Annotated in this window: 217 protein-coding genes, 1 tRNA gene, 1 pseudogene and 1 riboswitch (2 of these 220 running past the window's edge); of the genes and pseudogenes, 107 read left to right on the plus strand and 112 right to left on the minus strand. The window is 66.0% G+C overall.

What is annotated here, in order from left to right; translation table 11 throughout:
• The 3 genes from QX048_RS02275 to QX048_RS02285 form a co-directional block, all read left to right on the plus strand.
• Positions 1–148, plus strand: the end of a protein-coding gene (locus tag QX048_RS02275) for an isovaleryl-CoA dehydrogenase (RefSeq protein ID WP_315713993.1). The gene continues 1,025 nt to the left of window position 1, outside the view; the window shows 148 of its 1,173 coding nt (coding positions 1,026–1,173); its start codon lies off the left edge, out of view; its stop codon occupies positions 146–148.
• 207 nt (positions 149–355) lie between these two features.
• Entirely contained in the window at positions 356–1,489 is a 1,134-nt protein-coding gene (locus tag QX048_RS02280; protein ID WP_315714374.1) for a DUF898 family protein, read from the plus strand.
• Entirely contained in the window at positions 1,464–2,609 is a 1,146-nt protein-coding gene (locus QX048_RS02285; protein WP_316200325.1) for a M48 family metallopeptidase, read from the plus strand. The genes QX048_RS02280 and QX048_RS02285 overlap by 26 nt, the downstream gene beginning before the upstream one ends.
• 266 nt (positions 2,610–2,875) lie before the next feature.
• Here QX048_RS02285 and QX048_RS02290 read toward each other — a convergent pair whose 3' ends face one another.
• Both QX048_RS02290 and QX048_RS02295 read right to left on the minus strand, forming a co-directional pair.
• Positions 2,876–3,718: a DUF2927 domain-containing protein gene (locus tag QX048_RS02290; RefSeq protein ID WP_409998669.1), complete on the minus strand. Its 843-nt coding sequence runs from the start codon at positions 3,716–3,718 to the stop codon at positions 2,876–2,878.
• Positions 3,719–3,739: 21 nt separating this feature from the next.
• On the minus strand, positions 3,740–4,312 hold the full coding sequence (locus QX048_RS02295) for a L,D-transpeptidase (protein WP_315713996.1): 573 nt from the start codon (positions 4,310–4,312) through the stop codon (positions 3,740–3,742).
• 278 nt (positions 4,313–4,590) lie between these two features.
• Here QX048_RS02295 and QX048_RS02300 point away from each other — a divergent pair, with 278 nt between their 5' ends.
• Positions 4,591–6,138, plus strand: a complete 1,548-nt coding sequence (locus tag QX048_RS02300; RefSeq protein WP_316169441.1) for an acetolactate synthase large subunit — start codon at positions 4,591–4,593, stop codon at positions 6,136–6,138.
• Positions 6,139–6,268: 130 nt separating this feature from the next.
• Complete coding sequence (locus tag QX048_RS02305) at positions 6,269–6,784, plus strand: hypothetical protein (protein ID WP_315713998.1); 516 nt, start codon at positions 6,269–6,271, stop codon at positions 6,782–6,784.
• A gap of 119 nt (positions 6,785–6,903) precedes the next feature.
• Here QX048_RS02305 and QX048_RS02310 read toward each other — a convergent pair whose 3' ends face one another.
• The gene (locus QX048_RS02310) at positions 6,904–7,248 is read right to left on the minus strand and encodes a hypothetical protein (RefSeq protein WP_315752669.1); all 345 of its coding nucleotides are present in this window, start codon (positions 7,246–7,248) and stop codon (positions 6,904–6,906) included.
• Positions 7,249–7,371: 123 nt separating this feature from the next.
• Between QX048_RS02310 and QX048_RS02315 the strand changes: the two genes are divergently transcribed.
• Positions 7,372–7,650 carry a hypothetical protein gene (locus QX048_RS02315; RefSeq protein WP_316188057.1) on the plus strand — a complete coding sequence of 93 codons (279 nt, stop codon included), beginning with the start codon at positions 7,372–7,374 and terminating at the stop codon, positions 7,648–7,650.
• 75 nt (positions 7,651–7,725) lie between these two features.
• On the opposite strand, the gene QX048_RS02320 is transcribed toward QX048_RS02315, so the two are convergent.
• The 10 genes from QX048_RS02320 to QX048_RS02365 form a co-directional block, all read right to left on the minus strand.
• Positions 7,726–8,796 (minus strand): nickel/cobalt efflux transporter, encoded by a 1,071-nt coding sequence (locus QX048_RS02320; protein ID WP_316200324.1) that lies wholly within the window; start codon positions 8,794–8,796, stop codon positions 7,726–7,728.
• An 8-nt stretch (positions 8,797–8,804) separates the two neighbouring features.
• Positions 8,805–9,083 (minus strand): metal/formaldehyde-sensitive transcriptional repressor, encoded by a 279-nt coding sequence (locus tag QX048_RS02325; protein WP_315714001.1) that lies wholly within the window; start codon positions 9,081–9,083, stop codon positions 8,805–8,807.
• A 218-nt stretch (positions 9,084–9,301) separates the two neighbouring features.
• Positions 9,302–10,000, minus strand: a complete 699-nt coding sequence (locus QX048_RS02330; protein ID WP_316200323.1) for a Spy/CpxP family protein refolding chaperone — start codon at positions 9,998–10,000, stop codon at positions 9,302–9,304.
• 154 nt (positions 10,001–10,154) lie between these two features.
• Positions 10,155–13,325: an efflux RND transporter permease subunit gene (locus QX048_RS02335; RefSeq protein WP_315826077.1), complete on the minus strand. Its 3,171-nt coding sequence runs from the start codon at positions 13,323–13,325 to the stop codon at positions 10,155–10,157.
• Entirely contained in the window at positions 13,322–14,746 is a 1,425-nt protein-coding gene (locus QX048_RS02340) for an efflux RND transporter periplasmic adaptor subunit (RefSeq protein WP_315826078.1), read from the minus strand. The genes QX048_RS02335 and QX048_RS02340 overlap by 4 nt, the downstream gene beginning before the upstream one ends.
• A gap of 76 nt (positions 14,747–14,822) precedes the next feature.
• Positions 14,823–15,215 (minus strand): FixH family protein, encoded by a 393-nt coding sequence (locus QX048_RS02345; RefSeq protein WP_315714005.1) that lies wholly within the window; start codon positions 15,213–15,215, stop codon positions 14,823–14,825.
• Between the two features lie 95 nt (positions 15,216–15,310).
• The gene (locus QX048_RS02350) at positions 15,311–15,676 is read right to left on the minus strand and encodes a hypothetical protein (RefSeq protein ID WP_315752732.1); all 366 of its coding nucleotides are present in this window, start codon (positions 15,674–15,676) and stop codon (positions 15,311–15,313) included.
• 171 nt (positions 15,677–15,847) lie between these two features.
• Positions 15,848–15,922, minus strand: a tRNA-Val gene (locus tag QX048_RS02355).
• Between the two features lie 238 nt (positions 15,923–16,160).
• Positions 16,161–17,447 (minus strand): hypothetical protein, encoded by a 1,287-nt coding sequence (locus tag QX048_RS02360; protein WP_315714006.1) that lies wholly within the window; start codon positions 17,445–17,447, stop codon positions 16,161–16,163.
• A gap of 144 nt (positions 17,448–17,591) precedes the next feature.
• Positions 17,592–18,218, minus strand: coding sequence for a DUF1134 domain-containing protein (locus QX048_RS02365; RefSeq protein WP_315714007.1), 627 nt, complete (start codon positions 18,216–18,218; stop codon positions 17,592–17,594).
• A 119-nt stretch (positions 18,219–18,337) separates the two neighbouring features.
• On the opposite strand from QX048_RS02365, the gene QX048_RS02370 reads away from it, so the two are divergent.
• Complete coding sequence (locus QX048_RS02370) at positions 18,338–18,844, plus strand: YHS domain-containing (seleno)protein (RefSeq protein WP_315752674.1); 507 nt, start codon at positions 18,338–18,340, stop codon at positions 18,842–18,844.
• Positions 18,845–18,859: 15 nt separating this feature from the next.
• On the opposite strand, the gene cysQ is transcribed toward QX048_RS02370, so the two are convergent.
• Complete coding sequence (cysQ, locus tag QX048_RS02375) at positions 18,860–19,693, minus strand: 3'(2'),5'-bisphosphate nucleotidase CysQ (RefSeq protein WP_315826143.1); 834 nt, start codon at positions 19,691–19,693, stop codon at positions 18,860–18,862.
• Positions 19,694–19,925: 232 nt separating this feature from the next.
• Between cysQ and chpT the strand changes: the two genes are divergently transcribed.
• The 9 genes from chpT (at position 19,926) to QX048_RS02420 (ending at position 30,432) form a co-directional block, all read left to right on the plus strand.
• Positions 19,926–20,588, plus strand: a complete 663-nt coding sequence (chpT, locus tag QX048_RS02380; protein ID WP_315752676.1) for a histidine phosphotransferase ChpT — start codon at positions 19,926–19,928, stop codon at positions 20,586–20,588.
• A 243-nt stretch (positions 20,589–20,831) separates the two neighbouring features.
• Entirely contained in the window at positions 20,832–23,600 is a 2,769-nt protein-coding gene (locus QX048_RS02385; RefSeq protein WP_315714011.1) for a hybrid sensor histidine kinase/response regulator, read from the plus strand.
• A gap of 26 nt (positions 23,601–23,626) precedes the next feature.
• Positions 23,627–24,097: a chemotaxis protein CheW gene (locus QX048_RS02390; RefSeq protein ID WP_315714012.1), complete on the plus strand. Its 471-nt coding sequence runs from the start codon at positions 23,627–23,629 to the stop codon at positions 24,095–24,097.
• Positions 24,098–24,165: 68 nt separating this feature from the next.
• Positions 24,166–24,531, plus strand: a complete 366-nt coding sequence (locus tag QX048_RS02395) for a PleD family two-component system response regulator (protein ID WP_006613312.1) — start codon at positions 24,166–24,168, stop codon at positions 24,529–24,531.
• A gap of 74 nt (positions 24,532–24,605) precedes the next feature.
• A complete protein-coding gene (locus QX048_RS02400; protein ID WP_316193546.1) occupies positions 24,606–25,796 on the plus strand; it encodes a chemotaxis response regulator protein-glutamate methylesterase in 1,191 nt (396 codons plus the stop codon).
• Entirely contained in the window at positions 25,793–26,662 is an 870-nt protein-coding gene (locus tag QX048_RS02405; RefSeq protein ID WP_315752677.1) for a protein-glutamate O-methyltransferase CheR, read from the plus strand. Before QX048_RS02400 ends, QX048_RS02405 begins: the two co-directional genes overlap by 4 nt.
• Positions 26,663–26,885: 223 nt before the next feature.
• On the plus strand, positions 26,886–28,640 hold the full coding sequence (gene kaiC, locus QX048_RS02410; RefSeq protein WP_316166473.1) for a circadian clock protein KaiC: 1,755 nt from the start codon (positions 26,886–26,888) through the stop codon (positions 28,638–28,640).
• Positions 28,637–28,933, plus strand: a complete 297-nt coding sequence (locus QX048_RS02415; RefSeq protein ID WP_012046401.1) for a circadian clock KaiB family protein — start codon at positions 28,637–28,639, stop codon at positions 28,931–28,933. Before kaiC ends, QX048_RS02415 begins: the two co-directional genes overlap by 4 nt.
• 11 nt (positions 28,934–28,944) lie before the next feature.
• Positions 28,945–30,432: an HWE histidine kinase domain-containing protein gene (locus QX048_RS02420; protein ID WP_316166474.1), complete on the plus strand. Its 1,488-nt coding sequence runs from the start codon at positions 28,945–28,947 to the stop codon at positions 30,430–30,432.
• Between the two features lie 13 nt (positions 30,433–30,445).
• Here QX048_RS02420 and QX048_RS02425 read toward each other — a convergent pair whose 3' ends face one another.
• The 6 genes from QX048_RS02425 to QX048_RS02450 all read right to left on the minus strand — a co-directional run bounded on the left by QX048_RS02425 (position 30,446) and on the right by QX048_RS02450 (position 35,241).
• Positions 30,446–31,567, minus strand: a complete 1,122-nt coding sequence (locus tag QX048_RS02425; protein ID WP_315826146.1) for a DUF2252 family protein — start codon at positions 31,565–31,567, stop codon at positions 30,446–30,448.
• Positions 31,568–31,603: 36 nt separating this feature from the next.
• Positions 31,604–31,996, minus strand: a complete 393-nt coding sequence (locus tag QX048_RS02430; RefSeq protein WP_315714020.1) for a hypothetical protein — start codon at positions 31,994–31,996, stop codon at positions 31,604–31,606.
• Positions 31,997–32,113: 117 nt separating this feature from the next.
• Complete coding sequence (locus tag QX048_RS02435; RefSeq protein WP_315826147.1) at positions 32,114–33,277, minus strand: glutathionylspermidine synthase family protein; 1,164 nt, start codon at positions 33,275–33,277, stop codon at positions 32,114–32,116.
• A gap of 339 nt (positions 33,278–33,616) precedes the next feature.
• Positions 33,617–34,009: a hypothetical protein gene (locus QX048_RS02440; RefSeq protein WP_315714023.1), complete on the minus strand. Its 393-nt coding sequence runs from the start codon at positions 34,007–34,009 to the stop codon at positions 33,617–33,619.
• A gap of 2 nt (positions 34,010–34,011) precedes the next feature.
• Positions 34,012–34,416 carry a DUF350 domain-containing protein gene (locus tag QX048_RS02445; RefSeq protein WP_315714024.1) on the minus strand — a complete coding sequence of 135 codons (405 nt, stop codon included), beginning with the start codon at positions 34,414–34,416 and terminating at the stop codon, positions 34,012–34,014.
• 69 nt (positions 34,417–34,485) lie between these two features.
• A complete protein-coding gene (locus tag QX048_RS02450; RefSeq protein WP_315767808.1) occupies positions 34,486–35,241 on the minus strand; it encodes a GntR family transcriptional regulator in 756 nt (251 codons plus the stop codon).
• A gap of 204 nt (positions 35,242–35,445) precedes the next feature.
• Here QX048_RS02450 and QX048_RS02455 point away from each other — a divergent pair, with 204 nt between their 5' ends.
• The 6 genes from QX048_RS02455 to QX048_RS02480 all read left to right on the plus strand — a co-directional run bounded on the left by QX048_RS02455 (position 35,446) and on the right by QX048_RS02480 (position 43,030).
• Complete coding sequence (locus QX048_RS02455) at positions 35,446–36,447, plus strand: ABC transporter substrate-binding protein (RefSeq protein WP_315826200.1); 1,002 nt, start codon at positions 35,446–35,448, stop codon at positions 36,445–36,447.
• A 1-nt stretch (position 36,448) separates the two neighbouring features.
• Positions 36,449–37,258 (plus strand): ABC transporter permease, encoded by an 810-nt coding sequence (locus QX048_RS02460; protein WP_315767806.1) that lies wholly within the window; start codon positions 36,449–36,451, stop codon positions 37,256–37,258.
• Between the two features lie 2 nt (positions 37,259–37,260).
• Positions 37,261–38,037 carry an ABC transporter ATP-binding protein gene (locus QX048_RS02465; protein ID WP_315826148.1) on the plus strand — a complete coding sequence of 259 codons (777 nt, stop codon included), beginning with the start codon at positions 37,261–37,263 and terminating at the stop codon, positions 38,035–38,037.
• A gap of 238 nt (positions 38,038–38,275) precedes the next feature.
• Entirely contained in the window at positions 38,276–39,004 is a 729-nt protein-coding gene (locus QX048_RS02470) for an aspartate/glutamate racemase family protein (protein WP_315767802.1), read from the plus strand.
• Positions 38,955–40,433 carry a dihydropyrimidinase gene (gene hydA, locus QX048_RS02475; RefSeq protein ID WP_316191581.1) on the plus strand — a complete coding sequence of 493 codons (1,479 nt, stop codon included), beginning with the start codon at positions 38,955–38,957 and terminating at the stop codon, positions 40,431–40,433. The genes QX048_RS02470 and hydA overlap by 50 nt, the downstream gene beginning before the upstream one ends.
• Positions 40,434–40,882: 449 nt before the next feature.
• Positions 40,883–43,030: a phospholipase D-like domain-containing protein gene (locus QX048_RS02480; protein ID WP_316191580.1), complete on the plus strand. Its 2,148-nt coding sequence runs from the start codon at positions 40,883–40,885 to the stop codon at positions 43,028–43,030.
• A 199-nt stretch (positions 43,031–43,229) separates the two neighbouring features.
• On the opposite strand, the gene QX048_RS02485 is transcribed toward QX048_RS02480, so the two are convergent.
• The 5 genes from QX048_RS02485 to ctrA form a co-directional block, all read right to left on the minus strand.
• Positions 43,230–44,231 carry an SDR family NAD(P)-dependent oxidoreductase gene (locus tag QX048_RS02485; protein WP_315714031.1) on the minus strand — a complete coding sequence of 334 codons (1,002 nt, stop codon included), beginning with the start codon at positions 44,229–44,231 and terminating at the stop codon, positions 43,230–43,232.
• Positions 44,232–44,243: 12 nt separating this feature from the next.
• The gene (locus QX048_RS02490; protein ID WP_315714032.1) at positions 44,244–45,935 is read right to left on the minus strand and encodes an alginate export family protein; all 1,692 of its coding nucleotides are present in this window, start codon (positions 45,933–45,935) and stop codon (positions 44,244–44,246) included.
• A gap of 696 nt (positions 45,936–46,631) precedes the next feature.
• On the minus strand, positions 46,632–47,036 hold the full coding sequence (locus tag QX048_RS02495; RefSeq protein ID WP_315714033.1) for a hypothetical protein: 405 nt from the start codon (positions 47,034–47,036) through the stop codon (positions 46,632–46,634).
• Positions 47,037–47,126: 90 nt separating this feature from the next.
• Positions 47,127–47,441 (minus strand): hypothetical protein, encoded by a 315-nt coding sequence (locus QX048_RS02500; protein ID WP_316191579.1) that lies wholly within the window; start codon positions 47,439–47,441, stop codon positions 47,127–47,129.
• Between the two features lie 952 nt (positions 47,442–48,393).
• Entirely contained in the window at positions 48,394–49,095 is a 702-nt protein-coding gene (gene ctrA / locus QX048_RS02505; RefSeq protein ID WP_012046382.1) for a response regulator transcription factor CtrA, read from the minus strand.
• Between the two features lie 423 nt (positions 49,096–49,518).
• Here ctrA and fliI point away from each other — a divergent pair, with 423 nt between their 5' ends.
• The 4 genes from fliI (at position 49,519) to QX048_RS02525 (ending at position 53,115) form a co-directional block, all read left to right on the plus strand.
• Positions 49,519–50,841 carry a flagellar protein export ATPase FliI gene (gene fliI / locus QX048_RS02510; RefSeq protein WP_315714035.1) on the plus strand — a complete coding sequence of 441 codons (1,323 nt, stop codon included), beginning with the start codon at positions 49,519–49,521 and terminating at the stop codon, positions 50,839–50,841.
• Between the two features lie 109 nt (positions 50,842–50,950).
• Positions 50,951–51,370 carry a flagellar export protein FliJ gene (gene fliJ / locus QX048_RS02515; RefSeq protein ID WP_315714036.1) on the plus strand — a complete coding sequence of 140 codons (420 nt, stop codon included), beginning with the start codon at positions 50,951–50,953 and terminating at the stop codon, positions 51,368–51,370.
• A 153-nt stretch (positions 51,371–51,523) separates the two neighbouring features.
• Positions 51,524–52,072: a sigma-70 family RNA polymerase sigma factor gene (locus QX048_RS02520; RefSeq protein ID WP_315714037.1), complete on the plus strand. Its 549-nt coding sequence runs from the start codon at positions 51,524–51,526 to the stop codon at positions 52,070–52,072.
• Between the two features lie 50 nt (positions 52,073–52,122).
• A complete protein-coding gene (locus QX048_RS02525; RefSeq protein ID WP_316169358.1) occupies positions 52,123–53,115 on the plus strand; it encodes an anti-sigma factor domain-containing protein in 993 nt (330 codons plus the stop codon).
• A 131-nt stretch (positions 53,116–53,246) separates the two neighbouring features.
• Here QX048_RS02525 and QX048_RS02530 read toward each other — a convergent pair whose 3' ends face one another.
• Positions 53,247–53,447, minus strand: coding sequence for a hypothetical protein (locus QX048_RS02530; protein WP_315714039.1), 201 nt, complete (start codon positions 53,445–53,447; stop codon positions 53,247–53,249).
• Between the two features lie 371 nt (positions 53,448–53,818).
• Positions 53,819–55,945 carry a flagellar biosynthesis protein FlhA gene (gene flhA / locus QX048_RS02535; RefSeq protein ID WP_315714040.1) on the minus strand — a complete coding sequence of 709 codons (2,127 nt, stop codon included), beginning with the start codon at positions 55,943–55,945 and terminating at the stop codon, positions 53,819–53,821.
• A gap of 975 nt (positions 55,946–56,920) precedes the next feature.
• Here flhA and QX048_RS02540 point away from each other — a divergent pair.
• On the plus strand, positions 56,921–57,436 hold the full coding sequence (locus QX048_RS02540; protein ID WP_315752692.1) for a cytochrome family protein: 516 nt from the start codon (positions 56,921–56,923) through the stop codon (positions 57,434–57,436).
• Between the two features lie 202 nt (positions 57,437–57,638).
• Here the strand turns inward: QX048_RS02540 and QX048_RS02545 are convergent, their stop codons facing one another.
• Complete coding sequence (locus tag QX048_RS02545) at positions 57,639–58,649, minus strand: NAD(P)-dependent alcohol dehydrogenase (protein ID WP_316169356.1); 1,011 nt, start codon at positions 58,647–58,649, stop codon at positions 57,639–57,641.
• Between the two features lie 85 nt (positions 58,650–58,734).
• Here QX048_RS02545 and QX048_RS02550 point away from each other — a divergent pair, with 85 nt between their 5' ends.
• Positions 58,735–59,082: a MerR family transcriptional regulator gene (locus tag QX048_RS02550; protein ID WP_315714045.1), complete on the plus strand. Its 348-nt coding sequence runs from the start codon at positions 58,735–58,737 to the stop codon at positions 59,080–59,082.
• 81 nt (positions 59,083–59,163) lie between these two features.
• Positions 59,164–59,835 (plus strand): maleylacetoacetate isomerase, encoded by a 672-nt coding sequence (gene maiA, locus QX048_RS02555; RefSeq protein ID WP_316191578.1) that lies wholly within the window; start codon positions 59,164–59,166, stop codon positions 59,833–59,835.
• Positions 59,836–59,856: 21 nt separating this feature from the next.
• Here maiA and QX048_RS02560 read toward each other — a convergent pair whose 3' ends face one another.
• The 3 genes from QX048_RS02560 to QX048_RS02570 form a co-directional block, all read right to left on the minus strand.
• The gene (locus tag QX048_RS02560; protein WP_315752696.1) at positions 59,857–61,026 is read right to left on the minus strand and encodes a TAXI family TRAP transporter solute-binding subunit; all 1,170 of its coding nucleotides are present in this window, start codon (positions 61,024–61,026) and stop codon (positions 59,857–59,859) included.
• A 351-nt stretch (positions 61,027–61,377) separates the two neighbouring features.
• On the minus strand, positions 61,378–63,609 hold the full coding sequence (locus QX048_RS02565) for a tetratricopeptide repeat protein (RefSeq protein WP_316191577.1): 2,232 nt from the start codon (positions 63,607–63,609) through the stop codon (positions 61,378–61,380).
• Positions 63,610–64,505: 896 nt separating this feature from the next.
• Complete coding sequence (locus QX048_RS02570; protein ID WP_316191576.1) at positions 64,506–65,093, minus strand: hypothetical protein; 588 nt, start codon at positions 65,091–65,093, stop codon at positions 64,506–64,508.
• An 868-nt stretch (positions 65,094–65,961) separates the two neighbouring features.
• On the opposite strand from QX048_RS02570, the gene QX048_RS02575 reads away from it, so the two are divergent.
• The 3 genes from QX048_RS02575 to QX048_RS02585 are packed head-to-tail and all read left to right on the plus strand — an operon-like array spanning position 65,962 to position 67,921.
• Positions 65,962–66,504, plus strand: a complete 543-nt coding sequence (locus tag QX048_RS02575; protein ID WP_316191575.1) for a helix-turn-helix domain-containing protein — start codon at positions 65,962–65,964, stop codon at positions 66,502–66,504.
• Positions 66,505–66,519: 15 nt separating this feature from the next.
• Positions 66,520–66,747, plus strand: a complete 228-nt coding sequence (locus QX048_RS02580) for a hypothetical protein (protein ID WP_316177517.1) — start codon at positions 66,520–66,522, stop codon at positions 66,745–66,747.
• Between the two features lie 43 nt (positions 66,748–66,790).
• A complete protein-coding gene (locus tag QX048_RS02585; protein ID WP_316177519.1) occupies positions 66,791–67,921 on the plus strand; it encodes an ATP-binding protein in 1,131 nt (376 codons plus the stop codon).
• Between the two features lie 66 nt (positions 67,922–67,987).
• Here the strand turns inward: QX048_RS02585 and QX048_RS02590 are convergent, their stop codons facing one another.
• The 3 genes from QX048_RS02590 to QX048_RS02600 all read right to left on the minus strand — a co-directional run bounded on the left by QX048_RS02590 (position 67,988) and on the right by QX048_RS02600 (position 69,516).
• Positions 67,988–68,119: a hypothetical protein gene (locus QX048_RS02590; RefSeq protein WP_316191574.1), complete on the minus strand. Its 132-nt coding sequence runs from the start codon at positions 68,117–68,119 to the stop codon at positions 67,988–67,990.
• Between the two features lie 388 nt (positions 68,120–68,507).
• Positions 68,508–68,720, minus strand: a complete 213-nt coding sequence (locus QX048_RS02595) for a 4-oxalocrotonate tautomerase family protein (protein ID WP_316177521.1) — start codon at positions 68,718–68,720, stop codon at positions 68,508–68,510.
• Positions 68,721–68,775: 55 nt separating this feature from the next.
• The gene (locus QX048_RS02600; protein WP_316191573.1) at positions 68,776–69,516 is read right to left on the minus strand and encodes an SDR family oxidoreductase; all 741 of its coding nucleotides are present in this window, start codon (positions 69,514–69,516) and stop codon (positions 68,776–68,778) included.
• Positions 69,517–69,619: 103 nt separating this feature from the next.
• Here QX048_RS02600 and QX048_RS02605 point away from each other — a divergent pair, with 103 nt between their 5' ends.
• Entirely contained in the window at positions 69,620–70,513 is an 894-nt protein-coding gene (locus QX048_RS02605) for a LysR family transcriptional regulator (protein ID WP_316191572.1), read from the plus strand.
• Positions 70,514–70,671: 158 nt separating this feature from the next.
• Here the strand turns inward: QX048_RS02605 and QX048_RS02610 are convergent, their stop codons facing one another.
• From QX048_RS02610 to QX048_RS02635, 6 genes are all read right to left on the minus strand, one after another.
• Positions 70,672–70,968 (minus strand): copper-binding protein, encoded by a 297-nt coding sequence (locus QX048_RS02610; RefSeq protein WP_316200322.1) that lies wholly within the window; start codon positions 70,966–70,968, stop codon positions 70,672–70,674.
• A 95-nt stretch (positions 70,969–71,063) separates the two neighbouring features.
• Positions 71,064–71,525, minus strand: coding sequence for a cupredoxin family protein (locus QX048_RS02615; protein WP_316191570.1), 462 nt, complete (start codon positions 71,523–71,525; stop codon positions 71,064–71,066).
• Positions 71,526–71,572: 47 nt separating this feature from the next.
• Entirely contained in the window at positions 71,573–72,907 is a 1,335-nt protein-coding gene (locus QX048_RS02620) for a copper oxidase (protein ID WP_316191569.1), read from the minus strand.
• 13 nt (positions 72,908–72,920) lie between these two features.
• Positions 72,921–74,333, minus strand: coding sequence for a TolC family protein (locus tag QX048_RS02625; protein WP_316191568.1), 1,413 nt, complete (start codon positions 74,331–74,333; stop codon positions 72,921–72,923).
• A gap of 10 nt (positions 74,334–74,343) precedes the next feature.
• The gene (locus tag QX048_RS02630; RefSeq protein WP_316191567.1) at positions 74,344–74,634 is read right to left on the minus strand and encodes a hypothetical protein; all 291 of its coding nucleotides are present in this window, start codon (positions 74,632–74,634) and stop codon (positions 74,344–74,346) included.
• A 69-nt stretch (positions 74,635–74,703) separates the two neighbouring features.
• Positions 74,704–75,171, minus strand: a complete 468-nt coding sequence (locus QX048_RS02635; protein ID WP_316191566.1) for a hypothetical protein — start codon at positions 75,169–75,171, stop codon at positions 74,704–74,706.
• A 170-nt stretch (positions 75,172–75,341) separates the two neighbouring features.
• Between QX048_RS02635 and QX048_RS02640 the strand changes: the two genes are divergently transcribed.
• Both QX048_RS02640 and QX048_RS02645 read left to right on the plus strand, forming a co-directional pair.
• On the plus strand, positions 75,342–76,580 hold the full coding sequence (locus tag QX048_RS02640; RefSeq protein WP_316166490.1) for an MFS transporter: 1,239 nt from the start codon (positions 75,342–75,344) through the stop codon (positions 76,578–76,580).
• A 310-nt stretch (positions 76,581–76,890) separates the two neighbouring features.
• Positions 76,891–78,207 carry a TAXI family TRAP transporter solute-binding subunit gene (locus tag QX048_RS02645; protein ID WP_315826165.1) on the plus strand — a complete coding sequence of 439 codons (1,317 nt, stop codon included), beginning with the start codon at positions 76,891–76,893 and terminating at the stop codon, positions 78,205–78,207.
• A 19-nt stretch (positions 78,208–78,226) separates the two neighbouring features.
• Here the strand turns inward: QX048_RS02645 and proC are convergent, their stop codons facing one another.
• Positions 78,227–79,054 (minus strand): pyrroline-5-carboxylate reductase, encoded by an 828-nt coding sequence (proC, locus tag QX048_RS02650; protein ID WP_315826166.1) that lies wholly within the window; start codon positions 79,052–79,054, stop codon positions 78,227–78,229.
• Between the two features lie 163 nt (positions 79,055–79,217).
• Complete coding sequence (locus tag QX048_RS02655) at positions 79,218–79,718, minus strand: YbjN domain-containing protein (RefSeq protein ID WP_315714059.1); 501 nt, start codon at positions 79,716–79,718, stop codon at positions 79,218–79,220.
• A 394-nt stretch (positions 79,719–80,112) separates the two neighbouring features.
• A riboswitch (FMN riboswitch) is annotated at positions 80,113–80,306 on the plus strand.
• Positions 80,307–80,383: 77 nt separating this feature from the next.
• Here QX048_RS02655 and QX048_RS02660 point away from each other — a divergent pair.
• The 8 genes from QX048_RS02660 to QX048_RS02695 all read left to right on the plus strand — a co-directional run bounded on the left by QX048_RS02660 (position 80,384) and on the right by QX048_RS02695 (position 90,110).
• Entirely contained in the window at positions 80,384–80,989 is a 606-nt protein-coding gene (locus QX048_RS02660) for a 6,7-dimethyl-8-ribityllumazine synthase (RefSeq protein ID WP_315714060.1), read from the plus strand.
• Between the two features lie 299 nt (positions 80,990–81,288).
• Complete coding sequence (locus tag QX048_RS02665; RefSeq protein WP_315826168.1) at positions 81,289–82,497, plus strand: MHYT domain-containing protein; 1,209 nt, start codon at positions 81,289–81,291, stop codon at positions 82,495–82,497.
• A gap of 328 nt (positions 82,498–82,825) precedes the next feature.
• Positions 82,826–83,689 (plus strand): xanthine dehydrogenase family protein subunit M, encoded by an 864-nt coding sequence (locus QX048_RS02670; protein ID WP_316191565.1) that lies wholly within the window; start codon positions 82,826–82,828, stop codon positions 83,687–83,689.
• A gap of 228 nt (positions 83,690–83,917) precedes the next feature.
• Positions 83,918–84,418, plus strand: coding sequence for a (2Fe-2S)-binding protein (locus QX048_RS02675; RefSeq protein ID WP_315714063.1), 501 nt, complete (start codon positions 83,918–83,920; stop codon positions 84,416–84,418).
• On the plus strand, positions 84,415–86,835 hold the full coding sequence (locus QX048_RS02680) for an aerobic carbon-monoxide dehydrogenase large subunit (RefSeq protein WP_315826171.1): 2,421 nt from the start codon (positions 84,415–84,417) through the stop codon (positions 86,833–86,835). Before QX048_RS02675 ends, QX048_RS02680 begins: the two co-directional genes overlap by 4 nt.
• Positions 86,836–87,006: 171 nt before the next feature.
• Positions 87,007–87,876 (plus strand): MoxR family ATPase, encoded by an 870-nt coding sequence (locus tag QX048_RS02685; protein ID WP_316191564.1) that lies wholly within the window; start codon positions 87,007–87,009, stop codon positions 87,874–87,876.
• Complete coding sequence (locus QX048_RS02690; RefSeq protein WP_316191563.1) at positions 87,873–89,078, plus strand: VWA domain-containing protein; 1,206 nt, start codon at positions 87,873–87,875, stop codon at positions 89,076–89,078. The genes QX048_RS02685 and QX048_RS02690 overlap by 4 nt, the downstream gene beginning before the upstream one ends.
• Positions 89,079–89,294: 216 nt before the next feature.
• Positions 89,295–90,110 (plus strand): XdhC/CoxI family protein, encoded by an 816-nt coding sequence (locus tag QX048_RS02695; protein ID WP_316200321.1) that lies wholly within the window; start codon positions 89,295–89,297, stop codon positions 90,108–90,110.
• A 6-nt stretch (positions 90,111–90,116) separates the two neighbouring features.
• On the opposite strand, the gene QX048_RS02700 is transcribed toward QX048_RS02695, so the two are convergent.
• The 5 genes from QX048_RS02700 to QX048_RS02720 form a co-directional block, all read right to left on the minus strand.
• Positions 90,117–91,211, minus strand: a complete 1,095-nt coding sequence (locus QX048_RS02700; RefSeq protein ID WP_316200320.1) for an HWE histidine kinase domain-containing protein — start codon at positions 91,209–91,211, stop codon at positions 90,117–90,119.
• Positions 91,212–91,485: 274 nt separating this feature from the next.
• On the minus strand, positions 91,486–92,310 hold the full coding sequence (locus tag QX048_RS02705) for a carbohydrate ABC transporter permease (RefSeq protein WP_316200319.1): 825 nt from the start codon (positions 92,308–92,310) through the stop codon (positions 91,486–91,488).
• Positions 92,307–93,242, minus strand: a complete 936-nt coding sequence (locus QX048_RS02710; RefSeq protein WP_315714070.1) for a sugar ABC transporter permease — start codon at positions 93,240–93,242, stop codon at positions 92,307–92,309. The genes QX048_RS02705 and QX048_RS02710 overlap by 4 nt, the downstream gene beginning before the upstream one ends.
• Positions 93,239–94,558: a sugar ABC transporter substrate-binding protein gene (locus QX048_RS02715; RefSeq protein WP_316169343.1), complete on the minus strand. Its 1,320-nt coding sequence runs from the start codon at positions 94,556–94,558 to the stop codon at positions 93,239–93,241. Before QX048_RS02715 ends, QX048_RS02710 begins: the two co-directional genes overlap by 4 nt.
• Before the next feature lie 127 nt (positions 94,559–94,685).
• Positions 94,686–95,918, minus strand: a complete 1,233-nt coding sequence (locus tag QX048_RS02720) for a benzoate/H(+) symporter BenE family transporter (RefSeq protein ID WP_316200318.1) — start codon at positions 95,916–95,918, stop codon at positions 94,686–94,688.
• Positions 95,919–96,149: 231 nt separating this feature from the next.
• Here QX048_RS02720 and QX048_RS02725 point away from each other — a divergent pair, with 231 nt between their 5' ends.
• Positions 96,150–96,680 carry an REP-associated tyrosine transposase gene (locus QX048_RS02725; RefSeq protein WP_316186720.1) on the plus strand — a complete coding sequence of 177 codons (531 nt, stop codon included), beginning with the start codon at positions 96,150–96,152 and terminating at the stop codon, positions 96,678–96,680.
• 1,062 nt (positions 96,681–97,742) lie between these two features.
• Here the strand turns inward: QX048_RS02725 and QX048_RS02730 are convergent.
• The 5 genes from QX048_RS02730 to lgt form a co-directional block, all read right to left on the minus strand.
• Positions 97,743–98,696 carry a ribose-phosphate pyrophosphokinase gene (locus QX048_RS02730; RefSeq protein ID WP_315714378.1) on the minus strand — a complete coding sequence of 318 codons (954 nt, stop codon included), beginning with the start codon at positions 98,694–98,696 and terminating at the stop codon, positions 97,743–97,745.
• 165 nt (positions 98,697–98,861) lie between these two features.
• A complete protein-coding gene (locus tag QX048_RS02735) occupies positions 98,862–99,425 on the minus strand; it encodes a hypothetical protein (protein WP_315826177.1) in 564 nt (187 codons plus the stop codon).
• A 198-nt stretch (positions 99,426–99,623) separates the two neighbouring features.
• Positions 99,624–100,370 carry a peptidoglycan editing factor PgeF gene (gene pgeF / locus QX048_RS02740; protein ID WP_409977924.1) on the minus strand — a complete coding sequence of 249 codons (747 nt, stop codon included), beginning with the start codon at positions 100,368–100,370 and terminating at the stop codon, positions 99,624–99,626.
• Positions 100,371–100,390: 20 nt separating this feature from the next.
• Positions 100,391–101,518, minus strand: a complete 1,128-nt coding sequence (locus tag QX048_RS02745; protein WP_315714077.1) for a class I SAM-dependent methyltransferase — start codon at positions 101,516–101,518, stop codon at positions 100,391–100,393.
• Positions 101,515–102,372 carry a prolipoprotein diacylglyceryl transferase gene (gene lgt / locus QX048_RS02750; protein WP_315714078.1) on the minus strand — a complete coding sequence of 286 codons (858 nt, stop codon included), beginning with the start codon at positions 102,370–102,372 and terminating at the stop codon, positions 101,515–101,517. Before lgt ends, QX048_RS02745 begins: the two co-directional genes overlap by 4 nt.
• A gap of 256 nt (positions 102,373–102,628) precedes the next feature.
• Here lgt and QX048_RS02755 point away from each other — a divergent pair, with 256 nt between their 5' ends.
• The 4 genes from QX048_RS02755 to ychF all read left to right on the plus strand — a co-directional run bounded on the left by QX048_RS02755 (position 102,629) and on the right by ychF (position 105,611).
• Positions 102,629–102,919 carry an accessory factor UbiK family protein gene (locus QX048_RS02755; protein WP_315714079.1) on the plus strand — a complete coding sequence of 97 codons (291 nt, stop codon included), beginning with the start codon at positions 102,629–102,631 and terminating at the stop codon, positions 102,917–102,919.
• Between the two features lie 185 nt (positions 102,920–103,104).
• Positions 103,105–103,794, plus strand: a complete 690-nt coding sequence (locus tag QX048_RS02760; RefSeq protein ID WP_315714080.1) for a 50S ribosomal protein L25/general stress protein Ctc — start codon at positions 103,105–103,107, stop codon at positions 103,792–103,794.
• A 72-nt stretch (positions 103,795–103,866) separates the two neighbouring features.
• Positions 103,867–104,472, plus strand: coding sequence for an aminoacyl-tRNA hydrolase (gene pth, locus QX048_RS02765; RefSeq protein WP_315714081.1), 606 nt, complete (start codon positions 103,867–103,869; stop codon positions 104,470–104,472).
• A 41-nt stretch (positions 104,473–104,513) separates the two neighbouring features.
• Positions 104,514–105,611, plus strand: a complete 1,098-nt coding sequence (ychF, locus tag QX048_RS02770; protein WP_315714082.1) for a redox-regulated ATPase YchF — start codon at positions 104,514–104,516, stop codon at positions 105,609–105,611.
• A gap of 15 nt (positions 105,612–105,626) precedes the next feature.
• On the opposite strand, the gene QX048_RS02775 is transcribed toward ychF, so the two are convergent.
• On the minus strand, positions 105,627–105,917 hold the full coding sequence (locus QX048_RS02775) for a DUF4282 domain-containing protein (protein ID WP_315714083.1): 291 nt from the start codon (positions 105,915–105,917) through the stop codon (positions 105,627–105,629).
• A 221-nt stretch (positions 105,918–106,138) separates the two neighbouring features.
• On the opposite strand from QX048_RS02775, the gene QX048_RS02780 reads away from it, so the two are divergent.
• The 3 genes from QX048_RS02780 (at position 106,139) to QX048_RS02790 (ending at position 107,338) form a co-directional block, all read left to right on the plus strand.
• Positions 106,139–106,600: a MaoC family dehydratase gene (locus tag QX048_RS02780; protein ID WP_316166657.1), complete on the plus strand. Its 462-nt coding sequence runs from the start codon at positions 106,139–106,141 to the stop codon at positions 106,598–106,600.
• The gene (locus tag QX048_RS02785; protein WP_315826178.1) at positions 106,600–107,079 is read left to right on the plus strand and encodes a MaoC family dehydratase; all 480 of its coding nucleotides are present in this window, start codon (positions 106,600–106,602) and stop codon (positions 107,077–107,079) included. The genes QX048_RS02780 and QX048_RS02785 overlap by 1 nt, the downstream gene beginning before the upstream one ends.
• 109 nt (positions 107,080–107,188) lie before the next feature.
• On the plus strand, positions 107,189–107,338 hold the full coding sequence (locus QX048_RS02790) for a hypothetical protein (RefSeq protein ID WP_315714401.1): 150 nt from the start codon (positions 107,189–107,191) through the stop codon (positions 107,336–107,338).
• Between the two features lie 56 nt (positions 107,339–107,394).
• Here the strand turns inward: QX048_RS02790 and QX048_RS02795 are convergent, their stop codons facing one another.
• From QX048_RS02795 to QX048_RS02820, 6 genes are all read right to left on the minus strand, one after another.
• Complete coding sequence (locus QX048_RS02795; protein ID WP_315714085.1) at positions 107,395–107,532, minus strand: hypothetical protein; 138 nt, start codon at positions 107,530–107,532, stop codon at positions 107,395–107,397.
• Positions 107,533–107,689: 157 nt separating this feature from the next.
• On the minus strand, positions 107,690–108,103 hold the full coding sequence (locus QX048_RS02800; protein ID WP_315714086.1) for a hypothetical protein: 414 nt from the start codon (positions 108,101–108,103) through the stop codon (positions 107,690–107,692).
• A 151-nt stretch (positions 108,104–108,254) separates the two neighbouring features.
• Positions 108,255–109,184 (minus strand): hypothetical protein, encoded by a 930-nt coding sequence (locus QX048_RS02805; RefSeq protein ID WP_315714087.1) that lies wholly within the window; start codon positions 109,182–109,184, stop codon positions 108,255–108,257.
• A 130-nt stretch (positions 109,185–109,314) separates the two neighbouring features.
• The gene (locus tag QX048_RS02810; protein WP_315714088.1) at positions 109,315–109,755 is read right to left on the minus strand and encodes a nuclear transport factor 2 family protein; all 441 of its coding nucleotides are present in this window, start codon (positions 109,753–109,755) and stop codon (positions 109,315–109,317) included.
• 179 nt (positions 109,756–109,934) lie between these two features.
• Positions 109,935–110,201 (minus strand): hypothetical protein, encoded by a 267-nt coding sequence (locus tag QX048_RS02815; RefSeq protein ID WP_315714089.1) that lies wholly within the window; start codon positions 110,199–110,201, stop codon positions 109,935–109,937.
• 134 nt (positions 110,202–110,335) lie between these two features.
• Positions 110,336–110,782, minus strand: a complete 447-nt coding sequence (locus QX048_RS02820) for a nuclear transport factor 2 family protein (RefSeq protein WP_315714090.1) — start codon at positions 110,780–110,782, stop codon at positions 110,336–110,338.
• Between the two features lie 328 nt (positions 110,783–111,110).
• On the opposite strand from QX048_RS02820, the gene QX048_RS02825 reads away from it, so the two are divergent.
• From QX048_RS02825 to QX048_RS02835, 3 genes are all read left to right on the plus strand, one after another.
• Positions 111,111–111,332: a hypothetical protein gene (locus QX048_RS02825; RefSeq protein WP_315714380.1), complete on the plus strand. Its 222-nt coding sequence runs from the start codon at positions 111,111–111,113 to the stop codon at positions 111,330–111,332.
• A gap of 153 nt (positions 111,333–111,485) precedes the next feature.
• Positions 111,486–111,878, plus strand: coding sequence for a hypothetical protein (locus QX048_RS02830; RefSeq protein WP_315714091.1), 393 nt, complete (start codon positions 111,486–111,488; stop codon positions 111,876–111,878).
• A gap of 704 nt (positions 111,879–112,582) precedes the next feature.
• Positions 112,583–113,020, plus strand: a complete 438-nt coding sequence (locus QX048_RS02835; protein ID WP_315738722.1) for an FKBP-type peptidyl-prolyl cis-trans isomerase — start codon at positions 112,583–112,585, stop codon at positions 113,018–113,020.
• A 263-nt stretch (positions 113,021–113,283) separates the two neighbouring features.
• On the opposite strand, the gene QX048_RS02840 is transcribed toward QX048_RS02835, so the two are convergent.
• Positions 113,284–113,499: a CsbD family protein gene (locus tag QX048_RS02840; RefSeq protein WP_315750360.1), complete on the minus strand. Its 216-nt coding sequence runs from the start codon at positions 113,497–113,499 to the stop codon at positions 113,284–113,286.
• Between the two features lie 148 nt (positions 113,500–113,647).
• Between QX048_RS02840 and QX048_RS02845 the strand changes: the two genes are divergently transcribed.
• Complete coding sequence (locus QX048_RS02845) at positions 113,648–114,166, plus strand: cupin domain-containing protein (protein ID WP_315717363.1); 519 nt, start codon at positions 113,648–113,650, stop codon at positions 114,164–114,166.
• 173 nt (positions 114,167–114,339) lie between these two features.
• On the opposite strand, the pseudogene QX048_RS02850 reads toward QX048_RS02845, so the two are convergent.
• From QX048_RS02850 to QX048_RS02870, 5 genes and pseudogenes are all read right to left on the minus strand, one after another.
• Positions 114,340–114,441 (minus strand): annotated as a pseudogene (locus QX048_RS02850) (GTP-binding protein); the annotation flags it as partial.
• Positions 114,442–114,875: 434 nt separating this feature from the next.
• Complete coding sequence (locus QX048_RS02855) at positions 114,876–116,105, minus strand: Tad domain-containing protein (protein WP_315717362.1); 1,230 nt, start codon at positions 116,103–116,105, stop codon at positions 114,876–114,878.
• Positions 116,106–116,390: 285 nt separating this feature from the next.
• Entirely contained in the window at positions 116,391–116,549 is a 159-nt protein-coding gene (locus QX048_RS02860; RefSeq protein WP_315750456.1) for a hypothetical protein, read from the minus strand.
• A gap of 23 nt (positions 116,550–116,572) precedes the next feature.
• Complete coding sequence (locus QX048_RS02865) at positions 116,573–117,739, minus strand: hypothetical protein (RefSeq protein ID WP_316192137.1); 1,167 nt, start codon at positions 117,737–117,739, stop codon at positions 116,573–116,575.
• Complete coding sequence (locus tag QX048_RS02870) at positions 117,736–118,437, minus strand: FecR domain-containing protein (protein ID WP_316192136.1); 702 nt, start codon at positions 118,435–118,437, stop codon at positions 117,736–117,738. The genes QX048_RS02865 and QX048_RS02870 overlap by 4 nt, the downstream gene beginning before the upstream one ends.
• 139 nt (positions 118,438–118,576) lie before the next feature.
• On the opposite strand from QX048_RS02870, the gene QX048_RS02875 reads away from it, so the two are divergent.
• The gene (locus QX048_RS02875; protein ID WP_316192135.1) at positions 118,577–119,905 is read left to right on the plus strand and encodes a phospholipid carrier-dependent glycosyltransferase; all 1,329 of its coding nucleotides are present in this window, start codon (positions 118,577–118,579) and stop codon (positions 119,903–119,905) included.
• 66 nt (positions 119,906–119,971) lie between these two features.
• Here QX048_RS02875 and QX048_RS02880 read toward each other — a convergent pair whose 3' ends face one another.
• Complete coding sequence (locus QX048_RS02880; protein WP_316192133.1) at positions 119,972–120,622, minus strand: OmpA family protein; 651 nt, start codon at positions 120,620–120,622, stop codon at positions 119,972–119,974.
• Between the two features lie 385 nt (positions 120,623–121,007).
• Here QX048_RS02880 and QX048_RS02885 point away from each other — a divergent pair, with 385 nt between their 5' ends.
• The 4 genes from QX048_RS02885 to QX048_RS02900 all read left to right on the plus strand — a co-directional run bounded on the left by QX048_RS02885 (position 121,008) and on the right by QX048_RS02900 (position 124,179).
• Positions 121,008–121,238: a hypothetical protein gene (locus tag QX048_RS02885; protein ID WP_316192132.1), complete on the plus strand. Its 231-nt coding sequence runs from the start codon at positions 121,008–121,010 to the stop codon at positions 121,236–121,238.
• Positions 121,239–121,312: 74 nt separating this feature from the next.
• Positions 121,313–122,485, plus strand: a complete 1,173-nt coding sequence (locus QX048_RS02890) for a winged helix-turn-helix domain-containing protein (RefSeq protein WP_316192131.1) — start codon at positions 121,313–121,315, stop codon at positions 122,483–122,485.
• Between the two features lie 125 nt (positions 122,486–122,610).
• Positions 122,611–123,168, plus strand: a complete 558-nt coding sequence (locus QX048_RS02895; protein WP_316192129.1) for a TetR/AcrR family transcriptional regulator — start codon at positions 122,611–122,613, stop codon at positions 123,166–123,168.
• Positions 123,169–123,216: 48 nt separating this feature from the next.
• Entirely contained in the window at positions 123,217–124,179 is a 963-nt protein-coding gene (locus QX048_RS02900; protein WP_315827012.1) for an alpha/beta hydrolase, read from the plus strand.
• A 36-nt stretch (positions 124,180–124,215) separates the two neighbouring features.
• Here the strand turns inward: QX048_RS02900 and QX048_RS02905 are convergent, their stop codons facing one another.
• Complete coding sequence (locus QX048_RS02905; RefSeq protein WP_315827011.1) at positions 124,216–124,650, minus strand: DUF2809 domain-containing protein; 435 nt, start codon at positions 124,648–124,650, stop codon at positions 124,216–124,218.
• Positions 124,651–124,778: 128 nt separating this feature from the next.
• On the opposite strand from QX048_RS02905, the gene QX048_RS02910 reads away from it, so the two are divergent.
• From QX048_RS02910 to QX048_RS03000, 19 genes are all read left to right on the plus strand, one after another.
• Entirely contained in the window at positions 124,779–126,110 is a 1,332-nt protein-coding gene (locus QX048_RS02910) for an MFS transporter (RefSeq protein WP_316192128.1), read from the plus strand.
• Between the two features lie 225 nt (positions 126,111–126,335).
• The gene (locus QX048_RS02915) at positions 126,336–127,442 is read left to right on the plus strand and encodes an efflux RND transporter periplasmic adaptor subunit (RefSeq protein ID WP_315750370.1); all 1,107 of its coding nucleotides are present in this window, start codon (positions 126,336–126,338) and stop codon (positions 127,440–127,442) included.
• Positions 127,443–127,708: 266 nt separating this feature from the next.
• Entirely contained in the window at positions 127,709–130,849 is a 3,141-nt protein-coding gene (locus QX048_RS02920) for an efflux RND transporter permease subunit (RefSeq protein WP_315717348.1), read from the plus strand.
• A gap of 21 nt (positions 130,850–130,870) precedes the next feature.
• On the plus strand, positions 130,871–131,482 hold the full coding sequence (locus QX048_RS02925; RefSeq protein ID WP_315750372.1) for a TetR/AcrR family transcriptional regulator: 612 nt from the start codon (positions 130,871–130,873) through the stop codon (positions 131,480–131,482).
• 65 nt (positions 131,483–131,547) lie between these two features.
• Entirely contained in the window at positions 131,548–132,171 is a 624-nt protein-coding gene (locus QX048_RS02930) for a flavin reductase family protein (RefSeq protein ID WP_315717346.1), read from the plus strand.
• Positions 132,172–132,217: 46 nt separating this feature from the next.
• Positions 132,218–132,646 (plus strand): acyl-CoA thioesterase, encoded by a 429-nt coding sequence (locus tag QX048_RS02935; RefSeq protein ID WP_315717345.1) that lies wholly within the window; start codon positions 132,218–132,220, stop codon positions 132,644–132,646.
• Between the two features lie 403 nt (positions 132,647–133,049).
• The gene (locus tag QX048_RS02940) at positions 133,050–133,292 is read left to right on the plus strand and encodes a hypothetical protein (RefSeq protein WP_315717344.1); all 243 of its coding nucleotides are present in this window, start codon (positions 133,050–133,052) and stop codon (positions 133,290–133,292) included.
• 159 nt (positions 133,293–133,451) lie between these two features.
• Positions 133,452–133,643 (plus strand): hypothetical protein, encoded by a 192-nt coding sequence (locus QX048_RS02945; RefSeq protein ID WP_315717343.1) that lies wholly within the window; start codon positions 133,452–133,454, stop codon positions 133,641–133,643.
• A gap of 143 nt (positions 133,644–133,786) precedes the next feature.
• Complete coding sequence (locus QX048_RS02950) at positions 133,787–134,620, plus strand: DeoR/GlpR family DNA-binding transcription regulator (RefSeq protein ID WP_316192127.1); 834 nt, start codon at positions 133,787–133,789, stop codon at positions 134,618–134,620.
• A 153-nt stretch (positions 134,621–134,773) separates the two neighbouring features.
• Positions 134,774–136,327 carry a glycerol-3-phosphate dehydrogenase gene (gene glpD / locus QX048_RS02955; RefSeq protein ID WP_316192126.1) on the plus strand — a complete coding sequence of 518 codons (1,554 nt, stop codon included), beginning with the start codon at positions 134,774–134,776 and terminating at the stop codon, positions 136,325–136,327.
• Complete coding sequence (locus QX048_RS02960; RefSeq protein ID WP_315717340.1) at positions 136,324–137,406, plus strand: ABC transporter ATP-binding protein; 1,083 nt, start codon at positions 136,324–136,326, stop codon at positions 137,404–137,406. Before glpD ends, QX048_RS02960 begins: the two co-directional genes overlap by 4 nt.
• 12 nt (positions 137,407–137,418) lie before the next feature.
• Positions 137,419–138,501 (plus strand): ABC transporter ATP-binding protein, encoded by a 1,083-nt coding sequence (locus QX048_RS02965; RefSeq protein WP_315717339.1) that lies wholly within the window; start codon positions 137,419–137,421, stop codon positions 138,499–138,501.
• Positions 138,502–138,504: 3 nt separating this feature from the next.
• Positions 138,505–139,407 (plus strand): sugar ABC transporter permease, encoded by a 903-nt coding sequence (locus QX048_RS02970; RefSeq protein WP_315717338.1) that lies wholly within the window; start codon positions 138,505–138,507, stop codon positions 139,405–139,407.
• The gene (locus tag QX048_RS02975; RefSeq protein WP_315717337.1) at positions 139,407–140,213 is read left to right on the plus strand and encodes a carbohydrate ABC transporter permease; all 807 of its coding nucleotides are present in this window, start codon (positions 139,407–139,409) and stop codon (positions 140,211–140,213) included. The genes QX048_RS02970 and QX048_RS02975 overlap by 1 nt, the downstream gene beginning before the upstream one ends.
• 187 nt (positions 140,214–140,400) lie before the next feature.
• Positions 140,401–140,730, plus strand: a complete 330-nt coding sequence (locus QX048_RS02980) for a DUF2160 domain-containing protein (RefSeq protein WP_315717336.1) — start codon at positions 140,401–140,403, stop codon at positions 140,728–140,730.
• Positions 140,731–140,853: 123 nt separating this feature from the next.
• A complete protein-coding gene (locus tag QX048_RS02985) occupies positions 140,854–142,596 on the plus strand; it encodes an ABC transporter substrate-binding protein (RefSeq protein ID WP_315717375.1) in 1,743 nt (580 codons plus the stop codon).
• A gap of 335 nt (positions 142,597–142,931) precedes the next feature.
• Entirely contained in the window at positions 142,932–143,708 is a 777-nt protein-coding gene (gene exbB, locus QX048_RS02990; protein WP_315827007.1) for a tonB-system energizer ExbB, read from the plus strand.
• Positions 143,709–143,711: 3 nt separating this feature from the next.
• A complete protein-coding gene (gene exbD, locus QX048_RS02995; protein ID WP_315738390.1) occupies positions 143,712–144,137 on the plus strand; it encodes a TonB system transport protein ExbD in 426 nt (141 codons plus the stop codon).
• Positions 144,134–145,054, plus strand: a complete 921-nt coding sequence (locus QX048_RS03000; protein ID WP_315827006.1) for a TonB family protein — start codon at positions 144,134–144,136, stop codon at positions 145,052–145,054. Before exbD ends, QX048_RS03000 begins: the two co-directional genes overlap by 4 nt.
• 43 nt (positions 145,055–145,097) lie before the next feature.
• Here QX048_RS03000 and QX048_RS03005 read toward each other — a convergent pair whose 3' ends face one another.
• Both QX048_RS03005 and QX048_RS03010 read right to left on the minus strand, forming a co-directional pair.
• Complete coding sequence (locus QX048_RS03005) at positions 145,098–145,439, minus strand: hypothetical protein (RefSeq protein WP_315717331.1); 342 nt, start codon at positions 145,437–145,439, stop codon at positions 145,098–145,100.
• A 49-nt stretch (positions 145,440–145,488) separates the two neighbouring features.
• Positions 145,489–146,331: a hypothetical protein gene (locus tag QX048_RS03010; RefSeq protein WP_315827005.1), complete on the minus strand. Its 843-nt coding sequence runs from the start codon at positions 146,329–146,331 to the stop codon at positions 145,489–145,491.
• A 957-nt stretch (positions 146,332–147,288) separates the two neighbouring features.
• On the opposite strand from QX048_RS03010, the gene QX048_RS03015 reads away from it, so the two are divergent.
• Positions 147,289–147,645, plus strand: coding sequence for an EF-hand domain-containing protein (locus QX048_RS03015; protein WP_315827135.1), 357 nt, complete (start codon positions 147,289–147,291; stop codon positions 147,643–147,645).
• 126 nt (positions 147,646–147,771) lie between these two features.
• Here the strand turns inward: QX048_RS03015 and QX048_RS03020 are convergent, their stop codons facing one another.
• A complete protein-coding gene (locus QX048_RS03020; protein ID WP_315827004.1) occupies positions 147,772–148,407 on the minus strand; it encodes a response regulator transcription factor in 636 nt (211 codons plus the stop codon).
• A 312-nt stretch (positions 148,408–148,719) separates the two neighbouring features.
• Between QX048_RS03020 and QX048_RS03025 the strand changes: the two genes are divergently transcribed.
• Both QX048_RS03025 and QX048_RS03030 read left to right on the plus strand, forming a co-directional pair.
• Positions 148,720–151,095, plus strand: a complete 2,376-nt coding sequence (locus QX048_RS03025) for a TonB-dependent receptor (protein ID WP_315827003.1) — start codon at positions 148,720–148,722, stop codon at positions 151,093–151,095.
• A 516-nt stretch (positions 151,096–151,611) separates the two neighbouring features.
• On the plus strand, positions 151,612–152,028 hold the full coding sequence (locus QX048_RS03030) for a hypothetical protein (RefSeq protein ID WP_315827134.1): 417 nt from the start codon (positions 151,612–151,614) through the stop codon (positions 152,026–152,028).
• Between the two features lie 174 nt (positions 152,029–152,202).
• Here QX048_RS03030 and QX048_RS03035 read toward each other — a convergent pair whose 3' ends face one another.
• From QX048_RS03035 to pgm, 4 genes are all read right to left on the minus strand, one after another.
• Positions 152,203–153,300 (minus strand): alkene reductase, encoded by a 1,098-nt coding sequence (locus QX048_RS03035; protein ID WP_315827002.1) that lies wholly within the window; start codon positions 153,298–153,300, stop codon positions 152,203–152,205.
• 159 nt (positions 153,301–153,459) lie between these two features.
• A complete protein-coding gene (locus tag QX048_RS03040; RefSeq protein ID WP_315827001.1) occupies positions 153,460–153,963 on the minus strand; it encodes a DUF1993 domain-containing protein in 504 nt (167 codons plus the stop codon).
• Positions 153,964–154,401: 438 nt separating this feature from the next.
• A complete protein-coding gene (locus tag QX048_RS03045) occupies positions 154,402–155,637 on the minus strand; it encodes a lytic murein transglycosylase (protein WP_315827133.1) in 1,236 nt (411 codons plus the stop codon).
• 232 nt (positions 155,638–155,869) lie between these two features.
• Positions 155,870–157,510 (minus strand): phosphoglucomutase (alpha-D-glucose-1,6-bisphosphate-dependent), encoded by a 1,641-nt coding sequence (pgm, locus tag QX048_RS03050; RefSeq protein ID WP_315717325.1) that lies wholly within the window; start codon positions 157,508–157,510, stop codon positions 155,870–155,872.
• 367 nt (positions 157,511–157,877) lie between these two features.
• Here pgm and QX048_RS03055 point away from each other — a divergent pair, with 367 nt between their 5' ends.
• Positions 157,878–158,708, plus strand: coding sequence for a hypothetical protein (locus tag QX048_RS03055; RefSeq protein ID WP_315827000.1), 831 nt, complete (start codon positions 157,878–157,880; stop codon positions 158,706–158,708).
• Positions 158,709–158,733: 25 nt separating this feature from the next.
• On the opposite strand, the gene QX048_RS03060 is transcribed toward QX048_RS03055, so the two are convergent.
• The 3 genes from QX048_RS03060 to QX048_RS03070 form a co-directional block, all read right to left on the minus strand.
• Positions 158,734–159,273 carry a hypothetical protein gene (locus QX048_RS03060; protein ID WP_315826999.1) on the minus strand — a complete coding sequence of 180 codons (540 nt, stop codon included), beginning with the start codon at positions 159,271–159,273 and terminating at the stop codon, positions 158,734–158,736.
• A 13-nt stretch (positions 159,274–159,286) separates the two neighbouring features.
• Positions 159,287–160,462, minus strand: coding sequence for a zinc-dependent alcohol dehydrogenase (locus QX048_RS03065; RefSeq protein WP_315826998.1), 1,176 nt, complete (start codon positions 160,460–160,462; stop codon positions 159,287–159,289).
• A 110-nt stretch (positions 160,463–160,572) separates the two neighbouring features.
• A complete protein-coding gene (locus QX048_RS03070) occupies positions 160,573–160,980 on the minus strand; it encodes a hypothetical protein (RefSeq protein ID WP_315717321.1) in 408 nt (135 codons plus the stop codon).
• Positions 160,981–161,327: 347 nt separating this feature from the next.
• Here QX048_RS03070 and QX048_RS03075 point away from each other — a divergent pair, with 347 nt between their 5' ends.
• Entirely contained in the window at positions 161,328–162,626 is a 1,299-nt protein-coding gene (locus QX048_RS03075) for a TadE/TadG family type IV pilus assembly protein (RefSeq protein ID WP_315717320.1), read from the plus strand.
• Between the two features lie 18 nt (positions 162,627–162,644).
• Here the strand turns inward: QX048_RS03075 and mdoH are convergent, their stop codons facing one another.
• The 3 genes from mdoH to QX048_RS03090 form a co-directional block, all read right to left on the minus strand.
• A complete protein-coding gene (gene mdoH, locus QX048_RS03080) occupies positions 162,645–164,774 on the minus strand; it encodes a glucans biosynthesis glucosyltransferase MdoH (protein WP_316200702.1) in 2,130 nt (709 codons plus the stop codon).
• Positions 164,762–166,267 carry a glucan biosynthesis protein G gene (locus QX048_RS03085; protein ID WP_316167427.1) on the minus strand — a complete coding sequence of 502 codons (1,506 nt, stop codon included), beginning with the start codon at positions 166,265–166,267 and terminating at the stop codon, positions 164,762–164,764. Before QX048_RS03085 ends, mdoH begins: the two co-directional genes overlap by 13 nt.
• A 196-nt stretch (positions 166,268–166,463) precedes the next feature.
• Positions 166,464–167,090 carry a LysR family transcriptional regulator gene (locus tag QX048_RS03090; RefSeq protein WP_316200701.1) on the minus strand — a complete coding sequence of 209 codons (627 nt, stop codon included), beginning with the start codon at positions 167,088–167,090 and terminating at the stop codon, positions 166,464–166,466.
• A 153-nt stretch (positions 167,091–167,243) separates the two neighbouring features.
• Here QX048_RS03090 and QX048_RS03095 point away from each other — a divergent pair, with 153 nt between their 5' ends.
• On the plus strand, positions 167,244–167,930 hold the full coding sequence (locus QX048_RS03095; RefSeq protein WP_316200700.1) for an L-2-amino-thiazoline-4-carboxylic acid hydrolase: 687 nt from the start codon (positions 167,244–167,246) through the stop codon (positions 167,928–167,930).
• Positions 167,931–168,084: 154 nt separating this feature from the next.
• On the opposite strand, the gene QX048_RS03100 is transcribed toward QX048_RS03095, so the two are convergent.
• Positions 168,085–169,530, minus strand: coding sequence for a short-chain fatty acyl-CoA regulator family protein (locus QX048_RS03100; RefSeq protein ID WP_316193433.1), 1,446 nt, complete (start codon positions 169,528–169,530; stop codon positions 168,085–168,087).
• A gap of 193 nt (positions 169,531–169,723) precedes the next feature.
• Here QX048_RS03100 and QX048_RS03105 point away from each other — a divergent pair, with 193 nt between their 5' ends.
• Together QX048_RS03105 and QX048_RS03110 are read left to right on the plus strand one after the other, a co-directional pair.
• Positions 169,724–169,930 carry a hypothetical protein gene (locus tag QX048_RS03105; RefSeq protein WP_315717315.1) on the plus strand — a complete coding sequence of 69 codons (207 nt, stop codon included), beginning with the start codon at positions 169,724–169,726 and terminating at the stop codon, positions 169,928–169,930.
• Positions 169,931–170,162: 232 nt separating this feature from the next.
• Positions 170,163–170,711: a hypothetical protein gene (locus tag QX048_RS03110; RefSeq protein WP_315717314.1), complete on the plus strand. Its 549-nt coding sequence runs from the start codon at positions 170,163–170,165 to the stop codon at positions 170,709–170,711.
• Between the two features lie 15 nt (positions 170,712–170,726).
• Here QX048_RS03110 and QX048_RS03115 read toward each other — a convergent pair whose 3' ends face one another.
• On the minus strand, positions 170,727–171,611 hold the full coding sequence (locus QX048_RS03115; protein ID WP_315826996.1) for a metallophosphoesterase: 885 nt from the start codon (positions 171,609–171,611) through the stop codon (positions 170,727–170,729).
• 127 nt (positions 171,612–171,738) lie between these two features.
• Here QX048_RS03115 and QX048_RS03120 point away from each other — a divergent pair, with 127 nt between their 5' ends.
• The 3 genes from QX048_RS03120 (at position 171,739) to QX048_RS03130 (ending at position 174,493) form a co-directional block, all read left to right on the plus strand.
• On the plus strand, positions 171,739–172,260 hold the full coding sequence (locus QX048_RS03120; protein WP_315717312.1) for an NUDIX domain-containing protein: 522 nt from the start codon (positions 171,739–171,741) through the stop codon (positions 172,258–172,260).
• Between the two features lie 49 nt (positions 172,261–172,309).
• A complete protein-coding gene (locus QX048_RS03125) occupies positions 172,310–173,242 on the plus strand; it encodes a glycosyltransferase family 2 protein (protein WP_315717311.1) in 933 nt (310 codons plus the stop codon).
• A 78-nt stretch (positions 173,243–173,320) separates the two neighbouring features.
• Entirely contained in the window at positions 173,321–174,493 is a 1,173-nt protein-coding gene (locus QX048_RS03130; protein ID WP_315826995.1) for a M20 aminoacylase family protein, read from the plus strand.
• Positions 174,494–174,509: 16 nt separating this feature from the next.
• On the opposite strand, the gene QX048_RS03135 is transcribed toward QX048_RS03130, so the two are convergent.
• The 4 genes from QX048_RS03135 to QX048_RS03150 form a co-directional block, all read right to left on the minus strand.
• Positions 174,510–175,571, minus strand: coding sequence for an AraC family transcriptional regulator (locus QX048_RS03135; RefSeq protein ID WP_315717308.1), 1,062 nt, complete (start codon positions 175,569–175,571; stop codon positions 174,510–174,512).
• Positions 175,572–175,720: 149 nt separating this feature from the next.
• Entirely contained in the window at positions 175,721–177,127 is a 1,407-nt protein-coding gene (gene eat / locus QX048_RS03140) for an ethanolamine permease (protein ID WP_315826994.1), read from the minus strand.
• Positions 177,120–177,902, minus strand: coding sequence for an ethanolamine ammonia-lyase subunit EutC (gene eutC, locus QX048_RS03145; protein ID WP_315826993.1), 783 nt, complete (start codon positions 177,900–177,902; stop codon positions 177,120–177,122). Before eutC ends, eat begins: the two co-directional genes overlap by 8 nt.
• Positions 177,899–179,299 (minus strand): ethanolamine ammonia-lyase subunit EutB, encoded by a 1,401-nt coding sequence (locus QX048_RS03150; RefSeq protein WP_316200699.1) that lies wholly within the window; start codon positions 179,297–179,299, stop codon positions 177,899–177,901. The genes eutC and QX048_RS03150 overlap by 4 nt, the downstream gene beginning before the upstream one ends.
• A gap of 250 nt (positions 179,300–179,549) precedes the next feature.
• Here QX048_RS03150 and QX048_RS03155 point away from each other — a divergent pair, with 250 nt between their 5' ends.
• Positions 179,550–180,062, plus strand: a complete 513-nt coding sequence (locus QX048_RS03155; protein WP_315717304.1) for an N-acetyltransferase — start codon at positions 179,550–179,552, stop codon at positions 180,060–180,062.
• Positions 180,063–180,199: 137 nt separating this feature from the next.
• Here the strand turns inward: QX048_RS03155 and QX048_RS03160 are convergent, their stop codons facing one another.
• The 7 genes from QX048_RS03160 to QX048_RS03190 all read right to left on the minus strand — a co-directional run bounded on the left by QX048_RS03160 (position 180,200) and on the right by QX048_RS03190 (position 190,226).
• Positions 180,200–182,527: a TonB-dependent receptor gene (locus tag QX048_RS03160; RefSeq protein ID WP_316159427.1), complete on the minus strand. Its 2,328-nt coding sequence runs from the start codon at positions 182,525–182,527 to the stop codon at positions 180,200–180,202.
• A 157-nt stretch (positions 182,528–182,684) separates the two neighbouring features.
• Entirely contained in the window at positions 182,685–183,056 is a 372-nt protein-coding gene (locus QX048_RS03165) for a DUF2946 family protein (RefSeq protein ID WP_315750388.1), read from the minus strand.
• Between the two features lie 187 nt (positions 183,057–183,243).
• Complete coding sequence (locus QX048_RS03170; RefSeq protein ID WP_315750389.1) at positions 183,244–185,307, minus strand: hypothetical protein; 2,064 nt, start codon at positions 185,305–185,307, stop codon at positions 183,244–183,246.
• Complete coding sequence (locus QX048_RS03175) at positions 185,304–185,450, minus strand: hypothetical protein (protein ID WP_315750390.1); 147 nt, start codon at positions 185,448–185,450, stop codon at positions 185,304–185,306. Before QX048_RS03175 ends, QX048_RS03170 begins: the two co-directional genes overlap by 4 nt.
• Before the next feature lie 2 nt (positions 185,451–185,452).
• Positions 185,453–188,275 carry a DUF4159 domain-containing protein gene (locus QX048_RS03180; RefSeq protein ID WP_315826991.1) on the minus strand — a complete coding sequence of 941 codons (2,823 nt, stop codon included), beginning with the start codon at positions 188,273–188,275 and terminating at the stop codon, positions 185,453–185,455.
• Positions 188,272–189,228 carry a DUF58 domain-containing protein gene (locus QX048_RS03185; RefSeq protein WP_315826990.1) on the minus strand — a complete coding sequence of 319 codons (957 nt, stop codon included), beginning with the start codon at positions 189,226–189,228 and terminating at the stop codon, positions 188,272–188,274. Before QX048_RS03185 ends, QX048_RS03180 begins: the two co-directional genes overlap by 4 nt.
• A complete protein-coding gene (locus QX048_RS03190; protein ID WP_315717298.1) occupies positions 189,228–190,226 on the minus strand; it encodes a MoxR family ATPase in 999 nt (332 codons plus the stop codon). Before QX048_RS03190 ends, QX048_RS03185 begins: the two co-directional genes overlap by 1 nt.
• 264 nt (positions 190,227–190,490) lie before the next feature.
• Between QX048_RS03190 and QX048_RS03195 the strand changes: the two genes are divergently transcribed.
• The 5 genes from QX048_RS03195 to QX048_RS03215 are packed head-to-tail and all read left to right on the plus strand — an operon-like array spanning position 190,491 to position 194,041.
• Positions 190,491–191,093 carry a DUF1285 domain-containing protein gene (locus tag QX048_RS03195; RefSeq protein WP_315757019.1) on the plus strand — a complete coding sequence of 201 codons (603 nt, stop codon included), beginning with the start codon at positions 190,491–190,493 and terminating at the stop codon, positions 191,091–191,093.
• 8 nt (positions 191,094–191,101) lie between these two features.
• A complete protein-coding gene (locus QX048_RS03200; RefSeq protein WP_409977949.1) occupies positions 191,102–191,761 on the plus strand; it encodes a CoA pyrophosphatase in 660 nt (219 codons plus the stop codon).
• Positions 191,758–192,021, plus strand: a complete 264-nt coding sequence (locus tag QX048_RS03205) for a DUF6111 family protein (RefSeq protein WP_315717295.1) — start codon at positions 191,758–191,760, stop codon at positions 192,019–192,021. Before QX048_RS03200 ends, QX048_RS03205 begins: the two co-directional genes overlap by 4 nt.
• Positions 192,018–193,268: a CCA tRNA nucleotidyltransferase gene (locus QX048_RS03210; RefSeq protein WP_315826989.1), complete on the plus strand. Its 1,251-nt coding sequence runs from the start codon at positions 192,018–192,020 to the stop codon at positions 193,266–193,268. Before QX048_RS03205 ends, QX048_RS03210 begins: the two co-directional genes overlap by 4 nt.
• Positions 193,265–194,041 carry a TSUP family transporter gene (locus QX048_RS03215; protein WP_315826988.1) on the plus strand — a complete coding sequence of 259 codons (777 nt, stop codon included), beginning with the start codon at positions 193,265–193,267 and terminating at the stop codon, positions 194,039–194,041. The genes QX048_RS03210 and QX048_RS03215 overlap by 4 nt, the downstream gene beginning before the upstream one ends.
• 10 nt (positions 194,042–194,051) lie before the next feature.
• Here the strand turns inward: QX048_RS03215 and QX048_RS03220 are convergent, their stop codons facing one another.
• The 3 genes from QX048_RS03220 to QX048_RS03230 all read right to left on the minus strand — a co-directional run bounded on the left by QX048_RS03220 (position 194,052) and on the right by QX048_RS03230 (position 196,183).
• The gene (locus tag QX048_RS03220; protein WP_316159420.1) at positions 194,052–194,474 is read right to left on the minus strand and encodes a diguanylate cyclase; all 423 of its coding nucleotides are present in this window, start codon (positions 194,472–194,474) and stop codon (positions 194,052–194,054) included.
• A 71-nt stretch (positions 194,475–194,545) separates the two neighbouring features.
• Positions 194,546–195,445 (minus strand): MBL fold metallo-hydrolase, encoded by a 900-nt coding sequence (locus tag QX048_RS03225; protein ID WP_315717291.1) that lies wholly within the window; start codon positions 195,443–195,445, stop codon positions 194,546–194,548.
• Positions 195,446–195,553: 108 nt separating this feature from the next.
• The gene (locus tag QX048_RS03230; RefSeq protein ID WP_315717290.1) at positions 195,554–196,183 is read right to left on the minus strand and encodes a DsbA family protein; all 630 of its coding nucleotides are present in this window, start codon (positions 196,181–196,183) and stop codon (positions 195,554–195,556) included.
• A 119-nt stretch (positions 196,184–196,302) separates the two neighbouring features.
• Between QX048_RS03230 and QX048_RS03235 the strand changes: the two genes are divergently transcribed.
• Positions 196,303–197,217, plus strand: coding sequence for a LysR family transcriptional regulator (locus tag QX048_RS03235; protein WP_315826986.1), 915 nt, complete (start codon positions 196,303–196,305; stop codon positions 197,215–197,217).
• 18 nt (positions 197,218–197,235) lie between these two features.
• On the opposite strand, the gene QX048_RS03240 is transcribed toward QX048_RS03235, so the two are convergent.
• From QX048_RS03240 to QX048_RS03260, 5 genes are all read right to left on the minus strand, one after another.
• A complete protein-coding gene (locus tag QX048_RS03240; protein WP_315826985.1) occupies positions 197,236–197,964 on the minus strand; it encodes an HAD family hydrolase in 729 nt (242 codons plus the stop codon).
• 31 nt (positions 197,965–197,995) lie between these two features.
• A complete protein-coding gene (hemF, locus tag QX048_RS03245; RefSeq protein WP_315826984.1) occupies positions 197,996–198,883 on the minus strand; it encodes an oxygen-dependent coproporphyrinogen oxidase in 888 nt (295 codons plus the stop codon).
• Between the two features lie 103 nt (positions 198,884–198,986).
• Positions 198,987–199,355 (minus strand): 6-carboxytetrahydropterin synthase, encoded by a 369-nt coding sequence (locus QX048_RS03250; RefSeq protein WP_315827131.1) that lies wholly within the window; start codon positions 199,353–199,355, stop codon positions 198,987–198,989.
• 17 nt (positions 199,356–199,372) lie between these two features.
• On the minus strand, positions 199,373–200,005 hold the full coding sequence (gene queE, locus QX048_RS03255; protein ID WP_315750402.1) for a 7-carboxy-7-deazaguanine synthase: 633 nt from the start codon (positions 200,003–200,005) through the stop codon (positions 199,373–199,375).
• A complete protein-coding gene (locus QX048_RS03260) occupies positions 200,002–200,487 on the minus strand; it encodes a tRNA (cytidine(34)-2'-O)-methyltransferase (RefSeq protein WP_315750403.1) in 486 nt (161 codons plus the stop codon). Before QX048_RS03260 ends, queE begins: the two co-directional genes overlap by 4 nt.
• A gap of 280 nt (positions 200,488–200,767) precedes the next feature.
• On the opposite strand from QX048_RS03260, the gene petA reads away from it, so the two are divergent.
• From petA to QX048_RS03285, 5 genes are all read left to right on the plus strand, one after another.
• The gene (petA, locus tag QX048_RS03265) at positions 200,768–201,298 is read left to right on the plus strand and encodes a ubiquinol-cytochrome c reductase iron-sulfur subunit (protein ID WP_315717369.1); all 531 of its coding nucleotides are present in this window, start codon (positions 200,768–200,770) and stop codon (positions 201,296–201,298) included.
• A gap of 60 nt (positions 201,299–201,358) precedes the next feature.
• The gene (locus QX048_RS03270) at positions 201,359–203,431 is read left to right on the plus strand and encodes a cytochrome c1 (RefSeq protein ID WP_315826983.1); all 2,073 of its coding nucleotides are present in this window, start codon (positions 201,359–201,361) and stop codon (positions 203,429–203,431) included.
• A 128-nt stretch (positions 203,432–203,559) separates the two neighbouring features.
• On the plus strand, positions 203,560–203,892 hold the full coding sequence (locus QX048_RS03275; RefSeq protein WP_315826982.1) for a YnfA family protein: 333 nt from the start codon (positions 203,560–203,562) through the stop codon (positions 203,890–203,892).
• A 193-nt stretch (positions 203,893–204,085) separates the two neighbouring features.
• Complete coding sequence (locus QX048_RS03280) at positions 204,086–204,760, plus strand: dienelactone hydrolase family protein (RefSeq protein ID WP_315717281.1); 675 nt, start codon at positions 204,086–204,088, stop codon at positions 204,758–204,760.
• A 635-nt stretch (positions 204,761–205,395) separates the two neighbouring features.
• Complete coding sequence (locus QX048_RS03285) at positions 205,396–206,448, plus strand: hypothetical protein (RefSeq protein ID WP_315826981.1); 1,053 nt, start codon at positions 205,396–205,398, stop codon at positions 206,446–206,448.
• A 60-nt stretch (positions 206,449–206,508) separates the two neighbouring features.
• On the opposite strand, the gene QX048_RS03290 is transcribed toward QX048_RS03285, so the two are convergent.
• The gene (locus QX048_RS03290; RefSeq protein ID WP_315717279.1) at positions 206,509–206,925 is read right to left on the minus strand and encodes a 4-oxalocrotonate tautomerase; all 417 of its coding nucleotides are present in this window, start codon (positions 206,923–206,925) and stop codon (positions 206,509–206,511) included.
• Positions 206,926–207,058: 133 nt separating this feature from the next.
• Here QX048_RS03290 and QX048_RS03295 point away from each other — a divergent pair, with 133 nt between their 5' ends.
• From QX048_RS03295 to QX048_RS03305, 3 genes are all read left to right on the plus strand, one after another.
• Positions 207,059–207,631 (plus strand): TetR/AcrR family transcriptional regulator, encoded by a 573-nt coding sequence (locus QX048_RS03295; RefSeq protein WP_315717278.1) that lies wholly within the window; start codon positions 207,059–207,061, stop codon positions 207,629–207,631.
• Between the two features lie 177 nt (positions 207,632–207,808).
• Positions 207,809–208,036, plus strand: a complete 228-nt coding sequence (locus QX048_RS03300; protein WP_315717277.1) for a hypothetical protein — start codon at positions 207,809–207,811, stop codon at positions 208,034–208,036.
• Positions 208,033–208,869 (plus strand): DUF3658 domain-containing protein, encoded by an 837-nt coding sequence (locus QX048_RS03305; RefSeq protein ID WP_315750407.1) that lies wholly within the window; start codon positions 208,033–208,035, stop codon positions 208,867–208,869. The genes QX048_RS03300 and QX048_RS03305 overlap by 4 nt, the downstream gene beginning before the upstream one ends.
• 62 nt (positions 208,870–208,931) lie before the next feature.
• On the opposite strand, the gene QX048_RS03310 is transcribed toward QX048_RS03305, so the two are convergent.
• Entirely contained in the window at positions 208,932–210,398 is a 1,467-nt protein-coding gene (locus tag QX048_RS03310; RefSeq protein WP_315826980.1) for a tetratricopeptide repeat protein, read from the minus strand.
• A gap of 972 nt (positions 210,399–211,370) precedes the next feature.
• Here QX048_RS03310 and QX048_RS03315 point away from each other — a divergent pair.
• Positions 211,371–213,533, plus strand: coding sequence for an anthranilate synthase component I (locus tag QX048_RS03315; protein WP_315826979.1), 2,163 nt, complete (start codon positions 211,371–211,373; stop codon positions 213,531–213,533).
• 135 nt (positions 213,534–213,668) lie between these two features.
• On the plus strand, positions 213,669–214,208 hold the full coding sequence (locus QX048_RS03320) for an adenine phosphoribosyltransferase (RefSeq protein ID WP_172133418.1): 540 nt from the start codon (positions 213,669–213,671) through the stop codon (positions 214,206–214,208).
• Between the two features lie 16 nt (positions 214,209–214,224).
• On the opposite strand, the gene QX048_RS03325 is transcribed toward QX048_RS03320, so the two are convergent.
• The 9 genes from QX048_RS03325 to QX048_RS03365 all read right to left on the minus strand — a co-directional run.
• The gene (locus QX048_RS03325; RefSeq protein ID WP_315717273.1) at positions 214,225–214,893 is read right to left on the minus strand and encodes a hypothetical protein; all 669 of its coding nucleotides are present in this window, start codon (positions 214,891–214,893) and stop codon (positions 214,225–214,227) included.
• Positions 214,894–214,949: 56 nt separating this feature from the next.
• Entirely contained in the window at positions 214,950–215,711 is a 762-nt protein-coding gene (locus QX048_RS03330; protein WP_009025709.1) for a hypothetical protein, read from the minus strand.
• Positions 215,712–215,975: 264 nt separating this feature from the next.
• On the minus strand, positions 215,976–217,175 hold the full coding sequence (locus tag QX048_RS03335) for a M48 family metalloprotease (protein WP_315826978.1): 1,200 nt from the start codon (positions 217,173–217,175) through the stop codon (positions 215,976–215,978).
• 33 nt (positions 217,176–217,208) lie between these two features.
• Positions 217,209–217,766, minus strand: a complete 558-nt coding sequence (locus QX048_RS03340) for a LemA family protein (RefSeq protein WP_315717271.1) — start codon at positions 217,764–217,766, stop codon at positions 217,209–217,211.
• Positions 217,767–217,955: 189 nt separating this feature from the next.
• Positions 217,956–218,384: a hypothetical protein gene (locus QX048_RS03345; RefSeq protein WP_315750410.1), complete on the minus strand. Its 429-nt coding sequence runs from the start codon at positions 218,382–218,384 to the stop codon at positions 217,956–217,958.
• 144 nt (positions 218,385–218,528) lie between these two features.
• Positions 218,529–219,518 carry a small ribosomal subunit Rsm22 family protein gene (locus QX048_RS03350; RefSeq protein ID WP_316200698.1) on the minus strand — a complete coding sequence of 330 codons (990 nt, stop codon included), beginning with the start codon at positions 219,516–219,518 and terminating at the stop codon, positions 218,529–218,531.
• Between the two features lie 63 nt (positions 219,519–219,581).
• A complete protein-coding gene (gene smc / locus QX048_RS03355; RefSeq protein WP_315826976.1) occupies positions 219,582–223,046 on the minus strand; it encodes a chromosome segregation protein SMC in 3,465 nt (1,154 codons plus the stop codon).
• 243 nt (positions 223,047–223,289) lie between these two features.
• Positions 223,290–223,946 carry a DsbA family protein gene (locus tag QX048_RS03360; RefSeq protein ID WP_315826975.1) on the minus strand — a complete coding sequence of 219 codons (657 nt, stop codon included), beginning with the start codon at positions 223,944–223,946 and terminating at the stop codon, positions 223,290–223,292.
• Positions 223,947–224,064: 118 nt separating this feature from the next.
• A protein-coding gene (locus QX048_RS03365; RefSeq protein ID WP_315717265.1) for a DUF721 domain-containing protein crosses the window boundary here: on the minus strand, positions 224,065–224,461 show its 3' portion. 83 nt of this gene lie beyond the right edge of the window; 397 of the gene's 480 nt are visible here — the last part of the coding sequence; its start codon lies off the right edge, out of view — the gene reads right to left on this strand; the stop codon is at positions 224,065–224,067.

The following is a 224,461-nucleotide window of genomic DNA, read 5'->3' on the forward strand; positions in this document are numbered from 1 at the left end:
GATCCAGCTGCTCGGCGGCAACGGCTATATCAACGACTATGCGACCGGGCGGCTGCTGCGCGACGCCAAGCTCTACGAGATCGGCGCCGGCACCAGCGAGATCCGCCGCATGCTGATCGGGCGGGAATTGTTCGAGAAGACGTCTTGAGGCGCAGACCAAGCGGTTGGCGTATGCGGGACATGCGTTCGCCAACCGGCCGGATGCAGATATTTTAGTCATCCTCGTCGAGGCCGGTGTTTTTTTCCGGCCGACTTGCGTAGAAAATACGTCGAACCTCGAAGTCGTCCCGGCGACGAACCATCGAGGTATATTGTAGATCTTTTGCGGGTGTCGGAGGCTTGAGCCGTGAACCAGATGAGCTACGTTCCGGAGCAGCCGCCGCCGCTTCCGCCTCTCACCGCCACCTTCTCAGGTGCGCGTGGCGAGTTCTTCCGGCTGGTCAGCCGCGGGGCGGCCATCGAACTGATCACGCTGGGCTTCTACCGGTTCTGGCTCGCGACCGACATCCGCCGTCATCTCTGGGTCAACACGGCCGTCGACGGTGATGCCGCCGAATATACCGGCCGCGGCAAGGAGCTCCTGATTGGCTTCCTGTTCGCGATGGCGATCCTGGTCCCGATCTACCTTGCCTACTTCCTCGTCGGCGTCGAGGCCGAGCGCTTCAAGGCCTTCGCCAGCGTGCCGCTGGTGATCGCCTTCTACGCCTTCGGCCAGTTCGCGATCTTCCGCGCGCGCCGCTACCGCCTGACGCGCACGGTCTGGCGCGGCATCCGATTCTGGATGACCGGCTCGGGCTGGGCCTATGCCGGGCGCGCCATGCTGTGGACCTTGTTGACGGTGGTCACGCTGGGGCTGGCCTGGCCGTGGCGCGCCGCCGCGCTCGAGCGCTACAAGATGCGGCATTCGCACTATGGCGATCTCAGCGGCGACTTCGAGGGACGCGGCTGGGAGTTCTTCAAGCGCGCCTGGTATCTGTGGGTCATCGCGCCGTTTGCGCTGCTGCTGTTTCCGTTGTTTCCGTTCGTCTATGCGCAGTTCAAAGCGATCGAGTGGCGCTGGTGGCTGTCGGGCATCCGCTTCGGCGGCGTGCGTCTGGAATCGGACCTGCCCGGCAACGCGTTCTATGGTCTGTATTGGAAGGTGATCGGCTGGTGGTTTCTGCTGTCGGTCGCCTCCGGCGCCTATTTCAGTGGCGTCGCCGCGCTGATGATCAAACTGCTGGGGCCGGGAAGCGACGGCCTGCCTCAGGTGCAGGCGCTGTCTGACAACATACCGATGCTGGTGCTGGTCGGATTGGGCTACGTCGCCTGGATCCTGGCGCTCAACGTCGTGATGCGGCTCTATCTGGTGCGCGACATGTGGGCGACCGTGCTGCAGTCGGTTCAAGTGCATGGCATCGAGGCCATGGCCAATGTCGCCGCCAAGGGCGATCTGGCCAGCGCGCTCGGCGAAGGATTTGCCGATGGACTCGACGTCGCCGGATTCTGATTCCGGGCCGGCGGGCGCTGCTGCGCCGGCCGCCGCCACGCCGGTCGAGCCTGCCGCTCCGCTCGGCGGCCCTGCGGTCTATTTCGACGGCCTGTCCAACCGGCGGCAGGTGGTCACGATCGGCTTTGCCAATCAGCTGGTGATGCGCAGCGCCGACAATTTCGTCTCCTGGCCCTATGCCGACATCCGCCGCGTCGATGGGCCGAGCGGAACGCTGCGCGTGAGCTGCCTGTCGGCGTCGCCGCTGGCGCGGCTGGAGATCCGCGACGCAGCGCTGTCGGCTGAGCTGATCGCGCGCTGCAGCCACATCGACCAGAACAGGATGACCCGCGGCGCCATCACGCGCATCGTCGGCTGGTCGCTGGCCGCCGCCGCCTCGATCGTCGCCGTCGTGCTGGTGGTGATTCCGTTCGCCTCCGACCGGCTGACGCCTCTGGTGCCGCCGACCATGGAGCGGCATCTCGGCGAGGCCGCCGTGGTGCAGATCCAGACCGTGTTCGGCGACAAGCTCTGCAGCGAGGCGGCGGGGCAGGCCGCGTTCGCCAAGCTAGTCACGGCGCTGCGCCGCCCCGCCGGCCTCGACGACAGCATCGCGTCGCAGGTGCTGGACACGCCGATCCCCAACGCCTTCGCGCTGCCGGGCGGGCGATTCTTCCTGTTCAGGGGGCTGCTCGACAAGGCCAATGACCCCGACGAGGTCGCCGGCGTGCTGGCGCACGAGCTCGGCCACCTCAAGCATCGCGACAACCTGCGGCAGATGATCCACAATGGCGGCAGCTCGTTCCTGATCGGCCTGCTGTTCGGCGACGTCACCGGCGCGGGCGCGGCGATCTTCGCCTCGCGGGCCATGATCAACGCGTCCTATTCGCGCGAGGCGGAGGCGGCCGCGGACGGCTTCGCGATCGAGGTGATGCACAAGCTCGGACGGCCGACGCGCCCGATGGGCGAATTGCTGTTCCGCATCACCGGCAAGGAGGACGGCAAGCGCCCGTCGCTGTGGGCCAGCCATCCGCTCAGCGAGGACCGTCTCGCCCGCATGCGCGCCGAGGACCGGCCGCCGAGCGGCCCGCCGCTGCTCAATGCGGAGGAGTGGAAGGCGCTGAAGGGGATTTGTCGCTAGGCATTGGGACGCGTTTGGCGTTGGGCGACGGCTGCGCTTGGCGTCGATTTGTGCCGACAGCGTTGCCATACATTCGGTGTCGTCCCTGCGAACGCAGGGACCCATAACCACCGAACCTCGTTGTTGGAAGCGGGCGTCGCTCAGCTTGCCACTTGCAGAGGCCGCGGCGTATGGGTCCCTGCGTTCGCAGGGACGACAGCGGAGGCTGAGGCGGCGTCCGGGCTCTCAATGAGGCGATCATAAGCGCGTTCGGATCAACCGACCGCTCACTCCGCCAGATTGTTGGTCTTCCTCACCCAGGCCCGCACATCGGCCAGCACGTCCGGCAGCACCGCCTTGACGTCGGCGAGCGTCATGCCGGCCTTGACGCGCGGGTCGTACAGCAGGTTGAGGATGTACTGGTCGTAGACGTCGAAATAGCCCATCGAGACGTTGTCGTTGAACATCGTCCAGGGCACGCTCGAAGTGTCGTTGATCGGCCCGAGCGACTGCAGCAGCTCCTCATAGGCGCAATCGAGGAAGACGAAATCGCCGTTGTCGACGGTCAGGATGACGTCGGAGCGCTCGATCTCGAACGCCTCGTTCTTGCGGAAGCCGGACAGGCATTGCGGATCCAGCGAGGTCTTGATCTCGCGCGCGCGCTCGCTGCCATAGGCTTGGCTGATGGTGTGGTAGAGGTCGCGGTCGCGCACCAGCTTGACGCGGACATTGGCGTCGCCGTCGGTCTCGGTCATCGCAATGTCGAGGTTGCGGATGCGGGCGGCGATATCTTTGACGACCTTGGCGAGCTGCGCCTTGCGGTCGGCGCGGCGGCCGTCGGCAAACACCCGCACCGGCGCGCTGTATTTCCGGATGCGGTCAACCCGGCCCGCCAGGTGATACTCGGCGCCGAAGGCGGTCTTGAAGAAGCCGTCGGTGATCTCGGCGTCGGTGAAGCTCTTCTTCTCGATGCGCTGGCGGGCGGCGATCGCCGGAATTTCGGCGGCCGACGCCGGCAGCGGGACCACCACGGTCACGAGCGCAGCCAGCGCGGCAGCCACCGCGCTCCGCAGGGGACGCCCGGAGCACCGGTGCTGCCGGCGAGGATGCGCGCTGTGACATTGCCTCATCGTCGTGGTCGCGTGCGGCTCTCAGTTCTTGACGATCACGGTGGCGCCGACCGAGACGCGGTCGTAGAGGTCGGCGACGTCGTCATTGGTCATGCGGAAGCAGCCCGACGATACCGCCTGGCCGATCGTCTCGGGCTCGTTCGAGCCGTGGATGCGGTACAGCGTGGAGCCGAGATACATCGCGCGGGCGCCGAGCGGGTTCTCGATGCCGCCGGCCATGTGGCGCGGCAGGTCGGGCCGGCGCCGCAGCATCTGCGACGGCGGGGTCCAGGCCGGCCATTCCTTCTTCGCGGTGATGCGGTGCACTCCGCTCCAGCGGAACCCGTCACGGCCGACACCGATGCCGTAGCGCAACGCCTGGCCGCCGGGCAGGACCAGATAGAGCCGGCGCTCGCTGGTGTTCACGATGATCGTGCCGGGCGCATACTGGCTCTGGAACATCACGGTCTGGCGCGGAATCGGGCTCACGCCGCTCTGGTAGAAGTTCGGCCCGCCGCCGAAGAGGTCCCTGGTGTCGAACATTTCCGCCCGCGCCATCCCGGCGCTTGCCACCGACGCGACCGCAGCAATTCCCAAAGCCAAACAGCGCTTCATTTCCATCCCCTGGCAAACATCAAATTCCGTTCGCAGACAGGCCATAAACGGTTGCACTTCGCAACCCACGGCGGCGTGAGGCCGGTATGTGGCGACGGTCCGTGACCCAAATCCCACGGAAAATCGCGCGCGTCCTGGACCAACATCCTGTTAGCCAAGCCCGCGCATGAGCACCGCGGCGATGGCAGCAATGCGGCCAGCCCCTTTGACGCCGCGGGCGAACAATGATTGATCTGCCCAGCATTGCAAATGGCGCGCGGAATCAGCAGGAGAATAGGATGAACGGTGCGGAAAGCCTGGTGCGGACCCTGGTCGCGGGCGGCGTTGACGTCTGCTTTACCAATCCGGGCACCTCCGAGATGCACTTCGTCGCCGCGCTCGACCGTGTCGAGGGCATGCGCTGCGTGCTCGGCCTGTTCGAAGGCGTGGTGACCGGCGCCGCCGACGGCTATTTCCGCATGAAGGGCACGCCGGCCTCGACGCTTCTCCATCTCGGCCCCGGCCTCGCCAACGGCCTTGCCAATTTGCACAACGCCAAGAAGGCCCGCTCGGGCATCGTCAACATCGTCGGCCAGCACGCCACCTACCACATCGGCTTCAACGCGCCGCTGACCTCGGACATCGAGGGCCTGGCGCGGCCGATGTCGGACTGGGTGCGGACCTCGCCGAGCGCCAAGGCCGTGGCCGCCGACGGCGCCGCCGCGATCGCCGCCGCCAAGAGCGCGCCGCCGCAGATCGCCACCCTGATCCTGCCCGCCGACACCGCCTGGAACGAGGCCGACGGCATTGCCCAGGTTCCGGGAGAGGCGCAGCGCCCGAGCTATTCGGCTGACGCGGTGGAGAAGGCGGCCAAGATCCTGCATGCCCACGGCCCCGAGACCCTGGTGCTGATGACGGCGGGCGCGCTGACCGAGCAGGCGCTGACCTTCGCCCAGCAGATTGCCGGCAAGACCGGCTGCCGCGTGATGGGCCAGACCTATCACCCGCGCATGGCGCGCGGCGCCGGCCGCTTCTCGATCGACCGCATCCCTTACGTGATCGAGCAGGCGCTGCCGATCTTGAAGAACTACAAGCACATCGTGCTGGTCGAGGCCAACGACCCCGTCGCCTTCTTCGCCTATCCGAACAAGCCGAGCATGCTCAAGGCCGAGGGCACCGAGGTGCACCGCATGACCGCCTGGGGCGAGAACTCGGCCGCGGCGCTCGAGGCGCTGGCCGGCCATCTCGGCGCCAAGCCGGCCGACGTGAAGCCGCAGCCGCTCGCCGAGCTGATCAAGCCCACCGGCGCGCTGAACCACACCACCATCGCCCAGGCGATCGCCTATGCGATCCCCGAGAACGCGATCGTCGTCGACGAATCCATCACCACGGGCCGCGGCTTCTTCCCGCCGACGGCGGCCGCCAAGCCGCATGACTGGCTGCAGAACATGGGCGGCTCGATCGGCTTCTCGACCCCGGTCGCGACCGGCGCCGCGGTGGCCTGCCCGGACCGCAAGGTCATGTGCCTCGTGGGCGACGGCAGCGCGATGTACACGATCCAGTCGCTGTGGACCCAGGCGCGCGAGAACCTCAACGTCGTCACGGTGGTGTTCGCCAACAGGATCTACCAGATCCTGCGCGGCGAGTTCGACGGCGTCGGCGCCGGTGAGCCCGGCCAGCGCGCCCAGGACATGCTCAAGATCGACCGTCCGACGCTCGACTTCGTCGCCATGGCGAAGGGCATGGGCGTCCCCGGCCGCGCCGTCACCTCGGCCGACGAGTTCAATGCCGCGCTGGCCGAGGCGAACGCCGAATATGGTCCGCGCCTGATCGAAGTGCAGATGTAAATCCGCAACGCTGGCGGCCGCAAAACGGCCGCCGGCCGAGGGAAGGCGCATCGCCTCATTTATGGGGTTGGCGACTCACGCCGATCGCGTGTTGATGGTGAGGTGTCCTTCTCTCCTGTATCTGAGCGGCATGCACAGTGAATTGAACCGGCTGATCTCTGCGCTGCAGGAGTTCTATGCGCGCGAGCGCTTCATCCTCGACCGTGATCTCGGCGAGCGCGCCTTGACGCATCGGCTGGCGGTGCATCTCGAACGCAACTTCCTGGGGTGGGACGTCGATTGCGATTACAACCGGCTCGGCGACCGCGCCATGCTGCTGCCGCGTGGCACCATCGTCTCGACCGACGACGAGCTGGGAAAATCGGTCTACCCGGACATCGTCGTGCACAAGCGTGCCGTGCCCGACAATCTGCTGGCGATCGAGGTCCGCAAGGCCGGCAACCACCAGCCGCTGGCGCATGACCGCCACAAGCTGATGGCGCTGACCGATCCGCATCTGTGGTTCGCCTATTGGATCGGCGTGCTGGTGATTCTCGACCGCCGCAGCGTGATCACGCCGGAGGTCTATGTCGGCGCCCGGATCGATCCGGTCTTGTCGGCCTGGTTCGCGGGGCGATTGCAGCAGATGGGACTCGCCGCCGGCTGAGACATCTCGCAGAAGAGGTGCGCGATCGCCGGTCGACGCGAATGAACAAGGGCCGCCCCTGAGAGGAGCGGCCCGATCTCGTCGCGCATGTGGAGCCTGCGGACAGGCGCTCCCACGCCTTACTTCGACATGGCGTCGCCGGACGACTTCTTCGCCGACTTCTTCTTCGTCTTACTCATCTTCATGTCGTCGCCCCCGCCCATGGCGTCGCCGCTCTTCGCCGACTGGCCGGTGGTCGTCATCGGCTTCTCGGTGGACTGGGCAAGAGCGGCCGACGAGACGAACGCGAGGGCGGCGGTAGCGATGATCAGTTTACGCATGCGGAAAACCTCCGTGGGTTGGAAACGCGCCGGACCATAGGCGAATTCGACCAGCGGCGTTCTGACGCAGGAATCAGGAAAACGTGAGAGTTCCGCCCCGCAAAAGCCGACTTGCACCGGCGGCACGGGCAGCGGCGAGGGCATTCTGTGACGATTGTGCCGGACGCAGGGAGCCCATGCGCGGGTGAGCGAGGCCAATTTGGCCCAGTGCATCGACGCAGCAGCCTCCAACTGCGGCTGCGAGCTTCGGGCTCTCATCGCGATGCGGTGGGCTCGCGGCGTCATGGGAATGAATGTCATGCCAATCGGCCTCAGCGCGGTGCCGAGATCCTGGCGGAGGTCGCTCGAGCCCACGACCAGGACCTCGGCATTCTCGCCAAGCTCGGGCGCTGCCTGGAAGCTGCGCGCGACATCGATGATCTCATCGACGCCGCTACGGAGAGCCAGGAGGGCCGCTGTCAGAGCCGGATCTCTGCGCGGGCGGCGGGACTGTCGGAGCGCGAGGCGATCGATCGGCGGCGGTTCGATCTGCCGATGAGAGGCTAGTCCGGCCGCCATTCACGGACGAATTCGCCCATGAATCCTCTGTGGCGCCGCATCGGCTTAGGTCGCGCTTTCGCCTCAAGTCATCAGTTGGTGCAGTCCCAGCCAACCCGTATAGGTCCCGACCAGTACGATCAGAGCAGCCGAGAGATAGGGCGCCCGGTGCGCGAGGCGGCTGAAGCCGGACCAGTGGCGCTCGACATGCCGAAGGCTGAGTGCGGCCAGAACGCCGACGGACACCATGGTGATGGCCAGGCCGATGCCGAAGCAGAGCACTAGGATGAAGCCCAGGCTGAACTGCTTCAGTTGAAGGCACAACAGCAGGACCGTGATGGCGGCGGGGCAAGGGATCAGACCGCCGCTCAGTCCGAAGAGGACGATCTGTGCGGTCGTGACCGTACGGCCGGCGAAGCGCCGTCGAATGTCGTCGGCGTGGGCGCGCGCATGGGCATCGTCCTCGTCGCCGAGGTCCATGTGATCGTGGGTGTGCTCCTCGAACAGGATCTCGACGGAGGCGCCAGCAAGCGTGATGCGTGCCTTGAACACGTGCGGCTCGGGGATCTCCTCGATGCTCTCCAAGGCGTCGCCGCTGGCCCGGAAACTGAACTGCTGCTCGTGGCCGTCTCCACGAACGGTCGTGACGTAGAGCGTATCGGCGGGTGGGAGTGCGCCGGTCTCGTTCCGGATCCGCCAACGCGGCGGCACGCCATCTTCGAAGATCTCCACCGACAGCGCGTGGCCGGCAAGCGCGACCGATCGCAGCGCGTCGTGATGGTGATGATGGTCATGGTCATGGTGTCCACTCTGGTCCCGCCAGGTGCGCCAGACCATCCAGGCCGCGATGCCGATGATGACGACGGCCGAGATCAGTTGCAGAAGGGCTTCGCTGCGCTCGCCCGAAAGCTCCTGACCGAAGTGAAGACCGGCGAGTGCGATCACCCATACGATCGCGGTGTGGGAGATGGTCGCCGAGAGGCCGAGCAGCACGGCCTGCAGGACGGTGCCGCGGATTGCGACGATGAAGGCGGCCATCATGGTCTTGGAATGACCGGGCTCCAGGCCATGCAGCGCACCCAGGGCAATCGCGCTGGGCACGAACAGCCACGCATGCGCGCTGCCTTGCTGGAGCAGTTGAGACAGATCGGTCAATGCCAGTCTCACTTCAGATAGGTCCGGACCACTTCGATCAGGTCGGCGGCGCCCTTGGCCTTGTCGGGATCGCTTTCGTGCGCGGGGTCCACGACATGGTGCCGGATGTGATCTTCCAGCAGCTCGGTGGTCAGGCCTCCGATTGCGCCCCTGACCGACGCGACGAGCATGAGCACGTCGGCGCAGCCCAACTCCGCTTCGAGCGCGCGCTCCACCGCATCGATCTGGCCCTTGATGCGCCGGACCCGTGCGAGGAGCTTGGACTTGTGTTTGATGGTGTGCGACATCGGGATAATATAGGGGGGTACCCTATATAGGTCAACTTCCCATGTCGACCGCAGACGTCGAATGCGACGCTCGCGGCGTATCCGCTTGCCGATCGGCCCCAGGCAACCCCGTCGTAACCGGTCATTGCACGAAACCGACGAGCGCCGCGGATCCCCCGTTCGGATTGACGACCGCCAGGCGGAGGCGGAGTCGACGGCTTCATGGAGCAGGTCCTCTCCTAATGGCCCCGCTGCATCCGCATGGAGCTCATTCGGCCGCCCCGCATCCCCATCGGCGGCATGCCGAGATTGGGCGCGAGCAGTTCGTCGGCCACCTTTCGCTGCTCGTCGGAAAAGGTTGCGACGAGGTCGCTCAGGGCGGTCTTGATCGCTCGCGTGGCGTCGAGGCGAGCCGATAGCGATTTTTCCTGTGCGGTCAGCTGGTCGAGCACCGTCTCCGAGCCGGCCTGCGACATCATCGCAGTCCGCAGATCGCCGAGCGTCTTCGCACGCGCGCGAAACGCGTCGGCGAAGCCGTTCCATGCCGGCATCTGGGCGTCCGTGATCTTGAGCTCCGCCCGCAGGAACGCGATCCGTCCCTCCACATGATCGAGCACCTCCATGCCGCCCATACAATCGTCGGACGGCCGCGTCATGCCGGACATCATCGGCATCATGTTGGACATCGGCATGCCGTCCATCATCTTCATCATGCCGCCGCCACTCGCCCCGCTGGTCGATTTGCCGGCATCAGTTGCTGGCGCTTCCTTCTGATCAGGATGATGGGCCGAATGGTCACTAGAGGATTGAGCAAAGGCGGGATGCGCCAAAGCAGAAAACGCCAACAGAAAAGCCAGGGGCAATTTTTGCATGACCAAGTCCTCCTTCAGGGGGCGATCAACAATGGCCAGACGTGGGCCATTCAGGTTGATCCACATCAACGGTCGGCGGGCTCAGGGGTGACGATCGTTCGTTGTCAGCGCCGGTACGGCTTAGTCGCTGACCGTGATCGGGCGCCTTCGCCGCGCCGCCGCGACCACCGGAGCTCCTGTCGCGAAATTTCTCATCGTCTCTCCTCTCGCTGTCGGTGGATCAAGCTGCCCTTTGCACGTCCTGCGACCCGCTCGAGGCGCTTGCCGCCGTCCCGGTTCTGGTCGACAGGCTGCGTCCCTTGACCAGACCGAAGATGGCCGGAATCACGATCAGGGTGAGCAGGGTCGACGAAATCATGCCTCCGATCATCGGCACGGCGATGCGCTGCATGATCTCTGACCCTGTGCCCGTACTCCACATGATCGGCAGCAGGCCCGCCATGATCGCGACAACGGTCATCATCTTCGGGCGCACGCGCTCGACCGCGCCTTCCATGATCGCGTCCTGGAGATCCTGCCGATTCACCGGACAGCCTTCGACGCTGCGCCTCGCCTTCACCGCGGCCAGCGCGTGATCGAGATAGATCAGCATCACGACACCGGTCTCTGCGGCGACGCCGGCAAGCGCAATGAAGCCGACGGCGACGGCGACCGACAGATTGAAGCCGAGCCACCACATCATCCAGATGCCGCCCACCAGCGCGAACGGCAGCGACAGCATCACGATCAGGGTTTCGGTCATGGCCCTGAAGTTCAGATACAGCAGCAGGAAGATGATGGTGAGCGTCACGGGAATGACGATCTTGAGCCGGGCAGTCGCGCGTTGCAGATACTCATACTGCCCGCTCCAGAGTACATAGGTCCCGGCCGGAAACTGGATGCTCTCGGTGACGGCGCGCTGCGCGTCCGCGACGTAGCTGCCGATGTCGCGGTCGCGGATGTCGACATAGATGTATGTCGCGAGCTGTCCGTTCTCGGTCCGGATCGAAGTGGGGCCCCTGGCCGGCTCGACCTTCGCGACCTCGCCGAGCGGCACGGCGCCGCCTGAGGGCATCGGCACCAGGACATCGCCGGCGATGGCCTTCGGATTGTCGCGGAGATCGCGCGGATAGCGCATGTTCACGCTGAAGCGCTGGCGGCCCTCCACGGTCGTGGTGATCGTCTGGCCGCCGAGGGCGGCCGCGATCGTATCCTGGACGTCCTGGACCAGGAGTCCGTAGCGGGCGAGGGCCTCGCGGTCGGGCGTGATCTCAAGGTAATAGCCGCCGATGCCGCGCTCGGCATAGGCCGAGGAGGTTCCGGGGACGGTCTTGATCACCCGCTCGATCTGCTTGGCCAGACGATCGATCTCGGTCAGGTCCGTGCCTATTACCTTGACGCCGATCGGCGTGCGGATGCCGGTCGAGAGCATGTCGATGCGCGCCTTGATCGGCATCGTCCAGGCGTTGGAGACGCCGGGGAATTGCAGCGCCTTGTCCATCTCGGCAACGAGGCTGTCGATCGTGACGCCGGGACGCCACTGCTCCCTGGGCTTGAGGTTGACGACCGTCTCGAACATCTCTGTCGGCGCAGGGTCGGTGGCGGTCGCCGCTCGCCCGGCCTTGCCGTAGACAGAGGCGACCTCGGGGAACGACTTGATGATCCGATCCTGCATCTGCATCAGCTCGGCGGCCTTGGTGACGGAGATGCCGGGCAGGGTGGTCGGCATGTAGAGCAGCGTGCCCTCGTTCAGGCTCGGCATGAATTCGGTGCCGAGCTGGCGTGCCGGCCAGACGGTGATGGCGAGCACGGCGGCCGCGGCGAGGATCACGAGCGTCTTGGCCCGCAGCACACCCTTGATGACCGGCCGGTAGATCCAGATCAGCAAGCGGTTGATCGGATTGCGATGCTCGGGAACGATCCTGCCGCGCACGAAGATCACCATCAGCGCCGGCACCAGCGTCACCGAGAGTAGCGCCGCTGCCGCCATCGAGAACGTCTTGGTGAAGGCGAGCGGGCTGAACAGCCGGCCTTCCTGCGATTCCAACGTGAAGATCGGCATGAACGACACGGTGATGATCAGCAGGCTGAAGAACAGGGCGGGGCCGACCTCCGCGGCCGCGTCGATCAGGATCTGGACGCGTGATGCGTCGGGCTCGGCACGCTCCAGATGCTTGTGGGCGTTCTCGATCATGACGATCGCGGCATCCACCATGGCGCCGATCGCAATCGCGATGCCCCCCAGGCTCATGATGTTCGAGCCGAGTCCGAGCAGCTTCATCGCGCCGAACGCCATCAGCACGCCGACCGGCAACATCAGGATGGCGACCAGGGCGCTGCGGACGTGCAGCAGGAACACGATACAGACGAAGGCGACGACGATGCTCTCCTCGAGCAGCGTGTGCTTCAGCGTGTCGATGGCGGCATAGATCAGGTTCGAGCGGTCGTAGACCGGAACGATCTCGACCGATTTGGGCAGGCTGCTCGCGATCTCATGCAGGCGCTTCTTGACGTTCTCGATCACGTCGAGCGCGTTGACGCCGAAGCGCTGTAGTACGATGCCGCTGGCGACCTCGCCCTCGCCATTGAGCTCGGCGATGCCGCGCCGTTCGTCGGGGCCAAGCTCGACATTGGCGACGTCGCGCAGCAGCACGGGCGTGCCGCCTGAGCTCTTGAGCACGATGTTGCCGAGATCGTTGATGCTCTTCAGATAGCCCTTGCCGCGGATGACGTATTCGAACTCGGACAGCTCGACCGTCCGGCCGCCGACATCGGCATTGCTGGCGCGGATCGCGTCGCGGATCTTCTGCAGGCTGATGCCGCGGTCGCGCATGCGCTGCGGATCGAGCACGACGTTGTACTGCTTGACGAAGCCGCCGATGCTCGCGACCTCGGCGACACCCTCGGCCTTGGCGAGCGCGAACTTCAGGTTCCAGTCCTGGATCGTGCGGGTGTCGGCGAGATTCAGCTCCTTCGACATGACGGCGTATTGATAGACCCAGCCGACGCCGGTCGCGTCCGGCCCGATCGTCGGCGTGACCCCCGCCGGAAGCCGCGAGGCGGCGCTGTTCAGGAACTCCATCACGCGCGAGCGCGCCCAGTAGATGTCGGTGCCGTCTTCGAAGATGACGTAGACGAACGACACGCCGAAGAACGAGAAGCCGCGCACGACCTTCGACTTCGGCACCGTGAGCATCGCGGTCGTCAGGGGATAGGTGACCTGGTCTTCGATGACCTCAGGCGCCTGACCGGGATACTCGGTGTAGACGATCACCTGGGTGTCCGACAGATCGGGAATTGCGTCGAGCGGCAGGTGAATGAGTGCGTAGAGCCCGGCTGCTGCGGCGAAGCCGGTCCCGAACAGGACCAGCAGCAGGTTGCGCGCCGACCAGGCAATGATGCGGGCGATCATTTGTGGTCTCCCATGCCGGCGTGGTCGCTGCCGGCGGATTGCGCTTCGTCGGAGTCCGCGAAGCTCTTCAGCGCGGCCTTCAGGTTGCTTTCGGCGTCGATCAGGAAGTTGGCCGAGGTGACGACCGCCTCGCCATCCGACAGGCCATCGCGCACCTCGACATAGCCGGCGCCGCGCCGGCCGAGCGTCACGGCGCGCGGCTCGTAGCGGCCGCCGCCCCTGTCGACGAGGACCGCCTGGCGCCTGCCGGTGTCGAGCACGGCATCAGCGGGCACGGCCAAGAGCGGCGCCGGGTCCGCGGTGTCGATCTCGGCATCGACATACATGTCGGGGAGCAGCGCGAGGTCCGGATTGGCGAGCTCGATCCGTAGGCGCGCCGTCCGCGTGTCCTTGTTCACCTGGGGATAGACGACTGCGATCGAGCCGGCGAAGGTTCGGCCCGCGAAGCTGCGCGCATGGATCGTCACGGGCTGTCCGACGGCGATGCTGCCGAGGTCGCGTTCGGCGACATCGACCAAGGCCCAGACCGTCGAGATGTCGGCGATCCGGAACAGCACGTCGCCCGGATTGGCGCGCATGCCTTCGGTCGCATTGCGCTCCAGCACGACGCCATCGCGCGGCGCCGACCATTGAACCGTGATCGGTGCGACGCGCGACCTCTCCATCGCCATGATCACCGGCTCCGGGACGTCCAGATTGGTCAAGCGCTGGCGCGCGCCGCGGCCGTAGGTTGCGTTGCCGCCGACGATGCTGGAATTGATGGTGGAGAGATACTCGGCTGCGGCCGCGGCCATCGCCGAGCTGTAGATCTCCATCAGCGGCTGGCCCGCCTTCACGCGCGTGCCCGTGGTCACGTCGGCGACCTTCTGCACGAAGCTTTCGGCCCGCATCGCGATCACGGAGACTCGGCGCTCGTCGAGCTGGATCGTTCCCGGTGCCTTGACGGCGATGCGGAGCGTGCGCCGCTCGACCGGCGTGGATCTCACGCCCGTCCGCTGGATCTTGCCGGGCGACAGCTTCACCACGCCATCCTCGGCATCGTCGCCCTCGTAGACGGGAACGTAGTCCATTCCCATCGGGTCCTTCTTCGGAGAAGGCGACGTGTCAGGCAGGCCCATGGGATTGCGGTAGTAGAGAATCCGGCGCGAGGAGTCCGCCTGCTGCGTCGGCTTGGCGGGGGCGGGCGCGGCTTGATCGTCGTCGTAGACCGGCAGGTAGTCCCGCCCGCGCTCGTCCTTCCTGGGGCCTGCCGACCAGGCAGGGGCGCCGCTGGGATCGCGATAATACAGCGGCATCCGCTCCGCCGCCGTGGCGGCAAGATGGGGGCGGAGCGACGGCGGCGATGTCTGGATCGACCAGAGACCACCCAAACCAAGGCCGGCGCCGAGCGTAACGGCCGCGAGCAGACGCAATGTGTTCATGACATCACCGTGAGGCGCGCGACGCGCGCGATCCGTTGGGAAGGGCGGGGCGCTCGTCGGGGAGCGCCCCGCAGGCTCACTTCGTCGCCTTGACGACGACCTTGCCGGTGACCGTCTCCGGCTCGCCCTGCACCTTCGCGGAGAGCGTGACCTGGTAGCGCCCGGCCATCGGCAGGTCGGTCTTGAAGGCGTAGACGCCGGGCTCCTTGGACGGCAGCGGCGCCACCTCCGACACCATGTCGGCCATCCCGTCCGGCGCCATGTCGACGCGTGTCTTGAAAATGACCGCGTCAGTTACGGCCTTGCCGGTCTGCTTATGGGTGAGACGAACGGCGACCGTGACGTCGTCGCCCTTCTTCATCTCGGCCGTGACGGGCTCGAAGCTGTAGTCGGCGGCGCCGGCGATGGCGGCCGGTGCGGCGAGCGAAAGGGTGGCGGCGAGGGCCGCGGTGCTGATTCTGGAAAGCATGGTCCTGTCCTCATGAATGGATCTCGGCCGTGGCGCCCGCGGCGCGCACGTCAGTCATCGGCGCGCAGACATTGTGCGCGTCGGCTCGTGCGAGATCAGACTCGAGGAGGTCGGAACGGAGGACTGCCGCTGTGAAGAGAAGCGACCTGATCGGCGGGAATGGCGATCCTGGTCGCGCTCACGGCGAGGGGCGCGAAGGCAACGGCCCTGACATCGCCGAGCGCAACCGTCCCTCCCGCGCAGCAGAAACCCATGCTGCATTTGGTGTTGTGCGACGGGGAGCCGGTGCCCTTCATGTCGTCGGGGCAGCATTCGTCCATCGACATGCCGGCCCCGTCGTCCATCTGCATGCTCGTCTGCATCTCGTCCGACGACGCCATCACAGCCGCCGATGCGCCGATCGGCAGCATCGCCACGGACAGGGCAATCGCGAACGCCAGGATGGTACGGACGAGCCGCATCGAGATGGAGTTACCTTTCCGGTCGCAGAGCAAGACAGCTAACATAAGCCAGGCGCCGACGCAGTCGTTGATCCCGCTCAATCCTGCGTGACCATCGCGTCGCCGGAGGCATGACGACGGGCCAGACCAGCACAAGCGATCGCATGAAAGGAAAAGGATGGCGACGGCAAATGGTGGGCGCACAAGGGATCGAACCTTGGACCTCTCCCGTGTGAAGGGAACGCTCTCCCGCTGAGCTATGCGCCCGGTTGCCGGTGGCGGTCGTGGCTGTGAGCCAGCGAGCCGCCGAAGCAGTCCGTCGGAGCCCGCGATTTACGAAGCGCGGGCAGGGGGTGTCAAGGATTTGCGGCGGAGATGGCGAGGAAAACTGCCGGGGTGCGGTGGCCCGTCCTCGATCGGGGCCGAAACCGGCCCTCTCGCGGGCCGGCCTCCATACTGAAGAGAGGGGCAGATATCCGCCGCACTCGGCTCCGATCCGGCGGCCTCAGGCCCCGAGCTGCCGTGCTCGCGAGGCATGAGACTGCAGCGCGCGGATGCGGTCGGCCAGGGTACCGCCCTGGGGCGCACCGCCGGCCGCAGCAGCCGGCGCCGCGGCGACGCCATTGGCGTTGGCAGGCTTGGCGGGGGCCGGCTCGGCGGCCAGCATGGCCTCGATCGTCGAGTTCGGGCCCTCGATCTGCATCGCGAGCTTGGCGACCTCGGCGGCGATGTCGTTGATACGTTCGCGCAACAGCGCGTTCTCCATCCGCTCCTGGGCCCAGGTGCTCTCGGCCTGCTGCTGGATGGCGTTCATCTCGCGCTGCAGCTTGGTGCGCTCGTCGCGGGCGGCCTGCAGCTGCTGTTCGAGGGCGGCCTTCTCGGATTTGAGCCGCTCGAACGCGGCCGACTTGCCGCTGCCCATGCCGGCCAGCTCCTCGCGCAGCTCCTTCAAGGCGCGGTCGGCGGCCACGTTGGCCTCGCGCAGCTGGTTGTTCTCGAAATCACGTTCGGCAAGCAGCTTGCCCTGGGTCGACAGCCGGCCCTCGAGGTCGGCGACGCGGCTCGCCAGCATCTCGGCTTCCTTGACCTGGACGATCAGCTGGCGGTCGAGCTCGGTGACGCGCTGGCTGAGATTCTCGACCCGCGCGCGGGCGTCGTTGAGCGCCTTGGTCGCGGTGTCGGATTCGTCGCGCTCCAGCGCGAGCCGCGTCTGGGTCGCGGAGAATTCCTTCTCGGCGTCGGCCACGCGGCTGCGCAGCTCCTCGACCTGGGTCCTGACCGACACCAGCTCGACCTGCCGGCTGTCGGCCAGCAAAGCCTTGTCGTTGAGCTCGGCAGTCAGGCGCACCTGCTCGGCCTGCTTCTCCTTCAGCGCCTGCTCGGCGGCGCGCAGCGCCTCCGTCTTGGCGGCGAATTCTTCCTCGGTGGCGCGCAGCTGATCCTTCAGCGCCTTCTCGCGCGCCTCCAGCGCAAAGATCGCGGCGTTCTTCTCGCCGAGCTCGATCTTCATGCGGTTGATGGCGTCGGTCTTCTTGCCGAGGTCGGCGAGCTGGCCGGTGGCCTTGTTCTTGAGCGCGTCGACGCTCATCTCCAGCCGCCGCGCCGACATCGCGAACTCCGCGCGCAGCTGGTCCTTGTCGGCCTGGATCTCGGCCATCGACAGCGGCGTCGCCGCCTCGAGCCGGCGCGTCGTCAGCCGCACCGCACGATTGTGCACCAGCGGCACGATCATCAGCGCACAGAGCATGGCGATCAGAAAACCGATCGCAAAATACATGATCGGCTCGACCATGACGCACAACTCCCGGTCAGAAATGATTAACGGAATCACAATGCACGGCGGGCTGATTCAACGCCAGCCCAATGCCGTGTTAACCTTGATCCGTCACGGGAGAACGTGTCCTCGCGGCATCAATTGGCGGTATCGGCGGCGGCCTCAGAACGGGTTCCAGGTCGCGCTCGGCGTGAACTTGAGGTAGCCGACATTGGCGCCGAGCCGCAGGCCGATGCCGGACCTGATCGGGACCAGCACGATGTTGTTGGCGGTGAGCGCCGTCATGCCGAAGCCGCCAACGATATAGGCCGAGCCGTCGATGCCGACGAAGCGCTGGTAGATCGCGCTGGTGGCCGGCAGGTTGTAGACCAGCGTCATGGTGCGGGCGCCGTCGCCGCCCCAGTCGAAGCCGAGCGAGGGGCCCTGCCAATAGACGCGGAGGTCGCCGGCGTTCTTGGTGTAGAGCGTGCCTTCGCCGTAACGGAGACCGGCGACGAAGGCACCGGCGCCTTCCTCACCCAGGATGTAGCCATTCGGCAGGCCCCATTGGCTGACGGCGCGCTCGATCACCGAGGCGAGGCCGCGCGAAACGTTGCCGAAGAAGCGGTGGCCGGCATTGACGAGCTCGTCCGGGTTGAAGCTGTCCGGGCTCGGCGCAGGGCGCGGCGGGGGTGCGGGCTGCTGATACGGCGGCGCGGCAGGCGGGGGCGCCTGCTGCGCGGCGACCGACGCGGTCATGGCCAGCACGGCCGCGAACGTCGTGGCGGCAAGGCGGGATGCGAAACTCATCGATGGAAATCCCCTGCTATCGGCTGCCCGAGCCTCGCCTTAACCTGACGCCAATCACATCGGGCGATTGTCGGGCGAGGGGCGATGCCCCTGCGACTCCCATGTTATCGGCACCAACTATGACCGCACAACGGCAACAACCGCCCCAGACCGGGTCAAAGTCGCTGTTTCGCCTTGTAATTGCCGCTATCGCGCTCGCTGCGCTGCCGCCGGTCGGCGCGCCGGCGGCCACGACGCAGCGCATCATCTCCGACCGCTTCAGCGGGCTGGCGATCGACGGCTTCGACCCTGTTTCCTATTTCGTGGATGGCAGGGCCATGCCGGGGCTGCCGGATTTTGAGGCGTCCCAGGGTGGAGTGGTCTGGCGGTTTCGCAACGAGGGCAATCGCGCCTCGTTCCTGGCCCATCCGGAGGTCTATGGCCCGCAATTCGGCGGCTACGACCCGACCGATGTGGCTCGCGGCGTGACGGTGGCCGGCAACCCGCGCTTCTTCGTCGTGGTCGAGGAACGGCTGTTCCTGTTCAACCGCGAAGAGAGCCGTGACGCTTTCGCGGCCGACCCGAGCCGCTATCTGCCGGGTGCGGAGGCCCGTTGGCCGGCGCTCGAGGGCGACCTGCCGCAATAGCGCGGCAGGGCTGTCTCAAACCTTCGCCGCAGCCGGGTCGCCCCAGGCGATGAAGGACGGCACGATGAAGCCGTCGGGGCGCTCGCCATAGCGCAACGGCGCGCCGGTCTCGCTGGTGACGGTGCCGCCGGCGGCTGCGACCACGGCGTGGCCTGCCGCCACGTCCCATTCCGAGGTCGGGCCGAGCCGGGGATAGATGTCGGCCAGACCTTCGGCGAGCCGGCCGAACTTCACGGCCGAGCCGAGCGGCAGGCGCACCGCGCCCGGACGCGCCGCAATGAAGGCTTCGGTGCGGGCATCGCCATGCGACCGGCTGACCGCGGCGACCCATGCCGCGCCTTGCGGCGGCATCGGCCGGGTGCGGATCGGCTCGGCGGCCGCCAGACCCGCCTCGGTGAACGACAGCCGCTCGGCGCCACGGCCGACCAGGCCGCGCCAGATCTGGCCGATCGCCGGCGCGCAGACGATGCCGAGCAGCGGGCTGCCGTCGGTAACCAGCGCCAGGTTGACCGTGAACTCGCCGCGCCCGGCGACGAACTCCTTGGTGCCGTCGAGCGGATCGATCAGGAAGAAGCTGCCCTCGAACGGTCCTGCGCTCGCCCCGACCCGCTCCTCCGACAGCGCGGGAATCGCGGGCGCCAGCCGCGCCAGCCCCTCGGCAATGACCCGGTCGGCGGCAAGATCGGCCTCGGTGACCGGCGAGCCGTCGGATTTGTCGGTAACGGCCATGGCGCGGCGGTTGACGGCGAGGATCGCGTAGGCCGCCTCGACGACGAGCTCCGTCAGGGGCGTCATCAGCGCCGCGGCGGCCTCGACCCCGACGGTTCCTGCAGTCGGTGCCGTCGTCATTGCGCGGTGCTCCTTCCGGCCATTCCGTACGCAGCTGGCATCATCGTATCCCTGTTCTGGCGCCCGGCGCATCCGGGTACGGCCGTTCGCACGTTCATTGCGGCTGCCGGGAAAACCGCTACGTACTTTCCCGTGTGCCGCTCTCAGTTCGGTGGCGGTCCATGCTTTCGCAGTGTATCAAGCGTTAACGCAAGCATGATTCGCCCAGGTTCGCGGATTTCAGGAACATCGAATGTCCGGCACGTCCTCTCCCGAGATCGCCAATCCGATACCCGCTCCCGATACGCTCGAACTTGCCGCTCTGCTCTGCTCGAAGGTCTGCCACGACCTGATTAGTCCGGTCGGCGCCATCGTCAATGGGCTCGAGGTGCTCGACGACAATCCGAAGCCGGAGGATCGCGACTTCGCGCTGGAGCTGATCCGCAAGAGCGCCAAGACGGCGTCGGCCCGGCTGCAATTCTGCCGCCTCGCCTTTGGTGCGGCCGGCTCTGCGGGCGCGCAGATCGATCTCGGCGACGCCCAGACCATGGCGCGCGGCCACATCGAGGACGCCAAGACGTCGATCACCTGGAATCTGCCGCGGCTGCTGTTGCCCAAGAACCGGGTCAAGCTGCTGCTCAACATGATGGTGGTGGCGCAGCAGACGATCCCGCGCGGCGGCATGCTGACCGTCGACCCGATCGGCGATGGCGAGACCATGAGCTTCCGCGTCGCCGCCACCGGGCTCAATGCCCGGCTGCCGCAGAACATCGTCAATCTGCTCGGTGGCGACTTGCAATCGACCATCGATGCCCACGCGGTGCAGCCCTACTACACCCGTCTGCTCGCCGATGCCTGCGGCCTCAAGGTGACGCTCACCGCCGACGGCAATGCGATGGTCGTGCAGGCGGCCTGATCGGGCGGACGTCCTGCCGCGTCAGTCCCTGCGACCTCGTGTCGTGGGACAGACGCACCAATCCCTTCACCATGGTTAATCAAGCCTTGCCGATGTGTCCGAATTTGTCCGGATGCATCTTATCTCTTTGTTGAGTCCGTTCATTTGCGCTTACTCAACTAATATTAAACGCTTTGCACCGAAACTGGCCACGGTTTGAAGGGCGCGTCATGTCGCGTTCCGTTGCGTGCGAAGGCCAGTTTCATGGATGACCTGTTGCGTGAGTTCCTGACGGAGACCAGCGAGAGCCTGGACACCGTCGACAATCAATTGGTGCGGTTCGAGCAGGAGCCGAACAACGCCAAGATCCTCGATAACATCTTCCGGCTGGTGCACACGATCAAGGGGACCTGCGGTTTCCTCGGCCTGCCGCGGCTCGAGGCGCTGGCGCACGCCGCCGAAACATTGATGGGCAAATTCCGCGACGGCATGCCGGTGACCGGCGAGGCCGTGACGCTGATCCTGACCACGATCGACCGCATCAAGGACATCCTGGGACAGCTCGAGGCCAACGAGGCCGAGCCCGAGGGCGAGGACCGCGACCTCATCAGCGAGCTCGAGGCGATGGTCGAGCGCGGCATGGCGGCGATGGCCGCCGGCGAGGCGGCCCCGCCGCTGGTGCCGGCCGCGCCGCCCGCCCCCGCGGTGACGCACGGCTCGCTGATCGACCAGACGCTGGAGCGTCCGCTGCGTCCGGGCGAAGTGTCGCTCGACGAGCTCGAGCGGGCCTTCCGCGAGACCGCGATCGAGTTGCCGCCCGCGCATGAGAAGGCGCCTGAGCCCAAGGCCGCTGCCCCGGCGCCGGTCGCCAAGGCCGGGCCTGCCAAGGCGGAAGCAGAGGCCAAGGCCGAGCCGAAGAAGGCGGCGCGGCCGAAGGTCAATGCCGACGGCGAGGTGCACGAGAACGACAAGGTCGCCAACCAGTCGATCCGCGTCAACGTCGACACGCTCGAACATCTGATGACGATGGTCTCGGAGCTGGTGCTGACGCGCAACCAGCTCCTGGAGATCGCCCGCCGCAACGAGGACACCGAGTTCAAGGTGCCGCTGCAGCGGCTGTCCAACGTCACCGCCGAGCTGCAGGAGGGCGTCATGAAGACGCGCATGCAGCCGATCGGCAATGCCTGGCAGAAGCTGCCGCGCATCGTCCGCGACCTCGCCACCGAACTCGGCAAGCAGATCGAGCTCGAGATGCACGGCGCCGACACCGAGCTCGACCGCCAGGTGCTCGACCTGATCAAGGACCCGCTCACCCACATGGTGCGCAACTCCGCCGATCACGGCCTGGAGACGATGGCCGAGCGCGCCGCGGCCGGCAAGGCCGAGCAGGGCACCATCCGGCTGTCCGCCTATCACGAAGGCGGCCATATCATCATCTGCATCGCCGACAACGGCCGCGGCCTCAACACCGAGCGCATCAAGGCCAAGGCCTTGGCGAACGGCCTCGTCACCGAGGCCGAGCTCGAGAAGATGACGGAAGCGCAGATCCACAAGTTCATCTTCGAGCCGGGCTTCTCGACCGCGGCCGCCGTCACCTCGGTCTCGGGCCGCGGCGTCGGCATGGACGTGGTGCGCACCAACATCGACCAGATCGGCGGCACCATCGACATCAAGTCGGTGCTCGGCGAGGGCACCTCGGTCACCATCAAGATCCCGCTGACGCTCGCGATCGTCTCGGCGCTGATCGTCGAAGCCGGCGGCGACCGCTTCGCGATCCCGCAATTGTCGGTCGTCGAGTTGGTGCGTGCGCGCGCCAACTCCGAGCATCGCATCGAGCGCATCAAGGACACCGCGGTCTTGCGCTTGCGCAACAAGCTGCTGCCGCTGATGCATCTGAAGAAGCTCCTGAAGATCGACGACGGCTCGTCGACCGATCCGGAGAACGGCTTCATCGTGGTGACGCAGGTCGGCAACCAGACCTTCGGCATCGTGGTCGACTGCGTGTTCCACACCGAGGAAATCGTGGTCAAGCCGATGTCGACCAAGCTGCGTCACATCGACATGTTCTCGGGCAACACCATCCTGGGCGACGGCGCCGTGATCATGATCATCGATCCGAACGGCATTGCGAAAGCGCTCGGCGCCGCCGGCTCGGCCTCGCAGGCGGTGTCCGACGAGCACGCCGCGCATCACGCCATCGGCGGCGAGCAGCTCACCTCGCTGCTGGTGTTCCGCGCCGGCACGGCGCAGCCCAAGGCGGTGCCGCTGGCGCTGGTCACGCGCCTGGAGGAGATCGCGGCCGACAAGATCGAGATCTCCAACGGCCGCTACATGGTGCAGTACCGCGACCAGCTGATGCCCTTGGTGCAGATGGAAGGCGTGTCGGTGCAGACGTCGGGCTCGCAGCCGATCCTGGTGTTCGCCGACGAGACCCGCGCGATGGGCCTCGTGGTCGACGAGATCATCGACATCGTCGAGGAGCGGCTCAACATCCAGGTCTCCGGCGCCAAGGACGGCATCCTCGGCTCGGCGGTGATCAAGGGCCAGGCGACCGAGGTGATCGACGTCGGCCACTTCCTGCCGATGGCCTTCGCCGACTGGTTCATCCGCAAGGAGATGCACACCGACGCGCAGACGCAGTCGGTGCTGCTGGTCGACGACTCGCCGTTCTTCCGCAACATGCTGGCGCCGGTGTTGAAGTCGGCCGGCTACAAGGTGCGCACGGCGGCCTCGGCGATCGAGGGCCTGGCCACGCTGCGCTCCGGGCACAGCTTCGACATCGTCGTCACCGACATCGAGATGCCGGAGATGAACGGCTTCGAGTTCACCGAGGCGATCCGCGCCGACCAGAACCTGAGCCAGATGCCGGTCATCGCGGTGTCGTCGCTGGTGTCGCCGGCGGCGATCGAGCGCGGCCGCCAGGCGGGCCTCTACGACTACATCGCCAAGTTCGACCGGCCAGGCCTGATCGCGGCGCTGAAGGAACAGATCGAGGAACGGGCCCGCGCCGAAGCCAACCGGCGGGCCGCGTGACAGCAAGCGGACAGGAGTAGCGTGCGATGAGCAGCAAGATCGAAACCACCGAGGGCGCCGCCGTCGAATACGTCACTGCGATGATCGGCGGCCAGCTGTTCGGCCTGCCGATCTCCCGGGTACAGGACGTGTTCATGCCGGAGCGGGTGACGCGGGTGCCGCTGTCATCGGCGGAGATCGCCGGGGTCCTGAACCTGCGCGGCCGCATCGTGACCGTCGTCGACATGCGGGCGCGGCTCGGCCTTGCCCGCGCCGAGGACGGCAAGCCGCCGATGGCGGTCGGCGTCGATCTGCGCGGCGAGTCCTACGGTCTCCTGATCGACCAGATCGGCGAGGTGCTGCGGCTGCCCGAGGAGGGCCGGGAGGAGAACCCCGTCAATCTCGACCCGCGCATGGCGAAGCTTGCCGGCGGCGTGCACCGCCTCGACGGCCAGCTGATGGTCATTCTCGACGTCGATCGCGTGCTCGAGCTCGCCGCCGACAAGATGGCGGCCTGAACACTGCAACGTGCGGGCAGCGGCGCATCATGCGTCGTTGCATTGGATCCTGATCTCGTGAGGCTGATATGAGAACGTGTCTGGTAGTTGACGATTCCAGCGTCATTCGAAAGGTGGCGCGACGGATTCTGGAAGGTCTGGATTTCCAGATCGTGGAAGCGGAGGACGGCGAGCAGGCGCTGGAGATCTGCAAGCGGGGCCTCCCGGATGCGGTGCTGCTCGACTGGAACATGCCCGTCATGGACGGCTACGAGTTCCTCGGCAATCTCCGGCGCATGCCCGGCGGCGACGCGCCGAAGGTGGTGTTCTGCACGACCGAGAACGATGTCGCGCACATCGCGCGCGCGCTGCACGCCGGCGCCAACGAGTACATCATGAAGCCCTTCGACAAGGACATCGTGACGGCGAAGTTTCAGGAAGTCGGGCTGATCTGATCTCCGTCGCGTGCGTCGGTCCCGTGGTCGTCCGGGCTTGCCGTCACCCCGTGCCTCTGTCCTGTTGGTGAACTATGAGCGTCGCGTTGGCCAGTTCTTCGATCCCAAGTTCGACCAGGCAGGAACCTCTCCGCGTGATGGTCGTGGACGATTCCGTGGTCATTCGCGGCATGATCTCGCGCTGGATCGCGTCTGAGCCCGACATGGTCGTGGCGGCGTCGCTGCGCACGGGCCTCGAAGCCGTGAACCAGATCGATCGCGTCAATCCCGACGTCGCCGTGCTCGACATCGAGATGCCCGAGCTCGACGGCATCGCCGCCCTGCCGAAGCTGCTTGCCAAGAAGAAGAACCTCGCCGTCATCATGGCGTCGACGCTGACCCGCCGCAACGCGGAGATCAGCTTCAAGGCGCTGTCGCTCGGCGCGGCCGACTACATTCCGAAACCCGAGAGCACGCGCGAGGCGTCGGCGGCCGACAATTTCCACTACGATTTGATTCAGAAGATCCGCAATCTCGGCGCCAAGGCGCGCCGCGCCGCTCCCGCCCCGCATGCGCCGGCCGCCTCGCCGATCGTCCCGCAAGTCCAGGGGCTCCGGCCTGCGCCAACGGCGCGGCCGATGGTCGCTCCCGTGGCGCCCGCCGCGCCGGCCCAGCTGGCGCGCCGCTCCTTCAGCACGCAGATGCCGAAGGTGCTGCTGATCGGATCGTCGACCGGCGGCCCGCAGGCGCTGATGTCGCTGGTGACCGAGCTCGGTCCCGTGATCGACCGCTTTCCGGTGCTGATCACCCAGCATATGCCGCCGACCTTCACCACCATCCTCGCCGAGCATCTGGCGCGCTCGAGCCGCAGGCCGGCCCATGAGGCCGTCGACGGTGAAGTGGTGAAGCCGGGTCAGATCTACCTTGCCCCCGGCGGCCGCCACATGCGTGTGGCGCGCCATGGCGCCGATGTGGTGATCGCGCTGGACAACGGTCCTCCGGTCAATTTCTGCAAGCCCGCCGTCGATCCCTTGTTCATGTCGGCGATCGAGGTCTGGCAGGGCTCGACCCTGGCCGTGATCCTGACCGGCATGGGATCCGACGGCATGCGCGGCGGCAAGGACATCGTCGCCGCCGGCGGCAGCGTGATCGCGCAGGACGAGGCGACCAGCGTGGTCTGGGGCATGCCGGGCGCAGCAGCCAATGCCGGCATCTGCGCGGCCGTCCTTCCCTTGAATCAGATTGGACCGAAGCTGGTTCGTCTGTTTGCTGGAGACCGTTCGTGACACCCCTGGACTATGAGTTCTTGCGTAAGGTCCTGAAGGATCGCTCCGGCCTCGATCTGTCGGCCGATAAGCAGTACCTGGTCGAAAGCCGGTTGCTGCCGCTGGCCCGCCGCTCCAACCTGCCGGGCATCACGGAGCTGGTGCAGAAGATCAAGAGCGGCGCGGAGCAGCTCACGACGCAGGTGGTCGAGGCGATGACCACCAACGAGACGTTCTTCTTTCGCGACAAGATTCCGTTCGATCATCTCCGTGAGGGCATCCTGCCGGCGCTGATCCAGTCGCGCGCCAATCGTCGTTCCCTGCGCATCTGGTCGGCCGCCTGCTCGACCGGACAGGAGCCGTATTCGATCGCGATGTGCCTGCGCGAATTCGGTCCCGCTCTGGCGGGCTGGCGCATCGAGATCGTTGCCACCGACCTGTCGCAGGAGGTGCTGGAGAAATCGAAGGCCGGCCTCTACAGCCAGTTCGAGGTGCAGCGTGGATTGCCGATCCAGCTGCTGGTGAAATATTTCACGCAGCTCGGCGAGCTCTGGCAGCTCAGCGCCGACATCCGCGGCATGGTCCAGCATCGCCAGCTCAATCTGCTGCAGGACTTCTCGCATCTCGGCAAGTTCGACATCATCTTCTGCCGCAACGTGCTGATCTATTTCGATCAGGAGACCAAGGCCTCGATCTTCGAGCGAATGGCCAAGGTGATGGAGCCGGACGGCACGCTGTTGCTGGGAGCCGCCGAATCGGTCGTCGGCATCACCGACGCGTTCCGGCCCAACCAGGAGCGGCGGGGTCTGTACCAGATCAATCCGGTGCGCAGCCCGCGCGGCGGCGCGGCGCTGCTGCCCGGCCTCAAGGTGGTCGCGGCGCGCTGACGCCGGCCGGAGCCGTCTGTGACCGGGGGGCGCTTCGACCGGTCGGGCGGTCGGCCGTTCCGTCCCGCTTGCGTCCGTCCCGCGCGGGCGGCCGGTCCTTTCTGCGCCCGCAGGCCTCCTTCCGAAGCAAATCTCGCCGACCCATGGAACTTTTCGGTTCCTGACGCGTCTATTCACGCCTTGGTGTGGACTCACGCGTGTTGAATTGGTGGCGGGGGATTGGATGAAAACGAGTGTGCGTCCTCGAATCGTGACGCGGGATCTCCCTGTCATCGCCAAATCGCCGACCGGGATCGACGGCCTCGACGAGGTCACCTTCGGTGGCCTGCCGCAAGGGCGGCCGACGCTGCTGTGCGGCGCGGCCGGTTGCGGCAAGACGTTGTTTGCGATGACGTTTCTCTACAATGGCGCGGTCGCCTACGACGAGCCGGGCGTGTTCATCGCGTTCGAGGAGCAGCCCGAGGACCTGATCAAGAACGTCGGCTCGCTCAGCTACGACATCGATAGGCTGATCGAGCAGAAGAAGATCGTGGTCGATCACATCCATCTCGATCGCAACGAGATCGAGGAGGCCGGCGACTACGATCTCGACGGCCTGTTCATCCGCATCGGCTTCGCGATCGATTCGATCGGCGCCAAGCGCGTCGTGATCGATACGATCGAGACCCTGTTCGGCGGCCTCGACAATCAGGCGGTGCTGCGCTCCGAGTTGCGCCGGCTGTTCGAATGGCTGAAGAGCAAGGGCGTCACCGCCATCATCACCGGCGAGCGCGGTGATGGTACGCTGACGCGCTACGGCCTCGAGGAATACGTCGCCGACTGCGTCATCCTGCTCGACAACCGCGTGCACGATCAGCTCTCGACCCGCCGGCTGCGCGTCGTGAAGTATCGCGGCACGGCGCATGGCACCAACGAATACCCCTTCATCATCGACCAGGAAGGCATCACGGTGATGCCGATCACCTCGTCGGGGCTCGCGCATGATGCGTGGACGGAGCGGGTCTCCACCGGCATTGCCGATCTCGACGACATGCTCGAAGGCCAGGGCTACTACAAAGGGTCGAGCATCCTGATCTCGGGCATGGCCGGCTCGGGCAAGTCGACGGTGTCGGCACACTTCGCCAATTCGATCTGCAAGAGCGGGCAACGCTGCATCTATTTCGCGCTGGAGGAATCCCCGCAGCAGATCATCCGCAACATGAAGTCGGTCGGTCTCGACCTGCAGCAATGGGTCGATCGCGGCCTGCTGCGGTTCTCGGCCCGGCGCCCCAATCTGTACGGACTGGAAACGCATCTCGCCGCCATGCATCGCGAGGTCAAGGAGTTCGATCCCGCCGCCGTCGTGGTCGATCCCATCTCGGCGCTCATGGGCGCCGGCATTGCCGGCGACGTGCATTCGATGACGTTGCGCCTCATCGATTTCCTGAAGGCGCGCGGCGTCACGGCGCTGTTCACCAATCTCGGCGCCGGCAGCGCGGAGACGGCGACCACGGAGATGCAGATCTCGTCGCTCACCGACACCTGGCTGCTGCTCTACAATCGCGAGAGCAACGGCGAGCACAACCGCCAGCTCTATCTGCTGAAGTCGCGCGGCATGGCGCATTCCAACCAGGTCCGCGAATTCCTGATGAGTGCCGACGGCATCTCGCTGCGCGAGGTCTATGTCGGCCCGGAGGGCGTGCTCACGGGATCGGCCAGGGTGGCGCAGGAGGCGAGAGATCGCGTCGAGCGCCTGCTGCGCATGCAGGATACGGAACGACGCGCGCGCGAGATCGAACGTCGCCGCCGCGACCTCGCGGCTCAGATCGAAACGCTCAAGGCTCAGCTGGCCAACGAGGAGAGCGAGATGGAGCTCATCAATCTGGAAGGCGCTGCCCGCGAGGATCAGCGCGCAGCCGCTCGCCTCGCGCAGATCGAGAGCCGCTCGTCCAGGCCTCGTCCGAGCTCCCCAGCCAACCCGCTGACATCCAGCAAATGACGGCGGCTCCGATGGAACAGGATGGCTACAATCTCCGGCTCTATGTCGCCGGTCAGACGCCGAAATCGCTGGCGGCGCTCGCCAACCTCAAGAAGCTGTGCGAGACGCATCTGCCGGGCCGCTACACGATCGAGGTGATCGACCTGATGAAGGATCCGGCCCTCGCACAACGAGATCAGATCGTCGCAATCCCGACCTTGATCCGTCAACTGCCCGAGCCCCTCAAGCGAATCATCGGCGATCTCTCCAATGCGGAGAAGGTGCTGGTTGGTCTGGACATCGCACCGAGCTGAACGGAGGACGCGTGGCATCAACAGACGCGATGCAGGCGGGACGGCCGCGTAACGAGGCGGAGGAGACGGTCGAGGCCATTCATCGCGGCAACGTCGATGCCGTGGTGGTGCAGGGCCCGGCCGGACCCCAGGTCATCATGCTGCAGGGCGCGGACGCGCCCTATCATGTTCTGGTCGAGCGCATGAGCGACGGCGCGCTGACGCTCGATGCCGACGGCTGCATCGTCTATGTCAATTCCAGGCTGTGCGCGCTGACCGGCCTCGGCGTACAGCAATTGGTGGGACGCAGCTTTGCCTCGCTGTTTGCGGGAGCGGTGCCCGAGCAGCGCGCCGACGATGCGGCAACCGACGCTCAACTGTGCCGCGCTGACGGCGGCCAGCTGCCGGTGTCGGTGTGGATGCGCCAGATGGCGATGGGCGGCGTGGTGGCCACGCTCGTGACGCTGACCGACATGTCGATTCAGCGGCGCGCCGAGGAGGTCGCCAATGCCGAGCGCTTTGCGCGCTCGATCCTGGAGCAGGCGACCGATGCGGTCGTGGTGCTGGCGCTCGACGGCCGGATCACCCATGCGAGCTGGGTCGCGGAGCAGCTCGCGGAACGACCGCCGGTCGGCCAGTTGTTTTCTGAGGCGTTCCCGCTCGATGGGCAGAGCGCCAGCCAGCGAGGCACGTTGACGCGCTTCTCGCGCGAGAGCCTTGATCAGGCGCTGGCGACCAAGCCCTTCCATGGCGTCGAGGTCGCCTTGCGCAACGCGCAGGCGTCGGGGCGGTCGTTCCTGCTGTCCGGCGGGCCCCTGGTGAACGATCTCAAGGAGACGGTCGGCTCGATCGTCACCCTGACCGACATCACCGAACGCAAGCGCGCGGAAGAGCAGCAGACCGTGCTGGTCGCCGAGCTCAATCACCGGGTGAAGAACATCCTGGCGATCGTGCAGTCGGTGGCGGGGCAGACCTTGCGGACCTCACCGTCGCTGCCGGCCTTCAACAAGGCGTTCTCCGGGCGCATCCAGGCGGTCTCGATCGCGCATGACATCCTGACGCAGACCCGTTGGATCGGCATCGGACTGAACGAACTGCTCACCACCGTGCTGGCGCCCTACGGCATCGGCGAAGGGCGGATCGCCATCGACGGCCCTCCGGTGCTGCTGGAGGCACGGCTGGTGCTGCCGCTTTCGATGGTGCTGCACGAGCTTGCGACCAACGCCTCCAAATATGGCGCGTTGTCCGCCTCCCACGGCCAGGTCACGATCTCCTGGCGCCTGCGCGACGATGGCCGCCGGCTGGAGCTGGTCTGGCTCGAGCGCGGCGGACCGCTGATCGAAGGCGGCGGCGGGCGCGGCTTCGGCACCACGCTGATCGACCGCGTCGTCCGCTTCGATCTCGAGGGCGAAGCCCTGCTCGACTTCGAGCCCGCGGGCATTCGCTGCTCGCTGACCTTTGCGCTGACCGCGGAGACGACCCCCGAGCATCTGCCGGCATCGGCCGTGCAGCCGGACTGATCGGATGCCCGCCTCAGCGCGCGATCGGAACGGAGCGTGCCGCCTTGCGGCGCCAGACGTCGTGGTCCCTTTCCGTCGCCTCACGCGCGGCGCGCGCTGCTCGGCGCAGCCAGCCTGAACCGCGCTGCTTCAGGTCCGCCGCGATCCCGGCGCCGGCGCGGCGGTCGGCGGCATGGATGGAGGCGAGGTCGGTGCCCATGCCGCGCAGAAGCTCCAGCTTGAGATCGGCGCCGGCTTCCTCGCCGAGATCGATCTTGCGTGAATCCGCCGACAGGCGTCGGACCACGTAGTCCCCGTCATTGGTTCTGTGAACGTGCAGGAATGGATCGGGCGCGCGATAGGTCCCGGTCGACAGCTCGACGAATCGGTGCGGCGGCGCCGGCTTTGGTTGCATCCTGCCCTTCGTCCTGTTCTTGGCCCAGGTCCAGGCCGAAGGGACCAGCGCCTTGGCCTCGCGGACGACGCGGCCGCCGCGCCATGTCGCGACGACGACGTAGCGCGGACGTCCGCGGCTGCCGCCGCCGGCGAAGCGATGGAAGAATGCGGCATTCTTCGCCTGCTCCGGAAGGCTGGCGGTGAGCAGCTTCCGCACCGCGGATGGAATCGCATCGGCGGCCGCGAGGCCGTTGATCTCCTCCCAGAACGCGCGGCGGCAATCATCCGAGCATTTGACGTAGGGCCTGATCCAGATCTCGTGTTCGTCGAGCAGCGCCGGCCGCGGGTGTTTGAGACCGTCGCGATAGCCTTGGAGGATCGCGTCTGCGGCGTCGCGGCTGTCGATTGCCATGTCGGGCGCGAGCTCGATGCTGGTCGTGAGCCGGACCAGATCGAAGGCGTAGGGCATCCTCGCAGCCTCGTCGAAATCGTTGACGCCCCACACCCAGCGCCCGTCGGCATCACGCCACGTGCCGAAATTCTCCAGATGGATGTCGCCGACGCACAGCGCGACCGGCGCCTCGGCCAGCTCCGGGCAGATCTCCTCGATGCGCCGCGCCCAGCGATAATAGGTGGCGCGCAGCAGGGCGAACGGAGACTTTCGCATCCGCTGGTGCTTGGCGAGAAGGTCGTCCTCGACCACTTTGCATTGGCTGCGAAGCCAGGCCTCGTAGGCCGCGGTATCTTCGATGATGGACACGCGATGCCTCCCGATGCGCCGGGCGTGAGCGAGGCGTTATGAGTTGCGTTGACGCCGAACGAACGTGGCCTCGCACATCGCGCGCAGCGCGCGCTCGTCGAACGGCTTGGCGAGCCGGGCCAGGCTGCGGAACTCCGGCGGAAACAGCGTCGCATCGTCATAGCCGGAGGTGATCACGATCTTGAGCTCGCGCGCGATCAGCTGCGGCAGGACGGCGAAGATCTGCTCGCCGCGCAGGTTGACGTCGAGCAGCGCGCCGTCCAGGCCGCCGCGCTCGGCCTCGCGCAGCACGTCGCCGACGCGCGAGACGGGACCAACCACCTCGCAGCCGAATCCCTGCAACACCGTTTCCAGCTCGAGCGCGATCAGGCCCTCGTCCTCGGCGACCAGGATACGCAAGCCTTCGAGTTCGGGTTTGTCCGTCGCCATGCCTCGTCCCGGTCATGTCCCGGTCATGCGCGCCCATCGCGCAGGGAGTTCACCCTCGGTCTATCTAATCCTCTCGACCGGCGTGTCGAGGCGTTTTCGTCGGCGGTCGTTAATATCCTACAGGATTGCGTGCGGCAAAAAGCGCGAGCGGTTGCCCGTGATCGGGCTCGTGTCTTCGCGGATCGACAGGCCGCAGGGCTGATGGTCGACGAGCCAGCTGCCGATCACCGGGAACACACCGCCGAAATCCGGCAGCGGCGCCGGCGCCTGGCGGATGAAGCCTTCGGCGCCGTAGGGACCCTCCTGCGTAGAGACGGCGACGCCGTCGGACACCAGGCTGACATTGGCGCCCTCGCGCGAGTAGATCGGCTTGCGCACGAAGCTCGGGCCGAGGCCGGCGGCCTTCGGATCGTCCTCGAAATAGGCCGGCAGCAGGTTCGGATGGCCTTCGTGCATCTGCCAGAGCAGGGGCAGGATGCCCTTGTTGGACAGGATGGCCTTCCACGGCGGCTCGATCCATTGCGTCGGCGCCTGCGCGAGCTTGACGCCGAACGCATCGCGAATCATCCATTCCCAGGGATACAACTTGAAGGCGAGCGCGATGTCGCCGTCCTCGAGATCGACGAAGCCGCCGCCGCTCTCGCGCCAGCCGATGTCGGCGACGTCAAGGATGGTTGTCGACAGGCCCGCTTGGGCAGCCGTGTCGGCCAGATAGGCCAGGGTCGTGGCGTCCTCGGCGTTGGCGGTCAGCCCGGCCAGATGCACGCGGCGCCGCTTGCCGAGGGCGCGCCAGCGTTCGATCAGGCGCTCATGGATCGAGTTGTACTGGTCCGCGCGCCCCGGCAGAATGCGGCGCTCGATCGCCTGCTCGAGCCACGTCCATTGGAAGACCGCGGCCTCGAAGATCGACGTCGGCGTGTCGGCGTTGTATTCGAGCAGCTTCGCTGGCGTACGGCCGCCCTGATAGCTGAGGTCGAACCGCCCATAGAGGCTGCCGTCCCTCCGGCGCCAGCTCTCCGCCAGCAGCGGCCAGACCGCTTGCGGGATCTTCAGCCGGCGCAGCAGCGCCTCGTCACCGACGACGCGCGCGACCAGCGCGAGGCACATCTGCTCGAGCTCGGCCGTCGGCTCCTCGATGCCGAGCTCGATCTCGGCGATCGTGAATGCGTAGTAGGCGCGCTCGTCCCAATAGCGCTCGCCGTCGAGTTCGTAGAAGTCGAATCCGCATCGTGCCGCGGTCTCGCGCCAGTCGTCACGTTCGGGACAGGGGATGCGCTGCATCGGCGTCAGCCTAAGGCAGCAGCGAACAAGCCGTGCCCGTGGCAACAGGGCGCAGCACGACCGCGGCCGCCATCAATGATGCGGCCACGATCACGTCCGCGCGGTCCCGGCGCCATCCCGCGCCGGCGACCACGCGATCGCCTGCCAGCAGATTGCTGCGAGGCGGCGGCGGTCGCCGCAGCCCTCATCGTCGCCGGCACCATCAGGTGCCGACATTGCATCGGATCGCTTCCGATCAGTAGGTAGGCCAGTTTTTTATGATTTTGAGTCTGTGTCAAAGATCCGAATCCGAGATAACAGCATGAACGCGGTGTTTTCACGGCGCCGGCGCGACGAAAATCAGCCGCCGCCTCCGAAGCCGTGTCCGAACGAGCCAAAGCCGCCGCGCGAGACATGTGCGGAGGAGGCCTCGGCGACATGGCTCGATCCGCTGCTTCTGGAATCGCTGTCGCCGCTGGAAAATCCCCAGCGGCCGGAGCCGCTGCCGCCGCCACCGCCGCTCGAGCGGCGCGTCGTGCATTCGCCCGTCTGCGGCTGGCCGGCCATGGTCGGCGTCTCGGCGCCTGGCTGCGGGCAGCTCTGCTGCCGCGGCATCAGCGCATAGGCAGTGCTGCCGACGGCGAGCGTGCCCATCAAGAGCAGCGCGACATGGCCGGAGCGCTTCACCGGCGGCGTCGCGGGCGGGGGCGGCATCGGCCGGCGCTTGCCGAATTCGCGGCGTTGCTCGGCCATGGTCAGATGATCATCGAGGCGGCGTTCAGCGCGCCGGCCGAGAGCGACGCGAGACCGAGCCAGATCGCCGAAGCCAGCTCGCCGGCGACGATGCGCTGGGCGAGATCCGGCACCGGGATGCGGACGAGGTAATAGACGATCACCTGGACGATCAGCGCGACCAGCGCCCAGACCAGGCAGTCCAGCACGTTGGCGGAATGGGCGATGGCGCTGACCAGCGGCAGGGTGAAGCCGAGCAGGCTGAGGCCGAGCGCGATCGCGGCCGAGGGGTGATTGTCCCGGATCAGCTGGAATTCATTGTAGGGCGTGACGCGGGTGTAGACGAACAGGTAAGCCGTCACCGCGGCCAGCGCGGTACAGAAGTACACCAGAAAGGCCGGCAGGCCGGCGAGCGATTGCAGGATCATGATCAGGCCAAGCGTGTGGAGCTCTCATCTGTCGCGATGCCAGCATGCCCGGTTCGACGTGAACAAAGTCTATCCGCCCTTCGCCAGTTCCTGGCTGGCCTGGTCCAGCATCTGCAGCACCGAATCCCCGGTCTTGCGGGTGTGCTCGGAGAGCGCCTGCGCGAAGCCGTCGCCGTCTCGGGCCCGCAGCAACGCCATGAAGGCCTCGTGCTCCCGGATCGACTCGTCCCAGCGCCGCGCATCGTAATTGGCCACGGCGCGGGCGCGGAAGACGCTCGCGTGCAGCGTGCCCCACATGTTGAGCAGCACGGCGTTGCCGGCGAGCTTGGTGATCTCGGCATGGATCTGCTGGTTGAGCCGGAAATAGGCGGCGCGCTCGGCGGCACGATGCAGCGCCACCAGCTCGGCATGCATGGCGTCAAGCCTGGCGAGGTCGTCCGCCGTCGCACGCGCGGCCGCGGCGCGGCCCGCGGCGGCATCGAGCGACACCATCACGTCGAAGATCTCGGCGATCTCGCGGGCGTCGATCGGCGCCACCACGGGCGTGCGATGCGGCCGCAGCTCGATGAGGCCCTCGGCGGCGAGGATCTTGAAGGCCTCGCGCAGCGGCGTGCGCGACACGCCGAAAGTCTCGCATAGCATGCGCTCGGGCAAGGCAGCGCCGGCGGCGAGCTCGCCGTCCACGATCATCTCGCGCACCCTGGCGACGACCTGATCGTGCAGCGACAGCCGCTCGAGCGGCCGCTTGGAGTGGTCGGACGACAGCTTCAGCCGCGCCGGCTTGAAGCGCGTCTTCAGTCTGGGCCGGGGTGCTGGTGGGGTCATGTGGGCGCGGCTGCTCCGCTGCGAGATGCCTGAAATTCGGGCGATGCGCCCGCGGATCAGGCAGGTCCTTCAAGATTGGATGGCTGTTAAATACTGATTTTATTGCATAAAATCAATATTGCATATCGCATCCAGTTGGCATGTCGCTTGCTGATGAGAGCACAAGCCATGAGAGACAAGCCCGTGGATCGACCTGCCCTGGAGATGGATGTGAAACGTTTCGTGCTGCTCATTCTCGCCCTGCTCGCGCTGCCCTCGCTCAGCTTCGCCGACGACGCCGCCAAGATCAAACTCGGCTACGCCAAATGCGCGCATTGCACGCCGATGTCGCTGACGCCGCAGTTCGCGGAAGGCGTCGCGATCGATGCCGTCAGCTTCAACACCGGCACGGACGCGCTGACCGCGCTGGTCTCGAAGAACATCGACGTCGCGCAGGTGACCTATCTGCATTACGCCATCGCGCTCGACAAAGGCTTCGACGTGGTCGCGATCTCCGGCCAGGTCAATGGCGGCTCGGCGATCCTGCTCGGCAATGATCTCGAGGTCGCGCCGGGCGATTGGAGCGCACTGAAGGCGCTGATCGCCAAATACAAGGCCGACGGCAAGCCGTTCCGCGTCGCCGCCTCGCGCGGCAATGCGCAGGACATCCACATGCGCGGCGCCTTCGCCAAGCAGGGCATCGACATCAACAAGGACGTGCAGTTCGTCAACATCCCCAATCCGTCCGACCATCTGCAGGCGCTGCGCCGCGGCGAGGTCGAGCTGATCTGCACCGTCGAGCCGTTCGCGACCCAGATCATGCAGGCCAAGGCGGCGAAGTTCTTCGGTTTCCCCTACGACCAGGCCGCCGGCAAGCTGACCAACCTGATCCTGACCCGCTCCGACGTCATCACGTCGAACCCGAAGGCGCTGGAGGGCGTGGTGCGCGCGGTCGTCAAGGTCGATGCGCACATCGCCGCCGACAAGCCGGCGCTGATCGAGGTCATCTCCAAGATCACCGGCCTCGACAAGGCGATCGCGACCGGCGCGGTCGAGAATCTCGATCCCGACCCGAAGATGTACCGTGCCTCGGCGCTCGCCATCGCCACGATGATGCGCGACCTGAAATACATCAACTCGGACGTCACGGCCGCCGTCGAGAAGAACCTCGACTACCGCTTCCTGGAAGCGGCCACGGGCAAGCCGAAGACCGAGCTCGGCTACTGAGATGACGGCGCTCGCCCAGCTCAGGAAGCTCGACCGCTATGTCGTGCCGGTGCTCGTGCTCGCCGGCTGGGAGGCGTTCTCGCGCTCCGGCGCGCTGCCGGCAGCGCTGCTGCCGGCGCCGTCGACGGTCGTGTGGGCGTGGGCGGACTGGCTGGTCGGCACCGACGGCAACACCCAGACCTACAGCGGCCATTGGCTCGCCGACATGCTGGCGAGCCTGTCGCGCGTTGCCGCCGGCTTTGCGATTGCCACCGTGCTCGGCGTCTCGCTCGGGGTCGCCATCGGGTGGTCGCGCAAGATAGAGATCGTGATCGAGCCGACGCTTCAGATGCTGCGGCCGATCCCGCCGGTGTCGTGGATCCCGCTCGCCATCATCTGGTTCGGCATCGCCAACAAGCCGGCGATCTTCCTGGTGTTCCTCGGCGCGTTCTTTCCGATCCTGCTCAACACCATCCACGGCGTGAAGACCTGCGACCGCAATCTGATCCGCGCCGGCGCCATGGTCGGCGGCAGCGAGCGCAAGCTGCTGCGCTACATCGTCGTGCCCGCGGCGATGCCGAGCATCTTTGCAGGGCTTCGCATCGGCATCGGCTCGGCGTGGATGCTGACGGTGACGGCCGAAATGGTCGCGGTGAAGAGCGGGCTCGGCTACGTGCTGTGGGATTCCTACTACTTCCTGCGCTACGATCTGGTGCTGGCGGCGATGGCGAGTATCGGCCTGCTCGGCTTCTGCAGCGATCTCGCCATCCGCTTCGTGATGGCGCGCGTGCTGCACTGGCAGCGCAACACCACGCTTCGTGGCGGAGAATGACGATGGCCACGATCGAGATCTCCGGCGTCTCCAAGATCTTCACCGACAAGAAGCGCAACGCCGACGTCACCGCGCTCGCCGACATCAATCTGTCCATTGCCCGCAACGAGCTCGTCTGCCTGCTCGGTCCCTCCGGCTGCGGCAAGTCGACATTGCTCAACATGATTGCCGGCTTCGAGAAGCCGAGCGCCGGCAATATCACCGTCGACGGCCGGCCGGTGATCGCGCCCGGCGCCGATCGCGGCGTCGTGTTCCAGCATGCCAATCTGATGCCGTGGCTGCCGGTGTGGGAGAACGTCGCCTTTCATCTCCTGCTCGGCGGCGGGCAGAAGGCCGAGCGCCGGGCGAAGGCGCAGATCTATATCGACATGGTCGGGCTGACCGGCTTCGAGAACCACTATCCGTCGGAGCTGTCGGGCGGCATGAACCAGCGCGTCGGCATCGCCCGGGCGCTGCTGATGAATCCGCAAGTGATCCTGATGGACGAGCCGTTCGGCGCGCTCGACGAGCAGACCCGCATGGACATGCAGACCGAGCTGGTGCGCATCTGGCAGCAGCACCAGGGCACGATCGTGTTCGTCACCCATGGCATCGACGAGGCGCTGACCTTGGGCACGCATGTTGCGGTGATGAGCGCACGGCCGGGGCGCATCGTCGAGATCATCCCGATCGATCTGCCGCGGCCGCGTGATATCACGTCACCGCAGTTCAATGAGTTGAAGCGGCATATCCTGGCGTTGTTGCGTGGCGAGCGGGCGGAGCAGGGGGCGAGTGCATGATTGCTGCTCAATCGCGCCCGCCCAAGCGCTGCATGTTCAGGTCAAGCCCTCGCCACAACGGCAGTGCGCCCCCTCTCCCGCTTGCGGGGGAGGGCTGGGGTGGGGGCGCCGCACGGCGCGCTGCCCGAGCGGATAGAGTTCCCCCACCCGGATCGCATCTGCGATGCGATCCGGCCTCCCCCGCAAGCGGGGGAGGCTCTCCCGCTCGCCATCCGCGATCGAACGAGGTCGTTCACCCATGACCACACGCACGCTGCTCGGCATGCTCACGCCGTCGTCCAACACCGCGCTGGAGCCGATCACCTCGGCGATGGTCGCGAGCCTGCCCAACGTCTCCGCGCATTTCTCGCGCTTCAAGGTCACCGAGATCGCGCTCTCGTCCGACGCGCTCGCGCAGTTCGACATTTCCAACATCCTGCGCGCCGCCGAGCTGCTGGCGCATGCCAAGGTCGACGTCATCGGCTGGAACGGCACCTCGTCGGGCTGGCTCGGCTTCGAGGCCGACGTGAAACTGTGCGAGCATATCACCGCAGCCACCGGCATCCCTGCGACCACCTCGATGCTGGCGCTGAACGAGATCCTGGCGGCGGCGAAGGCCACCTCGCTCGGCCTCGTCACGCCCTACCGCGACGACGTCCAGGCGCGCATCATCGCCAACTACGACAAGCTCGGCATCGCCTGCCGCGGCGACCGGCACCTCAACCTGCAGGACAATTTCTCCTTCGCGGAGGTGACGCCGTCCGAGATCGAGACCATGATCCGCGAGGTCGCGCGCGAGAAGCCGGATGCGATCGCGGTGGTCTGCACCAACATGCGCGCCGCGCCGCTGGTCGCGCGGCTCGAGCTGGAGACCGGCATTCCGATTCTCGACACCATCGCCACCGTGGTATGGAAATCGCTGAGACTGGCAGGGGTCGATGTCAGCGGCGTCAGCGGGTGGGGATCGCTGTTTCAGAAATTCGCTTGAATCTGGACTAGGGAGAGCGCGTCACATGGCTGCCTTCGACACCGTCATCCGCAACGGCACCGTCGCCACCGCGAGCGATACGTTCAAGGCCGATGTCGCCATCAAGAGCGGCCGCATCGTCGCGATCGGCGAGGCCATCACCGATGCCGACGAGATCGTCGATGCCACGGGCCTGCTGGTGCTGCCGGGCGGCATCGACAGCCACGTCCATATCAGCCAGCCCTCCGGCCCCGGCATCGTCATGGCCGACGATTTCGAGAGCGCGACGCGCGCCGCCGCCTTCGGCGGCAACACGTTCGTCATGCCCTACTGCCTGCAGGAGAAGGGCCAGCCCTTGCGATCAGCGCTGAAGGACTATCACGCGCTCGCCGACAAGGCCTGCTACGTCGACCACTCCTTCCATCTCATCATCGCCGATCCCACCGACGCCGTGCTCGGCCAGGAGCTGCCGGCGCTGGTCGCCGACGGCTATTCGTCGCTGAAGATCTTCATGACCTATGAGGGGCTCGCGCTCAACGATTACGAGATCCTCGGCGTGCTGCAGGTCGCGCGCGAGCAAGGCGCGCTGGTGCAGATCCATGCCGAGAACTATGACGCCATCCGCTTCCTCACCGACCGCCTGGAGCGCGCCGGCAAGATCGCGCCGTACTATCACGGCAAGTCGCGCCCGATTCCGGTCGAGCGCGAGGCAACCCATCGCGCGATCTCGCTGGCCGAGCTGATCGACGTGCCGATCGTCATCGTCCACGTGTCCAACCGCGAGGCGATGGAGGAGATCCGCCGCGCGCAGGCGCGCGGCCTGAAGATCCATGGCGAGACCTGCCCGCAATATCTGGTGCTGACGGAGGAGGACATGCAGGGCCTCAACATGGAAGGCGCCAAATATGTCTGCTCGCCGCCACCGCGCGACAAGGCCAGCCAGGAGGCGTGCTGGGAAGGCCTGCAAAGGGGTGTGTTCTCGCTGTTCTCGTCGGATCACTGCCCGTTCCGCTACGACGACGAGGCCGGCAAGCTGACGCCGAAGGGCCGCACCAGCTTTCGCTGGGTGCCGAACGGCATCCCCGGCGTGGAGACGCGGCTGCCGATCCTGTTCTCCGAAGGCGTCAGCAAGGGCCGCATCACGCTGAACCAGTTCGTCGCCTTCACCGCCACCAACCACGCCAAGACCTACGGCCTGAAGGGCAAGGGCTCCATCGCCATCGGCTACGACGCCGACATCGCGTTATGGGACCCGAACAAGACGGCCAAGATCAGCCAGTCCGGTCTGCACCACGGCTCCGACTACACGCCGTATGAAGGCATCGAGATCACCGGCTGGCCGGTCGCGACCATGCTGCGCGGAAAATTCGTAGTGCGCGATGGTGAGCTGGTCGGCGCGAAAGGTGAGGGGCGCTACGTCACGCGCGGCAAGCCGGTCGGTATCGTCTAAGCCGCGCTCTCTCCACGCGTCATCGCGAGCGCAGCAACGCGATCCAGAGTCGCGGGTGGGACTCTGGATTGCTTCGTCGCTTCGCCCCTCGCAATGACGATGTCCCAGCATCGCTCGGGCGAGCTCTCACCGTCGCGGTGCGTCATAGGTCCCGTGATCGACGCTCCAAAACAGACTCGTCATGCGGGCTCGACCCGCGCATCCATCAAGTGGGAAAATTGTTCTCGCGAAGGGATGGATTGCCGGGTCGAGCCCGGCAATGACGACGGAGAGAACAGTCCCCACCCTCCCCTGAAGGGGGAGGGTGATCATTGCGTCAGTCGCACCACCATCTCTCCCGCACCGCACCACCACCCCGCGCTACCGCCGCCGTCCCTTTCCTGTTCCAGATGTGTCGAACCATTGTTACAACCGGGCGACATAATCCTTGTCAGACAAGGAGTGCCGCCATGCCCGCGCTTGCATTTTCCAACAATGATATTGCCGTGGTCGCCTGGACATTCGATCGCCGTCTCGACGGCTGTCTCGGCTTCGCCATTCACCGCATCGATGTCGCTGACAACACCGACACAGTGCTGCCGGCGCTGGCCCGCTTTGCCGGGCAGACCGCCGACGGCCTCAACACCGACCGGGCGCCGGTGCAGAAATTCTGGTGGAAGGACCTCAAGGCCAAGCGCGGAGGCACCTACAAATATCGCATCGTGCCGATGGGCGGCACGCCCGGCCAGCCGCTTACGCCGCTCGCCGGCGTCGCGCCGCTGGAGAGCAATCAGGTGACGCTGACGCCGGAGCGGCCGCCGTTCCATGTCTATTTCAACCGCGGCATCACCGCGACCCAGGCGCTCAGCCATGCGCTGAACGACAAGCCGAGCGTATCGGCGCTGGCCCCGCACATCCTCGATCCTGCCGATCCCATTCGCATCCGCCTGATGGGCCAGCTTCAAGACGGCCTGACCTCGCTGCTGGCGCGTGCCGATGCCGGCGGCGGCGCCATCCATGCCGCCCTCTACGAGCTCAACGATCCCGACGGACTGGAGAAGCAGCTCCACCAGAACCCCGCGAGCCGCTCGGTCATCCTCGGCAACGAGCAGGGCAAGGACTCTGACGATGCCGACGCCGAGAACCGCGCCAATCTGAAGGCGGCCGGCGTCGCCGTGATCGACCGCATCCTCGGCAAGGGCAGCATCCCGCACAACAAGTTCATGGTGCTCACCGAGAACGGCAAGCCGAGCGCGGTGCTGTCCGGCTCGACCAACTGGACCTCGACCGGCCTGTGCACCCAGACCAACAACGCGCTGGTGGTGGAGAGCCCAGCGCTGGCGCAGCGCTATGTCGGCTATTGGAACGCGCTGAAGGCTGACGTCGACGCCGCCGCCGGCGACAAGTCGGCGCTGCAGTCGAAGACCTTGCGCGACTTCGCCCGCGCCAACAATGCCAGCTCGATCGCGACGCCGATCGATCTCGGCCACGGCGTCACCATCGAGCCGATGTTCTCGCCGAACACGCCGGGCAAGCTCGGCAAGAATCCCGATACGCCCGGTGACATGGGCCGCGTGTTCGAGCTGATGCGATCGGCCAAGCACGCCGTGCTGTTCCTGGCCTTCGATCCCGGCAACAACTCGATCCTCGACGTCGCCGGCCAGTTGCTCAAGGACAAGCCCGATCTGTTCGTGCGGGGCGCGCTGACCAGCCCGGTGCGCGCGACGAACTTCTCCGCCGCGCTGCATTCCGGCGGCCATTCGGAGGTGCCGGCGGAGGAGGGAGCGGACGACACCGCGCCCCAGGTGACGGTGGTCGGCGAGGCCGGCAAGCCGAAGAAGCCGGGCGCCAAGGGCAGCATCGATTTCCGCGCCGTGCCGGCCGGCGCGGTGCAGGACGCGTTCGGCAAGTGGGAGAGGGAGCTCGGCAAATACGGCTTCGCCATCATCCACAGCAAGATCGTGGTGATCGATCCGTTCAGCGACGACTGCGTCGTCGTCACCGGCTCGCACAATCTCGGCTTCCGCGCCTCGCACAACAACGACGAGAACATGCTGATCATCCGCGGCCACCGCGGCCTCGCCGAGGCCTATGCCTGCCACGTCCTCGACCTCTACGACCACTACGCCTGGCGCTTCCTCTTGCAGCAGCACCCGGAGATCTTCGGCAAGCCGCTGCAATCCGACGACACCTGGCAGGACCGTTACATCAAGGGCGCGGATGAGAAGTCGCCGGAGCTGCGGTTCTGGCTGTCGGCGGCGGGTGGCGGCGGGGCGGTCGAAACGCCACCGACGCCGAAGAAGCCCGCCAAGCCAACCGGCACCACCAAGCCGGCCAAGACACCGGCTGCGACGACGAAGCCCGCGAGGCCGTCGACCAAGCCGGCCAAGAAGGCCCAAAAGAAGACCGCCGCTGCAGCCAAGACCTCGGCCGGCCGCAAGACAAGCACGACAAAGAAGGTCGCGAAGAAGGCGTCGAAAACGGCAAGCCAGCGTGCCGCCTCAGCGAAGAAGGCGAAGGCCAAGGCGACCAAGACGGCGGCCAAGCGTCCGGCGAAGAAGACCGCGACCAAGACCGCCAGGCGAGCCAAGACGAGCGCCAAGAGGAAAGGGCGCTGAGCGTTGCGCCCGCGCTGAACCGTCGCCGCGCAGACGAAGCCATGGGATCGTGATGCGAGTCCGCGGGATCGCATCATGATCTCGTCTCTTGCCCGAAGCGGATCGCGGGCACACGAGCGTTCCAGTCCTCAGAGCATGATCCAAAAAATTGGAAACCGGTTTTCCGAAAAGATCATGCTCTAGCCGTCTTGAAGCGGGCTCAGTAGGCCGTCCATCCGCCATCCGTCGCGTAGAACGCGCCGGTCAGGTTCGACGCCTCGGGCGACAGCAGGAACAGCATCACCGCGACCTGCTCCCACACGGTGGCCGGACGATGCCGGGGATCGGCATAGCTGAGGATCGAGTTCGTCTTCAGCCGTCCCATGCCGCCGTCGGCCGGCGACCGCTGCATCTTGGCCGCGACGGCCTGCGCGGCCCGCGCGATCATCGGCGTGTCGGTCGCCGCCATGTTGACCGAGTTGATGCGAATGCCGTGGGGCGCGTAGTCGACCGCGGCGTTGGCGGTCAATCCGTTGACGGCGTGCTTGCTGGCGACATAGGCCGGATTGCCGGCCAGTCCGGTCAGGCCGGCGATCGAGGCCACGTTGACGATCGCCCCGCCGCGCTTCTGCGCGACCATCTGCCGCAGCTCGGCCCGCATGGCGCGGAACACGCCGGTGGCGTTGGTGGCGAGGACATTGTCCCAATAGGCATCGGAGGCTTCGTGGATCGGCGCGAACAGCAGATCCTTCTGCTTGTCGTAGTCGAATGCCTCCCCGGAAAACACGCCGTCCATGACGCCGGCATTGTTGATGGCAAAATCCAGTCCGCCGAACTTCTCGACCGCCCGCCTGACCATCATGTCGCAGGTGTCGCCCTTCGCGACATCGCCGACGAGAAATTCGATCGCGCCACCCTCGCGCTGGATCATGGCCGCCGTGTCGCGCGCCATGTCCGGCAGCCAGTCGATCCCGACGATGTTCGCTCCCTCGCGCGCCGCCCGCAGCGCGGCGGCGCGGCCCATGCCGCGGGCAAATCCGGTGATGGCGATCGTGCGTGATTTGAAGCGATCCTTGATGAAGTAGTCCGGATCGATCGGGCTGATCGCAAGGTTCGCCGGGCCTGCGGGCTCCGCCGCCTCGGCGCTTCCCGGAAGCAGCTGCGCCAGCGGGATCGTCACCGCCCCCGAACCCAGGCTCTGCAACATGCTGCGGCGATCCATCGACATCTCCTTTCAGAAGCTGATCCGGGCCAGCGACATCGCGCTGAACCAGGGGCGGGTGGTGCCGGCAACGGCCTGGCTGACGCCGGACAGCGGCGCCGTCAGCGCGACCCCCGACTGGAACATCACGTTGCGGCTCATGAAATACTTCACCGTCAGGTTGACCTCGTAGCCGAGCAGATGCCCGGCCAGCGTCGAGGTGGTGCCGCCGATATTGTTGAGCTGCTGCGCCTGGAACAGCCAGGCCTGCGGCACGAGCTCCCATTGCGGCGCCGGCCGCAGGATCGCCTGCAGGCGATGCGCGATCAAATTGGTGTCCTGAAACAGCTTGTAGTGGTTCAGCCCCTGCACCCATTCCTCGCCGGTGCCGCCGGACAACAGCGGATCCCAGCGCTCATAGGTGCGCGTCGCCGGATTGTCGCCGCTGAAGCCGGACAGCCGATAGCTCAAAGTGGGGCGCCACAGCGCCTCGTTGAAGGTGTAGCCCGCCTCGACATAGCCGCCCCAGGCGCGCATCGGAAACGCGTTGCGGTCGTTCCATTGCAGCGCCAGCTCCGTCTTCGCATAGGGACCGGACGCGCCGATGGCGGGCGTCCAGTAATAGCGTAGGTCGGCGACTTGCAGCCCCTGGCGCGTGCCCTGCGCCGTGGCCGTGTACCAGCCGTAGTCGGAGCGCGGCACGGTCAGATAGGTCAGTCCGAGCTGATGCGGCGTTCCCAGGCCCGTCTCGAGGTTCGCGCCGGCGATGACGGTGTGGGTATCGATCGCCGGCAGTTCGTCGGGGGCGAGACGGAAGGCCTCGAATTTCGTGGTGTTGTAGCGAGCCTGCGCGAGGAACAAACTGTCGGCAGCCCAGCGCGGATTGAGCTGCAGCGCGGCGCGGTCAAACCCGTTCGCCGCCGTGATCCTGATCAGCATGCCGTCGGCGATCTGGAATGGCTGCCGGCCGCCGGACAGGTTGATCACCAGCCGCGAGCCGTCGTCGCCCGTGATCCCCGTGACCAGGCCCGCATAGGCGTCCTCGATCGCGCCATGGCGGCGCGCGCCGGTGACGAACAGGTCGGTGCCGGTCGAGCCGCTGGCCAGATAGGAGAGGCTGCCATAGGCATAGATGTTGTTGCCGACCGGTCCGATGCCCTGCAGCCCGCCCTCCAGCGCGGCTTCGCCGAACGACGACCAGCCGGCGCCGGCCGGTCCCTTGGCGAGTGGATTGGCGCCGACGAAGGCCTGCGGCCGGCCATACCAGGCATCGTGATTGGCGTAGCCGAGCGTCGCGGCCGTCAGCTTGAGCTTCAGCAGGCTGTCGTCGCCCTGATGAAGATAGGGGAAATCGACGCGGCCCGGATCCGCCTGCGGCCGGTCGCCGACGACGACGCTGACCTCGACCGCAACGCCGCCGGTGTTGCCGTCGACGTAGTTGATCGAGGCCGAGGCCACGCCGGGGATGCGTTTCACCTTGCCGAGCCCGAAATCGACCATCAGGTCGTGAAGCTGCGACCCCGGATAGATGTTGAGTGCCCGCCGAATGCGATCCTCGAACGCGACCCGCTGCGCCCCACTGGGCACCACGCCCGACAGCACCAGACGCACCGACTCGATCGGCCGGTTCTCGAACGTGGGCCCCAGTGCCTGGGCGCCGGCGGCAGAAACGAGCAGCAGCGAGAACAGCCACGCCGCCAGGTGCGGACCGAGGCTTCCGCGCATTGGGAGACGTCTGCCGTCCGGCATGGCTCTGCCACCAGCTCATTGCGTGATCCGATGATCGGCGAGGCCAAGGTAGCGCGATTGATCTTGATCAACCAGAGCGAAATGTGCCGCAGGCCACCCATCCGGTCCGCGCCGCTGCAGCGAGAGCGACCGGACGGACTCATGGACGTGCTTTTGGCGAGGCTCGCCGTTGGAGGAGGATCGCGCGGTAGTTTCCGATAGTTTTCTGCAGCGTCACCGTAATCAAGGAGTGCCGCTAGGTCCGCGGCTCTTCCGAGACTCTGAGATCATGATGCGGGTCCGCGGGATCGCATCATGATCTCGTCTCTTTGCTCGAAGCTGATCGTGGGTGAACGATCGTTCCAGTCCTCAGCGGACTGGAAGCGGGTTCAATAGGCCGTCCATCCGCCGTCCGTCGCGTAGAACGCGCCGGTCAGGTTCGACGCCTCGGACGACAGCAGGAACAGTATCTTTGCGACTAGCTCCTACATGGCGTCTGCGCGTACGGTGCCGCCAGCGCGACCGGCCAGACTCATGGGCCCGCCGTTACACAACGGCCGAGATGATAGTTTTGTGCAGTCGAGCAGCGTCACCGTAATCGCTGTCGGTCAATGCAAGGACCGCTGGTTTTCGTGGACGTGAAAGCCCGGTGCGCGGAACGCTCCGGGCCAATCACGTGGTCGCAAGAAACGACTATTGATGCACCCGCAGGGTCCCGTCCGCGTTGTAGTCACTCTTGGGATTGTAACCGGAATCGCGGTGCGTTCTACGATGTAGGGCAGCGTTGCTGCCGCTTACGCCCGGAGTTCCGCTATCAACCCGCATGGTCCCGTCTGCATTGTAGTCACTCTTCGGCCCGTAGCCGGAATCGCGATGCGTTTTTGCATGTAGGGCAGCGTTGCTGCCGCTCAGGCCCGGAGTTCCGGGATTGACCTGCATATTTCCATATTGGTCGCGATCACTTTTGCTCGCCCCGACCTGCTGAGCCGCACTGGCTTTTGCATGAGTACCTTTTGCATGATGAGTACGATGTCCTGCCAAGGCCGCAGATGTAGAGACGGCGAGAATAGCAAGACCAACAGCAATGCTTCTAGCCATAGTGAACTCCTCACGTTGAAGGACCATTGATGACGGATACGCCGTCAATGCTAGCCTGCCACGGAAATTGCTGACCGTCTTTGATGCAACTCAAGGTAATAAGGGCGGGTGCGACGTCACGGTCCGCACAACTTTTCGCATCATTTCTTCGGCTCTGGTGCGGTGCCCGGCGGAGCCGATGTCGCTCCGCAACATGCCTCTGACGACGGGTTTGACCGATGCCTTCACCGTACCGCTATCGACTTCGACTTGCGAAACGCCGGTCGTCATGTCGACCAGAAGCCGATCGCCGCTCAGCACGTTCCGGCAACTGGTCGACACCACCCCGCCGAGCGTGGTGATCAGAATTGGGACCGATCTCTGCGCCGCATGGGCATCGCAGGTGACTTGCGCGAAGCCGCACATGGCAGATCGTCGATCCGAAACAGGAGCGTTCGACAGGGTCTCGATCGGGAACGCAAGCCTTGACGGTGGCCGTTCGAACGGCTGGAAGAAATATGATTTCTGTTTATCGAAATTCTATTTTGTTTTTACGAAAAATGTGCTTTACTCCGCGCGTCCCGCCCCAACGAGGGGACGCTTCGCGGTCGTCACGGACGTCGGGTGTGGGATGCGATGGGCGCTTGGGATCGCAGCATGGTTCGCCGTGCCGACGAACGATCCCGAGCGCACGGTGAAGTCGCGTGGTCCTGGCCTCCCGGTGCTGAGGTCGAGCCTGCGGGCGTTGCTGATGAGCTGCCTGCGGGTGATGGGGGCAAGACAGCCGGTCCCCAGGGAGATCGCGTATAAATCGTAAAGCCATCGCGCAGGGAGGGCCGGGTGTTTCGGCCAGACCTGTGGTGACTGCCGCCTGCTTTCTTTTCTGCAGGCGGGCCACGGGCGCGGCCAGCGCCCGGCCTTCCCTGCGCCCTCGGTTAGGAGAGGGCGGTGAGAATGGCACATAGCTCGGGCGCTGGGCGCCGCGAGATCGCGAGGGTTTGTCCGCAGGGTCGCATAAGGTGCATCCGTAGATGTCGTGCGTGCTTCTCGGGTTGAACGTCGCCCCCGGGCGTCATTGCGAGCGCAGCGAAGCAATCCAGGGGCCAGGGTGGGACTCTGGATTGCTTCGTCGCTTCGCTCCTCGCAATGACGGAGATGGGGGCAGCAGATCGCGCCCGACTGCCAGGCTTGCCCTGCCGGGACAGGCGATGCGCCGCAACCGCCGGAGAAGGGAGCGCAATGTTCGCGAAGCCGCAGCCTGTGCGCGACGTTCTTCGCCTCGATCGACCCAGCCCACAAACAAAAACCCCGCCATTCGCGGCGGGGCCCAGTCTGGGAGGAGCAAGCCGTGAGGCTCGCCGGTGGACCCAGTGAAAGCTCAGGCGGGGATGCGCTCGTCCATGTCGTGCGGCTCGCGCAGCACGTAGCCGCGGCCCCAGACGGTCTCGATGAAGTTGCGGCCTTCGGAGGCGTTGGCGAGCTTCTTGCGCAGCTTGCAGATGAAGACGTCGATGATCTTCAGCTCGGGCTCGTCCATGCCGCCGTAGAGATGGTTGAGGAACATCTCCTTGGTCAGGGTGGTGCCTTTGCGCAGCGAGAGCAGCTCCAGCATCTGGTATTCCTTGCCGGTCAGATGCACGCGCTGGCCGCCGACTTCGACCGTCTTGGTGTCGAGGTTGACGACGAGGTCGCCGGTCTGGATGACCGACTGGGCGTGGCCCTTGGAACGGCGGACGATCGCGTGGATGCGGGCGATCAGCTCGTCCTTGTGGAACGGCTTGGTCATGTAGTCGTCGGCGCCGAAGCCGAGACCCTTGACCTTGTCCTCGATGCCGGCGAGGCCGGACAGGATGAGGATCGGCGTCTTGATCTTCGAGACACGCAGCTGCTTCAGCACGTCGTAACCGGACATGTCGGGCAGATTGAGGTCGAGAAGGATGATGTCGTAGTCGTACAACTTGCCGAGGTCGACGCCTTCTTCGCCCAGGTCAGTCGTGTAGACATTGAAGCTTTCGGACTTCAACATCAGTTCGATCGACTGCGCGACGGCGCTGTCATCCTCAATCAGCAAAACGCGCATGCCAGTTCCCCATAGTCGCCGCTCCGGGCGTCAGGTCGGCCGCCATCTGCGGCACTCAAAACGCCTTTGAACAACTGATTCGGATCCTGACGAGAGATGGTTAACAAATCCTGATTCCCCTCCGCAAGCTCTATCCGTGCAATTTTTATCGAATCGCCGTAAGGTGTTGCGATGAAGCAGTTTTTCTTAGCCGCTCTCGTTCAAGCTCCATGTTAAGAGATGGACCTAACCGACTCTCGGATCTCACCGCTTTTTGAGGGCGGCAAAGCGAAGCACGTCAGTCACTCCAGACCATGACGTAATGATTAATGATGCGAGTAAACACAGAGTTAAGCCGACGACGCGAATCTGCCCCTACTTAAGGTTTTCGCAATGAAGGCTCTGGCCCAATGACAGCTCTCTCGCGATGAAGGCGCTTTGGCAATGAAGGCTCTGGCCGAGCAGATCAGCGACATCGACGCCGTGAACACCTATGGGCGTGTCGTCGGCGTGAAGGGACTCATGGTGGAGATCGCCGGGCCGATTCATGCGATGTCGGTCGGCGCGCGCATCGTGATCGAGACCGGCAACAATTACATCCCTGCCGAAGTGATCGGTTTCTCCGGCAAGAATGCCGTGGTGATGCCGTTCGCCGGGCTGGAGGGCGTGCGCCGCGGCTGCCGCGCCGTGATCGCCAATGCCGCCAATCAGGTGCGGCCGTCGCCGGCCTGGCTCGGCCGAGTCATCAATGCGATGGGCGAGCCGATCGACGGCAAGGGGCCGCTGCCGCAGGGCGCCTCGCCGGTTCCTTATCGGAACAATCCGCCGCCGGCGCATTCGCGCCGGCGCGTCGGCTCGCCGCTCGATCTCGGCGTCCGTGCATTGAACACCTTTCTCACCTGTTGCCGCGGCCAGCGACTCGGCATCTTCGCCGGTTCCGGCGTCGGCAAATCGGTGCTGCTGTCGATGCTGGCGCGCAACGTCGACGCGGCGGTGTCGGTGATCGGGCTGATCGGCGAGCGCGGCCGTGAGGTGCAGGAGTTCCTGCAGGACGATCTCGGCGAGGAGGGTCTCGCGCGCTCGGTCGTCGTGGTCGCGACGTCCGACGAGCCGGCGCTGATGCGAAGGCAGGCGGCGTATCTGACGCTCGCGATCTCGGAATATTTTCGCGACGAGGGCAAGGATGTCCTTTGTCTGATGGACTCGGTCACGCGCTTTGCGATGGCGCAGCGCGAGATCGGGCTGTCGGCCGGCGAACCGCCGACCGCGAAGGGCTACACGCCGACGGTGTTCACCGAGCTGCCGAAACTGCTCGAGCGGGCGGGGCCGGGCAGCGGCGAGGGCACCATCACCGGGATCTTCACGGTGCTGGTCGATGGCGACGATCACAACGAGCCGGTGGCGGATGCGGTGCGCGGCATTCTCGACGGCCACGTGGTGATGCAGCGTTCGATCGCCGAACGCGGCCGCTATCCGGCGATCAACGTCCTGAAATCGGTGTCGCGCACGATGCCGAAATCGGCCGACCCCGTATTCTTGCCGACGATCATGCGCGCGCGCCAGGTGATGGCGACCTATGCCGACATGGAGGAACTGATCCGGCTCGGTGCCTATCGCGCCGGTTCCAGTCCGGAGGTCGACGAGGCGATCCGGCTGCACGAGCCGCTGGAGGCGTTCCTGCGCCAGCGCAAGGACGAGGTCTCGACGCTGCAGAACGGGTATCGGGAGCTGGAACAGATCCTGGGGCGCTTGGAAACGGAAAGCTAACTTTGTCGGGTAATCATCCCCTCCATGTAATGAGCCTAGTCGGCGAGCCCAGCAAGGGCGGCCGGCCCTGTCCCGCGCCGTACACGGGACTTCTGGGGAGTATGAGTCGATGAAGTCGCGCGAAACGCTGATCCGTCTGAAGAAATTTCAGGTGGATGAGAAACGCCGCCGGGTGACGCAGATCGAGGGCATGATCGCTGACTTCCAGCGCATGTCGGCCGAGCTCGAGCGGGAGATCCAGACCGAGCAGGAGCGGGCCGGCATCAACGACCCGACCCATTTTGCCTATCCGACCTACGCCAAGGCCGCGATCCAGCGCCGGGAAAACCTGACGCGCTCGGCCGACGAGCTGCGCACCCAGCTCGAGGACGCCAAGGCCGCGTTGTCCGAGGCGTTCGAGGAAATGAAAAAGGTCGAGCTGCTCGACGAGCGTGACCAGGCCCGCGAGAAGGCCGAGGAGAGCGCCCGCGAGCAGGCCGACATGGACTCTATCGGCCTGATGCGCGCCCGGCTCGGCGTCATCGCCTGAGCCTGTCGCCGTCACGGCTGTCGCTTTCGAAAACCCGGGCCGCGAGGTCCGGGTTTTTCGTCGCGCCCGCCCCGGTGGAGAGTTGCCCAGGACTTGTGCTACGGGAGGACGTAGGCTCGAACGAGGGAGTGGGGCGATTTTCGGGGACGCTGAATGCTGACGCCGGCAGAGCTGGTCTGGTTGCTTGCCGCTGTTGCCAAAGGGGACGAGGCTGCCTTCGAGCGCCTCTACGCGGCGACGCGCGCGAAACTCTATGGCGTCGTGCTCCGTATCTTGCACCGACAGGACCTCGCCGAGGAGGTCGTCCAGGAGACCTATGTGAAGGTCTGGAACAACGCCGCACAGTTCAACCCAGCGGTGTCTTCCCCGATCACCTGGATGGCCGCCATCGCCCGCAACCGCGCCATCGACCTGGTGCGAAAGCGCGGTGAGCTGTCTTTGGAGGATGAGCCCTCCGCGCTGGAGGTTGCGGCCGAGACGCCGGATCCGCTGGCGCGCCGCGAGATGTCGGAGGAGCTCAAGCGTCTTTTGGAATGCGTCGGCCAGCTCGAGCCCGACCGCCAGAAGCTCGTGCTGCTTGCCTACTACAACGGCTGGAGCCGCGAGCAATTGGCGACCAAGTTCGAGGCGCCGGTGAACACGGTGAAGACCTGGCTGAGGCGGAGCATGATGGACATCCGCCAATGCCTCGGTCTCGGATGAGGTGCTGTTGGACCGGCGAGAGACCTTGTAGGACGTGACCTGGACCTGTGATGGCGTATAGCGAAGACCATATCGCGCTGGCGGCGGAATACGCGCTCGGGACGCTCGACGCCGCCGAACGGGCGCAGGTCGAGACCATGATGGCGGTCGACAAGGATTTTGTCGCGCTGGTCCAGGCGTGGGAATTTCGCCTCGGTCCGCTCAATCAGATGGTCGGGCTGGTCGAGCCGCGTCCCGAACTGTGGGAGCGCATCAAGGCCGAGATTGCGCGGTTGCGCGCGAACGCGGAGAGCGCGCCGGCTGGACAGGTGACGATCGTCGAGGCTCAGGTCGTTGCCGCTCAGCCCGAGCCCGCACCTCCCGAGGTCCCACCTGTCGAAGCGGAAGCTGCGCCGATCCATGCGTCTCCCGTCAGCGAACCAGAGCCTGAGGTCGCGGCGCCGGTCATCACGCCGACACGCAGCACGTTCGCGGCTGGCGAGATCGCGAACGACGACACCAATGTCGTTCAGCTCTCGTCCAAGGTCCGGCAGTTGCGCGCGGTTGCCAACGTCATGACCGCGCTCGCGGCCGTGCTGCTCGCGCTGGTCGGCGTCCAGGTTTACCGCCCCGACCTCCTGCCGCGGCCATTGCAGCCGAAGCCGCGGATCCAGACTGTTGAGGTCAAGGTGCCGGTCGCGCAGCCCTCCGCCCAGTTCGTTGCCCTCCTGCAGAAGGACGCGGCGTCGCCGGCCTTCATCCTGACCGTCGATGCCGCCAGCAAGAGCTACACCGTGCGCCGGGTCGGCGCCGCGCCGGAGCCGGGCAAGAGCTTCGAGTTGTGGCTCGTGTCCGACAAGCTGCAGAAGCCGCGCTCGCTCGGCGTGATCGGCGGCAGCGACTTTACCAGCCGTCCCGTTCTCTCGTCCTACGACGCCGACACCGTCAACCGCGCAACCTACGCGGTCACGGTCGAGCCGGAGGGCGGGTCGCCGACCGGGCAGGCGACCGGGCCGATCGTTTTTACCGGCAAGCTGATCGAGACGGTGCCGTCGGCGCGGTGATTCAACGCCCAAAAGAGAAAACGCCCGTGGGGAGCGGGCGTTTTCAGTAGTCGACTTGGGGTTGGGTCTACTACATATCCACGCGGCCAGTTGGGGGGCTGTGAGAACCGCGTGAATTCCGGGAATTCCTGTCAGCGAACTACCGACATCTCCGAGCTCGTCACCACGACCGGCTTGCCGGCCTTGAGGACCTTTGCCGTCTGCGCGTAGTTCGGCTCTGCATTCAGTCGGGCGGAGATGCCGAGGCCGGCCACTGCGATGCCAGCCACGAGCGCAACCACCACGATCTTGAGGTGGGTCGTACGATCCGCGCTGTAAATCGAGTGGTTCATGGAAGCCTCCTGCCGTCTTCCGTCCTTCGCTGATTCGTGTGAGCCGGGGGCTTTCCGGTTCATCGTCTCGCGTGAACTAACGTAGGAAACCTCAATTCTGTTTCGTAGGCCACATCACAAGTGTGTGATAAGGCGTGATGTCTCGCGATCGAAAGTCGATGAAATTCAAATTAATGCAGATGTATCAATAGTTTGATTAGTTGTTCGGTATGCGGATGAAATTTCAGCCACCTAACGCAAAATTAAGAATTCGTTTGCCTGTGGCGGTAAAGCAAGGGGTGGTCCGCCGGTAAAAACGGCAAAAGCCGACGCCTCGCGCCGGCCCCGCCGATCAAACGCGCCCGGAATTCTGCGGTTCCGCAACGTCAGCGTCACACGCTCCCCACCGTCTTCAGCCGCGCCCGCGGATGGATCTCGGCCTGCGACAGCACCGTGGTCTGGGCCCGGAAGCGCTCGACCAGCGAGCGGACGAACGGCCGGATCGCCGCCGACGTCACCAGCACCGGCGATTCGCCTTCGCGTGCGGCGCGCTCGAAGGCATCGCGCGTCGCGGTCATGAACTCCGACAGCTTCGACGGCTGCATCGCGAGGCTGCGCTCCTCGCCCTGGCCGATCAGCGATTCCGCAAACGCCTGCTCCCACCTGGCCGACAGCGCGATCAGCGGCAGATAGCCCATCGGCGAGGTGTTCTGGGCGCAGATCTGGCGGGCGAGACGGGCGCGCACGTGCTCGACGATCGTTGCCGGGTTGCGCGAGAACGCGAGCGCGTCGGCGATGCCTTCGAGGATGGTCGAGAGGTCGCGGATCGAGATGCGCTCCGACAACAGCAGTTGCAGCACGCGCTGGATGCCGGAAATCGTGATCTGCGTCGGCACGATGTCCTTGACCAGCTCGCTCTGCTCCTTCGGCAGCTCCTTCAGGAGCTTCTGCACCTCGCCGTAGGACAGCAGGTCGCTCATGTTGGCCTTGAGCAGCTCGGTCAGGTGCGTCGACAGCACGGTCGCCGCGTCGACGACCGTGTAGCCCTTGAGCGTCGCCTCTTCCTTCAGGCCGGCGTCGACCCAGGTGGCGGGCAGGCCGAAGGTCGGCTCCGTCGTGTGGATGCCGGGCACCGCGACCTGGTTGCCGCCGGGGTCCATGACCATGAACTGGCTCGGCCAGATCTTGCCGGAGCCGGCGTCGACCTCCTTGATCTTGATGATGTAGGTGTTGGCCTCGAGCTGGACGTTGTCGAGGATGCGCACCGACGGCATCACGAAACCCATCTCGATCGCGAGCGACCGGCGCAGCGCCTTGATCTGGTCGGTCAGACGGTCGGTGCCGTCGGGTGCGTTCACGAGCGGCAGCAGCGCATAGCCGAGCTCGATCTTGAGGTCGTCGATCTTGAGCGCGGCCGAGATCGGCTCCTCGGCGGCCGCGGCGGTGGCAGCCGCCGCCGGCGCTGCAGCCGCGGCGACCTCCTCGGCCTTCGCGACCTCCTTCTGCTTGCGCGCCTTGAGGGCGAGCGCGGCGGCGCCGCCGCCGAGCGCCAGGAACGGAAGGGTCGGGATGCCCGGCAGCAGCGCCAGCACCAGCATCACGGCGGCCGACATGCCGAGCGCCTGCGGATAGCCCGAGAACTGCTTGATCAGCGCCTTGTCGGCGGCACCGCTGACGCCGGCCTTGGAGACCAGGAGGCCCGCGGCGGTCGAGACGATCAGCGCCGGCACCTGGGTGACGAGGCCGTCGCCGACGGTCAGCGTGGTGTAGGTGCGGGCGGCCTCGGCAAAGCCGAGACCCTGCTGGGCGACGCCGATGATGATGCCGCCGATGATGTTGATGAAGACGACGAGCAGGCCGGCGACCGCGTCGCCGCGGACGAATTTCGAGGCACCGTCCATGGCGCCGAAGAAGCCGCTTTCGTCCTCCAGCTCCTTGCGCCTGATCTTGGCGACCTTCTCGTCGATCAGGCCGGCGGAGAGGTCGGCGTCGATCGCCATCTGCTTGCCGGGCATGGAGTCCAGATGGAAGCGCGCCGCGACCTCGGCGATGCGGCCCGAACCCTTGGTGATGACGACGAAGTTCACCGTCACCAGGATCGCGAACACGATGATGCCGATGACGAAATTGCCGCTCATCACGAAGTTGCCGAACGCCTCGATGACGTGGCCGGCCGCATCGGTGCCCTCGTGGCCACGCGACAGGATCAGGCGGGTCGAGGCCAGGTTCAGCGACAGCCGGAGCATCGTCGAGATCAGCAGGATGGTCGGAAAGGACGAGAATTCCAGCGGCGCCTGGATGAACAAGGCGGTCATCAGGATCAGGATCGAAAGGGTGATCGAGATCGCCAGGAACAGATCGAGCACCAGCGAGGGCAGCGGCAGGATCAGCACCACCAGGATGGTGAGGATGCCGAGCGCCAGCGCGATGTCGCCGCGCAGGACTGCTGTCTTGAGGTCAGCGAATGAGAACCCGCCGGCCGGAGATCCGACCCCCTGACCCGCCGTGACGTCGACCATGGCTTTCGCCCCTTCCCGCGGGCCGCGTGTGCCGGCCCCAAACGACTGCGCGACGGCCGCAGGGCCGCCGTTCCGAAACTGAGGTACCGCGCCGGCGTCCACGGAAGGTCTCCTCCGTCAACTGCACCCAACCACGACACGCACATTCCACCCGGCAATTTTTGCCCGGTGGTTGGTTAGCGTTCGGTTAATGGCGGTTAACAAAGGGTTGCGGGGGCAGGAGAGCGGGCGCACTTGGCGAGCCAGGCGCTGGTCTGCATCGGTCGGTCTCCTGCATCGGCTTGGTTGGCGTGCGCCCACGGTCTCGCGGCGCCGCGCGCCCGAGTTGTGCGTCAGGTCCGCCCTCGATCGGATGGAGGGCGCAGGGAAGGCCGGGCGCTGGCCGCGCCCGTGGCCCGCCTGCAGCAAAAAAAGCAGGCGGCAGTCACCACAGGTCTGGCCGAAACACCCGGCCTTCCCTGCGCGACGGTTGGAACGGCTTATACGTGGTCTCCCTGGTGCGCCGGGCTTGTTGGCCACCATCACAGGCGCAATGCGTGAGCACCGCCACCCGCTTGATACCAGCGTCGGGGTATCAGGACCGCACGATTTCGCCGTGCGCAACGAACCGTTCGTCCGCGCGGCACGAAGCCACGCTGCGATTCCCTGCGCCCATCGCATCCCACCTCCCACGTCTCGTGACGGTCGCGACACGCCCCTCCGGCGGAAGCAGGATGGGAGATCATATACACGATTTCGGAAAAAATGAAACAAGAATATTTCGTCAAATCAAAATTCAGGTTTTCTGCTGACCCGGGGCTCGGCGCTTGCGCGTCGTCCGGCTGCGCGCGTGGCGCCGAGCAATGTGTCGATATCGTGCGTGTCGCGCGGCGCGCGGCATCAAGTTTTTCTGATCGCTGCGATCAGCGTTTGCGATTGGCGGCGAGGGATGCTGCTCTTTAGAAGGCTTCTAAATTGAATGCAGGAGAACCGAAAATGCGTCGACAGAAGCTCCCCCATGGTCTGCGGCTGACAGCGACGGCTGCTGGCCTGGCCGGGCTTGCATCGCTCATCGCGGTCGCCGCGCCCAGGGCGGAGACGCCGACACCGACCCCGGCGCCAGCCTACCTGCCGACCGTCAGCGACCTGATGATCGCGACCATCCAGCCGCGCCATCTCAGGCTCTGGATCGCCGGCCATAGCGGCAACTGGGCGTTCAGCGCCTATGAGCTCGGCAATCTCAAGGGCGCGTTCAACCGCGTCAGCCGGGCGCAGCCACTGGTCGAGGGCAATTCGTTTGCCGACATGACGACGGCCGTGACGCAGCAGCCGTTCGACGAACTGGCGCAGGCCATCAAGCAGAAGGACATCGGCCGCTTCGAGCGCTCCTATGCCGACCTCACCGCCGCCTGCAATTCCTGCCACCAGGCGCTCAATCGCGCCGCCGTGGTCATCAAGGTGCCGCAGACCGCCAGCGTTGCCGACCAGGACTTCACGGCCGGTGCGGAGTGACAGCAGGGGGACGGTGAGGCACGATCGGTCACGCGCCGTCCGGCGCTGCTGCCGGCCGGGGCCACGCGTGCGGATCAGCGAGGCGTGATCGACCCCTCGGTTTGTTGCGTGGGTTGATTCCAACCCGGAGAGATTGTGCCAACTCCGGGGGGGGATGCGCTTTCCGGCGTCGCAGATCGGCGAAGTGCTCACATCCTCTCGCCTATAGCTTCACAACGATCTTGCCGAAGTGCGAGCCGGACCGGAGACGGGCGAACGCTTCGGGAGCGTCGTCAAAGTCGTAGACCCGATCGACGATCGGGTGGATCGCGTGTTCGGCCAGGAATCGATTCATGGCCGTGAAATGTTCGACCGAACCCACGGTGACGCCGATGATGTCGGCATTCTCCCACTGCAGGCGGGCGAGGTCGGGCTTGGGGCCGAACCCCGTCAAGACACCGATCTGGACGATCTTGCCACCCGAAGCGACCGACCGCAGCGATCGGTCGTAGGTGCCGGGGCCGCCGAGCTCGAGGACATGCGTGGCGCCTTCGCCGTCCGTCGCTTTCATCACGGCCACATCCCAATCGGGCGTGTCGCGGTAGTTGATCAGGATCGAGGCGCCGAGCGCCTGGGCGCGGGCGAGCTTCTCATCCGAGGACGAGATGACGATCGCGCGCGCGCCCAGCGCGGCCGCGAACTGAAGGCCGAACAGCGCGACGCCGCCGGTTCCCTGGACCAGCAGCGTGTCGGCCTTGCCCATTCCGCCACGGGTGATGAGGCCGTGCCAGGCCGTCACGCCGGCACAAGGCAGGGTCGCGGCTTCGATCGACGTGAGGTGCGCCGGCACGGGGACCAGCGCCGTCGCCGGCAGCACCACGTACTCCGCCAGCATGCCATCCATCGTGCTGCCGCCGAGGGCTGACGGAACATAGCTCGCCTTGAACGGCCCGGAAATCCAATCGCGAAAGAACGATGCGGCCACACGGTCGCCCGGGCGCCATTGAACGACATCGGAGCCTACGGCATCAACGATGCCTGCGCCGTCGGAGAGCGGGACGCGGCGGTCGAAACCGCCTTCACCCGCTCGGTCGAGGATCAGGAGGTCGCGGTAGTTGAGACTTGCCGCCTCGACCCGAATGCGGACCTCGCCAGGGGCGGGTTCAGGTTTGATGACGTCGGTGCGCACCAGGCGACCCGCGCCCGCATGGCCATTCAAATGATAGGCTTTCATCGTTGCTCCCGTCACAAGGGGACTCCACTTGGATGAGCACGATCTGTAAGGTCTGACAGCGCTGTCAGGGTCAAGAGGTTTTCAGGTGAAGATCGGCGAACTTTCCCGGAGGACGGGAGTCAGCATCCGGATGCTGCGTTACTACGAGGACGAAGGCTTGCTTGCGCCGCACCGAACCTCGTCCGGTTACCGCGACTACGGGCCGGCGGACGAGGAAGCCGTGCGCCGGATCAAACTGCTCGGCTCCGCCGGCATGACGCTCGAGACGATCAAGCAGTTGCTCCCCTGCGTGCGCAACAACCGTCCAGATTTCAGGCCTTGCGACAATTTGCGAAGAATACTGGCGCAGCAGGTCGGCCTCATCGATCAACGCATCGAGGCACTCAGCCAGAGCCGGACGATTCTCGCAGGCTTCATCTCGAGCGTGAACTGATCGCCGGATATCGAATGTCGACCGTGGGCGACGGATCGATCGAAGACGTCGACATTCACTCGCCCGCCCAGGGGGACCCGCATGAAGCTCTATTCGTTCTGGCAGTCGCTGGCGAGCTTTCGCGTGCGCATCGCGCTCAACCTCAAGGGCATCGCCTATCAGCAGGTCGCGGTCGATGTCGACCGGCAGCAGCATCGCGACGAGGCCTATGCCGCGCTCAACCCGCAGATGGCGCTGCCAGCGCTGGTGCTCGACGACGGCACCGTGCTGACGCAGTCGCTGGCGATCCTCGAATATCTCGACGAAGCCTGTCCGGGCGCGGCGCTGCTGCCTGCCGATGCCAAGGGGCGCGCGCGGGTGAGGGCGCTGGCGGCGATGATCGCCTGCGATGCGCATCCGCTGACGACGCCGCGGGTGCAGCGCTATCTCACCGAGGTGCTGCACGTGGACGACGCGGCGCGCGCGGCCTGGCTCAGGCACTGGGCGTCGGAGATGCTGGTCGCGATCGAGGCCCAGCTTGCAGGCCATGTCGCGACCGGCCGGTTCTGCCATGGCGATGCGCCGACGATGGCCGACATCTGCCTCGCCGGCCACGCCGTCTTCGCGCGCAATAAAGGCCTCGACCTCGCCGCGACGCCGACGGTGCAGCGCGTCGTCGAGGCCGCGATGGCGCTGCCGGCGTTCGCGTCCGCCCATCCGCTGGCGCAACCCGACTCGCCGGCGGCGCTGCGCCGCAAGCCGGCGGTGTCGTAGTCGACGCCACGACCATCGGCGCTATCGCGCCGGCTGGCCGCCGTCGCGCTTCATCCAGTCGCGGAACTGCTCGAACAGGACCCTGGTCTCGTCCTCGCTCATCCGCCGGCCGCCGGTCGGCGCCCGCGTGCTCATCCACTCGTCGAACTGCTGCTTGACGGCGGCGCCGTCGGCCTGCGGCGGGCGCGTGCTGGCCAGCAGCTCCTCCGCGGCGCGGAAGCGGGTCCAGCCGGGCAGCGAGGAGGCGAGGTTGATCTCGTTCCATTTCGGATGGAACGGCGGCTGCTTGAACTGGTCGAACCGCTTGAACAGATAGTCGACGAAGCGCGCGACGCGGCGGTAGCGCTCGGTCTCCGGCGGCCAGTTGTAGACCGCCAGCACCTGCGGCACGCCGATGGTCTCGACGCTCTCGCCGGGCTTGAGCAGATTGGGGTAGTCCTGCGAGGTCAGCTTGGTCGGCACGTAGTAGTCCTGCAGGCTGCGCGCAAACGGAATCGGCAGGAAGTGGAAGCCCGGCTCGGGCTTGAACTTGGCGAACAGGTCGGTCGGCTTGCCCGTGACGTGGACGACGCCGGCGATCTCGCCACTGCGCATCTTCTCCAGCGCCACCGAATTGTTGATGAACACCTTTTCCGCGCCGATCTTGAGCCGGTCGAACACGATGCCGCCGGTGAGGTTGGCGGCGCTGCCCACGGTGTTAAAGGAGACCTTCTTGCCGGCGAGATCCTCCAGCGTCCTGATCTCCGGGCGGACGTAGACATGCATCTCGTTGATGTAGAACGAGCAGATGTAGCGGATCCGGTTCTTGATGTTGGCGAGCGTGCCGTTGCGGACGAACTCGTCGAGCACGTCCGCCGAGGTGATGGTGACGTCGACGCCGCGCAGATACAGCAGGTCCTCGATGTTGCCGAGCGCGCCGTAGGTCACCATCGGCAGCACGCGCAGATTCGGGCGGTCGTCGAGCACCTTGGCCATCTCGGCGGCAAACCGGATGTTGGTGCCTTCGAGCAGGCCGCCGGCGACGCCGACCGTCCATTCGTTGGACTCCTGCAGCTTGCCGCCTTCGCCGGCCGCAGCGGCCGTTGCCGCCGCCGGCCTTCCGGTCCGCGCGGTCTGTGCCATGGCCGGGAGCAACGGTGCCGCCAAACTCAATCCCGCCGCAACGACGCAACTCAACAACGCGACCCGCATGCCCCAAATTCCTCCGTTGCCGGCCACACGGCGATCGCGAGGCACGGTCGATTTTCGCGCATTATCTCCTTGGTTGATGAATCAGGTCTACTACTCGCCGGTTGGGCGCAAACGGGGCTGCTGCGAGGCGCATCCTCGCCACCAAAAAGCCATGGGCTTGATTGCGCCTTGGTCTGGACGGAGAAACGCCGTGGTATCAGTCCGAGAGCCGCGCGCGAGATCGCACGCGGCCAAAATGGCACAGCGGAAATCGATGCAGCTTGCGGTTGCGGGGGGCGGTCGAAGCCGGACGTTCGTGCGATCGGGCGTCGAGGGCTGCTGCCAGATCGAGGCCTTGGCACGCCGGCGCGATCAGGCGCCGGCCTTGCCTCCCTTGGCGCAATAGTCCCGCCAGAACTGCCGATAGCCGGCTTCGACGCAGCGCGTGTAGTTGGCGACGTCGCCGGCCGGCGAGCGCGCGACCAGGCCGGGTAGTTCGGGCCGCAGCTTCGCCAGCAGCTCGGGCTGCGCGGCAAAGCTCTTGGCGATCCGGATGTAGCCGTCATCATCGCCGGCGACCCAGTCGGCGAGGCCGGCCGCGGTCAGGATGCCGCCGGCGGCGCGCGAGGCCGCGCCAGCGCCGAGCTTGGCGACGACCGGCACGCCCATGTAGAGCGATTCGAACGTCGAGATGCCGCCGTTCTGCGGGAACGGGTCGAGCGAGATGTCGATGCGCTCGTAGGACTTGAGATGCTCGACGCGCTCGCTGGCGCCGAGGCAGAGGATGCGCGCCTCGGGCACGCCGTGTGCGACGAAGCGGGCGAGCAGCCCGTCGCGCACCGCGGGATCGTTCAGCGCGAGATGCTTGACGACGAGCTTCGCGTCGGGGATATCGGCGAGCAGCCGTGCCCACAGCGCGATCGCCGCGTCGGAGATCTTGTCGATGCGGTTGTAGACGCCGAAGGTGACGTAGCCGTTCGTCAGCATCGGCAGCGGCGACGGCGGAACGTCGAGCACCGGATCGATCGTGATCACCGACGGCAGGTCGTGGACGTGCTCGGCGAACAGCGGCCGGACGCTCTCGGGCACCGTGACCGGATCGGCGAAGAAGTAGTCCATCGTGGCAAGGCCCGTGCCGGTGCCGCTGCCCCAGGCCGTAACCTGGATCGGCGCCGGCTTGCGCGCGAACACCGGCATGCGCGTGCCCGTGGTGTAGCCGGAGAGATCGACCAGGATGTCGACGCCGTCGGCCTGGATGCGGTCGGCGAGCTCGTCGTCGGACAGGCTCGAGGCCTCGACCCAGACGTCGGCGATCGATTGGAACGTCGCGGTGTAGGAATCGTGCCGCGGCGAGGTCGAGTAGCAGTTGACCTGGACCTGCGTCTTGTCGTGGCCGCGCAGCACGGGCAGGAAGGCGAAGGCCGCCGAATGCATGCGGAAGTCGGCCGAGACGTAGCCGACGACGATGCGCCGGTCGGGATCGAGCGAACGCGGCGCAAGTTTGCGGCGCGGGAATTTGGAGCCGACCGCCATCCACCAATATTGCCGCGCCGCCTGCTGGACCGCGAAGTCGGCGCCGGGCAGGAAGTCGAGATAGAAGATCTTCTTGGTGATCGCCTCGTCATAGTCCGGCTGCACCGCGAGCGCCTGGTCGAACTGGGCGATGGCGCCTGCGACGTCGCCGAGCCGGCCGCGACAGGCGCCGAGCAAAGTGAGCGCGACCTGCGCCTTCGGATTGGTGTCGAGCACGCGCTTGCAGGCGGCCATCGCCTGCGCGACATTGCCGTTGAGGATGCAGATCTGCGCCTTGCCCTGCCATCCGAGTTGCAGATTGGGATCGAGCGTCACGGCGGCGTCGAAATCGGCTTCGGCTTCCGCCGTGCGTCCGGAGATCATGTAGAGCCGGCCGCGATGCGCCCGCAGCTCGGCGTGGGCCGGGCGTGCCGCCAGCGCCGCATTGAAGGTCGCTTCCGCCAGCTCGAAATGGTGCAGCTCGAGATGGGCGAGGCCCTTGTTGACCGTGGCCTCGAAATGGTTCGGGCTGAAGGCCAGCGCGCGCTCGGCGCTGGCGGCAGCGGCGTCCCAGCGCCGCAGCATCAGCTCGGCGACGCTGCGATTGCACCAGGCATCGACGTCGTCCGGCTTGAGCTCGAGGGCGCGGGTCGCGGCCGCGAGCGAGGCCTCGCCCTGTCCGAGCCGCAGCAGCGCGATTGCGAGGTTGCGCAAGGTGATCGGCGCATTCGGGCGCAGCGCCAGCGATCGCTCCAGCGCGGCGCGCGCCTCCTCGTAGCGCTCGCAATTGATCAGCGCCCAGCCGAGATTGGACTGCGCGTCGGCGGAATTCGGCTCCATCGCGACGGCCTGCGCCAGGAAGGCGGTGGCCTCGGCGAAGCGTGCCGATGACACCAGCGACACGCCGAGCAGATGCATGGCATCGAAGCAGCCGGGGACCTCCTGCAGCAGCTTCGCGCACAGCGCCTGCGTCTCGGCCTGGCGTCCGGCCTGGAAGGCCTTGTACGCCGTCGTCAGCTGCGTCTCGACGAGCTTCTTCTGCTTCTTTTCCTGCCGCGCCTTCTGGAAGGCGCGCGAACCGACGGTGCTCAAGGACTTGGGTCTCCGGACAGACAGGACGGCATGGCGTCGGACGCCGCAGCGAAGCGCTGCGGCCGGCAACCGGGCCGCCGCCATGCCCGGCGGCAGCAAAGCCCAGGATGTCCTGTGGTCGTCCGGTCGCCGGCCACGCGCAGCGCGACGCGGCAAAGCTTGCCCGCGCCATGGTTAGCAAATGGTTAACGCCGGCGGCCAGAGCGCCGCGGGGGTCTTGTCGGGACGGGGTTGCCGAGCGCGCGTCTGCATTGGTCGCCTTTCTGTTTCAACGGACGCAGACTCGCCTTCCCGCGGCGCATGGCGCCCGGGCTGTGCAGCACGTTCGCCCTCGAATTTGGGGAGGGCGCAGGGAAGGCCGGGCGCTGGCCGCGCCCGTGGCCCGCCTGCGAAAAGAATGCAGGCGGCAGGTACCACAGGTCTGGCCGAACACGCCCGGCCCTCCCTGCGCAACGGTTGGAACGGCTTATACGTGGTCTCCCTGGTGCACCGGGCTTGTTGGCCACCATGCGCGACGACGCGCTTGCGCACGCCGCCGCGGGACACCAGCGTCGGGGTGTCAGGACCGCACGATTTCGCCGTGCGCAACGAACCGTTCGTCGGCGCGACACGAAGCCACGCTGCGATTCCTTGCGCCCATCGCATCCCACCTCCCACGTCTCGTGACGGTCGCGACACGCCCCTCCGGCGGAAGCAGGACGGGGAGAGATATACATGATTTCGGGAAAAATGAAATAGAAATCTTTGGGCAGAGTTCTCGCAGTTCCATTGTCGTCGTCCGGGCGAGCGTCGTGCTACACAGGGGATTACCAGATGGGGCTCCGCCGGTTGGTCGACCAAGTCGAATTCCGGATCACGACGTCGGGCGAGCGGATTTCAGGCTGGCGAGCCGTCGCTCAATTCGCGTCGTTATGTTCACTCGGATGAACGCTGAAGGAATGGCCCTTCGGGGTGATCTGCCATTCGAGGAAGTAGCAGAAGTTCGTGAAACGCCGCCGCCCAAAACAATCTTCGTAGTTGATCTTTCCGACGGTGTAGAGCCGCATCCCGCTTTCAGGGGTCTTGATGCGGATCATCTCGGAGGATGACAGGATTGTATCAGCGTGGCTGTCATGGTCGATAGACCTATGAGGTCCAACCATCATCACGCTCGGATTTCTGCCCTTTGGCATAAAGAGTTGGGCAAAGTCAAAATCCCTCGGGAGGGGATGGGGCAGAGGCTTAGTGACCGCCTCAACGTGTAACTTGTAAGCAGGTGTTTGGCCTGCGTTGGTGGTAGTGAAGCTGTGAACAAAGCGATCGGCTTCGTCGTCCTGAACAAGAATGTTTTTGCCCAATGTGTGGATGTAGGCGCGCAGTTGGCGCCGGCCGTTTCGAACCGTGTAAAAGATAGTGGCGATCAGTGCGCAAAATTGGAGGAATGCGACGAGGCTTGCTACTGCCGCAATCTTGTCGCTCAGACTCCAGCCTGAGAATAACGCCATCGCTCCTTGCCTTCCTCGCAAACGTGAGTTGCATGGATTTGTACCATAGCAGCAGGGGCGGCTTGGCACTGACCTCGTCGAGTTGTTCGATGATCCACAAGCATCGCACCCGAGCCGGTTTCGCGTGTCACCCCAACAGCCCGTCGAAGTTGCTCGGCGGCTTCTGCTCGGCTATGCCGCTCAGCGTCAGCCGCGCGATTGGCGACAGGCTTAAGGCACTTCCGCACTTCAGCACGTTGTTCGAGGCTTGCGCAGAGATACGGGGCTCCGGGTGCACGCGCAGGCCATTGGTTATCCTGATCGTAAGGCCGGGCTTTCCTTCGGCCGCATTAGAACGACTTCAGGCTTCCTGCTGACCTGCAGAGGATTGGCCGGGTCGCCACCCTCCAACTTGTCCGGCACCTTGCCCCAGCGGCGTTCTACGAGGAACTGCGCCCACACCTTGTCGCCCTGGAGCGCCTGCAGCAGGCCGACAATGAAGACGGCGTCGATGGCCTTCTTCTCCTCGCCGCACTGGGCACGTCTGGCGTCAGCCGGCTATCGGCTGGGGAAGCTTGGTGTCGTCGGGCTTCGAGGTTGGGACTGCAAGGGGGACGGCCGTTAGGGTTGCCCGACTGACCAAGCTCAAATGGCTGACCGACCGGCTTCCCGTCCGGACGTTTCGTCGCTGCTTTCCCCCGTTCACCCCCTGATTGTAACCCGGTTAGCGGTATCAAAGAACCGCACTGAGCCTGCGCTCGATATCAGGAGAAGACAGAAGTATGCCGAGCTCGCAAAAATCCGCCAATTTTGTCATTTTACTGAAAAGAACACATGCCGTCCTATCGTTTTTTGACTACAAATCAGCCCACGATCACGACGAGGCCCCATGACCATCACCGAAACCGGCGAGCCGAGGCGGCCGAGCCGCGTCAGGGCGAAATGGGATTACGTAACCGATCCCGGCTTCCTGACCCTGCCGTATGTGCTGCTGCTGCATCAGGCAGACCTCAAAATCTCCAGCGAGCACCTCAACGTGCTCCTCAACATCATCGCGCACTGGCATTCGAACGGCCGGATGCCACGACCCCGTACCAGCACGATCGCGAGGCGCATGGGCATAAGCGAGCGGACCGTGCAGCGTGCGTTGTCCTGGCTCATCGAGAACAAGTTTATTGCCAAGGCACCTCGCCGCAGCCGCGACGATCTGCAGGAATACGATATGGCGCCGCTGGTAGAGAAGCTGAAGCCCTACGCGTGGGCACGCATCCAATACATCCAGGAAAAGGACTTCGAGCGCGTGCTGGACGACACAATCGAGGTTATGGCCAGAGACCGCAGACCGACTGCCCAGGAAATGTTCGGCGACGTGGCACGAAGGTTATCTGAAAACCGAATCTTGCCGGCCAAGCGAACCGAGGACGAACTATAGGAGTCAGCGTGCCCCATGAGTGACGAGCTGCCCGTACCGAAGAAGCCGGCTAAGCCGCCGCCGGTCGAGTGTGACCTCAGCCAGGTCATGTCGCACGGCCCTGCCTTGTCGCAGGCGCTTGGCCCCGGACGGGCGACGCTGGTGCTCCTGTTTGGTATCGCCAGAGCGCGGCGCGGGCCGATCGGCATCGTCGCTATCGTGGGAATCGCGGTTACTTTCATATATAATGTGTATTTGAGGTGACGGCGGCGGGCCGACCTTTACACCCTTCCGTTGTGGTGCTGTCATGCTTGCCTTGCCAGCGGATTTCACTGAGCTGGTTCAGTTCGATGCGGATACCGGCGCGGTAACAAGCCGCGAGGGCAAGCGGCTTGAGTTCAAGGAAGGCTTCATCTCCGCTGACCTGTCGGACTACACCAAGGTGCTGGCCTCTTTCGCGAACGCCTTGGGCGGCGTGATCATCTTCGGCGTGAGCAACAAGCCACGCAACATCATCGGCGCGCAGGACATGACCGATGAGGCCAATTGGGCTAACCGGCTACGGGATGATTTCGATCCGGAGCTCCCCTTCACCATCCGCGAATACACGGTTGGCAAGGCTACCCTGTATGCGGTTGGCGTAAATCCCTGCCTCCACAAGCCGGTTATCTGCAAGCGCACTCGGTCGAAGGTGGCCGAAGACAAGAAAGCGGGCAAGAAGGACGTTGGCGTCATCCAGGAAGGCGCCATCTACTACCGCTATGCTGGCCAGACCCGCACCATCGGCTTTGCCGAACTGCACAACATGCTGGTCGAGCGCGAGACCCAATACCTGCGCAAGATGATGGAGACCCTGCAGGTCATCCAGAAGGTTGGGCTGGAAAACGCCGGCATCGTTGACATGTCGGCTCCGCATTCGCGCATCTTCATGTCGAAGGAGACTGCCAAGGGCCTCGCCTTCATCGACAAGGGCCAGATCGTACAGGAAGCGGGTGCGCCGGCTTACGTGGTCATGGGTAACGTTGACCTCCAGCAGGTCGTTCATGCCCCCCTTGAGGATGAAGACAAGAACATCCCGACCGAAGCGGCAAGGATGCTGTCGGCGGTGGTGAGGGATGTGTACGGCATTCCTCGGATTCACCCGCCCCAGGTGACGCTGCTGCTCCGCCACCTGAAGATCGACGGCGACAACGTCCACTGTGTCGTGGAGAAGAAAATGGGCCGCAAATACATCACTCGTGCTGGCCTGAAAGCGGTTGAGGATTTCATTCGTAAGAACCCCGGTGAGGCCATTCAGGTATTTGGCTCTCGCGCGAGCAAGAACGCCTACCTGCTCGGCAAGCTGAAGAGCATGCCGGCTCAAGACATATACATCCCGGACGAAGCCGTTGTGCTTGTGACGGAGCCCGCGGCCGAACCGACCGAAGCGTCCAAGTAACAGAAAAGCGCCGCAAGGTCGCACGGTCTTATCCCTGGCGTCTGGTAGACAGGCGAACCTCTTCAATCAGCGCAGCCAGTGCTCTAGCGGCATCGTGTGGCCAACGTGCCAGGCGATGAAGGCGGGGATCGCGTCGATATAGGTCTTGAATGCCGGGAAGTCGTGAACCGCGAGATCGAGGACGAGATAGGCCTTCATGGCGCGCTCCGTGTGAGGAGGCTGACCATACGATCGAGATCGAAGCGCCAACATGTCCGGTTGTCGGATCACCGCGCGATCCATCCGCACGTCATTCCGGGCATTCGCGGGCGAACCTGGCGCCCGTGAATGAGCCCGGCATCCATAACCACAGGCCGTCATTGTGAGAGAAGATCGTGGCTGACGGTCGTGGTCGTGGATTCCGGGGCTCGCGCTAGCGCGAGCCCGGAATGACGGTGAGAGAGATGGGCCGGCTCGCGTAGGGCGGATCAGCGCATCGCGATCCGCCGCGGGCCTGGCGATCCATGGGATGGCGGATGACGCTGATGTTCATCCGCCCTGTCAGGGAATCGCGGGCAATGCGAGGAGCGCGGCCGCGGCCCGCGGCTCACGTCGCCGCGCGATAGGCTTGCGGGATCACGAATACCTCGTCGGCGCGGCCATAGCCGCCGTCGGGCACCTCTTCGATCAGTACCATCGCGTGCGGACGCGCGGCTTCGCTGAAGTAATCGACGAACATCGCGGTCACGCGATGCACGATCTCCTCCTTCTGCGCGCTGGTCAGCGCGGCCTGCGGCACCTTGATGTTGGCGAACGGCATGGGGACTCCTTCGGTATTGGGCCGGCATCAGCCGGCGGGTGAAAACGGCGCGATGTCAGATGACGCCGCCATTGACGCGCACGACCTGGCCGTTGACCCAGCCGGCCTGCGGGCTCGCCAGGAACGCCACCACGTCGGCAATCTCGCGCGGCTGTCCAAAGCGGCCGAACGGGTTCGCGGCCGCCATCGCGCGCAGTTGCGCGTCGGTCTTGCCGTTCAGGAACATCTCGGTCTCGGTCGGCCCCGGTGCCACCGCGTTGACCGTGATGCCGCGTGGCGCCAGCTCCTTGGCGAGCACATGGGTCATGGCTTCCACCGCGGTCTTGGTCGCGGCATAGGCGCCGTAGCGCGGCTGATAGAGGCCGACCACGCTGGAGGAGAAATTGACGATGCGGCCGCCGTCGCGGAGTCGCCGCGCCGCCTCGCGCAGGGTTCGGAACACGCCTGCGACATTCACCTCGAACTGGCGCGCGACATCTGCGTCGCTCAGCTCCGCGAACGCACCGAGCGCCATGGTGCCGGCATTGTTGACCAGGATGTCGACGCCGCCAAAGGCCTGCTCGGCGGCGTCAAACAGCGCCGCCGCGCTGGCGGGATCGGCAATGTCGGCCTGCACGGCGCGCGCGCGGCCGCCGGTCGCTTCGATCCGCTGCACCATGTGCGCCGCGGCCTGCTCGGCCCGGGCATAGTTGATGACGACCGCGACGCCGTCAGCGGCGAGGCGTTCGGCGATGGCCGCGCCGATCCCGCGCGAGCCGCCGGTGATGATCGCGACCTGGGATGAAGAGTTGGGCATGGTCAGTCTCCCTCGTTTCAATGCGAGAGGGCATAGCTGATCGCCTGGTCCGTATAATCGGCCTTGTCTTGACATCAGATGTCGGCCTGGGCGAACAATCGCTATGGATCGCCTGGATGCCATGCGTCTGTTCATTCGCGTCGTCGAGCGCCGCAGCTTCACCGCCGCGGCCGCCGATCTAGGCCTGCCGCGCTCGACGGCGAGCGAGGTGCTGAAGGAGCTCGAAGCGCGGCTCGGCATCCGGCTGATCGAGCGCACCACGCGCCACGTCACCCCGACATTGGACGGCGAGGAGTACTACCGGCGCTGCGTCGGCATCCTCGCCGACATCGAGGAGGCCGAGACTGCCCTGCGCGACTCGCGCCCGCGTGGCCTGCTGCGCATCGACGCGCACCCGCTGCTGACGCGGACGTTCCTGCTGCCGCATCTGCCCGCGTTTCTCGCCGCGCATCCGCGGCTCGATCTGCGCATCGGCCAGGGCGACCGCCTGGTCGATCTCGTGCGTGAGGGTGTCGATTGTGTGATCCGCTCCGGCGAGCCGGAGGCGAGCGGCATGATCCAGCGCCGGCTCGGCACGATCGAGGAGATCACCGTTGCCAGCCCGGCCTATCTGCGCGAGCACGGAACGCCGGCTGGACCTGATGATCTCGACGGCCACCGCATGGTCGGCTTCATCTCGTCGCGCACCGGCGAGGTGCTGCCGCTCGAATTCACCTGCGGCGGAACGCTGCGCCATCTGGTTCTGCCGAGCCGGGTCATGGTCAACAATTCGGACACGATGATGGACCTCGCCCGGCTCGGCCTCGGCCTGGTGCAGGCGCCGCGCTATCGCTTCGCGCCGGATCTGGCGGATGGCAGCCTGGTCGAGATCCTCGCCGACACGCCGCCATCACCGACGCCGCTGCACGCGCTGTATCCGCAGAACCGGCAGATGACGCTGCGGCTGCGCGTGTTCCTCGACTGGATCACGGGGATATTCGCCGGGGCGAGGCTGTAGAGCATGATCGGGAAAAGCGGAAACCGGTTTTCCCCCGCGACAAACGCCGAAAGCGTTTGCGCGGAGATCATGCTCAAACAAGGAGATGAGATCATGCTGCGATTCCGTGGAATCGCAGCGTGATCTAGCGGTTGGGCAAAGCAGCCGGGTGCCCGTTGCTACTTGCCCTTCTCGATCTTGGTCACCGTGTAGCCGGAGGCGTCCTCGACCGCCTCGAACTTCACCTTGTCGCCGGCCTTGAGGCCTTTCAGCAGCGCAGCGTCCTTGACGCGGTAGACCATGGTCATGGCCTCGTCCATGCCAAGACTCTTGGCCGGGCCGTGGTGGAGGGTGATCTTGGCGTTGGCCTCATCGACCTTCTTGACGTCGCCGCTGATCGCCTCGGCGGCGAGGGCAGGGGTCGCGAGAGCGAGAACCAACGCGGCGGCGGTCGTGAGCCGAGAGAACGTCTTCATGATGTGTTTCCTTCTACTGGTGAACTCATGGCGAGGCGTAGGGCGAATGACGCGGCGATGATCCGCCCTACGCGTTGTCAAGACGGCTTCATCCGTCACTTCACGGCAACGTGGCCGGTCATGCCGAACTCGCGATGATCTGGGATCAGGCAGGAATATTCGAACGTGCCGGGCTTGGTGAACCGCCACAGCAGCTCGGCGGTCTTGTTCGGCGCGAGCCGGGCGCCGTTGGGCTCGTCGTGCTCCATATGCGGGTGCTTCTTCATGACCGCGGCGTGCTTCAGGTTCTCGGCCTTGGTGGCGAGCAGGAACTCGTGATCCTCCTTGCCGGTGTTGCGCAGCACGAAGCGGATCTGCTCGCCGCGCTTCACCTCGATGCGCGCCGGCGTGAACTCCATCTCGCTCAGCAGCACCTCGATGGTGCGTGACGGCTGCTTGGGATCACCCGGCTCACCGGCGGAATAGCCGCGCGATCCGTGCTGCTCATGGCCACGGGCCGGTGCGACGATCAGAGCGGCCGCCGCCGCCATTGCGCTGATCGCGAATGCAGTCTTCATGGATATCTCCTGATGGTGGTCGTCGGTTGATGCGGTGTTTGGTGAATTCAGCGCTGGGTGCGGACCTGCGTCGGTGCGCCGTCGCTTCGCCGCACCGGCTCCGGCGCGCTTGCGACCTCGTAGGCCACGGTGCCCTTGGGGAACTGATACGGGCCGGGATCGCGGTAGTCGTCGCGGGCGAGGCCCTCGCGCACCTTCACGGTCGTGAACATGCCGCCCATCTCGATCGGCCCGAACTGGCCGCTGCCGGTCATCATCGGCAGCGTGTTGTCGGGGGCCGGCATCTCCATGTTGCCCATCGCCATGCCGGTGTTGCCCATCACCATGCCGTCGGGCGCGAGCTTGCCGACGGCGGCGGCCAGCTCCTTGCGCGGCACGCCGATCAGGTTGCGCATGTCGTGGCCCATCGCATTCATCGTGTGATGCGACTTGTGGCAATGGAACGCCCAGTCGCCGGGGTTGTCGGCGGTGAAGTCGAGCACGCGCACCGCGCCGACCGGCACGTCGGTCGTGGTCTCCGGGAATTGCGCCGTTTCGGGAAGCCAGCCGCCGTCGGTGCCGATCACCTTGAACTTGTGGCCGTGGAGGTGGATCGGATGGTTGGTCATGGTGAGATTGCCGATGCGGATGCGGACGCGATCGCCGAGCCGCACCGGCAAGGAATCGATGCCGGGAAACACCCGCGCATTCCAGGTCCACATGTTGAAGTCGGTCATCTCGTTGACCTTCGGCAGATAGCTGCCGGGCTCGATGCGGTAGGTCGACATCACGAATACGAAGTCGCGGTCGACCGGCGGCGGCAGGTTGTCGCGCGGATGCACGACGATCATGCCCATCATGCCCATCGCCATCTGCACCATCTCGTCGGCGTGCGGGTGATACATGAAGGTGCCGGCATGCTTCATCTCGAACTCGTAGACGAAGGTCTTGCCGGGCTTGATGTGCGGCTGCGTCAGTCCGCCGACGCCGTCCATGCCGCAGGGCAGGATCACGCCGTGCCAGTGCACGGTGGTGTATTCCGGCAATTTGTTGGTGACGAAGATCCTGAGCTTGTCGCCCTCGACCGCCTCGATGGTCGGGCCCGGCGATTGGCCGTTGTAGCCCCACAGATGCGTGGTCATGCCGGGCGCGAACTCGCGCGTGACCGGCTCGGCGACGAGATGGAATTCCTTCCAGTCGCCGTTCATGCGGAACGGCAGCGACCAGCCGTTGAGCGTGACCACCGGCTGATAGTCGGGGCCGGCGCTGGGATGCAGCGGCGGCTGCATCACGGCCTTGTCCATGGTCGGCGCCTCCGGAATGGAAGCAGCCTGGACGCGGCCGGAGACGGCGGAGGCGCCGGCCAGCGCCGCGGAGCCGAGCAGGGTTCGGCGGGACAACATGTTGGCTCTCCTCTCAGTCGTTGCTTGGCGCGAGCGCGCTCGCGGTCTGCTGTGCGCTGTCTTCGCCGCTCGCGACTCCGCCATTGACGGCGGCCGACAGCTCGGCCTCGGCGAGGAAGAAGTCTCTGACGGCGTCGATCGCGGCGCGGCGCGAGGCCAGGCGCTGCCGCGCCTCGAGCAGCAGCGCGAAGATGTCGACCTGCATGCTGGAATAGCGCAGCTGCATCTCCTCGCTGATGATCCGGCGCAGCGGCAGCACCTCGCGGGCGTAATGGCCGGCGATGTCGAAGGCCGCGCGGTAGCTGCGATAGGCGTCGCGCGCCTCGGAGCGGACGGTGACGGCGCGCTCGGTCAGGCGGTTGAAGGCGATGTTGTAGGTCTCGGCCGCCTGCCGCACGCGGACCTCGCCGCCGTCGAAGATCGGGATCTGGAACTGCACGTCGTAGCCGCGTTCGCGGATGATGCGGCCGTCGGGCTCGACGGTCTTGCGGTCGAGACCGGCGAGATCGAGCAACGTGACGAAGCGCGTCGCCTCGCTGAGCTGCAGCGCGGTGGCGAGCGCCGTGAGCTCGAGGCGGGCGACCTGCAGATCGATGCGATGGCCGACGGCATCGGCCTCGACGAAGGGCTGGCTCAGCGGGCGGCGCGGCAGCGCCGGCAACCGATCGGGCAGGCGGAAATTCAGATCGTCGCCCCACAGGCCCATCAGACGGATCAGCCGCTCGCGGGCGCTTCCTGCGGCACGGCGGGCGGTGGCGAGCTCGGCCGTGGTCTCGGCATAGAACACCTGCTCGCGCGCCTGATCGAGCCGGTTGAGCGCGCCGGTCTCGCCGAGCTTCGAGGCGAGCTTCGCGGTCGCCTCCGCGGCCGATTGCGCCTCGACGAGAAGGCCGACCAGCTCGTTGGCGGCGACGGCGCGCACATGCGCGCGGCGGACCTCGGCGGCGAGCCGCAGTGTCGCCAGCGCGGCCTTCAATTGTGCCTGGCGAAACCGCTCGCGCGCGATCTCCGAGCGCAGCGGCAAGGTGGCGAGCGCCAGGATGTCGCCGGCGACCTGACGCTCGGCCTCCAGCGCGCCGTCGCCGCTGATGCGCATGAGGGAGAAGGTCGGGTTGGGCGGCAGGCTGGCCTCCACCATGTCCGCCTCGCTGAGCGCGAGGGCGTTGTAGGCGGCCTGCAGGCCCTTGTTGTTGAACAGCGCGACCTGCACGGCGGCATCGGCCGACAAGGGCCGGGCGAGCAGCCGGCGCGTCGCGGCGCGGACGCGCTCAGCATCGTCATCGCCTCTCACCGAGGCGACCTCCTTGCCGGTGATGTGGCCGGCGATGTCCGCGACGGCGCTCATGCCGCCGTCCGGCGAGAACGAGGCACAGCCTGCGAGCGCAAGTGCTGCGGCGAGGGCCGCGAGCCTGATGGTCCCCTGCATGTGGCGCTCCTTAGCGGCTCGGCTCAGGGCGCGGTGCGCCGGGGTCGGTGCGCTGGCCCCATGCGGCCGGCGCGGCCGGGCGCAGCGGCGTGTAGGGTCCGACGACGCCCGACATGCGCACGGGCGCAGCGTTCGCCGCCGGATCGGCCGGATCAGCCCCGGCTAACGCGACCGTGCGCGGCTGGCAGGCGGCGAGGCTCGTCGCGGCAAGCAGCGTCAATGCGCTGGCGACGACGGAGAATGGCAGGCTGCGCCGCGCCGGACATGCGGCAGCGGGCGTCGCCCTGGATTGCGACAACATGAGGTATCCTTGGTCTGATGAAACGCGAGCGGCCGCGCGTCATTTGCGCGCGAAGCCGGGGTCGTTCGCTCAGGCCAGGACGATGGGGGGACGGTACAGGCGCGGCGGCGTGCGGCCGGGCAGGCCTTCGTCGCGCGCAACGACGCCGGTGGCAGCGAGGCGGGCGGGGAGGGCGACTGCCGGCAGCGTGGCGGCCAGGCCCACGGCGCACATCATGGCGCAGCACGGGCCCGGCATCTTGCCATGATCGTGGTGCGACGGTGCGGAAGCTGGAGCGTGCATCCCGGCGTCTGCGACAGGGTGAGCATGATGATGGACGTGCGCCGCAATTGTCTGTGGCATCGCCATCATGACCATCTCGTGGCGAGCCGCATCATGAGGCGAGACCACAGCGCCAACGACGGTCTCGTCGAGACAGGGCGCCGCCCCCGCGCCGAGCGCGAGCGCCACGCCGGGGCTGACCACGCAGACGAGGTAAGCAAGGACGAGCAGCCGTCCTGCCACCATCAGCATCTTCCGTGTCAGTCCCAACGACATGCGCGGCCAATCACTCCAATCCGGCGCGCAACCTAATGATAAAGCGTTGCGCCGCCAAGAGGGCCGAACCGTGATCGTGCAGATCCCTCCTGTTGCGCTGCTTCTGCATGCCCATTGCCGCAGCAATGTGGCTTGACCTGATGCGGTGCGGCAACGAAGTTGCTGAAATCGTGCACGGACCCAATACAAGATTCGAGGAAGCGCCTCATTTCATTCCGGACTCGCGCCAGGCCTGGGCGCGGCTGGCGCTTGCCCTCGTCATCGGTTCCATCGGCGGCGCGGGGATGTGGACCGTCGTCGTCGTCCTGCCGGTCGTGCAGGCCGAGTTCGCCGCCAGCCGCGGCGCGGTCTCGCTGGCCTACACGCTGACGATGTTCGGCTTCGGCGTCGGCGGCGTCATCGTCGGCCGGATCACCGACCGCTTCGGCATCGTCACCGCAATGGCGCTTAGCATCGCGACGACGGCCGCGGCCTATCTGCTCGCCGGCGCCTCGGTGACGCTGTGGCAGTTTCAGGCGGTGTATTTCCTGGTCGGGCTCGGCTCGTCCGTCACCTTCGCGCCGCTGATGGCGGAGGCGTCGCACTGGTTCGTGCGCTATCGCGGCCTCGCCGTCACCATCGTCGCCTCCGGCAACTACGTCGCCGGCACGGTGTGGCCGCCGCTGGTGAATTGGGGCGTGCAGCAGATCGGCTGGCGCGCCAGCCATGTCGCGCTCGGTGTGTTCTGCGCGGTGACGATGAGCGCGCTGCTCCTGGTGTTGCGCGCCCGCATGGATGGTGCCGGCGCGCAGAATCATGCCAGCGCGGCGCCGCCGCAACTGGAGTTGCCGATCTCCACCAATGCGCTGACGGTGCTGCTCAGCGTCGCCGCGATCGCCTGCTGCGTGGCGATGGCGATGCCGCAGGTGCACATCGTCGCCTATTGCGGCGACCTCGGCTACGGCGTCGCCATCGGCGCGCAGATGCTGTCCTTGATGATGGCGCTCGGCATCGTCAGCCGGATCGGCTCCGGCTTTCTCGCCGATCGCATCGGCGGCGTCAGGACCTTGCTGATCGGCTCGCTGGCGCAGGGTTTTGCGCTGCTGTTCTATCTGTTCTTCGACGGCCTGACGTCGCTCTATCTGATCTCGGGCATGTTCGGCCTGTTCCAGGGCGGTATCGTACCGAGCTATGCGATCATCGTGCGTGAGGCGATGCCGGCGCGCGAGGCCGCCACCCGGGTCGGCATCATCATCTTCGCCTCGGTGTTCGGCATGTCGTTCGGCGGCTGGGTCTCGGGCGTCATCTTCGACGCCACCGGGTCCTATTCGGCGGCCTTCGCCAACGGCGTCGCGTGGAATGGTCTGAACCTGGCCATCGTCGTGACGCTGCTGATCCTGGCACGACGGCAACACCGGCTGGCAGCCTGAAACAAGAGGCGTTGCACGAGAGCCACAGCCGGAGTCCAATATCCGGCTTATATGCACGTCGTCATACAAAATCCCGGCGGCCGCCGCAAATCGATCGAATCACGTCACGCAACTATGGAACTCGATCGGAGCCGATCGCGGCCATTTGGCCTCGGGCGCGCTCCGCATCGCGAGGTTGGTTGTCGCGAGGTCTCAGCCGAGGCCGCGGTCGCCCGTCGCATGCCTGACGCAGGCAGGCCTCGAGGTGAATGCTCCGGACGGGTCGAGAACGCTGCGGCGGCATCGCGATGGTGCAGGAGGCCGTTGCGCTATGTCCATCGTCACGAAGGCAGCTTCGCAAGTCGCGCTCGCCGCGCTCGCAGCCGGACTCATGCTGAGCCAGGCATCGGCGCAGGCCTGGCCGCAGCTGCAACAACAACCGCCGCAGCCGCCGCGCCCGGCAGCGACCCGCTCCATCATCGTGCCCGTCGCCCCGGCCGCCCGGCCGAACGGCGCACCCGTGATCCCCGCGCCGCCACGTCCCGCCGGCCTGCCGGCGTCGCTGTCGCCCGCGCCCGGCAGCGGGCCGGACGTGTGGCGGCTGCCCAACCCGACCGACGTCAACGACGGCACCGTCACCGTCATCACCGCGCCGGCCGGCGGCGCCACCTCCGTGTTTGGCTCGGACATGGCGCGCGTGCTCGATGATCAGACCAACGTCCGCGTGCTGCCGGTGCTCGGCAAGGGACCGGTGCGCAACGTCTCCGATATTCTGTTCCTGAAGAGCATCGACATGGGCGCGGTCGCCGCCGACGTGCCCGAATTCTACCGCCTGCAATACGGCATTCCCGACATCACCTCGCAGCTCCGCTACATCGCGCGGCTCTATCACAACGAGATCCATGTCATCGCGCGCTCCTCGATCCGCTCGATCTTCGATCTCAACGGCAAGCGCGTCATCGCGCCGACCGATGTCGGCTTCTATTCCGCGCGCGTGATCTTCAACCGGCTCGGCCTGACGGCGTCATTCGACTACGCGACCGATGACGCCAAATCGATCCAGAAGCTGATCGATGGCGACGCGGACGCCTACATCGTCTCCACCGGCAAGGTGTTCCAGCTCGCCCGGAACATCAGGAACGACAACCGCGCGCTGCACCTGGTGACGATCCCCTACGACCGTCGGCTGCAGGACCTCTATCTGCCGACGACATTGTCCTCCGAGGAATATCCGAACCTGCTCAACCCCGGCGAGACGATCGAGACGGTGGCGATCGGCATGCTGCTCGTCAGCTACAATTGGCCGGAGAATACCGAGCGCTACCGAAAGGTGGCGCGCTTCGTCGAGGCGTTCTTCGCCAACTACGACGAGTTCATGAAGCCGCCGCGGCATCCGAAATGGCGGGAGTCGAGCATCGTCGCCGCCATCCCGAACTGGAAGCGGTTCAAGGCCGCGGAAGAGTGGCTGCTGGCGCACAACATGGTGCCGCGACCACAGGTCGCCGACGTGCGCCAGACCCAGTTCGAGAGCTTCGTGCGCCAGAGCGGGGGACAGCTGTCGAACGATCCGGCTGAGCGCAGCGCGCTGTTCCGCCAGTTCCTGCAATGGCGCCAGCAGCATGGCGGGCCGCCGACGCCGTCGCGCTGAGCTGTCAGCTCGCGGTTGTCTACTTCGCGAGCTCTTTCGAACGCGCCGTTGCCGCGGCGACCGCCTTGGTCAGCAGCGGCTGGAAGCCGTCGGCTCCCATCAGCACCGACAGCGCCGCGGCGGTGGTGCCGCCCGGCGAGGTGACGTTCTGGCGCAGGGTGGCGGACGGCAGGTCCGATTGGCGCAGCAGCTCGCCGGCGCCCGACACGGTGTGGCGCGCGAGCTTCGTCGCCAGGGACTCGGGCAGGCCGGCGGCGACGCCGGCGCGGGCGAGCTCCTCGGCGAGCAGGAACACATAGGCGGGCCCCGAGCCGGACACGGCAGTCACCGCGTCCATCAGCGCCTCCTCGTCGACCCATTCCACTGCGCCGGTGGCACGCAGCAGCGCGTCCGTCAGCCCCCGCTGCGCGGCGCTGACATTGCCGGCCGGCACCGCCACGGTGATGCCGCGGCCGATCGCGGCGGGCGTATTCGGCATGGCGCGCACGACCGCGCCGCCGATCGTTTGCTGCAGGCCGGCGATCGTCGTCCCCGCCATGATCGACAGCACCAGCGTCGCGTCGCCGACCCACGGCTTCAAGGCGGGGCCGGCGTCGGGGAACATCTGCGGCTTGACGGCAACGATGACGACCTCGGCCGGCGCGGTCGCCGTCGGATTGAGGCGGACGCCTCGGGCCTTTAGCGCCGTGATCTCGGCCGACGGCATCGGCTCGATCACGACCACGCGCGCGGGATCAAGGCCGCCGGCCAACCACCCGGTCAGCATCGCCCCGCCCATCTTGCCGGCGCCGGCCAGCACGATGGTGCCGGTGAGCTGATGAAGCAGGTTGTTGTCCGCTGATGTCACGACGCACTCCGCTGTCGTCCCTGCGAAAGCAGGGACCCATAACCACCGGCGGTTCTAGTGGAGCAGGGGCAGAGCGACAAGCGTCGCGCGCCACACGGACATCACGCGGTATGGGTCCCTGCGTGCGCAGGGACGACACCGCGTGTGATGGAGCGGCGGCGGCTTACGCCTCGCCCTCTGTATCGAACAGCGCCGCCGCCATGGCCTCCTGGGTCGACTTGCCGGCCCAGACCACGAACTGGAAGGCCGGGAAATAGCGCTCGCAGGCGTGGATGGCGCCCGCCAGCATGCTCTCGCATTGCAGTCCCGACGCGGTGATCCCGCCGGGCAGCACCAGGGCCTGGCGGTGCATCACCATGCCGGTGTGGGTCCAGATGTCGAAATGGCCGAGCCAGAGCTGCTCGTTGATCGCGGCGATCAGCCGCTGCACCTCGGCGCGGCGCGCCTCGGGAATCTTCATGTCGAAGGCACAGGCCAGATGCAGCGCCTCGATCTCCGCCATCCAGGTGAAGGAAAGCTGATAGTCGGTCCACTGGCCCTTGGAGGCGATCGTGATCTCGTCCTCGCCGGAGCGCTCGAACATCCAATTATTGTCGGCCGCAATTGTCTCGACCACGCTCAGCGGATGATCTGCGGAATCGATAGTGCTTTCGAGCAGGGACATGCCGTCTCGACCTCGTCTTCTTGATCTCGTTGGTACATACGCGGCGACCCGGCCCACGCCCTCTTGGCGCTTCGCGACCCGGCTTGCAGTCCCGGAGGTACCCCGAGGCGTGCGAGGACAAACTGATGTGATTTGCGGAATCTGCGCAACGGGGGGGCGAGTCCGTCCACAGCCAAACACCGCTTCGTCCACAACTCCTGTCCGGCCTGTGGAATCATCGGCGAACGAGAACAAAACGGAATCGGACACGCCGCAGCCGCTCGGTCTGAGGTGATTTGGCCGCAGGAACGGCCGTGAGCGTCTGCATGGCCGCCCGTCGCGGACCGCGGGCGTGAGGCCTTGCCGCAGCCGCCGACCGCCTGCATAGTTCATTCAGGCCGTCCATCCGGGCGGCCGATGTTCTCAGGGCGGGGCGAAATTCCCCACCGGCGGTAAGCGTTCTCGGTCGAGCGCGAGCCCGCGAGCGCCTTCTCGGCAAGGCACGGTCTGGAGAATTCTGTTCTCCGGAACGTGTCGCGCAGAGAAGGGTCAGCAGATTCGGTGCGATTCCGAAGCCGACGGTCACAGTCCGGATGAAAGAGAACGGGTCCCGGCACCCCGCGCAATCCAGCGTGGGGGCGTCGTCGTTCCGTGTGCCCTGATTCTGGTCTCTGACGAGGACAACCATGAATCAGATGTTGCAAGACGCGCCTACTGATACGCCCACCGACACCATCACCGCAGGAACGTCGCCGCCGGCGGATACGCCGGTCGCGTCACCGCCCGACGAGTCGCCACCGGCGCCGTCGCATCCGCGCTTCAGCAAGCCGCAGCGCGTCGCCTTCGTGCAATCGGCCTGGCATCGCGACGTCGTCGCCGAATGCCGTCTGGCCTTCCTCGACGAGATCGAGGCGCGCCACATCCCGCGCGATCGTGTCGACATCTTCGAGGTGCCGGGCTCGTTCGAGATCCCGCTGCATGCGCAGCTCCTGGCCAAGACGCGGCGCTATACAGCGATCGTCGCGGCCGGCCTCGTCGTCGACGGCGGCATCTACCGCCACGAATTCGTCGCCGACACCGTCATCAAGGCGCTGATGGACGTGCAATTGCGCACCGAGGTGCCAGTGTTCTCCGCGGTGCTGACGCCGCAGCAATTCCACGAGACGCAGGCGCATTTCGAGTTCTTCCGCAAACATTTTGCGATCAAGGGCATCGAGGTGGCGACCGCCTGCGCCGAGACGCTGCTGAGCCTGGAGCGGCTGCGCAGCCAGGTCGCGGCGGGGATTATCTGAGGCGGACGGTGTGTGGCCGGTCACGGCCGGCCACACATGCTTCAGTGTCGGGAGCCGAGGTCTCACCGCGACGGCGGCCTGCTCCCCTCCCCGCAAGGGGGAGGGGAACTCACCGCGTTCGCCGCTCCAGATCGAATCCAACGTCTGGCGCCACGCCAATCAAGCTTGCCGCCCTCGCTTGTCCCCCAGCGACAACACGCCCCCTCACGCTCCCCGCCTTGTGTTGTCAATTTCCTCGCCACCCCTGTAAAATCTCCCTTGGGAGGAGGCTGGCCCGTGGCGACGGGCGGCCGACAAGGATGATCGAAGGATACGATCCTTATCTCGTCGCGCTCTCGGTCGTGATCGCGAGCCTGGGTGGCTATACCGGTTTCAGTCTCACCGCGCGCATCCGCAGCGGGCCGGGAGAGAATGCGCGCGTGCTGCTGTCCGGCGCCGCCGGAATTCTGGCCGTGGGCATCTGGACCATGCATTTCGTGGGCATGATGGCGGCGCCACTGCCGCCTGATGCCGTCTATCTGGTGCTGCCGACCATCATCTCGTTCCTGATCTGCGCGCTCGTGATCGGCATCTCGCTGTTCTTCGTCAGCATCGGCGATCCCTCCCCCCGGCGCGTCGTCCCTTCCGCGCTGCTGCTCGGCGCCGGCATCGCCAGCATGCATTATGTCGGCATGCACGGCCTGTCCGGCTCATTCGGGCTGACGCATGATCCGGCGCTGGTGGCGCTGTCGGTGGCGATTGCGATCGGCGCCGCCTATGGCGGCCTGCGCATCTTCCTGGCGCGGCAGGACGGGCTGCGGCTCGCCATCAGCGCGGTTGCGTTCGGCATCGCCGTGTCCGGCATGCATTACACGGCGATGCTGGGAATGCATGTCGTGCCGATGGGCGAGGGACACGATCACGCCGCACCAGGACTTGCTGCGTCGCCGCAAGCGCTCGCGATCGTCGTCGCCGTGCTGTGCTTCGTCATCGCCGCCGGATTTTTGCTGTCGCTGGTGCCGGACCCGCGCCGTCAATCGCAGCCGATGCCGGCCGTTGCCGAGGCTGCGCCGCAATTGGCGCCGGAGCCGGCCGCGACGGCGGCCGAGCCGGTGGTCGAGGTCGCCGCTATGAGCCGGGCGACGGCGGCGCCGCTGGGGGGCATCGGCCAGCCGCCGCGCGCGACCGCGGCGCGATTGCCGCTGGAGGGCGCCAACGGCACCCATTTCATCGATGCCGGGGACGTGCGCAGCGTGCGCGCCGATGCGCACTACACGCGGATCCACGACGGCACCCGCGAGCGGATGTGCCCATGGTCGATCTCCGAGGCTGAGGCGCAGCTCGATCCCGGCCGCTTCATCCGCGTGCACCGCAGCCACATCGTCGCGATCGAGCATGTGATCTACGTCGGTCGGGAAGGCGAGGGCGCGATCATCGAGCTCGATGGCCCCTCGAAGCCGCGCGTGCCGGTGAGCCGCGCCAAGGTCGCCGAGGTCAAGGCGCGGCTCGGGCTGCGGCGGCCGGCCTGAGTTCAGCGTTCGTTTCGCTGCTGCAACAGCGCGCCGCCATTCTCCCCAACGCATGCAACACCGCGCGCGCGTCTTGCGCGGCCGCTCACGCCGTCACTCGCGCGATTGGGTCGCCCTCGCTGACGCAATTCGTGCGCGACCAGCCGCATTTCGTGCGATTTCGCCGCTCTCCGTGCCGGCTTCGTTGCGCGGCCAGCGATCCCGATCGACGCTCCGCGCCAATCCGCGATGCGTCCGCGTTCGCACTTCGCTCTCGCAGCACGAACGCCCGCCGCAACAACGCGACGGCCTTGCCGATAAGGCAGGCCAGCACAGGAGAGGAAACGTCATGATTCCTGGCCCGTTCGACTATCACCGGCCGGCGAGCGTCAGCGATGCGATCAAGCTGCTCGCCGACCTCGGCGATGACGCGCGACCGCTCGCCGGCGGCCACAGCCTGCTGCCCATGATGAAGCTGCGACTGGCGACTCCGGCGCATCTGATCGATCTGCACGGCATCGCCGGGCTCAAGGGCATCCGCCGCGATGGCGACCGCATCGTCATCGGCGCGATGACCACGCAGGCCGAGCTGCTGGCCTCGACCGAGATCGGAGCCAGCCTGCCGATCCTGCACGAAACGGCGCTTTTGATCGCCGATCCGCAGGTGCGCTACCGCGGCACGCTCGGCGGCAACGTCGCCAATGGCGATCCCGGCAACGACATGCCGGCGCTGATGCTGGCGCTCGATACAAGCTACCGTCTGGAGGGGCCGAACGGCGCCCGTGAGGTCGCGGCGCGGGAGTTCTACCAGGGCGCCTATTTCACCGCGCTGGAGCCGGGCGAGATCCTCACCGGGATGAGCATTCCCGTTCCGCCTGCGGGACACGGCTACGCCTATGAGAAGCTGAAGCGCAAGGTCGGCGACTACGCGACCGCCGCGGCGGCCGTCGTGCTGACCATGGCCGGCGGCAAGGTGGCGAGCTGTGTGATCGCACTCACCAATCTGCACGAGACGCCGCTGCTCGCGACCGACGCGGCGAACGCCGTGATCGGCACGGCGCTCGACGATGCCGCGCTGAAGGCCGCTGCGAATGCAGCGCGCGCGATCATGCAGCCGGCGTCCGATGCGCGCGGCCCGGCCGAGTACCGCATCCATGTCGGCGGCATTATGGTCATGCGCGCCCTGCAGCGCGCGGCGGCGAGGGCGAAGTAGCAGGGTGTGCTGACACCGCGGGCCCGCATGCGGTGCCTTCTCGCCCCCGGCACGTCCTCTCATCTCCCTCCCCCCTTGTGGGGGAGGGGCGGGGAGGGGGGTAGCCCCAAGCGAGACTGCCGCCGTGGACCCCCACCCCCGACCCCTCCCCGCAAGGGGGAGGGGAGCTCACCGCCCGGGAGGCTGATAGCCGGGCCAAAGCTCAAACAAATTTCAAGGGAGCACCAAATGCCCAAAACCCACATCACGATGAAGGTGAACGGCAGCGAGGTCGAAGGCCTCGCCGAGCCGCGCACGCTGCTGGTCCACTTCCTGCGCGAGCAGGCGCAGCTCACCGGCACCCATATCGGCTGCGAGACAAGCCATTGCGGCGCCTGCACCATCGACATCGACGGCATGAGCGTGAAGAGCTGCACCATGCTCGCGGTGCAGGCCAACGGCTGCGAGATCACCACGATCGAGGGCATGGCCAACGCCGACGGCACACTGTCGCCGCTGCAGGAAGGCTTCCGTATGATGCACGGCCTGCAATGCGGCTTCTGCACGCCCGGCATGATCATCCGCGCGCATCGGCTGCTGCAGGAGAATCCGTCGCCGACGGAGGCGGAGATCCGCGCCGGCATTTCCGGCAACATCTGCCGCTGCACCGGCTACCAGAACATCGTCAAGGCGATCCAATACGCCGCCGCCAAGATCAATGGCGTGGAATTCCAGGAGGCCGCGGAATGAACGACCTGACTCCCACGCGGGAACAACGCGAAGCCGCGCTCGAAGGCATGGGCTGCCGGCGCAAGCGCGTCGAGGACATCCGCTTTACCCAGGGCAAGGGCAACTACGTCGACGACGTCAAGCTGCCGGGCATGCTGCACGGCGACTTCGTGCGCTCGCCGCATGCGCATGCGCGGGTGAAGGCGATCCACACCGAGGAGGCGCTGAAAGTGCCCGGCGTGCTCGCGGTCATCACCGCCGAGACGCTGAAGACCGTCAACCTCGCCTGGATGCCGACCTTGGCCGGCGACGTGCAGATGGTGCTCGCCGACGGCAAGGTGCTGTTCCAGAACCAGGAGGTCGCCTTCGTCGTCGCGACCGACCGCTATGCCGCCGATGACGGCGTCTCCAAGGTGGTGGTCGAGTACGAGCCGCTGCCGGTGCTGGTCGATCCGTTCAAGGCGATGGACCCGGACGCCCCTGTTCTGCGCGAGGATCTCGCCGGCAAGACCACAGGCGCACACGGCCCACGCAAGCATCACAACCACATCTTCGAATGGAGCGTCGGTGACAAGGAGCTCACCGACGCCGCGTTCAAGAAGGCCGACGTCACCATCAAGGAGATGATCTCGTATCACCGCACCCATCCGTCGCCGCTCGAGACCTGCCAGTGCGTCTGCTCGTTCGACAAGATCAAGGGCGAGCTGACGATCTGGGGCACCTTCCAGGCGCCGCATGTGATCCGCACCGTGGTGTCGCTGATCGCCAAGATCCCCGAGCAGAAGATCCACGTCATCGCGCCGGACATCGGCGGCGGCTTCGGCAACAAGGTCGGCGCCTATCCCGGCTATATCTGCGCCGCGGTGGCCTCGATCGTCACGGGCAAGCCGGTGAAATGGGTCGAGGACCGCATCGAGAATCTGACCGCGACTGCCTTCGCCCGCGACTACCACATGACCACCGAGATCGCGGCGACCAAGGACGGCAAGGTCACGGGCCTGCGCGTCCACGTGCTCGCCGATCATGGCGGCTTCGACGCCTGCGCCGACCCGTCGAAATGGCCGGCCGGCTTCTTCAACATCGTCACCGGCTCCTATGACTTCCCGGTCGCGCATCTCTCCGTCGACGGCGTCTACACCAACAAGGCGCCCGGCGGCGTCGCGTATCGCTGCTCGTTCCGCGTCACCGAGGCGGCCTATTGCATCGAGCGCGGCATGGACATTCTGGCGCAGAAGCTCGGCATGGACCCGGCGGAGCTGCGCCTGAAGAATTTCGTCAAGCCGGAGCAGTTTCCCTATCACTCGGCGCTGGGCTGGGAGTACGATTCCGGCGACTACCACACCGCCATGCGCAAGATGATGGAGAGCGTGGACTACGCCGGTCTCCGCAAGGAGCAGGCCGAGAAGCGCGCCGCCTTCCAGCGCGGCGAGACCCGCGAGATCATGGGCATCGGCGTCTCCTTCTTCACCGAGATCGTCGGCGCCGGTCCGTCGAAGAACTGCGACATCCTGGGGATCGCGATGTTCGATTCCTGCGAGATCCGGCTGCACCCGACCGGCGCCGGCATCGCGCGGATGGGCACCAAGAGCCAGGGCCAGGGGCACGAGACCACCTGGGCCCAGATCATCGCCAGCGAGATCGGCATTCCCGCCGACAACATCATGGTCGAGGAAGGCAACACCGACACCGCGCCTTACGGCTTGGGCACCTACGGCTCGCGCTCGACGCCGGTGGCAGGCGCGGCCATCGCGATGGCGGCGCGCAAGATCAAGGCCAAGGCGCAGATGATCGCGGCCTACAAGCTCGAGGTCCATGAGGACGATCTCGAATGGGACATCGACGGCTTCCGGGTCAAGGGCCTGCCCGAGAAGGTGATGTCGATGAAGGACATCTGCTGGGCGGCCTACAACTCGGTGCCGCCCGGCATGGAGCCGGGGCTGGAGGCGGTGAGCTACTACGATCCGCCCAACATGACCTATCCGTTCGGCGCCTATCTCTGCGTGATGGACATCGATGTGGATACGGGCGTGTACAAGGTCCGACGCTTCTATGCGCTGGATGATTGCGGCACCCGCATCAACCCGATGATCATCGAGGGCCAGATCCATGGCGGCCTCACCGAAGCCTTCGCCATCGCGATGGGCCAGGAGATCCGCTACGACGCTGAGGGCAATGTCGTCACCGGCTCGTTCATGGACTTCTTCATGCCGACCGCGGTGGAGACGCCGCATTGGGAGACCGACTTCACGGTGACGCCTTCGCCGCACCATCCGATCGGCGCCAAGGGCGTCGGCGAAAGCCCCAATGTCGGCGGCGTGCCGGCGTTCTCCAATGCGGTCAATGACGCGTTCTCGTTCCTGGGCGCGACGCACATCCAGATGCCCCACGACTTCTGGCGCAACTGGCAGGCGGCGAAGAATTTGGGTGTGGTGGCGTAGACTGAAGGCGCTGGCGTTTACCGCGCGAGCGGTGCGTTCCCTCCCCCCTTGTGGGGGAGGGCTAGGGAGGGGGTACCCCACGGGCAGTGTGCCGTGGAGACCCCCACCCCCAACCCCTCCCCACAAGGGGGAGGGGAGTTCACCTCCGATGACGCTGCAGTCGAACTTGACATGAAAGCCCGCGACGACATCGCACAATCGCTCTCCGCTTGCGGCTATATCGCCGACGGCGAACTGGCGACCGCGATCGCGCTGATGCAGCTCCTCAGACGGCCGCTGCTGCTGGAAGGCGAGGCCGGGGTCGGCAAGACCGAGGTCGCCAAGGCGCTCGCCTGCGTGCACGGCAGCGAGCTGATCCGTCTGCAATGCTATGAAGGCCTCGATCAGAGCTCCGCGCTCTACGAGTGGAACTACCAGCGCCAGCTGCTCGCGATCGAGGCGCATCGCGGCCAGCCGGACACCATCGAGGACCAGATCTTCTCCGAGAAATATCTGCTGGAGCGGCCGCTGCTTGCGGCGATCCGCCGCGCCACGCCGCCAGTGCTGCTGATCGATGAGATCGACCGCGCCGACGACGAATTCGAGGCGTTCCTGCTGGAGCTCCTGTCGGACTTCCAAGTCTCGATTCCGGAGCTCGGCACCATCAAAGCAATCAGCATCCCGCACGTGGTGCTGACCTCCAACGGCACCCGCGAATTGTCCGACGCGCTGCGCCGGCGCTGCCTCTATCACTACGTCGACTATCCCGACGTCGATCGCGAGGCGCGCATCATCCTGGCGCGGATCGACGGCGCCTCGGCGCAACTGGCTCTGCAGATCGCGCGCCTTGTCGACTCCTTGCGCAAGGAGGAACTGCGCAAGGTGCCCGGCGTCGCCGAGACGCTGGACTGGGCGGCGGCACTGGTCGGGCTCGACGTGCGCGATCTCAAGGACCAGCCCGAGATGGTGCATGACACCTTGATGTGCCTGCTCAAGACCCATGAGGACCGCGCGCGGATCACGCGCGAGGTCACGGCGCGGCTGCTGGGGAAGGTCGCATGAGCTGCTGTGGCACCACACCCGACCACGAGGACATGAACGCGGTCGCGCGGCTGGTCGCGGGACGCCTCGGTGCATTTCTCAAGACGTTGCGCGACAACGGCTTCGCGGTCGGCCTGTCGGAGGGGCAGGACGCGGCGGCCGTGATGAGTGCGGGCTATGCCGATAAGCCCGGCCTGTTGCGCTCCGCGTTCAAGCACCTGTTTTCGGCGCGCAAGAGCGAGTGGGATCGCTTCGACGGCCTGTTCGACGCATTCTGGCTCGGCAAGCGCGTGCGCTCGCGCTCGCTGGTCGCCGGCGCGACGGCGAGAGCGAACAGCCCGTCCCTGAAGAGTCTGCAGGATGCGAATGCCGGTCAGCCGGAGCCTCACGGCGCGACCGATCAGATTCCCTCTGACGAAACCCCACGCGACGCGGGTGGCGAGGGCCTGCGCGAAGGAGCATCGCGCGTGGAGTCCATCAGCGATACCGACTTTCGCAAGCTCGCAGATCCTGACCAGGTCGCGCTGGCGCACGAGGCTGCGGCGCGGCTCGCCCGGGCGATGCGGACACGGCTGACGCGCCGCGATCAGTTGCGGCGCAAGGGCGAGCGGCTCGACCTGCGCCGCACCATCCACCGCAACATCAGCCATGGCGGTGTGCCGATTGCGCTGGTGCACCGGCGACGCAAGCACAAGCCGCTGCGGCTGGTGGTGCTGCTCGACGCCTCCGGCTCGATGAGCCCCTACACCGCGGTGTTCCTGCGCTTCATCCACGGTGTGCTCGACGCCTTTCATGAGGCCGAAGCGTTCCTGTTTCACACCCGGCTTGCCTATGTCTCGGATGCGATGAGGGAGAAGGATGCCGCGCGGGCGCTCGACCGTCTCTCGATGATGGCGCAGGGCGCCGGCGGCGGGACGCGGATCGGCGAGAGCCTGCAGACCTTCAATCGCTGGCACGCGCCGCGCGTCATTCATTCGCGGACCTGCGTGATGATCGTCTCCGACGGCTACGACACCGGTGACCCAGCCTTGCTCGGCCGCGAGATGGCGCAACTGTCGCGCCGCTGCCGCCGCATCGTCTGGCTCAATCCGATGCTTGGCTGGGACGGCTATGCGCCGGAAGCGCGCGGCATCAAGGCCGCGCTGCCCTTCGTCGATCTCTACGCGCCCGCGCATACGTTGAGCTCGCTCGCGGCGCTCGAGCCGTATCTGGCGAGGTTGTGAGATGACGAGGGTGAGCCGCTCTGAAGTGTTGTTGACGCAGACTGTCTCGGCATCGGCGGTCGGCTCCCTCCCCCCTTGTGGGGGAGGGCTGGGGAGGGGGGTACCCCGAGTTCGGTGCAAGACGCCTCCCTCCCTAACCCTCCCCCACAAGGGGGGAGGGAACAGACCTTCAGTGCTGCTGCAGATTGCCTCGAACGTGCGTCAGAGGAGGCACCCATGACCACCTCCTCCGAACTGCTCGATCTCGCCGCCCAATTGAAAGCTGCCGACGAGAGCTTCGTGCTTGCCACCGTCGTCCGTACGGTGTCGGTGACCGCCGCGAAGGCCGGCGCCAAGGCGATCATCCGCCCCGACGGCAGCATCGTCGCGGGCTGGATCGGCGGCGGCTGCGCCCGCGGCGCGGTGCTGAAGGCGGCGCGCGAGGCGCTCGCCGACGGCATCCCGCGCATGGTCTCGGTGCAGCCTGAGAACCTGCTCGCCGAGCTCGGCGTCAAGCCGGGCGAAACCAGGGAGGGCGTGCGCTTCGCCGCCAACATGTGCCCGAGCAAGGGCACCATGGACATCTTCGTCGAGCCGGTGCTGCCGCATCCCGCGCTGGTCATCCTCGGCGCGAGCCCGGTCGCGATCGCGCTCGCGGCGCAGGCGCGGCCGCTCGGCTATCACGTGACGCTGGCGGCGCCGGCGTCCGATCTCGTCACGACACCGGAGGCCGATGTGCTGATCGATGGCTTCGCGCTGGATCAACCGGCCGGGAGCAGCCGCTTCGTCGTGGTGTCGACGCAAGGCAAGGGCGACGAGGCGGCCTTGCGCGCCGCGCTCGCCTGCGATGCGGCCTACCATGCCTTCGTCGGCAGTCGCCGCAAGATGGACAGCCTGCGCGACAAGCTGATCAGGGCCGGCATCGACGCCGCGCTGCTCGACAAGGTCAAGGCACCGGCCGGCCTCGATCTCGGCGCCATCACGCCGGAGGAGATCGCGATGTCGATTCTGGCCGAGATCACGCTGACGCGCCGGCGCGGCCAGCGCGGCTGAATTCCGTCATGGCGCGAGCGGCAGGTCGAACGAAACCCTGAGCCCATCCGGCGCGAAGTCGCGCGTGACCTCGCCCTTCAGCGCCGCGCCGAGAATGCGCTCGAACAGCAGCGAGCCGAAGCCGTTGCTCGCAGGTGGGGAGACCTGCGGGCCGCCGTTCTCCTCCCAGGACAGCTTGAGCCGCCCGTCGGCATGGGTCCAGCTCAGCGTCACCCGTCCTGCATCGTTCGACAGCGCGCCGTATTTCACCGCGTTGGTGACGAGCTCGTGCAGCCCCATCGACAGATACAGCGCGACGCCCGGCGGAAGCGGCACGCCAGGACCGTCGACCGTGACACGGTCGCCTTGCAGCGGCGCCAGTTCGGCGCAGACCAGCTCATCGAGCGCGATCGCCTCGCGGCCGCGATCCAGCGCCAGCGCGTGGCTGCGGGTCAGCGCGGCAATGCGGCCGCGCAGCACCTCGCCGAACGCGGCCAGCGCCGAATCGGCGCGGATGCTGAGCGCGATCACGCTGTCGACCAGCGCCAGCGTATTCTTGACACGGTGATTGAGCTCATGGACGAGCACGCGATGGTGCTGCTCGATCGTGCGCCGCCGTGCATTCTCGGTGCGCAGCGCGATCTCGTCCATCACGATCTCGCTGAGCTCGGTGAGCTGGGCGATGTCGTCGTCGCTCCACGGCCGCGGCTCGTGATCGATGGCGCAGAGCGCGCCGATCACCTCGCCGCTCGGCAGCCGCAGGGGGACGCCGAGATAGGCGATCACGCCGAGAACCGGCACCGCGAGATTGTCCTTCACCAGCGGATGCTCGTTGGCGTCGCTGATCACCAGCGGCTGCGCCGAGGTCACGACGTGCTGGCAGAAGGAGTGGCTGAGCGGCGTCTCGCGCAGCGACGCCCACGGCTCGCACAGGCCGACCGAGCTCTTGAAGAACTGCCGGTCGCGATCGACCAGCGCGATGATCGCCGCCGGAGCCTGCAGCAGCCGCGAGGTCAAGCGGGTGACGCGATCGAAGCCCGGCTCCGGCGGCGAGTCGAGCAGCTCGGTCTGCAACAGGGCAGTCAATCGGTCTGGCGCGGAGGCGTCGCGATCGGACGTCATGCAGCTTTCGTCGGTCGGGCGTTCAGCCAGTGACAGGTTGCAAGACGGACCGGACGGAGCGCAAATCCGGAGCCGGTCGATCGTGCGGCGCAGTGGTATTCGGCTGGAACGAAGCCGGCGCAGAGACGAGATGAAGCCATCAACGCGGCCATCGCCGCGCCTCAGGGGCGGGGCGAATCCCGGTTCCACGCAGGTAACCAAGTGGCAGACTATGGCCTGACCAAGGCAAGTTTGGCATTCCGCCGCAGGTTCTCTTTGGTATGCATTATACCCGTCAGCCCCCCTTGACCGCACCCGCCGTCAGGCCGGCCACGATCTGCCGCTGCGCGAACACGGTCAGCAGCAGCACCGGCAGGGTCACGATCAGCGCGGCCGCCGCGAGCGGCCCCCACGAGAGCTGATCGAACGAGATCATGTTGTAGACCGCGACCGGCAAGGTGCGGGTCTCGCGTCCGGCCAGCACGATGCCGAACACGAAATTATTCCAGGAGAAGATCACCGCGAGGATGAAGGCGACGGCGAGGCCGGGCTTCGCCACCGGTAATGCCACGTGACGGAAAATCTGCCAGCGCGTCGCGCCATCGATACGCGCGGCTTCCTCGAGCTCGATCGGCGTGGTCTCGAAATAGCCGATCATGATCCAGATCACGATCGGCACGGTGACGACGAGATGGATGATGATCTGCGGCCACAGCGTGCCGAGCAGGCCGAGCCACTGAAACAAGAGGAACAGCGGGATCAGATAGGACAGGCCCGGCGTGATGCGCGCGATCAGGATCACGATCGCGGACTTGTGCGCGGCCATGCGCGCGATGCCGTAGCCGGCGGGTACGCCGACCAGCATGGCGAGCGCCGTCGCGCCGCCGGTCACCACCAGGCTGTTCTTGAAATAGGTGAAGAAGCGGTTGGACGACAGCACGTCGGCATAGTTCTTCCAGGCGAAATGCTCCGGCCAGAACACTGGCGGATACGCGGCGTTGTCGACCTCGTACTTCACCGACAGCGAGATCATCCAGAGGAAGAACAGGATCGCAGGCGAGACGATGAGGAAGACGCCGAGCGCGAGCCCGAGCCGGCCGAGGATGGTCTGCGCGCTCATGTGTCGCTCCCCAGCGCATTCCACTGCGCGCGGCGGCGCAGCACCAGCAAGAGCGCAGTCAGCGCGATGATCAGCGCGAAGAACACCACCGCGATCGCCGACGCATAGCCGAGGTCGTAATAGACGAAGGCGACGCTGTAGAGATAGAGGTTGATGGTCTCCGACGCCGAGCCGGGCCCGCCTTGGGTGATCGCGAAGATGATGTCGAAGCTCTTGATCGCGTCGATGGCGCGGATCATCGCGGCGATGAACAGGAACGGCATGATCAAGGGCAGGGTGATGTAGCGGAACATCTGCCAGGTGCTGGCGCCGTCGATCTGTGCGCTCTCGTACGGCTCCGTCGGCAGCGAGGCGATGCCGCCGAGCACGATCAGCATCACCAGCGGCGTCCACTGCCAGGTCTCGACCAGCACCAGCGAGGGGATCACCGTACCCGGATGGAATACCCAGAGCTGCGGCGGCAGGCCGACCAGCGACAGCAGGTAGTTGAGGATGCCGAGCTGCGGATGGAACATCATCGTCCACACCAGGGCGATCGCCACCGGCGTCGCCATCATCGGCATGATGAACAGCGCCCGCAGCAGTCCCCGGCCGGGGAAGCGGGCATGGAAGATCACCGCCGCGAAGGTGCCGAGCACCAGCGGCAGCAGCACCGATAGAGCCGTATAGGACAGCGTGTGCCCGACCGACTCGACGAAGCGGGGATCGGCCGGCAGCCTGAGATAGTTCGACAGCCCGACGAATGTCGTTGGCGAACCGACCTTCCACTCCTGGAAGCTCATCCAGATCGTGAACAGCCAGGGGAAGATGATCACCGCCAGCACGGTGACCAGCGCCGGGATGACGAACGGCCAGTACGACGGCGGCCGCAGCGCACGTTCCGGCGCAGCCGCCTCCGCTGCCGCGCCGGCCTGTTCGACGATCGTGCTCACGCTTTCTCGCTGCGCTCTAGGATGGGGCGGAACTGTTCGTGCGCCTTCTTCAGCTCGGTGGCGGGATCGGCGCCCGACAGCGTCGCGGTCAGCGCCGCACCGACGAGATCGCGGAATTCGGCGACCGGGATGATCACGGGCAGGCCGAGCTTGGAGATCTTGCCGGAGTCGATCGCCGACTGCAGCCACTCCTTGGGCATCTTCACGCCGCCCTGGACCCCGGGGTCGTTGAGCACCGAGTTGCGGAACGGCACGCCGCCGCCGGCCTGCACCAGGCGGGCGCCTTGCGGCTTCGACACCAGCCACTGGCACAGCAGCCAAGCGGCTTCCTTGTTCTTGCTCGCGGCCGCAATGCCGATGCCGTCGCCATAGGTCGCCGAGTACTGCCCCTTCGGTCCGGCGGGCACCACGGTGTAGCCGACCTTGCCGACCACGCGCGAGGCATTGGGATCCTCCAGCGGCGGGGCCCAGCCGACGCCGTCGATCCACATCGCCGAGCGGCCTTGCGTGAACGAGGCCATCGACTCCATCCAGTTGAAGCCGGCCACGCCCGGAGGCGCGCAGGTCGTCAGCAGCTTCTGATACAGCTTGGTGGCCTCGATTGCCTCGGGGCCGTCGGTCAGGATGTTGCCCTTGGCGTCCAGGAACTCGCCGCCATAGTTGAGGAAGAAGTTCGTCCACAGGGTCATGTTGGCGTTGCGCAGGCCGCGTCCGACGAATCCGAACGTGCCGTCCTTGGCATCGGTCAGCTTCTGCGCCGCCGTGACCATCTCGTCGAGCGTCTTCGGCACTTCGACGCCCTTCTTCGCGAACAGCTCCTTGTTGTAGTAGAGGATGAAGTAGTCGACCGACCATGGCAGCGAGAACATCCGGCCCTTGTCGTTGCTGGCGTAAGTCAGGCCGGCGGCGGAGAAATCGCTCTGCACGAGGTCCGGCGCCGTGAGGTTAGGATCCTTCATGAAGTCGGTGATGTCGGCGAGCCAGCCGGCCTTCTCGAACTGCCGCTTCTGCACGTGATAGCTGAGATGGACGACGTCGAAGCTCGGCTTGCCCGACGACAGCTCGATCACGACCTTCTGCCGCTGCTGCTGCTCCGGGATCTGCTCGGATTCCACCTCGATGCCGGTCAGCGCAGTGAATTCCTTGATGTTCTTCTGCAGATTGTCGCCGCGCGGGCCCTTGGCCAGGATCACCTCGAGCTTGGTGCCGGCATATTTCTTCCACTGCGGCTCGGACCAGGCAGGCTGGCCGGTGAGCGCCAGCGCGCCTGCTGCTGCCGTGCCTGCAAGCATGTTGCGGCGCGTGATCGCGGTCATTCGTATCCTCCCCAGGATCATTCTTCTTTGATCTGGAAGTGTAGCGTGATCTGGCGGCGCTGCAACAGCGCGTTGCCGGTTCGGCTGGGGATGCGATGACGCAGCGTGGTGCGATGCGGCAAGCAGCTCACGTATCGGCCTCGGCCGCGAAATCCGCGCGCTCCAGCAGCCACGACAGCGCGAAGCCGGCGACGAGTCCCCAGAACGCGGCGCCGATATTGAGCAGCGGCACGTCGGCCACCGTGACGAGAAAGGCGATCAGTGCGCCCAACGAGAACCGCGTCTTGAACGCGGTCACGAACGCCGTTTGCAGCACGCGCAGCATGGCGAGGCCCGCCAGCGCGGTGATCAATGATTTCGGCGCGATCAGCAGCAGCGTGGTGAAGGTCGGCGCCAGCAGGCCGAAGCCGAGCGCAAGCACGCCCACCACCATCGCCGCGGTATAGTGGCGCTTGCGCTCGCCGCCGGAGACGACGATCGCGTTGGTCGGTCCGGTCAGGCAGGTCGAGACGCCGCCGACGACAGCTGATAGCGCCGAGCCGATGCCGCAGGCCACGGTGACGAGATTGACCGGCGGCTTGTGACCGGCGGCGGTCAGCACCGCAAAGCCCTGGCCGTTCTGCACCACCAGCACGGTGACCGCGAGCGGCACGATCAGCTCGATCATGGCCGCGAGCGACCAGGATGGCGTCGGGATCACCGGATGGATCAGCGCGATCTGCACCGACGCATTCTGATCATATTTGCCGAACAGGAGAGCCGCGAGCGTGCCGATGACGAGCGCGCCGATGATCGGCGGGCAGCGCCGGCCCAGCGCAGGGAGCGCGGTCAGCAGCAGCCAGAGCACGACCATCGGCCCGGCGATGGCAAAGTCGGCGAACACGGCGCGGACGAGATCGAGGCCGAAGCGCAGGAATACGCCGGCGACCATGCCCATCACGATCGGCATCGGCACCAGTTGCATCGCGCGCTTGACCCAGCCGGTGAGCCCGAGCACCAGCATCAACAGCGCCGTGCCGTAGAACGCGCCGACCACCTGCGGGAAGCTGAGATGCGTCAGCGACTGGCCGACCAGGACGGTGCCCGGAATGGTCCAGAACAGCACCAGTGGCTCGCGATAGCGCCACGACAGCGCAAGCGTGATCAGGCCGTTGATGAAGAACACGCCGAAGATCCACGACGCGATCTCCGCCTGCGACAGCCCGCCATTGGCGCCGACCGACAGGATGATGGCGACCGGTCCGGTGATCGCGAACAGCCAGCCGATGAAGCCATGCGAGGCGTAGAGCGGACCGAAGTCGTCGGCGATCCGGGCGGCGCTGGGCGGCGGGCCCGCGGGGCGTTCGATGGCGCTGAACATGAGGGCGGGGCTCGGGGCTGGGGTTCTTGTTTCCTCGCATCTCCAGGGGATGTTGGCCGAACAGGACGGCCTGTGCAAGGCACGGGGCTGATCGGCGGATTACGCTTCGCTAATCCGCCCTACAGGTTCGAGCGTAGGGCGGATTAGGCGAAGCCGTAATCCGCCGCAAATCTTGAATTCATGCATCCGCTGCGAGTAGGCTTACGTTGGTTTCGACTCGAAGCTCGATCCATGCCCAACTATCGACGCGCATTCGTTCCAGGCGGTTGTTGGTTTTTCACGCTGAATCTGCTCGATCGGCGTCAGAGCTTGCTGATCGATCACATCGACGTCCTGCGCTCCGCGGTCGCCGCCACGAAGCGGCGTTTTCCTTTCGAGATCGATGCCTTCGTGGTGATGCCCGATCATCTTCATGCCGTCTGGACCTTGCCGCCCGATGACGCCGACTTCTCGATGCGCTGGCGGCTGATCAAGAACCGCTTCGCGCGGGCGCTTCCAAGGACAGAAAATCTCAGCCCCACTCGTGTGGTGCGGCAGGAGCGCGGCATCTGGCAGCGCCGATTCTGGGAGCATCTTATCCGCGACGAAGAAGATTATGCCCGTCACGTGGAGTATTGTTACATCAATCCGGTGAAGCATAGCTTCGTCAGCCGCGTCGCGGACTGGCCGCATTCTTCGTTTCATAGCGATGTGCGCGCAGGAATGTTTCCTGCGGACTGGGCGGGTGATGTCGAGGTCAGCGGAACGTTCGGAGAGCGTTGACGGAGTCAAGTTTGTCTCGAAATCCCGTGCTGTGTGGTGGCGGATTACGCTTCGCTAATCCGCCCTACGCTCGACCCGTAGGGCGGATTAGGCGCAGCCGTAATCCGCCGTATGTATCCGCGCTAAAGGGGCAATCTTCTGCCCGTCGACCAAATCACCTCATTGCTGCAAATCCTGTCCACCCCTTCGGATAAAAATAAATCGCTTGACGATTTCGTAAAATCAGCATTATGGTCCCGCTCGTTCCGTTGCGTCGGAGGGGACGTATCGCGGTCGTCATGGACGTCGGCAGCGGAATGCGATGGGCGGGTCGGGTCGCAGCGTGATTCAGTTCGCGTCGACGAACGATGCGGCCCGCACGGTCAAGTCGCGCGGTCCTGGCACCCCGAAGCTGGTGTCCCGCGTAACGCGCGCAAGCGCGTTGCGCGCACGGTGGCCAACAAGCCGGCGCACCGGGGAGAACGCGAAGCAGCCGTCAAAACCATCGCGCAGGGAGGGCCGGGTGTGTTCGGCCGGACCTGTGGTTCCTGCCGCCTGCATTTTTTGAGCAGGCGGGCCACGGGCGCGGCCAGCGCCCGGCCTTCCCTGCGCCCTTCATCTCGTGAGGGCGGCACGATGAGCAAAGCTCGGACGCAAAATGCGTCGCGAGATCGCGGAGCTGCATCTCCAGATGTCGGCAGACAATGTTGCCATGAAAGACACCGCGGGCGTCGTTGCGAGCGCAGCGACTTGTCCGCCGAAGCTCGGAGAGCGTCGGCGGAAGCAATCCAGGATCTCTCCGTTGAGGCACCCTGGATTGCTTCGTCGCTGCGCTTCTCGCAATGACGGCGTATGGGGCAAGCTGCCCACCCTCCCCTGGAGGGGGAGGGTCGCCTCACGACGAGCGAAGCGAGACGTGAGGCGAGGTGGGGTGATCTCTCCACTTGCACCAGAGCCTGCGGAGAGATCACCCCACCCCGCTCGCCCGCTTCGCGTGCGATCGACCCTCCCCCTCCAGGGGAGGGTGGGCCAAATCGAGTTCTAGCGCGAGAAGGATGAGGCGACGTTCGCAGACAACCGAGGTCAGTCGAACAGGCTCGACACCGATTCTTCCGCCGCCGTCCGCCCGATCGCCTCGGCGATCAGCGGGGCGATCGCCAGCGTGCGGATGTTGGGGGCGTTGCGGACCGCTTCGGTCGGCATGATGGAGTCGGTGATGACGAGCTCCTTCAGCCGCGACGAGGTGATGCGGGACGCGGCACCGCCGGAGAGCACGCCATGCGTGATGTAGGCGTAGACGTCCTTGGCGCCGTATTTGAGCAGCGCATCCGCCGCGTTCACCAGGGTGCCGCCGGAATCGACGATGTCGTCGATCAGGATGCAGGTGTGGCCGGAGACGTCGCCGATCACGTTCATGACCTCGGACTCGCCGGGACGCTCGCGGCGCTTGTCGACGATGGCGAGCGGCGTGTTGATGCGCTTGGCCAGGCCTCGGGCGCGCGCCACGCCGCCGACGTCCGGCGAGACGACCATGAGGTTGGAGAGATCGAAGCGATCCTTGATGTCGCGCACCATCAGCGGCGAGGCAAAAAGGTTATCGGTCGGGATGTCGAAGAAGCCCTGGATCTGGCCGGCGTGCAGATCCAGCGTCATGACGCGGTCGACGCCCGCATGGGTGATCAGGTTCGCGACGAGCTTGGCCGAGATCGGCGTGCGCGAGTTCGATTTGCGATCCTGCCGCGCATAGCCGAAATAGGGCACCACGGCGGTGATGCGGCGCGCGGAGGCGCGGCGCAGCGCATCGGTGATGATCAGGAGCTCCATCAGCAGGTCGTTCGCCGGATAGGACGTCGATTGAATGATGAAGACGTCGGAGCCGCGGACGTTCTCCTGGATCTCGACGAAGATCTCCATGTCGGCGAAGCGCCGGACCACCGCTTTCGTCAGCGGCAGCCCGAGTTCAGCGGCGATGCCGGCGGCGAGAGCCGGATTGGAGTTGCCGGCGACGAGTTTGATGGAGCCGTTCTTGGCCGACATCGTGAATTCTCCTCGCGTCTCGCTGGAGACCTTGTTCAGCATATCGGGCTATCCATGGAACCGGCAGTTTTGCACGGGCGAGGTGATATCAAGGACACCGCGCGCATGGCAACCCGCCGCGGGTGTTTTTCCCGGCCAAAAACGGCGCAAAATGCGCCTCTTTGCCTAATGGTCGGTGTAGCCGAGGGCCGCGACGCTGGTGCCGCCGGACGCCGGCGACGCGGGCTCGGCCACGGCGACCGCGGGGCCGCGGGTGGCCGGTGCCGCCGGTGGCGCGCCGTCGGCGGGCGCGGTGCCGTTCAGCATGTTCGAAAGTCCGCTGAAGCCGGCCTGCGCGATTTTCCGAAGGACCATGTCGTCGACATTGTTCCACGGATCGCGGCCGCCGCGTCCGACCGGCTCTTCGCCCGACAGCCGCAGCGCGCGCTGCTGATTGCGATCGTAGACGTCGAACACCCAGGCGATCACGCTCTTGCCGCTGACGACCTGGGCGGAGAGATAGGTGCGGACACGATAGGCCGCCGGAGCCTCGCGCGACACGATGGCGAGGCTACGCAGCTTGGACTCGCTGTCGAGCACGCTGACCATGCGGTCGAAGATCTGCGGCGGCGGGCCGTCGATCTGCTCGAAGGCGATCGTGGCGCTATCCGATGCAGGCGCCATCGCATAGGCGTTGGACGCACCACCGCTGCTGGTCGCGCAGCCGCCGAGCGTTGCAGCGGACGTCATCAGCAAAACGGCAACGCAGGCGTGCTGCGCAGCGCGGCTGATCCGTCGAAGTGGTGTCGGCGCTCCCCTCATCGTCGGGAGCGATATCGTTAAAATCGATTAACGTCTAGGTCGCGGCTGCCACAGATTAGGACAGAGTGCACTCAGTTGTACAGAAAGGGTTAAGCAATCCACATGCGGCCACAATGGCGCCCCGCTTCAGCCTTCGAGCATGATGGCATGGACGTGCCGGCCATAGTCCGGCTCCCTGCGATGCACAGAGCGGCGGTAACTGAAGAAGCGCTCATCGGCATAGGTGTCGAGGCCGAGGTCGTCGATCAGCAGCACGCCGGCGTTTTCCAGCCGCATCCGGATGAAGCCGGCGAGGTCGAACATTGCGTGGCCGTCGCGCGTCGAGGGCAGGAAGAAGCGCGCGTGCTCGGCGTCGTCGTCGAGGAAGCGCGTGACGAACTCGGCGCCGACTTCATAGCTCGGCTGGCGGATCAGGGGGCCGACGGCGGCGACGACCTGCCCGCGCTCGGCGCCAAGCTCCTCCATCGCCTGCAGCGTGGCTTCGAGCACGCCGGTGAGCGCGCCTTTCCAGCCGGCATGGGCGGCGCCGATGACGCGCCTCTCGGGGTCGGCGAACAGGATCGGCCCGCAATCGGCCGTGGTGACGCCGATCGCGAGATTCGGCGTTGCGGTCACCAGCGCGTCGGCCTTCGGCCTGACCGGGCTGTCCCAGGGCCCGGTCGCGACCACGACGTCGGGCGAATGGATCTGGTGCAGGCTGAGGAACTGGTCGGGCGCGACGCCGAGATGGGCGGCCATGCGGCGGCGGTTTTCCCGGACGTTCTCCGGCACGTCATTCGATCCGAGCCCGCCATTGAGGCCGGCATAGATGCCGTCGGAGACGCCGCCCTCGCGGGTGAAGAAGGCGTGGCGCAGGCCAGGGATCGCGGACATCACATCCGATGATACCAGCATCACGCGCCTCCCGTGTTCTCGTTGGTGTGTTCGTCGCTGATGCCCGCCAGCACCGGAATGGCCGGATCGGAGATGCCGAGCACCTTGAACAGCGACCCCATTCCGCCGCGGCCGCCGCCGGTCAGGCGCTTCAGCCCGCTCGCGATGTCCTGCGAGACTTCCGGCGACGCCTTCTGCATCAGGGTCAGCGCGCGGGTTTCGATGCCGAGCCGCTGCAGGAACTCGCCCTGCGTGACCGGGCCGTGAACGCGCGCGCCGACGGCTTCCGCGGCCCGCGCCAGCGCGTCGAAATCGACATGGGCGGTGATGTCGGCAAGCCCCGGTGTCTTGAGGGGATCAGCGAAGCTATGACGGGCGATGGCCTGGAAGGTGTCGCCGACGTCGCTGCGCACATGGCCGTAATCGATGATTACGGCGGCGCCGCGCTGGTCGCGGATGCGCCTGGCGATGGCCATCATCTCCATGTTCGGCCGCCATTCGAAGATCGCGCCGGCCGGCGCGGCGCGCACCAGCGGCGGCAGCAGCAGCTCGAAGCCGGGCGTCGGATCGGCGGCCGCGCCGTAGACGAAGTTCTCCTCCTCGTCGAGCTCGACGACGCGCTCGTGCCAGCCGGTCTCGCGCCTGATCATCTGGTGGATCGGCAGCACGTCGAAATACTCGTTGGCGAAGATGACGCTGGGGCCCTCCGGCACCTCGTCGAAGCTCTCGTGCCAGTTGACGTTGCGCAGGCCGGTCAGCGTCGCCTTCTGCTTTTCGCGCAGGACAGGATTGACCTCGACCAGGTGGACCGAGATCGTCTGGTACAGCGGCGGCAGCACGCGCAGCGCCCGCAGCGCATCCGACATCATGGTGCCGCGGCCGGGGCCCAGCTCGATCAGCCGGAATTGCTGCGGCGATCCCGTCGCCTTCCAGATCGAGGCCGCCCACAGCCCGAGCAACTCGCCGAACATCTGGCTCACTTCGGGGGCGGTGGTGAAGTCGCCCTCGCGTCCGAGCGGATCGCGCGAGATGTAGTAGCCGTGCTCCGGATGCATCAGGCACAGCTCCATGTAGCGCCAGACCGGCATCGGGCCGGACGCCTTGATCAGCCGCTTGATCTCGGTGTGGAGCGGAGAGGTTTCGATCACGGATTGGCCTGCAGCGGGGGAGTGGCTTGATGTGTCCCGTGCTTGCGCAGCGCCCGCGCCACCAGGATGGCGCCGATGATCAGCATCGGCACCGACAGCACCATGCCCATGGTCAGGCCACCCCAGAGAAAGCCCAATTGCTTGTCGGGCTCGCGGAACAGCTCGCTGGTGATGCGCGCCGCGCCATAGAGGGTGATGAAGCTGCCGAGGATCAGGCCGGCCCGTTTCAGCGCGCCGAACCGGATCATGATCGCCAGCACGATGAACAGCACGATGCCTTCGAGGCCGGCCTCGTAGAGCTGGCTCGGATGGCGCGGGAGATGGGTCGGATCGCGCGGGAAGATCATCGCCCAGGGCACGCTTGCATCGGCGGCACGGCCCCACAGCTCACCATTGATGAAATTGGCGATGCGGCCGAGCAGCAGGCCGATGGGCGCGACCGCAGTGGTGACGTCGCCGAGCGAGAGGATCGGCAGGCCGTTGCGGCGGGCGAACCAGATCACGGCGAGCACGCAGCCCATGAAGCCGCCATGGAACGACATGCCGCCGTTCCACAGCTCGAAGATCTCGAGCGGATGATCGATGAAGAACGGCAGGTTGTAGAACAGCACGTAGCCGGTGCGGCCGCCGAGGATGATGCCGATCGTGACCCACAGGATGAAGTCGTCGAGCTGGACCAGCGACACCGGCGCCGGGCCGCCCCACAGCCGCTCCTTCTTGAGCAGCGAGCGAGCGTAGAGCCAGCCGATCACGATGCCGCAAATATAGGCCAGCGCGTACCAGCGGATCGCGAACGGGCCGATCGCGATCGCAACCGGATCGAACACGGGGAAATCGATGAGGAGAGGCGTCATTCACTGGCTTTCGTGGACACGGCGTCCCGCTTCCGGAAGCCCCCGGGCGATGCGGGCTTCGAACGAGCCCCGCCACATGAACGGGCGCGGCGCGATGTGATCTCAGGGCTGCTCATACCAGCGCCGCGGGCCGGCGCAACAAGTACGATGACAAGGAAACCAAGGCATGACAAGACGGCCCATCTTGCGGGCGGCGACAGGGATCGCCATTCTGTCTTCCATTATCTTGCTCGTCGCGGGACGCGGAGTTTCTCACATGACCCAGACCAACAACCGGTTTTTCGACGAACTCGGCCGCCTGATGAACGATGCCGCAGGTGCCGCCCAGGGCATGAAGCGGGAGGTCGATTCCGTCATCCGCAACCAGGCGGAGAAGATCCTGAACGACCTGGACATCGTGAAGCGCGAGGAGTTCGAGGCGGTCAAGGACATGGCCCGGCTCGCCCGCGAGGAGAACGAGGCGCTGAAGGCGCGGATCGCGGCGCTGGAAGCCAAGCTGGGTGGTGCGGCCGGCACGCCGCCGGGCGCCGGCAGCGCGGATGGCTGACGCCGCGGCCGGGTCGCCCTGGGACGGGAGGGGCAGGCGGCCCCTTCATTTCCTTGTCATTTCCCGGGTTTGCCGCTAGAACGCCGCCACGTCCGCGGCCCCCGCACCCCTGGAGGCTTGCCGAAGGACGTCCAGCAACGGGCCGCATTGCGGCCTTTAACTTTTTAAAACAAGGACTTAACACGATGGCGACCGTCAGAGAACTGAAGGCGACCGCCCGTCCGTCAGTCGGCAAGGGGGCCGCACGGGCAGAGCGTCGCGCCGGGAGAGTGCCCGGAGTGATTTATGGAGACAACCAGCCCCCGCTGCCGATCTCGGTGGAAGACCGCGAGCTGCGCCAGCGCATCCTCGCAGGCCGGTTTCTGACCACGATCTTCGACGTCACCCTCGACGGCAAGAAGCACCGGGTGATCCCGCGCGACTTCCACCTCGATCCGGTCAAGGACTTCCCGATCCACGTCGACTTCATGCGGCTCGGCCAGGGCGCGACCATTCGCGTCAGCGTGCCGCTGCATGTGGTGGGCTCGGAAGGCGCGCCGGGCGTCAAGCGCGGCGGCACGGTCAACATCGTGACCCACACGCTCGAGCTCGAGTGCCTCGCGGAGAACATTCCGCAGTACATCGAGGCCGATGTCAGCGCGCTCGAGATCAACCACTCGCTGCACATCTCCGATGTCAAGCTGCCGACCGGTGTGAAGACGCTCTCGCGCGACGACGCGACGCTCGTCACCATCGTGCCGCCGTCGGGCTATGGCGAGGAGCAGAAGGCGGCTGCTGGCGCCGCAGCGGCGCCCGCTGCTGCTGCTCCGGCTGCCGCTGCGAAGGCTCCCGCGGCCGCTGCCAAGGCGCCGGCTGGCGGCGACAAGAAGAAGTAAGCCGTTCCGCTTCTGGGAAGCACGGGCGGGTCCCGTGCTTCTCGAAGCGACGGCGGGGGCGGATGCCGCGTCATGCTGCTGTTTGTCGGCCTCGGCAATCCCGGCGCGAAATATGCGCGCAACCGGCACAATATCGGCTTCATGGCCGTTGACGAGATCGCGCGGCGTCACCGCTTTTCGCCGTGGCGACGCAGGTTTCAGGGCGAGACCTCGGAAGGCACGCTCGACTCCGAGCGCGTCATCCTGCTCAAGCCCACGACCTATATGAACGAATCCGGCCGCGCCGTGCAGGAAGCGGCCAGCTTCTTCAAGCTCGGCGTCGGCGACGTCACGGTGTTTCAGGATGAGCTGGAATTGTCGCCGGGCAAGCTGCGCGTGAAGGTCGGCGGCGGCATTGCCGGCCATAACGGGTTGCGCTCGATCTCGGCGCATCTCGGCAACGACTATCGCCGCGTCCGGCTCGGCATCGGTCATCCCGGCGTCAAGGAATTGGTGCACGGCCATGTGCTGTCGGACTTCGCCAAGTCCGACATGCCCTGGGTCGAGGCGCTGTGCGAGGCGGTGGCCGACAATGCGGGTTTGTTGACGGGCAAGCGCGACTCCACCTTCGCCAACAAGGTGCATCTGGCGCTGCAGGCCAAAGGTTTTCTGGACAAGGGCGATGCCGGCGCCGCGTAAGGCGCCCCGGGCCCTCGCCTCAAGAGGATGCGAGACGGATCATGGGATTCAAATGCGGGATCGTCGGCTTGCCCAACGTCGGCAAGTCGACGCTGTTCAACGCGCTGACGGAGACGGCGGCGGCGCAGGCCGCGAACTATCCGTTCTGCACCATCGAGCCGAATGTCGGCGAGGTCGCGGTGCCAGACCCCAGGCTCGAGAAGCTTGCGGCGATCGCCAAGTCGGGCCAGATCATTCCGACGCGGCTGACCTTCGTCGACATCGCCGGCCTGGTGCGCGGCGCCTCCAAGGGTGAAGGCCTCGGCAACCAGTTTCTCGCCAACATCCGCGAGGTCGACGCGATCGCGCATGTCGTGCGCTGCTTCGAGGATTCCGACATCACCCATGTCGAGGGCAAGATCGCCCCGCTCGCCGACATCGAGACCATCGAAACCGAGCTGATGCTGTCCGATCTCGACAGCCTCGAGAAGCGGGTCGACAACCTCGCCAAGAAGGCCAAGGGCGGCGACAAGGACGCCAAGGAGCAGTACGAGCTGGTCACCCGTGCTCTGGTGCTGCTGCGCGACGGCAAGCCCGCGCGGCTGCTGGAGCGCAAGCCGGAGGAGGAGCGCGCCTTCGGCATGCTCGGACTGCTCACCTCCAAGCCCGTGCTCTACGTCTGCAATGTCGAGGAAGGCTCGGCCAAGGACGGCAACAGCTTCTCAAAGGCGGTGTTTGAGCGCGCCAAGGAGGAGGGCGCGGTCGCCGTCGTGATCTCGGCCAAGATCGAGTCCGAGATTGCGACGCTGTCGCGCGAGGAGCGAGTGGATTTCCTGGAGACGCTCGGGCTCGAAGAGGCAGGTCTCGATCGGCTCATCCGCGCCGGCTATCAGCTGCTCGACCTGATCACCTACTTTACGGTCGGTCCGAAGGAAGCGCGCGCCTGGACCATTCACCGCGGCACCAAGGCGCCGGCGGCGGCCGGCGTCATTCACACCGATTTCGAGAAGGGCTTCATCCGCGCCGAAACCATCGCCTATGCCGACTATGTCGCGCTCGGCGGCGAGGCGGGCGCCCGCGAGGGTGGCAAGCTGCGCCTCGAAGGCAAGGAGTATGTCGTCGCCGACGGCGACGTCATGCACTTCCGCTTCAACAACTAAGGCCGTGCGGGGCGGCTACATCCGCCCCTGCTCGCGGATCGCGCCGAGATGCTCGTTGATGCGGAAGACGATCAGCACGAACTCGGCGATGATGCGCGAGAACACCATGCCGACGATGATGCCGGCGAGCGACGACAACAGCATCAGGAAACCGCCGAACGGGCTGATCGCCATTTCGGAGAGGCCCGTGAAAATGCCGCGAATTCCCGACAGGATGATCAGCGCAATCACGAGCCAATAGAACGTCTTGATGATGGTGGGCGTGATGAAGCGGTCCCACTGGAACAAATCGCGAAATTCCAACATCTTGATCCCCCGGCCACGTCCGAATCGGTCGTCAAATCCGTCTTTAAGTCGTGTTCGAATTGCGCGCCAGACGGCATCGGCGGCAGCCGAATTCGTTCCGGTATATGGCGCCTTCTGGCACTCTCTTGCGACTGGACCGGGCGTCAGCCATGCGAGCGGCCCGGTTGTGATTGCTGCAAAGTGCGGCCACAATCGGGCTTCTTTCAGCCATTCCCAACCTCATGACCCTCACCTTCGAAGATTTTCCGCAAGGCCCGTTCGTCAGCTTCGGCCCGCGACACGTCACCCGCGACGAGATCATCGCCTTCGCGTCTGAGTTTGATCCGCAGCCGATGCATCTGGACGAACTGGCTGCCTCGCAGTCGATGCTCAAGGGTCTGTCCGGCTCGGGCTGGCACCTCTGCTCGCTGATGATGCGCATGATGTTCGACGGCTTCATCGGCCGCACCGCTTCGCTCGGCTCGCCGGGCGTCAACGAGGTCCGGTGGCTGTCGCCGCTGCGTCCTGACGATGAGCTGATGCTCGATGTGGAGGTTCTGGAAGCGCGGGTGTCGCGGAGCCGTCCGTCGACCGGGATCGTCACCTTCAAATGCAGCGTGCGCAACAAGGCTGGCATGAGACTTTGCGAGATGGTTTCTCCCATCATCGTCGAGCGCCGTGAGAGCCGCGGGCAGGTGGGCTGATGCGCTTTTTCGAGGATCTTCAGGTCGGCCAGCGCCGCGAGCTCGGCTCCTACACGTTCACTGCCGAAGAGATTAAGCGCTTTGCCATTCAATTCGATCCGCAGCGCTTTCATCTCGACGAGGAAGAGGGCCGCCGGTCGCTGTTCGGCGGGCTCGCGGCATCGGGATGGCACATCGGCTCGGTCTGCATGAAGCTGATCGTCGCGGACAATCAGCGACTGCTGGAGATCGCGCGCACGCGTGGCGAGCCGATCGCTCTCGGAGGTCCTTCTCCCGGCTTCCGTGATCTGCGCTGGCACAAGCCGGTGCTTGCAGGAGATACGATCAGCTTCTCGAGCGAGATTGATTCGCTTCGCGAGTCGGCCTCGCGCCCGGAGTGGGGCATCCTGCAGGCGCGCAATACCGGCATCAATCAGCGCGACGAGCTGGTGTTCTCTGTGCTTGCGTCGGCCTTCGTCCCTCGACGGAACAACGGTTGAGGCGAAAAGGTCACGCTTCGTAGGATTGTCGGCGCGGAACGAACTTCGCGCTAACGCATTCTGAACTCCGACTCTATAAGACAGCCAATCAGGGATCAGGATGTGGGGGATGAGTATGGCAGATCGCGGTGGTCTGAAACTCCTCGGCTTTATCTTTGCCAGCGTGACGCTCGCGGTGATGCTCGCGACGGGAATGGTCGTGAAGGGCTACGCGGACGGATCGTATTCGCTCGAGACGTCAGCGACGATCAACGAGTGACGGTTTAACTACTCGTTAACCAGAACGGACCACGCGGTCCTGTTCGTAGAGGCGATCTAGCGGCTCCAGATGAGCACCATGATCGCCATCGCCACCACCAGCAAACCGACGAAACTGACCATGATGGTCCCGATCCGCTGAGGCTTGGGCCGCAGAGGAATCGGATCGGTGTTGTGCGGCCGGATCGTTTCCATGAGAGCGACATCCCCCTGACGCAACCTGCCCGCCACGAGAGCGGCGGAAGTTGGTCGCGGGAGGGCCGGAGCGCGTTCAAGGACGCGGCGCTGCAAAGACGAAAACCGCCGCGCGATGCCTCGCACGGCGGTCCTCTTCAAGATCCGGCAAGAACGTTCAGCTGCTGCGCAGGCCGTCGGCGGCGCGCTTCCACTGCGTGACGTTCTCGGCGATCGCCCGGGTCGACTTCATCGCCGCCTGGCTGAGCTGCGCATAGCTCGCGATCTCGCGCTGCACCCGCTGGCCCTCGGCATGCAGCAGTTCGCGCAGGCTCTCGAGCTCTCCGATCAGGTTCTCGATCTCCGACAGCGAGGTGCCGGCGACGCGCTGGATCAGCGTGGTGACGCTGTTCACTGCTGCATCGGCATCGATCGAGGCCTCGGCCGTGGCGGCCGCATTGGGGCGGCGCAGATAGGCGATATCGTTACGGACGAAATCACGAATGCCGGCCTCGACTTCGGAGACCGCGGCCAGATCCGTATCCAGCTCGGCTTCAGTTCCATCGATCTTGTCCGGACGAATGACATTCATCGGCTAATTCCTCATTTCGCGTTCAAGCGAGCGCGGTGTCCCCGCACGACGAACTTCTCAAAGCCTATCAGTGCGGCCAAATTGGGCCGCACCGCGGCGAAGCTGCGGCGAACGTTCGATCATTCGTGGCGGGCTGCCGCAATGGTGAACGTCACCAGCTCCGCTTGAAGCCGGCCGAGATGCTCTTGCTGGTGCCGCCCTGCGCGGTCTCGCTGACTGAGCCGGAGATGCTGAGACCATCCGACAGCTTCTGCTCCGCGCCGACCTTGCGCAGCCATTTGTCGTCGCTCGACGACAGGGTCTGGCCGGCGGTGACGCTGGTGCCGGTGTCGCCGATCGAGAGCTTGGCGGACTGCTCGGTGTCGAAGCTGCGGCTGGTGGTCTTCGGCGCCGCGCCGGGAATCGGCACCATGCCCTGCTGGGTGACGTTGTAGCCGTTCTGCAGGGTCAGATTGTAGTGATCGATCGGCACCGCCTTGGTGATGGTGGTGCCGAGCCGGCTGTGATCGGATCCGGGATCGACGCGGGCCTCGATGGCGGTCTTGTCCCAGATCGAGCCGGCCCCCGGCGCGGTGACGGCCGCCCAGGCCGAGCCGCCGGATTCCGGAGCATTGCCGCCGTTCTCGGCCTTCTCCGCCAGCAATTCCGACATCGTGGTCGGCTGCCGCGCGACCGTCATGTCGGCGCCGACGCGGGCGTCCCAGAACGGCGATACCGACTGCTTGACCGACACGCCCGAGGCGAGGCTGCCCTTGTTCTGGTTCGACCAGTCGAGCGCGGCGGCCTTCTCTGCGGCGGCCTTGCGCTTCGCCGCCGCGGCGGCTTCGGGACGGTCGAGGAAGGTGGTGTCGTCGATCGCGAGCTGGCTCCAGTCGAGCTTCTCGACGTCGATGTCCTTCATCGGGTCGGCCGCTGCCTGGTCCTCGGACTTGTCCTCGTCCTCCGGCTCCGGCGCGATCTGCTGCCAGGGTGTGATCTGCAGCGGCTGCGGCGCCTGCATCAGCGTCTGGGCCGGCGCGGCGGACGCAAGAAGGCCGAAGCCGGCCGTGAAAACCGCCAGCGCGCAACCATACGATGTCATGAGAGCAACCCCCGCCGCCCGAACCTGTGTGCCGGAATATGGTGGAATCTTGGCGCAAAATTATGGCTGCGCCAGTCACGATCTGTTGGGTTGCCGGTGAGTGTGACCACAATCCAACACGCCGGCGGGCTCAGGCGAAGCTGCCGATGCGCGGCAGGTCGATGGGGCGGCCGAGCGTCTGCTCGACCAGATCGAACGTATCGATCAGGATCCGCAGCCGCGCGAGCTTGCCGGCGCGGAATTGCATGAATTGCGCGAGCCGCGCCGTGATCGGCTTGTCGGAATCCTGCGCCGTCATCGCGCAGCGGACCATGGTCGCCGCGCTGGTCTCGTCCAGCATCAAGGTCTCGCGCTCCAGCCGGCGGATGCTCACATTGTCCGCGATCTGCCTGACGGCGTCGAGCACGGCGGCGCGGCCGTGCCGCGCGCCGAGGAAGGGAAACATGTCGATCGGGCCGTAGATGGCCCAGTCGATGTCGTCATCGAGAAGCTCGGCGAAATCGTCGAAACGGCGGTCGTTGATCGCGCCATGCAATGCGCGCGACAGACGCCAGAGGCTGTGCTCCGTCATCGGCTCGGGATCCTGAACTGGCTTGCAAGGAGGCGCGCCGGCCTCAAGGCGACGTCGCAACGGACGTCGCGCCGGGGCGCCGAATCTATCTCTCTTGAGCCTCACATAAATCAACCACCTGCGCGCGCAACGGCTGTTTTTGCATTGCACAAATGCGCGCGACCGCCGGTCGCCGCGCCCTAACGCCCTTCATGCTGCATGCGCTGCTGCGCGATCGCGACCTCGTGGTCGCGGAAGGCGGCCATGCCGAACAGGGTGGCGCCGGCGAGGCCGCCGATCAGGGCGCCGAGCGGCATGAAGGTGAAGAACACCAGCATGCCCGCATAGCCTTCGAATTCGCTGGTGTTGAACAGCTCGATCCAGGCCAGTCCAAGCCCTACTCCGATCGTCGCGCCGCCGACGACGCCCATCACCAGTCCGGCCATCGCCAGGAATGCTATTCTCATGTCACCGATGCCCCGTATACCACCGCTCATGGGGTGCGGAGCCCGGGCCACAGGTTCAAGGCGACGAGGCCGCCGGTGGTGACGTTTGCGTGATCGGCTGGTCCAGGCCCTGGTCCGCCACGGCCGTGCCGGCCTCAGGGCCGGGCGGCGCCCGCGATCAGCAGCCGGCTGAGATCGCATTCCAGCACCTGCTGCACCAGGTCGTAGGTGTCCATGATCTCGCGGATGCGGGCGATGCGGCCGTCGCGCAGCGTGTAGAAGGCGGCGAGGTCGTATTGCACGATGCGGTCGTTGTCGCGCTTGCGCAGGAAGATGCGCAGATCCACGGCGACCTGGTCGCCTTCGCAGATCATGGTCTTGATCTCGTGCCGGACCTCGGCATAGCGGCTGCGCGCCGTCTCCCACATCTGCCGCACCTCGGCCTTGCCCCGGCGGCCGCCGAGATGGGGGAAGATGTCGATCGGCGCCGAGGCGAAGTGCTCGAGGTCGTCGGTGCAATGCGCCAGCACGTTGTCGAAATCGCCGGCGGCATGGGCCTCGAGCAGCTTGCGCACGCGCTGCTTGTTGATGTGCTCGATCATCCTGTCTCCACTGACGGGAATGTCCGCGTCGGCGATCTCGTTCTGGAGATGCCGGCGGACGGCCGTCAACCACCTGTGTGACCGTCGGCCGGCTCAATGCGCCGGTACGGTGAACGGAAGCTTGGCGAGTGATCGCGTCACGATCATGTCTCAGCCCACTCTCGGCTCATCTCTCAGCTCATTTCTCAGCTCTTGGGTCATCACCGCGCGCGATAAGGTTCGCGCAATGCGTCATGCCGGTTGCGAGGCGGGAACCGCCCCGCCGCGTCGCCGTTACCTCGCACCATTCTTGCGGAGCTCGATCATGACGATGTCGATCACGAAGACCATGCTGGCCGCCTCCGTCGCAGCGCTGGCGCTGCTGTCGACGCAGGCCGCCGAGGCCAAGGGGTGCATCAAGGGCGCCATCGTCGGCGGCGTGGCCGGCCACTATGCCGGTCATCACGGCGTGCTCGGCGCCGCCGCCGGCTGCCTCTATGGCCGTCACCGCGCCAAGGAGCAGGAGCGTCAGCAGCAGCAGGGCCAGGTGAACGGGCAGGGCCGGACCTAATCGATGCCGCGCGTCGACCGTCCTCGGCGTGCCCTCATCCCAGCCGGCGGCGATGGCCTCGCGTGACGGGGCTCACGGTCCTCCTCCGGCGTGCCGGTTAGACGGGAGCGGTCTGGTCCTCGCCGAGGACCGCCGCAACCGGATGTCCGGGCCATGCTCACCGTCGCCTCTCCCAGCACCTCCGCGCCGAAGGCGCCGCTGCTCAACCTCTTCGAAGGCATGGCGCTGACCGCGCTGTTCCAGGCCATTCCAACCTATGCCGGCGCCGCGCTGATCCTCAAGCTGGCGCACAGCACGGCGCTGCGGCCCGGCATCATCGGCTTCGTCGCGAGCGCGACCATCATCCACGTGCTGATGACTTCCGCTGCGGGGCCGCGCTTTCAGCGCGTGCTCAAGCAGGCCTACGCGGCTGATTTCTACGACGCGACGCTGGGCCTCGCCGACAAGGTGCTGCGCTGGCGCACGCAGCCCGAGGCATCGCTGCAGCTCCTGGGCTCGACCGTGATGCTGGCGCTGCTGTCGGTCGCGGTGCTGGCGATGGGATGAGCCGGCATCGCCTCCTCACGATGGATGGGCGCGGCGCTGTCGCTCGTCGCAGCTTGCCTAGGACGACGGCGGAGGGGAGAACTCATTTACGATTCAAACAGCCGAAGAGAGTCCGGGACATGACGGCGCGGTCTCGCGGCATGGGATGCCCGAGTGATGCGATCCGCGTGGCCCTCGTGAGTGCAGAGGGCGCAGGGAATGCCGGGTGAAGGCCTCACCCATGGCCCGCCTGCGAAAAAAATGCAGGCGGCAGGTACCACAGGCAAAGCCGATTCAACCGGCATTCCCTGCGCGACGGTCTTCACGCTTATACGCAGTCTCCCTGGTGCGCCGGGCTTGTTGGCCACCATTGCGACAATGCGCTTGCGCGCACTGCGCGTGATACCAGCATCGGGGTATCAGGACGCTGCGACTTCACGTCCGCGAGCTGCCGTTCGTCCGCGCATCCGAAAATGCGCTGCGGCTTGATCGCGGCCATCGCTCCCCGCCTCGCGTGTCGTGACGATCGCGCGCAACGCCCCTCCGCAATGAGGCGGGATGCGCGGAGATAATCATGATTTCCGATTATTGGCAAGAGGATTATTTTTTTCGGAAATCGATGCCGGGCTGGTCAGCCGCTCCCGCATGAGCTAAACCGCGGCTCCCGTGAACGAGCAGAGGCGGTCTGGAGCATGCGGCGTCCGATGAACAGAAGAGTTGCGATGATGGCGGCGGCATCGGCCGCGGCCGGTGTCTTGCTGGGCTCCCGCGCGGTCTCGGCACAGACCAGTTCCGCCAAACCCACAGGAAAGACCATGACCACTCCCTCCGGACTGCAGATCATCGACACCAAGGAAGGCACCGGCGCCACGCCGACGCGCGGTCAGACCTGCGTGATGCATTATACGGGCTGGCTCTATGAGAACGGCCAGAAGGGCAAGAAATTCGACTCGTCGGTGGATCGCAACGAGCCGTTCGAATTCCCGATCGGCATGAAGCGCGTGATCGCCGGCTGGGACGAGGGCGTCGCCACCATGAAGGTCGGCGGCAAGCGTACCCTGATCATTCCGCCCGAGCTGGGCTACGGCGCCCGCGGCGCCGGCGGCGTGATTCCGCCGAACGCGACGCTGATGTTCGACGTCGAACTGCTCGGCGTGAAGTAGAGACGCTGCCTTCGCCCGCTTTCATCACGAGGTGAGTTGATGCAAAGGCTTTCACCGCCGTCATTGCGAGGAGCCGCAGGCTGCGAAGCAATCCAGTGTCCGGTCGGGACTCTGGATCGCGTCGCTTCGCTCGCGATGACGGAGGTAAGCACGAGCTATTTCTCGGACGCGATATAAAACGAAAGGACCGGCCCACGAGGAGCCGGTCCTTTTAGTTTCTATTGAGCATCAACGCGCGACCTCAGTGGTCGCGCCGATCCTGTTCAGAGGTTCTTGTTCGCAGCGCCGGCGGCAGTGTTCACCGCGTCCTTGGTCGCCTGCTTGGCATCGCCCAGCGCCTGCTGGCCCTTGCCCTTGATTTCCTGCACGGCACCCTCGCCCTGCAGGCGCTCGGAGCCGGTGGCTTCGCCGATGCCCTGCTTGGCCTTGCCGATGGTCTCGTTGGCGACGCCCTTGATCTTGTCGGTGGTGGCACCCATGATTTCGTCCTCCGTTGTTCGTGTGAACTCCACCGATCCAACGCACGCAATGCAGAAAGGTTCGCGCGGAACTGCGAATAGCTTCGCTGCGGCATTTCGGCTAAGAACGGTTGGTTCCCTCGAACCGACGAAATCCCGAGAAGAAATCATGTCAGGCTCTCACGATCACGCGCACGGCCATTCCCACGATCACGGCGACGAGCGCTGGAAGCACGACGGCGTCCGCGTCATTCCGGGCAATCAGCTCGATTCCAACGTGCCGTCGACGCCGGGCATGGACCGCAAGGCGGCGATCAACTTCGCGCGCGTCGGAGCGCAGAAATTGTGGGCGGGCACGGTCACGATCAGGCCTGACGCCAAGACCGGGGCGCATCATCACGGCCATCTCGAGAGCGTGATCTACGTCGTGAAAGGCAAGGCGCGGATGCGCTGGGGCGATCGGCTGCAGTTCACCGCGGAGGCCGGTCCCGGCGATTTCATCTTCGTGCCGCCCTATGTGCCGCACCAGGAGATCAATGCGAGCCCGGACGAAGTGCTCGAATGCGTGCTGGTGCGCAGCGACGGCGAGGCGGTCGCGATCAACATCGACATCGAGCCGGTCGAGAAGCCCGAGACGGTGCTGTGGATCGACCCGGTGCACCGCGATCCTGCCGAATCGAAGTCGTAGCCATCAAGGAAATGGCGGAGCCGTCTCGCGACGGCTCCGCCGGGCAGGGAGCGGCTATACCGCCTTCCCTCTCACACGCGAAGCAGGGGCGACTGTCGCGCGTGTGTCTCGCTGGTCGTTGCACCCGAGCCGTCGTTCGGATGAATGCTGATCAGGCCGCCTCGTTGGCGCGGCGCCAGCTTCCGAGCCTGGCGGTTGTTCAGGATGTGGCTGACCAAAGTGGTCTTCCCAGCCCCGAGGAAGCCGGACAAGACCGTGACGGGGAGTTTGCGCATCGAGATCGAACAGCCTCTTCAGGGGAAAGGGTCGGTGCCGGCGGGCGGGCATGCGGCCTCTTTATGCAATGTTATAACGTAACATCATCTGAAACGGGAGAGGGTGTCAAGGGGAGAGAGTGGCGACGAAGGCGTGAGTGGGCGGGCTCGCGGCCGCTTGGGGAGTCGGCAGAGGCGGCGGCCGAGACGCAGGGCGCGAGCGGCTCTGGTGAGCTGGTGAAGCCCTTGCAGTGCTGAAACGACGCTGCAGCCGCCAGCGACACCGCGTTCCCTCTGCCGTGAAGAACGCGGAGAGGGAAGCAGTATCGGTGGCGGGATGCAGCTCCGTTTCATCTCCTAAAAGAGGAGCTGATATCTTTTCGTGTAGCTGGGTCGTCAGTCCCTGCGACAAGCTACTGAAACAGCACTCACGAGAATTGGCTCAGCCATGGCACCTACCTCGACAGGAACGCCGTGCCGGCCGGACCACTGGCCGCCGACATCGACAGTGCGCCGGGCGCGATCGCCCAGTTGGTCTGGTTCAGGATCAGCGTGTTGAACACCATCGTGACGCTGTTGCTGCTCATGGTCGAGACCGAGTTGATGGTGACGTTGCGGCTCGGCAGATACATCAGGCCGGTGTAGGACGAGCTGCTGGTGCCGTTGATCGGCAGGTTCGTCGTCGACAGGCCACTCGGCTCGTACATCAGGATATTGGCGTAGGTGCCGCTGGTCGGCGCCGACAGCGTCGCATTGACGTTGCCGTTGAAGGTGAGCGTCGCGTTCTGGTCGACGAGGTAGAAGGTGACGCCGCTGCCGGTGACCGTCCACCCCGAGTTGAAGGTCATCGCGCCGCCCTTGATGATGTAGAGGCCCGGATTGAGCGTCAGCGTGCCGGAGCCGTTGAAATTGGTCGCGCCGCAATAGACGCCGGGATTGAGCGTGACCGAGCCGGGATCATAGACTTTGTTGTTGGTGGTGCACGCGCCCACCGTGACGGCGGGCAGCTTGCCGGCAAATGGGTCGGAGATCGCCGCGCAGCCGGTCTCGGCCGGCGGAGTGACGCCGCCGTTCTTGGTGATGTTGGTGCCCTTGATGCAGATGCGCTTGACGTTGAGCGTGGCGTTGAACATCGCGGCCGGGCTCTGCGTCGACAGCACGTGGATCTCGCAGCTCGGCGCATTGAGCTGGGCCCCGGAATTCACCAGCAATGATTGCGCGTTGATGGTGCTGACCAGCAGGATGCAGACGGGCGACGTGGTCTGCGCGCCGGCCTTGGCCGTTGCGGACGCCGTCACGCCGAGCGATGTCGTGCCCATCACGTTGAGGAACGAGGTCTTCACCGAGGTCGTCGCAGTGCCCGACAGCGAGCCGTCGCTGTTGGGCGTGAAGGTCGCCGTTGTCCCGGTGCCGAACCGGCCTTTGAAGCTGCCCGAGAACACCGCGCTCGCGGTCGACACCTGCTGCGCGCTCGCCTGGGTCACGCCGGCGAGCACCGCGGCGTCGACCGACTTCTGCAACTGCGCCCTGGTGTCGCTCGACTTGGCGAAATCGACCGCGGCGCCGACCGACACCAGGATCGGGATGATGGTGATGGCGAAGATCATGCTGATCTGGCCGTCCTTCGCGCGGCCAAATCTCCATGCCAGATCGCGAAGAGTCTTCGACGAAATCGATGCGGTCATGTGCGACGCTTCCTGCTGATGGCTGTCCGAGGCTCGATGCCGGCGGATGCGAGCCCCTGCTGCAAAGGAAGTGGCGGTCAGACGTTACCGCATGCTGAATCCGGTTCCGTAAAGGAAACCGGCAGCGGAGTAGCGGAAGCGGAAGGTTATCAGCCCGTTTGCCGGATCATCGACAGGTGCCCGTTCGCACCACTCATTGGTAGCAGTCGCGCGAATTGCCTGTATTTGGCGGTGACGGCTTGTGAGTTGCAAGCGGTCGGATTGCGCCCGCCGGTGGATGTCGCGCTAACGAGGCGAACGCCAGATCCGGGGCGAGAGAACGCGGCTGCACACCAATGCGTAGAGCGCGGTCACCAGGATGACGGTGAGATTGACCATGACCGCGTTGAGCGCGCTCGGCAGCCCGACTCGCAGGATGTCGGCGAACAGCCGGCCCTGGTGCACCCGCCAGGGGCCAGCGCCAGCCGCTAATAATGGACGCGCAGGCCGATGCCGCCGTGGATGGTGTTGCCGACCGGCTGCGGGCCGAGCGTGCCGTTGACGAACAGATCGGCGATCCAGCCCTGCGGCAGGCGGAAGCCGAGCCGGCCGCCATATTCGAACCAGCCCTGGCTGCCCATGGTCGGCGTCACCGTGCCGTTGCCGGTGACGGTGGCGACGATGCCGGAGCTGGTCGCGAACGACTGGACGTAGCCGCCATTGATGTTGGCCTCGATGCTCGTGCCGAACAGGTGGGTCCACTGGCCGCCGACCTTGACCAGGCTGGTGCGGTCGGTGCCGCCGGCGATCGTCGCATCGAACGGGTTGAAGGCCACCGCGGGATCGCGATAGCCGGCGACGTGCTGCCACAACTGCCACAGCTCGACCGACGCCGCGAGCTCGTCGCGCGGCGAGAGCCGGCTGATCCAGCCGGCGCGGCCGTAGACCGCGTAGTTCGATGCCGTGGTGGTGCCGTCCACCGTGACGTTACCGAGGCTCGTTGCATAGCTCCGGCCGTAGCGCACGCGCTCATAGGGCGTCAGGATCGTGCCGACGTCGAAGAACGGCCGCGACGAGCCCCAGTCGACGAAGTCGTAGCGCAGTGCGAAGGCGCCGATCGGCGCCGACGTCACGTGGTAGCCGTTCTCGTCGTAGTGCGTGTAGGCGAGGCCCGCGAGCAGCGCCAGATTGTTTGTGAGCTGCTTGCGGCCATGGATGCCGGCCGAGAACGAGCCGGCCGAGCCGAATGCGCTAATGCAGTCGTTGCAGTTGACCTGCTCGTTGACGCCGAGCAGCACCAGCCCGAGCACGCGGTTGGTGATCATCTGGTTGAAGCGCTGGTCGGCGAGGCCGTTGATCGCGTTCGCGCTGTTTCCCGCGCCGGTGGGCGACGGCGACGGGGTCGGCGAGATCGAGGGAGAGGGCGTCGGTGTCGGACTTGAGGTCGATGTCGGCGTGGCCGACGGCGTCGGCGTCGCGGTGGGCGAGGAGGTCGGCGACGGCGACGGGCTGGGGCACGGCGCCGCCGCGAAATTGTCCACCCCGCAACTGCTCTGCGCGGCGGCCGGCGCGGCTTGCAGCGCAAGCGCGAGCAGCCCGCCGGCGATGGCGGTCATCAGGAGAGCAAGCTGACCGCGGCGCGTTCTCATCGTCATCGCCCGCACAGGATGCCGGTGAAGTCCTGCGGCGGCGCGTTGCTGGCGAGATCGGTGACCGTGCAAAGGCCCGACGTCGACGCGCAGGTTGCGGCAAAGCTCCAGGACGGATTGCTGGTCTTTTTGATCGCGCTTCTGCCGTTGCCGATCGCAGTGATGATCGCAGTGTCGCCGGGCTGCGTCAGCTCGAGGCATTGGAAGGTGAGGGTGCAGACCCGCGAAGCGCCCTCCTGCAGCACGACCATGGTCTGGCCGCGCTGCGACTTGATGTCGAGAATGGTGCCGCGCACGCCGATGGTCGCCAGCGGCGTGTTGATCTTGTAGGCGGCCTTGTCGGAATGGCCGGTGACGAAGCGGAACGCGCCGGTGCCGAGCCTGATCGCGATGTCGCGATAGCTGGTCTCGTCGTTGAAGACGGTGCGGTCGAGCGTCAGGGTGGCGTTGGCGCCGAGCGAGAGATTGGTGCTGTCGATCATGACGAGCCGCGCGGCACTGTCATTGCCGGTGCGCACCGTTTCGTTGCGCACGACGCCGTCGCCGACGCTGATCGGGCTGCTCGAGGCGCCTGCAACGCGCAGCACGTCCTTCTGCACCAGCACGGCCTCGCCGATGCGGCCGTCGGCGCTTGCCCCGCCCGCGACGCCCAGCAGGGCGGCAGCCGAGATTGCAGCAACACAGGTCCGGCGACGCAGACTCATATCCACACCGAAGATTGTTTCCTGCTCAATCTAGCCGAAGACGGCGCGCGGGGTTGTTGTAAAATGGGCACATGTTTGCCTCGATGACCGTTCGGTGGTTAGTTGCCGTCAGCGTGAGATCAGTTCAACGCGGAGGCCCATGAAGGTATCTGCTGCTCGCCGGGATGACGACGAAGAGGACGGCGAGGTTGCGCAGGGTGGCGCTCTGTCGGTCCGCCGCTGTGTGACGACGGCATTGCTGATCTTCGCGATCGCGCACGTCGTGCTGATGATCGGGCTCGCCTCGCCGCCAAAATTCGTCTTCGACGAGGTGCATTACGTGCCGGCGGCGCGGCAGATGCTGGCACTGGAGCCGGCGACGCCGCGGCTCAATCCGATGCATCCGCCGCTCGCCAAGGAGCTGATTGCGCTGTCGATCAGGACGTTCGGCGACAACGCCTTCGCATGGCGCTATCCCGGTACCGTGCTCGGCGGGCTCGCCGTCGCCGCGATCTATCTGTGCGGCCTGGCGCTGTTCGCGGCGCAATGGCCTGCCATCGCAGCGGCGCTGCTCGCGGCCTTCAACCAGATGCTGTTCGTGCAGGCGCGCATCGCGATGCTCGACATCGGCGCGCTCGCCTTCAGCCTGCTCGCGATCGCGGCCTTTCTGTTCTCGTTCAGGCAGCGCCGGCCGCAGGTCGTGTTCGCGCTGGCGGGGGCGCTGTTCGGCCTTGCGATCGCCTGCAAATGGAGCGGGCTGTTTCCGCTCTTGACGGCGCTTCTCATCGTCGGTCTCATCAAGCTGTTGCAACACTGGCAGACGTCGTTCGGCGATGGCGAGCCGACCGACTGGTATCGGCCCGAGCAATGGCCGCAACTGAGCTGGCTGCAGATCGTGCTGTGCCTCGTCGCGATGCCGGCCGTCTGCTATCTCGCGACCTTCGTCCCGCTGCACGGCCTGTCCGTCAGCGGCATCCTCGAAGCGCAGCGGCGCATCTTTGCCGACAGCGTCACCACGGCGATCGCCGGCCATACCTATATGAGCGCGTGGCCGACCTGGCCGTTGCTGGTCCGTCCGGTCTGGTTCTTGTTCGACAAGACGAGCGACACCGACATCGCCGCGGTGGTGCTGCTCGGCAATCCGCTGGTGCTGTGGCCGGCGCTTGCGGCGATCGCGATCTGCGTCCGGGATTTCATCGCGACGCGCAGCGCGACGGCGTTCCTGATCCTGGCGTTCTATCTCGGCTGCTATCTGCCCTGGGCGCTGCTGCCGCGCGCGCTGAGCTTCATCTACTACTACCTGCCGTCGGCGACGCTGGCGAGCCTCGCGCTCGTCCATGTGCTGACCCGCTGGCCGCGCTGGGTGCTGTTGAGCTATGTCGCCGTCGCGATCCTGGGCTTCCTCGCGATGCTGCCGGTCAGCGCCGCCTTCATCGGCACGACGATGCAGACCTTCACCCGGTTGATGCTGTTCCAGAGCTGGATCTGAAACCGGACAAAAAGCGCCCCGCCCGCCAGGGACCGTGGGCAGGCGGGGCGATGCGCGGCGGAGCGCTCACTTCGCCGCGGTTTTGGTGTCCATGTTGACGACCTGAACCCGCCGGTTGAGCGGATCGGCCGGGTTGGCCGCGTCCTTGAGCTTGGTCTTGCCATAGCCGACCGTGACGAGGTCCTGGCCGGGGAGGGCGAACCTCTCGACCAGATAGCGCTTGATGGTGTCGGCACGGCGCTCGGAGAGATCCTGGTTGAAGCCGTCGCTGCCGATGCCGTCGGTATGGCCGGCGACCACGAAGGTCGAGCCCTTCAGGTTCGGATCGGACAGCGCCTTGCCGAGCTCCTGCACGGCCGGCATCGAGGCCTTGCTGATCTCGGCCGAGTTGTAGTCGAACTGGATCTCGAGATCGATCTTGGGCTTGGTGGCCGCGATCTCGGCAATCTGCTCGCGCTCGCCGAGCGACAGCGAGCGGGTCTTGCGGTTGCGCATGCTGTCGATGAAGGCCGCTTGCTTCGCCTGCGCTGCCGCGTCGGCCTGCGGAGTCGCCTGCGGTCCGACCGAAATGCCGCGCGTCACGGCCTTCGGCTTCAGCGCGTTGAGGATCTTGTCGGCCGACACGGCCTCGCCGGCGAGGGCGGTGCCTGCACCGATCGCCAGCATGGCGGAGAACGCCGCCGCCTGAACTGCAAAGCGTCCAAAATATGGGGTCATCGTCGTTATCCTCGGGTCGTCATGCCCTATGGCCATTGGATGCGTGAACGATAGAACGGGTTCAAAGCATCAAATGTGATCGACGTCACGTTGCCGGACCGGGCGGCCCGTGAGGGGCGAAGCGAGTGGTCCGCGGGACGCGCCGCGCGCTGCCGCAAAGCGATCGGCAGGTGGCCGGTCCGCGAACAACAAATCGGCCAGATGCGGTTCTACCGGATAGCGCTCGCCGGGAAAAAATCGCAAACCTGAGGGACGCGAACGGCGAGTGGATTCGTAGTCAAAGAAACGCGAACAGAAAAGCAAAGCCGTGTTCAACCCATCGCACAGGCGCGACTATCAGTCCCATCGGGCGAGCAGTCAGGATCAGACGGGATCAGCCGGTTCCATGTCGACGCTGATCGGAGCCGGCATCATTGCGGCATCGATCCTGCTGTCGACGCTGATCACTGCGGTCGGCAACCGCTATGTCGGCCTGGAAAGTCCCTCCGAGGATACGGCCTGGCTGGTCGACCGCCTGACCGGCCGCATCTACAAGTGCCGTGCGCCGGATCCCGGCCGCGCCAGCTGCAAGGCCGAGATCGCCACCGGCAGCATTCCGGACAAGTCCAGGCCTTGAGGTTCCGCAAGGGGATCTCGCCGGACTGATTTGCCGTTGCGGGAGCGGGGGCGAATCTCGCACCATTGCGCGGCATGCCCGCCGTTTCCACGCCCATCCCGCTCTCCAAGCCGCAGGCGCGCCGCATCTGGCTGCGCGCGCAGCGGCTCGATGCCGAGGCGCCGTTCGGCGCGGGCCCCGAGGCGGTCGCCGCCGCCATTGCCCATCTCGGCTATGTGCAGATCGACACCATCAACGTCATCGAGCGCTGCCATCACCACATCCTGTTCAGCCGCATTCCCGCCTATCGCCGCGCCGATCTCAGGCAGGCGCAGAGCACCGACAAGACCGTCTTCGAATATTGGACGCACGCGCTGTCCTATATTCCGGTGCAGGACTTCCGCTACTTCGTTCTGGCGATGCGCCGCCACCGCCGCGAGGGCCATCGCTGGCTCACGACCGTGAAGCCTGAGGATACGCGCAAGGTCATGCGGCTGATCCGCCAAGGCGGCGCTCTGACGATCCGCGACATCGACGACGACGTTCTGCGCGAGAAGGACCACGCCTGGGCCAGCCGCAAGCCGTCGAAGCGCGCGCTGCAGCTCGGCTTCTACGAGGGCGTGCTGACGGTGTCGGGCCGCGACGGCATGCTCAAGACCTACGATCTCACCACCCGGCATTTCGGCTGGGAACGGCTGCCGAAGGGCGCCAATGATCGCGAGATCGCAACCTATCTGCTCGACCGCGGCTTGCGCGCCCAAGGCGTCGTCAGCCTCGATTCGCTCTGCCATCTCAATGCGCCAAGCAAGGCCGCCGTGCGCCGGGTCATCGATGCCAGGGTCCGGCGCGGCGAGCTGCTGCCGGTGACGGCGGAGGGCGCCGGCAAGCAGGAGCACTGGATCACGCCTGCTGCATTGGCAGCGCCGATCGAGATCGATCCGGCGCGCGTGCACATTCTGTCGCCGTTCGATCCGCTGATCATCCAGCGCAAGCGGACGCAGGCGATCTTCGACTATGAGCATCGCTTCGAGGCCTATGTCCCGAAGGACAGGCGCCTGTTCGGCTATTTCGCGCTGCCCGTCCTGGTCGGCGACGAGATCGTCGCCGCGCTCGACCTCAAGACCGACCGCCAGAACGGCAAGCTCCTGATGCAGAAATGGAGCTGGGTCGGCCAGGGCAAGGCCGCGCGTGGCGAGCGGCGCAAGGCGCTGAAGCGGCAGATCGAGGATGAGCTGCACCGGTTCCAGAAGTTTCAGCTTGGAGATTGAGGCCGGGAGCAACGGGTCCGTTTTCGCTTGAATTGGGAATGATTGTTTCCTATTATCCGGCCATGATGAAGTCTCCGAAGGATGCCGTCGAGCGCCGTGGGCCTGGCCGGCCGCGCGAGTTTGACATGGACACCGCCTTGAGCAGGGCGCTGGTGGTCTTCAGCGAGCGCGGCTACCACGCGGCGTCGCTGGCCGAGCTACGCGCCGCGATGAAGCTCGCGACGGGAAGTCTCTACAAGGCGTTCCAGGACAAGCGCGCGATCTTCCTCGCGACACTCGATTACTACATCGCGCGGCGTGACCGACAGCTGCGCGAACGTCTCGATGCGCAGCACAGCGGCCGCGACAAGCTGCGGGCCTTGCTGCAGTTCTATGCCGAGTCCGCCAGTGACGGCGAGGGCCGGCGCGGTTGCATGGTCGTCACCAGCGCGGCGGAGCTCGCCACCTTGGATGCGGAGGCCGCCGCCAAGGTCCGCGGGGCGATGCGCCGGGTTGAGAGCCTGGTGTGCGATCTGATCAAGCTCGGACAATCCGACGGATCGATCCGGCCGAATCTCGACGCGGAAGCCGTGGCTGGCGCTCTTTTCTGTGTAATCCAGGGGCTGCGGGTGGTCGGCAAGACGGGGCGTGCCAAGAGCGAGATGATGAGCGTCGCAAATCAAGCCGCGACCTTGTTCGCGTGACATCGTGCCAAATTAGGAAACATTTGTTCTATAATAAGGAGAATGATCGTGCCCGAGTTGATGAACGCCATCTCTGCCCAAAGTCCGTCGCGCCTGGTCGCGGCTGAGCCGTTCTGTCGCGCCGAGCCCTCGTTGCCGGGATTCACCCACCGCTTCGAGACAGTCGAGGGTGTCAGGCTGCACTATGTCAGCGGTGGCCCGCCGGATGGCGAGGTGGTGGTGCTGCTCGCAGGCTTCCCCGAAAGCTGGTTTGCCTGGCGCAAGGTCATGCCGCTGCTCGGGTCGCGCTATCGGGTCATCGCGCCGGATCTCCCGGGGCAGGGCGACTCGGACCGGCCAGCGGAAGGCTACGACACGCAGGCCCTGGCCACGGCGGTGCATCGCCTGCTGCAGCAGCTCGGCGTCACCAGCTATCATCTGGTGGCCCATGATATCGGCGCGTGGGTGGCCTATCCCTATGCGGCCCTGTTCGAAGCCGAGGTGCGCAGTCTGGCCCTGCTCGATGCAGGAATTCCGGGCGTCACCTTGCCCGAGGCGCTGCCGTTCGCGCCCGACCGCGCGTGGCGCACCTGGCACTTCGCGTTCCACGCCGTCGCGGATCTCCCGGAGATGCTGATCCATGGCCGCGAACGCGACTATCTCGCGTGGTTCCTGCGCCGCAAAGGGGCCGATCCCCAGGCATTCTCCGAAAGCGATCTCGACGAATACGCCCGCGTGCTGACCAAGGCCGGCGGCTTGCGCGCCGGGCTCGCTTATTATCGTGCCGCCGCACTGTCCGCGCTTCAGAACCGCGAGCTGAAACAAAGGGGCAAGCTGAAGCCGCCGGTGCTGGCCGTCGGTGCCGACCAGGGATCGATCGTGGACATGGCCGCGCCGCTCAGGGAGGTCGCCGATCACGTCGAGGGCATCATCATCTCCGGGTGCGGTCACTACATTCCGGAAGAACAGCCTGCCATCCTGGCGGAGGAGCTGAAGGCCTTCTTCGGCCTCGCCGGCGCGGGGCCGATCTGAGCTGTCGGTTGATATCGCGGCCTGCCGTGGACAGGCCTATGCCGCAGCAGGCCGCGTCGCGCATCGGTCGATCCAGATGCCGATGACGACGCCGACGACATAGGCCGCGATGTTCCACAGCGAGAAGATCCGTCCGAGCAGCAGCGCGCCGGCCAAGGTCAAGCGGAAGCTGTCGAGCCAGGGCGTGTGGATCAGCCTGGAGGCTTCGACGATCACGGTGACGGCGAGCGCCAGCCCGCCGATCTGCCACGGTGACATCCGCGGCAGCAGCGCGACGAGCAGCATGTAAACCATCGTCGCCCAGAGGAGGGAGCCGCCATACTTGACGATGAAGGCGGGCGCTCCGAGGCCGAGACCGGCGAAGCGCAGTGCGAGCCCGAGCGCGATCATGATCAGTGCCGTCGCAAACGCCATCGCGGCGCGGCGGCGCTTGCCGGCGCGCGGCGGCCGCCAGGAGGATAGCGTCGTCATGCGCGCGCCGCGCCCCCGCGATGCGCCGACGGGCTGTGGGATGTCAGGTTTTCCGATTGACTTGCCACGACCGATGCTCAACACCGCCTTCAACTATCAATGTCCAGAAAGCTCCCGGGAGGAGATCGATGAGTCCGTCCGCCACCACTCCGGCCGCACCTGACCGCTCCGACATCGAGGCCGCGACCATCCGCGCGATCTCCTGGCGGCTGATTCCCTTTCTGGTGCTCGCCTATTTCTTCTCCTATCTGGATCGCGTCAATCTCGGCTTCGCCGCGCTGACCATGAACGCGGAGCTGAAATTCTCGCCGCTGGTGTTCGCCTGGGGCGCGGGCATCTTCTTCATCGGCTATTTCATCTTCGAGGTGCCGAGCAATCTCGCGCTGGAGAAGTTCGGCGCCAGCCGCTGGATCGCCCGCATCATGGTGACCTGGGGGATCATCTCGGCGCTGATGGCCGTGGTCTCGGGCCCCTGGAGCTTCTACACGCTGCGCTTCCTGCTCGGCGTCGCCGAGGCCGGATTCTTTCCCGGCATCATCCTCTATCTCACTTACTGGTATCCCGCGCAGTATCGTGCGCGCTTCCTCGCCGCCTTCGCGGTTGCCGTGCCGATTTCGACCGTGATCGGCGCGCCCGTCTCCGGCCTGCTGCTCGGCATGCACGGCCTGATGGGGCTGCAGGGCTGGCAGTGGCTGTTCATCATCGAGGGAATTCCGTCCATCATCCTCGGCGTCGTCACCTGGTTCTATTTGACCGACCGGCCGGAGCACGCGACCTGGCTGTCGGCGGAGCAGAAGGCCTGGCTCGCGGCAAGGCTCGAGGCCGAAACGGCGGCGAAGCAGGCCGCCGGACACATGACGCTCGGTGAGGCGCTGTCGTCGCCCAAGGTGATCGTGCTCAGCCTGATCTATTTCGGCTTCGTCGGCGCGCTCTACGGCATGCAGTTCTGGCTGCCGCAGATCGTCAAGGCGTTCGGACTGAGCAATGTGCAGACCGGCTTCGTCACCGCGATCCCCTATGCGTTCGGCACCGTCGCGATGATCCTGTGGGCGCGGCATTCCGATGCGACGCGCGAGCGCGTGATCCATGTCGGCGCGCCGCTGATCCTGATCGCTGTCGCGCTGGCCGCCTCGAGCGTGATCGGCGATCCCACGCTCACCATGGTCGCGCTGACGGTCGCCGCGATCGGCGTGTTCTGCGTCTTCGGCGTGTTCTGGACCTTGCCCACGGCGTGGCTGTCGGGCACGGCCGCGGCCGGCGCCATCGCGCTGATCAACTCGATCGGCAATCTCGCCGGCTTCGGCGGTCCCTATCTGGTCGGCTGGATCAAGGACACCACCGGCTCCACCACCCACGGCCTGCTCGCGCTGTCGGTGTTGCCGCTGATCGCCGGGCTGCTCGTGTTCTTCGGCGGCCATGAGAGCAGGGTCGAATTCGCGGACCAGGCGCCGGCGGAGTGAGTCCCACGTGCATGCTGTGATCGGCATTCGGCTTTCGACCGTTGTCCGGCACGGCCCCGAAAGGACGGCGGGGATGGGCATTGACGCAGTTCAGAGCCTGCCTGCCGCGCCAATGAGCACCTGCGGCAACATGTCCAGATGTTCACGAAGTCATGATCACTGACGAATATTGACAATCGTCACTCAACATTCGACACTTCCTCGCAACTGCAGCGAGGGTGCCCCATGTTGATCCGCCTGATTTTCGCGAGCTATACCAAGCTGTTGACTGGTCTTGCGCTGGCCACCATGGCCGTCGCCCTGGCCGGGTGCAATGAAACCGTCGCCCAGAAAGCCGAGCCGATCCGGCCGGTGCTGGTCGCCCCCGTGCATTACGAGGCCGAGACGCCTGAACGCAGCTTCGTCGGCACCATCAGGCCGCGCATCGAGGCCGATATCGGCTTCCGCGTCGCCGGCAAGGTCGCCAAGCGCCTGGTCGAGGTCGGCCAGACCGTCGATGTCGGCCAGCCGCTCGCCACGCTCGACGAGGTCGACCTGAAGCTCCAGGCCGAGCAGGCCGAAGCCGAATTCCGCGCCGCCACCGGCGTGCTTGCGCAGGCGTCCGCCGCCGAGACCCGAGCCAAGGAGCTGCGGGCCAAGGGCTGGACCACCGATGCTCAGATGGACCAGGCCAGGGCGTCCGCCGACGAGGCGAGGGCACGGCTCAACCGTGCCGAACGCTCGGTCGAGCTGACCCGCAACTCGCTGTCCTACGCGACGCTGGTTGCGGACGCGCGCGGTGTCGTCACTGCGAGCATGATCGAGCCAGGCGTGGTCGTTGCCGCCGGCCAGGCGGCGATCCGTGTCGCGCGTTTCGCAGAGAAGGAGGCGGTGGTCGCGATCCCGGAGACCCTGCTCGAACGCGCCAAGACCGGCAGCGCCTACGTCACGCTGTGGTCGGAAGCCGACAAGAAATATGCGGCGAAGCTGCGCGAGATCGCGCCCACCGCCGATTCCGCGACGCGCACCTATCTCGCCAAGTTCTCGCTGCCGGACGCCGGCGAAGCCGTCTCGCTCGGTATGACCGCGACCTTGACGCTCGCCGATCCCGCCACCACGCGCGTCGCGCGGCTGCCGCTGTCGGCGCTGTTCAGCGAGGGCCGCGATCCGTCGCTCTATGTCGTCAACGACAAGGGCGAGGTGACGCTGAAGCCGGTGAAGGTGAAGGCCTATGACAGCAAGGATGTGCTCGTCACGTCAGGCGTCGACGAGGGCGACAAGGTCGTGGCGCTCGGCGTGCAGAAGATCGATCCCGCCCAGAAGGTGCGAGTCGTGTCAGCGCTGACGTTCTAGTTCTCCTGTCGTTCCGGGCGCACGCAGTGCGAACCCGGAACCTCGAGATTCCGGGTTCGATGCTTCGCATCGCCCCGGAATGACGAAAGTAATGGTTGTCATTGCGAGGAGCGAAGCGACGAAGCAATCCAGACTGTTTCCACGGAAGGATTCCTGGATTGCTTCCACCGTCGCCCTTCGGGCTCTGGCGGACAAGTCGCTTCGCTCGCAATGACGATCACTGAGAATGGCCTGGAATAGCGATATCGGATCATCGGAGAGCACCCATGAAGCGGTTCAACCTGTCGGCCTGGGCGGTCAATCATCCGCCGCTGGTGCTGTTCCTGATCATCGCGCTCGGCGTCGCCGGCTTCTTCTCCTATCAGAAGCTCGGCCGTGCCGAAGATCCGTTCTTCACCGTCAAGGTCGTCAACGTCTCGGTGATGTGGCCGGGCGCGACGGCGGCCGAGATGCAGAGCCAGGTCGCCGACCCCATCGAGAAGAAGCTGCAGGAGCTGCCTTACTTCGAGAAGGTGCAGACCTATTCGAAGCCGGCCTTCACCGCGATGCAGGTGACCTTCCGCGATTCGACGCCGCCGGCAGAGGTGCCGCATCTGTTCTACCTGATCCGCAAGAAGCTCGATGACGTGCAGTCGTCGCTGCCGTCGGGCATCGTCGGGCCGTTCGTCAATGACGAGTTCTCCGACGTCGATTCCATCCTGTTCATGATGACCGGCGACGGCGCCGATTATGCGCAATTGAAGAAGACCGCCGAAGGCCTGCGCCAGCGCCTGCTCAAGGTCACCGGCGTCACCAAGGTCAATCTCTACGGCACCCAGGACGAGCGCATCTATGTCGAGTTCAGCCATGCCAAGCTCGCCACGCTCGGCATCACACCGCAGGCCCTGTTCGATTCGTTGGCCAAGCAGAACAATGTGACCCCGGCCGGCACGGTCGAGACCTCGTCGCAGCGCGTGCCGCTGCGCGTCACCGGCGCGCTCGACGGCGCCAAGGCGGTGGCGGAGACGCCGGTCGAAAGCAACGGACGCGTGTTCCGGCTCGGCGACATCGCGACCGTCACCCACGGCTACGTCGATCCGCCGAGCTTCAAGGTGCGGCAGGAGGGCAAGCCCGCGCTCGGCATCGGCGTGGTCACGGCCAAGGAGGCCAACATCCTGGAGCTCGGCAAGGAGGTGCACGCCGCCGCCGACGATTTCATGAAGGCGGTGCCGCAGGGCATCGAGATCGAGCAGATCGCAGACCAGCCCAAGGTGGTCGAGCACGCCGTCAGCGAGTTCGTGCACTCGTTCGTCGAGGCGCTGGTGATCGTGCTGTTCGTCTCGTTCCTGGCGCTGGGATGGCGCACCGGCATCGTGGTGGCGCTGTCGGTGCCGCTGGTGCTCGGACTCGTCTTCATCGTCATGAACATCATGGGGCTCAACCTGCACCGCATCTCGCTCGGCGCCCTCATCATCGCGCTCGGCCTGCTGGTCGACGATGCCATCATCGCGGTCGAGATGATGGTGGTGAAGATGGAGCAGGGCTGGGACCGGATGCGCGCCGCGTCGTTTGCCTGGGAATCCACCGCGTTCCCGATGCTGACCGGAACCCTGGTCACGGCCGCCGGCTTCCTGCCGATCGGCTTTGCCAATTCGGCGGTCGGCGAATATGCAGGCAGCATCTTCTGGATCGTCGCCATCGCGCTGGTCGCGTCGTGGTTCGTCGCGGTGATCTTCACGCCCTATATCGGCGTCAAGCTGCTGCCCGACATCAAGGTTCATCACGACCATGATGAGCACGCGATCTACGATACGCGCATGTATCGCGGCCTGCGCCGCGTGATCCGCTGGTGCGTCGATCACCGCATCACCACAGTCGCTGCGACGGTCGGCGTGTTCGCGGCATCGATCGTGGCCTTCGGCCACGTCCAGCAGCAGTTCTTCCCGCTGTCGGAACGCCCCGAGCTGTTCCTGCAGTTGCGGCTGCCGGAGGGCACCGCATTCGGTGTCACCGAGAAGGCTGCCAAATCAGCAGAGAAGCTGCTCAAGGACGACAAGGACATCGAGACCTACACCGCCTATGTCGGGCAGGGCTCGCCGCGGTTCTGGCTCGGCCTCAACCCGCAACTTCCGAACGAGGCCTTCGCCGAGATCGTGATCGTCGCCAAGGACGTCGCCGCGCGCGAGCGCATCAAGGCCAAGATCGAGACCGCGGCTGCGAATGGCGAGCTGAACGAAGCGCGCGTCCGCGTCGATCGCTTCAATTTCGGTCCGCCGGTCGGCTTCCCGGTCCAGTTCCGCGTCATTGGCCCGGATGCGGCGAAGGTGCGCGAGATCGCCCATCAGGTGCGCGACGTCATGCGCCAGAACCCGAATGTCAGGGATCCGCAGCTCGACTGGAACGAGCAGTCGCCCTACCTCAAGCTGGTCGTCGACCAGGATCGTGCCCGCGCGCTCGGCCTGACCCCGCAGGACGTGTCGCAGTCGCTGGCGATGCTGATCTCCGGCGTGCAGGTCACGACCATCCGTGACGGCATCGAGAAGGTCGGCGTCGTCGCCCGTGCGGCGCCGTCGGAACGGCTGGATCTCGCCCATGTCGGCGACCTCACCATCACCTCGAAGAACGGCGTGGCCGTGCCGCTGCAGCAGATCGCCAAGATCGAGTATTCCCACGAGGAGCCGATCCTGTGGCGTCGCAACCGCGACATGGCGATCACGGTGCGCGCCGACGTGGCCGATGGCGTCCAGGCGCCGGATGTCACCAACCAGATCTCGCCGAAGCTGCAGGATATCCGCAACCACCTCGCGCCCGCCTACCGGATCGAGGCAGGCGGCGCGTTCGAGGAATCCGCCAAGGGCAATGCCTCGATCTTCGTGCTGTTTCCGCTGATGGTCATCGTGATGCTGACCCTGCTGATGATCCAGCTGCAGAGCTTCTCACGGCTGATCCTGGTGTTCCTGACCGCGCCGCTCGGCATCGTCGGCGCCTCGCTCGGGCTCAATGTCGCCAACGCGCCGTTCGGCTTCGTGGCGCTGCTCGGCCTGATCGCGCTCGCCGGCATGATCATGCGCAACGCGGTGATCCTGGTCGATCAGATCGAGACCGACGTTGCTCATGGCCTGACCCGCAAGGAGGCGATCATCGAGGCCACGGTGCGCCGTGCCCGCCCCGTGGTGCTGACCGCGCTCGCCGCGATCCTCGCCATGATCCCGCTGTCGCGCTCGGCGTTCTGGGGCCCGATGGCGATCACCATCATGGGCGGGTTGTTCGTTGCAACCTTCCTGACGCTGCTGTACTTGCCTGGATTGTATGCCCTATGGTTCCGCAAGAGTCTGGACGAGCGCGGAGCGAAAGACGCGGATCATTCCGCAGCGCAGCACACTGACGTGCCGAGGCCCGCGCTTCCTCTGGCCGAGGCCGCCGAATGAAGGACCAACAAGATCGCAGGCATGATGACCCTGGTTTCCGACCATATCGAATCCGATACGCACGAGCGCATTCTCGTCGTTGCTGAGCGCCTGTTTCGACAGATCGGCTACCAGAAGACGACCGTCGCCGACATCGCCAAAGAGCTCCGTATGAGCCCGGCGAATGTCTACCGGTTCTTCGACTCCAAGAAGGCGATCCACCGGGGGGTCGCCCACACGCTGATGGCCCAGGTCGAGGCGGCCGCCATCATGATCGCGGAGCGGCCCGGCCCGGCGGCGCCGCGGCTGCGCGAGCTGCTCGGCACGATCCATCGCATGAACACCGAGCGCTATGTCGGCGACAGCAAGCTGCACGAGATGGTCGCGGTGGCGATGGAGGAGAGCTGGGACGTCTGCGAGGCGCACATGCTGCTGATCACCGAAATCATCGGCCGGGTGATCGGGCAGGGCGCGGCGTCCGGCGAATTCGTGGTCACCGATCTGCCGCTGGCGGCAAAATGTGCGACGACCGCGATGATGCGCTTCTTCCATCCGCAGATGATCGCGCAATGCGCGACCAAGCCGGGCCCGACGATCGACGAGATGATCGATTTCGTGCTGTCAGGCCTTGGTTCCAGGCGCGCTGCAAGCTAAGTTCGCCGTCATTCGAGCGAAGCTTCGTCGCTTGCGCTCCCCGCAATGACGGAAGGGACGACGGCGTGACCGAACGGGATCTGCATTTCTACGAACCGAAGAACGGCCACGGCCTGCGCCACGATCCCTTCAACGCCATCGTCGCGCCGCGTCCGATCGGCTGGATCTCGTCGCGTGATCCGGACGGTCACGTCAACCTTGCGCCGTACAGCTTTTTCAACGCCTTCAACTACACGCCGCCGATCATCGGCTTCTCCTCGACGCAGTGGAAGGACTCGGTCGCCAACATCCAGGACACCGGCGAGTTCGTCTGGAACCTGGTGACGCGCGGCCTGGCGACGCAGATGAATGCGACCGCCGCGCATGTCGCGCGCGAGGTCGACGAGTTCAAGCTTGCGGGCGTGACGCCGGTAGCTTGCAAGTTCGTCAACGTGCCGCGCGTCGGCGAAAGCCCTGTCGCGTTCGAGTGCAAGGTGACGCAGATCATCCAGCTGCAGGGCGCCGACGGTGCCAAGGCGCAGGCCTGGCTGACGCTCGGCGAGGTGGTCGGCGTGCATATCGACAAGACGCTGATCAAGGATGGCGTCTACCAGACGGCGCTGGCGCATCCGATCGTCCGTGCCGGGCGTCGCGGCGACTATTTCGAGATCATGCAGGAGGCGATGTTCGAAATGGCGAGGCCGGACTGACGGACTTGCGCCTCTTGAACGCTGCTGCAATTGGAGACCACCCGACGTGACCGAAGCGACCGTCCATGCCGCGCTGTCCGCGCCGACCGAGCCCCGCGGCGATCTCTGCATCCGCACCCTGGCGATGCCGGCCGACACCAATGCCAATGGCGACATCTTCGGCGGCTGGCTGCTCAGCCAGATGGACGTCGGCGGCGGCGTGTACGCCGCCAAGGTCGCGAAGTCGCGCACGGTGACGGTCGCGATCGAGGCGATGAACTTCCGCAAGGCGGTGTATGTCGGCGATCTCGTTTCGGTCTATGCGCATCTCGTCCGCGTCGGCCGCACCTCGATGACGGTGCGTCTCGAAGCCTGGGTGCTGCGCCGGAAGGAGGAGCAGCCGATCCTCGTCACCGACGGCAACTTCACCTACGTGTCGATCGACGACGATGGCCGGCCGCAGCCGATCCGGCGCGACGGCTCCGTCACAGCCTGATCACATTCGCGGTCTGTCGGCGCAAGTAACCTCTGTTAATCCGCCGCATATGTCGCTCGCTCGGCATAAGGAACCGCGATCCGGCGATACGCGTTTGTTTGGGTCGGGCGGGACGGAGACGCGAAGGCCGAGCATGCGCGCTCGGCGTCTGCCGCGATCACTCTCGCGCGAGATGCGCCTTGTCCACAGGGCGAGCGTCTTTACGATAATTGCAAGTTCTGGTTGCTTGGCTGCGCGTTGCCGCGTCTCTGCCGTATTGCGTGCTTCGAGTGACACATTCGGACGAGCAGCGCTGACGGCAGTTCGTTTTCGATCCACAAGGCAAAAAATGCCAGCCGGAAAAAATTGCCGGCACAGAGGAAACGGCGGGGGCGTGTTGCGCGAACAGGGTGGGAGGAAGTCCATGTCGGACGTTGACGAGAAACTGACCTTGCAGGTCCTGAAGAAGCTGCAGCAGCGGCTTCTCCACGCCGAGCGCAGGATTTGCGTCTACGAGAATCAGCTCAGCGCGTTTCGTGAACATCACGTCGAGGTGTTGAGGGATCTGCGTACGATCTATCAGTTGCTCGGTCAGCATCAACACCGTCTCGGCGGAGCCGATGCGTCGCTGCGCAAGGTGACGCTCGTGCCGGATGATCCGCACTGATTCGACATGGGTCACGGCGTGAGTGCGTGCAGCGCAGCCAACATAACATCCACACAATTTCCTGTTGGCATTCACATCGGAATGGCCGGTGGCTCCCTGCACGGAACATTCGTCATGGAGCTCGGTTATACGCCCCGGAATGAACGACGGGATTGCGCAATGTCCGACACCTACATCATCGAGGTCAGCTCCCAGGCGGCGGGGATCGTCGTCCGTGATCGCGGCGGCTTCCGCTTCTTCGCGGCGTCCCATCGCTTCAATGCCCTCGAGGGCCAGGTGTTTCGCAATGCCCGCGAAGCCGAACGCGCCGCGATTCGGCTCGTGACCGGCGAGCTGAGCGCAGCCGCCTGAGCAGACGGGCGCACACGGCGGACGTCAGCCGGACAGACCGCGCGCGACGTTTCAGGCGATTGCTGCGATGCGCCCAATGCTTGTCGATTGACGCTTGACTCGATCAGCATCACCATGGTGCAGCTTGTCCCTGAAAGCTTGCCATGGCCGTCCTCTCTCAACGTCAGACCGACATCCTCAACATCGCGCGCGCCTCCGGCCGCGTCATGGTGGAGGATCTCGCGCGCCGCTTCGAAGTCTCGGCCCAGACCATCCGCAAGGACCTCAACGATCTGTGCGAGCAGCGCGCGCTGACGCGCATCCATGGCGGGGCCATCATCGCCTCCGGGGTCGAGAATCTCGCCTACGAAGCGCGGCGCTTCGTCGCTGCCGAGGAGAAGAAGGCGATCGGTGCGGTCGCAGCCGCGCGGATTCCGAACGGCTCCTCGCTGTTCATCAATATCGGCACCACGACGGAGGAGGTGGCGAGCGCGCTGTCGTCGCACCAGGACCTGCTCGTCATCACCAACAATCTCAACGTCGCGATGCTGCTCTATCCGCATCCGCGCATCGAGGTGATCGTGGCCGGCGGCACGGTGCGGCGCTCAGACGGCGGCGTGATCGGATCGACCGCGACGCAGCTGATCGGCCAGTTCAAGGTCGACTATGCGATCATCGGCGCATCCGCGATCGACGAGGAAGGCGCGCTGCTCGACTTCGACTATCGCGAGGTCCAAGTGGCGCAGGCGATCATCGCCAATGCCCGCAGCGTGATGCTGGTGGCCGATTCCACCAAGCTCCACCGCAGCGCGCCGGTGCGCATCGCCCATCTCAGCCAGATCCAGACCTTCGTCACCGACCGGCCGCTGCCGGACGGACTCGCCAGCCTCTGCCATAGCCGCGGCATCGAGGTGGTCTCGGCGATGTCCGCCGACGAGGCCGACGACGCCGCAGAGGCAACCGAAACGGCGGGGTCCGCCGTGCTCCGCCGCGCCTGACTTTCCGCCACTCTCGCAGGCTCCTTGATCCCGGTTTGGGCAGGTTTTGCCCAACCGCGGCCCAACATGCGAATTTCGATTTGCTTTCACTTTCGTTTGTGTTTAACTCGAAACCGAAAGTGAAATCGCCGCAGTCAAGGCGATTGCCGGGGGATGCGTCTGTTGGAGCGGATCTACGACCTCGCCATTATCGGAGGCGGCGTGAACGGTTGCGGCATCGCGCGCGATGCGGCCGGACGCGGAAATTCCGTTTTCCTTTGTGAAATGAATGATCTGGCGAGCGGAACCTCGTCCTGGTCGACCAAGCTCGTGCATGGCGGCCTGCGCTATCTCGAATATTACGAGTTCCGGCTGGTCCGCGAGGCGCTGATCGAGCGCGAAGTCCTGTGGCAGATCGCGCCCCACATCATCCGTCCGCTGCGCTTCGTGCTGCCGCATCATTCGGGGCTGCGCCCGGCCTGGCTGCTGCGCCTCGGCCTGTTCCTCTATGACCATCTCGGCGGCCGCAAGCTGCTGCCGCCGACGCGGTCGGTGAACCTGCGCAGCGACGAGGTCGGCCGCCCCTTGATCCCCGGGCGCTACAGCAAGGGCTTCGAATATTCCGACTGCTTCGTCGACGATGCGCGTCTGGTCGTGCTGACCGCGCGGGATGCTGCCGATCGCGGCGCCGTCATCCGCACCCGCGCGCGCGCGACCGAGATCCGTCAGGATGGCAGCCATTGGCTGGTCACGACCGATAACACGCAGACCGGCGAGCGCGAGACCATCAAGGCGCGCGCGCTGGTCAATGCCGCCGGTCCCTGGGTCGAGCAGGTGCTGGCGACCGGCGCCGGCGTCAATGCCAAGGCCAAGGTGCGGCTGGTGCAGGGCTCGCACATCGTGGTGCGCAAGCTCTACGATCACGATCGCGCCTACATCTTCCAGAACGCCGACGGCCGTATCATCTTCGCCATTCCCTATCAGCAGGATTTCACGCTGATCGGCACCACCGATCGCGACTATCAGGGTGATCCGGCCAAGGTGAAGGCGACCGACGAGGAGATCGCCTATCTCTGCGCCGCGCTCGGGGAATATCTCGCCAAGCCGGTGACGCCGGCCGACGTTGTGTGGAGCTATTCCGGCGTGCGTCCGCTCTATGACGACGGCGCCTCCGAGGCCAAGGCGGCGACCCGCGACTACGTGTTCGAGCTCGATACGCCCGGCGGCTTGCCGCTGCTGTCGATCTATGGCGGCAAGATCACCACCTACCGGCGCCTGTCGGAAGAGGCGCTGGAGCGTCTCGCGCCCTATCTGAAAGGGGGCAAGGCGGAGGAGGGATGGACCGGCAAGGCGTCGCTGCCCGGCGGCGACATGAAGGTTTCGGCCGTCGGGCCGTTGATTGCGGATCTCCGCAAGACCTATCCGTTCCTGTCGGATGCACATGCGAAGCGGATCGCCCATGCCTATGGCACGCGGGCTGCGGCCATGCTCGCCGGTGCGACATCTTTGGCCGATCTCGGCCAGGATTTCGGTGGCACCTTGACGGAGCGTGAAGTCAGGTACCTGATGACGAACGAGTGGGCGTTGACGGCCGAGGACATCGTGTGGCGGCGATCGAAGCTGGGGTTGCGGATGTCGGCGGCTGAGATCGCCGCGCTCGATGCGTGGATCACAGCCAATCGCGAGCGCTCCGCCGTGCCGGCGCGCGAGGCGGGAGGGCGCGCATGAGCGTGACGCTCGATCACGTCTCCCGAATTGTCGACGGCGTGACCACCATTCGCGACGTCTCGCTGACGTTGCAGCGCGGTACGCTGAGCGTGCTGCTCGGGCCGACGCTGTCCGGCAAGACCTCGATCATGCGGCTGCTCGCCGGCCTCGACCGGCCGACCACGGGGCGGGTGCTGGTCGACGGCAAGGACGTCACCGGCGCCGACGTGCGGCAGCGCTCGGTCGCGATGGTCTATCAGCAGTTCATCAACTATCCCTCGCTCTCGGTCTATGAGAACATCGCTTCGCCGTTGCGCGTGCAAGGCAAGTCGCGCCAGGAGATCGAGAAGCGCGTGGCGGAAGCAGCCCGGCTGCTCCGGCTCGAGCCCTATCTGAAGCGTACGCCGCTGCAGCTCTCCGGCGGCCAGCAGCAGCGCACCGCGATCGCGCGCGCCCTGGTGAAGGGTGCGGACCTCGTGCTGCTGGACGAGCCGCTCGCCAATCTCGACTACAAGCTGCGCGAGGAGCTGCGCACCGAGCTGCCGCGCATCTTCGAGGCATCCGGCGCAATCTTCGTCTACGCCACCACCGAGCCGTCGGAGGCGCTGCTGCTCGGCGGCCGCACCATCTGCATGTGGGAAGGGCAGGCGCTGCAGGCCGGCGATACTGCGGCCGTGTATCGCCGACCCGACACCTTGCGTGTCGGCCAGGTGTTCTCGGACCCGCCGATGAATACGGTCGAGATCCAGAAGCGCGGCGAGAGCGTGGAGTACGCCGGCGGGGTCAAGGCGCCGGCGGTAGGCCTCTATGCTGATCTGCCCGATGGCGCCTATCGCGTGGGCTTCCGCCCGCATCAGCTCGGGCTTGGCAAAGGCGATGGCAGCCACGGCCGCCATGCCTTTCCTGCGATCGTCTCGGTCACCGAGATCACGGGATCGGAGAGCTTCGTGCATCTGACGCGCGACGGCATGAACTGGGTCTCCGTGCTGCACGGCGTCCATGAATACGAGCCCGGCGAGATCCTCGACGCGGTGCTCGATCCGTCCAATGTGTTCGTGTTCGACGCTGGCGACCGCCTGGTCGCCGCGCCGGCGATCTGAGGGAGATGCCGCATGGCCCGCATTGACCTCGTCGATCTCGCCCACGCCTACAACGGCAACAGCGGCGATATCGAGAGCTACGCGCTGAAGCCGGTGACGATGACCTGGCGCCAGGGCGGCGCCTATGCGCTGCTCGGCCCGTCCGGCTGCGGCAAGACCACGCTGCTCAACTTGATCTCCGGCATTCTGACGCCTTCGCACGGCAAGATCCTGTTCGACGGCACCGACATCACCAAAGCCTCGACCCGCGAGCGCAACATCGCGCAGGTGTTCCAGTTTCCGGTGATCTACGACACGATGACGGTCGGCGAGAACCTCGCCTTTCCGCTCAAGAACCGCGGCGTGCCGAAAGCGGAGATCGACAAGCGCGTCGCCGAGATCGCGCGGCTCTTGGACCTGACGCCGGACCTCCATCGCAAGGCGACACGGCTCACCGCCGACGCCAAGCAGAAGATCTCGCTCGGCCGCGGCCTGGTGCGCTCCGACGTCGCCGCCGTGTTGTTCGATGAGCCGCTGACCGTGATCGATCCCGAGCTGAAATGGCAGCTCCGCTCGAAGCTGAAGGCGCTGCATCGCGAGCTCGACCTGACGATGATCTACGTCACCCACGACCAGACCGAGGCGCTGACCTTCGCCGACACCGTCGTCGTGATGCACGACGGCCGCGTGGTGCAGAGCGGCACGCCGGCGGAATTGTTCGACAAGCCCGCGCACACCTTCGTCGGCTACTTCATCGGCTCGCCCGGCATGAACATCCTCTCCGCCGAGGTAAAGGGCCGCGAGGCCCGCATCGATGGCCACACCCTGACGCTGTCGCGCAGCTACGACGCGCTGCCGGCCGGCGCCAAGATCGAGATCGGCGTCCGCCCGGAATTCGTCGATGTCGCTCAGCCCGGACCGGGCCTGCTCGACGCCAATATCGAACGTGTCGACGATCTCGGCCGCATCCGCTTCGCCCGCGTCCGCGTCGGCGACGTCAAGTTCGCCGCGCGCCTGCCGGCCGGCTTCTCGCCGCAGGGCTCGGCGATCGGGCTGAAGTTCGATCCAGCCTATGTCCACGTCTATGCCGACAGCCGTCTCGTCGAGGGAGCCTGAGTGATGGACAAGACCATCAACAACAAGGCCTGGTTCCTGGTGCTGCCGGTGTTCCTGCTGGTGGCGTTCTCCGCTGTCCTGCCGCTGATGACGGTGGTGAACTATTCGATGCAGGACACGTTCGGCAACAACCAGTTCTTCTGGAATGGCGTCGGCTGGTTCAAGGAGCTGCTCGATCCCTCGACCGATCTCGGCGGGCGCTTTCTCGCCTCGCTCGGGCGTAACCTGATCTTCTCGCTCGCGATCCTGGCCATCGAGGTTCCGCTCGGAATCGTCGTGGCGCTGTCGATGCCGCGGGGCGGATGGACCGTGGCGTTCTGCCTCGTCGTGCTGGCGCTGCCACTTCTGATTCCGTGGAACGTGGTCGGCACGATCTGGCAGATCTTCGGCCGCTCCGACATCGGCCTGCTCGGCTACACGCTCAACGCCATCGGCCTGGACTACAATTACGTCTCGAACGACGCCGACGCCTGGTTTACGGTCATCTTGATGGACGTCTGGCACTGGACCAGCCTGGTAGCGCTGCTGTGCTATGCCGGCCTGAAGTCGATCCCCGACGCCTATTACCAGGCTGCGCAGATCGACGGCGCCTCGCGCTGGGCGGTGTTCACCGCGATCCAGCTGCCCAAGATGCATCGCGTGCTGCTGATCGCCGTGCTGCTGCGCTTCATGGACAGCTTCATGATCTACACCGAGCCGTTCGTCGTCACAGGCGGCGGGCCGGGCAATTCGACGACCTTCATCTCGATCGAGCTCGTCAAGATCGCGCTCGGCCAGTTCGATCTCGGCAAGGCGGCTGCCCTGTCGCTGGTCTACAATCTGATCATCCTGATCGTCTGCTGGGTGTTCTACACCATCATGACCAATGCCGGCGCCGAGCGGCGGCCGGTGAAAGGGGGCGCGTGATGAACACCATTCCGGGCCGTCGGATCATCATCTCGCTATTCCTGGTCTTCCTGCTGTTGCCGATCTACTGGCTCGTCAACATGAGCTTCAAGACCAACAACGAGATCGTCACCACGATGAACTTGTGGCCGCATCAGCCGACGCTGGCCAACTACATGCGCATCTTCACCGACGAGAGCTGGTATTCCGGCTACATCAACTCGCTGAAATACGTGATCATCAACACGGTGATCTCGATCCTCGTGGCGCTGCCGGCGGCCTATGCATTCTCGCGGTACCGCTTCCTTGGCGACAAGCACCTGTTCTTCTGGCTGCTGTCGAACCGCATGGCGCCGGCTGCGGTCTACGCGCTGCCGTTCTTCAATCTGTATTCGGCGATCGGCCTGTTCGATACGCCCTGGGCGGTGGCGCTGGCGCATTGCATCTTCAATATCCCGCTCGCGGTCTGGATCCTCGAAGGCTTCGTGTCGTCGGTGCCGCGCGAGATCGACGAGACGGCGTTCCTCGACGGCTACTCGTTTCCGCGCTTCTTCGTGAAGATCCTGGTGCCGCTGATCGCGAGCGGCATCGGCGTCGCCGCCTTCTTCTGCTTCATGTTCTCCTGGGTCGAACTGCTGCTCGCGCGCACGCTGACCTCCGTCGACGCCAAGCCGATCTCGGCGGTGATGACGCGCACCGTCTCGGCGTCCGGCATGGATTGGGGTCTGCTCGCGGCTGCCGGCGTGCTCACGATCATCCCCGGGGCGCTCGTCATCTGGTTCGTCCGCAACTACATCGCGCGCGGCTTCGCGCTGGGACGGGTGTGATGACGCACGCTTGTTGCCACGGCCTCCGTTCCGCCTCCCCCGCTTGCGGGGGAGGCCGTATCGCATCGTCAGATGCGATACGGGTGGGGGCATCTCTCCTCTCGGGCGCTCCGACGCGCGGCGCCCCCACCCCAACCCTCCCCCGCAAGCGGGGGAGGGGGCCCATTACCGCCTGGAGCCGATAGCCATGAACAGCATCGCATGGATGGCATGGACCTTGCCGACCGCGATCTTCTTTGCTGCGCTCGCATGCACGCTCGGCGTCATGATCGTGCTCGCCGCGCGCTACCCGGAGGCCGAGCGGGTCGGCGTGCTGCGCATCCCGACCACGCGCGGCGACCGGCTGTTCATCTCGCTGATCTCGGCCGCCGTCATTCATCTCGTATGGATCGGTCTGGTCGGCACCGACACGATTGCGACCTTGCCGATCGGCGAGGAAGGGTTTGAGGTTTCGAGCCTGTGGCTCGCGACCGCAATTTCGCTTGCATCAGCCGTTGCGATCTTCCGCACCGTCTGACGCAGGTGAAAAGGGGCAGATCCGGGGGCAACCCGGACCTGGATACGTCTGTCGCTCAAGGAGGAAAGCATGCGACACTTGAAACCTAGGAAGCATCACCTGACCAAGGCGAGCTATCTCGCGATGACCAGCGCTGCTGCGCTGTTCGCCGCCACTATGACGCTGTCCGTGCCGGCACGTGCGGACGACGCCACGATCCAGAAGTGGATCGACAGCGAATTCCAGCCTTCGACGCTGTCGAAGGAAGAGCAGAAGAAGGAGCTCGAGTGGTTCGCGAAGGCCGCCGAGCCCTTCAAGGGCATGGAGATCAACGTCGTCTCCGAGACCATCACGACTCACGAATACGAGTCGAAGACTCTCGCCAAGGCGTTCAGCGAAATCACCGGCATCAAGCTCAAGCACGACATTATCCAGGAAGGTGACGTCGTCGAGAAGCTGCAGACCCAGATGCAGTCCGGCAAGAACGTCTATGACGGCTGGATCAACGACTCCGACCTGATCGGCACCCACTTCCGTTACGGCCAGACGATCGCGCTGTCGGACTACATGAAGGGCGAAGGCAAGGACGTCACCGATCCGATGCTCGACGTCAACGACTTCATCGGCAAGTCGTTCACGACCGCGCCGGACGGCAAGCTCTATCAGCTGCCCGACCAGCAGTTCGCGAACCTGTATTGGTTCCGCTACGACTGGTTCACCAATCCGGACTACAAGGCCAAGTTCAAGGCCAAGTATGGCTACGACCTCGGCGTGCCCGTGAACTGGTCGGCCTATGAGGACATCGCCGAGTTCTTCACCAACGACATCAAGGAGATCAACGGCGTCAAGGTCTATGGCCACATGGACTATGGCAAGAAGGATCCCTCGCTCGGCTGGCGCTTCACCGACGCCTGGCTGTCGATGGCCGGCAACGGCGACAAGGGCATCCCGAACGGCCTGCCGGTCGACGAATGGGGCATCCGCATGGAAGGCTGCCGTCCGGTCGGCTCGTCGATCGAGCGCGGCGGTGACACCAACGGCCCGGCGGCCGTCTACTCGATCGCGAAGTATCTCGACTGGATGAAGAAGTATGCGCCGCCGCAGGCGCAGGGCATGACCTTCTCCGAGGCCGGTCCGGTCCCGGCGCAGGGCAACGTCGCTCAGCAGATCTTCTGGTACACCGCCTTCACCGCCGACATGGTGAAGCCCGGCCTGCCGGTCGTGAATGCGGACGGCACGCCGAAGTGGCGCATGGCCCCGTCGCCGCATGGCGCGTACTGGAAGGAGGGCATGAAGCTCGGCTACCAGGACGCCGGTTCTGCGACGCTCTTGAAGTCGACCCCGCCGGATCGCCGCAAGGCCGCCTGGCTGTACCTGCAGTTCATCGTCTCCAAGACGGTGTCGCTGAAGAAGAGCCATGTCGGCCTCACCTTCATCCGTGAATCCGACATCTGGGACAAGTCGTTCACCGAGCGTGCGCCGAAGCTCGGCGGCCTGATCGAGTTCTACCGCTCGCCCGCGCGCGTGCAGTGGACCCCGACCGGCAACAACGTGCCCGACTATCCGAAGCTGGCGCAGCTGTGGTGGCAGAACATCGGCGATGCGTCGTCCGGTGCGAAGACCCCGCAGCAGGCGATGGACGCGCTCGCGGCCGCTCAGGACTCCGTCCTCGAGCGTCTGGAGAAGTCCAAGGTCCAGGGCGAGTGCGGTCCGAAACTGAACAAGAAGGAATCGGCCGAGTTCTGGTTCAACAAGTCGGCCAAGGACGGCAACATCGCTCCGCAGCGCAAGCTCGCGAACGAGAAGCCGAAGGGCGAGACGATCGACTACGACACCCTGATCAAGTCGTGGCCGGCCACCCCGCCGAAGCGCGCCGAGGCGAAGTGAGCCAACGCTCTGAAGTCATCGCCCGGCTCGACCGGGCGATCCCATCACGAAGGCCGGGAGCAATCCCGGCCTTTTCTTTTGGCCCAGAGGCGAGGGGCTTCCCGTTCCATTCGGGAATTATTCCCGGGTCGCCTGGGACAACTTCCACGCAGCAAGTGCCTTGAAGCCGGTGAGGACAGGCGGCACTCTTTGACGATCGGGATTGTCGCGATCTTCGCCGTGACTTTGCCCCAACGACGCGAAACAACAAGGCCTCGACACGATCCGGCATGGCCCCATGCGATCCACGCCGGGATCGTGATCACCAACCACGGGGCCCCCGAGGGAGTACGGCCATGGATCAGGCGCACATCGCCAATATCGCGAGCACGCTGCCGGAGGCGTTGTCGCCCTGGACCATGTTCATGCAGGCCGACATCGTCGTGAAGTCGGTGATGATCGGGCTGGCGCTGGCTTCAGTCGCAACCTGGACCGTTCTGGTGGTGAAGACGATCCAGCTCCGCGCGGCGCTGCGCACCTCGCGCAGCGCGCTCGGCATCGCGATGGCCGCGCGCGCGCTGTCGGATGCGACGGGACGCATTTCCGCCGACGACGGTGTGGTCGGACGGCTGCTGGCCGTCGCCGATGACGAAATCGACAAGTCGCGTGGCCTCCCCGCCGATGGCATCAAGGAGCGTGTCTCCTGGCAGTTCGAGCGGATCGAGGCGGCGGCGGTGGCGCGCATCGGCCGCGGCATCGGCATTCTCGCCACGGTCGGCGCGGTCGGGCCGTTCGTCGGCCTGTTCGGCACGGTCTGGGGCATCATGAACAGCTTCATCGGCATCTCGCATGCGCATACGACCAACCTCGCGGTGGTGGCGCCGGGCATCGCGGAGGCGCTGCTCGCCACCGCCTTCGGCCTCGCCGCGGCGATTCCCGCGGTCGTGATCTACAACCTGTTCGCGCGTGCCACCGGCGGCTATCGCGCCGTCATCGCCGATGCATCGGTGGCGGTCATGCGCCTGCTCAGCCGTGATCTCGACCGGCAGCACGCGGGGCCCACAGAGGTGCGGCGCAGCGCCATCCGCGCGGTCGACGCGCCGCTGCTGTCGATCGCCAATCCGGCGGAGTGAGCCATGGCCGTCAAGCTTGCCCGGCGCCCCGACGAGTTCGAGGAGACGCACGACATCAACGTGACGCCGTTCATCGACGTCATGCTGGTGCTCCTGATCATCTTCATGGTGGCGGCACCGCTCGCCACGGTCGACGTCCCGGTCAACCTGCCGGCGATCTCGGCCGAGCCGCAGCCGCGCGCGGAGACGCCGGTCTTCGTCACCTTCAAGGCCGACCGCTCGCTCGCCGTTGGCGACCAGAGCGTGGCGCAGGCCGACATCGCCGCTTCGCTCGATGCCGCCACCAAGTCCGATCACGAGCAGCGCGTGCTGCTGCGCGCCGATCAGACGCTGCCCTATGGCGAGGTGATGGCGCTGATGAACACGTTGCGCCGCGCCGGCTACACCAAGGTCGCGCTCGTTGCCCTGGAAGACCGGGGCGCGCAGTGAGTGTTCTGACGCTCGATCCGTTCGAACACGAGCAGCGCCGGGAGCGGACGCTGTGGACCATCGCCGCGCTGGTGGTGGGCGGGCTGCACGTCGGGCTCGCCGTCGGCTATCTGCTGCTGCGTCCCGCGCCGCAGGGGCGTGCCCAGGCGCCGGCCTTCGACGTCGTGTTCACCCCGGCGGTGGTGAGCGAGCCGGCGCCGACGGCGCAGGATGCGCCGGCGTCCGAGCCGCCGCCGGTGGAGCCGCCAAAGGATGAGCCGGTGAAGGACGACCTGGTCGCGCGCGAGGCCGTCGCTGAGCCTGTCCCGGCTCCCTCCGAGCCGGAGCCGGTGCCGGATGTCGTTCCCTCGCCGGAGCCCGCGCCACAGGTCGCCCTCGCGCCCGAGCCGCCGCGTGCAGACGATGTCGTCTTGCCGCCGCCGCCACCACCGAAACCGATCGAGGCGAAACTGCCGGAGCCGAAGCCCGTTCCCGTGCCCGAGCGTGTCGAGCGCAAGCCGGTGGAGAAGAAGGAAACGAAGGAGAGGGCCGAGAGGAAGCCCGCACCGCCGAAGCCGGCTGCGGCGCCGGCGGCCCGGCCTTCACGTGTCGCGTCGGCGCCCAATCCCGGCGAGGACAGCGTCGGGGCGCGCGAGGGCCAGGCCAGTTGGAACGCCGAGGTGGTGGCGCAGATCCGCCGCGCCGCGGCCTATCCCTCCGACGGCAATGGCGCGAGCGGCACCGTCATGCTGAACGTCGTGATCGATCGTAACGGCCGGCTGCTGTCGCGGCGGCTCGCTGGAAGCTCGGGCTCGCCGGCGCTGGACCGCGCGGCGATGGGCATCATCGAACGCGCCGCGCCGTTCCCGCGCTTTCCGCCGGCGATGGCTCAGGCGCAGGTCTCGCGCACGGTCCCCCTCCATCTGAGGCCGCGCTGAGCGCGGCGCCATCCAGGGCGATATCGGGGCCGCCGCGTGCCACTTATTTGCTGCACTCGGTCAGATCCGTATCGCGCACGACGAACTGCGCGCCTTCCTTGAGTTCGATGTTCTTGGCGACGCAGGTGCGGCCGCCCTTTTCGGACAGCTTGATGTCGTAGCGGCCGGACTTCACGCCGACCAGCGTCATGCGCTCATTGTGGTCGACCTCGCCCTCGTCGTCGTTCTTGCACTGGTCGGCGCCCCAGGTTTTGGTGCCGGCGGCCGCCAGGTACATTTTCACGATGGTCTGGCCGGTGCGGTTGAGGAAGCGCGGGCCGTCCTCGGCGGACGCGGCGGAGCCGGCCAGCATGAGAAGCGCGCAGGCGGTGACGAGGCGACGCATGACGAGTGTCCTTTTCTTATGATTGGTCATGGGATGAGGGCGCGCGGGGTCAGAAATCCTTGCCGATGCTGGTCTTGATCGCGAGGCCGCGCGAGGCGTTGGTCAGGCCATAGCCGACGCCGAAGCTGAACTCGAAGCCCTTGAAGCGGGTGTCGGCGACGGCATAGAGCGTCTGCATCTGCTGATTCCAGGGCAGGACGTAGCCGAACGGTCCGAGATTGGAGAAATGCTCGATGCCGACGGTCCAGCGGTCGCTCAATCGCTTGACGAAGCGCACCGAGGGCTCGAAGGCCGAGCCGGCGCCGTCGATGCCGAAGGTCATGTTGGCGTTGAAGATGAGCTGATAGTCGTTGGGCAGGTTGACGCCGATGATTGGCGTGAACATCTGCGCCACCCGCGGCGTCGCCTCCTGCACGAAGCGCGGCGCGCCGGGCTGGCCGGCGCCGGCCTTGTTGGCGACCCACAGGTCCGGCGTCAGGCCGCCCTGCGGCGCCAGGATGGTGCGTGACACCAGGCCGAGGAAGACGGTGCGCTCGAGCCGGTCGCCCTGGATGAAGGTCTGGCGAATGGTGACGCCGCCGGACTGGAATGAATAGCCGGGCACGCCATTGTCCATCACGTTGCCCAGCGCCATCGGCACATTGGTGCGGGCAAAGGCGTAGGGCGAGGTCAACGCGATCTCGTACCATTCGGTCGGCGAGTAGCCGATCTCGGTCTCGCCGGTGACCGCACGCTGCGGCACGCGGCGTCCGCCGTTCTGTTGCGGATTGAAGGTTGTCAGATAGCCGAAGCGCTGTTCGACCTGGAAATGTCCGGGCGAGGCGGGGTCATTGCCCTGGATCTCCTCTGCCGCTGCACCGAACGGCGCGAGCACGAGAGCACCGGCAGCCATGTACAATCGCGATCGTCTTTTTGTACTCCTGGCGATGCCGTTCGGCTGCATGTCCCCGCGCTCCCTTCAACTGATGAGCTAACGAGTCGGCGGGGCGAAAACATGCGGGCCTGTCGGCTGAAAGATGACGCGATCGGGAAACGATCAGTCGTCGAATGCCGCAATTGCTCCGGCCCTTGCTGTTTCGACGAGGAATAGGGATGTTTTGGCAAGTCGAACGGGACATTTTGACCGGGACAATATGGCGGCCATTTCGCGAGTGAATCTCAACGCGGTGATGAATGTGGCGTGCTGCAAACACATTGAGGTCATAGAGCGAGGAAAACATGTGTTGCAGCATGCATTGCTGATCGCCGGATCAGCCAGAGAATGGACACGCCCGTGCTTCACACACCCGGTCATCGTCGCCGCTTGTCCGCTCGGCCGATGCGGCTTGGACTGGTGCTCACACTGCTTCTGTCCACGCTGCTGCCGGATGGACGCGCCTTCGCGGAGGAGCCGCTGCGGGACCAGCTGGAAGCCTGGTGGAATCAAACCCAGGCCGGCAAGAGAGGTCAGGTTGGGCAAGTCCGACAGGGGTCATCGGGGAGCGGTGCCAGAACCGCAAGGCATGTCGCGAAGCGCGGACGCCACGTCGCCAATGCCCAGGCCGAGGCAGGAGGAGGTGTCTTCGACCACGATAGCGGTCCGCGTCGTGACCGTCCGGGGAGATATTTTCTGCACGGACCGAGGTTCTAGTCCCGACGCTCTTGCGGGAATTTCCCGGGCGTCGCGTTCTTGCACTTGCGAAATGACAAGGCCTCCCATAGGTCAAAGCGATGTATGGCGCGTTGCCGGTGAAACCGCCGACGCTCGCATACGTTGTTTTCGTGCCCTTCATCGCCGCCCCTTGGACGGCGGAGACAAAGGATCAATTCGATGAATTGGAAACTGATGATGACGGCCGCTGCCGTCGGCATGGCCGCGATCGTCGGCACGTCGACGATCGCTGTCAGTGCACCGGCCCCTTCCAAGCTGCTGACCTCGATCGACCCCGACAAGGACGGCACCGCCGACATGAACGAGGTCCGCACCGCCGCCGGCGCTCTGTTCGATCGTCTCGATCGCGACCACGACGGCACGCTCGACGCCAAGGAGCTGCGCGGCCGCGTTTCGGCCAAGGATCTCAAGGCCGCTGATCCCGACAAGGACGGCACGCTGACCAAGGACGAGTATCTCGCGCTGGTGGAAGGCCGCTTCAAGGCGGCTGATCCGGACGGTGACGGCACGCTCGACTCGAAAGAGCTGAAGTCGGTGGCCAAGCTGCTGAAGTGAGACATCGGTCCGCACTGGACCGACGCGACATAGACATGAGCTCGAGGGCCTGTGACGGGAGACCGTCGCAGGCCCTCGTCTTTCAGGCGGATGCTCGTGGCGCGCCGGCAGGAAGGCGATTGGCCCTCACATGCTTGGGCGGGACATTTCCACTGCGAGACGAACCAGGTCGGGGAGGCTGCGGGCCCCGAGCTTCTGACGCAGCCGGTAGGTCAGGTTGATGACGGTCTTGTAGCTGATGCCGAGATGGTCGGCGATCGCCTGATAGGATTTCGCCTGGGCCAGCAGCGCAAGGGCCTGGCGCTCGCGCGGGGTCAGCGCAGGGGCCGCCATGCCGTCCGGGTTGGCGCGGAGCAGGGCGATGCGGGTGGCGAGCTGCGGATCGAGATAGGTGCCGCCGGCTCGAACCTGCTCCAACGCCTTGGGCAGCTCGTGCGGCGGCGCGTCCTTCAGCAGATAGCCGCTGGCGCCGGCGTCGATCGCCGAGCGGACGATGCGCGGATCGGCATGCATGCTGAAGACCAGGATCCGGGCGCGGGGATCGTGCGACCGCATGCGTTCGATCAGATTGATGCCGCCGAGCTCCTGCCCGGGCAGGCGCAGATCGACGATCGCGACATCCGGCCGGTCACGGACATAGGCTTGGTACCCGCTGTCGGCATCGTGTGCCTCGGACAGCGCGCGGATCCCGGCTTCGTTCAGCAGCCAGCGGCAGGCCGTGATCACGACCGGGTGGTCATCGACGAGCAGAACGCGATACATCCGATGAAGGTCTTGCCCTTATGGCGCCGACGGCGCCGATGCTTCCTCTACCATGTGAGTTCCCTTGCAAACCAGGATCGGGTGCAACAGTGCGGCCGAGGCTGGGAGATAGCTCGGCGAATCGATCGCCACTTTCCGGATCCGGGAAGATTGTCCCTAGGGGCCGAAGAATATTGCCCGTTGCGACGAACTGGAGGGCTGTTTACGAATGTTAACGTTCGTAAACGGGTAAATCGGCCAGTTCTGGTGCGGGTAAAGGCTCAGGGGCGTGGGCTGTTGCCGGATCCGGTCGACAAGAAACTGGGGGACGTCTTGACCAGACTGTCGGCGCTGAAGAGCGCGCTTCTCGCGACCTGTGCGTTGCTGCCCGCGGCTGCGTTCGCGCAGCAAACCCTGCAGACCATCGAGGTGGTCGGCGTCTCGCCCGTTCAGGGCAGCGAGATCGCGAAGGACAAGATTCCTTCCAATGTCGAAACCATCGGGGCGCGGGAGCTCGACCACAGCCGCGCGCCGACGCTGCTCGACAGCATCCTGCAATCGGTGCCCGGGGTCTCCCTCAGCGACCAGACCGGGAACGCGTTCCAGCGCGACTTGAATTATCGCGGTCAGACTGCCTCGCCGGTGCTCGGGACGCCGCAGGGCATCGCCGTCTACCAGAACGGCACCCGCATCAATGAGGCCTTCGGCGACGTCGTGAACTGGGACCTGATCCCGGAAATGGCGATCGCACGCATGACCCTGATGCCGAACAATCCGCTGTTCGGCCTCAACGCCACCGGCGGTGCGCTGTCGATCGAGATGAAGAACGGCTTCAACTACCAGGGCGGGGAAGCGCAGTTGTTCGGCGGCTCGTTCGGCCGGATCCAGTCGGGCGCTCAATACGGCTGGAACAACGGCACCTACTCGGCCTATATCGCGGCGGAAGGCGCCTATGACCGCGGCTGGCGCGACTACTCGTCGGCCTCGCAGATCCGGCGCATGTATGCCGATTTCGGCGCGCGCGGCGACAACACCGAATTCCATCTCTCCTTCACCGGTGCCGACAACAAGCTCGGCTCGGTCGCCGCGACACCGATCGAGATGCTGAACCAGCGCTGGTCCAGCGTCTATACCTGGCCCCAGTCGCTGCATCTGCAGATGCAGATGGTGCAGGCGAGCGCAAAGTGGACGCCGACCGACACGCTGTCGATCCAGGCCAACGGCTATTACCGCAACTACAAATCCGCGCGCGTCGATGGCAATAGCACCGAAGTGCGGGACGGGGGCGGCGTGTTCGTCCTTGAGGACGCCGCGGGGACCCCGTGGGACATCAACCGCAACGGCCCAACCGCCAACACGCTGGCCGCCGATGCGGCGCTCGGCCAGATCGACCGCAATACCGTCAAGACCGACAGCTATGGCGGCTCGCTGCAGGCGACCTCAACGACGCAGCTCTTCGGCCATGACAACCATTTCGTCGTCGGCGCCAGCGTCGATCACGGCAATACCAACTTCCAGGCCACATCCGAGCTCGGCACCATCGACAACAACCTGTTCGTCACCGGCCTCGGCGTCTACATCGACCAGCCCAACGCGGGCCTTGCCCCGGTCAACCTGAATGCCAAGAACACCTATCTCGGCGTCTACGCGACCAACACCTTCGACATTACCTCGCAGCTCGCCTTGACGGCCGGCGGTCGCTTCAACTGGGCGCAGATCAATCTGCGCGACCAGACCGGCTTCGCGCCACTCCTGAACAGCAACAACAACTTTCAGCGCTTCAACCCGGTGGTCGGCCTGACCTACAAGATCACGCCTGACATGACCGCCTATGCCGGATACTCCGAAGCCAACCGCGCGCCGACGCCGCTCGAGCTCGGCTGCTCCGATCCGGCCAATCCCTGCCTGATCGACAATTTCCTGATCGCCGATCCGCCGCTCAAGCAGGTGGTGTCGCGCACCGTCGAAGGCGGCCTGCGCGGCGAGATTTCCGGTGGCCGTTCGGCCTACGCCGCCGATCTTCCGGCCTACCGCAAGGCCCCGATCAAATCGGCGGCGGTCGATGACGGCTGGCGGCTGCGCTGGGGCCTCAGCCTGTTTCGCACCGAGAATTCCGACGACATCATCCAAGTCGTCGACCCGGCCAACCCGGTGCGCGGCTATTTCAAGAACGCCGGCACCACGCTGCGCCAGGGTGTCGAGGCCAAGCTCGACCTGGCCTGGAACCGGTGGACCGCCTACGCCAACTACACCTTCATCGACGCCACCTTCCGCAGCGCCTTCGACGTCAACGATCCGTTCCTCCGGGTGCCGGTCGGCGTCGTCTCCGGAAACCACATTCCCGGCATTCCGGCGCACCGCCTGAAGCTCGGCGCAGAATATGCCGTGACCGACGCCTGGAAGGTCGGTGCCAGCGTCAACTATGTCGGCAGCCAGTACCTGCTGCACGACGACACCAACGTCTACCCGAAGGTCCCGGCCTATTGGGTCGTCAACGTCAACACATCTTATCAGGTGACCAACAACGTCGAGCTGTTCGGCCTGATCCAGAACCTGTTCAATCAGCGCTATTACTCGGCAGGTACCGTGTTCGACCCCGCAGGCTTCAACACCGCCGGTGGCGGAACGGCGTTCGCGCTGAACGATCCGCGCAGCATGGTTCCGGGGATGCCGCTCGCGGCCTATGCCGGCATCCGGGCGAAGTTCTGAGCTTCGCATCCTGACGACCATAGGCGCATCCGCGCCGCGCCACGGCAGCCCCCACCGTGGCAGGAAGGCCGGGAGAAATCCCGGCCTTCTTGTTGCTTGACTAAAAGCGTGACGTGTCTCCGCTGCCGTAGGGTGGGCAAAGGCGCGTGTGCGATACTGCATGTCACGAGCTCAACTCCACCGCGCGCCGTGCCCACCATTCCTTCCGCTTGCGCGGATGCACGGCGGGCACGTGACCGCCCTGCGGGCAGCTGCTTTGCCTACCCTACGCAGCCGGTATGAATCGTCGATGAGTCTGCTCACGATGGATTTTGGGCAATTATCCCGCTGACCTCGTGAACGAGATCGCTGCGCGCTTGTGGAATTTACGAAGCATCGCGATTAGTTGCTGCCGGTTTCCGCCAACTACGAACTTCCGCCACAGAACCCGACCAGCTATTGCGCATCGTATCGAGCAGCGAGGTGGCGCATATGAGCCGTAGATCTTCAAGCCTTGTATCGATCATCACGTCATCGATGGATGCCGTTCACCGGCCCCACGTGCCTCCGTGGGTGCGAGCGACAATCTCTGTCGTGCTTCTCGCTGGCAGTCTGGGGGCGCATTCTCTGCTGCTTGGCGATGCGGCGGCGCGCGATCTCGATGGGCGTTACGCCAATTCTCCGCTCAAGGGCTGGTTCGAGAGTTTGCGTTCGGGCAAGGGGCCGTGCTGCTCGGATGCGGATGGCACCGCGCTCTCGGACACGGATTGGGACACGAAGGATGGCCGCTACCGTGTTCGCATTGAAGGCCAATGGTGGGTCGTTCCGGAAGAGGCCGTGGTGACCGAGCCCAATCGCGCCGGCCGGACGATGGTATGGCCCGTGTATTATCGCGAGCTGAATACGGGCCTGCGCATCGATGTGCGGTGCTTCCTGCCCGGCAGCATGATGTAGGTGGGGATGTGCCGGATCGCAGAAGCGCAGGGTGGGCAAAGGCGCGAAGCGAGATGTTGCGACAGGCGCGGCCTCTCGTGCGCCGTGCCCACCGCTCCCTCCGCTCTCGCGGAGGCATGGTGGGCACGCGGCCGCCCTGCGGGCGGCTGCTTTGCCAACCCTACGTGATGGCGACTACTCCGCCGCTTGCGCCGCCTTCAGCGTCGGATAGTCGGTGTAGCCCTTCTCGCCGCCGCCATAGAGGGTGGCGCGGTCGAGCTCGTTGAGCGGCGCGCTGACCTTGAGCCGCTCGACCAGATCCGGGTTGGCGATGAACGGCCGGCCGAAGGCGATCAGGTCGGCCGCGTTGGCATCGAGCTGTTTGTTCGCGAGCGCGAGGTCATAGCCGTTGTTGGCGATGTAGGTGCCCTTGAAGCGCTTGCGCAGCGACGCGTAGTCGAACGGCGCAACGTCGCGCGGGCCGCCGGTCGCCCCCTCGATCACGTGGATGTAGACCAGATTCAGCGCCGCGAGCCGGTCGACGATGTAGTCGAACAGCGCCTGCGGATTGGAATCCGAGATGTCGTTGGCCGGCGTCACCGGAGATAACCGAATGCCGGTCCTGTCGGCGCCGACCGCCTCCGACACGGCCTTGGCAACCTCGAGCATCAGCTTTGCGCGGTTCTCGATCGACCCGCCATAGGCGTCGGTGCGCTTGTTGGCGCCGTCCTTGGCGAACTGGTCGAGCAGATAGCCGTTGGCGCCATGGATCTCGACGCCGTCGAAGCCGGCCTCGATCGCATTCAGCGCGGCCTGCTTGAACGCCGCGACGATGCCGGGAATTTCCGCGAGCTCGAGCGCACGTGGCGTCGAGACGTCGGTGAACGCGCCGCCGACGAAGGTCTTGGTCTTGGCCGCGATCGCCGAGGGCGCGACCGGCGCACCGCCATTCGGCTGCAGCGAGACATGGGAGATACGGCCGACATGCCAGAGCTGGATGAAGATGCGCCCGCCCTTGGCATGCACCGCGTCGGTCACCTTGCGCCAGCCGGCGATCTGCTCCTTGGAATAGATGCCAGGCGTGTCCTGGTAGCCCTGGCCCTGCTGCGAGACCTGGCTGGCCTCGGAGATCAGGAGGCCGGCGGAGGCGCGCTGGCTGTAATATTCGGCCGTCAGCGGACCCGGCGCGAGGCCGTCCACCGCGCGGTTGCGGGTCAACGGCGCCATCACGACGCGATTGGCGAGGGTGACCGGACCGAGCTGATATGGCGCGAACAGTTTGGATGCACTCATCGGGATCTTTCCAGGAGAGGGGAGGGGGGTCATGGTGAGTTGTGCATTGCCGCGAACAGCGCAATGCCGCGAGGTATCCGTCCGGCGCAGACGTGCCGCGCGATGGAGCGGCCGCAACAGGCCATCCGTTGGATAGCCTGTTGCAATAGACGAAAGGGATCAGGCGACGCCCAGGAAGTCCCGCTTGCCGATTTCGACGCCGTTGTGGCGGAGGATGCCGTGGGCGATCGCGGCGTGGAAATAGAAGTTCGGAAACGAGACGCGGTTGACGAAGTCGTGCCCCTTCAGGGTCAGCGTGGTGTTGGGCCCGCTTGGAAAGGTGACGTCGCGGCTATCGGCCCCTTCGAACTGCGCCGGCTGGAACGTCTTCAGGTAATCGATGGTTCTGGCAAGCCGCTGGCGAAGCTCGGCGAACGTCGTCTCGGTGTCGGGCGTGCTCGGGACCTCGCTATGGGAAAGCCGCGCGCAGCCCTTGGCGGCGAAGTCGCAGGCGAGCTGGATCTGCTTGGAGAGCGGCAGCATGTCCGGATACAGCCGTGCGCCGAGCAGCACCTCGGGGGCGATCTTTTTGGCTTCGCAATGGGCCTCGGCCTTGCTGAGCAGGCCGGACAGGCTGCCGAGGATCTGGAGGTAGGCCGGCACGGTCGAATCGTAAAAGGACATGATGCTCTCTTTTGGCAGGAGACGTCGCGACGAAAGCGCGCGCCCTCGGAGATGGGGCGGCGTCCAAGAGAATGCAACTGCATCTTTCTGGTTTTTGCGGTCGCCGTGCATTCCAGTCGTTCACGCTGAGGTCACGGCGATTGTGGACGCGTCCCCTGGAGGATTTCCCCAAGCCGTGGCCGAAATGCCGGATCGAGGTCGTGGAGAACGACGAGCCTGGGTGGCCGAACAGGGGCAGGATGAAGATCGGCGCTACAAGCCAAATCGGGCTTCAATTGCCCGTCTGCTCGCGCTTTTGTCCTGAGCGATCATCTGGCCGTCCAATTCCGAGGTGATAAATTGGAATAGCGAAGAGCGGACGACACGGTCGCATGAAGTCGGACAATAAGTCATCTGCAATTGAGAGACGAGGAGCGCCGCGCGATGATGTCGGCTCACCTACCGTGTCGCTGTCGCTGAAGCCGGCGCCGCCTGCGCCCGCGGCGTGCCGCGCATGCGTACGAGCAGTTCCGCCGTTGGCCAGGAATCGGCCGGCAGCCCGAGCCGCACCTGCATCGTTTTGACCGCGATGCGGCTCTGCTGCCCCAGCACGCCATCGACCTTGCCGACGTCGAAGCCGGCCTTTACCAGGAGTTGCTGCAGCTCCTTGATCTCGTTGAACGGCAGTTGCGCGACCGGGCCGCTGGCTTTGCGCATCGGCGCCGCGCCGGCGATGCGGGTGGCGAGATAGGCGGCGGTGGTCGAATAGATCAGCGAATTGTTCCACTCGGTGTAGGCGGCGAAATTGGCATAGGCCAGGAACGCCGGGCCGTTGCGGCCCATCGGCAGCAGCACCGAGGCTTCGAGCGCATCGTTCGGCAGCGGCCGGCCGTCGGCATAGGTCACGCCGAGGCCGGCCCATTTGCTGCGCGGCGCCTTGACGGTGAGATCGGCCTGCTCCCACGGAAACGCCTGGGGCACGCGGATCTCCTCCAGCCACGGCTCGCCGCGGCGCCATTTCAGTCCGGTCGCGATGTAGTTCGCGGTCGAGCCGATCACGTCGGGCGCGCTGCGCAGGAGGTCGCGGCGGCCATCGCCGTCATAGTCGACGGCATAGGTGACGTAGTGGGTCGGCAGGAACTGCGTCTGACCGAGCTCGCCGGCCCAGGAGCCGATCATCTCCTCCGGCGCGAGATCGCCGCGGTCGATGACCTTCAGCGCGGCGATGGTCTCATTCTGGAAGCGCTCGCTGCGGCGGCAATCATAGGCCAGCGACACCAGCGACGGCAGCACCGGCAAATTGCCCATGTTGGCGCCGAAATCGCTCTCCAGGCCCCAGAACGCGGCGATGACCGCCGGGGGCACGCCATACTCCTTCTCAGCGCGCGCGAACGCTGCCGCATGCATCCGGATGTGCTGCTGGCCGTTCTGCATCCGGTAGGGCGCGGCCATCCGGCCGGCGAACTCGGTGAACAGTTGACCGAACACGCGCTGGCCGCGGTCGCGATTGACGATGCCCTGGTTGTAGGTGAGGTACGGCGAGGCGGCCGCGATCGCGCGCTGCGACACGCCTTCGGCAATGGCGCGTTGCTTCAGCTCGGCGAGAAACCGGTCGAAGCTCTGGCCGTTATGGCAGGCCGCGGCGCGCATCGATGGCGCCGGCTTCGGACGTGGTGCGGCCGCCTCCGGCGCCATTTGCGCCGCGGCGCTGACAACCAGCATGAACGAGGTTGCGAGCGCGCTGAAGGTGACGCGCAAGGCAGTCGAAGAGCTTCGCATCCGGTCTCACCGATGGCTGTCAGGTCGTTGTCCAGCCATCGATATCCGATGCGGGGGGCGGGAGGGAAGGGGGCAGGGGCGAATAGCGAATGGCGAATGGGAAACGGCGAGAACCCTATTCGCTACGCCCTATTCGCTACTCGCCCTTTCATCCCACCTTCGCCAGCGCCGCCTGGGCCTCGCTCTGGATCCGCTTGAGATGCTCGGCGTCGCGAAAACTCTCGGCATAGAGCTTGTTGACGTCCTCGGTGCCGGAGGGTCGCGCCGCGAACCAGCCGTAGTCGGTCTCGACCTTGATGCCGCCGAACGACTGGCCGTTGCCCGGAGCCTTCGTATGCACCATGCGAACGGGATCGCCGGCGAGCTCCTTCAGGTTCAGCATTTCCGGCGTCAGCGCCTTCAGCGCCGCCTTTGCCGGCGGGCTCGCCGGCACGTCGATGCGCTCATAGACCGGCGCGCCGAGCTCGGCCGTCAGCTCCTTGTAGAGCTCGCTCGGGTCACGGCCGCGCCTGGCCATGATCTCGGCCGCGAGCAGCCCGAGGATCAGGCCGTCCTTGTCGGTGGTCCACACCGTGCCGTCGCGCTTCAAAAACGAGGCGCCTGCGCTCTCCTCGCCGGCGAAGCCGAAGCTGCCGGAGCCGAGGCCCTCGACGAACCATTTGAAGCCGACGGGGGTTTCGACGAGCTTGCGGCCGAGCTTGCGCGCGACGCGGTCGATCATCGAGCTCGACACGATGGTCTTGCCGATCGCGGCATCGCTTCGCCAACCGGGCCGGTGAGCGAACAGGTAGGAGATCGCCGTCGCCAGATAGTGGTTGGGATTCATCAGCCCGCCCGAGCGGGTGACGATACCATGGCGGTCGGCGTCGGTGTCGTTGGCAAACGCGACGTCGAAGCGCTCGCGCATGCCGATCAGGCTCGCCATCGCGTAGGGCGAGGAGCAGTCCATGCGGATCTTGCCGTCCCAGTCCGCGGTCATGAAGCGGAAGGTGGGATCGACGACGTCGTTGACGATTTCAGCGTTGAGACCGTAGCGCTCGATGATCGGCGCCCAGTAGGCAATCGCCGCGCCGCCGAGCGGATCGATGCCGATCTTGATCCCGGCCGCCTTGACGGCGTCGAGATCGACGGTGTTGGCGAGATCGGCGACGTAGGGCGTGATGTAGTCGTAAGCGTGCAACGAGCCGCGCTGCTTGGCCTGGCTGTAGCTGATGCGCGATACGCCATCGAGGTCGTTGGCCAGATACACATTGGCCTGCCGCTCGATCTCGGCCGTCGCGTCCGTGTCGGCGGGGCCGCCGTGCGGCGGATTGTATTTGTAGCCGCCATCCTCCGGCGGATTGTGCGACGGCGTGATGACGACGCCGTCGGCGAGATGCGCCGTGCGGCCCTTGTTGTAGGAGATGATGGCGTGCGAGATCACCGGCGTCGGTGTGTAGCCGCCGTCCTTGTCGACCATCACCTCGACGCCATTGGCGCCGAACACTTCGAGCGCGCTGGCAAGCGCCGGCTCGGCCAGCGCGTGGGTGTCGATGCCGACGAAGAGGGGGCCGTCGAGGCCCTGCTGGCGGCGGTAGTCGCAGAGCGCCTGGCTGGTGGCGAGAATGTGGTTCTCGTTGAAGCCGGTCTTCAACGACGAGCCGCGATGCCCCGACGTGCCGAAAGCGACGCGCTGGGTCGGCTCGTGCGGGTCGGGCTTCAGCGCATAATAGGCCGTGATCAGCCGCGGAATGTTGGCGAGCGCGGCATTGGCGATCGGCTTGCCGGCTGCGGGGTCTGTCTTGGCCATGGAGCATCCTTCGCAAGTTCGAGAAACATCTGCGGCGGCGCTTCGTTCCGCCGCGGCGGGCGCAGGGAACGCGGGGCGCCGCGACGAACCTGCCGCAACATGGCGGCGCGCGGTGATCCGATCAACGGAATTCGTGCACGCCCCCCGCGGCGGCGTGAAGCCTATTTGATATCCGCTGAGGGAATGCCGGGTTCTCGCGGTCGAGGCCGGCCAATGTCGCCGCCTTGTGCGCGCGACATTAACCACGCCTCACTGAGTCCGCGTGCCGGGACCGGCGCTTAAGCCTGAGTTTAACGGATGGCCGTTGAAATAGCAGGCCGGAGCAGAGGCGCGTCTCGTGCGCGGGAGAGTCGTCAGGAGCGGAAAAGTGAGAGCGCTTTGTCTCGGCGCGTTGGCCGTCGTTTCAACCTTGGCCCTGGCCGGCTGCAGCCACCAGGTGACGCCGCAGGTGGCCTCGCCGTGCGTCGATCTGAGCGGAAGGCCCTGCGTGGACGGTCCCGTCGCCGACCAGTCGCTGCAATCATTGGAGCCTGCCGACACGATCCACAAGCCTGCAGCCGCGGTCGCGCGCCGCGCGGCTCTGCAGCACAAGCACGCCCGCGCCGCAAAGCGCCGGGTCAAGTCGCCAATCGTCACCGCCAAGACGATTGAAAAGCCGATTGAAAAGGCGATTGACAAACCGATCGAAAAGCCGCTCGCGGCACCGGCGCGCACGCCGCGGCCCGATCCGGTCGCGCCGGCTGACGGCGCGCCCGCGCCGGTGATCAAGACCCCCTCCGTCACGACGGATATGCCGAATCCGGCCAAGGTCCAGAGCGACGTCATGGTGGCTGCGGTGACGGTGGCGGCCGAGCTGGCCGAGCGGATGACCGCGCTGCGTGTCCCAGAGGGGCCCGCCGACAGTCATCTCGTCGCGGTGCTGCTGGCGCGTCCCACCGTGCGCGGATTGGGCGATCTCAGCGGCAAGGTGATCGCGATCGACGAGCGCTACGCCAAGTCCAACGCGAAGATCACCGCGGCCATGAATGCGGCCGGTGCGACGGAGGTGCTGCTGCTGGAAGGGCAGGCCACCGCGATCACCCGGTTGAACAATGGCGAGGTGAGCGCGGCCGTGGTGGCCCTGGTCTCGCCGGAGGCCGCGGAGGCGTTTCCGAAGGTCGCGGGCTTTCGCCTGTTCTCTGTCGTCCTGAAGCCGTAGCTTCAGGACGCTTGTCACAGGCCGGCTAGGTCGCGGCGGCGCTGCGCGACGGCCGCGGCAGCGCCGCGCCCTTCACGGCCGCGATTCCCCTGGGAAAGCCGCTGCGGTCGCTATAGAGGCGCTTGCGGCCGCGTCGCGGATCGTGCTGCCTCTTGACGTCCTGGGCGCACATGTAGTCCAGCGCCGTGATGCCTCCGACCATGACCAGCGCCGCCAGCACGCTGCCCGCGCGCGGATTGCTCGGCCTGAGCTCACCGGCCAGCGTCAGCATGTCCAGCCCGTCGCCGGCGACGCGGCTCAGCAGGCCGGCCCGCTTCTCCACCGACAGCGTGAGCACGCCGGCGAACAGCTCGCGCACGCCATAGGCCCGCACCAGTCCCTCGCGGCCCTCCATGCCGAGCGCATGCGTGACGCGGTGCGGCGCCAGCAGCTCCAGCGTGCCGAGCACGATGCTGAACCAGCCGAGCCCGCGGGCCAGACGATCGGCCGGCGTCAGCGAGCTGGGGCCGGTCGAGATGATCTTGGGGTCGCCCTTGGATCTCACGAGATTCGAGAAATGAAACATGCGATGCGATCCCTTATGGCTTCAGCACGACCTTGACGCAGCTGTCCTGCTTGTCGCGGAAGGCGCGGTACATCTCAGGTCCCTGCGCGAGCGGCACGGTGTGGGTGATGACGAAGGACGGGTCGATCTGGCCATCCTCGATGCGCTGCACGAGGTCGTCCGTCCAGCGGTTGACGTGGGTCTGGCCGGTGCGGATCGTCAGGCCCTTGTTCATCAGCGCGCCCATTGGCACCATGTCGGACAGCCCGCTGTAGACGCCGGGGATCGAGACGATGCCGCCGGGACGGCAGACATAGATGATCTCGCGCAGCACGTGCGGCCGGTCGTTCTCAAGCATGAACATCTGCTTGGCGCGATCGATCACGCTGTCGGGCTGCGCAAGGGTGACGTGGCTCTCGAAGCCGACGCAATCGATGCACTTCTCCGGGCCCTTGTTGTCGGTCAGCTCGTTCAGCCGCCCGACCACGCTCTCCTTGTCGAAATTGAGGGGGATGGCGCCGCCGGCCTCGGCCATCGCCAGCCGCTCCGGAATGCGGTCGATCGCAATCACCTGGGAGGCGCCGAGCAGGATGGCGCTGCGGATCGCCATCTGTCCCACCGGGCCGCAGCCCCACACAGCGACCGTATCGTCCGGCTCGATGTCGCATTGCGCGGCCGCCTGCCATCCGGTCGGGAAGATGTCGCTGAGAAACAGCGCCTGCTCGTCCGTCATGCCGTCGGGAACCTTGATGTGCGTGGCGTCGGCGAACGGCACGCGCAGGTATTCGGCCTGGCCTCCCGGATAGCCGCCGGTGAGATGCGTGTAGCCGAACAGGCCCGCGGTGGTGTGTCCGAACACCTTCTCGGCAAGATGTTTGTTGCGGTTGGTGGTCTCACAAACCGAGAAATTGCCGCGCCGGCACTGCTCGCATTCGCCGCAGATGATGGTGAAGGGCACGACGATGCGGTCGCCCTTCTTGAGCTTGCCGTTGACGCCGGAACCGACCTCGACGACCTCGCCCATGGTCTCGTGGCCCATGATATCGCCGGGCATCATCGCCGGGATGTAGTTGTGGAACAGATGCAGGTCGGAGCCGCAGATCGCGCAACTCGTCACCTTGATGATGGTATCCCGGTCATGCTCGATCTCGGGATCGCTGACGGTGTCGCAGCGAATGTCCTCTTTGCCATGCCAAACCAGCGCCTTCATACGGTCCTCCGGACAGAATGTTGCGGAGGCAAGTCGAAGGGCGCGGCGATGGTTGCTACCGAGCGCGGAATTTTCCGGAGTGGCGCGGCGTCCCGCGCTCGATGGCCGGCTCAGGCCTTCCGGGCGGCCTTCTTCGGCGCGGGCCTCGCAGGATCCCTCCTGGCAGCCTTGCCAGCCTGTTTGCCGCCTTGCGGCTTGGCCGCCGCACCGTCGGCCTTCTTCTCCGGCTGCTTGGTCTCCGGCTTCCTGGGCAGCTCCGCGGCGGCGGCCTGGCGCATCGCGCGGGCGTAGCTGTCGGCGACGTTGTCGGCGGAGATCAGGAGCCGTCGGGCGGCGGCATTGGCCTGCTCGACCGCCTCGCGGGCGAGCAGCTTGAAGCGCTCCTTGGCGTCCTTGTCCTTGGCCTTGACGGCCATGCCGTTGAAGCGGTCCTTGCGCTTCTTCGCCGCTGCCAGAATGGCCTTGTTCTGCTGCTTGGCCAGTTGCCGGATCACGGCATCAAGATCGGCATCCGCCATCGTCGTCCCCAACTCCCCCAGAGAATCAGCGCGCCCCGGCGCTGCAAACCGCGCGGACTATGCAATCGGTGCCGCCGCTTTGCAATCGGGGTACCAGAGGAGGGGTGCCGCGCCGATCAGGGGCGGCGGGCCGATGAGATCCGTCCGGCATTCGATGCCGGGGCCCGCCAAAAAAAGCGTCCGCATGGCGGTCATGTCGCTCCGAGTGGTGCAACGGCACCGCAGGAAGGCCGCTTACGACAATCGGAAACGCAACGTAACCAATTCTCGGCAATTCCATCAATTCCAATGCAACGCTTGATCCGCAACATTCCCGGCAACATCACCGTGTTCGTTGGAGTGTGGCCGTGCTGGCCGGAAATAGATACCTCAGGCTGCTGTCGCGGTTCCGTCGCGACCAGAGCGGCAACATCGCGATCATCTTCGCGCTTGCTTTGCTCCCGATCCTCGCCTTCGTCGGCTCGGCGATCGACTATTCGATGGCCGTGCGCGCCAAGGCGAAGCTGTCGGCTTCGATGGACGCCGCGATGCTGGCCGCGACCGGCTACACCGCCATGCGTGGCGCCGCGTCGGACGCCAAGACGGCGGCGACCAACATGTTCAACGGCCAGATGTCGGCGCACAATCTGGCGGCGGACTCGCTGAACATCGATATCAGCGATAGCGTCACCGCGCGGACCGTGACCGGCAGCGCCACCGTCGTGGTCAAGACGGCCTTCATGCACATGTTCGGCTACCCGACCATGACGGTCTCGGCCTCGTCGTCGGCTTCGGCCTCGTTCCCGACCTACATGGACTTTTACGTTCTGCTTGACAACTCGCCGTCGCAGGGTCTCGGCGCAACCACGGCCGACATGACGACGCTGCAGAATGCGACGTCCGACAAGTGCGCCTTCGCCTGCCACGACACCTATACGTCCAGCTCGAAGAAGACGCTGCAGACCAACAGCTATTATTCCATCGCCAAGAAGAAGGGCGTGACGATGCGCATCGACGTCGTCCGAAGCGCGACGCAGTCGCTCACGGACACGGCGACCGCCAGCCAGGTCGTCAGCAACCAGTACCGCATGGCGGTCTACAGCCTGGGCAGCGACTGCGGCTCGCTCGGCCTGACGACCATCGCCAGCCTGTCCTCGAGCATGTCCTCGGTGAAATCGTCGGTCGGTTCGCTCGACCTGATGACGATCCCCTACAGCGGCTACAACAACGACATGTGCAGCGATTTCGACGGCGCGATGTCCGCGATGAACGGCGTCATCCCGACCCAGGGCGACGGCTCGTCGACGAGCCCGCAGAAATGGCTGTTCTTCGTCTCCGACGGTGTCGCCGACTACTCCTATCCGACGACCTGCAGCAAGACCGTGCTCTCCGGTGGGCGCTGTCAGGAGCCGCTGAACACGACGACCTGCGATGCGTTGAAGGCTCGTGGCATCAAGATCGCCGTGCTCTACACCACCTATCTCGCGATCACCAACAACAGCTGGTACACGACCTATATCGCGCCATGGCGGGATTCGATCAGCGGCATCATGAAATCGTGCGCCAGCCCGGGCTACTACTACGAGGTCGATTCGAGCGGCAGCATCGGCGCAGCGCTTACCGCGCTGTTCCAGCAGGCGATCGCATCGGCGCATCTGACCAAATAGGGCAGGTCGTCCAGGCGCTCATGCGGGAAGTGCGACGAGCTGCTCCAGCGTCGCGCCATCCCTGAGCACGGCCAGGATCTCACGGCGCGACAGGAAGCGGATCGCCTGCGTGAACGAGCCGGCCCCCGCGATCCGCGCTTTGGCGGTGGCGAGATCGACGTCGATGTCGCCCGGCTCGCGACGCCGAGGCGGCGGCAGGGACGCAACGTGCTGGCGGCAGAGACCGGCGTTCTGGTGCAGTTCGACCAGCGCCGCCCGGCGATCCGGCCGCAGATTCTCCGCGAGCTGCTTGGCGCGGAACAGCACCGGCGGCGGAGCGCGATCCTCGGGCGTCGTGAACAGGCGCGCGCCGGTGCTGCGGCCGCCCGTGAGCAGACCGATCGGAATCGACAGCACGAGGCCGGCGATGACCGGCGACATCCAGGCCAGCAGGGGGACGGAGACAGCATAGGCGCTCGCCGCCATGACCAGGCCGCATACCGTCGGCAGCGCGAATTTGCGAAGGATCTCCTGCCGGCTCACGCCGCCGTCGCTGCGGCGCTGCACCTGCCAGCCGGCGTCGCGCCCCATCAGGATTTCGATCACGGCGATCGACTGGAAGATCATCATCGAAGGCGCGATCAGGGCCGCGAGCAGCGTTTCCGCCAGCACGGCGACGCAGAGGCGCAACCCGCCGCCAAAGCCTCGGCGTCGCGTCGGCGTGAACAACGTGACGAGGCAGGCGAGCAGCTTCGGCACCATGAGCAGGCCGAGCGTCGCCGCGAAGACCTGGGCGGCGAGCACCGGGTCCTGGGCCGGCCAGGTCGGAAACAGCGCAAAGCCCTTGGGGAAATATTCGGGCCTGACGAAGTTGGCCTGCAGCGAGATGAGGATGCCGAGCACGAGAAAGGCAAACCACAACGGCGCGGTGACATAGGCGCCGATGCCGATCAGCAGATGCAGCCGCGACACCCAGTGCAGGCCGCGCGCCGGCAGCACGGCGAGATGCTGCAGATTGCCCTGGCACCAGCGCCGGTCGCGCGCGGCATGATCGATCAGGGACGGCGGCACCTCCTCGAAGCTGCCGTCGAGATCGACCGTCATGTAGATTCCCCAGCCGGCGCGGCGCATCAGGGCGGCCTCGATGAAATCGTGGCTCAGGATATGTCCGCCGAACGGCTTGCGCCCGGGGAGCTCGGGCAGCGCCGCGTCTTGCGCGAAGGCCGCGACCCGGATGATCGCATTGTGGCCCCAGTAATTGCCTTCCGCGCCGTACCACCACGCATTGCCGGCCGCGATCATCGGGCCGTACAGCCGGCTCGCGAACTGCTGCAGCCGCGCGAACAGGCTGGTGCCGTTGACGATCACGGGCAGGGTCTGGATCAGCGCCGCCTGCGGCGCGTTCTCCATGGCATGGGCCAGCCGGACCACGGTCGCGCCGCTCATCAGGCTGTCGGCATCAAGAATGATCATATAGTCGTAGGCCGCGCCGAAGCGCTGCACCCAGTCGGCGATGTTGCCGGACTTGCGGGCGACATTGTCGGCCCGGTGGCGGTAGAACACCCGATCTGTGCCGCAGGATTGGCGCAGATCGACGAACGCAGCCTCTTCGCCGATCCAGATGTCGGGATCGGTGGTGTCGCTGAGCAGAAACCAGTCGAAGCGCTCGGCCTGTCCCGTCCCGGCGACCGATTCGATCATGGCGCGCAGCCGCACCATCACCGCGTCCGGATCCTCATTGTAGGTCGGCAGCAGCATGGCCGTGCGGCCGGACAAAGAGGGCAGGGGACCGTCGATGTCGATCGCGATCGTATCGCGCCGCCGCCCCAGCAGGGCGCAGAAGCCGGCCAGCGCGCAAACGAAGGCAAAGGCGATCCACGCGAGCAGGATCGAGAACAGCACGAGTACCATGCCTTCCAGCACGGTCACGCCACCGACCTCGACGACCTCGTACATCTTGTAGCAGCCCGCCAGCGTCAGCGCCGCGGTGCCGGCGAAGATGAGAGCGCGCCGGAATGCGATGCGGCCGCCGCTCGTGATGGCACGTCGGCCGGGCGCGGCATGATTGAGTGGCGACGGCACCATCGCGAGCGGCGCCTCGGCCGGGAGAAAGCTCGCGTCGCTAGCCTCATAGGTCGGACGCGGCTGCGCTGCGGTCATGGCGTCCATCGATAGACCCAGGTTTCGGATACGGGCTTGTCGTTGGCAACCAGTTCGGCCCTGAGCTCGACCGGCGCATCGCCGACCGCGCATTGGAAGCTGAGCCGCCAACCTTGCGTCTCCGGGTTCGGCTGCGCGACGATGTTCGTCACCTCGGATTTCGCCGCGCTGACCACGCCCTTGACGATGTTCGGATCGAGGCTCTTCAAGGCGTCGCCTTGGAGCTCGAGAACGAACAGCCGGCCTTCGCCGCGGGTGGCCACGCCAGTGCGCGTGAAGCGCGCCAGCGTATTCGGCTTCGGCACATCGGGCCCCCAGTGCAGGCGATAGGTCATGTTGTGCTCGCCCTTGGCCGCGAGCGGCGTCTTCGGCCGCCAGAAGGCGGCGATGTTGTCGTGGATTTCCTGGTTGGTGGGGATCTCGAACAGCACCACCGCGCCGTCACCCCAGTCGCCGATCGGCTCGATCCACAGGCTCGGCCGCCGTTCGAAATGCGATTCGAGATCCTGATAGGCGGTGTATGTCCGTTCCCGCTGCATCAGGCCGAAGCCGCGCGGATTGAGGTCGTTGAATACGCTGACCTGCAGGTCGCGCGGATTGCTGAGGGGGCGCCACAACTGCTCGCCCTTGCCGTTGAACATCGCAAGCCCGTCGGAATCGTGCACGGCGGGGCGGAAATCGTCGACGTCGTTGCGGTCGTTGGGTCCGAAGAAGAACATGCTGGTCATCGGCGCCAGTCCGGCGTGAGCGATCTCGACGCGCGGATACAGCGATGCCTCGACGTCGAATACGGTGGTCTCGCCAGGGCGGATCGTGAACCGGTAGGAGCCCGTCGCGCTCTTGCTGTCGAGCAGCGCATGCACCACCATTGCGGTGGCGCCTTGCGTCGGCTTCTCCAGCCAGAACGCCTTGAACACCGGAAACTCCTCGCCCTTGGCCTCGCCGGTGTCGATCGAGAGCCCGCGCGCCGACAGTCCGTAAATCTCACCCTTGGCGACGGCGCGAAAATAGCTCGCGCCGAGGAACACACAGACCTCGTCGTAGTAGTCCGGCCGGTTCATCGGCGCGTGGACGCGGAAGCCGGCAAAGCCGAGATCGGCCGCCGGGAAGGCCGGGACTTGCTGACCGAATGCAAAGTCCTCGGGTCGATAGGCCACGGGGCTGGCTTTGCCGTCCGCAACCTCATAGATCTCGACCCGGTCCTTGTAGATCGAGCCGCGATGGAAGAACTGCGCCTGGAACGGCAGGTTCTCACTGCGCCACAGCGCATGGTCCGGCAAGAACCGAATCGAGCGGTAGGCGTCGTAGTTCAGCTTCGCCAGCGCGTCCGGCAGCTTGTCATCCGGCGCAGCGTAGGGCTTGGCGGCGAGATTGCGCGCGAGGTCGCGCACATAGGCCGCATTGAACGGCTGCGCCGCAGGCGGCGCGGCTGATGCGCTCCGCGTCAAGGATGCGGCGACCGGGATCGCAGCCGCAGATTGAATGAACTGACGGCGATTCAACTTATTCTCGCTTTGCTGCATGGAACTGCGGAGCAACATTTCTGAAGGCGTCGGGTTCCATCGGGAAGCGCCGACATTTCAGCCCGCACAATCGATCGTCGTGTCCGAACGGCACATGAACGACGATCATGACGCCGCTAAGCGGTCGTTGCTCGCATGGCTCCATATTGGCAAAGGCGAGGGGGCGGGGGAGGCTTCAACGTCGGACGAGTCCGATCCGACCTGGTCGACGGTCGGTCGGCAAGGCGTCAGCCGATCTGGAACGCAACCATACGCGCAAGCCCGTCACTTCCGGACACTCCGCCGTCCCTTCAGGTGCGATGAGCCAGTCTCCCAAGCCGCTGCTCCCTTCGATCCTGTCGCAGCGATAGCCGGGATGGTTGCTAAGGCCACGGCCGATCAACACGTCGACCTTCCCTTCGACCAACTCATGCAAGCCGGCCGGCTGCACGACCCGCAATCCGATGTCTGGATGTGTGCCGCGGAAATGCTCCAGCGCGAGGCGACGCAAATCGAAGCCGTCGTGGACGCCCAGTTGCAGCAGCACCGCGCATCGGGGTTTGAGCTGCGAGGTCGCATCTGCGATGCGGCGAAAGCCGTCGGAGATCCCGACCAGATAGGACTGTCCCTCCGCCGTCAGGACGAGTTGCTTGTGCAGCCGCTCGAACAGACGCACCCCGACGCGCAGTTCGAGGGCCTTCACGTGCTGCCCGATAGCGGCGGGCGTCACATGCAGCTCGTGCGCAGCCAGCTTGAAGCTGAGATGTCTCGCCGCAGCTTCGAAGGCGCGGAGCGCGTTCAGGGGAGGGAGGCTGTAGGTCATCGTCAGGCACTCTGGCACGGCAGGCCCGAAGGCCTGCAATAGATTTTCTTTCGCTGAGCAGCAGAAACTCTGCTTTGAGGCGCGCGGATGATCGCGGGTAGGGTTGCTTGCTCAACATGCTGGCCGGACAGGCCCGGCAATGAAGGAGGTTCGATGTCCGATATCCATCTCTTCTACCAGACGCACATCGGTGCCATGCAAGACGCCATGCGCCAGCGCCTCGACCTTGCCGGTCCCTTCCTGAGCCAGCGGGCTGAGCTGTCTGACATCGATGCAATCAGGGCCGACGTCATGAAGGAGTTCGACGTCGTGCTCCACCAGCTTCCATATGTCGGAGGCGCCGCAAGCCGCATGACCGCGTTTTTCATGCAGCTCATCGGCTTCATGGCCATGAGCCGTGTGCTCCGGCGACACGGCTTGCCATCCGCCGTGATCGGCGACATCGAACGAGAGGTCCACAAGGCGCAGCTGTTCACGGAGCCCGAAGCGCAGCGTCTCGAAGCGGGCCGCCGATTCATGTCGCCCGAGAACCGGAGCTTCTTGCGCCAACAGGCGGCGTTGAGTACGTCGGAAAGCCATCGGCGCGAATTTCCTGACGACTTCGTCTACGATGTCGTCGAGCCCGGCCCGAGTGACACCTTCGAATTCGGCATCGACTACAAGGCTTGCGGCTTCTGCAAATTCGCCGCTCGTCATGGTGACAAGGACATCCTGCCGAACATCTGCGGGCTGGACGTCGACGCCTATGCGACGCGCGGCGTCCGGCTCGAGCGGACGCAGACGCTGGCCGGTGGCGCAAGCCACTGCAACTTCCGCTTCTCGCGGCTGGCCTCGGATTAGGTCGGTTCATTCTTTGGCAACGCGAGGTTCTTCCAAACGGAAGCTCTCTTAGCGATTGCAGTTCGTGGAGTGGGCAAAGGCGCGCATGCGGCGCTGTCTGCATCTTGCGCTGCTCTCTGCGCGCCCCGGAATGACGGAGGAGAGAGCCGTGGTCTCAAAGCTCCCTTGCATTGCTGAACGCGAACGAGCTGACGCGCCGCGTCGTCTCATCCAGGATCAGCGTCCGCGTGATCGGCGGCTCGGCGCGCTGGGCGCAGTTTTCGCGTTCGCAGAGCCGGCAGTTGACGCCGATCGGAGTGCCCTCGGCTTTCTCCAGATCCATGCCGGCGGCGTAGACGAGGCGCGACGCATGCCTGATCTCGCAGCCGAGGCCAATGGCGAAGCGTGGCTGCGGCAGCGGATGCGGCGCGACCGGGCGGCGGACCATCTGGGCGATAGAGAAATAGCGAGAACCATCGGGCAGCTCGATGATCTGCTTCAGGAGGCGGTCGGGTGTGTCGAAGGTCGAATGCACGTTCCACAGCGGGCAGGTGCCACCGAACTTGGAGAACGGGAAGGTGCCCGACGAGAAGCGCTTGGAGACGTTGCCGGCATTGTCGACGCGCAGCATGAAGAACGGGATGCCGCGGGCGTTCGGGCGCGACAGGGTCGTGAGGCGGTGGCAGACCTGTTCGAAGCCGGTGTTGAAGCGCTGCGCCAGCACGTTGATGTCGTAGCTCAGCGCCTCCGCAGCAGTGAGGAACGGCGCATAGGGCATCATGACGGCGGCGGCGAAGTAGCTCGCGAGCGTCATGCGGTAGAGCCGGCGCGCGGTGTCGTCGATGGCACCGGCACGGCCGATGATGAGCTCGAACTGCGGCAGGCACTCGGCCATGCCGAGCTGGACCGCGAGCTGGAAGGTGCGTCCGGGCCCGTCGACCAGTTCGGAGATCAGGAGCTGGCGGCGATGGCGGTCGTAGCGGCGCAAGGTCTCGCGCATGACGTCGACCGGCATCACCCGCGTCTGCACCGAATGCTTTTCGCGCAGACGGGCGGCGAGCGCCGCATAGAGCCCTTCGGCCGGCACGTCGAGCGCGTCACGCAGGCTTTCGGCCTGCTGCTCGAGCTCGGCGAAATAGTTGCGGTTGGCTTCGATCAGGTCGCGCACCCGCTCGATCGGGTTGGCCTCGAAACGGGCGCCCTCGTTGCGGTCGGCCATCTGCGCCGCCACCAGGGTCTCGCCGCGGCGCGCCTCGGTGTAGGCCGCGTACAGCCGCTGCAGCGCGTGGGTGACGCCGGGGCAGAGCTCGGCGAGATCGCGCAGCTCCTGCTTGGGCAGCTCGATCTGGCGGAACAGCGGATCGGAGAAGATCTCGTTGAGCTCGGCGAAGAAGCGGTCCTCGTCGGCGCTGGCCAGGTCGCGCAGGTCGAGGTCGTAGGTTTCGGCCAGCCGCAGCAGGATCTGGGCAGAGACCGGGCGCTGGTTGCGCTCGATCAGGTTGACATAGCTCGGCGAGATCCCGAGGCCCTCGGCGAGCTGGGTCTGCGACAGCCCCAATTGCTGGCGGATGCGCCTGAAGCGCGGGCCGACGAACAGCTTCTTTCCGGATTCGCCGGGCATCTTGATCTCCTGGGGGTAGCCGGCCGTGGATTGTGACAAATTTTACAAAATGACATTTGTGACAAGTGATGATGTTACATGACATCACCATTCGAAAACAAGGGCTCTATCCGAAACAGCCGGATTCGCGTTTATCTCCTGTCACGCAATTCGCAATGCACTGTCAAAGTTGTGACGGTTCAAGGAGAGTCTCATGAGCAGCAATTTCTGGGTGATCGGCGGCGAGTTCGGCTCGATGAATTTCCACAAGCTGGTGGAAGGCTCGGCCCAGGTGAAGGGTCCGTTCAAGTCGCGCAAGGAAGCCGAGGACTGCTGGCGCGAGGTGTCCGAGGAGAACCGCCACAAGGCTGGCGTCCGCTTCTCGATCGTCGAGGAGCCGCAGCGCGCTCCGGCGGCCTGACCGCCGATAAGGAATGCATTGCCGGGTATTTGAATAAGCTCGAGGAAGAGCCCAAGGACGGGGCGGTCTCAGCCGGGTCATTCCGGAGGGGGCCGCCCACGTCCGTTTGTGGTTACGACGGCGTGCTTATAACCCATTGAAGATGAAAGGGGATTGCAGAATACTGGGTTACTGCTAGGTTAACACGGTGGGAACCTGGCGAAACCAGGGCCGAACCGTGAAAGCGTGAGCGATGTCCGAGGCCGCCGATAGCAGCACAGACTCTCGCCCCGTGCGCCTGCGCGAAGCGCTGCGCCAGGCCCGGATCGAGGCCGCAGACCGAACAGGCGTGGTGGTCGACCTGCGCGACGCCGAGGTGGCGCGGCTGGAGATCCTCAACGATGCGCTCGACCCGCTGTTCGCGGAGATCCCGAGTCAGCTCGATCTGTTCGATCGCGGCATCAGCCAGGGTGAGACGCCGCGGCTGTGGATCGACGTCGTCGCCCATGTCGTGATGGGACGCGACAAGCGGCAGTACCGCTTTGTGCAGGACACCCGCAACGGCCGCATCGTGCTCGCCGAGTCGCACGACATCGCTGCGATCGTGAAAGCCGTCACCGACTACGTCGCCCGCCGCATGGTCGAGCGCGAGCGCGCCTTCAGCGTCGCGCGGGCTCAGGCGAGGACGATCGCCGAGGCGCCGCGCCGGCGCGGTGGGATCTGGCCGTTCGTGCTCGGCTTCGTGCTCGGCGCGCTGTCGCTGTTCGGGGTCGCATTCTATGCGAGCCTGCAGCAGATCTGACGGCCTGGCCGCGACTCAAAGCAGGCGGACCTCGCGGATCTCGCGCACGCGCAGCGCCTCGTTGACCGCGCGCACGGTCATGTCGCAGCGCCAGTGATTGCCGTCGCTGCTGATGGCAAACATGTTGTAGGCCGCGGCCGGATAGTGGCCATGTGCGATCGAGGAGGCCGAGGGCACGCCGACGACCGGGATCTTGCGCTCCGGGCCGTCGATCCAGATCGTCGAATGCACGTGGTCGTGGCCGTGCAGGATCAGCTCGACGCCGTGGCGGGCGAGCAGGCCGACCAGCTTCCCGGCGTCGGTCAGCCGCTTCATCCGGTGGGTCGAGCGCAGCGGATGATGCACCAGCAGCACGCGGAACAGCTGCTCGTGCGCCAGCGATTCGAGCATCTGCTCCAGCGCAGCGAGCTGTGCGCTGCCGAGCCGTCCCGTCGCCATGAACGGCGCCGAAGGCACGGCAGAGGACAGGCTGATCAGCGCGAGCGGCCCGCGCCGGCGCAGCGACGGAAACGTGGCCGGTCCCTCGGCATCGCCGCCGAAATAGTCGGCAAAGCTCTCGGCGAAGCGCAGCCGCGTGGAGCGCACATAGGCGTCGTGATTGCCGGGAATCGCGGTGACCCTGTCCGGCGGCCCCACGGTCCGCAGCCAGGCCTGGGCGATGGGGAATTCGGATTCCAGCGCGAAATTGACCAGATCGCCGGTGACGGCGATCTGGTCCGGCATCTGCGTGTGCAGGTCGGAGATCAGCAGATCGAGGATGTCGCGGCGATGGTACTTGTAGCGATTGCGCGTCCAGTTGAGATAGCCGAGCGCGCGCTTGCCGGCGAGCTCCGACAGGCGCGGCTTGTGCTGTGGCGCGAGATGCGGGTCGGACAGATGGGCGAGCGTGAAGGCAGCCATTATGCCCCTCGGTGCCGATGGCGGATGCAAGCGCGCCCAGATGTCATCTCGTGCTATCCCTCGTGGTGCCCGGCTCTCATGACAAGCCCTGCCAGCGAGCGCAAGAACAACCAGGACGACGACAGCGATGACGACATATCTGAGCCGGCTGCGGATCCGGCTCGAGCCCGCGCTCCGGCGCGGCTTCCACCTCTATTGGCGCTTCGCCCGCGGCATGACGCTCGGCGTCCGCGGCGTGGTGCTGGATGCCGAGAACCGCGTGTTCCTGGTCCGGCACGGCTATGTCTCGGGTTGGCACCTGCCGGGCGGCGGCGTCGAGGTCGGCGAGACGTTCATCGAGGCGCTGACGCGGGAGCTGTTCGAGGAGGGCCGGATCGCGCTGGAAGGCGAGCCAGAGCTGCACGGCATCTTCCTCAACGGCCACGTCTCGCCGCGCGACCACGTCGCCGTCTTCGTTATCAAAAGGTTCACGCAGGACCGGCCGCCGGAGCCGAACCTCGAGATCGTGGAGACCGGCTTCTTCGCCCGCGACGCGCTGCCGGAGGGAACCACGCTCGGCACGCTGTCCCGCCTGCGCGAGGTGCTAGACGGCGTTAAGATCATTCCCACCTGGCGGCCGGAACAGCACGTTGCCGCCGGATCATTATGAATTTCTGCACCGAATGAGGGCAGTCTCCCGTCCCGTGGGAGAGGGGTCGATGATATCACCTTCGATGCGGATCGCCGTGCTGGTGCCCTGCTACAATGAGGAGGCCGCGGTCGCCACCGTGGTCCGCGATTTCAAGCAGGCGCTGCCGACGGCCACCGTCTACGTCTACGACAACAATTCCAAGGACCGCACCATCGAGGTCGCGCGCGCGGCCGGCGCCGAGGTGCGCTCTGAGCGGCGGCAGGGCAAGGGTCACGTCGTCCGGCGCATGTTCGCCGATGTCGATGCTGACATCTACGTGCTGGTCGATGGTGACGCGACCTATGACGCGCCGAGCGCGCCCGGCATGGTTGCGCGTCTCGTGAGCGAGCGGCTCGACATGGTGGTGGGTCTGCGCGTCGACCAGGAGCAGGCCGCCTACCGCATGGGCCATCGCACCGGCAACTGGATGCTGACGAGCTTCCTCGCCGAGGTGTTCGGCCAGGCCTTCAAGGACATCCTGTCCGGCTACCGCGTATTCTCGCGCCGTTTCGTCAAATCCTTCCCGGTGCTCTCCGACGGCTTCGAGATCGAGACCGAGCTGACCGTGCATGCGCTGGAGCTGGCGCTGCCGGTCGCCGAGCTCGCGACGCCATACTACGCGCGGCCCGAAGGGTCCGTCTCCAAGCTCAACACCTGGCGCGACGGCTTCCGCATCCTCGGCACGATCCTGAAGCTCTATCGTTCGGAAAAGCCGCTGCGCTTCTTCAGCGCGATCGGCATCTTCCTCGCGCTGGTCTCGATCGGCTTCGCGATTCCCATCTTCGTCACCTATATCGAGACTGGACTGGTGCCGAGGCTGCCGACCGCCGTGTTGTCGATGGGCCTGATGATCATGGCGCTGCTGTCGGCCTCGTCGGGCCTGGTGCTCGACACCGTCACCCGCGGCCGCCGCGAGATGAAGCTGCTGGCCTACCTGTCACACGCCCCGATCGAGGGCTGATGCAGGCGGAAGCTTGTGTCCGTCCGCCGTTCCGGTCATGGTTCGGGCGTCAACGTCCTGAACGAGAACACCGCCTCCATGCCCATCCTCAACAGCATCGCCGCGCTCGCCGACGACATGGCCGCCTGGCGCCATGATTTCCATGAACATCCGGAGTTGATGTACGAGGTGCACCGCACCGCCGGCATCGTCGCCGAGCGCTTGCGCGAATTCGGTTGTGACGAGGTGGTGACGGGCATCGGGCGCACCGGCGTGGTCGGTGTCATCCGCGGCCGTCGGACCAGTTCAGGTCGCACCATCGGCCTGCGCGCCGACATGGACGCGCTGCCGATCGAGGAAGCCTCGGGCGTGCCCTATGCGTCGAAGACGCCGGGCCTGATGCATGCCTGCGGCCATGACGGCCATACCGCGATGCTGCTGGGTGCCGCCAAGCATCTCGCCGACACGCGCAATTTCGACGGCACCGCGATCGTGATCTTCCAGCCCGCCGAGGAGGGCGGCGCCGGCGGCAAGGCGATGGTGGACGATGGATTGATGACCCGCTGGGGCATCCAGGAGATCTACGGTCTGCACAATGCGCCGGGCGTGCCCGAAGGCGTGTTCGCGCTGCGGCCGGGTCCGATGCTGGCGTCATCGGACCAGCTCGAGATCACCGTCCGCGGCAAGGGCGGTCATGCCGGCGCCGGCGTTCACAAGGCGGTCGACAGCGTGCTGATCGCCGCGCACATCATCACGGCGCTGCAGTCGATCGTGTCGCGCAACGTCGATCCGATCAAGTCGGCGGTCATCTCGATCTGCGTCGTCGAGGCCGGCAAGGCGATGAACGTCATTCCGGAGACCGTCGAATTGAAGGGCACCGTGCGCACGCTCGATCCCGAGGTGCAGGACCTGGTGGAGCGCCGCATTGCCGAGGTCGCCGACGGCATCGCCCGCACCTATGGCGGTGAGGCGACGACGAAATACACGCGGCTCTACCCGATCACGATGAACCATGCGCGCGAGACCGGCGTCGCCGCTGACGTCGCCCGCGACGTTGTCGGCGCGGAGCGGGTGGTCGACAATGCGCCGCCGCTGATGGGGGCCGAGGATTTCGCCTTCATGCTGCAGGCCCGTCCCGGCGCCTTCGTCTTCCTCGGCATGGGCGACGGCAAGGACTGCCACCACCCGGCCTATCGCTTCAACGACAACATTCTCGGCCACGGCGCCTCCTATTGGGTGCGGCTGGTCGAGAAGACGATGCCGGCTGATTGATGCCGGCGGCGAGTCGCTAGCTGCGAGCCGTCGCCTGCAATGACCGTTGTCGCCACTGCCGCGGGCTGCAGCCGCTCCAGCGCGAGAACGCGCGGGAGAAGGCTGAGGCTTCGGAGTAGCCGAGCAGGAAGGCGACGTCCCCGAGCGGCAGATGCGCTTGGCGCAGATAGTGGCGGGCGAGGTCGAGCCGCGTCACCTCGACGAGGTCGGAGAAGGTGGCGCCGAACTCGGCAAGCCGGCGCTGCAACGTCCACGACGTGGTCGACAGCGCCTCGGCGACCTCCTCGAGATGAAGCGCGCCGGCCGACAACCGCCGCCGGATCTCGCCACGGACCAAATCGAGGAACGCGGGCGTGCCGCAGGAGCCGGCGACACCGGCAAGATCTGTCGTCAGCCGCTGCAGGCGCGACAGATTGGCCTGGGGCATCGCGCGGTCCAGGCCGCGGTCGCGAAACACCAGCGCATTGGTGCCTTGTGACCAGCCGACGTCGGCATCGAAGGCTGCCTCATGATCGCGCCAGGCGGCCGGCCGGGCATGTTCGAACAGCACCATGTCGGGCGCCCAGCCCGATGGCAGGCAGGCGCGGAAGACGTTCGCGAACATGCCCATGGTCAATTCGGCGTCCTGCCGGCGATCGACGATCGAGCCGTCGAGAATGCGATATTCCAGCCGGAGCAAACCGTCATGGCGCGTGAGACGGGTTTCGGTCGCCTGCTGATGCCAGGGAAACCACAGCGCAAGATGCTCGATCGCAGAGCCCAACGTCGGCGCCGCGAGTGCGATCTCGCCGATCAGGCCGAGCATCTGCGGCTGGTAGCGCTGGCCGAACCACAGTCCGAAATTGTCGTTGCCGGTCTCCTGCGCGGCATCTTCCATCATCGCGACGTAGTCGGCGAGGTCGAGCGCGCGGCGGGTCTGGCCGAGGCATTCGGCATCGATGCCCACCCGTTCGAACACCGCCTCGGGGCGGCCTCCCGTCAGGGCGATGAAATCGGCGACACCGGTCGCAGCAGCGGCCAGAATGTTCCGGCTGCGGTCGCGCGGATGCTGGTGTTCGGCTGCGGGAGGCTGTGCCATGAAATCCTCGCCTTTGAGGACGTACGCCGTCGGTTGACACCTCGTAGTTATGCAAGTCACGTGCCTGCCGAAGCGGGCTATCGATAGAGCCCCCCGCGCAGGGACGCGGAGGGCTTGCCTTGATCTTGGATCTCGCGAGTCCTCGCGGATCAGTCGGCCATGGCGCGGGCCTCGGTCAAGGCGATGTCGAGCAGGTTGTCACTCGCCGCGTTGCCGCGCTTGCCGGCCGTCAGACGATAGAGCAGCAGACCGGCGGCGAACAGCACCACGAAGGCCGCGAACACCTGCAGGTTGAACCAAATCATCGTGAGCAGCGAGAGCGTCGCACACACCAGCGCCACGGCCGGAAGCACGGGATAGAGCGGCGCCTTGAACGGCCTGATGAGATCGGGCTCGGTGGCGCGCAGGCGGAACAGCGCGGCCATGCTCATGATGTACATCACGAGCGCGCCGAACACGCTCATGGTGACGATGTTCGCCGTCAGCGTCTGCCCGGCGAACTGGATGAGCTCGTCGGAGTAGATCGCGGCGATCCCGATCACGCCGCCGGCCAAGATCGCCCAATGCGGCGTGCGGCAGGTCGGGTGCAGCGCGGCGAGCTTGGCCGGCAGGAAGCCGGCGCGCGACAGCGCGAAGATCTGCCGCGAGTAGCCCATGATGATGCCGTGGAACGAGGCGATCAGTCCGAACAGGCCGATCCACACCAGCATGTGCAGCCAGCCGGAGTTTTCGCCGACCACGATCTTCATCGCCTGCGGCAGCGGATCGTTGATGTTGGCGAGCTTCGACCAGTCGCCGACGCCGCCGGCCATGATCATGGTGCCGAAGGCGAGCACGACGAGCGTCAGAATCCCGGCGATGTAGGCGAGCGGAATCGTCTTGGTCGGATTCTTGGTCTCCTCCGCGGCCATGGCCGCACCTTCGATCGCCAGGAAGAACCAGATTGCGAACGGGATCGCCGCGACGATGCCGCCGATGCTCGTCAGCGAGAACGAATTCTCACCGGCCCAGCCGTTGGCGGCGAAGTTGGCGAAGGAGAAACCGGGCGACACGACGCCCATGAACACCAGGAGTTCGGCAATCGCCAGGACCGTCACGAACAGCTCGAACGTCGCGGCGATCGATACGCCGGCGATGTTGAGGGCCATGAACACCAGATAGGCGCCGAGCGCGGCGGTCTTGGGCGACAGCGCCGGAAACTGGACGTTGAGATAGGCGCCGATGGCGAGCGCGATGGCAGGCGGAGCGAACACGAACTCGATCAGCGTCGCGAAGCCGGCGACGAAGCCGCCGAGCGGGCCGAAGGCACGGTAGGAATAGGCGAAAGGACCTCCGGCATGCGGGATCGCGGTGGTGAGCTCGGTGAAGGAGAAGATGAAGGTCGTATACATCACCGCGATGAAGATCGTGGTGACGAGGAAGCCGAGCGTGCCGGCCTTGTCCCAGCCATAGCTCCAGCCGAAATATTCGCCGGAGATCACCAGCCCGACCGCGATGCCCCACAGATGGAGTCCGGTCAGGCTCTTCGAAAGGGTCGGTTTGGCCTCGTCACTCATGTCCAGTCGCTCCTGTCTGCTTGTGATGGGTGATTTGGGATGACGATGTGGTCGTCTCGATCGCGGCATCCGGCGCCGCCTCCTTGAGGCCGATGCCGGTGACGCCGATCCGCAGCGCCTCGCGCACCAGCCAGGCCAGCTTGTCGGCGGCGCGCTCGGCCGAGAGCCCGTGGTCGTGAATGTTGGAAATGCAGTTGCGGGCGCTGTCGCGCAGGCCCGGCGCCGGGTGCAGCGTCAGATACACTCCAAGGGAGTCCGCGGCCGACAGACCCGGACGCTCGCCGATCAGGACCGCGACCAGCCGTGCGCGCATCGTGGCGCCGACATCGTCACCCAGCGCCACACGCGCCTGCGAAGCCAGCACGATCGGGCCGATGGACAGGCCCGTCAGACGCGCCTCGGTGGCGATCACGACAGCGGCGGCATGGTTTTCGACGGCATCCGCCGACAGCCCGTCGGCAATGATGAAGACGAGATCGTACGGACCGGATGTCAGCCTGGCGGCTTCCTCCGCGGCGAGGCGGCGCCCGAGGTCGGGCCGGCGCAGATAGCTGGCGCGGTCCGGTGCTGCACTCGCGACCTCGATCACCTCCCGCGGCGCGAGCGCGTCGGCGATGCCGTCGAAATTGACCTTGCCCCATACGGCATCGCGCGCGAGCGCATGCGCCATCTGGAATTCCAGCTTCGCGGCCGTCGGAAGCCCGTCGCCGGCGCGGCCGAGTGCGACGCGGGCGCGCGTCATCCCGCGCAGCAGGTCGAACGGATCTTCCCTCATGCCCGCGCTCCCTGGCCGATCAGCCGGACTACGGAAGGCGCGCTGCCCGGCAATGGCGGCACGCGGCCGCTTTGGTCGAGCAGGCCCATCCGCGCCAGCCAGGCCTCGAACTCCGGCGCCGGGCGGCGGCCGAGCAGATGCCGCAGCCGCATCACGTCGTGATGCGACAGGCTCTGATAGTTGAGCATGATGTCGTCGGCGCCCGGCACGGCGATCAGGAAGTTGACGTTGGCCGCCGCGAGCAGCAGCGCCAGATCGTCCGTATCGTCCTGATCGGCCTCGGCGTGGTTGGTGTAGCAGACATCGCAGCCCATGGGCACGCCGAGCAGCTTGGCGCAGAAATGATCCTCCAGCCCGGCGCGAATGATCTCCTTCGCGTCGTAGAGATATTCGGGACCGATGAAGCCGACGACGGTGTTGACCAGCAGCGGCGAGAAGACGCGCGCGACGGCATAGGCGCGGGCCTCGACGGTCTGCTGATCGAGGCCGTGATGGGCGTCGGCCGACAGCGCCGCGCCTTGGCCGGTCTCGAAATACATGACGTTGTTGCCGACCGTGCCGCGCTTCAGCGACAAGGCTGCGTCCTGCGCCTCGGCCAGCAGCTTCAGGGTCACACCGAAGCCGGCATTGGCAGCCTCGGTGCCGGCGATCGACTGGAAGACGAGGTCGAGCGGCGCGCCTTTCTCGATCGCCTGGATCGAGGTCGTGACGTGGCTCAGTACGCAGGACTGCGTCGGCACCTCGAATTTGAGCCTGAGATCATCGAGCATCGTGAGCAGGCGGATGCAGGTCTCGACATTGTCGGTCGCGGGATTGATGCCGATCACCGCATCGCCCATGCCGAACAGCAAGCCATCGAGCGTGCCTGCGGCGATCGCCTGGGGATCGTCGGTCGGATCATTCGGCTGCAGCCGCGACGACAGCCGCCCCTCCAGGCCGATGGTGGAGCGGAAGCGGGTCACGACCCGGCATTTGGCCGCGACGGCGACGAGATCGCCATTGCCGCAGAGCTTGGAGACCGCGGCCACCATCTCCGGCGTCAGGCCCGGCGCGAGGGCGGCCAGCCGGTTGGCATCCGCCTCCCAGGACATCAGCCATTCGCGCAATTCTCCGACGGTCAGCGACGCGACGGGCGCGAATGCGGCGGCATCGTGGCTGTCGAGGATGAGGCGCGTGACCTCGTCGCTCTCGTAGGGAATCAGCGGCTCGTCGAGGAAACGCCGCAGCGGCACGTCGGCGAGCGCCATCCGCGCCGCCACCCGCCGCGCGGCGCTGTCGGCTGCTATGCCAGCCAGCTCATCGCCAGAGCGGCGCGGCGAGGCGCAGGCCAGCAGCGTCTTGAGATCGTCGAACACATGAGTTTCGCCGCGATGGCGCGACCGGAACGCACCCGTCATCTTCGACCTGCCGCTCGTGCTGCGTCAGAGCGGTCCAAGCGGCCGCGATGGCGACCACAACGCTCATGAGCTGGGGCAGGTTAAGCGAGGGCGGCTCCGGAAACTTGACATCTTAGCACAATCTTCGGTCACGTCGCGCGAATGCTCAGAAAACTGGCATCGGTGACCCTCGGGGGCGGGCGAATGCTGTCAACACGTGGACGGCCCGCCATGGACCGCGCCGCTCCAGAATGCTATCTCGCCACCCCACATGAGTGACCTGTCCATTACGATCTCCGCCGAAAAGCCGGGCGACGCGCAGGCGATCGAGCGGCTGCATGAGCGCACCTTCGGCCCCGGCCGCTTCGTGCTGAGCGCCTACCGCTTGCGCGAGCATGTCGATCATCTGCTCGCGCTGTCGTTCACCGCCCATATCGGCACTTTGCTGGTCGGCTCGGTGCGGCAACTGCCGATCTGCGTCGGCGACACCAAGGCGCTGATGCTCGGGCCGCTGACGGTCGAGCCGCCGTTCCGCAAGCACGGCATCGGCCGCATGCTGATGGAGCGCTCGGTCGTGGACGCGCGGGCGCAGGGCCACCGCTTGATACTGCTGGTGGGTGACGCGGCCTACTACGCGCGCGTCGGCTTCAAGCCGGTGCCGAAGGGCAGGGCGATCATGCCGGGACCGGTGGATTACAACCGGCTGCTGGTGAACGAACTGATCGAGGGCGCGTTCGAGGGCGTCGAGGGTGCCATCCGGCCCGATTGGGATTACGCGAAGTAATCTCGGTCTCTCCGTCATTGCGAGCGAAGCGAAGCAATCCAGAGTTCCGCCCACGTCTCTGGATTGCTTCGTCGCTTCGCTCCTCGCAATGACGAAGGAGGGGGCGCAGATTGGTCGCGTTCTGCGCCCTCCTCGAATCAGAATTTGAGGTTGGCAAAGATCCGCACGCCGATGCCGGGCAGCAGCACCTCGTCCTTGGTGTAGGACACCGAATTACGGATCTTCTCGTTGAGCAGATTGTTGCCGACGAGGCCGACCAGCATCTCGCGCGCGCCGAACATGTTCGCATCGAGTTTGGTCCGGTAGCTGACCTCCGCCTTGAGCAGGTTGTAGCCCGGCGTCGGAGTCTCCGCGATCGGCGCGATGTCGTTCTGCGCGAAGGCGTGCAGCAGGTTGATGCGGGTCAACCAGTTGGCATCGCGCCAGAACAGGCCGCCGCCGACGCGCATCGGCGGAATCCGCGGCACGTTGGTGCCGTCCGCGAAGGTGGCGCGGACGACGTCGAACTGGTTCTCGATCCCCCAGATGCCGCTGCCGAGCGGAGCAACATCGAATTGGCTCTGGAACTCGAAGCCGCGGAACAGCGCGTTGCGCTGCGAGTAGACCGCCTGATTCAGCTCGGTGCCGGTGGTGCCGCAGGAGGCAAAATCGTCGCCGCACATCACGCCGGTCAGCCGGCGATAGATGAAGTTGCTGAACTGCGTGTAGTAGGCAGTGGCTTCGAAGCGGAACGGGCCGGTGGCCTTGCGCAGCCCGGCCTCGACGGTCTTGGCGGTCTCGATGGTCAGGTTCGGATTGCCGATGTCGAAGGTTGCGGTCGCATCATGGCCGCCGCGCGAGAACAGCTCGGCTGGCTTCGGCGCGCGCTCGACATATTGCGCGGTCACGCTCGCCACCAGATCGCCCGGCAGGTTCTGCAACAGGCCGACGCTCGCGCTCTTCGGCGTGTATGACGGATTTCGGGCGATGTTGGCCTGCGGCGTGCCGTCCGGCAGATAGTCGACCGGGAAGTTCGGCGTGGAGCCGTTCAGCGCGATGTGCTCGATCCGGCCGGCGACCTGCGCCTTGGTCGAGGGCGAGAAGGCGAACTCGTTGAAGACATAGCCGGCGACGCGGTTGTTGGTGTTGGGGCCGAACAGGCCGTTGAACACCGAGCCGGGATTGTCGGGGCTCGGCGCATTCAGCTCCTGGTGCCCGGCCTGCACGCCATAGGCGGTCGTCAGGGTGGCGAAGCGCAGATTGACGGGCATCATCTGCATCTCGACGCGCGCTTCCTGCTCGCGATTGGTGAAGGTCTGGCGCACGCCATCGGTGGTCGGGTCGGTGACGGCTGCAAGGCCGAGCTCATTGTGCCGATAGTCTGTCGCGCCGGCCCAGAACCGGATCGCGTCGATTGCCGCGGAGTCCGGGCGATACTCGCCCTTCGCGGTGATCTTGGTCTGGTGCGCATCGATCCGGGTCCGGCTGTCGGCGCCGCCAATGCCGGGGATGTGGTAGAGCGCATCGGTCTGCGTGATCGCGGCGCCGACGAAGCCGCCTGAGAAGAAGTAGCTGCCGCCGATCGAGGCGCCATCGTTCTGCGCGGCGGAGTTCGGTTGCCGGCCGTTCACCGGGCGGGTCTGGTCGAACAGATAGGGATAGCCGGGAATGGAGTAGTCGCCGGTCTTGCGGCCGTAGGCATCGGCATGAAGCGCGAAATTGCCGCCGCCGGCATCGAGCAGCACGCCGCCCTCGACGCCGCGGTCGACCGAGCTGAACGAGGTGCGCGTTTCCGCGGTAACGCAAGGCGCGCTGCCCGCGGCCGGAGCGCTCGCCGGCAGGCCATAGGTCTGGAACGGCGCGGTCGAACAGGTCGGCAGGGCCTGCGGAATGCGGTTGTTGGTGGCGCTGACGACGCCGCCGATCGAGGTCGAGCCGTAGCGTAGCGCCGCGGGGCCGCGGACCACCTCGATCTGGTCGCTGGTGAGCGGATCGATCGGCACGAAATGGTCCTCGCCGAGATCCGAGGCGCCGCCGCCGCCGAGCCCGTTCTCGACGATGCCGACGCGGTTGACGTCGAGGCCGCGAATGATCGGCCGGCTCGATGCGCCCGGCGCGAAGCTCGATCCGGTGATGCCGGGTTTCGAATTGAGAAGGTCGCCGAGCGTGGCGGCGCCGGAGCGGCGCAGTTCCTCGTTCGGCACCACGGTGACGGTCGCGAACTGGTCGGTGACGACAGGCAGCACGCCCTGTTGCGGCGGGGGCGGCGCGGTCTGTGCCTCGCGCGCGGGCGCCGGCGTGCGTGGGCCGCTCCGGGCCACGCGCGCTGTGGGATTGGGCCGCGGCACCACCGGCTTGCGGGCACGGATCGGGCTCGGTGCGGTCACTGTGACCTCGGGCAGTTCGGCCGCCGGCTTCGCAGGATCGTCAGCGCGCGCGGGCGCACCCAAAGCGCACAACATGGCTGCGGCGCTGCAGCCCGACATCAAGGCTCTCGACAACATCTTTCACTTCCTGATCCTGATCAGGCGTCCCACGTCTTTCGTTGCCGGCGGGATGCGCCTGCCGTCGTCGTGCGACGGACCATTCCTTCACGCGGCCGCCGTGCGCTCGCGCGCAGGGCAGCGTTTCGAGCGGCTCAGATCAGGCGGTGGGAGGAGCGCGTGGCTGGAAGGCGGTGTCGACGACGACAGCCGCGACAGTGGCGGTGATCGCATCGGGCAGACGGAATGCGACCGCTTCAGGAGGCGTCAGAACTGGCGCCGGTGACAGCAGGATCGACTGCGCCATCGCCATGACGGCGCAGATGGCACAGCCATCCGGCGACGGCTGTTGATCGGGATCTTGGTCAGCGGGAGAGGGACCAGTGTGCCGCTCGGCGATGGAGATGCCGCCGCCGTCCCGGGCTTGTCCGGCGAGCCAATGCACATGGCCGAAGGCGAGCGCGAATTGCAGCACCAGCGCCAGCAGCGCGAGCCGCGAGACATCCTTGATGTTCGCGCGAAACCAGCTCATCGCCAGCTCTGGCTCATATGAATAGGCCACCCCGTTCGGCTGAGAGGCTCAGCCTTTGTTACAATATAACATCGCAAGGGAGCTTCACAGCTGTCAATCAGTGCACTGCAACGGTGGTCGGAATCCCCGTCGCTGTGCCCTTCGCGCCACGTGGCGCGCCGCGGTGGTGCGTGCTTGTGTCTTCGTGTCAGCGTCCCTCGCGCACCCAGGTCGCGGCGAGCGCGCCGAGCAGCAGCAAGAGGCCGATCACGCCGGCGAACATCGGCAGCACGCCGACGCCCTTGACCACGCTGGCATCGCGCATGCGCACGCCCATCCAGCCGTCGCCGCTGAACAAGGTCGATGACCTCACCGGGACGATGCGCGGCATGTCGATGCCCGAGCCGTCGCCGATGCGGCGGGCATCGCCGCCCGTCGCCTGTGCCAGCGGCTTCAGGGTTTCGGTGGTCGAGGTGACCTCGGAGAATTCCTTGGGATTGGTCGGGCCGACATTGATCAGCGCCTTCAAGGTGCCGTCGGTCGCCTGCCACAGGCCGAGCTCGTTGGCGGGAAGGGTCGCGCGCCATTCGCCGGGATCGCCCTGGCTCAGAGTGAGCTCACGCGTCTGGCCCGACGGCGAGGTCACGGTCACCGGCGGGACGCTGTCGCCCATCGTCTGCCGGATGACGGCGAGATCCTTGCCTTGAATCTGCAGCCGCAGCGCTTCCTCGTCGAGATCCGGCTGCTGCATCAGCCAGTGCGACATGCGCCGGAGCAGGTCGAGATGCGGTCCGCCGCCCTCGTAGCCGCGTGCCCACAGCCAGATGTGGTCGGACAGCAGCAGCGCGACGCGGCCGGCGCCGAAGCGCGACAGCAGCAGCAGCGGCTTGCCGTCGGCGCCGGTCATGACCGGCGGACTGACCGCATTGCGCGTCTCCACGGTGCGGAAGAAGCGGCTCCAGCGCGGCGGCTCGGAGCCCGAGCCTTCGAGGCCGCGCGTCACCGGATGGCGTTTGCCGGCGTCGGACAGATGCGCATAGAACGGCTTCTCGGTGACGCCGACCGGCTCGGCGGGCAGCACCGAGTCGAGCGGTGTGCGCCAGATGCTGGTGTTGGAGGCGTAGTCCGGGCCGGCCGAGACCAGCACCGCGCCGCCATTCCTGACATAGCGCGCGATGTTGTCGAAATAGGCGATCGGCAACACGCCCTGGCGGGCATAGCGGTCGAAGATGATCAGCTGGAATTCGTTGATCTTCTGCTGGAACAGCTCACGGGTCGGAAACGCGATCAGCGACAGCTCGTTGATCGGGGTGCCGTCCTGCTTCTCCGGCGGCCGCAGGATCGTGAAGTGGACGAGATCGATGCTGGCGTCCGACTTCAACAGGTTGCGCCAGGTCCGCTCGCCCGAATGCGGCTCGCCCGACACCAAGAGCACGCGCAGCTTGTCGCGGACGCCATCGATCGAGACCACCGCGCGGTTGTTGACGAGGGTCAGCTCGTTGTCGAGCGGCGAGGCTTCGATCTCGACGATGTTCTGGCCTTCGTGCTTGACGTCGACGTCGACATTGGCGGCCTGGCCGCTGGTCAAGGTGCGCTCGCTGATGACCTCGCCGTCGCGGCGGATCACGACCTTCGCGCTGGCGCCGCTGACGCCCTGGTCGTCGAGCCGGAAGCTGATGGTTTGCGGCTGGCCGACGATGCCGAAGCGCGGCGCGGCGGTGATCGCGATGCGGCGGTCGCGCTCGGCCTTCTGGCCCGTGATCAGGGCCTGCAGCGGAGCCTGGAAGCCGAGTGCGGCCACGTTGCCGGGAATGTCGTGAACGCGGCCGTCGGTGATCATGAAGGCGCCCGCGACCCGATCGACGGGGACGTCCGACAGCGCCGAGGTCAGCGCGCTGAACAGATGCGTGCCGTCGGTCTCGCCGTCGGCCTGGCCGGCATCGACGACGCGGACCTCGAGACCCTTGATCTTCTTCAAGCTGTCGACCAGCGACTCCTGGGCCGCCTGGGTCTGCTTGTTGCGGTCACCGAAATTCTGGCTCGGGCTCTTGTCGACCACGACGGCGGCGACCGAGCTCAGCGGCTCGCGGTCCTCGCGCGTGAACTGCGGATTGGCCAGCGCGAGTGCGATCAAGGCCAGCGCGGTGACGCGGATCCAGGCCGAACGCGAGCGGCCGAGCAACAGGAGCGCGGCGATGACGACGATCGCGCCGATCGCAAGCCACAGCACGATCGGCGGAACCAGAGGTGTGAACGCGATGCCGTAGTTCATGAGGCAAACTCGCAGTTGTCGTCATGCCCGGGCTCGTGCCGGGCATCCACGTCGCGCAGCCAGCGTCGCTGCTCGTGGATTGCCGGGTCAAGCCCGGCCATGACAACCATTGTTGTTGCGATATCGAGGCCGACGACGCGCATTGTCACTGCCCGAGCCGTTCGATCAGCGCGGGCGCGTGCACCTGGTCGGCCTTGTAGTTGCCGGTCAGCGTGTACATCACGATGTTGACGCCGGCGCGGAAGGCGAATTCGCGCTGCCGTGGCTCGCCCGGAACCATCGGCAGCATGGCCTGGCCGTCGGGGCGGATGGCCCAGGCGCCGGCGAGATCGTTGGAGGTGATGATGATCGGTGAGACACCGTCGCCGCCACGCGCCGGACGGGAGGCGCTGTCCTCGTCCTCATCTTTCGGCAGCGCCTCGACCCAGGTCTGGCCCGCGGTGAAGCGGCCGGGGAAGTCGCGCAGCAGGTAGAACGTCTTGGTCAGCACGTGCTCGCGCGGCACCGGCTCGAGCTCGGGCACATCGAGCGACGACAGGATCTCGCGCAGCGACTGCATGCCCGGGGTCTGCTGCGCGCCGTTCTCGCCCGGAGGAGCCTCGACGGCGTCGCGGGTATCGAAGATCACCGTGCCGCCCTGCTTCATGTAGGCGTCGATCTTGTTGATCGCGTCCTGCGGCGGCTTCGGCACGCCCGGCACGATCGGCCAGTAGATCAGCGGGAAGAAGGCAAGCTCGTCATGCGCGGGATCGACGCCGACGGGATCGCCGGCTTCAAGCGCGGTCCGCTGCGCCAGGAACAAGGTCAGCCCCATCAGCCCGGCCTTGACGATGGAATCGACGTCGGCATTGCCGGTCACGACATAGGCAAGCCGCGTCTGTGACACTGCGCGCATCGCGAAATCATCGCTGGCGGCGTCGGCGCGTGCGGGCGCCGGCATCGCGACCGCGAGCAGGGCGCCGGTTGCCAGCACCGCAAGCGCGATGGCCGCGGGGGCCGCACGCCGTCGTCTTGCCAACGCGGCCAGCACGCCGCCGAGCAGGGCGACAATGACGGCGTCGATCAGGAACAGCAGCAGTGCGGTCGACAGCAGGATGCCCCGGAGATCGCGCGGCTCGGCGGTGGTGTAGCTGGCGCGGTTGGCGCGCAGCGCTGCCGTGTCGAGCTGCAGAATGCGATCGGCGGGGCTGAGCGTGTTCACTGCGGTAGGTCCCTCGGCTGGGCCATAGAATCCGGGCGGATGATCCAGCGAAGCCCGGTCGTTGAAATCAGCCGGTAGCGGCTTGGCGGTCGAAGGCGGCGGTCCGAAGGCGCCGAAGCCGTCGAGGATGTGCAGCGGCGCCAGCGTGGCCTTGGCGGTCTCACCCGCGGGACCTGGGCCCGGCGTCGAGGTGTAGCCGGACATGTCGACGATGCGGCGGAGCATCTCGACTATGGCGCCGGACATCGGCAGATCGGACCAGCGCATGTCGGCGCTGACGTGGAACAGCGCGATCAGGCCTTTGCCGCGATGCTCACCGGTGACGAGCGGCGTGCCGTCCTCAAGAGACGCCCAGCTCTTGGTCGCCAGCACGGCGTCGGGCTCGGCGAGAACCTGGCGGTTGACGGTGACGTCCTTCGGGACAGTGATGCCGGCGAACGGGCCGTCGGCGGCGAACGCGGCCAGGTGCTGCGGCTTCTCCCATGTCAGGCTGCCGCCCAGGGTGCGGCCGCCGCGGCGCAGCTTCACCGGCACGAGGTCGTCGTCGCCCTGCGCCAGGCGCGGGCCGGCGAAGCGCACCAGCACGCCGCCATTCTCGATCCAGCCGTTGAGACGGTCGCGCAGCTCCGGCGACAGCGTGCCGACGTCGGCCATCACGATCATCGGCACCTTCTGGTCGAGGAACTGCGTGATGACCTGCTGCGGGGCGCCGCGATCGCCGAGCCTGAGATCGGCGAACGGCGACAGCGCGCGGGTGAGATAGAAGGTCGGTGCGAGCAGCGGCTGCGCGGTGTCGCTGGTGGCGCCGGAGACGATGCCGACGGCGCGGCGGCGCCAGCGCTTGTCGAGCAACTGCACGGCGCCGGCCGAGCGCTCGCCCGCAATCTCGAGCCGGGTGATGTCGTTGCGCAGCTCGACCGGCAGGTCGAAGCTCGCCTCGGCGTCGTGCGCGCCGGCGGCAAAGCTGAACTGTGCCTCGCCGAGCGGCGAGCCCTTGGCATCGAGCGCGCGCACGATGCCGCCCGGAACGGAGAGATCCGCCCGCAGCACCTTCACCGTCATCTTGGCGGCCGCGTTCTCGGCGCCGGCGAGCGCCAGCGGCGAGGGCGTGCCGCCTTCGAACACGGTCAGGCTGCGGTCGCCGATCGTCTTGGCGAGACCCCCCACGAACTCGCTGCCGCGGCCGGGATCGACGCCGTCGGAGAACCACATGATCTCGGCATCGCCGGTCGCTTTCAGGAAGCGATCGAGCTGCGGCAGCGCATCGGCGCGCTCGGTCGTGTAGGCCTTGGGCGCGATCTGGCGCAGCGCGACGCGCGCAGCACCGGCCGGCATCAAGGTGAGGTCACGCGCGGGCTCCGACAGCGGCAGCAGCGCGACGCCGCGGCGGTCGGCATCGGCGTTGGCGATGATCTCGTCGGCGGCCCTGATGCGCGTGTCCCAGCTTGCGGCCGCGCTCCAACTGTCGTCGAGCAGCAGCACCAGCGGCGCCTTGCTGCCGACGGTTTCGGTGCGCGGATTCCAGATCGGGCCGGCTGCGGCGAAGATCACCAGCGCCGCCGCCACCAGCCGCAGCAGGGTGAGCCACCAGGGCGAGCGCGACGGCGTCTCTTCCTTGGGCGTGATGTCGAACAGCAGCCGGGTCGGCGGAAACTCGATGCGGCGCGGCCGCGGCGGCATCACCCGCAGCAGCCACCACAGCACCGGCAGGCTGACGAGACCGGTCAGCAGCAGCGGTTCGGCGAACGACAGCGGCAGGCCCATCATGCGCCGAGCCCTCCGGGGCCAGCGCCCACTTTGACGCCGCCGCGCGCGCTACCTTTGGCCGTGGTCATGCCGGCATGCAGGAACAGCAGCAACTCGGCGGCCGAGCGGCTGGTGGTGTGGGTTGTGAACAGCCAGTCGAGCCTGCCGGTCTCGGCGCGGATCTGGTCGCGATGCAGCGCCACGCGGGCGACGTAGTCCTGTGCCCAGCTCTCGGCGCGGCCGGCCGTGATCACCTCGCCGCCTTCCGGCTCGACGAACTCGACGCGGCCCGAATAGGGGAAGGTCTCCTCGGCCGGATCGACCACCTGCACCATCGTGCCGTGTGCACCGGACGCGGACAGGCCGGCCAGCATGGTGCTGATCTCGGAGATTGGCGACCAGAAATCCGACAGCACTACGATCTCGGCGAGCGCCGAGGGGACGAAGGACGGCGGCAGGCTCGGCCTGACAGCTTCGTCATGCAGCATCGACTGCGCGATTCGGTCGATCACGTTGCGGCTCCCGGTCGGATTGATCAGGCCGGGAATGCCGACGCGTTCGCCGCCGGCCACCAGCAGCTCGGCCAGGGCAAAGGTCACGATCAGCGCGCGCTCGAGCTTGCTGTCGCGCGCGCCCTTCGACGCGAAGGCCATCGACGGCGAGCGGTCCGGCCAGATCCACACCGTGTGCGCGGCCTCCCATTCCTGCTCGCGGACATAGAGATGGTCATCGCGCGCGGAGCGGCGCCAGTCGACGCGCTGCGACGGCTCACCGGAGACGAAGCGTCGGTACTGCCAGAAGCTTTCGCCGGAGCCGGCGCGGCGCCTTCCATGCAGGCCATGAATGACGTTGGCGGCAATCTGCCGGGCTTCCAGCACCAGCCGCGGGAGCGACGATGCCAGCGTCCGGCTTTCGCCATCGGCACGCCGTATCGCGAGAATCTCCTTGTCGGCGTGCCCTGTCGCTGCGGCCATCAGCCAATCCGGCTCTTCAATTGCCGGATCACGTCCGGAATGGTGCGTCCCTCGGCGCGCGCCGGGAAGGTCAGCGCCATGCGGTGCTTGAGCACGGGCTCGGCGAGATCGAGCACGTCGTCGATCGAGGGCGCGAGCCGGCCGTCGAGCAGCGCGCGGGCGCGCACCGCGAGCATCAGCGACTGGCTGGCGCGGGGACCGGGGCCCCAGGCGATCAGCTTGCCGGCCTCTCCGGCCTCGGGACCGGGACGCGCCGAGCGCACCAGCGACAGGATCGCCTCGACCACGGAATCGCCGACCGGCAGCCGCCGCACCAGGCGCTGGGCCGCGATCAACGCATCGGCCGTCATCGCGCCCTTGGCGGCACTCTCCTCGGCGCCGGTGGTCTCGAACAGGATGCGGCGCTCGGCATCTCGATCGGGATAGTCGACGTCGATCTCCATCAGGAAGCGGTCGAGCTGAGCCTCGGGAAGCGGATAGGTTCCTTCCTGCTCCAGCGGATTCTGGGTCGCGAGCACATGGAAGGGCTTCGGCAGGTCATGGCGGGCGCCTGCAACCGTGATGTGCTGCTCCTGCATGGCTTGCAGCAGCGCCGACTGCGTGCGCGGGCTGGCGCGGTTGATCTCATCGGCCATCAGGAGTTGCGCAAACACCGGGCCGGCGATGAAGCGGAACGAGCGCTTGCCGCCGGCGCTTTCGTCCAGCACCTCAGCGCCCAGAATGTCCGACGGCATCAGGTCCGGCGTGAACTGGATGCGCTTCGCATCGAGGCCGAGCGTCACGCCCAAGGTCTCGACCAGCTTGGTCTTGGCGAGGCCGGGGACGCCGATCAGCAGCGCGTGGCCGCCGGACAGGATGGTCACCAGCGTGTTTTCCACCACGCGGTCCTGGCCGAAGATGACGCCGGAGATCGCATCCTTTGCCGCTCGGATCTGACCGGAGACCTGTTCGGCCGACCGGACGATCGCATCCTCGAGCTTCTCGGCACTCTCAGCCATTTCCGTCGCTCCTTCTGCCCCGCATCTTGAACTTTCGGACGGACGTTCCGCTCCAGTTTGCCGGGAAGCGGATGCCAACCTATGCGAAGGCGCTGTATTCGTTGAGTTAAACTATCCCCATATTATCGGCATTACGGGGTATTGACGGCATCACGTTATGGCGACCTTACATGACCTGCAGGGCCGCCAGGAACTTTTGCACAGACGACGGCGATGGAATCTTGCACCAATCGTGCCAAGGTGGACGCAAACTCAAGGCAAACCATGGCGAAGCAAGGGCAGACCACCGACAACGGACTCGATCGGCTGACGTCGGCGGCAACGCAGGCTGGCACATCGGCAAAGGGGCTGCCGCCGGTGCATTTGTGGAATCCGCCATTCTGCGGCGATCTCGACATGCGAATCGCCGGTGATGGTAGCTGGTACTACATGGGCACGCCAATCGGGCGGCCGGCGCTGGTGCGGCTGTTCTCAACGATCCTCAAGCGCGAGGGTGACCGCTATTTTCTGGTCACGCCGGTGGAGAAGGTCGGCATCCGCGTCGATGATGCCCCCTTCACGGCCGTAGAAATGCGGACGGAGAGCGATGCGCGCGGGCCGCTGCTGCATTTCCGCACCAATGTCGACGACTGGGTCGCGTGCGATGCCGAGCACCGGCTGCGCTTCGAGCCCGGCGAGAGCGGCGGCCTGACGCCCTATCTGCATGTGCGAGCCGATCTCTGGGCCAAGGTGACGCGAGCGCTGTACTACGAGCTTGTTGACATGGGTGAGGAGCGGATGATCGATGGTCGTGTGATGTTCGGCGTGGGGTCGGGCGGCGCGTTCTTCCCCATGGCCGACGCAGAAGAGGTGAGGGCGGCGCTTTGAACCAGCCCATGGTGAGGAACAGGACCGCTGAACTCAGTTCGGCCGATTTCTTCGCGCGGGGCCGCGCGCGGCTGCGCTTCGACGTTCCGCAGGCCCTGCTGGATCCGGACGTCATTCCGGCCAGTGGAGATTCCGGCACCGACCGCATGCTCGAGATCATCTCCCGCGAGCAGCCGATCCGCCCCGCGGCGGTGTTGATCCCGGTGGTCGACCACCCCGAGCCGACCGTTCTCCTGACCCAGCGCTCGCCGAACCTCTCGAGCCATGCCGGACAGATCGCCTTTCCCGGCGGCAAGATCGACGTCACCGATGCCTCTCCGCTCGATGCCGCTCTGCGCGAAGCCGAAGAGGAGATCGGGCTCGACCGCAGCTTCGTCGACCCGATCGGCTATCTCGACGTCTACGGCACCGCCTTCGGCTTCCGCATCCTGCCCACGGTGGCGCGGGTGCGGCCGGGATTCACGCTCAAGATCAACGAGGGCGAGGTCGACGACGCCTTCGAGGTGCCGCTGGCCTTCCTGATGGACCCCGCCAATCACCAGCTGCATTCCAAGGAGTTTCGCGGCATGGAGCGTTCGTATTACGCGATGCCGTTCGCCGAGCGCTACATATGGGGCGCGACAGCGGGCATCCTTCGGGTGTTGTACGAGCGGATCGGTCGGCCATGATCCGTGGCGTATTGACGGAAATCGGAATTTTCCTCATTCCTTTTGCGGTTTATGTGTTGTTCTTGCTCGCGACCAAATCGGGGCTGTTGGTGCCGGCCAACTGGCCCTTTCATCTGACCACAAAATTGACGGTGGCGGCGCTGGTGCTGGTGATTGCAAGTCTGGTCCTGCTCGCCGAGTTCTCCGGCGCGCCGCCGCGTTCGACCTACGTCCCCGCTCATGTCGAGAACGGCAGGCTCGTTCCAGGGGTCGAGAAATGATCGACGCGCGGGTGCTGCACGCGCCCTGGCTCTCGTCCGGTCCCGCCGCGCGCGTGCTCGCGCTGCTCAATTGCGATGGCGAGGAAGCACGGGTGGTCGGCGGCGCCGTGCGCAATGCGCTGCTCGGCATCGCCATCGGCGACATCGACATCGCGACCACGGCGCTGCCGGCGGAGGTGCTCCGGCGTGCCAAGGCGGCGTCGATCAAGAGCGTGCCGACCGGCATCGACCACGGCACCGTGACGCTGGTGCTGGACGGCCATCCGTTCGAGATCACGACCCTGCGCGAGGACACCGAGACCTTCGGCCGCAAGGCCAAAGTCGAGTTCGGCCGCGACTGGGTCGGCGACGCGCACCGGCGCGACTTCACCATCAATGCGCTCTCCGTCGGGCCCGATGGCGTGGTGCATGATCACGTCGGCGGCCTCGCCGACATCGCCCAGCGCCGCGTGCGCTTCATCGGCGACCCCGCCCAGCGCATCGCCGAGGACTATCTGCGCATCCTGCGCTTCTTCCGCATCCATTCGGCGTTCGGTCACGGCGCCCCCGATTGCGAGGGCTATCTGGCCTGCATCGCCGGCCGTGCCGGGCTCGCCACGCTGTCAGCCGAGCGCGTGCGCATGGAGATGCTGAAGCTGCTCGTCACCGACGGCGCTGTCGGCGCGGTCACGGCGATGGCGGATGGCGGGTTGCTGACGGCGATCCTCGGCGGCGTCGCCTATCTCGGTCCGTTCGCCGCGATGATCGGCATCGAGCGCGAGCTGGAGCTTTCGCCGAGCCCGGTCCGCCGTCTCGCGGCGCTCGCGGTCGCCGTGACCGAGGATGCGCGCCGTCTCGGCGTCAGGCTGAAGCTCTCCAACGCCGAGACCAAGGCGCTCGACGGCATGGGCCATCGCTGGTGGCGGTTCGCTTCCGCCGACGAGGCGCGAGTCCGGCGTCTGCTGTATCGTCTCGGCGAGACCGTCTATCGCGACCGCCTGATGCTCGGCTGGGCGCGGGCGCGCGATCGCGACGACCGGCGCTGGCGCGAGCGTGCGCTGTTGCCGCAGCGCTTCACGCCGCCGAAATTGCCGTTGAAGGCGGCCGATTTCATCGCGCGCGGGGTTGCGGAGGGGCCGCTTCTCGGTCATGTGCTTACCCTCGCAGAGGATGCCTGGTTAGCCGCGGACTTCCCGCTCGACGAGGCATCGCTGAATGCGATCGCCGATCAGGCGGCGGCGCGTGTCAACCGCGACGGACGTTCATGAATTTTCTGGCAGGTTTTGCCGACATCTCGCTGCTGCAACTCCTGCTCGTCGCTTCCGTCGCTCTATTCGCTTCCATCATCGGTGGTCTTGCCGGCTACGGCACCGGCGCTCTCATGCCGCTCGTGCTGGTGCCGATGGTCGGGGCCGAGCCGGTCGTGCCGATCATCGCGATCTCGGCGATCCTCACCAATCTCAGCCGTGTCGTCGCCTATATCAGCCATGCCGACCGTACGCGCGCCGGAATCGTCATCGCGGCAGCCGCGCTCACGACCGCGCTCGGCGCCTACGGCTACACGCGACTGACCAATGCCGGCGCGGCGTTCGTGATCGGCACGATGCTCATCATGAGCGTTCCGCTGCGGCGGATCCTGCGCAAGCGCGAGGTCAGGATCGGCAATGGCGGGCTTGCTGCCGGAGCGGTCGGCTATGGCGTGCTGGTCGGCGGCACCTCCGGCTCCGGCGTGATCCTGCTGTCGCTGCTGATGGCCGCCGGACTCGAAGGCGCCGCGGTCATCGCCACCGACGCGATGATCTCGGTGGCGACGGGCGTCATCAAGATCTCGGTGTTTGGTTTGGCCGGCGTGGTCACCGTGCAGGTCCTGGCGTTCGCACTGCTGATCGGCGCGGTCGCGGTGCCCGGCGCGTTCCTCGCCAAGGCCTTCGTCGCCCGCATGCCGGTGCACATCCACGCCGCCATCCTCGACGCCGCCGTCATCACCGGCGGCGGCGTGATGATCGCATCAGCGCTGCGGCATCTGCTGCCGGCGGCGTAGCCTTCCGGCGTCAAGCCACCTGCTGGTCCGTGTCCCGATCGGATGGCGTGATGGTGCCGGTCTCGGCGCGTGCCACGATGGCATCGAGCGCGGCGACGGCGCGGGTGGTCACCTCGTCGAGCGGCGGCACCATGCCGCCGGAGGCGAGCTCGACCCGGTTGCGGCCCTTGTGCTTGGCGCGGTACAGCGCGCCGTCGGCGACGCGCAGGATCTCCGTCAGATCGAGGCCGGCCTCGGGATAGGCGGCGACGCCGACCGAGATCGTCACCCGCGGCAGCATGCCCACGCCATAGCTGATGTTGAGCGCCTCGACGCGGGCGCGCAGCTCCTCCGCGCGCATCGACGCGCTGCTCGACCTCGTCGAGAGCCGCCTGATCAAATGGCGTCCCAACGTTGCCGAGCGCCCGGCCTGAGGCACGACGCGGCCATCCACGAAAGGCCGAAGCGCCGGTCCTGACGGGCCGGCGCTTCTGTCATGTCAGCCTGATGTGGCCGCGGCCTGCATCAGCCCCACTTCATCTCGCCCTTCGCCACCTTGGCGCCGATGTCGAGGGCCACGCCCATGCCGAGGCCGGGGAACTTCGCCTCCATTGCGGCCTTCAGGGCTGCGGCGTCCTTGGCCTTGGCGAGCTCCTCCTCGAACGCGATGAGATAGGACTTGGTGTGCCGAACACCCGACAGGTCGGTGGCGGCGTCCGCCACGGCATGGCCGGCGACCACCACCGTCGGAGCGCGTGCAGCGATCTTGTCGAGGGTCGCGATCCAGGCTGCGCGCTGCTCCTTGCTCTGGGTGTCGGCCGTCCAGACATGGACACCCGAGAAGATCATGACGCCGCCGAATACGGCTGCGAGCGAGGGCACCCAGAGATAGCGCCGATTGGCCAGCCCCTCGGCGGCGACGATCTCGATCGTCTCGCCATCGACCGACAGCGACGGGCCATCGAACGGTTCGGGCAGAACGATGTCGGCCATCGTCTGCGGGCCGTTCTCCTTCAGCTGCGGGCCCCAGACGGCGAGCTTCTTCTCGACATTGCCCTTGATCGCCTCGATGGTCGCCGTGGCGGCGATCACCTTCACGCCGGGAAAGGCCTCGCGGATCGGCTTGAGGCTGAAGTAGTAGTCCGGGTCCGACTGGCTGATGTAGATGGCCGTCAGCGTCTTGCCGCTCGCCTTGATTGCGGCCGCCACCGCGCGGCCGTCCGGATAGTTGAAGCCGCCGTCGATCAGCAGTGCTTCGGTGGGGCCCCTCAGCAGCACGGGCGCGCGGAAGAAGCCGTTCGGGCCGGCGGGAAAGTGTGTCCAGACCAGCTTGCTGCCAGCGGCACGGCCGCTGTCCGATGCACCGAGAATGGCTGCGGCGGTCCCTGCAATCGCTGTCGTCATGATCTGTCTCCGTGTCGGCATGTCAGTCTCTTTCTTGGAGTGATAAAACGATGAGGCCGGGCAGCAGGCGGCGCTCCGGCCGTGTGCGACGGCTGGGTGGATTGTGCCAGGCATCGAGTACGGAGCGGCTCAGGCTGCTCCGAGTTGTGCGAGCAGGCCGTCGAGCGGTTCGTACAAAGCGTTGCCCGGCAGCGGCCTCTGCCGCTCGCCGTCACCCGCCAGCAGGGCCGGGACACCGGACAAGCCGTAGCGTCGCATCAAGCTATGCGCGGTCTGGAGCCGGCGGCCATAGGCCTCGACCAGCGCGTGATCCCGGGCCAGCATCCGCTCGGCGGCGCTCGCAAGGCCCAGCGCTCGAAGGACTTCGCCGACGCCCGCGACGCTCACGATGTCCTGCCCGTGTACGTAGCGCGCAAGCTGCAGCTCCTTGAGGACCGTGAGCTCACGGCCGGGGTCGGTGACGTGGACCGCCGTCAGGCCGAGCGATGCGGCTGTCGAATCGAAGGCGCCGCCCGCGCCGAGAATGCGGGTGCGGTACGCGTCGGTGAAACGCTGGCCGGTCTGCTTGGCGATGCGCTGGTCGTTGCTCCAGGCATATTCGGAGAATTGCGCATCCATCCTGCCGGCGCCACGGCCGGCGAACAGGCCAGTGGGCAGCAGCTCGAGCGTGATGGCGTCGTGGGCGGCGAGCGTCTCGACCGCCGGGCCGGCGCCGTAGCACCATCCGCAGAGCGGGTCGAACAGATAGGTCAGTCGCATTTCCGGAACCCTGTCTTGGAGCGGCATGGCGCCGAGATAGCGGGTTCTCGTTTGTCCATAAATACAGCATAATGAGACAGACTGTATGCTGTTAATGGACAATAGAAGGAGCCGCCGGCATGGAGGCGATCAATCTCAACCGCCTCGTCTATTTCGCGGCCGTGGTGGACGCAGCGTCCTTTACCCGCGCGGCCGATCGGCTCGGGATCACCAAAGCCGTGGTCAGCCAGCAGGTCGCCCAGCTCGAGCGCGAGCTCAGGACCGACCTGCTGGTGCGGACCACGCGCAGGGTCGAGCCGACGGAAGCCGGTCGCCTGCTGCATGCCCGCTGTGCTGCCATCCTGCGCGAGGCCGAGAGCGCATTGGCCGAGCTGGCGCAGAGCAACGCCGAGCCGATGGGACTGTTGCGCATCGCCGCGCCGAACGACTACGGCACCTGCACGCTCGCCGCGATCGCAACCGAGTTCTCGCGGACCTATCCGGCCTGCCGGGTCGAGCTGATCCTCGCCGACAGCAAGATCGACCTCGTCGCCAGCCAGATCGATCTCTCGATCCGCGTGGGATGGCTCGACGATTCCACCCTGCAGACCCGCGGGGTCGGCAGCTTCCGGCAGCTGCTGGTGGCCGCGCCGAACGTGGTCAGGCGCGTCGCGCATCCGCGCGACCTCGCCGCGTTGCCGTTCATTGCGAATGCCGCGCTGAGGGAGCCGCTCACTTGGCAGTTCATGAAAGGCGACGTCGAGCGCGAGAGCGTCGAGATGAGCCAGACGCTTACCATCAACACCACGCCGGCGGTGCTCGCCGCGACGCTGGCCGGCGGCGGCCTGGCGGTGCTGCCCGATTTCCTGATCAGGGACGATCTCGCGGCCGGCCGCCTCGTGGCCATCCTGCCGTCCTGGACACTGCCGTCCGGAGGCATCCACGCCGTGTTCCCAGCGGCGCGCTTTCGTCCACCGAAGGTGACGGCCTTCGTGGCGATGCTGATGGAGGCGCACAAGCGCGCAGTCGCCGGAGGTCCGCGGCGCGCGAAGTGACGCCGGCGCCGCGCGGGCCTAGCCCGCCGGCACCAGCTCGGTCAACGAGCGGATGATGCGGTCGGGCTTGACGTCGGTGCCTTCCGGCAGGCCGTCGCCATGGACGTCGATCCAGATCGAATAGATGCCGAGCCGCTGCGGCGCGACGATCTCCCATTCGAGATTGTCGCCGATCATCCAGGTGTCTTCCGGGCCGACGCCGAGCCGCTCCATCGCGTGCCAATAGGCGCGCTCCTCGGGCTTGCCGAAGCCGTGCTCGCCCTCGATCTGGATGTGGTCGAAGCGGTGCGCCAGCGCGAAGCGCTCGATCTTGGCGCGCTGCTGGCCGGCCTCGCCGTTGGTGACGAGCGCCAGCCTGACGCCGCGCGCCTTGAATGCGTCGATCGCCTCGTGCGCGCCGGGAAAGATGAACATCTGCTCGTCGCGATAGGCGGTGAAGCGGTCGGCGATGCGGATCGCAAGCTCGATCGGCAGCGCCGGGCCTGCGGCGGTCAACGCCGCGAAGCCGTCCTTCACCACCTCCTGCCGCGCCTGGATCAGCTTCATCCGCCATTCGGCGCCGGCGACCGACCAGAAGCTGCGTGCCGAGGCCAGGATCGCGGCGGCCACCGCCTGCGGCGTATGCGGCGCGAGTTCGTCGGCAAACTCGGTGGCGACGATATTCCAGGCGATCTCGGGACGGCCATAGGCCGACAGGATGGTGTCGTCCATGTCGATCAGCATGGCGCGGGGCAGGGCGGCGGTCATGATCAATCTACGCGGTTCAACAAATCGAGTTTCAGGGCCATTTCACCTCGGGCGGCATCGAGGACAGAATGCTGTCGACATTGCCGCCGGTTTTAAGCCCAAATGTGGTGCCGCGGTCGTAAAGCAGGTTGAATTCGACGTAGCGGCCGCGGCGGATGAGCTGCTCCTCGCGGTCGGCGGCGGTCCAGGGGCTGCTGAAATTGCTCCGGATAAGCTCGGGATAGACCTTCAGGAAGGCGCGGCCAACATCCTGGGTGAAGGCGAGGTCGGCCTCCCAGTCGCCGGAATCGTGATGGTCGTAGAAGATGCCGCCGATGCCGCGCGGCTCCTTGCGGTGCGGCAGATAGAAGTACTCGTCGCACCAGCGCTTGTACTTGTCGTACGAGGCCACCGCGGCATGCGCGTCGCAGGCGCCCTTCATCGCGGCGTGGAAGGCCAGCGTATCCGCGTCCTCCTGGGTGCGGCGGCGGTCCAGCACCGGCGTCAGGTCGGCGCCGCCGCCGAACCAGGCTTTCGTCGTGACGACGAAGCGCGTGTTCATGTGCACCGCCGGCACGTGCGGCGACCACAGATGCGCGATCAGCGAGATGCCCGAGGCCCAGAACCGCGGGTCTTCGGAGGCGCCGGGAATCTGGCTGCGGAATTCCGGGGCGAACTCGCCATGCACGGTCGAGCAGTGCACGCCGACCTTCTCGAACAGCCGGCCGTGCATCATGCTCATGACGCCGCCGCCGCCCGGGCCGCCGGCATGGTCGGTGCGCTCCCACGGCGTTCGGACGAACCGGCTCGGTGTGCGCGGATAAAGGTCAGCCGGCGCCTCGTCCTCGAGCCGCTCGAACGCCGCGCAGATCTGGTCGCGCAGGCTCTCGAACCAGGCGCGGGCGCGGGCCTTGCGATCCTCGATGGCGGCGGTGGTCATGGACATTCCCCTGGCACATTGGCGCTCACCCCGCCGTCAAGCGTCCATGACAGCCGGAGGTGACAGCGCTGTTGTCGCTACGGTTCGGTCCTACCACAATCGATCAGGCCTGCGGACCGAAATAGGTACAGGTCTCGCGGCAGCTGTCGCGGTGGACGCTGACCTTGGTGACATGGCCGATCGAGCGGACGCGCTCATAGATGAAGCGCGACAGGTTCTCGAGCGTCGGCAGCCCGATCGCCTCGATCTTGTTCAGGAACTTGTGGTCGAGCATGGCCTGGATCTCGCTCAGCCGCTGCGTCAGCACGCCGAAGTCCACCACCATGCCGGTCTCGGGATGGGTCGCATCGCCGCGCACCGTCACCTCGGCGCGGAAGGAGTGGCCATGGATCTCCTGGCTGGCTTCGCCGAGCGTCGTGATCGGCAGCGTATGCGCGGCCTCGAAGGTGAACGACTTGGTCAATTCCCACATCGTGTCAGTCACAATCCCTACCTGATGCCGATCATCTTGTGCGTCTGCAGACTGAGCCGCCATTGCGGATGATGCTGGCAGTAATCAATGGCGCGCGCCGTGTTCGCGGCCGCCTCGGGCCCGTCCATCGGCTGCAGCGAGAAGCGCTCGAAGGCGAGCCCCGCGAACGTCTCCGGCTCGGCCCCGTGTTGCGGGTAGACCAGCTTCAGCTCGTGGCCCTGCCGCAGCTTCAGCTCGGCGCCGGCCTTCGGGCTGACGCAGATCCAGTCGATCCCGTCGGGCGGAATGAGCGTGCCGTTGGTTTCGACCCCGACCGCGAAGCCGCGGGCGTGGAGCGCCTCGATCAGGTCGGCATCGACCTGCAGCAGCGGCTCCCCGCCGGTGAGGATCGTATAGCGGTCGGCGGCCCCGCCTGTCCATTGCCCGCCGATGGCCTCGGCCAGCGCTGCGGCGGTCTCATAACGGCCGCCCAGCGTGCCGTCGGTGCCGACGAAATCGGTGTCACAGAACCGGCACGTCGCGGTTGCGCGATCGGCCTCGCGGCCGCTCCACAGGTTGCAGCCGGCGAAGCGGCAGAACACGGCAGCGCGCCCCGCCTGGGCGCCTTCGCCCTGCAGGGTCATGAAGATTTCCTTCACCGCGTAGCTCACCCTCCGGCTCCTTGTGCGGACTGCAATTGGACGAATTGTCCGGTCTGGCGCAGCGCCTCGCCGGCGGCCATCGCCGCGGCCATCGCCACGTTCAGCGAGCGCAGCCCCGGCTGCAGCGGAATCCGCAGCCGCGCATCGGCGACCGCCGCCACGCCGTCCGGCACGCCGGCGCTCTCGCGCCCGAGCAGCAGGATGTCGTCCGGGCCGTAACTGAAGTCGAGATAGCAGGTTGCGGCCCTGGTCGTCAGCAGCAGCAGGCGATGGCCCTCTGCGGACCGCCAGGCCTCGAACGCGCTCCAGGAATCGTGCCGCCGCCAATTCAGTTGGTCCAGATAGTCCATGCCGGCGCGGCGGAACTGCCGGTCGGACACCGGAAAGCCCGCCGGTTCGATGATGTGGGCCGCGAGCCCGAGGCAGGCGCACAGGCGCAGAATCGTTCCGGTGTTCTGCGGAATGTCGGGCTGATAGAGCGCGATCTGCATGCGAATTGGTCTTAGGACTGAGGCGGAAAGTCCGCTTCCGAAGCGGGAATTGGTGCATGGCGTGCTGCAGGGCCGATAGCGGGCTTGCGCTCGTATCGCAAGGGTGCCAATAGAACGATTCTGGACGGCTTGTTCCCCAGGGGCGGTGGAGCGAGCCGTTTTCTGCCGCCGCGGGGGACGCGGGCGCCGGCAGGATCTCCCGGTCACGTGATCTCCAAGGTCGAGATCGTAAGACGTCGAGCGGGGCGGTTCCACCGGCTGCAACGAAGAAAGGGTTGGAATCGTGACAGCGTCTACTGCGGATCATCCGACACGCCGGGATTTTCTTTTCGTCGCCACGGGCGCTACCGCGGCTGTCGGTGCTGTGGCCGCCCTGTGGCCCTTCATCTCCCAGATGAATCCCGATGCCTCGACCATCGCGGCCGGTGCGCCGATCGAGGTCGATCTCGCGCCCGTCGCCGAAGGACAGGACATCAAGGTGTTCTGGCGCGGCAAGCCGATCTACATCTCCCACCGCACCAAGAAGCAGGTCGAGGAGGTCCGCGCGGTGCCGGTGTCGAGCCTGCCGGATCCGGCGACCGACCAGTCCCGCACCAAGGACGGCCACGAGCAGTGGCTGGTCGTGATCGGCATCTGCACCCATCTCGGCTGCATCCCGATCGCCCATGAAGGCAATTACGACGGCTTCTTCTGCCCGTGCCACGGCTCGCAGTACGACGCCTCCGGTCGCGTCCGCCAGGGGCCGGCGCCGCTCAATCTTCCCGTCCCGCCCTATCAGTTCGTTTCCGACACCAAGATCCAGATCGGCTGAGCAGACGTTCGTCTTGAGCTCACGCTCGATCGTGCAAGATAATTTCTTCAGGAACGCATCATGAGTGGACCTTCTGACTACCAGCCGAGCCACCCCGCCTTGAAGTGGCTCGAGCAACGACTTCCGATCATCGGCCTGGTCCACTCGTCCTTCATTGCCTACCCGACGCCGCGGAACCTGAACTATTGGTGGACGTTCGGCGCCATCCTCTCGATGATGCTCGGCATCCAGATCGTGACCGGCGTCGTCCTGGCGATGCACTACACGCCGCATGCCGACCTCGCCTTCAAGTCGGTCGAACTGATCGTCCGCGACGTGAACTACGGCTGGCTGCTGCGCAACATGCATGCCTGCGGCGCGTCGATGTTCTTCCTCGCCGTCTACATCCACATGTTCCGCGGCCTGTATTACGGGTCATACAAGGCGCCGCGCGAGGTGCTCTGGATCCTCGGCGTCATCATCTACCTCCTGATGATGGCGACGGGCTTCATGGGCTACGTGCTGCCGTGGGGCCAGATGAGCTTCTGGGGCGCGACCGTCATCACCAATTTGTTCTCGGCCGTGCCGTATTTCGGCGAGAGCATCGTGACCCTGCTGTGGGGCGGCTACTCCGTCGGTAATCCCACGCTGAACCGCTTCTTCGCGCTCCATTATTTGCTGCCGTTCCTGATCGCCGGCGTGGTCGTGCTGCACGTCTGGGCGCTGCACGTCACTGGCCAGAACAACCCGGCCGGCGTCGAGCCGAAGACCGAGAAGGACATGGTGCCGTTCACGCCCTACGCGACGATCAAGGACTTCTTCGGCGTCGCCTGCTTCCTGATCTTCTATTCCTGGTTCATCTTCTACATGCCGAACTATCTCGGCGAGGCCGACAACTACATCCCGGCCAACCCGGCGGTGACGCCGGCGCACATCGTGCCCGAATGGTACTACCTGCCATTCTACGCGATCCTGCGCTCGATCCCGAACAAGCTCGCCGGCGTGATCGCGATGTTCGCGGCCATCATCGTGCTGGTGTTCCTGCCCTGGCTCGACTCGGCCAAGACCCGCTCCAACAAGTACCGCCCGCTCGGCAAGCAGTTCTTCTGGATCTTCGTCGTGGTCTGCATCGGCCTCGGCTATCTCGGCGCGCAGCCGCCGGAGGGTGTCTATGTCGTGCTCGGCCGCATCCTGACGGTGCTGTATTTCGCCTACTTCCTGATCGTGCTGCCGCTGCTCGCGCGCATCGAGCGGCCGCGCCCGCTGCCGAACTCGATCGCTGACGACGTGCTGGCCAGGTCCGGCCGCAAGGCGGTACCGATGGTCTCGACCGTGATCGCGCTGGTCGCCGCGGTGTCGCTGCTCGCCGGCAGCATGGGCGACGCCCGTGCCAGCGAAGGCCAGGAGAACCCGCCGTCGGCGAAGTGGTCGTTTGCCGGTCCGTTCGGCACCTTCGATCGCGGCGCCGTGCAGCGCGGCCTCAAGGTCTACAAGGAAGTCTGCTCGAACTGCCATTCGCTGCAATATGTGGCGTTCCGCAATCTCGCCGAGCCCGGCGGCCCGGGCTACTCGCCGGCGCAGGCGGCTGCCTTCGCGGCCGAGTACAAGATCAAGGACGGGCCCAACGACGCCGGCGAGATGTTCGAGCGTCCGGGCCGGCCGGCCGACTACTTCCCGTCGCCGTTCCCGAACGAGCAGGCCGCACGGGCCGCCAATGGCGGTGCGGCCCCGCCGGACCTGTCGCTGATGGCCAAGGCGCGCTCCTACAAGCGCGGCTTCCCCTGGTTCCTGATCGACTTCTTCACCCAGTTCCAGGAGCAGGGCCCGAACTACATCAACGCGCTGCTGCAGGGCTATGAAGAAACCCCGCCGCACGGCGTCACCATTCCGGACGGCTCGTACTACAACAAGTACTTCCCCGGGCATGCGATCAAGATGCCGCCGCCGCTGTCCGACGGCCAGGTGACGTTCGACGACGGCTCGCCGGCCACCGTGAAGCAGTATGCCCACGACGTCGCGACCTTTCTGATGTGGACCGCCGAGCCGCACATGGAAGCGCGCAAGCGCATCGGCTATCAGGTGTTCATCTTCCTGATCATCTTCGCCGGCCTGATGTACTTCACCAAGAAGCGGGTCTGGGCCGCCGCGCATTGAGCGGTGATCGGAAACGTCTGATGAAAACGAAAAGCCCCTCCGGGGGCTTTTTTGTTGTCCCTGTGTTAGTTGGGCTCGGGCCAGGGGAGGCTTTGTCCGCGGCGCAGCCGGGAAAACGGAGTTCGCCCATGCCGTCACTTCTCGCCTTCGGCGGCGCCGCCGTGCTGGAGATCGGCGGCTGCTTCGCGTTCTGGGCTTGGCTGCGGCTCGGGCAGTCGTCGCTATGGCTGTTGCCCGGCATGGCCGCGCTCGCCGGCTTCGCGACGCTTCTCACCGTGGCAGACAGCCCGCTCGCCGGCCGCGCCTACGCCGCCTATGGCGGCATCTATATCACCGCGGCGCTGCTATGGGGCTGGCTGGTCGAGGGCCATCGCCCCGATCCGTGGGACGCCGCCGGCGTCCTGATCTGCCTCGCCGGCATGGCCGTGATCCTGTTCGCGCCGCGCGCGATGCCGGTTTAGCGCCCGTAGCCCGGATGAGCGGAGCGACACCCCGGATCGCAGCAGTGCCGGCGAGGACCCCGGATGTCGCTGCGCTCATCCGGGCTACGAATCCTCTCACGTTGCAGCGAACCCGATCGCCTCCCGTCGCGCCGGACGCGCATTTGCGGTAAACCCCGCTCCTCAGCTTCCAACAAAACCTGCGGAGGAACACATGGGCACACTGATCAGCTTCAAGCGCCCCGATGGCCAGGAGGCCAAGGGCTATCTCGCCAAGGCCGCGCAGGCCGATGCGCCGGGCGTCGTCGTCATCCAGGAATGGTGGGGCCTTCAGGACCAGATCAAGGGGATGTGCGATCGTTTCGCGCTCGCCGGCTTCAACGCGCTGGCGCCCGATCTCTACAAGGGCACGGTGGTGCCCTATCACGATACGGATGCGGCGGGCCGGGAGATGAACTCGCTCGACTTCATGGACGCGACCACGCAGACCGTGCGCGGGGCCGCGCAATATCTGGCGCGCAACGGCGCCAAGGTCGGCCTCACCGGCTTCTGCCTCGGCGGCGCGGTGACGATCATCGGCGCGACCAAGATCGACGAGCTCGCCGCCGGCGTCGTGTTCTACGGCATTCCGCCGGAGCAGGCGGCGAAGCCGGCCGACGTCAAGATCCCGCTGCAGGCCCACTTTGCCAACAAGGATGATTGGTGCACGCCGGCGCTGGTGGACGGCTTCGAGAAGGCGATGAAGGCCGCCGGCAAGTCGCTCGAGCTCTATCGCTACGATGCCGAGCATGCCTTCGTGAACGAGCAGCGCATGACCGTGCACGATCGCAGGGCCGCCGAACTCGCCTGGGGCCGCGCCACGGCGTTTTTCCACAAGCACCTCGGCTGAGCTGAGGGTCGGCGCGTCGGTTCCAAACCGCGCCGTGCGGACTCAAACCGCACGGGCGGCCTTGGTTTCGGCCGAGGGCGCTTCGGCCTCACCAAGAGTCGGAGCGTCGTCTGAAGGAGCCAAGGGGTCGGCGCTGGTCACTGCGTCGGCGGAGCGCCGTCGACGCTTCGTCCGCTTTGCCTGCGCTTCGAGGAAGCAATCGAGCAGCGTCGGCTGCTTCGGGAGCGCATGCGACACTGAGGGCTGTTTGCCGCGGGCCATGTTAACCAAGGTAATTCAATATGGTTAACCAATCATTGCCACACTATTGCAGATTGACAACAGTGTTGCCCTCGCGCACAGGCAAGTTATGTAACTTTTTTGGGTTGCGACAATCATGGGTCGATACCCGAGGCGGCGTGCACGCGCGCAACATGAGGTTGTGAGGCGCCACACAGCCGCCGGCTGCAGCTTTTCGTCGCTTGGCGCCGTCACGTTTTGGCGAATCACCGGGATCCCGCGGAGATCTGAGCATTGATCATGTTCGAAGCGCGTCGCTTCGTGCGATGTTCGAATTCGCTGCGGCTCGCCGCCGGTTGCATCGCCGAAACAATCTGGGGTAGCGTTCTTCGGTCCCTCTGCTGATGGAGAAAGCCGTGCGAGTGGCCTTTGCGCTGGCCGGGCTGGGCGGCTTGAACGCCCATGGCGCCGGCTTCCTCGACACTGCCCGCGCCTGGGGCGTCACGCCGGATCTCGTCACCGCGACGTCCGGCCAGATCCTGGTGCTGTCGGCGTGGCTTCAGGGTCTCGATCTGCGCAACGAACTGATGTCCTCCGACCGCCACCGGGATCCGGCGTCGCAGTTGCGCACGGTGATGTTCGGCTATCCCGGGGTGTTTCGTCCCGCCTATGCCGAGGCGCTGGCGCGCTTCGTCTCCTGGCCGGATTGGCGTGACGGCCCGTTCAACGCCCTCGCCGACCGGCTGTGGCCAGCGCAGCAATATGTCCCGGTGCGGAGCGAGGCCGACTTCGCGCACGCGGCGGAGACGCTCAACGCCACGCCGGTCGGCGTCGTGTTCAACACCTATGATCCCGAGACCGGCACCGGCTATCTCTACGGCAACGAGGCGGCGCGGGCGCTGCTGCCGGCGGAGAAGTCGGTTCCCAACGCCCATGCCGTCAAGGCGCGGCAATCGGCGGCCAAGCGCGACCTGCGCTACGCCTCCGAGGTGCTGGCCGAGCGCGCCATCCGCCCGATCACGCCGGAGGCGGTCAAGGCCGCGCTTTGGCTGTCGCTCTATGGCTTCACCAAGCTGCCGCAGGGACAGATGGACGGTGCCTATCACCGTGCCAGCATCATTTCCGAGCTGCACGGTTTCGACCGCGTCTTCGCCGTCCGCCCGCTCGCCCAGGGGTGGCAGGGCCAGGCGCCCGCCAACTGGTTCGAGGTGCAGGACTGGACCACCGAGATGTGGTTCTCGGTCGGCTACAAGGCCGAGGTCGACGCGCTCAAGCGCATCAACGATCTGATCGCGAGCGGCGTGATCACCGATCCGAAATACAAGACCGTGGAGCTGGTCGAGATCCAGCCGGAGACGCCGGCCGGCTACTTCAACTACTTCGTCGAGCGCGGCGAGGTGTATGAGAACGCGGTGGTGGCGACGGAGATGAAGTTCGCCGAGCTGGGGCTGGTGAAGCCGGGGACGTGAGCGGTCGGCATTCATCACGGCCGCCGCCGCCCAATGCGGTAGCGGCCGTGATGACCGTGGTCAGCCTGCGGTGATGGCCCCCACGAGCGCGTCGTTGGTCATCGGCCTGCCGTCGAGATTCCAGGTGCCGTCGACGGCGTGGACGCCGTTGGACCAGATCCGGTCCCTGGCAAGCGCCCCGCCGGAGAGGTCATGCAGAATGTCGGTGGCTTCGCCGAAGAACGCCGTCTGGACCTCGTGACTGGCGAGCGCGAATGACGGCGTCTTGGTCTCGATCCAGGCGCCATCGACCGGCGTGCCGCCGGCGAAGGTATGGCCCTTCGGCAGGATGTTCAGATGGGCCGTGACGTTCGCCCCCATGATCCTGTTGCCCGCCAGACCATGGTGTCTCAGGAACGATTCCGTGATCCGCGCAACGGCGATCGGCGCCTGGTCGGCAGCGATGACGCCTTCGGTGAGTGTGAGACTGATCGGCATGACTCCTCCTGTGCTCGCCCTAGGGCGGTTGTCCCGGGGAACGGCGGTCATTATATAACGACCGTGATCCACCAATAGAATAACGATCGTTATCAGTCAAGCATGAAATAACGATCGCTATGGAAGGCGCCAGATGCGGTACCACGCCGAGCATAAGCAGGAAGCAAAGACGAAGTTGTTGGAGGCCGCGGGGCGCGGCTTTCGCCGGCTTGGCTATGGCGGCATCGGCGTCGACGGCCTCGCCAAGGAAGCCGGGGTCACGTCCGGCGCGTTCTACGGTCACTTCAAGTCGAAGGACGCCGCGTTCGAAGCCGCCGCGTTGGCCGGGCTGGACGATCTCAGGACGGGCATTGCGAGTCTTCAGCAGCAGATGGGAGCGCGCTGGGCCGAGGCGTTCATCGCATTCTATCTCGGAGAACGTCTCCATTGCATCCTGGACTCGAGCTGCGGACTGCAGAGCCTGACGCCGGACGTGACGCGCGCCAGCGAGGAAACGAAGGCCGCCTATGGCACCGCGCTCGAAAGGGTCGCGCAGCAGATCGCAAAGGGGTTGCAGGGGAGCACCGATGAAGCTCGGCTGCAAAAGGCCTGGTCGCTGATGGCGATCCTCTCGGGAGGGGTGACGATGGCGCGCAGCGTCGGCTCACGCGAAGCCCGCGATGCCATCGCCGCCCACCTCAAACAAGCCGCGCTGGCGCTGCTGTAGAGCCGCTGTCGCGCGAGCGCTCGGCTTCGCAAGTTGTGAGGTGCCGCTCGCCCCAACGCCAGTGAGCTCCCCTGTCCGCAAGGGGGAGGGGAGCGCACCGCCAGTTTGGCGGCATGTCGAATCCAACGCCGTTTCGATATCTGCTAGCATGGCCTATCAGATGATCCTGGATCCCGCATGAGCACCGAGCCGATCACGTTCGTCGACAAGTCGTCCGGCGACGACGCATGCGTGCTGGTTCGCGTCGTCGGCGATAGCATCGGGTTGGCGCTGTCGTTGAGGACGGACGGCGACATCGAGGTCTTCATGGCGGCCGAAGAGCTCGATCGAGTCATCGGTGCGCTTCAGCAAGCTCGCGCGGCGATGGGGCGCGAGGGAAGCGTCATCGTGACTCGCCCCACGTGAACGCACGTCTGGCAAGGGAGATAACAATTCCCCACGCGATCCTTCATGTCGTCTTCAACATGTCCGCTGCAGGCACGTTGCGCGCTGCGCTCCAGCAGGCTGGGCGCAGCGACCGCGTGATTGGCTTTGCCGACAGCCTGAGCTTTGGTCCGATCAATCCACCCGACCCGGAGCTGCGAACCGCCTGGATGGACCAGGAATTGCAAGTGTCAGGCTGGGAAGAGGTGGGCGGCCAGGCAACATCGTTCTGGGACGAGGCGCTCTCGAGCAACAACCGACGGATCGCCTGGTTCACGCGGCGATCGACCCAGGAATATGCCGGCTTCCTCGAACTCCTGTGGCGGCTCGGCGATGAGCCGATCGAGATCGTCGATCTCACCGACACAGTCGTGCGGGCAGGGGAGACTGGGCCGAAGGCGCCACGGCTGGCCGTCAGCCTGGGTTTAGTGTCGCCGGAGACAATTCGCGACAATGCACTGTGGGATCTGCGGACCGTTCTGTCGCCAAGCCGGCGTGATGCCTGCCGAGAACGTTGGGCGCGCCTCAAAGCGGAGAACGCGCCGTTGCGCGTCATTCGCGACGGCGAATTGGTGTCAGCGCCCATCTCGTTCTTCGATTCGGTGCTGCTGTCATTTGCCACGGCCGACTGGCAGAAGACGGCGAGGATTATCGGGGAGGCGCTTTGCGAAACCGGGACGATTGTGCTGCAGACGGGCGATATCGAGTTGTTCGCGCGCGCCCGTGCGCTCGTAGCAGCAGGTCGCCTCGAGTCTCGTGGCGACCTGCTCGATATGCATCGCAGTGAGTTGCGGTTAGCGGGCGGCTGCGCATGACGCGTCAGGAATAGCCGGGTTGGCCGGACCCAGCGCCGCGTCCGCATCAGCCGCGGACCCGTCTAACGTTCCGGGGCCGGCATTGCAGCCCCGCGGCTCTTCTTCAGCTCGCGAACCGCATCCCGGTTGCCTTGAGCCTCGGAGAAATCCGGCGCCAGGGCGATGGCCGCGTCGAAGTCGGCGATCGCGCGATCGTAGTCTGCCTTCTCCTTGTAGGCGAGGCCGCGATTGTTGTAGGCATCGGCATAGCTCGGATCGAGCCTGATGGCCTGATCGAAGTCGACGATGGCCCGGTCGTGATTCCCTTTGTCGTCGTAGGCGATACCGCGACGGTTGAAGGCCTCTGCAAGCTCGCCATTCAGCCTCAGAGCCTCGTCAAAATCGGCGATGGCGCGGTCATGATCGCCTTTCTTGTCGTAGGCCGCGCCGCGGTTCATGTATGCTTTCGCGTGTTGCGGCTCGAGCTTGATCGCCACGCCGAAATCTATGATGGCACGGTCGTGATCGCCCTTATCGTCATATGCAATGCCGCGATTGACATGGGCAAGAACGTGACCCGGATCGCGCCTGATCGTTTCGTCGAAATCGGCGATGGCGTGATCGATGTCACCTGTTTCGAAATACGCGATCCCTCGGTTGAAATGGGCGTTAAGGGCTTTCGCGGGCGTCAGGCCGAATTTGATCGCAGCGCTGTAGTCGGCAATGGCGCGGTCGAACTGCTTCTTGTGTTTATGCACGGCGGCGCGAAGGGTGTATGCGGTGGCGTCAGTCGGGTCGCGTCGGATCGCCTCGTCTATATCTGCGAGGCCGCGATCGAAGTCGTTCCTCAGAACATGGACTGCGCCGCGATCAACGTAGGGCTTGGCTTGCTCGGGGTCCAGCGCCAACGTTCGATTGAAGTCCGTGAGCGCCCGATCATAATTTTCTTTCGAGAAGTAGGCCAAGCCGCGATTGTAGTAGTAGAGCGGCTTCTTCGAATCGAGCTTGATCGCCTCGTCATAATCTGCAATCGCCCGATCGTAGTCGCCTTTGCCTGCGTAGGCGAACCCACGATTGTTGCGGGCCGCCGGGTAGGAGGGATCGAGCCTGATCGCTTCGGTGAAATCGGCTATGGCGCGGTCGTACTCCTGTTTCTCATAGTACGCATTGCCACGATTGAAATAGCCGTGGATCTGATCTTGTCCGGACCATCGATCGGACTGCAATGCGAAGGTGCAGCTCTCGATCCGCTGGTCGACCGGGAAACGGCGGTCCAGGCACCAGGCCAGTGGCGGCTCGCCCTGCGCAACAGCGTCGGGTGCCGTCGCCGCGGCAAAGAGGAGCATGGCGGGCAAGGCCAGGGGATGGCGTCGCAAAGGACGAATGCCTTCAGCAAGGGAGACGATGCAGCATAGACCGGGCACTGCATGCCCGGCAATTCGGATATTCGCTCTGCCGATGATCTCCGTGCCGGGCTGGTCGATCATGCGCCGCCCCGCGAAATTCATCAGCCGCCTCAAGCTGATTTGCCCTGTCCAGTCCTTCGCCAAAAAATATTCCTGTTTCTATTTTTCGGAATTCGTGCTCTGATATCTCCGTCCCACCCGGCACGAGGGGCGTATCGCGATCGTCACGACACGCGGGGTGGAGATGCGGTGGGCGTGTCACGTCGCAGCATGGCAGACGTCGTGCGGACGAACGGCGGGCGCGCACGGTGAAGTCGCATGGTCCTGGCCTCCCGACGCTGAGGCCGCGCCGGTGGTGATGATGATCCGCCGGTCACGGGGGCAAGACAGCCCGGTCCCCGGGGAGAGTGCGTATAAGCCGTCAGACCATCGCGCAGGGAAGGCCGGTCGTCCGGCTGACCTGTGGTGACTGCCGCCTGCTTTTTTTGCTGCAGGCGGGCCACGGGCATCAGCCGATGCCCGGCCTTCCCTGCGCCCTCGACTTGGAGGGCGGAATTGATGATCATCACTCGGGCATCATGTGTCGCGAGAATGCTGCTGCATGTTCCTTTGTCATTCTCGTCGGCGCCAGTGCCTTCCGCTCGCCGGTGCGCATTATTGCGCCCTCGCCCCTTGTGGGAGAGGGCATGTAGGACAGAGCGGCATGCTCGGTTGGGTGAGGGGTATGCCTCTGCAAGCGCCGCTGCGGAGAGAGACCCCTCACCCAGCCGCGTTAGCGGATGGGCCGCACACGCCCTCTCCCACAAGGGGACCCACAAGGGGCGAGGGCGCTGTATCGGGCAGCCGGCCCGCGGTGCCTCTGTTGATCGGCTGAGGCATCCCACCCCCATTTGTGGCCCAGCCGCCCTTGACCCCGGCTGCCCGCCGTGGTCAGTTCCGCCGCATGAGCACCCTTGTCCGCCCAGCCCGTCTCTGGTGGCGCACCTTGTAAGAGGTGGCCGGTGCGATTTGTTTGACATGAGATCGCAGAGGGGCCGCCACGCAGCGGCGGCTTCCGGTTGGTCCTGTGTGGCGTTTCCTCGGCAAATTCCGTAAGAGGACGCCCAAGAGGACCCCATGAACAGGACCGTTTTCGCCCTTCCGGCCCGCAGCGACTACCGCACCTCCAGCGGGCTCGCGATCACGCGCGCCGTCGAGCAGTTTTCCGGTGGCGCCAGCCGGCTCGATGACCTGATCGACCTGCTCGACCGCCGCCGTGGCGTGGTGCTGTCCTCGGGCACGACCGTGCCCGGCCGCTACGAGAGTTTCGACCTCGGCTTCGCCGATCCGCCGCTGGTGCTGGAGACCAAGGGCACTGACTTCACCCTGCAGGCGCTGAACCGCCGCGGCGAGGTGCTGATCGCGTTCCTGAAGGACACGCTGCGCGAGCCCTGTGTGGTCATCACCGAAGCTTCGCCGGCGCGGCTCGCTGGACACATCGTCCGCGGCCCGGCCCCGGTCGAGGAGGACCAGCGCACGCGGCGCGCCAGCGTGATGTCGCTGGTGCGGGCGATGATCGCGGCGCTCTCGGCCAATGACGACCCGCTGCTCGGCCTGTTCGGCGCCTTCGCCTACGACCTCGTGTTCCAGATCGAGGACCTCCAGCAGAAGCGGCCGCGCGAGAAGGACCAGCGCGACATCGTGCTCTACGTGCCGGATCGCCTCTTGGCCTACGACCGCGCCACCGGCCGCGGCGTCGTGCTGTCTTATGATTTTTCCTGGAACGGACAGTCGACGGAAGGCCTGTCGCGCGACACCGACGCCAGCATCTATCTCAAGGAGCCGCGCCAGGGGTTTGCCGATCACGCGCCCGGCGAGTACCAGGCGACGGTCGAGAAGGCCCGCGCCGCGTTTGCCCGCGGCGACCTGTTCGAGGCGGTGCCCGGCCAACTCTTTGCCGAGCCGTGCGAGCGCTCGCCGGCGGAAGTGTTCCAGCGGCTCTGCCGGATCAATCCGTCGCCCTATGGCGCGCTGATGAATCTCGGCGACGGCGAGTTCCTGGTCTCGGCCTCACCCGAGATGTTCGTCCGCTCCGACGGCCGTCGCGTCGAGACCTGTCCGATCTCCGGCACCATCGCCCGCGGCCGCGACGCCATCGGCGATGCCGAGCAGATCCGCCAGCTCCTGAACTCGGAGAAGGACGAGTTCGAGCTCAACATGTGCACCGACGTCGACCGCAACGACAAGGCGCGCATCTGCGTGCCCGGCACCATCAAGGTGCTGGCGCGCCGGCAGATCGAGACCTACTCGAAACTGTTCCACACGGTGGATCACGTCGAGGGCATGCTGCGGCCGGGCTTCGACGCGCTCGATGCCTTCCTGACCCACGCCTGGGCCGTGACCGTGACCGGCGCGCCAAAACTGTGGGCGATGCAGTTCGTCGAGGACAATGAGCGCTCGCCGCGGCGCTGGTATGCCGGCGCCATCGGCGCGGTGAATTTCGACGGCTCGATCAACACCGGCCTGACGATCCGCACCATCCGCATGAAGGACGGGCTCGCCGAGGTCCGTGTCGGCGCCACCTGTTTGTTCGATTCCGATCCCGCGGCCGAGGATCGTGAGTGCCAGGTCAAGGCGGCGGCGCTGTTCCAGGCGCTGCGCGGCGATCCGCCGAAGCCGCTGTCGTCGACCGCGCCGGATGCCACCGGCTCCGGCAAGAACGTGCTGCTGATCGATCACGACGACAGCTTCGTTCACATGCTGGCCGACTATTTCCGCCAGGTCGGCGCCAACGTCACCGTGGTGCGTTATGTCCACGCGCTGAAGATGCTCGCCGAACGAAGCTGGGATCTGATCGTGCTGTCGCCGGGGCCAGGCCGCCCCGAGGACTTCAAGATCTCGACGACGATCGACGCTGCGCTCGCGAAGAAGCTGCCGATCTTCGGCGTGTGCCTCGGCGTGCAGGCGATGGGCGAGTATTTCGGCGGCCAGCTCGGCCAGCTTGCCCAGCCGGCGCATGGAAGGCCCTCGCGGGTCCAGGTGCGCGGCGGCCGCCTGATGCAGGGCCTGCCGAACGAGATCGTCATCGGCCGCTATCATTCGCTGTTCGTCGAGCGCGACAGCATGCCGGAGGTGCTGACCGTCACGGCGGCAACCGAGGACGGCGTGGCGATGGCGATCGAGCACAAGACGCTGCCGGTCGGCGGCGTGCAGTTCCATCCGGAATCGCTGATGTCGCTCGGCGATGCCGTGGGTTTGAGGATCGTGGAGAATGCGTTCCGGCTCAATCAGCCGGGGTGAGAGGTGGTTGCCGTCATCGCGAGGAGCGTGAGCGACGAAGCGATCCAGAGTTGTTTTCGCGGCCCTGGATTGCTTCGCTTCGCTCGCAATGATGAATTCCTCGCGGTCACGGCCAAACGAGGCAATGAGAGCACGATGACGTTCGATCTGGACATCAAGAACACCGTCCGCACCATTCCGGACTATCCGAAGCCGGGCATCCTGTTCCGGGACATCACGACCCTGCTGGCGGACGCGCGCGCGTTCCGCCGCGCGGTCGACGAATTGGTGCATCCCTGGGCCGGCTCCAAGATCGACAAGGTCGCGGGCATCGAGGCCCGCGGCTTCATCCTCGGAGGCGCAGTGGCGCATCAGGTGTCGGCCGGGTTCGTGCCGATCCGCAAGAAAGGCAAGCTGCCGCACAAGACAGTCAGCATGTCCTATGCGCTGGAATACGGCACCGACGAGATGGAGATGCATGTCGACGCGGTGCAGCCCGGCGAGCGCGTGATCCTGGTCGACGACCTCATCGCCACCGGCGGCACGGCCGAGGGCGCGGTGAAGCTGTTGCGCCAGATCGGCGCGACCGTGGTGGCGGCCTGCTTCATCATCGACCTGCCGGATCTCGGCGGCGCCGCCAAGCTGCGCGCGCTCGACGTGCCCGTGCGCACGCTGATCTCCTTCGAAGGGCACTGAGAAGCGCGCGGCGGCGTCAGGACCGCTGCATCAGAAGCTCGTTCTCGATCTCGCGCAGCGCATAGTAGTTGCGCCGGATCCATTGATAGAGCTCGGTGGAGGGGTCCTTCTCCTGGCGCAGGTAGCCGGTGAAGGAGAACGAAAAACGTTCGATATAGGTTCTGAGGAACGCGGGCAGGGCGGCAATGTGCAGATGCTTGCTGCGGCTGTAGAGGTCGGGGAGCTCCTCGCGAAGGACGTGGTCGTTTTCGACCACGATCAGCTGGGGCTTCGGGATCTGGCGCCGCAGGGCATCGTAGGCGCGCATCGAGACCCGGTCGCCTTCGGCGCAGAACAGAATGATCGGGACCACGTTCCGCCGCGCGGCCTCCTTCAAAAAGCCGATCTGTTCGGACATCTTGAAGAACTCGTCGAACGAGTAGTAGCCGAGGTCGATCACCTTGGGGATGCCGTCGTTGAGGATCACCCGGTCCATCAGCTGGATCTTGCCGTAGGTGTCCTCGATCGTCGCGGTCTCCGTGATCTGCGGCAGGAAGTCGAGCAGCGACGGCTCGCGCAAGGTGACGTCGAAGGCGAGCACCTGGCCGTTCTTCAGCAGTAGGAACTCGCTCAGCACCCGCGCAAGCAGCGTCTTCCCGGATTGCGGCCGGGGCGAGCAGACGATGTAGACAGGCGTCGCGGGCATCCGACCTATATCAGGTCAAATGCGGTTGCGATAAAGTCCCATCCTTCACGGAGCTGCTATTTTTCCCCGGCCGGCCGCGGCGCCGCCGCCTTGGTCGAGCCGACGATGTCGGTCAGCTTGATGCGGTCGTACTCGCTCCAGACGTTGGCGAGCCAATGCCGGACATAGCCGCGCAGCACGAAGGAGTAGTTGGCGGCCTCGTCGCGGGGACCCTTGTTGGCGACGAATTTGAGGAACGGCACCGAGGCGACCTCGACCTGCTCGAACGCCATTTCGTTGAGCTTCGGGATGGTCAGCTCGGTCGCGTCCTTGATGCGGTGGAAGTAGGAATTGTAGGTCGACTGGTCCCACTCGAAGAAGCTGGTGTTGTTGATGAAGTTCTTCACCAGGAAATATTTCGCGCCGATCATGTAGCTCGCCGTCTCGGCGATCTCGTCGAGCGAGGCGATCGACGAGCCCAGGATGTGGAACACCGCGAAGGTGATCTGGCCGGAGCGGGCGGCGTCGAGGAATCCGATGTCGCGCAGCGCGGCGAGCGTCGGCGACATCAGGCCGGCGCGGACGTCGATCACGGTCACCGACGGCGCCACCGCGCTCAGGGTGTCGAAGATCTTCATCTGGTCCGGCGTCGAATTCATGTCGACGATCTCGGTGATCTCCGGGTGGAAGCGCTTCAAGGTGCCGCGCGGATGCTCGGTGTCGAACGCCCGGGTGGGGACGTTGTTGGCGCTGAAATAATCGAGCAACGTCCGCGACACCGTGGTCTTGCCGACCCCGCCCTTGTCCGCACCCACCACAACCACTGCCGGTTTCGCCATGGAAAGTCCTTCAGCCCTGAGGCCGGCCAGGGGGCCGGCGCATTGCATTCTGCTTTGGGCGCGAACATGGCAGAAACGCTGGAGAATTCAAATTCATTGCAGCACGGGACCGGGGAAATTTGCGCCTTCGCCGCAACAGGCTGGAGCAATCGGAGGCATTCCGGCCCGGGCGTTCGAGCCGGCGAGGAAGCACTTGCAAGCGAATGGCAGGACAATTGCCCGTCGCACGGGATTGGCGGCTGAATTCCGCGGCGAAGGCGGCGACTAGTGCCGGCCCCAGGGACCGGTCGCGGGGGTGGTCCACGGTCCCTGGGGAGCGGCTTGACCCTGGCCAGATGGCGGGGCCGGGCCATCGGCCTGGCCCCAGGGACCACCGGACGGCAACGGTGGCGGAGCGTCGCTTTCGGTCGCGTTGGCGCCGGTGTAGTCCGGCTGTGCCTCGTCCGTGGGCAGCGCCATCGGGCCCGGATCATGGCCGCCGGCGAACCTGATCAGCGCCTGGACCCGGGCATCGACCGAGGGATGGGTGGCGAACAGGTCGGCAAAGCCCTCGCGCGGATTGTCGACGCACAATTCCATGACGGCGGAGGTGGCGCCGGGCAGTTCGCCGCGCCCTTCGATCTTGCGCAGGGCGGTGATCATGGCGTCCGGATTCTTGGTCAGCTCGACCGACCCGGCATCGGCAAGGTATTCGCGGGTGCGCGACAGCGCCAGCTTGACCACCTGGGACAGCAGCCAGGCCACCACGATCAGCACCACCGCGATGATCACGACGATGATGGCCCCGCCGCCGGAGCCCTTGCGGTCGGAGTCGGACGAGGAGGACGACGACGACGAGCGACCCCAGCCGCCGCCCCAGCTCATGTTGGTGAACAGGCGGAAGAACAGTTCACCGAAGAAGCCGACCACGCCGGCGATGATGACGGCCACGACCATCAGCTGGACGTCGCCGTTGCGGATATGGGTCAGCTCGTGGCCGAGCACCGCCTCGATCTCCTGGTCATCGAGCGCGTCGAGCAGGCCGGTCGTGACGGTGACCGCGTATTGCCGCGGGTTCAGGCCGGTCGCGAAGGCGTTCAGCGCCGGGCTGTCCATGATCTTCAGCTGCGGCATGGTGATGCCGCGCGAGATGCAGAGATTTTCGAGCAGATTGTACAGCCGCGGCTGCTCCTGACGCGTCACCGCGGTCCCGCCGGTGACCGCGTCGATCATCTTCTGGTGGAAGAAATAGGCGATCACGATCCAGGCCGCCGCGCCCAGCGTGGCCCAGGGCAGCGCCCTGATCAGGTCGCGGGTGGCCGCGTTCATGTAATAGGCGACGCTGCCATTGCCGTTGATCATGACCTCCGCGATCAGCGCGCCGGCGAACACCAGCACGTAGATCAGCAGGAACAGGCCGCCGAGCAGCAGCACCGAACGGGTCTTGTTCGATGCGATGTGGGTGTAGAGACCGTAGGCGGCCATGGCGTCGGACCCTTCAGCGCGGAGGGCGCGGGATCAGAACTTGACGCTCGGCGCGGCCTCGACTTCGGTCCGGCTGGCGCCGAGATCGAAGAACTCCTTGCGTGTGAAGCCGAAGGTCCCGGCGAACAGTGCGGCGGGCATCTGCTGGATGCCGGTATTATACTCTTGGACCGCGTTGTTGAAGAAGCGGCGGCTGGCGGCGATCTTGTTCTCGATGTCGGAGAGCTCGCCGGCGAGCTGCTGGAAGTTGGCGTTGGCCTTGAGGTCCGGATAGGCCTCGGACAGCGCGATCAGGCGACCGAGTGCGCCGGAAAGTTGGCCTTCGGCGGCCGAGACCTGGGCCGGGCCCTGCGCCGACATCGCCGCATTGCGAGCCTTAATGACCTCGTCGAGGGTGCCGCGCTCATGCGCAGCGTAGCCCTTCACGGTCTCGACCAGATTCGGAATCAGGTCGTGGCGCAGCTTGAGCTGGACGTCGATGTCGGCAAAGGCCTGGCCGACCCGCTGGCTGAGGGCGACCAGCCGGTTGTAGGCGCCAAGGGCGAACAGCACGAGAATGACGATGATGCCGAGGACGATCCAGCCGGACATGACGGGCTCCGAGGGAGAGGGCGGGAGAACGAGGCGGCCGACACGCGACGGCGCCGCCGGTCCGCAGGTGGACCGGCGTGCATTGGTCGCATCAGGGGGGATGCCCGTTCAAGTCGCTTGAGCCTGGCCGGTCCGTTCGATGGGCGCCCAGGCGACCGAATTGGCGTCGGAGGCAACGATGCGCAGGGCTCAATAGGGACGGGCGACCCGCCATTGCTGCGTGGGGTCGTTGCCCTTGATATCGCCGGGGACGCTGTCGAGCTGCGAGGTGTAGAGCGGCCGGTAGCGGTAGGCCCACATCTTCTTGCCGTCGCTGCGGGTGATGACGGTGAAGTCGCCGCTGGCGGTTGCGTTGTCGGGGGCGATCAGCGGCGGCCGCTTCTCGGCACAGGCACCGTCGCAGGTCGACTTGTTCCCGGTGTTGTCGCGTTCGGTATAGTAGAGTGTCATTCCTTTTGGGTCGACCAGGACGGGACCGTTCTTGCCGACGATGGCCTTGGCCGGCGGGCCCTCCTGTTTCGGTGGGGGCGGTGCCGAGGATCCACCACCGTGGCCGTTTGCCAGGGCCGTTCCTGCCGAAGCCAGCAGCGCGGCGGTGATCATCATCGTCCTGAACATCGAAACGCGTTCCCGTGTGAGCAGCGCATCCAGCGCCTGTTGCAGCTCACCGTAGCAAGCAGCGATTTCTCTCGGGTTTCGCGAAATCGCGAAAATGAGAGACAAACACGACCTGTCGTTAACCATCTGCGGCCGCGACGGTATCTACGGCCGTGACGGCGGCTCCACGCCGTCGCCCCAGTCCCACCGGCGGGCGGCGGCAAAGGCGGGCTTGTCGCGGCGGGGAACGCTGATGACGCCGGCGGCGCCGTCCGCCTGACACAGCTTCGCGGTTGTCGCGACCTTGGTGACCGACGGCGGCGCGAGCACGCGTGCGGCGGGCCGATGCGTTGCTGGCTTGCGGGTGAGGGCAACGAAGCTGAACTTCTCGTCCTCGAACGGGACGTCAGCCCCTTTCAGTTCGCGATGTGCCCGCGACCGCGCCAGCCGCTGCGCGAAGTGGCACCAGTCCGGTGCCACGAGGGGACACGGCGCTGCGTGCGGGCAGGGCGCCGCGACATGAGCCCCGGCTGCGATCAGGCGGTCACGGGCCGCCATGATGCGTTGATAGCCGGCGGGCGTGCCGGGTTCGTCGATCAGCAGCGTATCGCCGGTCCGGGCCCACAGCGCATCGACGGTCGCAGAGCGTTCGGCCTCCGTCAGCTCGCCGATCATGTAGCTCGCGATGACGAGATCGGCCCTTCCGGCACGATCGAGCAGCGCTCGCGCCGGTCCCAGCGCATAAGAGAGGTCGCGGAGGCGCATCGTGTCGTCAGCGAGCGTCAGCGCCAGCCCGCGCAACGCTGGATTGGAATCGACGGCGTTGAACGAGGTCAGCAGCGGAAACGCTTCCGCCGCAGCGAAGCTCGCGGTCGCTGGTCCGGCACCGACATCCAGCAGCGAGGCCGGAGCGAAGTCCGGGCTCGCCTGCATCACGGCATTGAGGCTGGCAACGACCGCCGCGTAGGTCGCCGGCATTCGCACCGTGGCATAGGCAATGGCGTCGGCGTCGCTCGTGATCGTTCCGGAATTGCCGCCGCTGCGGTAGGCGGCCGAGATGCGGGCCGCCCGGGCGGCTGCATCCTGCCGCGACTGCCCGTGCAGCATGGCTTCGAGGGACGCCTTCAGCGCGGCGGGCAGATCAGGAGAGATCATCGGTCCTCTCCACGCGTCAGTCCGGCCGCCGCGCAGGCGGCAATCCGGAATGACGCAGCAAGATCACGCCACCTGCTGGTCGAGGATCTTCACGGCCTCGTCGAGCGCGACCGAGACGAGCTGCGACACGCCGCGCTCGGCCATGGTGACGCCGAACAGCCGGTTCATGCGCGCCATGGTGATCGGGTTGTGGGTGATGATGATGAAGCGGGTCTCCGTCGAGCCCTTCATCTCGTGCAGCAGGTTGCAGAAGCGTTCGACGTTGTGGTCGTCGAGCGGCGCGTCGACCTCGTCCAGCACGCAGATCGGCGAGGGGTTGGTAAGGAACACCGCGAAGATCAGCGCCATCGCCGTCAGCGCCTGCTCGCCGCCCGACAGCAGCGACAGCGTCTGCGGCTTCTTGCCCGGCGGCTTGGCGATGATCTCGAGGCCGGCCTCGAGCGGATCGTCGCTCTCGATCAGATGCAGCGCCGCTTCGCCGCCGCCGAACAGCTCGGTGAACAGCCGCTTGAAGTGGTCGTTGACGGTCTCGAACGAGGATTGCAGACGCTCGCGCGCCTCCTTGTTGAGGCTCTGGATGCCCTGGCGCAGCCGCTTGATGGCCTCGACGAGGTCGTCGCGCTCGGTGGTCAGCGCGGTATGCGAGCCCTCGACCTCGGTGAGTTCTTCCTCGGCGCGGAGGTTGACGGCGCCGAGCCGCTCGCGGTCGCGGCGCAGCTTCTCCAAGGTCTCTTCGATCTCGTGCAGCGGCGGCAGTTGCGTGTCCGGACCGATCTCGGCCATCGCCGCGACCGCCTGCGGCTCGCATTCGAGCATGTCGTGGATCTCGCGCTCGACGTCGCCGACGCGGCGCTTGGCGCTCTCCAGCCGCTCCTCGGCGCGGGCGGCTGCTTCGCGCGACTTGGACAGCGCTTCCAGCGACGCTTTCGCAGCGCGGTCGGTGTCGCCCATCGCAGTCTCGGCCTCGGCGAGCGCGTCGGCCGCGACCTGGCGCTCCTCCTCGGCGATGGCGAGCTCGTCGATCAGCGCGCTGCGCTTCTCGGCGAAGATCTCCGGCGCGTTGTCGAGCTCGGCGCGCTCGTCCTTCACCTCGGCGATGCGCGCCTCGATGGTGGCGATCTGCGAGCCGGCGCCGCGGATGCGGTTGAACCAGTCGTTGCGCTCGCTGATGATCGCCTGCACGCGGCGGTCGGCGAGCTCGGCCTCGCGGGCCAGCGCCTGGGCCTCGGCGCGCACCTGGGCCGCGGCGCGGCGCTTGGCCTCGATCTCGGCGCGCACGGCCGCCAGCCGGCCATCGGCTTCGGTGGTCGCCGGCAGCTCCTCGATCGCCTCCAGCGCATTCTGGTGCAGCTCGGCGATCTCGGCGCGGTCATGGGCGAGGCGGGTCGAGGCCTCGACCAGCGCCGATTTGCGAGCCGAATGGCGATTGATCTCGCGCTCGGCATTGGCGTGGCGCTCGCGCGCCGAGTTCACCTCGCGCTGCGCGGCGCGCCAGGCTTCGCGCGCGGCGCTCTCGGCGGCGGTCGCGGCCCTCACCTCGGCCTCGGCGCTCTCCAGCGCCTGGCGCTTGTTGGCGGCATCGATGCGCGCCTGCTCGAGCTCGGCCTCGATATCGATCAGGCGGGCACGCTCGGCCAAGCGCCGGGCCGCGCCGGTCGGCGCATGCGCGGCGGCGATGAAGCCGTCCCAGCGCCAGACGTCGCCTTCCGGCGACACCAGCCGCTGGCCGGTCCTGAGTTGAGAAACGAGTTGAGCACCGCGGTCGCGCGACACCACGCCGATCTGGGCCAGGCGGCGCGACAGCTCCGGCGGCGCCTGCACATAGGCCGCGAGCGGCTCGACGCCGTCGGGCAGCGCGGGATCGGTGACCTCGGCGCCGGCGACGGTCCAGTGCATCGGCGCGGAGGCATCGACCGGCGCATCGAGGTCGTCGCCGAGCACGGCGCCGAGCGCCTTCTCATAGCCCTTGGCGACGGTGACGCCGTCGATGATCGGCGGCCACAGATTCTTGGTCTCGCTGTTCACCATCTTGGAGATGGTGCGCGCCTCGGTCTCCAGCCGCTGCACCCGCTTCTCGGCCTCGGCGAGCGGGGCGCGCGAGGCTTCGAGCTTCTGCCGCGCATTGGCCTGCGCCGACTCGTTGGTCTGCACCGCGGCCTCGGCCTGCGCCTCGGATTCCTCGGCCGCTTCGAGCGAGGCGGCGAGCGTGTCGAGATCACCGAGATGCGCGGTCTCCTGCGCCAGTCGCTCCTCGTCGGCGCGGACATTGGCGATGTCCTGGTCGAGGCGGGCGAGACGCTCGCGATGGCTGCGGACGTTGGCTTCGAGCTGGTTGCGGCGCGCGGTGAGGTCGGCAAGCTGTGTCGTCAGCTCGGTGAACTGGCGCTCGGTCTCGGCCAGATCAGCCTCGGCCTCGGCGACACGCTCGTCGACGCCGCTGCGCATCTCGACGCGCGCCTTGATCTCTTCCTTCAGCTCCGCGTCTTCGGTCTCCAAGCGCTGCAGCGCGACCTGCGCGTCCTGGTTCTGCTGCTGCTCGCGCGCGACGTCGGCGGTGAGCTGCATCAGGCGGCGATCGAGCTCGCTAACGCGCTCCTTGGCGCGCACCTCCTCGCGGTCGAGCAGATCGCGGGCATTCTTCAGCCGCTGCATCGTCGCGGCGGCGCGGGCTTCCGCCTCGCGCAGCGCCGGCAGATGCGACGAACGGATCGCCTGAATGCGGGCCGATTCGGCCTGCTCGCGGGTCCGCTCCGCCATCTCGCGCACGGCGACATCGTGCACATGCGCGGCGTCGTTGAGGTCGGCATGCGCGCCCATCCAGCGCAGATGATAGAGCGTCGCTTCGGCCTTGCGCACCTTGGCCGCGACCTCGCGGTAGCGGATCGCCTGCCGCGCCTGCTTGCGCAGGCCTTCCATCTGGCCGGAGAGCTGGCCGATGACGTCCTCGACGCGCAGCAGATTCGTCTCCGCCGCCTTCAGCCGCAACTCGGCCTCGTGGCGGCGCGCATGCAGGCCGGCGACGCCGGCGGCGTCTTCCAGCACGCGGCGGCGCTGCTCAGGTTTCGCTTGAATGATCTCGCCGATCTTGCCCTGGTGGACCAGCGCCGGCGAACGCGCGCCGGTGGCGGCGTCGGCGAACAGGATCTGCACGTCGCGGGCGCGCACATCGCGGCCGTTGATGCGATACACCGAGCCCGCCTCGCGCTCGATGCGGCGCGAGATCTCGAGAATGTCGCGGTCGTTCACGGCCGCCGGCGCGGTGCGATCGCTGTTGTCGATCGTCATCACCACTTCGGCGTGGTTGCGCGACGGCCGCGTGTTCGAGCCGGAGAAAATGACAGCGTCCATGTCGGCGGCGCGCAGCGATTTGTGCGAGGTCTCGCCCATCGCCCAGCGCAGCGCCTCGACCAGATTCGACTTGCCGCAACCGTTCGGACCGACGACGCCGGTGAGGCCGGGTTCGATCACGAAGTCAGTCGGTTCGACGAACGTCTTGAAACCGTGAAGACGAAGACGCGTGAGTTTCATGCACAGATTCTCTGTTGGCGGGAGACGAATCTCCCAGCCCCGACAATACCATGGAAGGCAATGTCAATGTGGACTGAGTCGCCCTGGCGCCTCATTCTGAGGGCGGGACAATGGCGAGGGCTGGTCCCCAGGGCAACCCGCCGGGCCTGCTTTTCCAAGGCTTTCTCGTGGCGAACGGCCCACGAAACAGAAGCGGCCCCATTGAGGGGCCGCGCTGTGTCTTTGATGACTCAGTGATTCGAATCAGCTCTTCAGAAGCGGGTTGATCTTCTTCTGAAACTCCTCGATCGAAGCCTCGCCCTTGATCTTCTCGCCGTTGATGAAGAAGGTCGGCGTCGAATCGACTTTAAGAATGTCGCTCGCATATTTCTGGTCGGCGGCGATCTTGTCGAGCAACGCCTGGTCCTTGAGGCAGGCCTCGACCTGCTGCTGGCTGAGACCGGCCTGCTTGCCGATCCGCGTCAGCGTCTCCGTCGTGTTCTTCACCACCCAGTCGTTCTGCGAGCGGAACAGCATGTCGGTGACCGCGAAATACTTCTGCGCATCGCCATCGGCGATGCAGCGCGTCAGCATCGAGCCCGCGGCGGCTTTGATGTCGAGCGGGAACTCGCGGAAGATGTAGCGGATCTTGCCGGTATCGATGTATTCGGCCTTCAGCTTCGGGAACACGGTGGCGTTGAACGCCGCGCAGTGCGGGCAGGTCATGGAGGCATATTCGGTGATGGTCACCGCAGCGTCCGCCGGTCCGATCGCCATGTCGGGCAACGACTGAGGCTTGGCGACATCGGCGGCGCTCTGCGCCATCGCGTCCGAGATCAGCCGCAGCGGGGAGAAGCCGGCCAGAGCGGCGAGGCCGGTCAGCGACAGGGCAGCGGTGAAGGCGCGGCGGGTGATGATCAAGGCTCTGCTCCGAAATGGGCGCATCTCGCGCCTGAAACGCTCGTAACTCGGCTTTTCGCTAGCTTGAAACCCACCCGGAGGCAATGCCGGGCCGCAAATGGGGATCAAAGCGTCAGCGTCAATTTCGCTTGATGGCGGCGCCCAGGCGGGCCAGCGCGTCGCGCAGGGCGTCGTCCTCGATCGCGGTCAGGGTCTGCGCGACCTTCGCGACCGTCTTCGGATCGGGCGGCACCGGGCGGCGCTTCACCGGGGGGCGCAACAGCGGCCCCTGGCGCAGCGCCAGCTTGCCGACCGCGTGCCAGCCGAAGAAGCGGTTGACCCGCTCCAAGATCACGTCCGACGAATGCTGGATCTCCAGCGCCATCGGCCCCTCGACGCGCAAAATCAGCGTCGCCGGCTCCTGCGGCTGGCCCTCGACCGGCCGCGGCCATTGCATCTTCAGCGGCTGGGCGTGCTCGGCGATCTCGCGCCCCGCGATCTCCGGCCAGCGCGTGACCAACTCGCGCGCGGCAAAG

The sequence above is a fragment of the Bradyrhizobium sp. SZCCHNS30572 genome, assembly GCF_032484415.1.
In the GTDB taxonomy this organism is placed as follows: domain Bacteria; phylum Pseudomonadota; class Alphaproteobacteria; order Rhizobiales; family Xanthobacteraceae; genus Bradyrhizobium.

What these genes read in the sequence shown, in the direction of transcription:
- QX048_RS02280 (WP_315714374.1), top strand. Translation starts at nt 356, where the DNA reads ATGAGCTACGTTCCGGAGCAGCCGCCGCCGCTTCCGCCTCTCACCGCC.
- QX048_RS02285 (WP_316200325.1), top strand. Translation starts at nt 1,464, where the DNA reads ATGGACTCGACGTCGCCGGATTCTGATTCCGGGCCGGCGGGCGCTGCT.
- QX048_RS02290 (WP_409998669.1), bottom strand. Translation starts at nt 3,718, where the DNA reads ATGAGGCAATGTCACAGCGCGCATCCTCGCCGGCAGCACCGGTGCTCC.
- QX048_RS02295 (WP_315713996.1), bottom strand. Translation starts at nt 4,312, where the DNA reads ATGAAGCGCTGTTTGGCTTTGGGAATTGCTGCGGTCGCGTCGGTGGCA.
- QX048_RS02300 (WP_316169441.1), top strand. Translation starts at nt 4,591, where the DNA reads ATGAACGGTGCGGAAAGCCTGGTGCGGACCCTGGTCGCGGGCGGCGTT.
- QX048_RS02305 (WP_315713998.1), top strand. Translation starts at nt 6,269, where the DNA reads ATGCACAGTGAATTGAACCGGCTGATCTCTGCGCTGCAGGAGTTCTAT.
- QX048_RS02310 (WP_315752669.1), bottom strand. Translation starts at nt 7,248, where the DNA reads ATGCCCTCGCCGCTGCCCGTGCCGCCGGTGCAAGTCGGCTTTTGCGGG.
- QX048_RS02325 (WP_315714001.1), bottom strand. Translation starts at nt 9,083, where the DNA reads ATGTCGCACACCATCAAACACAAGTCCAAGCTCCTCGCACGGGTCCGG.
- QX048_RS02330 (WP_316200323.1), bottom strand. Translation starts at nt 10,000, where the DNA reads ATGTGGATCAACCTGAATGGCCCACGTCTGGCCATTGTTGATCGCCCC.
- QX048_RS02335 (WP_315826077.1), bottom strand. Translation starts at nt 13,325, where the DNA reads ATGATCGCCCGCATCATTGCCTGGTCGGCGCGCAACCTGCTGCTGGTC.
- QX048_RS02340 (WP_315826078.1), bottom strand. Translation starts at nt 14,746, where the DNA reads ATGAACACATTGCGTCTGCTCGCGGCCGTTACGCTCGGCGCCGGCCTT.
- QX048_RS02345 (WP_315714005.1), bottom strand. Translation starts at nt 15,215, where the DNA reads ATGCTTTCCAGAATCAGCACCGCGGCCCTCGCCGCCACCCTTTCGCTC.
- QX048_RS02350 (WP_315752732.1), bottom strand. Translation starts at nt 15,676, where the DNA reads ATGCGGCTCGTCCGTACCATCCTGGCGTTCGCGATTGCCCTGTCCGTG.
- QX048_RS02360 (WP_315714006.1), bottom strand. Translation starts at nt 17,447, where the DNA reads ATGGTCGAGCCGATCATGTATTTTGCGATCGGTTTTCTGATCGCCATG.
- QX048_RS02365 (WP_315714007.1), bottom strand. Translation starts at nt 18,218, where the DNA reads ATGAGTTTCGCATCCCGCCTTGCCGCCACGACGTTCGCGGCCGTGCTG.
- QX048_RS02370 (WP_315752674.1), top strand. Translation starts at nt 18,338, where the DNA reads ATGACCGCACAACGGCAACAACCGCCCCAGACCGGGTCAAAGTCGCTG.
- cysQ (WP_315826143.1), bottom strand. Translation starts at nt 19,693, where the DNA reads ATGACGACGGCACCGACTGCAGGAACCGTCGGGGTCGAGGCCGCCGCG.
- chpT (WP_315752676.1), top strand. Translation starts at nt 19,926, where the DNA reads ATGTCCGGCACGTCCTCTCCCGAGATCGCCAATCCGATACCCGCTCCC.
- QX048_RS02385 (WP_315714011.1), top strand. Translation starts at nt 20,832, where the DNA reads ATGGATGACCTGTTGCGTGAGTTCCTGACGGAGACCAGCGAGAGCCTG.
- QX048_RS02390 (WP_315714012.1), top strand. Translation starts at nt 23,627, where the DNA reads ATGAGCAGCAAGATCGAAACCACCGAGGGCGCCGCCGTCGAATACGTC.
- QX048_RS02395 (WP_006613312.1), top strand. Translation starts at nt 24,166, where the DNA reads ATGAGAACGTGTCTGGTAGTTGACGATTCCAGCGTCATTCGAAAGGTG.
- QX048_RS02400 (WP_316193546.1), top strand. Translation starts at nt 24,606, where the DNA reads ATGAGCGTCGCGTTGGCCAGTTCTTCGATCCCAAGTTCGACCAGGCAG.
- kaiC (WP_316166473.1), top strand. Translation starts at nt 26,886, where the DNA reads ATGAAAACGAGTGTGCGTCCTCGAATCGTGACGCGGGATCTCCCTGTC.
- QX048_RS02415 (WP_012046401.1), top strand. Translation starts at nt 28,637, where the DNA reads ATGACGGCGGCTCCGATGGAACAGGATGGCTACAATCTCCGGCTCTAT.
- QX048_RS02430 (WP_315714020.1), bottom strand. Translation starts at nt 31,996, where the DNA reads ATGGCGACGGACAAACCCGAACTCGAAGGCTTGCGTATCCTGGTCGCC.
- QX048_RS02435 (WP_315826147.1), bottom strand. Translation starts at nt 33,277, where the DNA reads ATGCAGCGCATCCCCTGTCCCGAACGTGACGACTGGCGCGAGACCGCG.
- QX048_RS02440 (WP_315714023.1), bottom strand. Translation starts at nt 34,009, where the DNA reads ATGGCCGAGCAACGCCGCGAATTCGGCAAGCGCCGGCCGATGCCGCCC.
- QX048_RS02445 (WP_315714024.1), bottom strand. Translation starts at nt 34,416, where the DNA reads ATGATCCTGCAATCGCTCGCCGGCCTGCCGGCCTTTCTGGTGTACTTC.
- QX048_RS02450 (WP_315767808.1), bottom strand. Translation starts at nt 35,241, where the DNA reads ATGACCCCACCAGCACCCCGGCCCAGACTGAAGACGCGCTTCAAGCCG.
- QX048_RS02455 (WP_315826200.1), top strand. Translation starts at nt 35,446, where the DNA reads ATGGATGTGAAACGTTTCGTGCTGCTCATTCTCGCCCTGCTCGCGCTG.
- QX048_RS02460 (WP_315767806.1), top strand. Translation starts at nt 36,449, where the DNA reads ATGACGGCGCTCGCCCAGCTCAGGAAGCTCGACCGCTATGTCGTGCCG.
- QX048_RS02465 (WP_315826148.1), top strand. Translation starts at nt 37,261, where the DNA reads ATGGCCACGATCGAGATCTCCGGCGTCTCCAAGATCTTCACCGACAAG.
- QX048_RS02470 (WP_315767802.1), top strand. Translation starts at nt 38,276, where the DNA reads ATGACCACACGCACGCTGCTCGGCATGCTCACGCCGTCGTCCAACACC.
- hydA (WP_316191581.1), top strand. Translation starts at nt 38,955, where the DNA reads ATGTCAGCGGCGTCAGCGGGTGGGGATCGCTGTTTCAGAAATTCGCTT.
- QX048_RS02480 (WP_316191580.1), top strand. Translation starts at nt 40,883, where the DNA reads ATGCCCGCGCTTGCATTTTCCAACAATGATATTGCCGTGGTCGCCTGG.
- QX048_RS02485 (WP_315714031.1), bottom strand. Translation starts at nt 44,231, where the DNA reads ATGGATCGCCGCAGCATGTTGCAGAGCCTGGGTTCGGGGGCGGTGACG.
- QX048_RS02490 (WP_315714032.1), bottom strand. Translation starts at nt 45,935, where the DNA reads ATGCGCGGAAGCCTCGGTCCGCACCTGGCGGCGTGGCTGTTCTCGCTG.
- QX048_RS02495 (WP_315714033.1), bottom strand. Translation starts at nt 47,036, where the DNA reads ATGGCTAGAAGCATTGCTGTTGGTCTTGCTATTCTCGCCGTCTCTACA.
- QX048_RS02500 (WP_316191579.1), bottom strand. Translation starts at nt 47,441, where the DNA reads ATGTGCGGCTTCGCGCAAGTCACCTGCGATGCCCATGCGGCGCAGAGA.
- ctrA (WP_012046382.1), bottom strand. Translation starts at nt 49,095, where the DNA reads ATGCGCGTTTTGCTGATTGAGGATGACAGCGCCGTCGCGCAGTCGATC.
- fliI (WP_315714035.1), top strand. Translation starts at nt 49,519, where the DNA reads ATGAAGGCTCTGGCCGAGCAGATCAGCGACATCGACGCCGTGAACACC.
- fliJ (WP_315714036.1), top strand. Translation starts at nt 50,951, where the DNA reads ATGAAGTCGCGCGAAACGCTGATCCGTCTGAAGAAATTTCAGGTGGAT.
- QX048_RS02520 (WP_315714037.1), top strand. Translation starts at nt 51,524, where the DNA reads ATGCTGACGCCGGCAGAGCTGGTCTGGTTGCTTGCCGCTGTTGCCAAA.
- QX048_RS02525 (WP_316169358.1), top strand. Translation starts at nt 52,123, where the DNA reads ATGGCGTATAGCGAAGACCATATCGCGCTGGCGGCGGAATACGCGCTC.
- QX048_RS02530 (WP_315714039.1), bottom strand. Translation starts at nt 53,447, where the DNA reads ATGAACCACTCGATTTACAGCGCGGATCGTACGACCCACCTCAAGATC.
- flhA (WP_315714040.1), bottom strand. Translation starts at nt 55,945, where the DNA reads ATGGTCGACGTCACGGCGGGTCAGGGGGTCGGATCTCCGGCCGGCGGG.
- QX048_RS02540 (WP_315752692.1), top strand. Translation starts at nt 56,921, where the DNA reads ATGCGTCGACAGAAGCTCCCCCATGGTCTGCGGCTGACAGCGACGGCT.
- QX048_RS02545 (WP_316169356.1), bottom strand. Translation starts at nt 58,649, where the DNA reads ATGAAAGCCTATCATTTGAATGGCCATGCGGGCGCGGGTCGCCTGGTG.
- maiA (WP_316191578.1), top strand. Translation starts at nt 59,164, where the DNA reads ATGAAGCTCTATTCGTTCTGGCAGTCGCTGGCGAGCTTTCGCGTGCGC.
- QX048_RS02560 (WP_315752696.1), bottom strand. Translation starts at nt 61,026, where the DNA reads ATGCGGGTCGCGTTGTTGAGTTGCGTCGTTGCGGCGGGATTGAGTTTG.
- QX048_RS02570 (WP_316191576.1), bottom strand. Translation starts at nt 65,093, where the DNA reads ATGGCGTTATTCTCAGGCTGGAGTCTGAGCGACAAGATTGCGGCAGTA.
- QX048_RS02575 (WP_316191575.1), top strand. Translation starts at nt 65,962, where the DNA reads ATGACCATCACCGAAACCGGCGAGCCGAGGCGGCCGAGCCGCGTCAGG.
- QX048_RS02580 (WP_316177517.1), top strand. Translation starts at nt 66,520, where the DNA reads ATGAGTGACGAGCTGCCCGTACCGAAGAAGCCGGCTAAGCCGCCGCCG.
- QX048_RS02585 (WP_316177519.1), top strand. Translation starts at nt 66,791, where the DNA reads ATGCTTGCCTTGCCAGCGGATTTCACTGAGCTGGTTCAGTTCGATGCG.
- QX048_RS02590 (WP_316191574.1), bottom strand. Translation starts at nt 68,119, where the DNA reads ATGAAGGCCTATCTCGTCCTCGATCTCGCGGTTCACGACTTCCCGGCA.
- QX048_RS02595 (WP_316177521.1), bottom strand. Translation starts at nt 68,720, where the DNA reads ATGCCGTTCGCCAACATCAAGGTGCCGCAGGCCGCGCTGACCAGCGCG.
- QX048_RS02600 (WP_316191573.1), bottom strand. Translation starts at nt 69,516, where the DNA reads ATGCCCAACTCTTCATCCCAGGTCGCGATCATCACCGGCGGCTCGCGC.
- QX048_RS02605 (WP_316191572.1), top strand. Translation starts at nt 69,620, where the DNA reads ATGGATCGCCTGGATGCCATGCGTCTGTTCATTCGCGTCGTCGAGCGC.
- QX048_RS02610 (WP_316200322.1), bottom strand. Translation starts at nt 70,968, where the DNA reads ATGAAGACGTTCTCTCGGCTCACGACCGCCGCCGCGTTGGTTCTCGCT.
- QX048_RS02615 (WP_316191570.1), bottom strand. Translation starts at nt 71,525, where the DNA reads ATGAAGACTGCATTCGCGATCAGCGCAATGGCGGCGGCGGCCGCTCTG.
- QX048_RS02620 (WP_316191569.1), bottom strand. Translation starts at nt 72,907, where the DNA reads ATGTTGTCCCGCCGAACCCTGCTCGGCTCCGCGGCGCTGGCCGGCGCC.
- QX048_RS02625 (WP_316191568.1), bottom strand. Translation starts at nt 74,333, where the DNA reads ATGCAGGGGACCATCAGGCTCGCGGCCCTCGCCGCAGCACTTGCGCTC.
- QX048_RS02630 (WP_316191567.1), bottom strand. Translation starts at nt 74,634, where the DNA reads ATGTTGTCGCAATCCAGGGCGACGCCCGCTGCCGCATGTCCGGCGCGG.
- QX048_RS02635 (WP_316191566.1), bottom strand. Translation starts at nt 75,171, where the DNA reads ATGTCGTTGGGACTGACACGGAAGATGCTGATGGTGGCAGGACGGCTG.
- QX048_RS02645 (WP_315826165.1), top strand. Translation starts at nt 76,891, where the DNA reads ATGTCCATCGTCACGAAGGCAGCTTCGCAAGTCGCGCTCGCCGCGCTC.
- QX048_RS02655 (WP_315714059.1), bottom strand. Translation starts at nt 79,718, where the DNA reads ATGTCCCTGCTCGAAAGCACTATCGATTCCGCAGATCATCCGCTGAGC.
- QX048_RS02660 (WP_315714060.1), top strand. Translation starts at nt 80,384, where the DNA reads ATGAATCAGATGTTGCAAGACGCGCCTACTGATACGCCCACCGACACC.
- QX048_RS02665 (WP_315826168.1), top strand. Translation starts at nt 81,289, where the DNA reads ATGATCGAAGGATACGATCCTTATCTCGTCGCGCTCTCGGTCGTGATC.
- QX048_RS02670 (WP_316191565.1), top strand. Translation starts at nt 82,826, where the DNA reads ATGATTCCTGGCCCGTTCGACTATCACCGGCCGGCGAGCGTCAGCGAT.
- QX048_RS02675 (WP_315714063.1), top strand. Translation starts at nt 83,918, where the DNA reads ATGCCCAAAACCCACATCACGATGAAGGTGAACGGCAGCGAGGTCGAA.
- QX048_RS02680 (WP_315826171.1), top strand. Translation starts at nt 84,415, where the DNA reads ATGAACGACCTGACTCCCACGCGGGAACAACGCGAAGCCGCGCTCGAA.
- QX048_RS02685 (WP_316191564.1), top strand. Translation starts at nt 87,007, where the DNA reads ATGAAAGCCCGCGACGACATCGCACAATCGCTCTCCGCTTGCGGCTAT.
- QX048_RS02690 (WP_316191563.1), top strand. Translation starts at nt 87,873, where the DNA reads ATGAGCTGCTGTGGCACCACACCCGACCACGAGGACATGAACGCGGTC.
- QX048_RS02695 (WP_316200321.1), top strand. Translation starts at nt 89,295, where the DNA reads ATGACCACCTCCTCCGAACTGCTCGATCTCGCCGCCCAATTGAAAGCT.
- QX048_RS02700 (WP_316200320.1), bottom strand. Translation starts at nt 91,211, where the DNA reads ATGACGTCCGATCGCGACGCCTCCGCGCCAGACCGATTGACTGCCCTG.
- QX048_RS02705 (WP_316200319.1), bottom strand. Translation starts at nt 92,310, where the DNA reads ATGAGCGCGCAGACCATCCTCGGCCGGCTCGGGCTCGCGCTCGGCGTC.
- QX048_RS02715 (WP_316169343.1), bottom strand. Translation starts at nt 94,558, where the DNA reads ATGACCGCGATCACGCGCCGCAACATGCTTGCAGGCACGGCAGCAGCA.
- QX048_RS02720 (WP_316200318.1), bottom strand. Translation starts at nt 95,918, where the DNA reads ATGTTCAGCGCCATCGAACGCCCCGCGGGCCCGCCGCCCAGCGCCGCC.
- QX048_RS02725 (WP_316186720.1), top strand. Translation starts at nt 96,150, where the DNA reads ATGCCCAACTATCGACGCGCATTCGTTCCAGGCGGTTGTTGGTTTTTC.
- QX048_RS02730 (WP_315714378.1), bottom strand. Translation starts at nt 98,696, where the DNA reads ATGTCGGCCAAGAACGGCTCCATCAAACTCGTCGCCGGCAACTCCAAT.
- QX048_RS02735 (WP_315826177.1), bottom strand. Translation starts at nt 99,425, where the DNA reads ATGACGTCCGCTGCAACGCTCGGCGGCTGCGCGACCAGCAGCGGTGGT.
- pgeF (WP_409977924.1), bottom strand. Translation starts at nt 100,370, where the DNA reads ATGTCCGCGATCCCTGGCCTGCGCCACGCCTTCTTCACCCGCGAGGGC.
- lgt (WP_315714078.1), bottom strand. Translation starts at nt 102,372, where the DNA reads ATGACGCCTCTCCTCATCGATTTCCCCGTGTTCGATCCGGTTGCGATC.
- QX048_RS02755 (WP_315714079.1), top strand. Translation starts at nt 102,629, where the DNA reads ATGACCCAGACCAACAACCGGTTTTTCGACGAACTCGGCCGCCTGATG.
- QX048_RS02760 (WP_315714080.1), top strand. Translation starts at nt 103,105, where the DNA reads ATGGCGACCGTCAGAGAACTGAAGGCGACCGCCCGTCCGTCAGTCGGC.
- pth (WP_315714081.1), top strand. Translation starts at nt 103,867, where the DNA reads ATGCTGCTGTTTGTCGGCCTCGGCAATCCCGGCGCGAAATATGCGCGC.
- ychF (WP_315714082.1), top strand. Translation starts at nt 104,514, where the DNA reads ATGGGATTCAAATGCGGGATCGTCGGCTTGCCCAACGTCGGCAAGTCG.
- QX048_RS02775 (WP_315714083.1), bottom strand. Translation starts at nt 105,917, where the DNA reads ATGTTGGAATTTCGCGATTTGTTCCAGTGGGACCGCTTCATCACGCCC.
- QX048_RS02780 (WP_316166657.1), top strand. Translation starts at nt 106,139, where the DNA reads ATGACCCTCACCTTCGAAGATTTTCCGCAAGGCCCGTTCGTCAGCTTC.
- QX048_RS02785 (WP_315826178.1), top strand. Translation starts at nt 106,600, where the DNA reads ATGCGCTTTTTCGAGGATCTTCAGGTCGGCCAGCGCCGCGAGCTCGGC.
- QX048_RS02790 (WP_315714401.1), top strand. Translation starts at nt 107,189, where the DNA reads ATGAGTATGGCAGATCGCGGTGGTCTGAAACTCCTCGGCTTTATCTTT.
- QX048_RS02795 (WP_315714085.1), bottom strand. Translation starts at nt 107,532, where the DNA reads ATGGAAACGATCCGGCCGCACAACACCGATCCGATTCCTCTGCGGCCC.
- QX048_RS02800 (WP_315714086.1), bottom strand. Translation starts at nt 108,103, where the DNA reads ATGAATGTCATTCGTCCGGACAAGATCGATGGAACTGAAGCCGAGCTG.
- QX048_RS02805 (WP_315714087.1), bottom strand. Translation starts at nt 109,184, where the DNA reads ATGACATCGTATGGTTGCGCGCTGGCGGTTTTCACGGCCGGCTTCGGC.
- QX048_RS02810 (WP_315714088.1), bottom strand. Translation starts at nt 109,755, where the DNA reads ATGACGGAGCACAGCCTCTGGCGTCTGTCGCGCGCATTGCATGGCGCG.
- QX048_RS02815 (WP_315714089.1), bottom strand. Translation starts at nt 110,201, where the DNA reads ATGAGAATAGCATTCCTGGCGATGGCCGGACTGGTGATGGGCGTCGTC.
- QX048_RS02820 (WP_315714090.1), bottom strand. Translation starts at nt 110,782, where the DNA reads ATGATCGAGCACATCAACAAGCAGCGCGTGCGCAAGCTGCTCGAGGCC.
- QX048_RS02825 (WP_315714380.1), top strand. Translation starts at nt 111,111, where the DNA reads ATGCTGGCCGCCTCCGTCGCAGCGCTGGCGCTGCTGTCGACGCAGGCC.
- QX048_RS02830 (WP_315714091.1), top strand. Translation starts at nt 111,486, where the DNA reads ATGCTCACCGTCGCCTCTCCCAGCACCTCCGCGCCGAAGGCGCCGCTG.
- QX048_RS02835 (WP_315738722.1), top strand. Translation starts at nt 112,583, where the DNA reads ATGGCGGCGGCATCGGCCGCGGCCGGTGTCTTGCTGGGCTCCCGCGCG.
- QX048_RS02840 (WP_315750360.1), bottom strand. Translation starts at nt 113,499, where the DNA reads ATGGGTGCCACCACCGACAAGATCAAGGGCGTCGCCAACGAGACCATC.
- QX048_RS02845 (WP_315717363.1), top strand. Translation starts at nt 113,648, where the DNA reads ATGTCAGGCTCTCACGATCACGCGCACGGCCATTCCCACGATCACGGC.
- QX048_RS02855 (WP_315717362.1), bottom strand. Translation starts at nt 116,105, where the DNA reads ATGACCGCATCGATTTCGTCGAAGACTCTTCGCGATCTGGCATGGAGA.
- QX048_RS02865 (WP_316192137.1), bottom strand. Translation starts at nt 117,739, where the DNA reads ATGACGATGAGAACGCGCCGCGGTCAGCTTGCTCTCCTGATGACCGCC.
- QX048_RS02870 (WP_316192136.1), bottom strand. Translation starts at nt 118,437, where the DNA reads ATGAGTCTGCGTCGCCGGACCTGTGTTGCTGCAATCTCGGCTGCCGCC.
- QX048_RS02875 (WP_316192135.1), top strand. Translation starts at nt 118,577, where the DNA reads ATGAAGGTATCTGCTGCTCGCCGGGATGACGACGAAGAGGACGGCGAG.
- QX048_RS02880 (WP_316192133.1), bottom strand. Translation starts at nt 120,622, where the DNA reads ATGACCCCATATTTTGGACGCTTTGCAGTTCAGGCGGCGGCGTTCTCC.
- QX048_RS02885 (WP_316192132.1), top strand. Translation starts at nt 121,008, where the DNA reads ATGTCGACGCTGATCGGAGCCGGCATCATTGCGGCATCGATCCTGCTG.
- QX048_RS02890 (WP_316192131.1), top strand. Translation starts at nt 121,313, where the DNA reads ATGCCCGCCGTTTCCACGCCCATCCCGCTCTCCAAGCCGCAGGCGCGC.
- QX048_RS02895 (WP_316192129.1), top strand. Translation starts at nt 122,611, where the DNA reads ATGGACACCGCCTTGAGCAGGGCGCTGGTGGTCTTCAGCGAGCGCGGC.
- QX048_RS02905 (WP_315827011.1), bottom strand. Translation starts at nt 124,650, where the DNA reads ATGACGACGCTATCCTCCTGGCGGCCGCCGCGCGCCGGCAAGCGCCGC.
- QX048_RS02910 (WP_316192128.1), top strand. Translation starts at nt 124,779, where the DNA reads ATGAGTCCGTCCGCCACCACTCCGGCCGCACCTGACCGCTCCGACATC.
- QX048_RS02915 (WP_315750370.1), top strand. Translation starts at nt 126,336, where the DNA reads ATGTTGATCCGCCTGATTTTCGCGAGCTATACCAAGCTGTTGACTGGT.
- QX048_RS02920 (WP_315717348.1), top strand. Translation starts at nt 127,709, where the DNA reads ATGAAGCGGTTCAACCTGTCGGCCTGGGCGGTCAATCATCCGCCGCTG.
- QX048_RS02925 (WP_315750372.1), top strand. Translation starts at nt 130,871, where the DNA reads ATGATGACCCTGGTTTCCGACCATATCGAATCCGATACGCACGAGCGC.
- QX048_RS02940 (WP_315717344.1), top strand. Translation starts at nt 133,050, where the DNA reads ATGTCGGACGTTGACGAGAAACTGACCTTGCAGGTCCTGAAGAAGCTG.
- QX048_RS02945 (WP_315717343.1), top strand. Translation starts at nt 133,452, where the DNA reads ATGTCCGACACCTACATCATCGAGGTCAGCTCCCAGGCGGCGGGGATC.
- QX048_RS02950 (WP_316192127.1), top strand. Translation starts at nt 133,787, where the DNA reads ATGGCCGTCCTCTCTCAACGTCAGACCGACATCCTCAACATCGCGCGC.
- glpD (WP_316192126.1), top strand. Translation starts at nt 134,774, where the DNA reads ATGCGTCTGTTGGAGCGGATCTACGACCTCGCCATTATCGGAGGCGGC.
- QX048_RS02960 (WP_315717340.1), top strand. Translation starts at nt 136,324, where the DNA reads ATGAGCGTGACGCTCGATCACGTCTCCCGAATTGTCGACGGCGTGACC.
- QX048_RS02965 (WP_315717339.1), top strand. Translation starts at nt 137,419, where the DNA reads ATGGCCCGCATTGACCTCGTCGATCTCGCCCACGCCTACAACGGCAAC.
- QX048_RS02970 (WP_315717338.1), top strand. Translation starts at nt 138,505, where the DNA reads ATGGACAAGACCATCAACAACAAGGCCTGGTTCCTGGTGCTGCCGGTG.
- QX048_RS02975 (WP_315717337.1), top strand. Translation starts at nt 139,407, where the DNA reads ATGAACACCATTCCGGGCCGTCGGATCATCATCTCGCTATTCCTGGTC.
- QX048_RS02980 (WP_315717336.1), top strand. Translation starts at nt 140,401, where the DNA reads ATGAACAGCATCGCATGGATGGCATGGACCTTGCCGACCGCGATCTTC.
- QX048_RS02985 (WP_315717375.1), top strand. Translation starts at nt 140,854, where the DNA reads ATGACCAGCGCTGCTGCGCTGTTCGCCGCCACTATGACGCTGTCCGTG.
- exbB (WP_315827007.1), top strand. Translation starts at nt 142,932, where the DNA reads ATGGATCAGGCGCACATCGCCAATATCGCGAGCACGCTGCCGGAGGCG.
- exbD (WP_315738390.1), top strand. Translation starts at nt 143,712, where the DNA reads ATGGCCGTCAAGCTTGCCCGGCGCCCCGACGAGTTCGAGGAGACGCAC.
- QX048_RS03005 (WP_315717331.1), bottom strand. Translation starts at nt 145,439, where the DNA reads ATGCGTCGCCTCGTCACCGCCTGCGCGCTTCTCATGCTGGCCGGCTCC.
- QX048_RS03010 (WP_315827005.1), bottom strand. Translation starts at nt 146,331, where the DNA reads ATGGCTGCCGGTGCTCTCGTGCTCGCGCCGTTCGGTGCAGCGGCAGAG.
- QX048_RS03015 (WP_315827135.1), top strand. Translation starts at nt 147,289, where the DNA reads ATGGCCGCGATCGTCGGCACGTCGACGATCGCTGTCAGTGCACCGGCC.
- QX048_RS03020 (WP_315827004.1), bottom strand. Translation starts at nt 148,407, where the DNA reads ATGTATCGCGTTCTGCTCGTCGATGACCACCCGGTCGTGATCACGGCC.
- QX048_RS03030 (WP_315827134.1), top strand. Translation starts at nt 151,612, where the DNA reads ATGGATGCCGTTCACCGGCCCCACGTGCCTCCGTGGGTGCGAGCGACA.
- QX048_RS03035 (WP_315827002.1), bottom strand. Translation starts at nt 153,300, where the DNA reads ATGAGTGCATCCAAACTGTTCGCGCCATATCAGCTCGGTCCGGTCACC.
- QX048_RS03040 (WP_315827001.1), bottom strand. Translation starts at nt 153,963, where the DNA reads ATGTCCTTTTACGATTCGACCGTGCCGGCCTACCTCCAGATCCTCGGC.
- QX048_RS03045 (WP_315827133.1), bottom strand. Translation starts at nt 155,637, where the DNA reads ATGGCGCCGGAGGCGGCCGCACCACGTCCGAAGCCGGCGCCATCGATG.
- pgm (WP_315717325.1), bottom strand. Translation starts at nt 157,510, where the DNA reads ATGGCCAAGACAGACCCCGCAGCCGGCAAGCCGATCGCCAATGCCGCG.
- QX048_RS03060 (WP_315826999.1), bottom strand. Translation starts at nt 159,273, where the DNA reads ATGTTTCATTTCTCGAATCTCGTGAGATCCAAGGGCGACCCCAAGATC.
- QX048_RS03065 (WP_315826998.1), bottom strand. Translation starts at nt 160,462, where the DNA reads ATGAAGGCGCTGGTTTGGCATGGCAAAGAGGACATTCGCTGCGACACC.
- QX048_RS03070 (WP_315717321.1), bottom strand. Translation starts at nt 160,980, where the DNA reads ATGGCGGATGCCGATCTTGATGCCGTGATCCGGCAACTGGCCAAGCAG.
- mdoH (WP_316200702.1), bottom strand. Translation starts at nt 164,774, where the DNA reads ATGGACGCCATGACCGCAGCGCAGCCGCGTCCGACCTATGAGGCTAGC.
- QX048_RS03090 (WP_316200701.1), bottom strand. Translation starts at nt 167,090, where the DNA reads ATGACCTACAGCCTCCCTCCCCTGAACGCGCTCCGCGCCTTCGAAGCT.
- QX048_RS03095 (WP_316200700.1), top strand. Translation starts at nt 167,244, where the DNA reads ATGTCCGATATCCATCTCTTCTACCAGACGCACATCGGTGCCATGCAA.
- QX048_RS03100 (WP_316193433.1), bottom strand. Translation starts at nt 169,530, where the DNA reads ATGCCCGGCGAATCCGGAAAGAAGCTGTTCGTCGGCCCGCGCTTCAGG.
- QX048_RS03105 (WP_315717315.1), top strand. Translation starts at nt 169,724, where the DNA reads ATGAGCAGCAATTTCTGGGTGATCGGCGGCGAGTTCGGCTCGATGAAT.
- QX048_RS03110 (WP_315717314.1), top strand. Translation starts at nt 170,163, where the DNA reads ATGTCCGAGGCCGCCGATAGCAGCACAGACTCTCGCCCCGTGCGCCTG.
- QX048_RS03115 (WP_315826996.1), bottom strand. Translation starts at nt 171,611, where the DNA reads ATGGCTGCCTTCACGCTCGCCCATCTGTCCGACCCGCATCTCGCGCCA.
- QX048_RS03120 (WP_315717312.1), top strand. Translation starts at nt 171,739, where the DNA reads ATGACGACATATCTGAGCCGGCTGCGGATCCGGCTCGAGCCCGCGCTC.
- QX048_RS03125 (WP_315717311.1), top strand. Translation starts at nt 172,310, where the DNA reads ATGATATCACCTTCGATGCGGATCGCCGTGCTGGTGCCCTGCTACAAT.
- QX048_RS03130 (WP_315826995.1), top strand. Translation starts at nt 173,321, where the DNA reads ATGCCCATCCTCAACAGCATCGCCGCGCTCGCCGACGACATGGCCGCC.
- QX048_RS03135 (WP_315717308.1), bottom strand. Translation starts at nt 175,571, where the DNA reads ATGGCACAGCCTCCCGCAGCCGAACACCAGCATCCGCGCGACCGCAGC.
- eat (WP_315826994.1), bottom strand. Translation starts at nt 177,127, where the DNA reads ATGAGTGACGAGGCCAAACCGACCCTTTCGAAGAGCCTGACCGGACTC.
- eutC (WP_315826993.1), bottom strand. Translation starts at nt 177,902, where the DNA reads ATGAGGGAAGATCCGTTCGACCTGCTGCGCGGGATGACGCGCGCCCGC.
- QX048_RS03150 (WP_316200699.1), bottom strand. Translation starts at nt 179,299, where the DNA reads ATGACGGGTGCGTTCCGGTCGCGCCATCGCGGCGAAACTCATGTGTTC.
- QX048_RS03155 (WP_315717304.1), top strand. Translation starts at nt 179,550, where the DNA reads ATGAGTGACCTGTCCATTACGATCTCCGCCGAAAAGCCGGGCGACGCG.
- QX048_RS03160 (WP_316159427.1), bottom strand. Translation starts at nt 182,527, where the DNA reads ATGTCGGGCTGCAGCGCCGCAGCCATGTTGTGCGCTTTGGGTGCGCCC.
- QX048_RS03165 (WP_315750388.1), bottom strand. Translation starts at nt 183,056, where the DNA reads ATGAGCTGGTTTCGCGCGAACATCAAGGATGTCTCGCGGCTCGCGCTG.
- QX048_RS03170 (WP_315750389.1), bottom strand. Translation starts at nt 185,307, where the DNA reads ATGAACTACGGCATCGCGTTCACACCTCTGGTTCCGCCGATCGTGCTG.
- QX048_RS03175 (WP_315750390.1), bottom strand. Translation starts at nt 185,450, where the DNA reads ATGCGCGTCGTCGGCCTCGATATCGCAACAACAATGGTTGTCATGGCC.
- QX048_RS03180 (WP_315826991.1), bottom strand. Translation starts at nt 188,275, where the DNA reads ATGATGGGCCTGCCGCTGTCGTTCGCCGAACCGCTGCTGCTGACCGGT.
- QX048_RS03185 (WP_315826990.1), bottom strand. Translation starts at nt 189,228, where the DNA reads ATGGCCGCAGCGACAGGGCACGCCGACAAGGAGATTCTCGCGATACGG.
- QX048_RS03190 (WP_315717298.1), bottom strand. Translation starts at nt 190,226, where the DNA reads ATGGCTGAGAGTGCCGAGAAGCTCGAGGATGCGATCGTCCGGTCGGCC.
- QX048_RS03195 (WP_315757019.1), top strand. Translation starts at nt 190,491, where the DNA reads ATGGCGAAGCAAGGGCAGACCACCGACAACGGACTCGATCGGCTGACG.
- QX048_RS03200 (WP_409977949.1), top strand. Translation starts at nt 191,102, where the DNA reads ATGGTGAGGAACAGGACCGCTGAACTCAGTTCGGCCGATTTCTTCGCG.
- QX048_RS03205 (WP_315717295.1), top strand. Translation starts at nt 191,758, where the DNA reads ATGATCCGTGGCGTATTGACGGAAATCGGAATTTTCCTCATTCCTTTT.
- QX048_RS03210 (WP_315826989.1), top strand. Translation starts at nt 192,018, where the DNA reads ATGATCGACGCGCGGGTGCTGCACGCGCCCTGGCTCTCGTCCGGTCCC.
- QX048_RS03215 (WP_315826988.1), top strand. Translation starts at nt 193,265, where the DNA reads ATGAATTTTCTGGCAGGTTTTGCCGACATCTCGCTGCTGCAACTCCTG.
- QX048_RS03225 (WP_315717291.1), bottom strand. Translation starts at nt 195,445, where the DNA reads ATGCCGACACGGAGACAGATCATGACGACAGCGATTGCAGGGACCGCC.
- QX048_RS03230 (WP_315717290.1), bottom strand. Translation starts at nt 196,183, where the DNA reads ATGCGACTGACCTATCTGTTCGACCCGCTCTGCGGATGGTGCTACGGC.
- QX048_RS03235 (WP_315826986.1), top strand. Translation starts at nt 196,303, where the DNA reads ATGGAGGCGATCAATCTCAACCGCCTCGTCTATTTCGCGGCCGTGGTG.
- QX048_RS03240 (WP_315826985.1), bottom strand. Translation starts at nt 197,964, where the DNA reads ATGACCGCCGCCCTGCCCCGCGCCATGCTGATCGACATGGACGACACC.
- hemF (WP_315826984.1), bottom strand. Translation starts at nt 198,883, where the DNA reads ATGACCACCGCCGCCATCGAGGATCGCAAGGCCCGCGCCCGCGCCTGG.
- QX048_RS03250 (WP_315827131.1), bottom strand. Translation starts at nt 199,355, where the DNA reads ATGTGGGAATTGACCAAGTCGTTCACCTTCGAGGCCGCGCATACGCTG.
- QX048_RS03260 (WP_315750403.1), bottom strand. Translation starts at nt 200,487, where the DNA reads ATGCAGATCGCGCTCTATCAGCCCGACATTCCGCAGAACACCGGAACG.
- QX048_RS03270 (WP_315826983.1), top strand. Translation starts at nt 201,359, where the DNA reads ATGAGTGGACCTTCTGACTACCAGCCGAGCCACCCCGCCTTGAAGTGG.
- QX048_RS03275 (WP_315826982.1), top strand. Translation starts at nt 203,560, where the DNA reads ATGCCGTCACTTCTCGCCTTCGGCGGCGCCGCCGTGCTGGAGATCGGC.
- QX048_RS03280 (WP_315717281.1), top strand. Translation starts at nt 204,086, where the DNA reads ATGGGCACACTGATCAGCTTCAAGCGCCCCGATGGCCAGGAGGCCAAG.
- QX048_RS03290 (WP_315717279.1), bottom strand. Translation starts at nt 206,925, where the DNA reads ATGCCGATCAGTCTCACACTCACCGAAGGCGTCATCGCTGCCGACCAG.
- QX048_RS03295 (WP_315717278.1), top strand. Translation starts at nt 207,059, where the DNA reads ATGCGGTACCACGCCGAGCATAAGCAGGAAGCAAAGACGAAGTTGTTG.
- QX048_RS03300 (WP_315717277.1), top strand. Translation starts at nt 207,809, where the DNA reads ATGAGCACCGAGCCGATCACGTTCGTCGACAAGTCGTCCGGCGACGAC.
- QX048_RS03315 (WP_315826979.1), top strand. Translation starts at nt 211,371, where the DNA reads ATGAACAGGACCGTTTTCGCCCTTCCGGCCCGCAGCGACTACCGCACC.
- QX048_RS03320 (WP_172133418.1), top strand. Translation starts at nt 213,669, where the DNA reads ATGACGTTCGATCTGGACATCAAGAACACCGTCCGCACCATTCCGGAC.
- QX048_RS03325 (WP_315717273.1), bottom strand. Translation starts at nt 214,893, where the DNA reads ATGCCCGCGACGCCTGTCTACATCGTCTGCTCGCCCCGGCCGCAATCC.
- QX048_RS03330 (WP_009025709.1), bottom strand. Translation starts at nt 215,711, where the DNA reads ATGGCGAAACCGGCAGTGGTTGTGGTGGGTGCGGACAAGGGCGGGGTC.
- QX048_RS03335 (WP_315826978.1), bottom strand. Translation starts at nt 217,175, where the DNA reads ATGGCCGCCTACGGTCTCTACACCCACATCGCATCGAACAAGACCCGT.
- QX048_RS03340 (WP_315717271.1), bottom strand. Translation starts at nt 217,766, where the DNA reads ATGTCCGGCTGGATCGTCCTCGGCATCATCGTCATTCTCGTGCTGTTC.
- QX048_RS03345 (WP_315750410.1), bottom strand. Translation starts at nt 218,384, where the DNA reads ATGTTCAGGACGATGATGATCACCGCCGCGCTGCTGGCTTCGGCAGGA.
- QX048_RS03350 (WP_316200698.1), bottom strand. Translation starts at nt 219,518, where the DNA reads ATGATCTCTCCTGATCTGCCCGCCGCGCTGAAGGCGTCCCTCGAAGCC.
- smc (WP_315826976.1), bottom strand. Translation starts at nt 223,046, where the DNA reads ATGAAACTCACGCGTCTTCGTCTTCACGGTTTCAAGACGTTCGTCGAA.